The 227,990-nt window shown below is 63.2% G+C and carries 206 protein-coding genes, 2 tRNA genes and 2 pseudogenes (1 of these 210 running past the window's edge); 88 read left to right on the top strand and 122 right to left on the bottom strand.

From position 1 onward, the window contains the following. The 3 genes from J2X54_RS20870 to folD form a co-directional block, all read right to left on the bottom strand. A protein-coding gene (locus tag J2X54_RS20870) for a DNA polymerase III subunit chi (RefSeq protein ID WP_310183240.1) crosses the window boundary here: on the bottom strand, positions 1-208 show its 5' portion. It extends 218 nt beyond the left edge of the window; 208 of the gene's 426 nt are visible here — the first part of the coding sequence; it begins with the start codon at positions 206-208; its stop codon lies beyond the left edge, outside the window. 179 nt (positions 209-387) lie between these two features. Then, on the bottom strand, positions 388-2,466 hold the full coding sequence (locus J2X54_RS20865; RefSeq protein ID WP_310183238.1) for a M3 family metallopeptidase: 2,079 nt from the start codon (positions 2,464-2,466) through the stop codon (positions 388-390). Positions 2,467-2,583: 117 nt separating this feature from the next. After that, on the bottom strand, positions 2,584-3,429 hold the full coding sequence (gene folD, locus J2X54_RS20860; protein ID WP_070249512.1) for a bifunctional methylenetetrahydrofolate dehydrogenase/methenyltetrahydrofolate cyclohydrolase FolD: 846 nt from the start codon (positions 3,427-3,429) through the stop codon (positions 2,584-2,586). Positions 3,430-3,709: 280 nt separating this feature from the next. Between folD and aceE the strand changes: the two genes are divergently transcribed. From aceE to lpdA, 3 genes are all read left to right on the top strand, one after another. Then, positions 3,710-6,400, top strand: coding sequence for a pyruvate dehydrogenase (acetyl-transferring), homodimeric type (gene aceE / locus J2X54_RS20855; RefSeq protein WP_310183236.1), 2,691 nt, complete (start codon positions 3,710-3,712; stop codon positions 6,398-6,400). Between the two features lie 130 nt (positions 6,401-6,530). After that, positions 6,531-8,213 carry a dihydrolipoyllysine-residue acetyltransferase gene (gene aceF, locus J2X54_RS20850; protein WP_310183234.1) on the top strand — a complete coding sequence of 561 codons (1,683 nt, stop codon included), beginning with the start codon at positions 6,531-6,533 and terminating at the stop codon, positions 8,211-8,213. A gap of 9 nt (positions 8,214-8,222) precedes the next feature. Beyond that, complete coding sequence (lpdA, locus tag J2X54_RS20845; protein WP_310183229.1) at positions 8,223-10,013, top strand: dihydrolipoyl dehydrogenase; 1,791 nt, start codon at positions 8,223-8,225, stop codon at positions 10,011-10,013. 107 nt (positions 10,014-10,120) lie between these two features. On the opposite strand, the gene J2X54_RS20840 is transcribed toward lpdA, so the two are convergent. Both J2X54_RS20840 and J2X54_RS20835 read right to left on the bottom strand, forming a co-directional pair. Continuing rightward, positions 10,121-10,912, bottom strand: a complete 792-nt coding sequence (locus tag J2X54_RS20840) for a PhzF family phenazine biosynthesis protein (protein WP_310183226.1) — start codon at positions 10,910-10,912, stop codon at positions 10,121-10,123. Between the two features lie 51 nt (positions 10,913-10,963). Next, a complete protein-coding gene (locus tag J2X54_RS20835) occupies positions 10,964-11,344 on the bottom strand; it encodes a hypothetical protein (RefSeq protein ID WP_229255400.1) in 381 nt (126 codons plus the stop codon). Positions 11,345-11,435: 91 nt separating this feature from the next. Between J2X54_RS20835 and J2X54_RS20830 the strand changes: the two genes are divergently transcribed. Then, the gene (locus J2X54_RS20830; protein WP_310183224.1) at positions 11,436-11,714 is read left to right on the top strand and encodes a type II toxin-antitoxin system HicB family antitoxin; all 279 of its coding nucleotides are present in this window, start codon (positions 11,436-11,438) and stop codon (positions 11,712-11,714) included. 9 nt (positions 11,715-11,723) lie between these two features. On the opposite strand, the gene J2X54_RS20825 is transcribed toward J2X54_RS20830, so the two are convergent. Continuing rightward, on the bottom strand, positions 11,724-12,941 hold the full coding sequence (locus J2X54_RS20825; RefSeq protein ID WP_310183223.1) for a YeeE/YedE family protein: 1,218 nt from the start codon (positions 12,939-12,941) through the stop codon (positions 11,724-11,726). Positions 12,942-13,115: 174 nt separating this feature from the next. Between J2X54_RS20825 and J2X54_RS20820 the strand changes: the two genes are divergently transcribed. Continuing rightward, positions 13,116-14,846 (top strand): PQQ-dependent sugar dehydrogenase, encoded by a 1,731-nt coding sequence (locus J2X54_RS20820; protein WP_310183221.1) that lies wholly within the window; start codon positions 13,116-13,118, stop codon positions 14,844-14,846. Here J2X54_RS20820 and J2X54_RS20815 read toward each other — a convergent pair whose 3' ends face one another. Continuing rightward, positions 14,847-15,287 carry a PACE efflux transporter gene (locus J2X54_RS20815; RefSeq protein WP_070249505.1) on the bottom strand — a complete coding sequence of 147 codons (441 nt, stop codon included), beginning with the start codon at positions 15,285-15,287 and terminating at the stop codon, positions 14,847-14,849. It abuts the gene before it with no gap. 93 nt (positions 15,288-15,380) lie between these two features. Between J2X54_RS20815 and J2X54_RS20810 the strand changes: the two genes are divergently transcribed. Beyond that, the gene (locus tag J2X54_RS20810) at positions 15,381-16,292 is read left to right on the top strand and encodes a LysR family transcriptional regulator (RefSeq protein ID WP_310183219.1); all 912 of its coding nucleotides are present in this window, start codon (positions 15,381-15,383) and stop codon (positions 16,290-16,292) included. Between the two features lie 95 nt (positions 16,293-16,387). On the opposite strand, the gene J2X54_RS20805 is transcribed toward J2X54_RS20810, so the two are convergent. Next, a complete protein-coding gene (locus J2X54_RS20805; RefSeq protein WP_310183216.1) occupies positions 16,388-17,686 on the bottom strand; it encodes a M20/M25/M40 family metallo-hydrolase in 1,299 nt (432 codons plus the stop codon). A 152-nt stretch (positions 17,687-17,838) separates the two neighbouring features. On the opposite strand from J2X54_RS20805, the gene J2X54_RS20800 reads away from it, so the two are divergent. Next, positions 17,839-18,510 (top strand): thiol:disulfide interchange protein DsbA/DsbL, encoded by a 672-nt coding sequence (locus tag J2X54_RS20800; protein WP_310183213.1) that lies wholly within the window; start codon positions 17,839-17,841, stop codon positions 18,508-18,510. A gap of 57 nt (positions 18,511-18,567) precedes the next feature. Here the strand turns inward: J2X54_RS20800 and J2X54_RS20795 are convergent, their stop codons facing one another. From J2X54_RS20795 to J2X54_RS20785, 3 genes are all read right to left on the bottom strand, one after another. Beyond that, entirely contained in the window at positions 18,568-19,098 is a 531-nt protein-coding gene (locus tag J2X54_RS20795) for a GNAT family N-acetyltransferase (protein WP_310183210.1), read from the bottom strand. A 36-nt stretch (positions 19,099-19,134) separates the two neighbouring features. After that, the gene (locus J2X54_RS20790) at positions 19,135-19,317 is read right to left on the bottom strand and encodes a hypothetical protein (RefSeq protein ID WP_141749579.1); all 183 of its coding nucleotides are present in this window, start codon (positions 19,315-19,317) and stop codon (positions 19,135-19,137) included. A 61-nt stretch (positions 19,318-19,378) separates the two neighbouring features. Next, the gene (locus tag J2X54_RS20785) at positions 19,379-20,077 is read right to left on the bottom strand and encodes a TetR/AcrR family transcriptional regulator (protein ID WP_310183204.1); all 699 of its coding nucleotides are present in this window, start codon (positions 20,075-20,077) and stop codon (positions 19,379-19,381) included. 131 nt (positions 20,078-20,208) lie between these two features. Here J2X54_RS20785 and J2X54_RS20780 point away from each other — a divergent pair, with 131 nt between their 5' ends. The 6 genes from J2X54_RS20780 to J2X54_RS20755 all read left to right on the top strand — a co-directional run bounded on the left by J2X54_RS20780 (position 20,209) and on the right by J2X54_RS20755 (position 28,050). Next, positions 20,209-21,384: an HlyD family secretion protein gene (locus tag J2X54_RS20780; RefSeq protein WP_310183202.1), complete on the top strand. Its 1,176-nt coding sequence runs from the start codon at positions 20,209-20,211 to the stop codon at positions 21,382-21,384. Positions 21,385-21,395: 11 nt separating this feature from the next. Next, the gene (locus J2X54_RS20775; protein WP_310183201.1) at positions 21,396-23,021 is read left to right on the top strand and encodes a DHA2 family efflux MFS transporter permease subunit; all 1,626 of its coding nucleotides are present in this window, start codon (positions 21,396-21,398) and stop codon (positions 23,019-23,021) included. A gap of 25 nt (positions 23,022-23,046) precedes the next feature. Further along, positions 23,047-24,519: an efflux transporter outer membrane subunit gene (locus J2X54_RS20770; protein ID WP_310183199.1), complete on the top strand. Its 1,473-nt coding sequence runs from the start codon at positions 23,047-23,049 to the stop codon at positions 24,517-24,519. 153 nt (positions 24,520-24,672) lie between these two features. Further along, the gene (locus J2X54_RS20765) at positions 24,673-26,373 is read left to right on the top strand and encodes a dipeptidyl-peptidase 3 family protein (RefSeq protein ID WP_310183196.1); all 1,701 of its coding nucleotides are present in this window, start codon (positions 24,673-24,675) and stop codon (positions 26,371-26,373) included. Between the two features lie 177 nt (positions 26,374-26,550). After that, a complete protein-coding gene (locus J2X54_RS20760) occupies positions 26,551-27,234 on the top strand; it encodes a hypothetical protein (RefSeq protein ID WP_310183194.1) in 684 nt (227 codons plus the stop codon). Between the two features lie 105 nt (positions 27,235-27,339). After that, complete coding sequence (locus J2X54_RS20755) at positions 27,340-28,050, top strand: BON domain-containing protein (RefSeq protein WP_310183192.1); 711 nt, start codon at positions 27,340-27,342, stop codon at positions 28,048-28,050. 93 nt (positions 28,051-28,143) lie between these two features. Here the strand turns inward: J2X54_RS20755 and J2X54_RS20750 are convergent, their stop codons facing one another. Beyond that, positions 28,144-30,804 (bottom strand): TonB-dependent receptor, encoded by a 2,661-nt coding sequence (locus tag J2X54_RS20750; RefSeq protein WP_310183189.1) that lies wholly within the window; start codon positions 30,802-30,804, stop codon positions 28,144-28,146. 248 nt (positions 30,805-31,052) lie between these two features. On the opposite strand from J2X54_RS20750, the gene J2X54_RS20745 reads away from it, so the two are divergent. Beyond that, on the top strand, positions 31,053-33,218 hold the full coding sequence (locus J2X54_RS20745; protein ID WP_310183186.1) for a metallophosphoesterase: 2,166 nt from the start codon (positions 31,053-31,055) through the stop codon (positions 33,216-33,218). Between the two features lie 48 nt (positions 33,219-33,266). On the opposite strand, the gene J2X54_RS20740 is transcribed toward J2X54_RS20745, so the two are convergent. From J2X54_RS20740 to J2X54_RS20715, 6 genes are all read right to left on the bottom strand, one after another. Beyond that, positions 33,267-35,417, bottom strand: a complete 2,151-nt coding sequence (locus tag J2X54_RS20740; RefSeq protein WP_310183183.1) for a S9 family peptidase — start codon at positions 35,415-35,417, stop codon at positions 33,267-33,269. Between the two features lie 129 nt (positions 35,418-35,546). Then, on the bottom strand, positions 35,547-36,269 hold the full coding sequence (locus J2X54_RS20735; protein ID WP_310183181.1) for an MGMT family protein: 723 nt from the start codon (positions 36,267-36,269) through the stop codon (positions 35,547-35,549). Between the two features lie 76 nt (positions 36,270-36,345). Beyond that, a tRNA-Lys gene (locus J2X54_RS20730) sits at positions 36,346-36,421 on the bottom strand. 85 nt (positions 36,422-36,506) lie between these two features. Further along, positions 36,507-38,369: a GspE/PulE family protein gene (locus J2X54_RS20725; protein ID WP_310183178.1), complete on the bottom strand. Its 1,863-nt coding sequence runs from the start codon at positions 38,367-38,369 to the stop codon at positions 36,507-36,509. Positions 38,370-38,426: 57 nt separating this feature from the next. After that, positions 38,427-39,212: a spermidine synthase gene (locus tag J2X54_RS20720; RefSeq protein WP_310183176.1), complete on the bottom strand. Its 786-nt coding sequence runs from the start codon at positions 39,210-39,212 to the stop codon at positions 38,427-38,429. Between the two features lie 168 nt (positions 39,213-39,380). Further along, positions 39,381-39,905 (bottom strand): glycine zipper 2TM domain-containing protein, encoded by a 525-nt coding sequence (locus tag J2X54_RS20715; protein WP_310183175.1) that lies wholly within the window; start codon positions 39,903-39,905, stop codon positions 39,381-39,383. 454 nt (positions 39,906-40,359) lie between these two features. Between J2X54_RS20715 and J2X54_RS20710 the strand changes: the two genes are divergently transcribed. From J2X54_RS20710 to J2X54_RS20690, 5 genes are all read left to right on the top strand, one after another. Then, on the top strand, positions 40,360-40,746 hold the full coding sequence (locus tag J2X54_RS20710) for a barstar family protein (protein WP_070249586.1): 387 nt from the start codon (positions 40,360-40,362) through the stop codon (positions 40,744-40,746). 111 nt (positions 40,747-40,857) lie between these two features. Next, on the top strand, positions 40,858-41,469 hold the full coding sequence (gene purN / locus J2X54_RS20705) for a phosphoribosylglycinamide formyltransferase (protein WP_070249490.1): 612 nt from the start codon (positions 40,858-40,860) through the stop codon (positions 41,467-41,469). 39 nt (positions 41,470-41,508) lie between these two features. Then, on the top strand, positions 41,509-42,810 hold the full coding sequence (locus J2X54_RS20700) for an RsmB/NOP family class I SAM-dependent RNA methyltransferase (RefSeq protein WP_070249489.1): 1,302 nt from the start codon (positions 41,509-41,511) through the stop codon (positions 42,808-42,810). Positions 42,811-42,906: 96 nt separating this feature from the next. After that, entirely contained in the window at positions 42,907-44,244 is a 1,338-nt protein-coding gene (locus J2X54_RS20695; RefSeq protein ID WP_310183170.1) for a mechanosensitive ion channel domain-containing protein, read from the top strand. Positions 44,245-44,392: 148 nt separating this feature from the next. Beyond that, positions 44,393-45,595: a fatty acid desaturase gene (locus J2X54_RS20690; RefSeq protein WP_071651657.1), complete on the top strand. Its 1,203-nt coding sequence runs from the start codon at positions 44,393-44,395 to the stop codon at positions 45,593-45,595. A 115-nt stretch (positions 45,596-45,710) separates the two neighbouring features. Here J2X54_RS20690 and rpmG read toward each other — a convergent pair whose 3' ends face one another. The 4 genes from rpmG to J2X54_RS20670 all read right to left on the bottom strand — a co-directional run bounded on the left by rpmG (position 45,711) and on the right by J2X54_RS20670 (position 48,332). Next, entirely contained in the window at positions 45,711-45,878 is a 168-nt protein-coding gene (rpmG, locus tag J2X54_RS20685; protein WP_019922928.1) for a 50S ribosomal protein L33, read from the bottom strand. 13 nt (positions 45,879-45,891) lie between these two features. Continuing rightward, positions 45,892-46,128: a 50S ribosomal protein L28 gene (rpmB, locus tag J2X54_RS20680; RefSeq protein ID WP_026637479.1), complete on the bottom strand. Its 237-nt coding sequence runs from the start codon at positions 46,126-46,128 to the stop codon at positions 45,892-45,894. Positions 46,129-46,281: 153 nt separating this feature from the next. Then, entirely contained in the window at positions 46,282-46,956 is a 675-nt protein-coding gene (gene radC, locus J2X54_RS20675) for a DNA repair protein RadC (protein WP_070249486.1), read from the bottom strand. Positions 46,957-47,111: 155 nt separating this feature from the next. After that, entirely contained in the window at positions 47,112-48,332 is a 1,221-nt protein-coding gene (locus J2X54_RS20670) for a chloride channel protein (protein WP_310183163.1), read from the bottom strand. 111 nt (positions 48,333-48,443) lie between these two features. Between J2X54_RS20670 and J2X54_RS20665 the strand changes: the two genes are divergently transcribed. From J2X54_RS20665 to J2X54_RS20640, 6 genes are all read left to right on the top strand, one after another. Further along, on the top strand, positions 48,444-48,896 hold the full coding sequence (locus tag J2X54_RS20665) for a peptidylprolyl isomerase (RefSeq protein WP_070249484.1): 453 nt from the start codon (positions 48,444-48,446) through the stop codon (positions 48,894-48,896). A gap of 24 nt (positions 48,897-48,920) precedes the next feature. Then, positions 48,921-49,883: a 4-hydroxy-3-methylbut-2-enyl diphosphate reductase gene (gene ispH, locus J2X54_RS20660; RefSeq protein WP_310183159.1), complete on the top strand. Its 963-nt coding sequence runs from the start codon at positions 48,921-48,923 to the stop codon at positions 49,881-49,883. Positions 49,884-50,122: 239 nt separating this feature from the next. Next, a complete protein-coding gene (locus tag J2X54_RS20655) occupies positions 50,123-51,052 on the top strand; it encodes a branched-chain amino acid ABC transporter permease (protein WP_310183156.1) in 930 nt (309 codons plus the stop codon). A gap of 10 nt (positions 51,053-51,062) precedes the next feature. Next, positions 51,063-52,280, top strand: a complete 1,218-nt coding sequence (locus J2X54_RS20650) for an ABC transporter permease subunit (protein WP_310183153.1) — start codon at positions 51,063-51,065, stop codon at positions 52,278-52,280. 11 nt (positions 52,281-52,291) lie between these two features. Beyond that, entirely contained in the window at positions 52,292-53,065 is a 774-nt protein-coding gene (locus J2X54_RS20645) for an ABC transporter ATP-binding protein (RefSeq protein ID WP_070249480.1), read from the top strand. Continuing rightward, positions 53,065-53,799, top strand: coding sequence for an ABC transporter ATP-binding protein (locus tag J2X54_RS20640; RefSeq protein WP_310183150.1), 735 nt, complete (start codon positions 53,065-53,067; stop codon positions 53,797-53,799). Before J2X54_RS20645 ends, J2X54_RS20640 begins: the two co-directional genes overlap by 1 nt. A 218-nt stretch (positions 53,800-54,017) precedes the next feature. On the opposite strand, the gene J2X54_RS20635 is transcribed toward J2X54_RS20640, so the two are convergent. Further along, positions 54,018-54,578 carry a phasin family protein gene (locus J2X54_RS20635; protein ID WP_070249478.1) on the bottom strand — a complete coding sequence of 187 codons (561 nt, stop codon included), beginning with the start codon at positions 54,576-54,578 and terminating at the stop codon, positions 54,018-54,020. 380 nt (positions 54,579-54,958) lie between these two features. Here J2X54_RS20635 and J2X54_RS20630 point away from each other — a divergent pair, with 380 nt between their 5' ends. The 3 genes from J2X54_RS20630 to pbpG all read left to right on the top strand — a co-directional run bounded on the left by J2X54_RS20630 (position 54,959) and on the right by pbpG (position 57,805). Continuing rightward, positions 54,959-55,867: a DMT family transporter gene (locus J2X54_RS20630; protein ID WP_310183147.1), complete on the top strand. Its 909-nt coding sequence runs from the start codon at positions 54,959-54,961 to the stop codon at positions 55,865-55,867. Positions 55,868-55,875: 8 nt separating this feature from the next. Further along, a complete protein-coding gene (locus tag J2X54_RS20625; protein WP_310183145.1) occupies positions 55,876-56,568 on the top strand; it encodes a nitroreductase in 693 nt (230 codons plus the stop codon). A 148-nt stretch (positions 56,569-56,716) separates the two neighbouring features. Continuing rightward, positions 56,717-57,805 carry a D-alanyl-D-alanine endopeptidase gene (gene pbpG / locus J2X54_RS20620; protein WP_310183143.1) on the top strand — a complete coding sequence of 363 codons (1,089 nt, stop codon included), beginning with the start codon at positions 56,717-56,719 and terminating at the stop codon, positions 57,803-57,805. Here the strand turns inward: pbpG and J2X54_RS20615 are convergent. Continuing rightward, positions 57,787-58,566, bottom strand: a complete 780-nt coding sequence (locus J2X54_RS20615; protein WP_310183323.1) for an IclR family transcriptional regulator — start codon at positions 58,564-58,566, stop codon at positions 57,787-57,789. The genes pbpG and J2X54_RS20615 overlap by 19 nt on opposite strands. Before the next feature lie 106 nt (positions 58,567-58,672). On the opposite strand from J2X54_RS20615, the gene J2X54_RS20610 reads away from it, so the two are divergent. The 8 genes from J2X54_RS20610 to J2X54_RS20575 all read left to right on the top strand — a co-directional run bounded on the left by J2X54_RS20610 (position 58,673) and on the right by J2X54_RS20575 (position 65,654). Then, positions 58,673-59,056, top strand: a complete 384-nt coding sequence (locus tag J2X54_RS20610; protein ID WP_310183142.1) for a diacylglycerol kinase — start codon at positions 58,673-58,675, stop codon at positions 59,054-59,056. 101 nt (positions 59,057-59,157) lie between these two features. Further along, positions 59,158-60,168, top strand: coding sequence for a sulfate ABC transporter substrate-binding protein (locus J2X54_RS20605; protein ID WP_070249585.1), 1,011 nt, complete (start codon positions 59,158-59,160; stop codon positions 60,166-60,168). A 99-nt stretch (positions 60,169-60,267) separates the two neighbouring features. Continuing rightward, positions 60,268-60,906 (top strand): peroxiredoxin, encoded by a 639-nt coding sequence (locus J2X54_RS20600; RefSeq protein ID WP_070249474.1) that lies wholly within the window; start codon positions 60,268-60,270, stop codon positions 60,904-60,906. Positions 60,907-60,986: 80 nt separating this feature from the next. Further along, the gene (locus J2X54_RS20595; RefSeq protein ID WP_070249473.1) at positions 60,987-61,763 is read left to right on the top strand and encodes a sulfite exporter TauE/SafE family protein; all 777 of its coding nucleotides are present in this window, start codon (positions 60,987-60,989) and stop codon (positions 61,761-61,763) included. Positions 61,764-61,884: 121 nt separating this feature from the next. Next, the gene (gene cysT / locus J2X54_RS20590; protein ID WP_310183136.1) at positions 61,885-62,757 is read left to right on the top strand and encodes a sulfate ABC transporter permease subunit CysT; all 873 of its coding nucleotides are present in this window, start codon (positions 61,885-61,887) and stop codon (positions 62,755-62,757) included. Beyond that, complete coding sequence (cysW, locus tag J2X54_RS20585; RefSeq protein ID WP_310183134.1) at positions 62,757-63,647, top strand: sulfate ABC transporter permease subunit CysW; 891 nt, start codon at positions 62,757-62,759, stop codon at positions 63,645-63,647. Before cysT ends, cysW begins: the two co-directional genes overlap by 1 nt. Before the next feature lies 1 nt (position 63,648). Beyond that, positions 63,649-64,728: a sulfate/molybdate ABC transporter ATP-binding protein gene (locus tag J2X54_RS20580; protein ID WP_070249470.1), complete on the top strand. Its 1,080-nt coding sequence runs from the start codon at positions 63,649-63,651 to the stop codon at positions 64,726-64,728. Continuing rightward, positions 64,725-65,654, top strand: coding sequence for a CysB family HTH-type transcriptional regulator (locus J2X54_RS20575; protein WP_070249469.1), 930 nt, complete (start codon positions 64,725-64,727; stop codon positions 65,652-65,654). The genes J2X54_RS20580 and J2X54_RS20575 overlap by 4 nt, the downstream gene beginning before the upstream one ends. Before the next feature lie 15 nt (positions 65,655-65,669). Here J2X54_RS20575 and J2X54_RS20570 read toward each other — a convergent pair whose 3' ends face one another. From J2X54_RS20570 to J2X54_RS20550, 5 genes are all read right to left on the bottom strand, one after another. After that, positions 65,670-66,716, bottom strand: coding sequence for an aldo/keto reductase (locus tag J2X54_RS20570; RefSeq protein ID WP_310183131.1), 1,047 nt, complete (start codon positions 66,714-66,716; stop codon positions 65,670-65,672). Positions 66,717-66,725: 9 nt separating this feature from the next. Next, positions 66,726-67,766, bottom strand: a complete 1,041-nt coding sequence (locus tag J2X54_RS20565; RefSeq protein ID WP_310183128.1) for a quinone-dependent dihydroorotate dehydrogenase — start codon at positions 67,764-67,766, stop codon at positions 66,726-66,728. A 34-nt stretch (positions 67,767-67,800) separates the two neighbouring features. Further along, complete coding sequence (locus tag J2X54_RS20560; protein ID WP_070249467.1) at positions 67,801-68,529, bottom strand: arginyltransferase; 729 nt, start codon at positions 68,527-68,529, stop codon at positions 67,801-67,803. Positions 68,530-68,633: 104 nt separating this feature from the next. Beyond that, positions 68,634-69,368, bottom strand: coding sequence for a leucyl/phenylalanyl-tRNA--protein transferase (aat, locus tag J2X54_RS20555; protein ID WP_070249466.1), 735 nt, complete (start codon positions 69,366-69,368; stop codon positions 68,634-68,636). Then, positions 69,365-69,952 carry an NUDIX hydrolase gene (locus tag J2X54_RS20550; protein WP_310183123.1) on the bottom strand — a complete coding sequence of 196 codons (588 nt, stop codon included), beginning with the start codon at positions 69,950-69,952 and terminating at the stop codon, positions 69,365-69,367. The genes aat and J2X54_RS20550 overlap by 4 nt, the downstream gene beginning before the upstream one ends. 173 nt (positions 69,953-70,125) lie before the next feature. Here J2X54_RS20550 and J2X54_RS20545 point away from each other — a divergent pair. Then, positions 70,126-70,202, top strand: a tRNA-Met gene (locus J2X54_RS20545). Positions 70,203-70,298: 96 nt separating this feature from the next. Here J2X54_RS20545 and J2X54_RS20540 read toward each other — a convergent pair. From J2X54_RS20540 to J2X54_RS20530, 3 genes are all read right to left on the bottom strand, one after another. Beyond that, complete coding sequence (locus tag J2X54_RS20540) at positions 70,299-71,249, bottom strand: DNA-3-methyladenine glycosylase 2 (RefSeq protein ID WP_310183121.1); 951 nt, start codon at positions 71,247-71,249, stop codon at positions 70,299-70,301. After that, complete coding sequence (locus tag J2X54_RS20535; protein WP_070246760.1) at positions 71,249-72,145, bottom strand: DMT family transporter; 897 nt, start codon at positions 72,143-72,145, stop codon at positions 71,249-71,251. The genes J2X54_RS20540 and J2X54_RS20535 overlap by 1 nt, the downstream gene beginning before the upstream one ends. A gap of 69 nt (positions 72,146-72,214) precedes the next feature. After that, positions 72,215-73,237, bottom strand: coding sequence for an XdhC family protein (locus tag J2X54_RS20530; RefSeq protein ID WP_310183117.1), 1,023 nt, complete (start codon positions 73,235-73,237; stop codon positions 72,215-72,217). 44 nt (positions 73,238-73,281) lie between these two features. Here J2X54_RS20530 and J2X54_RS20525 point away from each other — a divergent pair, with 44 nt between their 5' ends. Beyond that, positions 73,282-73,437 (top strand): hypothetical protein, encoded by a 156-nt coding sequence (locus J2X54_RS20525; protein WP_167359032.1) that lies wholly within the window; start codon positions 73,282-73,284, stop codon positions 73,435-73,437. A 3-nt stretch (positions 73,438-73,440) separates the two neighbouring features. On the opposite strand, the gene J2X54_RS20520 is transcribed toward J2X54_RS20525, so the two are convergent. The 15 genes from J2X54_RS20520 to J2X54_RS20450 form a co-directional block, all read right to left on the bottom strand. Further along, the gene (locus tag J2X54_RS20520) at positions 73,441-73,851 is read right to left on the bottom strand and encodes a surface-adhesin E family protein (protein ID WP_070246762.1); all 411 of its coding nucleotides are present in this window, start codon (positions 73,849-73,851) and stop codon (positions 73,441-73,443) included. 9 nt (positions 73,852-73,860) lie between these two features. Further along, positions 73,861-74,958 carry a M48 family metalloprotease gene (locus J2X54_RS20515; RefSeq protein ID WP_310183114.1) on the bottom strand — a complete coding sequence of 366 codons (1,098 nt, stop codon included), beginning with the start codon at positions 74,956-74,958 and terminating at the stop codon, positions 73,861-73,863. 17 nt (positions 74,959-74,975) lie between these two features. Continuing rightward, positions 74,976-75,425, bottom strand: coding sequence for a dUTP diphosphatase (gene dut, locus J2X54_RS20510; RefSeq protein WP_310183112.1), 450 nt, complete (start codon positions 75,423-75,425; stop codon positions 74,976-74,978). A 2-nt stretch (positions 75,426-75,427) separates the two neighbouring features. After that, positions 75,428-76,651 (bottom strand): bifunctional phosphopantothenoylcysteine decarboxylase/phosphopantothenate--cysteine ligase CoaBC, encoded by a 1,224-nt coding sequence (gene coaBC / locus J2X54_RS20505; RefSeq protein ID WP_070246765.1) that lies wholly within the window; start codon positions 76,649-76,651, stop codon positions 75,428-75,430. Between the two features lie 11 nt (positions 76,652-76,662). Beyond that, the gene (gene lspA, locus J2X54_RS20500; RefSeq protein WP_070246766.1) at positions 76,663-77,166 is read right to left on the bottom strand and encodes a signal peptidase II; all 504 of its coding nucleotides are present in this window, start codon (positions 77,164-77,166) and stop codon (positions 76,663-76,665) included. A 92-nt stretch (positions 77,167-77,258) separates the two neighbouring features. Continuing rightward, positions 77,259-80,141, bottom strand: coding sequence for an isoleucine--tRNA ligase (gene ileS, locus J2X54_RS20495; RefSeq protein WP_310183110.1), 2,883 nt, complete (start codon positions 80,139-80,141; stop codon positions 77,259-77,261). A gap of 63 nt (positions 80,142-80,204) precedes the next feature. Further along, positions 80,205-81,188: a bifunctional riboflavin kinase/FAD synthetase gene (locus J2X54_RS20490; RefSeq protein WP_070246768.1), complete on the bottom strand. Its 984-nt coding sequence runs from the start codon at positions 81,186-81,188 to the stop codon at positions 80,205-80,207. Between the two features lie 189 nt (positions 81,189-81,377). Beyond that, the gene (locus tag J2X54_RS20485) at positions 81,378-82,598 is read right to left on the bottom strand and encodes a tetratricopeptide repeat protein (RefSeq protein WP_229255245.1); all 1,221 of its coding nucleotides are present in this window, start codon (positions 82,596-82,598) and stop codon (positions 81,378-81,380) included. Positions 82,599-82,669: 71 nt separating this feature from the next. After that, entirely contained in the window at positions 82,670-83,098 is a 429-nt protein-coding gene (locus tag J2X54_RS20480) for a biopolymer transporter ExbD (RefSeq protein WP_208599999.1), read from the bottom strand. 60 nt (positions 83,099-83,158) lie between these two features. Further along, positions 83,159-83,587, bottom strand: coding sequence for a biopolymer transporter ExbD (locus J2X54_RS20475; RefSeq protein ID WP_056140820.1), 429 nt, complete (start codon positions 83,585-83,587; stop codon positions 83,159-83,161). A 6-nt stretch (positions 83,588-83,593) separates the two neighbouring features. Beyond that, complete coding sequence (locus J2X54_RS20470; protein ID WP_141749427.1) at positions 83,594-84,532, bottom strand: MotA/TolQ/ExbB proton channel family protein; 939 nt, start codon at positions 84,530-84,532, stop codon at positions 83,594-83,596. Between the two features lie 88 nt (positions 84,533-84,620). Next, complete coding sequence (locus J2X54_RS20465; protein WP_310183106.1) at positions 84,621-85,286, bottom strand: energy transducer TonB; 666 nt, start codon at positions 85,284-85,286, stop codon at positions 84,621-84,623. A 543-nt stretch (positions 85,287-85,829) separates the two neighbouring features. Then, positions 85,830-87,404, bottom strand: a complete 1,575-nt coding sequence (locus tag J2X54_RS20460) for a SpoVR family protein (RefSeq protein WP_404990942.1) — start codon at positions 87,402-87,404, stop codon at positions 85,830-85,832. Next, positions 87,401-88,678, bottom strand: a complete 1,278-nt coding sequence (locus J2X54_RS20455; protein WP_070246773.1) for a YeaH/YhbH family protein — start codon at positions 88,676-88,678, stop codon at positions 87,401-87,403. The genes J2X54_RS20460 and J2X54_RS20455 overlap by 4 nt, the downstream gene beginning before the upstream one ends. Positions 88,679-88,713: 35 nt before the next feature. Continuing rightward, positions 88,714-90,636: a PrkA family serine protein kinase gene (locus J2X54_RS20450; RefSeq protein WP_070246774.1), complete on the bottom strand. Its 1,923-nt coding sequence runs from the start codon at positions 90,634-90,636 to the stop codon at positions 88,714-88,716. 475 nt (positions 90,637-91,111) lie between these two features. On the opposite strand from J2X54_RS20450, the gene J2X54_RS20445 reads away from it, so the two are divergent. The 3 genes from J2X54_RS20445 (at position 91,112) to J2X54_RS20435 (ending at position 95,902) form a co-directional block, all read left to right on the top strand. After that, positions 91,112-92,125: an adenosine deaminase gene (locus tag J2X54_RS20445; protein WP_310183105.1), complete on the top strand. Its 1,014-nt coding sequence runs from the start codon at positions 91,112-91,114 to the stop codon at positions 92,123-92,125. 6 nt (positions 92,126-92,131) lie between these two features. Further along, on the top strand, positions 92,132-94,669 hold the full coding sequence (locus tag J2X54_RS20440) for an FtsX-like permease family protein (RefSeq protein WP_310183104.1): 2,538 nt from the start codon (positions 92,132-92,134) through the stop codon (positions 94,667-94,669). Positions 94,670-94,795: 126 nt separating this feature from the next. After that, positions 94,796-95,902, top strand: a complete 1,107-nt coding sequence (locus tag J2X54_RS20435) for a PAS domain-containing sensor histidine kinase (RefSeq protein ID WP_310183103.1) — start codon at positions 94,796-94,798, stop codon at positions 95,900-95,902. On the opposite strand, the gene J2X54_RS20430 is transcribed toward J2X54_RS20435, so the two are convergent. Together J2X54_RS20430 and J2X54_RS20425 are read right to left on the bottom strand one after the other, a co-directional pair. Continuing rightward, the gene (locus J2X54_RS20430) at positions 95,858-96,943 is read right to left on the bottom strand and encodes a response regulator (RefSeq protein WP_310183102.1); all 1,086 of its coding nucleotides are present in this window, start codon (positions 96,941-96,943) and stop codon (positions 95,858-95,860) included. The two genes, J2X54_RS20435 and J2X54_RS20430, sit on opposite strands and share 45 nt — an antisense overlap. 2 nt (positions 96,944-96,945) lie before the next feature. Then, a complete protein-coding gene (locus J2X54_RS20425; RefSeq protein WP_070246778.1) occupies positions 96,946-98,226 on the bottom strand; it encodes a sensor histidine kinase KdpD in 1,281 nt (426 codons plus the stop codon). Positions 98,227-98,393: 167 nt separating this feature from the next. On the opposite strand from J2X54_RS20425, the gene cqsA reads away from it, so the two are divergent. From cqsA to J2X54_RS20410, 3 genes are read left to right on the top strand one after another with little or no spacing between them, the layout of a single operon-like run. Further along, positions 98,394-99,650 (top strand): alpha-hydroxyketone-type quorum-sensing autoinducer synthase, encoded by a 1,257-nt coding sequence (gene cqsA / locus J2X54_RS20420; RefSeq protein WP_310183101.1) that lies wholly within the window; start codon positions 98,394-98,396, stop codon positions 99,648-99,650. Between the two features lie 54 nt (positions 99,651-99,704). After that, positions 99,705-100,097: a group II truncated hemoglobin gene (locus J2X54_RS20415; protein WP_070246780.1), complete on the top strand. Its 393-nt coding sequence runs from the start codon at positions 99,705-99,707 to the stop codon at positions 100,095-100,097. A gap of 4 nt (positions 100,098-100,101) precedes the next feature. Continuing rightward, positions 100,102-101,427 (top strand): DNA recombination protein RmuC, encoded by a 1,326-nt coding sequence (locus J2X54_RS20410; RefSeq protein WP_310183099.1) that lies wholly within the window; start codon positions 100,102-100,104, stop codon positions 101,425-101,427. A gap of 118 nt (positions 101,428-101,545) precedes the next feature. Here the strand turns inward: J2X54_RS20410 and glp are convergent, their stop codons facing one another. The 3 genes from glp to J2X54_RS20390 all read right to left on the bottom strand — a co-directional run bounded on the left by glp (position 101,546) and on the right by J2X54_RS20390 (position 108,115). Next, on the bottom strand, positions 101,546-103,495 hold the full coding sequence (gene glp, locus J2X54_RS25765) for a gephyrin-like molybdotransferase Glp (protein ID WP_404990941.1): 1,950 nt from the start codon (positions 103,493-103,495) through the stop codon (positions 101,546-101,548). Between the two features lies 1 nt (position 103,496). After that, on the bottom strand, positions 103,497-104,603 hold the full coding sequence (gene moaA / locus J2X54_RS20395; RefSeq protein WP_310183097.1) for a GTP 3',8-cyclase MoaA: 1,107 nt from the start codon (positions 104,601-104,603) through the stop codon (positions 103,497-103,499). Positions 104,604-104,785: 182 nt separating this feature from the next. Continuing rightward, entirely contained in the window at positions 104,786-108,115 is a 3,330-nt protein-coding gene (locus J2X54_RS20390) for an Rne/Rng family ribonuclease (protein WP_310183096.1), read from the bottom strand. A 718-nt stretch (positions 108,116-108,833) separates the two neighbouring features. Here J2X54_RS20390 and J2X54_RS20385 point away from each other — a divergent pair. From J2X54_RS20385 to J2X54_RS20370, 4 genes are read left to right on the top strand one after another with little or no spacing between them, the layout of a single operon-like run. Further along, complete coding sequence (locus J2X54_RS20385; RefSeq protein ID WP_310183094.1) at positions 108,834-109,859, top strand: RluA family pseudouridine synthase; 1,026 nt, start codon at positions 108,834-108,836, stop codon at positions 109,857-109,859. A gap of 43 nt (positions 109,860-109,902) precedes the next feature. Beyond that, a complete protein-coding gene (locus J2X54_RS20380) occupies positions 109,903-110,562 on the top strand; it encodes an HAD-IIIA family hydrolase (RefSeq protein ID WP_310183092.1) in 660 nt (219 codons plus the stop codon). Next, on the top strand, positions 110,541-110,927 hold the full coding sequence (locus J2X54_RS20375; protein ID WP_229255246.1) for a Rieske 2Fe-2S domain-containing protein: 387 nt from the start codon (positions 110,541-110,543) through the stop codon (positions 110,925-110,927). Before J2X54_RS20380 ends, J2X54_RS20375 begins: the two co-directional genes overlap by 22 nt. A 47-nt stretch (positions 110,928-110,974) precedes the next feature. Beyond that, positions 110,975-112,036 carry a S49 family peptidase gene (locus J2X54_RS20370; protein ID WP_310183090.1) on the top strand — a complete coding sequence of 354 codons (1,062 nt, stop codon included), beginning with the start codon at positions 110,975-110,977 and terminating at the stop codon, positions 112,034-112,036. 185 nt (positions 112,037-112,221) lie between these two features. On the opposite strand, the gene J2X54_RS20365 is transcribed toward J2X54_RS20370, so the two are convergent. After that, positions 112,222-112,551, bottom strand: a complete 330-nt coding sequence (locus J2X54_RS20365) for a hypothetical protein (RefSeq protein ID WP_310183088.1) — start codon at positions 112,549-112,551, stop codon at positions 112,222-112,224. A gap of 136 nt (positions 112,552-112,687) precedes the next feature. Between J2X54_RS20365 and J2X54_RS20360 the strand changes: the two genes are divergently transcribed. The 9 genes from J2X54_RS20360 to motD all read left to right on the top strand — a co-directional run bounded on the left by J2X54_RS20360 (position 112,688) and on the right by motD (position 122,843). Further along, a complete protein-coding gene (locus J2X54_RS20360; protein WP_310183086.1) occupies positions 112,688-113,407 on the top strand; it encodes a 16S rRNA pseudouridine(516) synthase in 720 nt (239 codons plus the stop codon). Between the two features lie 210 nt (positions 113,408-113,617). Further along, positions 113,618-114,808, top strand: a complete 1,191-nt coding sequence (gene flhB, locus J2X54_RS20355; RefSeq protein WP_310183083.1) for a flagellar biosynthesis protein FlhB — start codon at positions 113,618-113,620, stop codon at positions 114,806-114,808. Further along, entirely contained in the window at positions 114,805-116,946 is a 2,142-nt protein-coding gene (gene flhA / locus J2X54_RS20350; protein WP_070246790.1) for a flagellar biosynthesis protein FlhA, read from the top strand. The genes flhB and flhA overlap by 4 nt, the downstream gene beginning before the upstream one ends. Before the next feature lie 57 nt (positions 116,947-117,003). Beyond that, entirely contained in the window at positions 117,004-118,020 is a 1,017-nt protein-coding gene (locus J2X54_RS20345; RefSeq protein ID WP_310183080.1) for a transposase, read from the top strand. Positions 118,021-118,220: 200 nt separating this feature from the next. Then, entirely contained in the window at positions 118,221-119,771 is a 1,551-nt protein-coding gene (flhF, locus tag J2X54_RS20340; protein ID WP_310183079.1) for a flagellar biosynthesis protein FlhF, read from the top strand. Continuing rightward, positions 119,764-120,588, top strand: coding sequence for an antiactivator of flagellar biosynthesis FleN protein (locus J2X54_RS20335; protein ID WP_070246793.1), 825 nt, complete (start codon positions 119,764-119,766; stop codon positions 120,586-120,588). The genes flhF and J2X54_RS20335 overlap by 8 nt, the downstream gene beginning before the upstream one ends. 17 nt (positions 120,589-120,605) lie before the next feature. Further along, positions 120,606-121,337, top strand: coding sequence for an RNA polymerase sigma factor FliA (locus J2X54_RS20330; protein ID WP_070246794.1), 732 nt, complete (start codon positions 120,606-120,608; stop codon positions 121,335-121,337). Beyond that, positions 121,319-122,065, top strand: a complete 747-nt coding sequence (locus J2X54_RS20325) for a flagellar motor protein (RefSeq protein ID WP_070246795.1) — start codon at positions 121,319-121,321, stop codon at positions 122,063-122,065. Before J2X54_RS20330 ends, J2X54_RS20325 begins: the two co-directional genes overlap by 19 nt. Position 122,066: 1 nt before the next feature. Beyond that, positions 122,067-122,843 carry a flagellar motor protein MotD gene (gene motD / locus J2X54_RS20320; RefSeq protein WP_070246796.1) on the top strand — a complete coding sequence of 259 codons (777 nt, stop codon included), beginning with the start codon at positions 122,067-122,069 and terminating at the stop codon, positions 122,841-122,843. Positions 122,844-122,935: 92 nt separating this feature from the next. On the opposite strand, the gene J2X54_RS20315 is transcribed toward motD, so the two are convergent. The 3 genes from J2X54_RS20315 to flgA all read right to left on the bottom strand — a co-directional run bounded on the left by J2X54_RS20315 (position 122,936) and on the right by flgA (position 124,540). Beyond that, positions 122,936-123,400, bottom strand: a complete 465-nt coding sequence (locus tag J2X54_RS20315; protein ID WP_310183075.1) for a flagellar protein FlgN — start codon at positions 123,398-123,400, stop codon at positions 122,936-122,938. Between the two features lie 8 nt (positions 123,401-123,408). Continuing rightward, the gene (flgM, locus tag J2X54_RS20310; RefSeq protein ID WP_070246798.1) at positions 123,409-123,726 is read right to left on the bottom strand and encodes a flagellar biosynthesis anti-sigma factor FlgM; all 318 of its coding nucleotides are present in this window, start codon (positions 123,724-123,726) and stop codon (positions 123,409-123,411) included. 106 nt (positions 123,727-123,832) lie between these two features. Then, the gene (gene flgA / locus J2X54_RS20305) at positions 123,833-124,540 is read right to left on the bottom strand and encodes a flagellar basal body P-ring formation chaperone FlgA (RefSeq protein WP_070246799.1); all 708 of its coding nucleotides are present in this window, start codon (positions 124,538-124,540) and stop codon (positions 123,833-123,835) included. 149 nt (positions 124,541-124,689) lie between these two features. Between flgA and flgB the strand changes: the two genes are divergently transcribed. From flgB to flgL, 11 genes are all read left to right on the top strand, one after another. After that, positions 124,690-125,115 carry a flagellar basal body rod protein FlgB gene (gene flgB / locus J2X54_RS20300; protein ID WP_019922848.1) on the top strand — a complete coding sequence of 142 codons (426 nt, stop codon included), beginning with the start codon at positions 124,690-124,692 and terminating at the stop codon, positions 125,113-125,115. 11 nt (positions 125,116-125,126) lie between these two features. After that, positions 125,127-125,537 carry a flagellar basal body rod protein FlgC gene (gene flgC, locus J2X54_RS20295; RefSeq protein ID WP_019922847.1) on the top strand — a complete coding sequence of 137 codons (411 nt, stop codon included), beginning with the start codon at positions 125,127-125,129 and terminating at the stop codon, positions 125,535-125,537. 11 nt (positions 125,538-125,548) lie between these two features. Next, on the top strand, positions 125,549-126,259 hold the full coding sequence (locus tag J2X54_RS20290) for a flagellar hook capping FlgD N-terminal domain-containing protein (protein ID WP_310183068.1): 711 nt from the start codon (positions 125,549-125,551) through the stop codon (positions 126,257-126,259). Between the two features lie 62 nt (positions 126,260-126,321). Then, entirely contained in the window at positions 126,322-127,878 is a 1,557-nt protein-coding gene (locus J2X54_RS20285; RefSeq protein ID WP_070246801.1) for a flagellar hook protein FlgE, read from the top strand. A gap of 11 nt (positions 127,879-127,889) precedes the next feature. Then, positions 127,890-128,630, top strand: coding sequence for a flagellar basal-body rod protein FlgF (gene flgF / locus J2X54_RS20280; RefSeq protein WP_070246802.1), 741 nt, complete (start codon positions 127,890-127,892; stop codon positions 128,628-128,630). An 81-nt stretch (positions 128,631-128,711) separates the two neighbouring features. After that, positions 128,712-129,494 carry a flagellar basal-body rod protein FlgG gene (gene flgG, locus J2X54_RS20275; protein ID WP_070246803.1) on the top strand — a complete coding sequence of 261 codons (783 nt, stop codon included), beginning with the start codon at positions 128,712-128,714 and terminating at the stop codon, positions 129,492-129,494. A 10-nt stretch (positions 129,495-129,504) separates the two neighbouring features. Continuing rightward, positions 129,505-130,167: a flagellar basal body L-ring protein FlgH gene (locus J2X54_RS20270; protein ID WP_310183065.1), complete on the top strand. Its 663-nt coding sequence runs from the start codon at positions 129,505-129,507 to the stop codon at positions 130,165-130,167. An 8-nt stretch (positions 130,168-130,175) separates the two neighbouring features. Beyond that, positions 130,176-131,354 carry a flagellar basal body P-ring protein FlgI gene (locus J2X54_RS20265; protein ID WP_404990940.1) on the top strand — a complete coding sequence of 393 codons (1,179 nt, stop codon included), beginning with the start codon at positions 130,176-130,178 and terminating at the stop codon, positions 131,352-131,354. 23 nt (positions 131,355-131,377) lie between these two features. Then, positions 131,378-132,358 carry a flagellar assembly peptidoglycan hydrolase FlgJ gene (gene flgJ / locus J2X54_RS20260; protein WP_310183063.1) on the top strand — a complete coding sequence of 327 codons (981 nt, stop codon included), beginning with the start codon at positions 131,378-131,380 and terminating at the stop codon, positions 132,356-132,358. Between the two features lie 143 nt (positions 132,359-132,501). Further along, the gene (flgK, locus tag J2X54_RS20255) at positions 132,502-134,457 is read left to right on the top strand and encodes a flagellar hook-associated protein FlgK (protein ID WP_310183061.1); all 1,956 of its coding nucleotides are present in this window, start codon (positions 132,502-132,504) and stop codon (positions 134,455-134,457) included. 30 nt (positions 134,458-134,487) lie between these two features. Next, on the top strand, positions 134,488-135,747 hold the full coding sequence (flgL, locus tag J2X54_RS20250) for a flagellar hook-associated protein FlgL (protein ID WP_084640550.1): 1,260 nt from the start codon (positions 134,488-134,490) through the stop codon (positions 135,745-135,747). Here the strand turns inward: flgL and J2X54_RS20245 are convergent. From J2X54_RS20245 to fliF, 14 genes are all read right to left on the bottom strand, one after another. Continuing rightward, a complete protein-coding gene (locus J2X54_RS20245; RefSeq protein WP_310183059.1) occupies positions 135,744-137,942 on the bottom strand; it encodes a C1 family peptidase in 2,199 nt (732 codons plus the stop codon). The two genes, flgL and J2X54_RS20245, sit on opposite strands and share 4 nt — an antisense overlap. A 69-nt stretch (positions 137,943-138,011) precedes the next feature. Continuing rightward, positions 138,012-138,905: a flagellar biosynthetic protein FliR gene (fliR, locus tag J2X54_RS20240; RefSeq protein WP_070246808.1), complete on the bottom strand. Its 894-nt coding sequence runs from the start codon at positions 138,903-138,905 to the stop codon at positions 138,012-138,014. 26 nt (positions 138,906-138,931) lie between these two features. After that, a complete protein-coding gene (fliQ, locus tag J2X54_RS20235; RefSeq protein WP_070246809.1) occupies positions 138,932-139,201 on the bottom strand; it encodes a flagellar biosynthesis protein FliQ in 270 nt (89 codons plus the stop codon). Between the two features lie 9 nt (positions 139,202-139,210). Beyond that, complete coding sequence (fliP, locus tag J2X54_RS20230; RefSeq protein ID WP_070246815.1) at positions 139,211-139,981, bottom strand: flagellar type III secretion system pore protein FliP; 771 nt, start codon at positions 139,979-139,981, stop codon at positions 139,211-139,213. After that, positions 139,981-140,703 carry a flagellar biosynthetic protein FliO gene (gene fliO, locus J2X54_RS20225; protein WP_310183057.1) on the bottom strand — a complete coding sequence of 241 codons (723 nt, stop codon included), beginning with the start codon at positions 140,701-140,703 and terminating at the stop codon, positions 139,981-139,983. The genes fliP and fliO overlap by 1 nt, the downstream gene beginning before the upstream one ends. Beyond that, positions 140,700-141,125, bottom strand: a complete 426-nt coding sequence (gene fliN / locus J2X54_RS20220) for a flagellar motor switch protein FliN (protein WP_070248658.1) — start codon at positions 141,123-141,125, stop codon at positions 140,700-140,702. The genes fliO and fliN overlap by 4 nt, the downstream gene beginning before the upstream one ends. Positions 141,126-141,170: 45 nt before the next feature. Next, positions 141,171-142,151, bottom strand: coding sequence for a flagellar motor switch protein FliM (gene fliM, locus J2X54_RS20215; protein WP_070248660.1), 981 nt, complete (start codon positions 142,149-142,151; stop codon positions 141,171-141,173). A gap of 34 nt (positions 142,152-142,185) precedes the next feature. After that, positions 142,186-142,698 (bottom strand): flagellar basal body-associated protein FliL, encoded by a 513-nt coding sequence (gene fliL / locus J2X54_RS20210; protein ID WP_070248662.1) that lies wholly within the window; start codon positions 142,696-142,698, stop codon positions 142,186-142,188. A gap of 153 nt (positions 142,699-142,851) precedes the next feature. Beyond that, positions 142,852-144,384: a flagellar hook-length control protein FliK gene (locus tag J2X54_RS20205; protein ID WP_310183052.1), complete on the bottom strand. Its 1,533-nt coding sequence runs from the start codon at positions 144,382-144,384 to the stop codon at positions 142,852-142,854. A gap of 31 nt (positions 144,385-144,415) precedes the next feature. Then, entirely contained in the window at positions 144,416-144,856 is a 441-nt protein-coding gene (gene fliJ / locus J2X54_RS20200; protein ID WP_070248667.1) for a flagellar export protein FliJ, read from the bottom strand. 37 nt (positions 144,857-144,893) lie between these two features. Then, positions 144,894-146,480 carry a flagellar protein export ATPase FliI gene (fliI, locus tag J2X54_RS20195; protein WP_404990939.1) on the bottom strand — a complete coding sequence of 529 codons (1,587 nt, stop codon included), beginning with the start codon at positions 146,478-146,480 and terminating at the stop codon, positions 144,894-144,896. Between the two features lie 7 nt (positions 146,481-146,487). After that, positions 146,488-147,255 (bottom strand): flagellar assembly protein FliH, encoded by a 768-nt coding sequence (locus tag J2X54_RS20190; protein ID WP_310183048.1) that lies wholly within the window; start codon positions 147,253-147,255, stop codon positions 146,488-146,490. Positions 147,256-147,272: 17 nt separating this feature from the next. Beyond that, positions 147,273-148,271: a flagellar motor switch protein FliG gene (fliG, locus tag J2X54_RS20185; RefSeq protein ID WP_070248671.1), complete on the bottom strand. Its 999-nt coding sequence runs from the start codon at positions 148,269-148,271 to the stop codon at positions 147,273-147,275. Next, on the bottom strand, positions 148,264-150,009 hold the full coding sequence (fliF, locus tag J2X54_RS20180) for a flagellar basal-body MS-ring/collar protein FliF (protein ID WP_310183046.1): 1,746 nt from the start codon (positions 150,007-150,009) through the stop codon (positions 148,264-148,266). Before fliF ends, fliG begins: the two co-directional genes overlap by 8 nt. Before the next feature lie 252 nt (positions 150,010-150,261). Between fliF and fliE the strand changes: the two genes are divergently transcribed. Continuing rightward, positions 150,262-150,606, top strand: coding sequence for a flagellar hook-basal body complex protein FliE (fliE, locus tag J2X54_RS20175; RefSeq protein ID WP_070248674.1), 345 nt, complete (start codon positions 150,262-150,264; stop codon positions 150,604-150,606). An 88-nt stretch (positions 150,607-150,694) separates the two neighbouring features. Here the strand turns inward: fliE and J2X54_RS20170 are convergent, their stop codons facing one another. Continuing rightward, a complete protein-coding gene (locus J2X54_RS20170) occupies positions 150,695-151,339 on the bottom strand; it encodes a cysteine hydrolase family protein (protein WP_070248676.1) in 645 nt (214 codons plus the stop codon). 110 nt (positions 151,340-151,449) lie between these two features. Here J2X54_RS20170 and J2X54_RS20165 point away from each other — a divergent pair, with 110 nt between their 5' ends. Continuing rightward, positions 151,450-152,382: a GlxA family transcriptional regulator gene (locus J2X54_RS20165; RefSeq protein WP_404990944.1), complete on the top strand. Its 933-nt coding sequence runs from the start codon at positions 151,450-151,452 to the stop codon at positions 152,380-152,382. On the opposite strand, the gene J2X54_RS20160 is transcribed toward J2X54_RS20165, so the two are convergent. From J2X54_RS20160 to J2X54_RS20100, 13 genes are all read right to left on the bottom strand, one after another. After that, positions 152,379-153,137, bottom strand: coding sequence for a flagellar brake protein (locus tag J2X54_RS20160; RefSeq protein ID WP_310183038.1), 759 nt, complete (start codon positions 153,135-153,137; stop codon positions 152,379-152,381). The two genes, J2X54_RS20165 and J2X54_RS20160, sit on opposite strands and share 4 nt — an antisense overlap. Before the next feature lie 15 nt (positions 153,138-153,152). Further along, positions 153,153-153,482 (bottom strand): EscU/YscU/HrcU family type III secretion system export apparatus switch protein, encoded by a 330-nt coding sequence (locus tag J2X54_RS20155; protein WP_310183036.1) that lies wholly within the window; start codon positions 153,480-153,482, stop codon positions 153,153-153,155. Continuing rightward, the gene (locus J2X54_RS20150) at positions 153,472-154,824 is read right to left on the bottom strand and encodes a flagellar hook-length control protein FliK (RefSeq protein ID WP_310183035.1); all 1,353 of its coding nucleotides are present in this window, start codon (positions 154,822-154,824) and stop codon (positions 153,472-153,474) included. Before J2X54_RS20150 ends, J2X54_RS20155 begins: the two co-directional genes overlap by 11 nt. A 14-nt stretch (positions 154,825-154,838) precedes the next feature. After that, a complete protein-coding gene (locus tag J2X54_RS20145) occupies positions 154,839-155,165 on the bottom strand; it encodes a flagellar protein FliT (RefSeq protein ID WP_310183034.1) in 327 nt (108 codons plus the stop codon). Positions 155,166-155,168: 3 nt separating this feature from the next. Next, positions 155,169-155,606, bottom strand: coding sequence for a flagellar export chaperone FliS (gene fliS, locus J2X54_RS20140; protein WP_070248682.1), 438 nt, complete (start codon positions 155,604-155,606; stop codon positions 155,169-155,171). 23 nt (positions 155,607-155,629) lie between these two features. Then, positions 155,630-158,323, bottom strand: coding sequence for a flagellar filament capping protein FliD (fliD, locus tag J2X54_RS20135; RefSeq protein ID WP_310183030.1), 2,694 nt, complete (start codon positions 158,321-158,323; stop codon positions 155,630-155,632). A gap of 256 nt (positions 158,324-158,579) precedes the next feature. Beyond that, on the bottom strand, positions 158,580-160,148 hold the full coding sequence (locus tag J2X54_RS20130) for a flagellin (RefSeq protein WP_310183027.1): 1,569 nt from the start codon (positions 160,146-160,148) through the stop codon (positions 158,580-158,582). 285 nt (positions 160,149-160,433) lie between these two features. Beyond that, positions 160,434-160,808 (bottom strand): flagellar protein FlaG, encoded by a 375-nt coding sequence (locus J2X54_RS20125; protein ID WP_310183024.1) that lies wholly within the window; start codon positions 160,806-160,808, stop codon positions 160,434-160,436. Between the two features lie 93 nt (positions 160,809-160,901). Further along, positions 160,902-162,464 (bottom strand): flagellin, encoded by a 1,563-nt coding sequence (locus J2X54_RS20120; RefSeq protein WP_310183021.1) that lies wholly within the window; start codon positions 162,462-162,464, stop codon positions 160,902-160,904. Positions 162,465-162,771: 307 nt separating this feature from the next. After that, entirely contained in the window at positions 162,772-164,379 is a 1,608-nt protein-coding gene (locus J2X54_RS20115; protein WP_310183019.1) for a GGDEF domain-containing protein, read from the bottom strand. Between the two features lie 177 nt (positions 164,380-164,556). Continuing rightward, on the bottom strand, positions 164,557-165,204 hold the full coding sequence (locus J2X54_RS20110) for a response regulator transcription factor (protein WP_310183018.1): 648 nt from the start codon (positions 165,202-165,204) through the stop codon (positions 164,557-164,559). 69 nt (positions 165,205-165,273) lie between these two features. After that, positions 165,274-166,407 carry an ATP-binding protein gene (locus J2X54_RS20105; protein ID WP_310183016.1) on the bottom strand — a complete coding sequence of 378 codons (1,134 nt, stop codon included), beginning with the start codon at positions 166,405-166,407 and terminating at the stop codon, positions 165,274-165,276. Between the two features lie 31 nt (positions 166,408-166,438). Continuing rightward, a complete protein-coding gene (locus J2X54_RS20100) occupies positions 166,439-167,005 on the bottom strand; it encodes a hypothetical protein (protein ID WP_070248697.1) in 567 nt (188 codons plus the stop codon). A gap of 61 nt (positions 167,006-167,066) precedes the next feature. Between J2X54_RS20100 and greB the strand changes: the two genes are divergently transcribed. Then, on the top strand, positions 167,067-167,633 hold the full coding sequence (greB, locus tag J2X54_RS20095; RefSeq protein WP_310183013.1) for a transcription elongation factor GreB: 567 nt from the start codon (positions 167,067-167,069) through the stop codon (positions 167,631-167,633). Positions 167,634-167,737: 104 nt separating this feature from the next. Beyond that, positions 167,738-168,376 (top strand): transposase, encoded by a 639-nt coding sequence (locus J2X54_RS20090; protein ID WP_310183312.1) that lies wholly within the window; start codon positions 167,738-167,740, stop codon positions 168,374-168,376. A gap of 99 nt (positions 168,377-168,475) precedes the next feature. Here the strand turns inward: J2X54_RS20090 and J2X54_RS20085 are convergent, their stop codons facing one another. The 4 genes from J2X54_RS20085 to J2X54_RS20070 form a co-directional block, all read right to left on the bottom strand. Next, positions 168,476-170,848 (bottom strand): bifunctional (p)ppGpp synthetase/guanosine-3',5'-bis(diphosphate) 3'-pyrophosphohydrolase, encoded by a 2,373-nt coding sequence (locus tag J2X54_RS20085; protein WP_310183011.1) that lies wholly within the window; start codon positions 170,846-170,848, stop codon positions 168,476-168,478. 57 nt (positions 170,849-170,905) lie between these two features. Next, a complete protein-coding gene (gene rpoZ / locus J2X54_RS20080) occupies positions 170,906-171,109 on the bottom strand; it encodes a DNA-directed RNA polymerase subunit omega (RefSeq protein WP_019922806.1) in 204 nt (67 codons plus the stop codon). Positions 171,110-171,129: 20 nt separating this feature from the next. Next, positions 171,130-171,768: a guanylate kinase gene (gmk, locus tag J2X54_RS20075; protein WP_070248707.1), complete on the bottom strand. Its 639-nt coding sequence runs from the start codon at positions 171,766-171,768 to the stop codon at positions 171,130-171,132. 95 nt (positions 171,769-171,863) lie between these two features. Then, positions 171,864-172,655, bottom strand: coding sequence for a DUF72 domain-containing protein (locus tag J2X54_RS20070; RefSeq protein ID WP_310183006.1), 792 nt, complete (start codon positions 172,653-172,655; stop codon positions 171,864-171,866). Between the two features lie 124 nt (positions 172,656-172,779). Here J2X54_RS20070 and J2X54_RS20065 point away from each other — a divergent pair, with 124 nt between their 5' ends. Further along, complete coding sequence (locus tag J2X54_RS20065) at positions 172,780-173,067, top strand: putative quinol monooxygenase (RefSeq protein ID WP_070248710.1); 288 nt, start codon at positions 172,780-172,782, stop codon at positions 173,065-173,067. Positions 173,068-173,128: 61 nt separating this feature from the next. Here the strand turns inward: J2X54_RS20065 and J2X54_RS20060 are convergent, their stop codons facing one another. Further along, entirely contained in the window at positions 173,129-174,019 is an 891-nt protein-coding gene (locus J2X54_RS20060; protein ID WP_070248712.1) for a YicC/YloC family endoribonuclease, read from the bottom strand. A gap of 266 nt (positions 174,020-174,285) precedes the next feature. Between J2X54_RS20060 and rph the strand changes: the two genes are divergently transcribed. The 3 genes from rph to hemW all read left to right on the top strand — a co-directional run bounded on the left by rph (position 174,286) and on the right by hemW (position 176,949). Continuing rightward, positions 174,286-175,017: a ribonuclease PH gene (rph, locus tag J2X54_RS20055; RefSeq protein WP_070248713.1), complete on the top strand. Its 732-nt coding sequence runs from the start codon at positions 174,286-174,288 to the stop codon at positions 175,015-175,017. 61 nt (positions 175,018-175,078) lie between these two features. Then, the gene (rdgB, locus tag J2X54_RS20050; RefSeq protein WP_070248715.1) at positions 175,079-175,663 is read left to right on the top strand and encodes an RdgB/HAM1 family non-canonical purine NTP pyrophosphatase; all 585 of its coding nucleotides are present in this window, start codon (positions 175,079-175,081) and stop codon (positions 175,661-175,663) included. Next, positions 175,660-176,949, top strand: coding sequence for a radical SAM family heme chaperone HemW (hemW, locus tag J2X54_RS20045; protein WP_310183002.1), 1,290 nt, complete (start codon positions 175,660-175,662; stop codon positions 176,947-176,949). The genes rdgB and hemW overlap by 4 nt, the downstream gene beginning before the upstream one ends. On the opposite strand, the gene J2X54_RS20040 is transcribed toward hemW, so the two are convergent. The 9 genes from J2X54_RS20040 to pgi form a co-directional block, all read right to left on the bottom strand. Further along, complete coding sequence (locus J2X54_RS20040) at positions 176,946-178,721, bottom strand: methyl-accepting chemotaxis protein (protein ID WP_310183000.1); 1,776 nt, start codon at positions 178,719-178,721, stop codon at positions 176,946-176,948. The genes hemW and J2X54_RS20040 overlap by 4 nt on opposite strands. A 115-nt stretch (positions 178,722-178,836) precedes the next feature. Continuing rightward, positions 178,837-179,910, bottom strand: a complete 1,074-nt coding sequence (locus J2X54_RS20035) for a patatin-like phospholipase family protein (protein WP_310182997.1) — start codon at positions 179,908-179,910, stop codon at positions 178,837-178,839. A 3-nt stretch (positions 179,911-179,913) separates the two neighbouring features. Beyond that, positions 179,914-180,849: a transaldolase gene (gene tal / locus J2X54_RS20030; RefSeq protein WP_056140631.1), complete on the bottom strand. Its 936-nt coding sequence runs from the start codon at positions 180,847-180,849 to the stop codon at positions 179,914-179,916. Positions 180,850-180,927: 78 nt separating this feature from the next. Then, positions 180,928-181,326 (bottom strand): response regulator, encoded by a 399-nt coding sequence (locus J2X54_RS20025; RefSeq protein ID WP_310182994.1) that lies wholly within the window; start codon positions 181,324-181,326, stop codon positions 180,928-180,930. Between the two features lie 9 nt (positions 181,327-181,335). Then, entirely contained in the window at positions 181,336-182,799 is a 1,464-nt protein-coding gene (locus tag J2X54_RS20020) for an ATPase domain-containing protein (RefSeq protein ID WP_310182990.1), read from the bottom strand. A 170-nt stretch (positions 182,800-182,969) separates the two neighbouring features. Further along, complete coding sequence (locus tag J2X54_RS20015) at positions 182,970-183,824, bottom strand: SIS domain-containing protein (RefSeq protein WP_019922793.1); 855 nt, start codon at positions 183,822-183,824, stop codon at positions 182,970-182,972. A 17-nt stretch (positions 183,825-183,841) separates the two neighbouring features. Then, positions 183,842-185,314, bottom strand: coding sequence for a glucose-6-phosphate dehydrogenase (gene zwf / locus J2X54_RS20010; protein ID WP_310182988.1), 1,473 nt, complete (start codon positions 185,312-185,314; stop codon positions 183,842-183,844). A gap of 81 nt (positions 185,315-185,395) precedes the next feature. Continuing rightward, complete coding sequence (locus J2X54_RS20005; RefSeq protein ID WP_310182985.1) at positions 185,396-186,325, bottom strand: SMP-30/gluconolactonase/LRE family protein; 930 nt, start codon at positions 186,323-186,325, stop codon at positions 185,396-185,398. A 145-nt stretch (positions 186,326-186,470) separates the two neighbouring features. Then, positions 186,471-188,120, bottom strand: a complete 1,650-nt coding sequence (gene pgi / locus J2X54_RS20000) for a glucose-6-phosphate isomerase (protein ID WP_070248729.1) — start codon at positions 188,118-188,120, stop codon at positions 186,471-186,473. A 253-nt stretch (positions 188,121-188,373) separates the two neighbouring features. On the opposite strand from pgi, the gene edd reads away from it, so the two are divergent. Both edd and eda read left to right on the top strand, forming a co-directional pair. Beyond that, positions 188,374-190,296, top strand: coding sequence for a phosphogluconate dehydratase (gene edd / locus J2X54_RS19995; RefSeq protein ID WP_310182981.1), 1,923 nt, complete (start codon positions 188,374-188,376; stop codon positions 190,294-190,296). 3 nt (positions 190,297-190,299) lie between these two features. Continuing rightward, positions 190,300-190,926, top strand: coding sequence for a bifunctional 4-hydroxy-2-oxoglutarate aldolase/2-dehydro-3-deoxy-phosphogluconate aldolase (eda, locus tag J2X54_RS19990; RefSeq protein WP_070248733.1), 627 nt, complete (start codon positions 190,300-190,302; stop codon positions 190,924-190,926). 43 nt (positions 190,927-190,969) lie between these two features. Here eda and J2X54_RS19985 read toward each other — a convergent pair whose 3' ends face one another. The 6 genes and pseudogenes from J2X54_RS19985 to J2X54_RS19960 form a co-directional block, all read right to left on the bottom strand. Next, complete coding sequence (locus tag J2X54_RS19985; protein WP_310182979.1) at positions 190,970-191,236, bottom strand: BrnA antitoxin family protein; 267 nt, start codon at positions 191,234-191,236, stop codon at positions 190,970-190,972. 35 nt (positions 191,237-191,271) lie between these two features. Further along, positions 191,272-191,520, bottom strand: a pseudogene (locus J2X54_RS19980) (BrnT family toxin); the annotation flags it as partial. A gap of 68 nt (positions 191,521-191,588) precedes the next feature. Then, entirely contained in the window at positions 191,589-193,418 is a 1,830-nt protein-coding gene (locus J2X54_RS19975) for a hypothetical protein (RefSeq protein ID WP_310182978.1), read from the bottom strand. A gap of 11 nt (positions 193,419-193,429) precedes the next feature. After that, a complete protein-coding gene (locus tag J2X54_RS19970; RefSeq protein WP_310182977.1) occupies positions 193,430-194,374 on the bottom strand; it encodes an ABC transporter ATP-binding protein in 945 nt (314 codons plus the stop codon). Between the two features lie 43 nt (positions 194,375-194,417). Continuing rightward, positions 194,418-194,834 (bottom strand): GntR family transcriptional regulator, encoded by a 417-nt coding sequence (locus tag J2X54_RS19965; protein WP_084640703.1) that lies wholly within the window; start codon positions 194,832-194,834, stop codon positions 194,418-194,420. A 60-nt stretch (positions 194,835-194,894) separates the two neighbouring features. After that, positions 194,895-195,803: a LysR family transcriptional regulator gene (locus J2X54_RS19960; RefSeq protein ID WP_310182973.1), complete on the bottom strand. Its 909-nt coding sequence runs from the start codon at positions 195,801-195,803 to the stop codon at positions 194,895-194,897. Positions 195,804-195,888: 85 nt separating this feature from the next. Between J2X54_RS19960 and J2X54_RS19955 the strand changes: the two genes are divergently transcribed. Continuing rightward, a complete protein-coding gene (locus J2X54_RS19955) occupies positions 195,889-196,668 on the top strand; it encodes an NAD(P)H-dependent oxidoreductase (RefSeq protein WP_310182971.1) in 780 nt (259 codons plus the stop codon). Here J2X54_RS19955 and J2X54_RS19950 read toward each other — a convergent pair whose 3' ends face one another. From J2X54_RS19950 to J2X54_RS19930, 5 genes are read right to left on the bottom strand one after another with little or no spacing between them, the layout of a single operon-like run. Then, positions 196,669-196,980 carry a hypothetical protein gene (locus tag J2X54_RS19950; RefSeq protein WP_070248741.1) on the bottom strand — a complete coding sequence of 104 codons (312 nt, stop codon included), beginning with the start codon at positions 196,978-196,980 and terminating at the stop codon, positions 196,669-196,671. A gap of 2 nt (positions 196,981-196,982) precedes the next feature. Next, a complete protein-coding gene (locus J2X54_RS19945) occupies positions 196,983-198,416 on the bottom strand; it encodes a cytochrome P450 (protein WP_310182969.1) in 1,434 nt (477 codons plus the stop codon). 23 nt (positions 198,417-198,439) lie between these two features. After that, positions 198,440-199,405 (bottom strand): diguanylate cyclase domain-containing protein, encoded by a 966-nt coding sequence (locus tag J2X54_RS19940; protein ID WP_310182966.1) that lies wholly within the window; start codon positions 199,403-199,405, stop codon positions 198,440-198,442. A gap of 10 nt (positions 199,406-199,415) precedes the next feature. Continuing rightward, positions 199,416-200,054 carry a chemotaxis protein CheC gene (locus J2X54_RS19935; protein ID WP_310182965.1) on the bottom strand — a complete coding sequence of 213 codons (639 nt, stop codon included), beginning with the start codon at positions 200,052-200,054 and terminating at the stop codon, positions 199,416-199,418. Position 200,055: 1 nt separating this feature from the next. Next, on the bottom strand, positions 200,056-200,439 hold the full coding sequence (locus J2X54_RS19930) for a response regulator (protein ID WP_310182963.1): 384 nt from the start codon (positions 200,437-200,439) through the stop codon (positions 200,056-200,058). 117 nt (positions 200,440-200,556) lie between these two features. Here J2X54_RS19930 and rpiA point away from each other — a divergent pair, with 117 nt between their 5' ends. Further along, positions 200,557-201,234, top strand: coding sequence for a ribose-5-phosphate isomerase RpiA (rpiA, locus tag J2X54_RS19925; protein WP_310182961.1), 678 nt, complete (start codon positions 200,557-200,559; stop codon positions 201,232-201,234). Positions 201,235-201,331: 97 nt separating this feature from the next. On the opposite strand, the gene J2X54_RS19920 is transcribed toward rpiA, so the two are convergent. Together J2X54_RS19920 and argA are read right to left on the bottom strand one after the other, a co-directional pair. Continuing rightward, positions 201,332-201,604, bottom strand: a complete 273-nt coding sequence (locus J2X54_RS19920; protein ID WP_019922774.1) for an oxidative damage protection protein — start codon at positions 201,602-201,604, stop codon at positions 201,332-201,334. A gap of 50 nt (positions 201,605-201,654) precedes the next feature. Next, positions 201,655-202,965, bottom strand: coding sequence for an amino-acid N-acetyltransferase (argA, locus tag J2X54_RS19915; protein ID WP_019922773.1), 1,311 nt, complete (start codon positions 202,963-202,965; stop codon positions 201,655-201,657). A 54-nt stretch (positions 202,966-203,019) separates the two neighbouring features. Between argA and hrpA the strand changes: the two genes are divergently transcribed. Both hrpA and J2X54_RS19905 read left to right on the top strand, forming a co-directional pair. After that, on the top strand, positions 203,020-207,171 hold the full coding sequence (gene hrpA / locus J2X54_RS19910) for an ATP-dependent RNA helicase HrpA (protein WP_310182957.1): 4,152 nt from the start codon (positions 203,020-203,022) through the stop codon (positions 207,169-207,171). A 121-nt stretch (positions 207,172-207,292) separates the two neighbouring features. Further along, positions 207,293-208,441 carry a PHB depolymerase family esterase gene (locus J2X54_RS19905; RefSeq protein ID WP_310182954.1) on the top strand — a complete coding sequence of 383 codons (1,149 nt, stop codon included), beginning with the start codon at positions 207,293-207,295 and terminating at the stop codon, positions 208,439-208,441. A 215-nt stretch (positions 208,442-208,656) separates the two neighbouring features. On the opposite strand, the gene J2X54_RS19900 is transcribed toward J2X54_RS19905, so the two are convergent. From J2X54_RS19900 to J2X54_RS19865, 9 genes and pseudogenes are all read right to left on the bottom strand, one after another. After that, positions 208,657-209,931 carry a putative Na+/H+ antiporter gene (locus tag J2X54_RS19900; RefSeq protein WP_310182951.1) on the bottom strand — a complete coding sequence of 425 codons (1,275 nt, stop codon included), beginning with the start codon at positions 209,929-209,931 and terminating at the stop codon, positions 208,657-208,659. 9 nt (positions 209,932-209,940) lie between these two features. Further along, positions 209,941-210,438: a gamma subclass chorismate mutase AroQ gene (aroQ, locus tag J2X54_RS25760; RefSeq protein WP_404990943.1), complete on the bottom strand. Its 498-nt coding sequence runs from the start codon at positions 210,436-210,438 to the stop codon at positions 209,941-209,943. Beyond that, positions 210,412-211,191: pseudogene (locus J2X54_RS25755) on the bottom strand (transporter substrate-binding domain-containing protein); the annotation flags it as partial. The pseudogene J2X54_RS25755 and the gene aroQ, both read right to left, overlap by 27 nt. Before the next feature lie 87 nt (positions 211,192-211,278). Further along, positions 211,279-212,472 carry an L-dopachrome tautomerase-related protein gene (locus tag J2X54_RS19890; protein WP_310182943.1) on the bottom strand — a complete coding sequence of 398 codons (1,194 nt, stop codon included), beginning with the start codon at positions 212,470-212,472 and terminating at the stop codon, positions 211,279-211,281. A gap of 96 nt (positions 212,473-212,568) precedes the next feature. After that, positions 212,569-215,727, bottom strand: a complete 3,159-nt coding sequence (locus J2X54_RS19885) for an error-prone DNA polymerase (protein ID WP_310182940.1) — start codon at positions 215,725-215,727, stop codon at positions 212,569-212,571. A gap of 2 nt (positions 215,728-215,729) precedes the next feature. Further along, a complete protein-coding gene (locus tag J2X54_RS19880; protein WP_310182938.1) occupies positions 215,730-217,199 on the bottom strand; it encodes a DNA polymerase Y family protein in 1,470 nt (489 codons plus the stop codon). Further along, positions 217,132-217,887, bottom strand: a complete 756-nt coding sequence (gene imuA / locus J2X54_RS19875; RefSeq protein WP_310182936.1) for a translesion DNA synthesis-associated protein ImuA — start codon at positions 217,885-217,887, stop codon at positions 217,132-217,134. The genes J2X54_RS19880 and imuA overlap by 68 nt, the downstream gene beginning before the upstream one ends. 185 nt (positions 217,888-218,072) lie before the next feature. Beyond that, positions 218,073-218,543 carry an RES family NAD+ phosphorylase gene (locus tag J2X54_RS19870; protein ID WP_310182934.1) on the bottom strand — a complete coding sequence of 157 codons (471 nt, stop codon included), beginning with the start codon at positions 218,541-218,543 and terminating at the stop codon, positions 218,073-218,075. Continuing rightward, positions 218,540-219,052 (bottom strand): antitoxin Xre-like helix-turn-helix domain-containing protein, encoded by a 513-nt coding sequence (locus J2X54_RS19865; protein WP_310182933.1) that lies wholly within the window; start codon positions 219,050-219,052, stop codon positions 218,540-218,542. Before J2X54_RS19865 ends, J2X54_RS19870 begins: the two co-directional genes overlap by 4 nt. A gap of 118 nt (positions 219,053-219,170) precedes the next feature. Here J2X54_RS19865 and J2X54_RS19860 point away from each other — a divergent pair, with 118 nt between their 5' ends. After that, on the top strand, positions 219,171-219,929 hold the full coding sequence (locus tag J2X54_RS19860; RefSeq protein WP_310182931.1) for an alpha/beta fold hydrolase: 759 nt from the start codon (positions 219,171-219,173) through the stop codon (positions 219,927-219,929). On the opposite strand, the gene J2X54_RS19855 is transcribed toward J2X54_RS19860, so the two are convergent. Together J2X54_RS19855 and J2X54_RS19850 are read right to left on the bottom strand one after the other, a co-directional pair. Further along, positions 219,930-220,277 (bottom strand): hypothetical protein, encoded by a 348-nt coding sequence (locus J2X54_RS19855; RefSeq protein WP_310182930.1) that lies wholly within the window; start codon positions 220,275-220,277, stop codon positions 219,930-219,932. Between the two features lie 30 nt (positions 220,278-220,307). Further along, entirely contained in the window at positions 220,308-222,188 is a 1,881-nt protein-coding gene (locus J2X54_RS19850; RefSeq protein ID WP_310182929.1) for a peptidase M61, read from the bottom strand. A 212-nt stretch (positions 222,189-222,400) separates the two neighbouring features. Here J2X54_RS19850 and J2X54_RS19845 point away from each other — a divergent pair, with 212 nt between their 5' ends. From J2X54_RS19845 to coaD, 5 genes are all read left to right on the top strand, one after another. Then, positions 222,401-222,868 carry an Hsp20 family protein gene (locus J2X54_RS19845; protein WP_070248770.1) on the top strand — a complete coding sequence of 156 codons (468 nt, stop codon included), beginning with the start codon at positions 222,401-222,403 and terminating at the stop codon, positions 222,866-222,868. Between the two features lie 186 nt (positions 222,869-223,054). Then, positions 223,055-224,587 carry a Do family serine endopeptidase gene (locus J2X54_RS19840; protein ID WP_310182926.1) on the top strand — a complete coding sequence of 511 codons (1,533 nt, stop codon included), beginning with the start codon at positions 223,055-223,057 and terminating at the stop codon, positions 224,585-224,587. Positions 224,588-224,630: 43 nt separating this feature from the next. Beyond that, on the top strand, positions 224,631-225,290 hold the full coding sequence (locus J2X54_RS19835) for a response regulator transcription factor (protein WP_019922755.1): 660 nt from the start codon (positions 224,631-224,633) through the stop codon (positions 225,288-225,290). A 2-nt stretch (positions 225,291-225,292) separates the two neighbouring features. Further along, the gene (locus tag J2X54_RS19830) at positions 225,293-226,693 is read left to right on the top strand and encodes an ATP-binding protein (protein ID WP_070248776.1); all 1,401 of its coding nucleotides are present in this window, start codon (positions 225,293-225,295) and stop codon (positions 226,691-226,693) included. Positions 226,694-226,721: 28 nt separating this feature from the next. Further along, positions 226,722-227,870 (top strand): pantetheine-phosphate adenylyltransferase, encoded by a 1,149-nt coding sequence (gene coaD / locus J2X54_RS19825; RefSeq protein ID WP_070248778.1) that lies wholly within the window; start codon positions 226,722-226,724, stop codon positions 227,868-227,870. Positions 227,871-227,990: the final 120 nt, after the last annotated feature.

The raw sequence follows: 227,990 nt of genomic DNA, 5'->3' as shown, positions 1-227,990 counted from the left end.
TGTGTTCGGCCAGCGCATCGCCGGCCAGCACGTGCGGTAAAAAGTCGATAGTCGAGAAGGTCCACAGGGCCGTGTTGAGCTCGGCCAGTTGCTGCGCATCGTCGGCCAGCACCACGATGCGATGGTTGGCGCCGAACGCCTTGCGCGCCAGGCGGCAGGCGTAGGCGACCTTGTCGGGGATGTTGGTGTGGAAGTCGATGCGGGTCATGGCGGGTTCGATGAGGATAGTTGGCTGTTAAGCCGTCGTTTCCGCGACGGCGGACCGCCGCGCAGGCGGGAATCCATAGAGCGGTTGATAAGCAAACTCAGTATGGATCCCCGCGTTCGCGAGGATGACGGATTGACAGCTGGTGGCTGAGGCTAGCTGTACCAGGTTGAACTGTTCTATTACGCCGCCATGCCGCTGTGGCGCAGCAGGGCGTCGATGCTCGGTTCGCGGCCACGGAAGGCGGTGAACGATTCGAGCGCCGGGCGCGAGCCGCCCACCGACAGGATTTCGCGCAGGTAGCGCTGGCCCGCTTCGGTGGTGGCGTCCTGGCCCAGCGCCTTGGCTTCCTCGAACGCGGCGTACGCATCGGCCGACAATACCTCGGCCCACTTGTAGCTGTAGTAGCCTGCCGCGTAACCGCCGGAAAAGATGTGGCCGAACGAGTTCTGGAAGCGGTTGAACGCCGGCGGCACCACCAGCGAAAACTTGGCGCGCACGCTGTCGATCATTTGCTGCACGGTCTGTCCGGTGGACGCGTCGTAGTCGTAGTGCAAGTGCATATCGAGCAGCGAGAATTCCACCTGGCGCAGGGTCTGCAAACCGGACTGGAAGTTTTTAGCGGCAAGCATCTTGTCGAACAGCGCGCGCGGCAGCGGCTCGCCGGTGCTCACGTGCGCGGTCATGTGCTCGAGCACGTCCCACTCCCAGCAGAAGTTTTCCATGAACTGCGACGGCAACTCCACCGCATCCCATTCCACGCCCGAGATGCCGGACACGCCCAGTTCATCGACCAGAGTGAGCATGTGGTGCAGGCCGTGGCCGAATTCGTGGAACAGCGTGATCACTTCATCGTGGGTGAACAGCGACGGCTGCGCCACGCCATCGACCACGGCTGGTTCGGTGAAATTGCAGGTGAGGTAGGCAACCGGCGTTTGCACGCTGTTGGCGTTGGCGCGGCGGCCACGGGCGTCGTCCATCCAGGCGCCGCCGCTTTTGCCGGCGCGCGCATACAGGTCGAGGTAGAACTGGCCGATCAGCACGCCATCGCGCTCGATGCTGTAGAACCGCACGTCCTGGTGCCACACGGGCGCGACATCAGGCTTGATCTGGACGTCGAACAGGTTCTGGATCTGGCGGAACAGGCCATCGATTACTTTATGTTCTGGGAAATACTGTTTGACTTCCTGGGCCGAGAACGCGTAGCGGCGCTCCTGCAGTTTTTCGGACGCGTAAGGCATGTCCCAGGCTTGCAGGTCGGCGATGCCCAGCTCGTCCTTGGCGAACTGCTTGAGTTCTTCCAGGTCTTTTTGTGCGAACGGACGCGCGCGCTTGGCCAGGTCTTCGAGGAAGCCGATGACGTGCTCTGGCGATTGCGCCATCTTCGGCACCAGCGACACTTCGGCGAAGTTCTTGTAGCCGAGCAGCTTGGCTTCTTCGTCACGCAAGCGCAGCAGGGTGACGATGTTTTGCGTGTTATCCCACTCGTCCTTCTTGCTGAATACCTCGCCCTGGTCCGAGGCCTTGGTGGCGTTGGCGCGGTACACCGTTTCACGCAACGCGCGGTTGTCGGCAAATTGCAGGATCGGGTAGTACGACGGGAAGTGCAGCGAGAACTGCCAGCCCTGCTTGCCATCCTTTTGCGCGGCGGCATGGGCGGCTGCCTTGACGTCGTCGGGTAGGCCGGCCAGCTCGGCTTCATCGGTGACCAGCAGCTTGTAATCGTTGGTGGCGTCGAGCACGTTTTCCGAGAAGCGGGTGGAAACGGCCGCCTGCTCTTCCTGGATCGCCGCGAAGCGTTCCTTTTTATCGGCCGGCAGTTCGGCGCCGCCCATGCGGAAGTCGCGGATGGCGTTGTCGATGATGCGCTGGCGCGCCGGCGACAGGCTGGCAAAACTGGCGGACGCACGCAGCGCCTTGTACTTGGCAAACAGCGCTTCGTTCTGCGACAGCTCGGTCCAGAATTCGGTAACCTTGGGCTGGTTCTCGTTGTAGGTGGCGCGCAGTTCGGGCGTGTCCACTACGCTGTTGAGGTGGTTGACGATGCCCCAGGCGCGGCCCAGAAGCTCGGTAGCGTTTTCCAGCGGCGTGACGAAACTGTCCCAGGTGACGTCATCTTGCGGCGCTTCGAGCTGCTGCACGATGGTGCGCGAGCGCGCCAGCAGGTGGTCGATGGCAGGCGTGACGTGCTCGGCCAGGATGGCGTCGAAACGCGGCAGGCCGGAGAAGTCGAGGAGGGGGTTGCTTGCGTCTGTGGTCATGTCAGTTCCCGGTTCTGTTTATTCAGTATGGATCCCCGCGTGCGCGAGGATGACGGAATTTAGGTCTGCGGCGGCAAAGTCGTCATCCTCGCGCACGCGGGGATCCAATGCATACAGTTAGGTGCGCTCGGCAGCTTCAACAGTATTCATCAACAACATCGTAATCGTCATCGGCCCCACACCGCCCGGCACCGGGGTAATGTGCGACGCCACTTCCTTGACACCGGCAAAATCCACGTCACCGCACAGTTTGCCTTCGTCGTTGCGGTTCATGCCCACGTCGATCACGATGGCGCCCGGCTTGACCATGTCGGCGGTCAGCACATTGCGGCGGCCCACGGCTGCCACCACCACGTCGGCCTGGCGGGTAAAGACGCCCAGGTCCGGGGTGCCACTATGGCAGATGGTGACGGTGGCGTTCGCTTGCAAGAGCAGCAGGCCCATCGGTTTGCCGACGGTGTTGCTGCGGCCGATGACCACGGCATGCTTGCCCTTCAAATCGACGCCGGTGCTTTCGATTAGCTTCATGCAGCCGTACGGCGTGCACGGACGGAAGCCTTCCAGGCCAGTCATCAGTTCGCCGGCGCTGAGCACCGAGTAGCCATCGACATCCTTGGTAGTGGAGATCGCCTCGATCACCTTGTGCGGATTGATATGCTTGGGCAGCGGCATTTGCACCAGGATGCCGTGGATTTTCGGATCGGCGTTGAGCGCGGCGATACGTTCCAGAAGGGCCACTTCGGACAGGTCGGCCGGGTACTGCTCCTTGAGCGAATAGAAACCGGCATCCTCGCAACCCTTGACCTTGTTGCGCACGTACACGTGGCTGGCCGGATCGTCACCCACCAGGATCACGGCCAGGCCGGGTTGTTTGCCTTGGGCAGTGAGCACGGCAGCACGTGCAGCAATTTCTGCGCGCAGTTTTTGGGAGAGGGCGATTCCGTCGATCAGTTGAGCAGACATGTTTTAACCAGGTTAGGGGTGGTGGAAGAGGGAAGCAAGATTATAAGCGCTAACGCGCTCCGCTCCCCGATTTCCGGCCTTTTCAAATGCTGCACCGCACAAGATTTTCATAGGGAAATCTCACAATATGAAATGACTTATCATAGTTTGAAAAAGCAAAAAATCACTGTTAGAATCCCCACACGTCGTAGAAGTATTGGTAAATAATCAGTGTTCCACAGGCCCGGCAGCAGCACCCGTGTTGTACCGAAGGGCACTTTCAACTCAGGAGACTTAACACATGTCAGATCAACTCGACCAGGTACCGGCAAGCACCGACCCTGATTCGCAAGAAACCAAAGAATGGTTGGATTCCCTGGCCTCGGTACTCGAACAAGAGGGCCCTGATCGTGCGCACTACCTGCTCGAACGCCTGATCGACCTGGCCCGCCAGAGCGGCTCGGACATCCCGTTTTCCGCCAATACCGCCTACGTCAACACCATTCCGCTGGACCAGGAGCAACACTGCCCAGGTAACCTCGAATACGAAGAAAAACTGCGCTCGTGGATGCGCTGGAACGCCATGGCGATGGTGGTCAAGGCCAACCGCGTCGACGGCGACCTCGGTGGCCACTTGTCCTCGTTCGCCTCGCTGGCCAACATGCTGGGCATCGGCTTCAACCACTTCTGGAAAGCGCCGAGCGAAAACCATGGCGGCGACCTGCTGTACATCCAGGGCCACTCCTCGCCGGGCGTGTATGCCCGCGCCTTCCTCGAAGGCCGCCTGACCGAAGACCAGCTGCTGCACTTCCGTCGCGAAGTCGACGGTGGCGGCCTGTCGTCGTATCCGCACCCGAAACTGATGCCGAACTTCTGGCAGTTCCCGACCGTGTCGATGGGCCTGGGCCCGCTGATGGCGATCTACCAGGCGCGCTTCCTCAAGTACCTGCACGCGCGCTCGATCGCCGACACCACCGACCGCAAGGTCTGGGCCTTCTGCGGCGACGGCGAGATGGACGAACCGGAATCGCTGGGCGCGATCGGCATGGCCTCGCGCGAAAAACTCGACAACCTGGTCATCGTCGTCAACTGCAACCTGCAACGCCTGGACGGTCCGGTGCGCGGCAATGGCAAGATCATCCAGGAACTCGAAGGCGAATTCCGTGGCGCCGGCTGGAACGTGGTCAAGGTCGTGTGGGGCCCGGGCTGGGACGCACTTCTGGCCAAGGACAAGGAAGGCATCCTGCGCAAGGTCATGATGGACACCGTGGACGGTGAATACCAGAACTACAAAGCCAAGGACGGCGCGTACGTGCGCAAGCACTTCTTCGGCAAGCATCCAAAGCTGCTGGAGATGGTTGCCAACATGACCGACGACGACATCTGGCGCCTGACCCGTGGCGGTCACGATCCGCACAAGATCTACGCCGCCTTCAAGGTCGCGCAAGAGCACAAGGGCCAACCGACTGTTCTGCTGGTGAAAACCATCAAGGGCTTCGGCATGGGCAAGCACGGCGAAGCACGCAACACCGCGCACAACACCAAGAAACTGACCGACGAAGCCGTGCGCGAAATGCGCGACCGCTACTCGATCCCGATTCCGGACGATCAACTGGCCGACATCCCGTTCTACAAGCCAGCCGACGACGCGCCGGAAATGAAGTACTTGCACGAGCGCCGCGCAGCCCTCGGCGGCTACCTGCCGGCGCGCCGCATGCAGGCAGACGAAAAGCTGACCGTGCCACCGTTGACCGCGTTCCAGAACGTGCTCGATCCAACTGCGGAAGGCCGCGAAGTATCGTCCACCCAGGCTTATGTGCGCATCCTGACCACGCTGCTCAAAGACCAGAGCGTCGGCCAACGTATCGTGCCGGTGCTGGTCGATGAGTCGCGCACCTTCGGCATGGAAGGCCTGTTCCGCCAGGTCGGTATCTTCAACCAGCAAGGCCAGTTGTACGAGCCGGTCGATAAAGACCAGGTCATGTACTACCGCGAAGACAAGGCCGGCCAGATCCTGCAAGAAGGTATCAACGAAGCCGGTGGCATGAGCTCGTGGATCGCTGCGGCGACGTCGTACTCGACCAACAACCGCGTGATGATCCCGTTCTACACGTACTACTCGATGTTCGGCATGCAGCGTATCGGCGACCTGGTATGGGCCGCCGCCGACATGCGTGCCCGTGGCTTCCTGATGGGCGGCACCGCCGGTCGCACCACGCTCAACGGCGAAGGCCTGCAGCACGAAGATGGTCACAGCCACCTGTTTGCCGCTGCGGTCCCCAACTGCATGCCGTACGACCCGACCTTCGGTCACGAGCTGGCAGTGATCATCCAGGACGGCATGCGCCGCATGGTGGAAGAACAGGAAGACGTGTTCTACTACATCACCATCATGAACGAGAACTACCCGCACCCGGGCATCAAGCCGGGCCAGGAAGAGGGCATTTTGAAGGGCCTGTACCTGCTGCAAAAAGGCGACGAGTCGCTGCAGCAGCGCGTGCAGCTGCTCGGTTCGGGCACCATCCTGCGCGAGTCGATCGCTGCGCAAGAACTGCTGAAAAACGACTGGAACATCGCTGCCGACGTGTGGTCCGCACCGTCGCTGACCCTGGTCGCGCGTGACGGCCAGGACGCCGAACGCTGGAACCTGGTCAACCCGGCCAAGGAACAGCGCGTACCGTACGTGACGCAACTGATGAACGCCACCACCGGCCCGATCGTTGCCACCACCGACTACATGCGTGCGTTTGCGGAACAGATCCGTGCCTTCATTCCGAAGGACCGTACCTACCGCGTACTGGGCACCGACGGCTTCGGCCGTTCGGACAGCCGCGTCAAGCTGCGCGAATTCTTCGAGGTGAACCGTTACTACATCACGGTCGCCGCACTGAAATCGCTGGCTGAAGAAGGCAAGCTGGACGTGTCCGTGGTTGAACAGGCTGTCGCCAAGTACAACCTCGATCCGAACAAGCCGAATCCGGTGACCCAATAACAGTCATCCCGCGCCGCGTCGTCCCCGCGCAGGCGGGGATCCAATTTCGGCTTCGGTCGCACAATTGGATTCCCGCCTGCGCGGGAATGACGGTGTCGGGGTAGCGCAACTAGAATACGGAGCAAACGCTATGAGCATTGTGGAAGTTAAAGTCCCGGATATCGGCGACTTCAAGGAAGTGGAAGTCATCGAGCTGATGGTCAAGGTCGGCGACACCATCAAGGTGGACCAGTCGCTGGTCACCGTTGAATCGGACAAGGCCAGCATGGAGATTCCATCGTCGGCTGCCGGCGTGATCAAGGAAATCAAGGTCAAGGTCGGCGACAAGATCGCCGAAGGCGGCTTGCTGTTGCTGCTCGAAGGCGAGGGCGCTGCTGCTGCCGCGCCGGCTGCTGCCGCACCTGCACCGGCCCCTGCGGCCGCTGCTGCGCCGGCACCAGCCGCTGCTTCTGCCCCGGCACCGGCACCGGCACCAGCCGCATCGGCCGGTCCGGTCGACATCGCGGTACCGGACATCGGCGACTTCAAGGAAGTGGAAGTCATCGAAGTGATGGTCAAGGTGGGCGACACCATCAAGGTGGACCAGTCGCTGCTGACCGTGGAGTCGGACAAGGCCAGCATGGAAATTCCATCGTCGCACGCCGGCGTGGTCAAGGAAGTCAAGGTCAAGGTGGGCGACAAGGTTGCCATGGGCTCGATCGTGTTCGTGGTGGAAGCTTCGGGTGGCGCTGCTGCGCCTGCACCTGCTGCCGCCGCGCCTGCACCGAGCGCCGCGCCAGCCGCTGCCGCTGCCGCTCCTTCCACCGCAGCTCCAGCGCCTGCACCGGCTGCTGCCGCCGCTGCACCAGCCGCGTCGCAAGGCTCGGTCCAAACGGGCAAGCTGGCGCACGCCTCGCCGTCGATCCGCAAGTTCGCGCGCGAACTGGGCGTGGACCTGGGCAAGGTGCCAGGTTCGGGTCCGAAAGGCCGCATCGCCCAGATCGACGTGCAGAACTACGTCAAGGGCGTGATGGCTGGCACCACGGCTGCTCCTGCCGGTGCGGCGTCGTCGAACGCTGGCGGTGGCAATTTCAACGTGCTGCCATGGCCGTCGCTGGACTTTTCCAAGTTCGGCCCAACCGAGCTGCTGCCGCTGTCGCGCATCAAGAAGATCAGTGGCCCGAACCTGCACCGCAACTGGGTGCAGATCCCGCACGTCACGCAGTTCGACGAAGCCGACGTCACCGACCTGGAAGCGTTCCGCGTCGATACCAACAACGCCAATGCCAAGAACAAGGACGCGGCCAAGCTGACCATGCTGGCGTTCGTGATCAAGGCGTCGGTGGCCGCGCTGAAGAAATTCCCGTCGTTTAACTCGTCGCTCGACGCCAAGGGTGAAAACCTGATCCTCAAGCAGTACTACAACATCGGCTTCGCAGCGGACACGCCGAACGGCCTGGTGGTCCCGGTGATCAAGAACGCCGACCAGAAATCGGTCTCGCAGATCGCCCGCGAAATGACGGAACTGTCGCTGCAAGCGCGCGACGGCAAACTCAAGCCGGCCGACATGCAGGGCGCGACCTTCACCATCTCGTCGCTGGGCGGCATTGGCGGCACGCACTTCACGCCGATCGTCAACGCGCCGGAAGTGGCGATCCTGGGCTTGTCCAAGGCATCGATCAAGCCGGTATGGGACGGCAAGGCCTTCCAGCCACGCCTGATGATGGGTACCTCGCTGTCGTACGACCACCGCGTGGTCGACGGCGCCATGGGCGCCCGCTTCTCCGTGTACCTGAGCGAAGTGCTCGGCGACATGCGCAAAATTCTGCTGTAAGGAGCGACTATGAGCACAGAAGTGAAAGTGCCGAATATCGGCGACTTCGCAGAAGTTGAAGTGATCGAAGTGATGGTCAAGATCGGCGACACCATCAAGGTGGACCAGTCCCTGATCACCGTGGAATCGGACAAGGCATCGATGGAAGTGCCATCGTCGCACGCCGGCGTGGTCAAGCAGGTCCTGGTCAAAGTGGGCGACAAGGTCAAGGAAGGCGTGGCGATGCTGGTCATCGACGCGGCTGCCGGCGACGCTGCCGCTCCGGCACCTGCCGCCGCCGCGCCAGCTGCTGCGGCCCCGGCTCCGACCGCTGCTCCGGCCCCGGTGGCTGCAGCGCAGTCGCCGGCGCCGGTCGGCGGCAGCTACAGTGGCCAGGTCGATGTCGATTGCGACATGATGGTTCTCGGTGGCGGCCCTGGCGGCTACTCGGCAGCGTTCCGCGCGGCCGACCTGGGCTTGAGCACGGTGATCGTCGAGCGTTACGAAACGCTGGGCGGCGTGTGCCTGAACGTCGGTTGCATTCCATCGAAAGCGCTGCTGCACGTGGCGTCGGTGATCGACGAAACCCAGCACATGTCCAAGACCGGCGTCACCTTTGCCAAGCCCACCATCGATATCGACCAGGTGCGCGCATACAAGGAAGGCGTGATCAAGAACATGACGGGCGGCCTGGCCGGCATGGCCAAGGCACGCAAGACGCAAATCGTCACCGGCGTGGGCCAGTTCATCAGCGCCAACCACATCGAAGTGACCGCTGCCGACGGCAGCAAGAAAGTGGTGCAGTTCAAGCAGGCGATCATCGCTGCCGGTTCGGCCGTGGTGAAGCTGCCGTTCGTGCCCGAAGATCCACGCATCGTCGATTCGACCGGTGCACTGGAACTGCGCCAGATCCCGAAACGCATGCTGGTCATCGGCGGCGGCATCATCGGCCTGGAAATGGCTACCGTGTACTCGACGTTTGGTGCGCGCATCGACGTGGTCGAAATGATGGACGGTTTGATGCAGGGCGCCGATCGCGACGCGGTCAAGGTCTGGCAAAAGTTCAACGAGAAGCGCTTCGACAACATCATGACCAAGACCAAGACGGTCGGCGTGGAAGCGCTGCCCGAAGGGATCAAGGTCACGTTCGAAGCCGCCGAAGCCGGCGCAGCGGCGCCTGCGCCCCAGGTCTACGACCTGGTGCTGGTTGCAGTTGGCCGCAGCCCGAACGGCAAGAAGATCGCCGCCGACAAGGCCGGCGTGGTGGTGACCGACCGTGGCTTCATCCCGGTCGACAGCCAGATGCGCACCAACGTGCCGAACATTTTCGCCATCGGCGACCTGGTGGGCCAGCCGATGCTGGCGCACAAGGCCGTGCACGAAGGCCACGTGGCAGCGGAAGCTGCCGCCGGCCAGAAGTCGCACTTCGACGTCAAGGTGATTCCATCGGTGGCGTACACCGATCCGGAAGTGGCATGGGCCGGCATTACCGAGGACGAAGCCAAAGCCAAGGGCATCAAGGTCGAGAAGGGCCACTTCCCGTGGGCCGCTTCCGGCCGCGCCGTGGCCAACGGCCGCGCCGAGGGCTTCACCAAGCTGCTGTTCGACGCTGAAACCCACCGCATCATCGGCGGCACCATCGTCGGCACCCACGCCGGCGACATGATCGGCGAGATCGCGCTGGCGATCGAAATGGGCTGCGACGGCACCGACATCGGGAAGACCATCCACCCGCACCCGACCCTGGGCGAGTCGATCGGCATGGCCGCTGAAGTGTACGAAGGCTCGTGCACCGATCTGCCGCCACCGCGCAAGAAATAAGCTGTAAAACAAGCATCCCTTACCGGTTGCCAGAGATGCCGTTCAGCGTAAGCTGGGCGGCATTTTTTTTGATGTTCACTGCGCCTCAGGGAGCAGCGACCCATCATTCAGGCAAGCTGTACTCTACCGCCTACCAGTATGTCGTCCCGATCGATATGCGTCGCTATCAGGCAGGCATGGCCCGTGGCCCGTCCTTGCCGCAGCGTGATACCGTGGCCGAGCAATGCGGTCAGGGCGCCAGCCGCCACCCCGGTAGCGCTGTCCTCCAATGCCGGGTCGAGATGATTGAAGTTACGGCCTTCGTAGCTGCCATCATCAAGTTTGCACCAGGCGTAGATGCCGTTGACGCGCGTAGTCTTGCCCCAGGCAAGAATGGCCGGCAGATCCGGTGTCAGACCATTCAGGATGGCCGCATCCGCCACCTCGACCAGCAGCTTGGGGCTGCCAATCGACGACACGCGTGCCGGTGCCAGAGGCGCCAAACCTGGTGCGGCCAGCAGCGTCCCGATAAGCTCGGGCGCCACGTCGGGCTGCGGTGCATCTTGCTGTTGAAGGCGCACGAATACCTCGCCGTTGGCGCCGGGTACCAGTCCAAGTCGCTGGCCGTGCACCGCAGTCTTCAACGTGAGTTCGTTACCCTGGCCATGCTGCATGAACAGGCGCTGACCGACGGCCAGGGTGGCGTGCAGGCACAGCGGACTGCGCGTGTGCGGATAAAAGTAATCGACGGTGGCCACTACGCCGGCCTCGTCGGGTGGGTCGATCCAGACGCAGGTCGTGTTGCATTCGCGCGCAAAGGCCTGGCGTGCTTCTGGCTGCGACCGGTCGCCCGCGATGACCAGGGCCGGGTTGCCGTCACCGGGCTGTTCTCCGAAGCATCGGAATTCGTGAACTTGCATCGTGTTTTCCATTCAATTGCTGGTGCCGCTGCTCCCCTTTGCCACGCAGCGTTAGCGTAATGGCGCACCGCATGGATTGACTGCTTCCTCGTCGCGGCGGCCGGGATAGTAGATTTTCTTGCGCTCGCAATCGTAGAAGAGTATGCCGTGGATGCCCATCGCCAGACGCTTGGGCACGCGACGCGTCCAGATTTCCGTGAGCGCCGCATCGAGGATAGTCGAGGGCTGGCTTCGATAGACCTCATCGATAAAGGCTACATCCGTCCCGTCAGGAAAAATCAGGGAAAACTCTTCTTCGGTTGCGGAGAAGATGTCATACGCGGCGTTATCGGCACCATCAATAATCTGGATATTTTTCACACGCCGTTCCGTTAATGGCTGCTCCTGCCGATAGCCGCTGCCGTTGGTTGTATCATCGAGGAAGTGCCACATGCCTGCGCAGCGCTTGGCCCGCATCATCCAATCATAACAAAAAGGCCGGTCTGAATTGCGTTAAAAAGTTAGCGGAAAATACGGAGCTACCATGGATATCCCGATCGTGATTTTCAAAGACGAAGGCAGCGTGTACGGGGTGAGCGTTCCTGACATTCAAGGGGTGCACTCGTGGGGGGATACGGTCGAGGATGCGCTAAAAAACGTCAAGGAAGCGATCACCGGCCATATCGAAACCCTGGTGGAACTCGGAGAGCCGGTGGAGATCGGCCAGAGCAAGATTGGAGATTTACAGGCTGACCCTCAATATGTTGGCGGAATCTGGGCACTGGTGATGATCGATCTCGACCAGCGGGACAGCGACCCCTGAGGCGCTATCTCAACAAGCCGTCGGCTTCACCCGCTCCACCTCGAGCCCGAACAGCGGCCGCAGCCTGGTGCCGAATACATTGCCGATGAACGCCGCCACCAGCCACAGCCAGCCGTGCAGGCTGCCCGAGACGATGCCGCTGAAGTAGGCGCCGATGTTGCAGCCGTAGGCCAGGCGCGCGCCGTAACCGAGCAGCAGGCCGCCCACCACTGCCGCCACCAGCGAGCGCAATGGCACGCGCCAGACCGGCGCGTAGCGCCCGGCCAGGGCGGCGGCGAGCATGGCGCCGAACACGATACCGATGTCCATCACCGAAGTGACGTCTTCGATCACCGGCGCGTTCAGTGTAGCGGCGTTGGCTGGCGCCGACCAGTAGGTCCAGCTGGCGACGTCAACGCCGGCCAGCGTGGCGGCCTTGGCGCCCCACAACGCGAACGCGGACGTTACGCCCCAGGGACGACCGGCCAGGGCCAGCGTGGCGAAGTTGAGCAGGACCAGCGCAATGCCGCCCGCGACCAGTGGCCATGGGCCGTGCAGCCAGCGCGCGGTGTGGTCCGGTTGCACGTGGGCGGCCACCAGCTTGCCGTGGCGGCGCTTTTCCACCACCACGGTGACGGCGAAGATCAATCCGAACACCAGCCAGTTCAGGGCCAGCGCGGGCGCCACGCCCAGCGATTTGACCAGCGAGATCGGCGCCAGTTGCGGCAGTGCCGTCCAGAACGGCATGTGGGCGGTGCCGACCAGCGAGCCGGCGATGAATGCCAGCAGCGTGACGATCATGCGGGTGCTGCCGCCGCCCACCGTGTACAGCGTGCCGGAGGCGCAGCCGCCGCCGAGCTGCATGCCGATGCCGAAGATGAAGGCGCCCACCACGACCGAGGTGCCGGCCGGCGCCACCAGGCCCTTGACCGGCTCACCGAACAGCGAACCTGCCGCCAGCACCGGGAAGAACAGCGCCACGCCCACGGCCAGCATGATCATCTGCGCGCGCAGTCCTTCGCCGCGACCGTCGGCGATGAACACCCGCCACGCCGACGTGAAGCCGAACGCCGCGTGGTAGAGCGTGAGGCCCAGCAGCGCGCCAACGACGTACAGCGCCGACTGGCGCGGGCCGACCGCCTGGCCCAGGTACCAGGCGCCCAGCACGACGATGGCCAGCGCAGTCCATAGGGCGCCGGGGTTGATGTTGGAGGGAGGGCGCCAAGGCGCGGTGATGGTGGTGGACATGATGATGGTGGAAAAATGAGATAAGTCGCCATTTTCCGCCTTTTTGGTGCAAGGCGCGATTCCGGATGGCGTGATTCAAAAAAGGCGCAATCATGTTGCTGATTAAAGCCAGGCGCTCGGTAGGCGAGCGCGGCGAAATATGAAAGCATGGCTATCCGCACACTGAGGCCAGCCATGCACTCCGCCATCCCGCTCCGATTCCTGTCTGCCGTTGCCATGCTTGCCCTGGCGACCACCACCCAAGCCGCCCCGCTCGACGGCAAGCGTATTTTCCAGAACAACTGCGCGATGTGCCATTCCGCCGCGCCCGACATGGCCACGCTGGCCGGCCCGCCGTTGTTCAACGTGGTCGGACGCAAGGTTGCCGGTGTGCCGGGCTTTTCTTACTCGGATGCCTTGGCCGCACTCGGAGCAAGAGACCGGCGCTGGAGCGCCAAAGAGCTGGAGCTGTTCCTGAAAGACCCCGCCGCTTACGCGCCCGGCACGTCGATGCCGATCGCGGTCGCCCAGCCGGCCGAACGCGCGGCGCTGGTGGCGTACCTGGCTACGACCAAGGGCAAGGCTGCCGCGCCGACTGCAGCGACAGCACCTGCCGCTACTAATGCCACCGCCAACAACGCCGCCAACAACGCCAGCAAGGAAGAACACTGGAGCGCCGACCAGCCGGGACGCATCCACGAAGTGCGCATGGCCGACCTGCCGCCGCCGTTCGCCAGTGCCAGCGCCGGCAACAACCCGAAAACCGTGCCGCGCCCGCAGGGCGTGCTGCCATCGGTGCCGGACCAGTTCGCGGTCAACCTGTGGGCGCTTGACCCCGATCGTGGCCGCGTGATGGCCAAGGCTCCGAACGGCGACATTTTCATTTCATCGACCACCAGGCGGTTGATCAAGGTATTCAGGTCGAGCACTGGCGAAACCGCCGACAAGATCAGCGTGTTCGCCGACCAGCTCGATCGGCCGTTCGGTTTCGCGTTCTGGCCGGCGGGACCGAACCCGCAGTACCTGTACGTGGCCAACGTCAATTCCATCATCCGCTTCCCGTACAGAAACGGCGACCTGGTGGCCGGCGCGCCGGCCGAGGTGGTGGTGCCCACGCTGACGGCGGAGACCGGCAGCCACTCCTCGCGCACAATGGTGTTTTCCAAAGATGACAAGACCATGTACCTGTCGATCGGCACGGCGTCCAACGTGGCCGAGGGCATCGGCCCCACGCCACCTGAACCGCTCCAGCAGTGGGAAGCGCAGCACGGCCTGGGCGCGGCCTGGGGTTCGGAGCTGGACCGCGCGGTGGTGCTGGCGTTCGACCCTGATGGCAAGAACAAGCGCACCTTTGCTACCGGCTTGCGCAACTGCGTGGGCATGTATTTGTATCCGCGCACGGGCGACTTGCTGTGCAGCGTGAACGAGCGCGATATGCTCGGCGATAACCTGCCGCCCGATTACCTCACCCGCGTCAAGGGCGGCGCGCACTACGGCTGGCCGTGGCACTACCTCGGCAACCACGAGGAGCCGCGCCTGAAGGGCCAGCGCCCCGACCTCCAAGGAAAAGTCACGGCGCCCGACCTGCTGCTCACGGCCCACTCTGCGCCGCTGGGCATGATCATGTACGACGCACCGGCCAACGCCAAAGCCGCCTTCCCGCAGCAGTATCGGGGCGACGTGTTCCTGGCGCTGCACGGCTCCTGGAACCGCGCCACCCGCACCGGCTCGAAAGTGGTGCGGGTGTTCATGCAGGATGGCGTGCCGACCGGGAAATACCAGGACTTCATGACCGGCTTCGTCGTCAGCGACAAGGAAGTGTGGGGCCGGCCGTCGTCGGTGGTGGTGCAGGACGACGGCTCGCTGCTGGTCGATGACGACGTTACCGGCGAGATCTGGCGCGTGTCGGTCAAATACGCCAAATAATCACGCCGCTTGCGGCTGCCCGCCCTGGGCCGAGGCGGGCAGGCCGAAGATGCGGTCGAACGCCAGGCTGAACAGGAACGTGTACACCAGGAAGAACACCACGATCCACAGGTCGACGATGAACGCCTGCCACAGCGAGATCTCGAGCCACCACGCGAACAGCGGCACCAGGAACGCCACCAGGCCGCCTTCGAAGCCGATGGCGTGGGCGATGCGCCGCGCCACGCTGCGGCCTTTCTTGGTCTGGCGCGCTTCCCATGCTTCGAACATCGAATTGAAAATGAAATTCCAGATCACGGCGACCGTGGACGAGGCCACGGCCGCCACGCTGGCATGGGCGCCGCTGCTGCCGGCCAGCAGCATCAAGGTGGTGGTGGTCAGCGCCACCGCGAACAGTTCGAACAACGATACATACACAATCTTGCGCTTCAATCCCTGCATGATAGATTCCTTCAAACATCAATTGAGCGATGATAGTTGAAGTAGTCTGATAGTAAAAGTCGACAGCTATCAGTTTTTGTGACAGCATGACGCATGGCCTTTTCCAGTGATAACGTCGACCTGTTCCTTGCCGTGATCGACCACGGTTCATTTTCCGCCGCCGCGCGCGCGCTCGGCCGGGTGCCGTCGGCCGTCAGCATGGCGATCGCCAACCTCGAGGCAGAACTCGACCTGCAACTGTTCGAGCGCAATTCGCGCGCCGTGGTGCCCACCGACATGGCGCGTGCGCTGGAAGCGGAGGCGCGCCACATGGCCGGCCAGATGCGCCGGCTGCAGGCGCATGCGCTGTCGCTGCACCAGGGGCTCGAGCGCCGCTTGACGCTGGCGGTGTCGCCCGAGCTGCTGTCGGCTGCGTGGGGTGAGCCGCTGGCGCGCCTGGCCGACGAATTCCCGTCGCTGGAAGTCGATGTGCTGTCGGCGCCGCAGGCCGATGCAAGGCGCATGCTGCACGACGGTACCGCGCAGCTGGCGCTGCTCTACGACCGGCCGCAGGTCGATGAGCGCGAGAGCTTCCAGGAGCTGGGCAGCGAGGTGCTGGTCGCCGTGATCTCGCCGCAGCATCCGGCAGCGCGCGAGCGCAACGGCCACTTCCGGCTCGAGGACCTGGTCGATATCCGGCAGGTGGCCATCGTCAGCCGCGCTGCGCACCAGGAGGACAAGCGGGTGCTGGTGTCGCGCAAGCTGTGGCGCACCGACAGCCACCAGGCCACGCTGGGACTGGTGCAGGCCGGTATCGGCTGGGCCTTCCTGCCCCGGCGCCTGGTGGCGCCGCTGCTGGCCGATGGCGAACTGCTGGTGATCGATTTTTCCAGCATGAGCAACCAGCTGCGCCTGTGGGTAGACGTGGTGTGGGTAAACGACCGTCCGCTGGGCCTGGGCGCCAAGCGCTTGATCGCGCTGATGAAAAATATCGACGGCCTGGAAGCCCGCCCCGGGCATGTATAGGGCGCCTGAAAACCTTCAGAGCAAGGCGCTGCGACGAAGACAGTACGAGAGTACGGCGAGGAGCTGCAACGCAGCTATGGAGGTTTTCAGGCGCACTATCGTGTCAGGCGGTAGATCAGGAGGGCGCTGCGGATAGTGGCCCGTTCGATCGAGGCGATTTCCAGGTCTTCGTCCGGCGAGTGGGCGCCGTTGCCGGTCACGCCCAGGCCATCGAGGCTGTCCACCATCGAGGCCACGAACTGGATGTCGCCGGCGCCGCGCTGGCCCGGGGGCAGGGCGGGGATGGCGCCCAGGCCGGCGTCGCTGCTCGCTTGCGAATACACCTTCAGCACCGCCAGGTTGCCCGGCGTGGGCGACATTGGCGGATAGGCGTCGCGGAAGCTGATGCTGGCGCTGGTGCCCGGCAGGTTCTGGGCGACGATGGCGCGCATTTTGGCATGGGCGCGGTCGCGCTGTTCGTACGTCAGGTAGCGTAAATCTCCGTGCACCAGCGCGGTCCGGGCGATGACGTTGGTCTTGCCGGCGGCCTGGCCTTTCGTGCCCGCTTCGTCCACGCTGGCATCGGTGCCGCCGAGGATCAGTCCCGCGCTGAAGGTGAGATCCGGTTCGATCACCTGCTGGCGAAAGCCGTCGAGGATGCGCGCCGCCTCGTACACGGCGCCGTAGCCCGCCTTGTCGGTGAAAATGGTGCTCGAGTGGCCCTGCTTGCCTTTCACTTCCAGCTCCCACGACGATGACGAACGGCGGCCGATGGTGCCGGTATCCTTGCCATCCTGGTCGCGCATGGTGCCTTCGAAGGCGAGGGCGATGTCGCTGCGCTTGGCCGCTGCCACCATGTCGGCGCGCGAGGTGGCGATCGGTTCGCCGGCGCTTTCTTCGTCGCCGGTAAACATCACGGTGATGGTGGTGTTATCGAGCGCACCGGCGCGTTTGAGGGCGCGCAGCGCTTCGAGGATGACGATGTCGCCGCCCTTCATGTCGTTGACGCCCTGGCCGCGCACGCGATCGCCGTTGCGCTGCCACAGCTGCACCGGGCTGTCCTTTTCGAACACGGTGTCAAGGTGGCCGAGCAGCAGCAGCCGTTTGCCCTGTTTGCCTTCGCGCGTGCCCACCAGGTGGCCGGCGCGGCGCATGGCTGGCGGCATGTCGATCCAGCGCGTGGCAAAGCCCAGTTGGTCGAGCTCCTGCCGATACAGCTTGCCCACCGCGCGCACGCCGTCGTGGTTCATGGTGCCGCTGTTGATGTTGACCGATTGCTCCAGCAGTTGCAGCGCTTGCGGCGAACGGGCCTTGATGGCGGCGACGATGCTCTGCTCGACGGGCGAGAGTTCGGCGGCGTGGGCACAGGACACTGCCAATGCCAGCAGGGCGGATGAACACAGCGCTATTTTCATGGAGGTTCCGGTAGGCGTTGGACGGCGCTGAGGTAGCGTCAAAGGTAAGCAAGTGTGAGCAATTGTAGCTTAGTGTGAATTGCGGCCGCGCTGCCGCCATGTCGCGCCGGAAGCTGGTATATTCCCCCTGCAGATTTTTTTAAAGGATAACCATGCTCCGTCGTACCTTCTTGACCGCCGCTGTCACTGCCGCTGTTGCCGCCATGTTTGCCGGCACCGCTTTCGCTACGCCCACCGCGCCCAAGAGCGGCGCCGAGTACACCACGCTGAAGAACCCGCAGCCAGTCCAGGCCGAGGGCAAGAAGGTCGAAGTGATCGAGTTCTTCATGTATCACTGCCCGGCATGCTACGCGCTGGAGCCGGCCATGCTGGACTGGGTCAAGAAGCAGGGCGACAACATCAGCTTCCGCCGCATCCACTTGCCGCTCACCGGTGAAAAAGATCCGGAAGCGCACCTGTTCCTCACCCTCGAAGCGATGAAGCTCGAGTCGCAGCTGCACGCCAAGGTGCTGCAAACCTGGCACGTGGAACGCAAGCGCCTGCAAAGCGACGAAGCCAACGTCGAGTGGGCGGTCAAGAACGGTATCGACAAGGAAAAATTCCTGGCCGTGTATAACTCGTTCGCGATCAACACCCGCCTGAAAAACGCCGGCCGCGTGGCAGCTGCGTACGAAGTCAACAGCACGCCGACCATCATCGTCAACGGCCGCTACCTGACCAACCCGTCGATGGTGGACGCCGCCAACCCCGGCATCCCACGCCAGCAATTGACCGCCGCCACGCTGCAAGTGCTCGACGCGCTGGTGGCGCAGTCGCGCAAATAATTTTCTGGCAGGTGCAAGATGGAGCCGCCCGGTGCAAGCCGGGCGGCTTTTGTTTTTTTATGAGGTGGCGTCGCCAGCAGGCGCCAGCACGCAACGCCACGCATACGCCCACCGCTGCTCGCCGCCACAGGTTTCAGCCTGCGGCGCCAGGTCGAGCCGCACGAAGCCGTGCTTTGCGACGATGCGTTGCGAGCCGGGGTTGGTGTCGGTGATCCAGGCGTCGATGGTCTGCAGGTGGTAGTCGTGGCGCGCGGCGTGGAGCAGGTGGCGCAGCGCCAGGCTGCCCAGGCCACGGCCACCGGCATCGTGGGCGATGCGATAGCCCACTTCGCCGGTGCCGGCCACGCGGTCGATATGGCGCAGGTTGGCGCGGCCGACGATCGCACCCGCTTCATCGACCAGCACGCACGGCAGCATGGCGCCCCGGTCGTGCAGGGCCAGATAGTCGGCGATGTGGGCGGTAACGCCCGAAAGGGAGTAAAACGAGGGTGCGCGGGCCGCCACATGCTGCTCGAACCACGTGCGGTTGGCCAGTTCGAATGCCAGCAAGGCTGGCGCGTCGTCTGGTCGCAGGGGGCGGATGATCACGTGGTCGGCGCTTTGCGCGGACAGGCCAGGTGGCCGTTAGTTGACGGTAAAACGCGCCGGAATTTCGATACCGCCGTTGCGGGCCGCTTCGGCGTAGGCCTTCAATTCTTCGATCACGGCTTCCAGCTCTTGTTCGCCCGGATTGGCCTGGAAGCTCTTGATGCGCTCGTTCATGAGCGTTACTTGTCGGCTCCAGTCCAGTCTATTTGTTTTGCTCATATGCACTCCTTGTAAAGGATTAGTATAGATCAATTGGCAAAGTTGTACAGACCTTTGGTGTCTAAAGAACCACGCTGCGCAGGAACAGGTCGAGCCCTTGTGCGGCATGGCGGCGGATCTCGGCGCTGGTCGGCGGGGCATCGGGTGGAAACAGCATGCGGCTCATGGTGTCGCCCATCAGGCAGTTCACAAAATGCACTGCCAGGAATTCGTGGGGCAGGTCGGTGCGCAGCAGTGGCTTGATGTCGGGGCGCGCAAAAAACTTACCGAGCTGCTCGCGCGACTTGCGCGGGCCGGCATCGTAAAACGTCTCGCCCAGCTCGGGCGTGGTGCGGGCCTCGGCCACCACCATGCGGTGCAGGTTGACAAAGGCCGGCTGCGACACCAGCTCCAGGAAGCGCACCGCGTAATCGCCCAGGATCGCTTCCATCGGCCTGGTGTCGGTTTCCAGGCTGGCCATGTCGGAGAAGAATCTGGCCCGGCCGCGGGTAATGGCTGCGCTGAGCAAGCCGGCCTTGCCGCCAAATTTCACATAAATCGTCCGCACCGCCACGTGGGCTTCGCGGGCGATCATTTCCAGGCTGACCTTGCTGTAACCGTTGTCCAGGAACAGCCGGGCGGCGGTATGCACCAGCGCCTGTTCGCGCGCTTCCTTGTCGGCCGCGCGCGGGCGGCCGGCCGATTTGCCGAAGCACGGTTCATGTGCTGCGGCATCCGGGCAGTCGAGCTCTTCCTCGAGTGGATTGTTGTCTTTTTTCATGGCGATCGATGATAGCGAATGGCGCCATGCTAGTCCAAACCAAAATGAAATGCAATCGTTTCATTTCTTGACTTCCAATGGAAACCGTCCAATAATGCATTCATCCCCTTTCATTATTTTCGGAGCAGTGCATGTCCAGCCCAGAACAGCAAGAACAAAAAGGTCCAACCGCGGTATCAGCCCCAGCCGCCCAGGCACCCCAGGACGCGCCAGCCGCGCCGGCCAAGTCCAAGCGCAAGGTGCTGATCGTCGCCGCCATCATCGCGCTGGTGGCCATCGGCGCCGGTGGCCGCATGTGGTATCGCAGCCATAACTTCGTCGAGACCGAGAACGCCTACGTGGCCGGCCACGTGCACCCGGTATCGGCGCGCATTTCCGGCGTGGTCACCAAGGTGCTCATCGACGACAACCAGGTTGTGCGCGCCGGCGACGTGATCGCCGAACTCGATCCGTTCGACCAGGGCGTGAAGGTCGAGCAGATCCAGGCGCAGATCGCCAGCGCCGAGCAGCAGGTGCTGCAGGCCGATGCCCAGATCATGCAGGTGAAAGCCCAGGCCAGTTCGGCCACCGCGCAAGTGGCGCAATCGCAGGCGCAACTGCTGCGCGCCAGGCAGGACGCCGACCGTTTCGGCCAGCTGTATAACGACCAGATGAAAGCCGTCTCCAAGGCCGAACTCGACGCCGCCGTCGCCGGCCGCGCCAGCGCCGTGGCCGACCTGGCCGCACGCAAGGACAATGCCGCCGCCGCCCGTGCACAAATTGCTGCCGCCGAATCGGCGCGCGACGTGCTCAAGGCGCAGGTGTCGGTGCTGCGCGTGCAACTGAAGGACGCCCAGCAGCAGCTGGCCTACAACCACATCCTGGCGCCTGTCGGTGGCCGCATCGGCAAGCGTTCGATCGAAGTGGGCCAGCGCGTGCAGCCGGGCCAGCAGCTGACCGCCATCGTGCAGGACAACGTGTGGCTGACCGCCAACTTCAAGGAAACCCAGCTGGCCGAGATGCATCCGGGCCAGGAAGTCAAAGTCACCATCGACGCCATGCCGGGCAAGGAATTGATCGGCACCGTGGAGAGCTTTGCGCCAGCGTCGGGCGCGCAGTTTGCGCTGCTGCCGGCCGATAACGCCACCGGTAACTTCACCAAGATCGTCCAGCGTGTACCGGTCAAGATCGTGTTCAAGCCGGAAGACATCAAGGCCCTCAATGGCCGCCTGGTGCCGGGCATGTCGGCCATCGCCGAAGTGGCGATTCACCAGGACGAGAACAAGTCCGAGCGCAAGGTCGCTGCCGCACCGGCCACGGTCCAGTAAGGAACGACATCATGGCCAGTTCCACATTCGATCCGCCGGCAGCCAAGGCGGCGGGGAAGGCTGCACCTGCTGCTCCACCAGCGCCGAGCGAACACGTCTCGGCCCGCACCTGGATCGCGATCGCCGCCGGCATGCTGGGCGCCTTCATGGCGGTGCTCGACATCCAGATCACCAACTCGTCGCTGAAAGACATCCTCGGTTCGCTGTCGGCCACCCAGGAAGAGGGTTCGTGGATCGCCACCGCCTACCTGGTGGCGGAGATCGTCGTCATTCCGATGACCGGGCTGTTCACACGCGTGTTCGGCACCCGTAACTACATGATCGGCACCACCGCGCTGTTCCTGCTGTTCTCGACCCTGTGCGGCTTCGCCTGGAATCTCGAGAGCATGATCATCTTCCGCATGATGCAGGGTTTCACCGGTGGCGCCCTGATCCCGATGGCGTTCACGCTGGTGATGACGCAGCTGCCGCCGTCGAAGCGCGCCACCGGCATGGCCATCTTCGGTCTGACCGCCACGCTGGCGCCCTCGATGGGCCCCACGCTCGGTGGCTATCTGTCCGAGCTGTATGGCTGGCCGTCGATCTTCTACCTGAACTGGGTGCCGGGCTTGCTGCTGATCGGCGGTATCGCCTATGGCCTGGACAAGGAAAAATTCCAGCCGTCGCTGTTGTCCGGCGCCGACTGGAGCGGCATCTTCTTCATGGCCGTGGGCCTCGGCAGCCTGACCATCTTCCTCGAAGAAGGCAACAGCAAGGACTGGTTCGATTCGTCGTTCATTATTACCTTTGCCGCGCTGGCGATTTTCGGCTTGCTGGGTTGGGTGGTCAACAGCGCCTTGAAGAAGCAGCCCTTTGTGAACCTGGCGCTTTACGGCCAGCGCAACTTCGCTGCCGCCACCGCGCTGTCGATGGCGATGGGCATGGGCTTGTACGGTTCGTCGTTCCTGCTGCCGCTGTACCTGGGCCAGATTCCCGGCTACTCGCCGATGCAGATCGGTGAAGTGATCATGTGGTCCGGCCTGCCGCAGCTGTTCATCATGCCGTTCGTGGCCAAGCTGTCGTCCAAGGTCGACAACCGCATCCTGTGCACGTTCGGCCTGCTGCTGTTTGGCGGCTCGTGCCTGATGAATGCCTACATGGACGCGACCACCGGCTATGACCAGCTGCTGCTGTCGCAGATCGTGCGCGCGCTGGGCCAGCCGTTCGTGATGCTCACGCTGTCGAACTTCGCCATGAACGGCATCCAGCCCAGGGACATGCCATCGGCCTCAAGCCTGATCAACATGACCCGTAACCTGGGCGGCTCGATCGGCATCGCCCTGCTGGCTACCGCCCTGACGTCGCGCGAGCATTTTCATTCGCAGCGCATCGGCGAATCGGTGACCAGCTTCGCGGCCGCCACGCAGGAACGTTTATCGGCGCTGACGCAATCGTTCATCGGCCAGGGTTTTGACTCGACCACGGCGTCGAACATGGCGCTCAAGGCGATCGACGGCATCGTGCGGCGCGAGTCGTTCGTGATGGCGTACAACGATGGCTTCTTCCTGGTGGCGATGGTGCTGTTTGCCTGTATCGGCGTGCTGTGGTTCTCGGACAAGGTCAAAGCCCCTTCGGGTGGCGGTGGCGGCGGGCACTAATCTAAAAATTTTGTGAGGTAATACCATGTTTCATTCAGCTTTGCAGCGCGTCGCGCTCGCTGTAGCCATTACCGCAGCGCTCTCCGGCTGCGCCACCGTCGGCACCGACTTCGGCACGCCCGAAAACGTCAAGGACGCGTCGTTCCGTCACCTGCCGCAAGCCGGCACCACAGGTGTTCAACAAGCGGCGCATCTGCCGGCGCAGTGGTGGACCGTGTTCAACGATCCGGTCCTGAGCCGCCTCGAAGAGACCGCGCTGCGCGACAACCCGAGCGTGAAAGCGGCGGCGCAGCGCCTGGTGCAGGCGCAGGAGCAGGCCGGCCTGTCGCGCGCCAATCAGCGTCCGTCGCTGGGCGTGAGTGCGTCGGTGTCGAATTCGCGCACTTCGGCCGAGACCTCGCAGGGCATCGCCTTGGGCGGCCGTTCGATCAAGGGCAACAACTACGCGGTCGGCGCCAATTTCTCGTATGAGCTCGACCTGCTGGGCCGCGTGCGCCGCCTGGTGGAAGCGTCCGATGCGCACGCGCTGGCTGCCGAAGCGGACCGCGACGGCGTGCTGCTGATGCTGTCGTCGCAACTGGCTACCGCCTACTGGCAGCTGCGCGGGCTCGATGCCGAAATGGCGATCCTCAACGGCGCGCTGGGCACCCGCCAGGAGAGCGAACAACTGGTCACCGCCCGTTTCGACGCCGGCCTGTCGAATGAACTGGACGTCTCGCGCGCCCGCATCGAGCTGGCCAATGCCAAGGCCGACCTGCACGAAGTGCAGCGCCAGCGCAACCTGGTCGAGCACCAGCTGGCCACGCTGGTGGGTGCATCGCCGTCGGCGATGCTCACTGCCGCTACCGCCACCCCGGCGGTGCTGCCGGCGCCACCGGCCATTCCCGTCGGCCTGCCGGCCAGCCTGCTGTCGCAGCGCCCCGACCTGGCCGCCAGCGTGGCGACCCTGCGCGCGGCCAATGCGCAGATTGGCGTGGCCGAAGGCGCGTTCTACCCATCGGTATCGCTGACCGGTAACTTCGGTTATGCGTCGGAAGCGTTGCGCAATATCGGCGAGAGCGGCGCGCGCCAGTTCAGTGTTGGTCCCTTGGCGCTGTCGCTGCCGATCTTCGACGGTGGCCGCAACCAGGCCAACCTGGCGATCGCCAAGTCGCGCTACGAAGAAGCGGTGGCCAACCACGAAACCAGGCTGCTGACGGCGCTGCGCGAAGTGGAAGACGCGCTGTCGGATGTGCAGGAACGCCAGTTGCAGGGCGAAGCGCAATCGGCCTCGCAAACGGCAGCCGCGCGCGGCTACCTGGTGGCGCGCGCGCGTTACGAGCGTGGTGTGTCCACTTACCTGGACGTGACCGATGCCCAGCGCAGCGCGCTGGCGGCCGACCGCGCGGCGGTACAGATCAATACCCAGCGTTTGCTGGCGACGGTGGCCGTGGCGCGGTCCCTCGGTGCTGGTTGGCAGCCCTCGTCGCAGCTGGCGGCGGTAAGCATTGCCAAGTAATCGCGTTGTCCATTGATCCCCGCGTTCGCGGGGATGACGAATCGAATGCCAGCTGCCGTATCTGGCATCATCGGTTCGTGATCCGTCATCCCCGCGCAGGCGGGGATCCCAGCCCTCGCTTACAATATCAGCCTCACTCCACCCGAGGTTCGCATGAAAAAAATCCTGCTCCCGCTGGCCATGGCGTTTGCCTGCGCCAGTGCCTATTCCAGCCCGGCCACCATCGCCGACCTGAACAAGATGAGCCAGCGCTACGCGCCGGTAGCGCTCACGGCCGACACCAGCAAGCTGTCGGCCGGCGACAAGCGCGCCATCGTCAAGCTGATCGAAGCGGCCAAGATCATCGACGTGCTGCAACTGCGCCAGCGCTGGTCTGGCAACGAAGCGCTGTGGGCCGCGCTCAAGAAAGACACCACGCCGCTGGGCAAGGCGCGTCTCGATTACTTCTGGCTCAACAAGGGCCCGTGGTCGATCCTCGACGACCACCAGTCGTTCCTGCCCGCGCAAATCGGCGCCATCAAGATTCCGGCCAAAAAGCCCGAAGGCGGCAGCTTCTATCCCGACGACGCCAGCAAGGCGCAACTCGACACCTGGATGAACGCCTTGCCGGGCATCGACAAGTCGCAGGCGCAGTGGTTCTTCACGGCGATCCGCCGTAACGCCGGCGGCCAGTTCACTACCGTGCCGTACTCGGTCGAATACAAGCCGGAACTGGAAAAAGCGGCCGCGCTGCTCAAGCAGGCCGCTGCCGCCACCGACAACGCCTCGCTGAAAAAATTCCTCGACCTGCGTGCCGATGCGTTCCTCAGCAACGATTACCTGGCATCCGATTTTGCGTGGATGGATCTCGATGCGCCGGTGGACGTGACCATCGGCCCGTACGAGACCTATAACGACGAACTGTATGGCTACAAGGCCGCGTTCGAAGCGTACGTGAATATCCGCGACCAGAAAGAGACGCAAAAACTTGACTTCTTCGCCCAGCACATGCAGGAACTGGAAGACAGCCTGCCGATCGACGCCCAGTACCGCAACCCGAAAGTGGGCGCGATCGCGCCGATGGTGGTGGTGAACCAGGTGTACGGCGCCGGCGACGGCAACATGGGCGTGCAGACTGCCGCGTACAACCTGCCCAACGACGAGCGCATCATCAGCCAGCGCGGCTCCAAGCGCGTGATGCTCAAGAACGTGCAGGAAGCGAAATTCAAGGCCACGCTCACGCCGATCTCGAAACTGGTGCTGCGCGCCGCCGACCAGAAGGACGTCGATTTCGACTCGTTCTTCACCCACATCCTGGCGCACGAAATCACCCACGGCCTCGGTCCCCACGCCACCACCGTCGATGGCAAGGCATCGACGCCGCGCCAGGATTTGAAGGAAACCTATTCCACCATCGAGGAAGCCAAGGCAGACATCACCGGCCTGTACGTGCTCGACGTGATGATGGGCAAAGGCCAGTTGAAAAATACGCTGGGGCAGGGCGAGGCGGCCGAGCGCAAGCTGTACACGACGTTCCTCGCGTCGGCCTTCCGTACGCTGCACTTCGGGCTGACCGATTCGCATGCGCGCGGCATGGCGATCCAGGTCAACTACCTGCTCGACAAGGGCGGTTTCGTGTCGCACGGCGACGGCACCTTCTCGGTCGATTTTGCCAGGATCAAGGACGCGGTCAAGGATCTCGACCGCGAGTTTTTGATGATCGAGGCGACCGGCGATTATGCGCGGGCCAAGGAGATGATGGCCAAGTACGTGGTGATCCGCCCCGACGTGCAAAAGGCGCTCGACAAGATGAAGTCGGTGCCCAACGATATCCGTCCGCAGTTCAAGACGGCCAACAGCCTGCTGGCGAAGTAACCCCGCACTGCCACCCGGGGTCGGACCCTGTACAGGGTCCGACCCCAAGGTTTTTGGGGTTCCAGTTCCGCAATCATTCAACTCTGCCTACGTAATAATTTAGTGTTGTAAGACCTTCTACAGAGCAATAAATATTGCCCTCATCGTGCTACAGTTTTGATCAAGGACATCGCCACCATGATCAAGCGCACACTCATCCCTCTCCTGATGTTGTCTTGCAGCTCAGCCTTTGCCGCCGAGCTGACCTCGATGGAAACCAGCTGGCTGACGGCGGGTTTATCCGTGATCAATTACGCCAAGCAGGAGCTCCGGCTGCCCGTCGACATCACCGTGCAACCGCAGGCGCACGCCAACGACGTGCCGGTAGCGCTCGGTTACCACGACGGCCGCTGCAAGCTGGTGCTGTCCCTGCGCGGCAATGCGCATGCAGAAGACATCCTCGCCAGCGTGCCGCAAGCGCGGCGCGCCCTGATGATCGAAGCGATGTTCGCCCACGAGATCGCCCACTGCTGGCGTTACGCACAGGGCGCCTGGCACCAGACGCCTTCCGGCTTCGCCCAGGGCGGCACCCAGCCTGCGCAAACCCTGCAGCAGACCCGGCGCGAAGAGGGCTTCGCCGACCTGGTGGCGCTGGCGTGGACCCAGCAGCGCCACCCGCAACATTATGCCGACGTCGCCGCGTGGATGCGGCAGGTGCGCGCCCCGGCGGCCGCTGCCACGAACGCCGCAGCGGCTGTCGATACGCACGGCACCATGGCCTGGCTGCAACTGGCGCCAACCGGCGCCGCCTTCAACAGCCGGCTGTCGTTGTTCGACCAGGCGGGTAGTCTGTGGCGCCAGGGACTTGCAAACGGGGAGTAGTTGCCAACTGGTCAGCATGTCATTTTGGTACGGTTGCGCACAGAGAAAACGGCAGCCGCGCGGTTTAATGTGTCCGTCAACCACCACAACACAGAGGGACATATCATGAACAAGCTGCTCTTCCTGGTACTGGCTAGCGCCACCAGCATGACTTTCGCTGCTACCCCAAAAACTGATACCGTCGCCTACAAGGCCGCCACCGATCGCGCCGAAGCCAGCTACAAAACCGCCAAGTCCGCTTGCAATACGCAATCGGGCAACGCCAAGGACATCTGCGAAGAACAAGCCAAGCTCGATCAAAAGCAGGCTGAGCTCGACGCCACCACCAAATTCAAGAGCGACAAGAACTCGCTCGAAAAAGCCCGCATCGCCGTGGCCGACGCCCGCTATGAACTGGACGAAGAAAAGTGCGACGCCATGACCGGCGCCAACAAGGACAGCTGCAAGAGCACCGCCAAGATGCAGCAAACCGCTGCCATCAACGATGCCAAGGCTGGCAAGCAATCGGCTGACATCGCTCAGACCGGCATCAATTGCAACAACATGACCGGCACCGACAAGGCCAGCTGCGAAGCCCGCTCGAAAACCGAGCTGGCCAAGGACGCGGTTGCCGACTCCGTCATCACCACCAAGATCAAGACCGAACTGATGGCCGAGCCATCGCTCAAGTCGCTGGACGTCAAAGTGGAAACCAACAACGGTAAAGTGTCGCTGAGCGGCTTCGTGCCATCGCAAGCTGAAGCCGACAAGGCTGCCACCGTGGCCCGTAGCGTCAAGGGCGTGCACGACGTGCAAAACTCTTTGCGCGTGAAATAATCCGCAGCGTAATGCGCAGAATGCGCTGAAACGAGGGCCGGTCTTACCGGCCCTTTTTTTCGCCTGTCAGCATTATGACGATCGTGGGCCCGGTTAGTAACTGAGGCCCGCACGCACACCGAACATGCGCGGCTCGATGAACCAGGCCGTCATGTAGCCGCCGTTGGCCGAATCGCCGGCTACCTTGGCGTGGCGGTCGGTCAGGTTGCGCACGTACGCTTCGAAGTGCCATTTGCGCTCCGGCGTATCGATGCGCACTTGCGCGTCCACCGTGGTGTACGGCTTCTGGTACAGGCCCACGTGGTCCATGTCCAGGTTGTTGATGGTGAAGTAGGACTTGGCGCGCCAGTTGGCCTTGACGTACGGCGAGATCGTGTAGCCATTGTCGAGGTTGAAGTACTGCGAGTAGTTCAGGCTCAGCGTGACCGGCGGCGTGTTTGGCAGGTGGTTGCCGTTGATGTTGTACAGCCGCTTGCCGGCGTAGCGCGGATCGGTGCTGGTGCTCGGTTCCGGGCACGGTTGCACGCCAATTTCGCTGCGGGCGAAGCAGTTGTAACTGTCCTCGTTGAGCGGCATGTCGTGGATGCTCGTATTGATCAACGCCATATTGCCGCCGATTTTGATGGTGCTGATCGGCTTGTAGGTCCACTCCACTTCCAGGCCCGGGATATCGACCTTGCCCAGGTTGACCGTATGCCAGGCGCTGTAGATATTGCAGGTGGGGTTGTTGACCGGGCAGGGCAGGCCGTCGTCGGTCATCATGGTGCCCACCGCGTAGTTGCCGGTCTGCTGCATGTCTTTGTAGCGCATGTAGAAGGCGGTCACCGCCAGCGTGGCGCGGTTGTCGAGGAAGCGGCCCTTGTAACCCAACTCGAAGTTGATCAGGCTCTCCGGACCATACGGCAGGTACGTGACCTGGCCGCGCGTGCCGTCGGCGCAGCGCTTGTAGCCGCAGGTGTCGTTCTTGTCGCCGAAGCCGCCAGCCTTGTAGCCGGTCGATACCGACGCGTACGTCATCTGCGACGGCGAGATGTCCCACGTCGCGCCCAGGCGCCAGGTAATCTTGCGCCAGCTTTGTTCGTTCTCGTTGGTCGATGGCGCACCATAGCGGGCATAGGCCGCCGTACCGCCGGTCGAACCCATGGCGTCGGTGAGATTGGTGCTCTCGATGTGCGGCAGGTAGCCCGGTGTGCCCGGTGTGCCGCGATTGAACAGGCCGTTGTAATAGAAGCCGCTGGTGGCGCTGTCCCAGCTGCCGTACACGTCGCCGTTGGTCGATTGGGTGTCCTTGCTATAGCGCGCGCCCGCGGTGAGCGTGAGGCTCGGCATGGCGCGCCAGTCGGCTTGCAGGAAGGCGGCGCGCGCCTTGATCTGCTGGTTCTTCTGGTTGTAGAACACCGAGACCGGATCGCCGTACGGGTTCTGGAAGTTGAAGAAGTTTTCAAACTTGAGGCGATTGTGTTCGTTCATCGAGAACAGGCCGCCCACGTACTGCACATTGCCGATGCGCTGCTTGAGCTGGGCCTCGTGCACTGTGGACCAGTAGTGCGCATCCTGGGTGCGGCTGTGCCAGTCGTTGAGCGGGTTGGTGCCCCACGAACCGCCGGCCGGCAGCGGCAGCGTATTGAGGCCCTGGGTTTGCCACGGCTGCGAGTACGACATGCCACGGTCGCCGTCTTCCAGGCGGTCGGTGGTCATCAGGGAGCCGGCGAAGTTGTAGTCGAATTCGGTGTTGTCGTTGAGCTTCCAGTTGATCCCGCTGCGCATGGTTTTCATGGTCATGTCCACGCTGCCCGGCACGTTCACGTTGAGGTCCCACTTGCCGCCGCCGGTACCCACCTTGATGGTATTGCAGTCGTATTTTGTGCCGGCCGAGGCGTCGCAGTCGCGGAACGACGAACCTCCGGCGCCGGAATCCTGGTACTGCTCGTAGGCCGCGTGCAAGGTCACGTCCTTATTCACCTTCAGGCGCGCGCCCAGGCGGGCCGCCCATTCCTTCTGGTTGGTGTAGTAGTCGCTTTTATCGACCTTGCGGTTGTTGCGCTGGTCGACATCGGGAATGCCGTTCGGTACCCAGCCCTGGGCCGGGAAGTTGGCTTCGGTGGTATCCGACGTCTGGTTGGCGTAGCCATCGCGCAGCACCTTCATGAACGTGGCGCGCAGCGCCAGCGAGTCGTTGACGGCGATGTTCTGGATCACGTTGAGCTGGCGCTTCTTGTAGTTGCCCAGGTCGATCTGCGCCTTGCCGTAGTTGCCGGAAAAGTCGGGCTTGGCGGTGATGATGTTGATGCTGCCGGCGGTCGAGTTGCGGCCGAACAGCGTGCCTTGCGGGCCGCGCAGCACCTCCACCTGTTCGAGGTCGAACATCAATGCCTGCGCACCTTGTGGACGCGGCGAGTACATGCCATCGACGTGGTAGCCCACCGACGGGCTGCTGATCTCGGACGTGTCGTTGGAGGTCACGCCACGGATGGTGATCTGCACCGCGCCGTTGAGGTTGGGATTCATCACCACGTTGGGGATGTCGCCGGAGAGGTCGGAGATGCTGGTCACGCCCTGCTTGTCCAGGTAGTCCTGGTTGAAGGCCGATACCGCCACCGGGGTTTTCAGCAGCGAGGTCGAATAGCGGGTGGCGCTGACCACCACCTCTTCGACTTTGCCGCTGTCCTTGGGCGCTTCCTGCGCCAGGGCTGTTGCAGTCCAGGCGCCGGCCACCGCCAGGCATACGAGGGTTTTTCGCGTTGCGAAGGTCATGTTGTCTCCATCATTGTTGTCGTTGTGGTTGTTATCGCTGCGGGCGGGACTCTGGCGGTCCCGCTGGTTCACAGTGCTTTTTCAGTATTGCATCGTGAAAATGCGACGGTCAAACGACGATGGATTTTCTGTAGCAGTTTAATATCGTTGACTAAACAAGCGCTTGTTGCTGGCAGCGCCCGCTTGTCTTCAAGCTGTCATTTTTGGATGTGACAATGCTGCTCCATAACTAACAGTATGGAGCGAGCATGAACCCGAAGTTTCCCGCCAAGCTGTTGTCGGCATCGTTGCTGGCGGCTCTGCTGGCCGCCTGCGGCAGCGACAGCAGCGACAACATCAACAACATCAACGACAGCAAACCGGCCACGCCACCGGTGGCGGCAGACCCGGCGCTGCCCAGCGTCGCCTTCATGAGCGACGTGCACTTCGAGAACGTCTATGGCGATCTGAAAAGCACCAGGTTTGCCGGCATTCCGACCAAGGACGGCCGCAACGCCACCATTCGCACCATGTATGCGGAACTGACGTCCACCCGCCTGTTCAACGAAAACTACTTCGCCTTCCGCGCCGCGCTCGACGACGCGTATGCCAGGAACGTCCGCCTGGTCGGCCTGCCCGGCGACATCTCCGACGACGCCCAGCCGATCAACATCGACGGCATCACCGACATCCTCAAGGAATACCAGGCCAAGGGCATGCGCTTCTTTATCGCCCCCGGCAACCACGATCCGAACGAGCCGTATGATGACGACGAGGCGGGCAAGAACGACTTCCTCACCAAGGACGGCAAGGAGCAGAAGGTGTACGCCACCGGCGCAGCTGCCTGCAAGGCCGGCGACAGCACGGTGGTGTGCACCAATGCGATGGTGGAGCAGGGCTACGAGAAGCTGCTGGCCAAGCTGGGCGACTTCGGCTACATGCCGAACAAGGGCGACGTGCATTGGGAAACCCCGTTTACCGCCTACGCCGACGGCAAGTACACGTACGAGGCAGCGCAGGCTGCCAGCGACGTGGCCAGGCGCCAGTTCGAGATCTGCACCGAGGGCGAGGGCGGCAAGTACAAGGTGGCCGGCAAGACGTACACCAACTGCACCAGCATCGTCGACGCTTCCTACCTGGTGGAACCGGTCAAGGGCTTGTGGCTGCTGTCGCTCGACGTCAACGTCCACGTGCCAAATGCCAAGTTTGACCCGGCCAATCCAAAGTCCTTCAAGGGCTTCGACAACGCCGGCGACGCCGGCTGGAACAAGATGCTGACCCATAAAACCCACCAGATGGAGTGGATCACGTCGGTGATGGCGCGCGCCAAGGCGCAGGGCAAGCAGGTGATCTCGTTCTCGCACTATCCGACCATGGACTTTTACGCCAACCAGACCGACGCCATGAAGACCGTGTTCAAGCCGGGCGCGTTCCAGGTCACGCGCATGCCTGCTGCCGCCACCACCAGCGCTGTGGCCAGCACCGGGCTGCGCCTGCACATGGGCGGCCACATGCACTTCAACGGCACCAACGACTACCAGGACAGCGCCGGCAATTACCTGGTCAACGTGCAGTCGCCGTCGCTGGCCGTGTTCGGAGCGGCCTACAAGATCGTCACCGTGCTCGACCAGGATAAGGTGGACGTGCAGACCGTGGGCCTGGACGTGGTCAAGGGTTACAACGAACTGTTCCCCTACTACCAGGTGGAATACGACTACCTGCAGGGCAGCACCGCCACGGCCGACGTGGCCAAGCGCTGGAACCGCAGCATCCTCGACAGCAAGTCCTACGGTGAATTCACCCGCACCTATTTCGGCGAACTGTCGCGCCTGCGCTTCATGAACGATTACTGGCCGTGCGAGATGAAGGAGGCGGCCATGGCGCTCGACGCGCGCCAGATGCTGATCCTCTCGCAGCTGCAAACCAAGGTCACGCTGGCGCAATTGAAGGACAATGCCGGCGTGCTGCCGCTCACCGCCAGCTGCGCCGCCAAGGGTACGCCGTCGGGCACCGTGGTGGCAGCGAGCCAGCTGAAGACCGACTGGGCCGACGCCACCGCCAGGGCCGACAAGCTGGCCACGGCAGCCGGACTGAAACTGGACGACTTCGCCAAGATCTCGGCCTACGAGTTCTACGGCGACTTCCATCGCACCGTGTACGCCGGCGAGCTGGCGTTGCGCGACATGGGGGCGCAGCGGGTGGCGCAGTACAAGGTGCTGATGGGTGCATTCCCCGCATCGCCGGCGGCGATCATCAAGATCGGCGACCTGCCGTCTGACCAGAACCCGGTCAACGTGCTGTTTCAGAACCAGTTCAAGCAGGTGTTCGCGATCCTGAAGGGACTCGGTTCGGCCAAGCCGAGCGACCGCTTCACGATCGACTTCAAGGCCAAGACGCTGACCAACGCCAATGCGGGTGGCCTGAGCTTCAACTGATGAATGGCACACACCAGGGCGCCCCGCAGCGGGGCGCCGCTGGCCGGCTTACTTGAGATACTTCGCCAGCCAGCCGTGTACTTCGTTGTAGAAGTAGCGGCTGTTTTCGCCTTTCAGGATCCAGTGGTTCTCTTCAGGGAAGACCAGCAGCTTGCTCGGCACGTTCAGGCGCTGCTGGGTGGCGAAGTTCATCAGCGCGTTATTGGCCGGCACCCGGTAATCGAGCTCGCCCACCGAGATCAGGATCGGCGTGGTGAAGCCCGTGCCCTTGGCATGGTTCCCGCCCTGCATTACCGGGCTCTGGTCGCGCCACACGGGCAGGTTTTCCCACACCGGTCCGCCGCTGTTGACTTCGCGCCCGTAGATGCTGTCGCTGGTGCCCCACTGCATGATCAGGTCCATTTCGCCCGCGTGCGAGACGATCGCCTTGTAGCGCGTGGTGGTGGCCTGCAGCCAGTTGGCCAGGTGGCCGCCGTAGCTGGCGCCGCCGGCGGCGAGCTTGCTGCCGTCGATGTAGCTGTACTTTTTGACCGCTTCGTCCACTGCCTCGTTCAGTTCCTCGGCCGGACCTTTTAATGGATCGCCCTGGATCGCGCGCGCGAATTCTTCGCCGTAGCCGGTCGAACCCTTGTAGTCGGTGAGCAGCACCACGTAGCCCGGCTTGGCCAGCAGGTGGTAATTCCAGCGCAGCACGAACTGGTCGCGCCACATATTGGCCGCGCCGCCGTGGATCACCGAGAACAGCGGATATTTTTTGGTCGGGTCGAAGTTGGCCGGCTTGATGATCATGTTGTGGATCATGCGGCCGTCGCTGGCCTTGAACCAGAAGTGCTCGGGCGCCTGCCAGTCGATGGCAGCTGCCCGCTCGACGTTGAATGACGTCAGGCGCTTGGGTTGGCCACCAGGCGTGCCGGTGAACGAATACACCTCCGGCGGATTGATGGCCGACTCCCATACGCCCACCACGGCCTTGCCGCCAGCGTTGAACGATCCGATGGCGCCGGTGGCAGGAGAACTCTCCGCGCGCAGGTCGCTGCCATCGTATTTGATCGAATGCAGCTGCTCGAGGCCCGCGTGCTCGTAGCTGAACACGATGCGGTTGGCGCCATCGGGCAGGGCGAAGCGCGAGATCGAGCGGTCAAGCGAAGCGGTCAGAATTTTCGGTACCGGGTTGGTCACCGGCCAGGCCAGGCTGGCCAGGCGGGTGACGTCGTACACCTTGCCCGGTGCTTCCTCTTCGGTCAGCGCAAACAGGGTCTTGCCGTCGCGGCTGAACTTGAGCGCCTTGTAACTGTGCTTGTCCTGGGTGAGTTGCTGCACTTCGCCGCCGGCTGCCGGCAGCGCGAAGATTTGCGTGTAGCCCGGCGCGCGCGCCGCTTCGTCGCGGTTGGTCGAGGCGGTAAACACGATGGTCCTGCCGTCTTCGGACCAGACGGCGTCGAGCGACTGGCCGTCGTCGCCCTGGCCGCCGCCAAAGCCTGGCAGCTCGGCCAGTTTGGTGCCGGCCAGTACATCGCGTGGAGGTGGCATACCCGCGCCGGCGGTGGCATCCATCACGAACAGGCGCACCTTTTTATCGTCGAGCCACTTGTCGAAGAAGCGCGGCGGGAAGCTCTCGTAGGCGCGCACGTTGTACTTGCGGTCCTTGCGTTCCCTGGCGATGCGCTTGTTGTCTTCTTCGCTGGCCGCACCGGGGAAGACGTCGCTGACGAACAGCAGCTGTTTGCCATCGGGGCTGAACCTGGGCGTGCGCGCACCGAGCGTGAGGGTGGTCAGGCGCTGGGCCTCGCCGCCGCCGGCGATGTCGATGCGGTAGATCTGGCTGGTGTCGTCGCCGTCGCGCTTGGCGGTAAATACCAGCTGGCGGCTGTCGGGCGACCAGTTGACGGCGCCTTCGCCGCCCTTGCTGAAGGTCAGGCGCCGTGGCGCGCTGTCGTCATTGAGCGACTTGATCCACAGGTCCGACCATTGGTCCTTGCTGTCGTAGGCCGGATCGGTGACGGAAAATACCGCCCACTTGCCGTCCGGGCTGACGGTCGGCGCACCCACGCGCTTCATCAGCCACACGTCTTCGTGGGTGATGGCGCGCTTGGCGTGCGTGGCTGCCGGTGCTTCCGGGGCTGCATGGGCGGCGTGGGCTGCGCCGGAAAGTGCGGTGGCAAGGGCAAAGGCAAGAACGGAAAGACGCGGTATGGTCATGAAAACAGTCGCCCAAAAGAAGTTAAAAGGCGATAGTGACCAATACTGTCGGGGCTGTCAATCGGCCCGGTCTGGGCGCAGTTGTCGGTAACGGGCGGGGTGCGCTGGCTGGTATCGTAACGGCCAGTTTCAGCCCCGCCAGAGAAAACGCTCGAGATCGACCGCACCATCGGACGGTACGCCTTCGGCTGCCAGCATGCTGGCCTGCTGCGGCAGCGCCGCCAGCAACTGCCCGCGTGCGTTGACGATGCGGTGCAGCGGCAGTCCGGCGTCCAGGTTGCGTTTGATGTAGCCGGGCAGGGCGCGCACGAAGCTGTCATCGACGCCGATGGCCATGGTGACATCGCGGTAACGTACCACGCGACCTTCAGGAATGGTCGCAATAAAGTCACGGAACTTTTGCTGTACCGATGCCGGCAGCGGTGGGTAGCGCCCCGGTATCAGCGAGACCGCATCGCCCGTGTGCAGCGTGCCGCCATGGACTACCACGCCCAGGATGCCGCGCCGCCCGACCATGGCCCCCAGGTTGCCGACCAGCGGCGCGATGCGCTGGCACGGTTCGCAGTACATGGTCAGGCGGATTTCGACGTCACCACTGACGATGGCGCTGCCGGGGCAGAAATCTTCGGGCGCGGCGCCTTCGATCACCAGGTTTTCGTACAGCGCGCCCGGCGCCAGTCCCAGCGCGTCGAGTTCGGAAGTCAGCGTGACCAGCACCTGGCGCGGGCTGAGCCTGTGGGCGTGGACGTCGCCATCGATGCCCAGGCCTGCGGTCAGCGCGATGGCGTTTTGCGCCACGACAGGCTGGTGGCGGGCGGGCTTGTCAAACAGGTGGGTGAGCGTGGTGGGCATGATGGCTGTGCGCGAATACAAAAAAAGGCTACGCGCATAGTGCGGGTAACCTTGATCTGATGCTGCTTGAATTCGGTGGTAGGCCGTGCGGGATTCGAACCTGCGACCAACGGATTAAAAGTCCGCTGCTCTACCAGCTGAGCTAACGACCCCCGAAAGAGGCCGTATTATATACAGCTCGGCGGTTGCTGCCAAGGTGTTTTTTGATGGCGTTTTCGCGAGGCGCTTGCTCGGCGCTCAGGTTCCATGGATTCCCGCCTTCGCGGGAATGACGGATTTGATGGCGGCGGTATTTTCCGGCTGGACGGATTTGACGGCGGCAGCATTGTTCGACTGGTTGGTCAACGCCGCCGTCGCCTTCAGCACCTCGTCCGCTGTCGTCACGCCTTCGGCGATCTTGAGCGCGCCGGCGATGCGCAGCGGTTTCATGCCGTCGGCGATGGCCTGGCGGCGCAGCGCGTGGACGTCGGTTGCCGCGCGTATCTGTTCGCCGAATGGCTCGCTCACCGTCAGCAGTTCGTACAGGCCGGTGCGGCCGCTGTAGCCGGTCTGCCTGCACTCGGCGCAGCCCACCGCACGATAAATGGCGGCCGGCTTGGGCATATTCCAGGCGCCGCCGAGGCTGTGCCACAGGTCGTCGGCCAGTTCGCCGTCGGGCGCCTTGCAGTTGTCGCACAGCGTGCGCACCAGGCGCTGCGCCATGATGCCGATCAGCGTGGCCTCCAGCAGGTAGTAGGGCACGCCCAGTTCCAGCAGCCGCATCACCGCCGACGGCGCGTCGTTGGTGTGCAGGGTGGAGAGCACCAGGTGGCCGGTGAGCGCGGCCTGGATCGCCATTTCGGCCGTGGCCAGATCGCGGATCTCGCCGACCATGATGATGTCCGGGTCTTGCCGCATCAGCGCGCGCACGCCGTCGGCAAAGGTCAGATCGATGGCCGGGTGCACCTGCATCTGGTTGAAGGCCGGCTCCACCATCTCGATCGGGTCTTCCACCGTGCACACATTGACCTCCGGCGTGGCCAGCGCCTTGAGCGTGGTGTACAGGGTGGTGGTCTTGCCCGAGCCGGTGGGACCGGTCACCAGGATGATGCCGTGCGGACGGCGCGTGAGGCTGTCCCAGCGCGCGGCGTCGTCCACCGGGAAGCCCAGTTCCGGCAGGGTTTTGACCACCACGTCGGGATCGAAAATACGCATCACCAGTTTTTCGCCGAACGCGGTGGGCAACGTGGACAGGCGCAGTTCCACTTCCTGGCCGCCGGCAGTGCGGGTCTTGATGCGGCCGTCCTGCGGCCGGCGCTTTTCGATCACGTCCATGCGGCCCAGCAGCTTGATGCGCGCGGTCATGGCGATCATCACCACCGCCGGCACCTGGTACACCTGGTGCAGCACGCCGTCGATGCGGAAGCGGATCGAGGCCATGTCGCGCTTGGGTTCGAGGTGGATGTCGGACGCGCGCTGCTCGAACGCGTATTGCCACAGCCAGTCGACGATGTTGATCACGTGCTGGTCGTTGGCATCGACCTGCTTGCTGGCCTTGCCCAGCTCGACCAATTGTTCGAAGTTGTTGCGCAGCGCCAGTTCGTTGCTGTTGCTTTTATTTGCCTTCTTGATCGACTTGGCCAGGCTGAAGAACTGCGTGGTGTACTGGGCGATGTCGAGCGGATTGGCGATCACGCGGCGGATCGAGCGACGCGACAGGCGCGCGATTTCCGCTTCCCACTCGGTGGCGTTCGGATCGCAGGTAGCCACCACCAGCGTGTCTGGCGTCAGTTCCACCGGCAGGATGTGAAAGCGCGCCGCGTAGCTGGCCGACATCACGTCGGCCACCTTCGTAAAATCGATCTTGAGCGGGTCGATGCGGATAAACGGCAACTGGTGGCGCTGGGCCATCCACTCGCACAGGGCGTCGAGCGTGAGCAGCTTGTGCGGCGGCTGGGCCGAGAGCAGCTTGCCGTGGGCCACCGCGCACAGCGGGTGCATCGGGCTGTTCTTCATGATGGCCTGGCTGTGGGCGTAGAGCGTATTGATCTCGCTCTTGCGCACCATGTTGTCGGCCAGCAGCCAGTTATAAATATCTTGCAGATCGAGCGGTGCGGCCATGCGTAGCTCCCACTGGCTAGGCGCCGGACCGTTCCGGCGCCGCTGCTGCATTACTGCTTATTTCGCCAGGCTGGCGGTAATGCCCTTGACCCACGACTTGGCCGGCAGCTTGGTCTCTGCAAAAATCTGCGCCGCCCGCGCGGTGAGCGCTTCGATGTCGATCAAGCGCTGGCGCTTGAAGGCGATTGCCACGACGTTGCCGTCATGGACTTCCGGCAGGCAAATCACCTGCGCGAACGCGAACTTGATGGCCTTGATATTGCGCGCGTAACTCGGATGGTCGCCAAACAGGTTCACCGTCATGATGCCATCGTCCCGCAGGCAGCGGTTGCACGCCTGGTAGAACTCGGCGGTGTCGAGCACCGGGCCGCGCGCGGTGGCGTCGTACAGGTCCACTTGCAGGGCGTCGATGGTGTCCGCATTGGCCTCGTCGTTGACGAAGTCGAGCGCATCCATTTCCAGCACACGCAGGCGCGCGTCGTTTGGCGGCAGCTTGAACATCGACTCGCAAATGGCGATCACCGATGGATTGAGCTCCACCGCCGTGATGGTGGCTGCCGGGAACGTGACGTAGCTGAACTTGGTGAGCGTGGCCGTGCCCAGGCCCAGCTGGGCCACGTGGCGCGGTTGTTCCTGCCACAGCATGGCGGCCATCATCTGCTGTGCGTATTCGAGCTCTGGCCAGTTGGGCTTGCGGATCCGCATCGCGCCTTGCACCCACTCCGTGCCGAAATGCAGGTAGCGCACGCCGTCCTGTTCGGACAGCGTGACCGGCGCAAACTTGGGCTTGCGCGCCGGGCGGGAGGATTCTTCTTTTTCGATGGATTTACGTTTGATCAGCATGGGGGCGGGTTGGTCGATAAGGCGGGAATGAAGCCGCATTATCCCGCGTGGGCGACGCCAGCGGCAAGCCGTATGTGCATGGGACCCTTGAAGCAGACCGGGGTCGGACCCTGGACAGGGTCCGACCCCAAGTGGTACGGCATGCGTGTTGCGGGAAGGTGGTGGGGATTAGCGCTGCATCGGCTCGATCGCCACGCGCAGGCGCAGGCGTTCGCCGGGGTCGTACGACATCACGTCGGTGTAGTTGCGGCCGCGATATTCGTAGGTGACCTGGTAGCCGGAGGTACGCGATTCCCAGTGATCGACCGTGCGGCACTGCTTGACTTGCTGTTCCTGGTAGCCGCCGTTGCCGGAATTGTTCGAGTTCTCGGTACGGTCGCCGATCACGGCGCCGGCGATGGCGCCCGCTGCGGTGGCTGCCGAGCGGCCGCTGCCGCCGCCCACCTGGTTACCGGCCAGGCCACCGATCAGGCCGCCAATGATGGCGCCGCCGACGCCGCGCTGTGGAGGCGGCTGCTGGACTTGCACATATTCGGTACGGCATTCCTGGCGTGGACGGTTGATCTGCTCGACCTGCGGGGTGACGCGCACCACGCGGCCGTAATCTTCGAAATCGGCGGCGCTGGCAACTTGTGCGAACGGCAGGGCGCTGACGCAAAGGGCGGCCGCGATAATTTTGGTGTGCAGGCTCATGTTCGATACCTCGTGTTGTTTGACTGTCGGTGGTGCGTGTCAGGGACTCTGAGACGCATGATCGTATGGTAGTCCGGTTGGCGGCGCGGGGCCAGTGGCTAACTAGTATCTGTGGCAACAAATTGTAACAGCGGGCTAGAAACACCGCGCCAGGGGAATTCTCAAGGAATGTGCCGATTTCGTCTTAAAACCCCGTCAGAATGTTCCAGTTTTAACAAATATTGCGCCATGAATCAACTTCGTGTTGATCTGGGAGGAACAACACGTTACCCTAATAAGCGTATGGGATTCAAAAACATGTTGAATCGACCACGGTTGGCACGGACCCGCCCGCCGTGTTAAGTGGACAGGTGCTCAAATTATTTACTCATTAATTCACAAGTTAGGCACTCTCGACAATAAAGTGGACACACCGTACATGCCTGGTCAGATCGAGGGAAACGAGACATTGCTGATGACCGTGCCGGCCAACCTGGTGCAGTCGATCCGCGCCTTCCGCGTGGTCGAATTGCAGGAGGAGGCCGCGCGCCTTGGCCACCACTTCCTGTATGCGCACCCGCAGGCCGGCGCCACCAAGCAGCAGGTGCTGGGCCTGATCGCCGAATCGTTCCAGTTTCCCAAGGGTATAGGCAAGAATTTCGACGGTCTGCGCGAGACGCTGACCACGACCATGGCCAATGCCGGTCACCAGGAAGGTTTCCTGGTCGTGCTCGAGCAATTGCCCAATGCCCAGAAATTTGACAAGGAAGCGCGCGAAACCCTGCTCGATGTCTTCCGCGATGCGGCCGATTACTGGGCTGAAAAGCAGGTTCCGTTCCGCGTGTTCTACTCGTTCGAGTAAGGCGACTCTACCGGTTGCTCGCGCGCTGATTACTGCTGCGCTGCAACATTTGACCGCGTCGAGGCGGCATTTTCTGGTCCGGTCCGTGTGGACAAGGTACAATGTCGGCCTATGAAAAACATCGTCATCCTCATTTCAGGTCGCGGAAGCAACATGGAAGCGATCGTGCGCGCGGCCCAGGCCGAGCGTTGGCCGGCCCGTATTGCCGCCGTGATCGCTAACCGTGCCGATGCAGGCGGGCTCGCGTTTGCCGCCGCGCATGGGATTGCTGTAGCCGTGGTCTCGAACAAGGATTACGCCAGCCGCGAAGCGTTCGACGCCGCCCTGCAAACCGTTGTCGACGGCTTTGCCCCCGACCTGGTGGTGCTGGCCGGCTTCATGCGCATCCTGACGCCAGGTTTCGTCGATCATTACGCCGGCCGCATGCTCAATATTCACCCGTCGCTGCTGCCGCTGTTTCCGGGCCTGCACACCCATGCGCAGGCGCTAGCTGCGGGCGTGACCGAACACGGCGCGACCGTGCATTTCGTTACCGCCGAACTGGACCATGGTCCGGCCGTGGCGCAGGCAAAAGTGCCGGTGTTGCCCGGTGATACGCCCGATACGCTGTCGGCACGGGTGCTGGTCGAAGAACACAAGCTGTACCCGCAGGCCGTGCGCGATGTCCTGGCAGGCAAGCTGACGATGGTGCAAGAACATACCCGGGTCCTCGAAGCATCGTAGACCGCAGAAACACAGCAGACATATTAACCAAGGATTTCCATGAGATTGCCTCCAGCGATACTCGCCAACGCCGAAGAAGTGTTGCGCGAGATTTTGCGCTTTGCCGCGCCAGCCGATACCACCCTGTCGCGCTATTTCAAAGACCACCCGCGCCTGGGCGGCCGTGAACGCGGCGCCGTTGCCGAGTGCGTGTACAACGTGCTGCGCAACAAATCGTTTTATACCGATTTCTCCGAGGCGGGCGGTGGCGCCACCATGCGTCGCCTGACCTTGCTGGGCATGGCCGACGCCGTTGGTGTCGAGTCGCTGGGTGGTCTGACCGACGATGAAGTGCAGTGGGTCGAGCGCATTTTGCAAATCGACCGCAAGGTGATGCACAAGTCGAGCCGATCGAACATGCCCAAGTGGCTGTTCGACAAGCTGGTGGCGCAAATGGGCGAAGAAGAAACCCTGCTGCTGGCCGATGGCATGAACCAGCCGGCGCCGCTGGACCTGCGCGTGAACGCCATCAAGGCGAACCGCGACGACGTCATCGCTACCCTGGCCGAAGCGCCGATCCGCGCCACGCCCACGCCGTTCGCGCCGCTGGGCCTGCGCGTGCTGCAAAAGCCGCAGCTGCAAAACCTGCCGTTGTTCAAGGACGGCCATATCGAAGTGCAGGACGAGGGCAGCCAGATCCTGTCGGCCGTGGTCGGCGCCAAGCGCGGCGAAATGGTGGTGGACTTTTGCGCCGGCGCCGGCGGCAAGACGCTGGCACTGGGCGCGACCATGCGCAACACCGGCCGCCTGTACGCGTTCGACGTTTCCGAAAAACGCCTGGCCAAGCTCAAGCCGCGCCTGGCGCGCAGCGGCCTGTCCAATGTGCACCCGGTGCTGATCGCGCACGAGCGCGACGCCAAGATCAAGCGCCTGGCCGGCAAGATCGACCGCGTGCTGGTCGATGCGCCGTGCTCGGGCCTCGGTACCCTGCGCCGCAACCCGGACGTGAAATGGCGCCAGCAGGAAAGCGCTGTCGCTGAAATGCAGGTCAAGCAAGCCGCGATCCTGGACGGCGCCGCGCGCCTGCTCAAGGGCGGCGGCCGCCTGGTGTACGCCACCTGCAGCTTCCTCGACGAAGAGAACGACTTCATCGCCAACCAGTTCCTGGCAGCCCACCCGGACTTCGAGCTGGTACCGATGAGCAAAGTGCTGGCCGAGCAGAAGATCGACCTGGACATGGGCGACTTCCTCAAACTGCTGCCGCACAAGCACCAGACCGATGGCTTCTTCGCTGCCGTTTTCGAGCGCAAGCCGATGGCCAAGAAGGTCGTGCCGGTGAAAGACGAAGCAGAAGAAGAGTAACTTTTATACCCCGCACAGCCCCCTCTGGGGTCGGACCCCGCACGGGGTCCGACCCCTTTGCTTTGCGGGTTCCAATACCACACCACAGATCCCACGATGACACCACAACAGCCGCTGCTTAAACTGATCGACGACATTACCGGCGACTTCAAGAATATTTTGCTGGTGTGGCAACTGGGCGCCATCGTTGCTTCCATCGTGTTGGGCTGGACCCTGGCCAGGATGTTGCGTACCCGTTTCGGGCGCAATGAAAACCAGGGCAACGTGGCCCGCTTCGGCGTCGAAAGTTTCGGCAGCGTGATGGGGCCGCTGGCCATCATGTGTTTGCTGTGGATATCGCGCCTGGTGTTGCGCCAATACATGCCGCACACCAACCTGATCAACGTGGCCATGCCGATCTTCGGCGCGCTGGCGGCGATCCGCTTCACCTTCTATATCTTGCGCCGCGTGTTCGCGCGTCATCGCGAGGTCAGCCCTGGCATGGTCTCGTTCGAAAAACTGTTCCAGTTGCTGGTGTGGGCCGCTTACGTGCTCTACATCACCGGCATGTGGGACGAAGTATTCTATTTTCTCGATCACACCTTCTTGCCGCTGGGTAAGTACAAGGTCACCATCGCCGACATTTTGCAGGCCGCCATCTCGGTGGTGGTGCTGTTGATGCTGGCGCTGTGGGCCGGTACCGCGCTCGAAGAGTGGCTGATGAAAATGCAGGGCATGCACACCAACCTGCGGGTGGTGGTGTCGCGCACCGCGCGCGCCGTGCTGATCCTCGTCGCTGTGCTGCTGAGCCTGTCGCTGGTGGGAATCGACCTCACCGTGCTGTCGGTGTTCGGCGGTGCGCTCGGTGTGGGTCTCGGTCTCGGCCTGCAAAAGATTGCCAGCAACTACGTGTCGGGCTTCGTGATCTTGCTCGACCGTAGTCTCACCATCGGCGACATGATCACGGTCGACAAATTCAGCGGCCGCGTTACGCAAATCAACACGCGCTACACGGTGTTGCAGGGCCTGGACGGCATGGAGTCGATCGTGCCGAACGAAATGCTGGTGTCGGGCGCGGTGCAGAACTCGTCGCTGACCAACAGCATGGTCAATATTGCGACCAAGGTCTCGGTGGCGTATGAAACCGACGTGGACATGGTACTGGCGCTGCTGGAAGAGGCGGCGCGCACCGTGCCACGCGTGCTCAAGGACAAGGGACCATCGGCCACCTTGCTCAGCTTTGGGGCTGACGGGCTCGACCTGCAACTGAGTTTCTGGATCAGCGATCCGGAAAACGGCCGCGGTGGTGTGACGTCGGATGTCAACCGCGCGATCTGGCGCGCGCTCAAGGAAAACCAGATTTCCGTGCCATTCCCGCAGCGAGAAATGCGCATCCTCGGCACCCTGCCCGATGCGATGTTGCCGGTAGAAAGCACGACCGTGCCGAAAACTTAGTCAGGGCCGGTTGGACCAAGATCGTCAACTCGGCGTTAAATCATCGTACAATGACGTACTGTGCATGAGACAGATTGACTTTTTGCGCCTGTTTTAACCTGCAATGTTGGCGGTTCCGCCTCGTTGCATGGCAGGCCTCTTTTGGAGAATGAGCTTGAGTTTACACGCTGTACTGGATTTTCTGGCTAATGGTGTTACCCGCCTGAGTGCCTGGGAAGTGTTTTTTTACACGCTGATCGTGACTCACATCACCATCGCCAGCGTGACGATTTATCTGCACCGCCACCAGGCGCACCGTGCGCTCGAGTTGCATGCGATCCCCAGCCATTTCTTCCGTTTCTGGCTGTGGCTCACCACGGGCCAGGTCACCAAGGAGTGGGCGTCAATCCACCGCAAGCACCACGCCAAGTGCGATACCGAAGAAGACCCGCACAGCCCGGTCACGCGTGGCATCAAAAAAGTATTCTGGGAAGGCGCCGAACTGTATCGCGCCGAATCGAAAAACCTGGAAACCATGGAAAAGTACGGTCATGGCACGCCTGACGACTGGATCGAGCGCAACCTGTACACGCGCTTTTCGGCTTCGGGCGTGGTTGCGCTGTTTTTCATTAATTTCGCCCTGTTCGGCGTGATCGGTATCAGCGTGTGGGCCGTGCAGATGATGTGGATTCCGGTCACCGCTGCCGGCATCATCAACGGCATCGGCCACTACTGGGGCTACCGCAACTACGATTGCAGCGATGCGGCCACCAACATCATCCCGTTCGGCATCCTGATCGGTGGCGAAGAATTGCACAACAACCACCACACGTTTGCCACGTCGGCCAAGCTGTCGTCCAAGTGGTACGAGTTCGACATCGGCTGGGCGTATATCCGCGCGCTGGAAATCGTCGGCCTGGCCAAGGTCAAGCGCCGCGCACCGGAGCCCAAGTTTGCCAAGGGCAAAATGGAAGCGGACTTCGACACCCTGGCGTCCGTCATTGCCAACCGTTACGACGTGATGGCCAAGTACGCCAAGTCGGTCAAATCGGCCTGGAAGGAAGAGCGCGAGCACCTAAAAGAGAAGGCCCAGCTCGAATCGCGCTTCCTGCGTTCGTCGCGCAAGCTGTTGCAGCGCGAACCGGGCAAGCTGGCGGCGCCGCAGCAGGAGCAGCTGATCGAGCTGTTCCAGCACAGCAAGGCGCTGGAAACCATGCACACCATGCGCGTGGAGCTGGGCGTGATCTGGGAGCGTTCGCACTTCACCCGCGAGCAGCTGCTGCACAAGCTGCAAGACTGGTGCAACCGCGCCGAAGCGTCGGGCATCAAGTCACTGCAGGAGTTCTCGCTGCGGTTGCGCAGCTACGCTTGAGCGATCGCTGCTGGTAACAAAGGCCCCGCATCATGCGGGGTTTTTTTCGTCCCGATACAACGTCGGAGACGAAAAAAAACCACCCGAGGGTGGTTTTTCAGGAAACGGCGATCAATTACTTGATCTTGGTTTCTTTGTAAGCGACGTGCTTGCGTGCTTTAGGATCGAACTTCATGATCTCCATTTTAGCAGGCATGGTGCGCTTGTTCTTGGTGGTGGTGTAGAAGTGACCAGTACCTGCGGTCGATTCCAGCTTGATTTTGTCGCGGCCAGTTTTTGCCATGGTAGCTCCCTAATTAGACTTTTTCGCCACGGGCACGCATGTCGGTCAGAACGGCATCGATGCCGACCTTGTCGATTACGCGCAGACCAGCGTTGGACAGACGCAGGGAGACCCAGCGGTTTTCAGATTCAACAAAAATACGACGGTTCTGCAGGTTAGGCAGGAAACGACGTTTGGTTTTGTTGTTTGCGTGGGAAACATTGTTGCCGACCATCGGCTTCTTCCCAGTAACTTGGCAAACACGTGCCATAACGCACTCCTTAAAAGACATTCCACAATTGGAAAAACGAGAGTATATCCAAAAAACTTAGGATATTCAATGACTTGTGAAAAACAATGGTGTCATATGCATCTGGTAAAATTTAACAATTGCGCGTAAACCCTTGAGCCAACAGGGGTAAACCTATAATTGTCCGTGCTCGGCGAACGAATGGACGTGCTGCCCGGCCACCACAAAATGATCGAGGATGCGGATATCGACCAGCGCCAGCGCCTGCACCAGGGCCCTGGTGAGCCGTAAATCGGCCTCGCTCGGGTCTTGCGTGCCCGACGGATGGTTGTGGGCCAACATGATGCTGGCGGCATTGCGCGCCAGCGCTTCCTTGACTACCTCGCGTGGATACACACTGGTGTGGGTCAAGGTACCGCGAAACAATTCCTTCACATCGACCAGGCGGTTTTTGACGTCGAGGAACAGCACGTAGAACGATTCGAAGGTGCGGCCATTGAACAGCAGCCGCAGGTATTGCTTGACCGCTTGCGGCGAGCCCAGCGTAGTGGGGTTGCGCAGCTCCTCGAGCATGGCGCGCCGGGCCAGTTCCATCACCGCCTGCAGCTGGGCGAACTTGGCCGGTCCCATGCCGTTAATTGCCGAGAACTCGAGCAGGGTTGCGCCGAATAGTCGTTGCAGGGAACCGAAGTGGTGCATGGCCTGCTGACCCAACTGGACCGCGTCGCTGCCACGCACGCCCACGCGCAGGAAGATTGCCAGCAATTCCGCATCGGACAGCGCGCCGGCGCCATCACGGATCAGGCGCTCGCGCGGACGCTGGTGTTTCGGCCACTGGTTGATCGTCATCGGGATTCTCCGCGCGGATGGTCTGGCCATTATGCGCAGCAGGCGCAGCGCCGAACCGGCGCATATCAAGCGTGCGGCGGTTAGCGCCGCTCGCGGCAGGGCGAGGCGCTGCCGGTGCGTGTGATCAGCGCTTCGGTTCCTGCCGGGACAGGTTGTTAGCCCGGTTTTGGATAGAGCAGGCGCTGCGCGGCATAAATGCCGTGGCGCCCAGAAACCAGGTAGCTGACCGCGCAGCCCACAGCTGCGTACGCGGCGATGTCGAAGCCGAACAGTTCGATAGCGATGATGGTGGAGGCCAGCGGCGTGTTCGACGCACCGGCGAACACGGCGGCCAGCCCAACGGCCGCCAGGAACGGTGGCGGGAGCTGCAGCAGGGGCGCCAGTACGTGGCCGAGCGTGGCGCCCACAAAAAACAGCGGCGTCACCTCGCCGCCTTTGAAGCCGCTGGCGATCGACCAGGCGGTCATGACCAGCTTGACCAGGAAATCCTGAGGCGCCACCTGGCCCGAGAACGCTTGCTGTAGCACCGGCAAGCCCAGGCCCAGGTAGCGGTCGGCGCTACTCACTGTCATGGCAAAAATCACGATCGCCACGCCGCCGATGACCGGGCGCAGCAGGCTGTTGGACACCCAGCGCTTGAACAAGCTGGAGAAGCCACGGATCGCGCCGCTGAACGCCCGCGCCGCCAGGCCGAACGCCACGCCGGCCACGGCCACCAACAGCAACGGCAGCCAGCCCAGCGCCGGCATGGCGCCAGCGGCGTAATGCATATGGTGGGCGCCCAGGCCCAGCGTGACGAAGTGCGCGACCACGGCCGACAGCAGGCAGGGCAGCAGGGCGCTGGCGGCCATGCCGCCGATCGCCACCACCTCGATGCCCCAGATGGCGCCAGCAACCGGCGTGCCGAACACGGAGGCGAAGCCGGCTGCCATGCCGGCCGTGATGATCACGGTGCGGGTGTGATCGCTCACCTTGAACAGTTTGCTCAGCTGGTCGGACAAGGCGCTGCCCATCTGCACCGCCGTACCCTCGCGCCCGACCGACGCGCCGAACAGGTGCGAGGCCAGGGTGCCGAACAACACCAGCGGCGCCATGCGCAGCGGGATGGTTTTCGTGGGCACACGGGTTTCGTTGATCAGCAAATTAATGCCGGCGTCGCTGCCGGCGCCAAAGCGCCGGTACAGCCACGCCACCGCGAAACCGGCCACCGGCAACAGCCAGATCAGCCAGCGATATTGGCCGCGCCACTGCGTGACCGCGTCGAGCGCGAGCAGGAATGCGGCCGAGGCAGCGCCGGCCAGCACGCCGATCAGGCATGACAGGGCAAACCACTTGAGTAGCGTGGCAAAAATCGGATATTTGAATTGATGCGCCATGGGGCCGATTATAGTTTGCGCAGGCAATATCGCGTACCTGACCAGGTGACCGGGCCGAATCAGGCAAGGTGGCTTACAATACAGCCTTTGTCAGCTTACCGAATTCACGTCATGTCTAACGAGCAACCTGTCGTCACCCCGTCGGCCTATCTCACCCTGCATTACCGCCTGGCCTCCGTGGATGGCAAAGATATCGTCACCACTTTTGGCGGCACGCCGGCCACGCTGATGCTGGGCCAGGGGCAATTGGCGCCGGTGCTCGAAGAACTGCTGCTCGGCATGCCGGAAGGCACGCACAAGACCTTCGAGCTCGAACCTGGCGTGGGCTTCGGTCCGCGCAACCCGGAACTGATACGGGAAGTCTCGCGCGCCACGCTCGACGCCAACTCGGCGCCCGATGCCGACTACAAGATCGGCGACCTGGTGGATTTTGCCGCGCCCGGTGGCGGCCGCTTTGCCGGCATCTTGCGCGAGCTCGGTACGGAAACCTGTTTATTCGATTTCAACCACCCGCTGGCTGGCCAGCCGTTGAAATTCGAAGTGAACCTGATCTCGGTGCTGTGAAGACTGAACCATGAGGACTGAACCATGAGCGATAAAGAAATCCTGTTGGCCCAGCCGCGCGGCTTTTGCGCCGGCGTCGACCGCGCCATTGAAATCGTCGAGCGCGCGCTGAACCAGTTCGGCGCGCCGATCTACGTGCGCCACGAAATCGTCCACAACGCCTATGTCGTGGCCGACCTGCGCGCCAAGGGCGCGATCTTCATCGAAGACCTCGACGATGTCCCGGCCGGCAATACGCTGGTGTTCTCGGCGCACGGCGTCTCGCGCGCGGTGCGGGCCGAGGCCGAGTCGCGCGGCCTGTCGATTTTCGACGCCACCTGCCCGCTGGTGACCAAGGTCCACGTGGAAGTGGCCAAGATGCGCAAGCAGGGCTGCGAGATCATCATGATCGGCCACCAGGGCCACCCCGAAGTGGAGGGCACCATGGGCCAGACCGATCAGGGTATGTACCTGGTGGAAACCGTGGACGACGTCGAACACCTGGTGGTGACCAAGCCCGACCAACTGGCCTACGTGTCGCAGACCACGCTGTCGGTCGATGACACCATTGAAATTATCGCCGCGCTCAAGCGCAAGTTCCCGGCGATCATCGAGCCGAAGAAGGGCGACATCTGCTACGCCACCACCAACCGCCAGGAAGCCGTCAAGTTCATGGCGCCGCAGGTGGAACTGGTGATCGTGGTGGGCAGCCCCAACAGCTCCAACTCCAACCGCCTGCGCGAAGTGGCCGAAAAGATGGGCACGCCCGCCTACATGGTCGATAACGCCTCGCAGATCGACCCGGCCTGGCTCGACGGCAAGCTGCGCGTGGGCGTCACTGCCGGCGCCTCGGCGCCCGAAGTGCTGGTGGAGGCGGTAATCTCGCGGTTGAAAGAGTGCGGCGTGCGCAGCGTGCGTCCGCTCGATGGCGTGGAAGAATCGGTGACCTTTCCGCTGCCCAAGGGCCTCGATGGTCCCAAGCTTGCACCAGTCCAGGGCGTTCTGTAAAGACGGCCTCAACAGCAGCGGAATTTAATTCAGCAACTGCTCAGTTATTCCGCTGTTAGTTTTTCCAGAATCTCGCTATCATTGCCTCGCTTTTAAAAGCTTGTCGTTTCGTCTTTAATCAATATTTTTGGTACGAAACTTGCATGACGAATACGTAGCCAACTGCGGCACTACGGGAACTTGCTTTCCGGGTGCCGTTTTTGTTACGTGGTGCAGGCATAACATAGTAAAGGTTCTCCATGGATACCCTTATCCAACAAATTATCAATGGGCTGGTGCTCGGCAGCATGTACGCACTGGTCGCGCTCGGTTACACCATGGTGTACGGCGTGCTCAACCTCATCAATTTCGCCCACGGCGACGTCCTGATGATCGGCGCCATGACCGGTCTCACCATTCTCAACCTGCTCAACCAGTACGCGCCCGAGATGCCCGGCTATATCAAGCTGGCGATTGCCATCGGCGGCGCGATTCCCGTGTGCATGATCGTCAACGTGCTGATCGAGCGGGTCGCTTACCGACGACTGCGCAACGCGCCGCGCTTGGCGCCCCTGATTACCGCGATTGGCGTGTCGATCCTGCTGCAGACGATCGCCATGATGATCTGGACCCGCAACCCGCTGCCGTTCCCGCAACTGCTCTCGCCGGAACCGGTGATGATCGCCGGCGCGCTGATCTCGCAGACCCAGATCCTGCTGCTGGTGCTCGCTGCCACCTCGATGGTCGGCCTGGTGCTGCTGGTGGAAAAAACCAAGATGGGCCGCGCCATGCGCGCCACGGCCGAAAACCCGCGCGTGGCCGGCCTGATGGGCGTCGATTCCAACAAGGTCATCGTGCTGACGTTTGCACTGGGCGCAGCGCTCGCTGCTGTCGCTGGCGTGATGTGGGGCGCCAACTATGCCTCGATCCAGTTCGCCATGGGCTTCTTGCCCGGTCTGAAAGCGTTCTGCGCGGCCGTGCTGGGCGGCATCGGCAACATCTACGGCGCCATGATCGGCGGCATCGTGCTGGGGCTGGTGGAAAGCCTGGGCGCCGGCTATATCGGCGACCTGACCGGCGGCTTCCTCGGCAGCCACTACCAGGACATCTTCGCCTTCGTGGTGCTGATCCTGGTGCTCACCGTGCGGCCGTCCGGCATCATGGGCGAGCGCGTGGCCGACCGCGCCTAAGGGGAATACCATGGCTATCCTGAGTTTTGATAAGTCACGCAACCCGCGCAAGGCTTACGCCAGCATGGCGGTGCTGCTGATCGGCTTGCTGATTTTCCCGTTCTTCGCCGCCCAGTTCGGCAATTCATGGGTGCGCATCATCGACATGGCGCTGCTGTACATCATGCTGGCGCTGGGTTTAAATATCGTGGTCGGCTTTGCCGGCCTGCTCGACCTTGGCTACATCGCGTTCTTCGCGGTGGGCGCGTACGTGACAGGGCTGCTGGCCTCGCCGCAGTTCGCCACCTTGCTCGAATCGATGATCTATGAGTATCCGGCCCTGGCCAACAGCCTGGTTGCCGTGCTCGGCCCGGAGATCCAGCAGAATGGCATTCACCTGTCGGTGTGGGCCATCGTGCCGATCGCGGCGGTCACGGCCGGCCTGTTCGGTGCACTGCTGGGCGCGCCCACGCTCAAGCTGCGTGGCGACTACCTGGCCATCGTGACCCTGGGCTTTGGCGAGATCATCCGTATCTTCATGATGAACTTGAACGAACCGATCAATTTCACCAACGGACCGCAGGGCATCAACATGATCGACCCGATCCGCGTGTTCGGTGTCAACCTCGCTGGCGAGGCCGGCTCGCGCGCCACCGTCATGCTCGGCGATTTTGCGATGCCGTCGGTCAATGCCTACTACTATTTGTTCCTGCTGCTGTGCGTGGTGATCGTGTTTGTGACCGCACGCTTGCAGCACTCGCGCCTGGGCCGCGCCTGGGTGGCGATCCGCGAAGACGAGATCGCCGCCAAGGCCATGGGCATCAACACCCGCAACGTCAAGCTGCTGGCGTTCTCGATGGGGGCGTCGTTCGGCGGCGTCGCTGGCGCCATGTTTGCCGCGTTCCAGGGCTTCGTGTCGCCCGAGTCGTTCTCGCTGACCGAATCGATCGCCGTGCTGGCGATGGTGGTGTTGGGCGGCATCGGCCATATCCCGGGCGTGATCCTCGGTGGTGCGCTGCTGGCCTCGCTGCCGGAAGTGCTGCGCCACGTGGTGGAGCCGCTGCAACAGAAGCTGTTCGGCCACGTCGTGATCGAAGCAGAAGTGCTGCGCCAGCTGCTGTATGGCCTGGCGCTGGTGCTGATGATGTTGTACCGTCCGGCCGGCCTGTGGCCGTCGCCCAAGCACGAAGACCGTCCCGACCACGACTCGGACACCAAAGATAAATCGTCCGACACCGTCGCCGCTTGAGGAGTGCAACCATGAATGAGCAGCCAACCATTTTGAATATCGCCGGCGTGAATAAACGCTTCGGCGGCCTGCAGGCGCTGACCGACGTGGGCATCACCATCAAGCAGGGCCAGATCTACGGCCTGATCGGCCCCAACGGCGCCGGCAAGACCACGTTCTTCAACGTGATTACCGGCCTGTACCAGCCAGATACGGGCACCTTCGAGCTGGCCGGCAAGCCGTACTCGCCGTCCGCCCCGCACGAGGTGGCCAAGGCCGGCATTGCCCGCACCTTCCAGAACATCCGTTTATTTGGCGAGATGACGGCGCTGGAAAATGTGATGGTGGGGCGCCACGTGCGCTCGAAGCAGGGCGTGTTCGGCGCCATTTTCCGTCACAAGGCCGCGCGCGAGGAAGAGGCGTCGATCCGCGCCCGCGCCCAGGAACTGCTCGATTTCGTCGGTATCGGCAAGTTTGCCAACCGCACGTCGCGGTTCCTGTCGTACGGCGATCAGCGCCGCCTGGAAATTGCCCGTGCGCTGGCCACCGATCCGCAATTGCTGGCGCTGGACGAACCGGCCGCCGGCATGAACGCCACCGAAAAACTGGCGCTGCGCGAGCTGCTCATCAAGATCAAGCAGCAGGGCAAGACCGTGCTGTTGATCGAGCACGACGTCAAGATGATGATGGCGCTGTGCGACCGGCTGATGGTGCTGGAATACGGCAAGCCGATTGCCGAAGGCCTGCCGGCGGAAATACAGAGCAACAAGGCGGTGATCGACGCCTACCTCGGAGGATCGCACTAATGAGTGGTTTAGCGAATACGAATGTTTTAAAGATCTCCGGGCTCAAGGTTGCCTACGGCGGCATCAAGGCGGTCAAGGGCATCGACCTGGAAGTGAACCAGGGCGAGCTGGTGGCCCTGATCGGCGCCAACGGCGCCGGCAAGACCACCACGCTGAAAGCCATCACCGGCACGCTGCCGGAGTGCAAGGTCGAAGGGACCATCACCTACCAGGGCGAGTCGATGAAGGGCGCCAAGTCCTTCCACCTGGTGGAAAAGAAGCTGGCCATGGTGCCGGAAGGGCGGGGCGTGTTCACCCGCATGACCATCGAGGAAAACCTGATGATGGGCGCCTTCACCCGCAACGACAAGGCTGGTATCGAGTCGGATGTGGCCAAGTGGTTCGACGTTTTCCCGCGCCTGAAGGAACGGGCGCAGCAGCTGGCCGGCACCCTGTCCGGCGGCGAGCAGCAAATGCTGGCGATGGCGCGCGCGCTGATGTCGCATCCGAAATTGCTGTTGCTCGACGAGCCATCGATGGGCCTGTCACCGATCATGGTGGACAAGATCTTCGAAGTGATCCGCAACGTCTCGGCCGAGGGCATCACCGTGCTGCTGGTGGAGCAGAACGCCAAGCTGGCGCTGCAGGCGGCCCACCGCGGTTACGTGATGGACTCCGGCACCATCACCATGACCGGCCAGGCCAGTGCCATGCTCGACGACCCGCGCGTCAAAGCCGCCTACCTGGGCGAGTAAGCTTCGGGGTCAGCGAGTAAGCTTCGAGCTTCGTAAGCTTCGGGGTCAGTGCCGACATTCGGACATTATTGAACTTAACCGCACGGTATTGGTCGTTGTAGTGATGGGTTCGTGTCTAAATGTCGGCACTGACCCCGAAGTGGGGGGGCGAAAAAAAAGCCTCGGAATCCGAGGCTTTCAAGGTCGTCCGTGAAGAACGACAGGAGGTTGCTGCTTGATCAGTTGCGCGCTGGGGCGGCCTTGGCGGCGGCAGCGGTGAACTGGCTGACGGCCTGGTTCAGGTTGGTTTCGATCGACTCGGCGGCCTGCTTGGCGGTACGGGTCATTTGCTCGTAGCCGGCGTTGGCGTTGCCGATGGCCGATTTGAACATGGCGATGGCGTTTTCGCTGCCAGCCGGGGCGTTCTTGCTCACTTCTTCCACCAGCGAAATGACTTTGCGGTTGGTTTCGGCGATTTGGGTTTCGGCAGCTTTGCTGAACTCGGCGCCTGTGCTGGTGGCGATGGTGGCCAGGTGACGGCTGTAAGCCATGGTCTTTTCAGCGGTTGGCTGGGCTTGAGCGGAAGCCAGCGCGAAGAATTCTTGGGGATCTTTGGCCGACAGCAGTTGCTTGGCGGTGTTCGACGACTCTTCCAGCGATGCCTTGGCGGCGGTCAGGTTCAGGTCAACCAGTTTTTCTACGCCTTCGAACGCTTTGTTGGTCAGTGCCGAGAAGATAGCGAACTGGGCTTCGAAGTTCGCTTTGGTCGCATTGGAAAATTGCTCAGGGATCGAAAACATATAACTCTCCAGAAAATAGGGCTTTGAATGAGGTTTCTTACTGTTTTTACTGTCGGTGCGAAACGACCAGAACAGACCAGAATGCAGTCATCCACGTTTCAGACCGAATCACAAATTGTGCAACGCAACAAGACCGATTTTACGGTCTTCAAAAATTAAGTCAAGCGATTTTTTGTGCGTTGCATCAAGGCATGAGTGTTATTTTCTGGTAAGGGAAACGACTGTCGGTTATTGGTGTCCTTGCAAGTGTATATCCGTGCAGAACCGCACCACCAGCGGCCTGCGGCGGCTTCTCCCCATGAGGCCGCTAGTCCCGTGCTAGACTCGACGAGCACCTGTTCGGCATTGCCGAGCCTCTACTAAACTGATAGTAACTTGATATGCCTGACGCTTCCTCTGCAGCACCGGTCTCCGGCCCGGCCTCGTTTCTGTCCCCGGTACCGTTGTTTTTCGTCTTTTTGTGGAGCACAGGCTTCATCGTCGCCAAGTTCGGCCTGCCCTATGCGCCGCCGCTGACCTTCATCGTGCTGCGGTTTTTGTGCGTGCTGGCGATCCTGGCGCCGATGGTCCTGCTGTTGCGTGCTCCCTGGCCACATGGCAAGGTAATGCACATCGCGCTGGCGGGGGTGTTGCTGCACGCCGGCTACCTGGGCGGCGTGGGGTGCGCGATCAAGCTCGGCATGCCGGCCGGACTGTCGGCCCTGATTGTCGGCATGCAACCGATCCTGACCGCCTTCGCCGCGCCGCTGGTTGGCGAAACCGTGCGTCCGCGCCAGTGGCTGGGATTGCTGTTCGGCATAGCCGGGGTGGCGCTGGTGGTGGCTGCCAAGATCGAGCTGGTGGGGTTGTCGTTTGCAGCCATTGCCCTGTGCGTGCTGGCGCTGGTGTCGATCACGGTCGGCACCTTGTACCAGAAACGTTATTGCCCGCAATTCGATTTGCGCACCGGTACCGTGATCCAGTTTGCCGCGTCCACTGTCGTGATCTTGCCGCTGGCTATCGTTTTGGAAGGATTGGGGCCGGACTTTGCTGCGGTGCGGTGGACGGCGCACTTCATCGGCGCCCTGGCCTGGGCCGTGCTGGCGGTGTCGATCGGCGCCATTTTCCTGCTGTTCGCGCTGATCCGGCGCAGCGACGCCACCCAGGTCACCAGCCTGCTGTACCTGACGCCACCGACCACCGCCCTGATGGCGTGGCTGATGTTCGGCGAAGCATTCAACGCCCTCGGCATCGTTGGCATGGCGCTGGCTGTGGCCGGGGTATTTTTTGTAGTCAGTAAATCAAAATAAGGAGCACCATGACGACTCCGGAACAACAGGCGGTGGACGCCGCCATCACGTCGCGCCGCTCGATCCGCGCGTATTTGCCGCAGCCGGTCGCCCACGCAGACATCGAGCAGATTCTGCAGGTGGCGGGCAGGGCGCCTTCGGGCACCAATACCCAGCCGTGGAAGGTGTATGTACTGCAAGACCAAGCGAAGCAGGCGCTGTCCGCCGCCATCCTGGCCCTGCACAACGACCCGGAGCAGGCGCGCCAGCATACCGAGGAATACGCTTATTACCCAACCGAGTGGAAGTCGCCGTTCATCGACCGCCGCCGCAAGGTGGGCTGGGACCTGTACGCGCTGCTGGGCCTCACGCGCGAGAACAAGGCCGGCATGGCTGCCCAGCACGGCAAGAATTACGATTTCTTCGGCGCGCCAGTGGGGCTGATCTTCACCATCGACCGCGTGATGGCGCAGGGTTCCTGGCTCGACTACGGCATGTTCCTGCAAAGCGTGATGGTGGCCGCCCGTGGCCGTGGCCTCGATACTTGTCCACAGGCCGCGTTTACCCAGTATCATCGGGTGATCGCAGCCCAGCTGGCGCTGCCCGACAATGAAATGGTGGTCTGTGGCATGGCGCTCGGCTATGCCGATCCGGGCAAGATCGAGAACACCCTGGTAACCGAGCGCATGGCGCTCGAAGAATTTGTTAAATTTATCTCCTGATGTCTGTTTGAACACAAGTTGTGAAACGCATATGGCGGATCCGCAACCATTGTGGTCAGCAAGGACAATTTTGCTTGCGCTGGCACAGGGTTTTGCTACACTGCAACGATCGATTTGTGAATTTTGTTGGTTCTTCTTGGGGAAATGAATGTATAAACTAGCGCTCAGTGCCGTCATTTCGCTGATGTTTGCCTCTGCCGGCCTGACCACGGCCAGTGTTGCGCAAGCTGCCACGGCGCAATCTGCCGCGTCCAAGAAAGCCCAAGTCAAAAAGGTCAAGGCCCGCCAGACCGTACGCCTGTCCGCCCCCCGGGTGGAAGGCCGCGTGGTCAAGCGCATTACCCGCGTCAACGGCCGCAAGAAAGTCAGCTACCAGCGCCTGATCACGGCCGCCCCGGCGTTTGCCACCATGGGCGACCTGGCCGGCCTGTCCGCTACCCGCGATCCACTCGACCTGAAATCGAACGTGGCGCTGGTGCTCGACCAGGCCAATTCGGAAGTGCTGTTCGAAAAGAATTCCAACATCGCCTTGCCGATCGCCTCGATCACCAAGATGATGACCGGGCTGGTCGTGGTGGAAGCCGAGCAGGACATGGACGAAGTGCTGACTGTTACCGACGAGGATGTCGACCGCGCCAAGTTCAGCAGCTCGCGCCTGCGCGTGGGCGCCCAGCTCACCCGCGCCAATATGCTGCATATCGCCCTGATGAGTTCGGAAAACCGCGCCGCTTCGGCACTCGGCCGCAACTATCCGGGTGGCAAGCCTGCGTTTGTCGAAGCGATGAACGCCAAGGCGCGCGAACTGGGCATGAGCGACACCCATTACGTCGATTCCAGCGGCCTGTCGAAAATGAATGTGGCCAGCGCGCGCGACCTGGCCAAGCTGGCCATGGCTGCTTACGAGCACCCGATGCTGCGCCAGTTCTCCACCGACGCCAACGCCATCGTCGAAGCCAATGGCCGTCCGATGCAGTTCGGCACCACCAATCGCCTGGTCGCCAACCCGGACTGGTCGATCGGCCTGCAAAAAACCGGTTTCATCAACGAAGCCGGCCGCTGCCTGCTGATGCAAGCGGTGATCGAAGGCCGTTCCGTGATAATGGTGTTTTTGGATTCCAAGGGCACCCAGTCGCGGGTGGCCGATGCCGGCCGTATCCGCAAATGGATCGAAGCACTCAAGCCAGCCACGCTCAACATCGGCGCCGGCAGCGCCCCGGTTTATTCCACCGGCATGTAACCGAGGGTGGCGGAGATCTGGTTGGCGGTGACCACCAGGTCTTCCAGCCAGTCTTCCTGCAAGCGGTCGGCCGGCGCCGAGATCGACAGCCCGGCAATCAGTTTTCCACTGTCGTCGCGGATGCCGGCAGCCATGCACCGCACGCCCAGTTCCAGTTCTTCATTGTCGCGCGCGTAGCCGCGTGACTTCACCAGGCTCAGTTCGCGCTCGAGCTTGGACAAATCCGTGATCGAATTCTTGTTATGGCCGGCCAGCCCGGTACGCGTGGCATACGCGCGGATGGCCTTGGGCTCATCGACCGACAGGAACAGCTTGCCGGTGGAGGTGAGGTGCAGCGGCCCGCGCCCACCGATGGCGCGCACCACCTGCATGCCCGAACGCTCGGAGAACGCCCGGTCGATATAGACGATCTCGTCGCCCTGGCGCACCGACAGGTTGATGGTCTGCTGGGTTTTCTTGTGCAGCGCGCGCATGAAGTCGAGCGCCGCTTCGCGCACCGACAGCCGGCTCTTGACCACGTTGCCCAGTTCCAGCAAGCGCATGCCGAGCCGGTAAGTGCCCGGCTCGATGCGGTCGACAAACCGCGTGACCACCATGTCGTTGAGGATGCGGTGGGCGGTGGACGGATGCAATCCCGAGACCTTGGACAATTCCTTGAGGCTGACCGGATCCGGGTAACCCGCCAGCGCGTCGAGCAAGGCCATCATGCGGTCGATGACCTGGATGGTGGTCTTTTGTTCGGTAGGTGTCTCTGCTTTCATCATGCGGTTGGTGCGGTGCAGTAAATTCGATATTTACTTTATACCATAATGTGAAAACAAAGGGCACTTGATGCATAATCTTATCTTTTTACACAGTCCCCAAAACATGGAACCAGTGAGCGAGTTCAAGAGCAAAAGCGGCCTGAAACGGATCTTTTCGGCATTTTTCTATTCGATGGATGGCCTCAAGTCTGCCTGGCGTCATGAACACGCATTCCGCCAGGAACTGGTGCTGTTCATTGTCGCTACCGCCATCGCGCTGGCGCTGCGCATCTCGGCGTTCGAAAAACTGGTGCTGATCGCGGTGATGGTGCTGATCCTGATCGTCGAACTGATCAACTCGGCAATCGAGGCGGTGGTGGACCGGATTTCGCTCGAGCGCCACCCTTTGTCGAAAAATGCCAAGGATTTCGGCAGCGCGGCCGTTTTGCTGGCGTGCCTGCTGGCGGCAGCGACCTGGGGCGTGGTGTTGTTCACTCGTTTCTACTGAGATCCCTATATAAGATTGCGGTATATTGAACTGCTAAAAGCTTAGTTCTCATTTATAAAGGACAGCAGTAATCTGGGAGCCTTCACAACCAGGGGATGTCGATGCTGTCCAAAAAAATTATTGCCGCTGCCATCCTGGCCGCGACCACCGTTGTCACCGCCGCGCCATCGTTCGCTGCAGACATTTCCTTGCTCAACGTGTCGTACGATCCTACGCGCGAGCTGTATGCGGACGTGAACGCCGCCTTTGCCAAGGACTGGAAAGCCAAGACCGGCGACAACGTCAAGATCAAGCAGTCGCACGGCGGATCGGGCAAGCAGGGCCGCGCCGTGATCGACGGGCTGGAAGCGGACGTGGTCTCGCTGGCGCTGGCGTACGACATCGACGCCATCGCCGAGAAAAAGTTGCTGTCGCCGGACTGGCAGAAAAAGCTGCCGCACAACAGCACCCCGTACACCTCCACCATCGTGTTCCTGGTCCGCAAGGGCAATCCCAAAGGCATCAAGGACTGGAACGACCTGGTCAAGCCAGGCATCGCCGTCATCACCCCGAATCCGAAAACCTCGGGCGGCGCCCGCTGGAACCACCTGGCCGCCTACGGCTACGCGCTGCGCCAGCCGGGCGGGACCGAAGCGTCGGCCCGCGATTTCCTCGGCAAGCTGTATAAAAACGTGCCGGTGCTGGACTCGGGCGCCCGGGGCGCCACCACCACCTTCGTCGAACGCGGGATCGGCGACGTGCTGATTGCCTGGGAAAACGAAGCGCTGTTGGCGATCAAGGAACTGGGCCCGACCAAGTTCGACATCATCGCACCATCGGTCTCGATCCTGGCCGAGCCGCCGGTGGCCGTGGTCGACAAGGTGGTGGACAAGCGCGGCACCCGCAAGGTGGCCGAGGCTTACCTGAACTTCCTGTACACCGATGCCGCGCAGGAAATCATCGCCAAGAATTACTACCGTCCGGCAGTGGCGAAGGAAGCGAAGAAATACGCCAGCCAGTTCCCGGCCGTCAAGCTGTTCACGATTGCCGACGTGGCCGGCGACTGGAGCAAAGCGCAGAAGGTCCACTTCGCCGATGGCGGCGTGTTCGACCAGATCTACCAGCCGAAGTAAGCCGGGCGCCAACTGCCCCGGTGTTGTATCTTTGGGCAGAACAAGCGCACAATACGCAGTCCCGGACCCACTGCATGGGTCCTCCTTCAGGAGACGACGATGACTTTACGACTGGGCGACACCGCCCCCGATTTCGAGCAAGATTCTTCGATTGGCAAGCTCAAGTTCCACGAATGGGCAGGTGACTCCTGGGTGGTGCTGTTCTCCCACCCGGCCGACTTTACGCCGGTCTGCACCACCGAGCTGGGGCTGACCGCCAAGCTGAAACCTGAATTCGACAAGCGCAACGTCAAGGCGATTGCGCTGTCGGTCGATCCGGCTGAAAAACACGCGGCCTGGATCAGCGACATCGAGCAGACCCAGGACACCGTGGTCGGCTTCCCGATCATTGCCGACGAAGACCGCTCGGTCTCGTCGCTGTACGACATGATTCACCCGAACGCGTCCACCACCGCCACCGTGCGCACGCTGTTCGTGATCGACCCGGCCAAGAAAGTGCGGCTGTCGCTGACCTACCCGATGAGCACTGGCCGCAACTTCGACGAAGTACTGCGCGTGATCGACGCCCTGCAGCTGACCGACGGCTACACCGTGGCCACTCCTGGCAACTGGAAGGACGGCGACGACGTCATCATTCCGCTGACCGTGCAAGACCCGGAAGTGTTGAAGCAAAAGTATCCGAAAGGCTTTACGGCCGCGCGCCCCTACCTGCGCGTGACGCCGCAGCCGAATAAATAAGCGCATAAGCAAATAACGACGCTGTTGTATGATAATTTCCCTAAAGTAGGTACTCTGCGGCTTACTTTGGGGATTTTTGCATGGATGCATCTTTTGTTGTATCGGGGTTCGCGGTTGGCCTGCTGGTCGGCATGACCGGCGTTGGCGGCGGCTCCTTGATGACGCCGTTGCTGACCCTGCTGTTTGGCGTATCGCCTGCCGTGGCCGTGGGCACCGACCTCGCTTTCGCCTCGATCACCAAGGGCGTGGGCACTGTTACCCACCGCCTGCGCGGCACGGTGCACTGGGATATCGTGCGCCGCCTGTGCATCGGCGCCTTGCCGGCCGCCGTGCTGGCCAGTTTCTGGCTCAAGCATTTTGGCACCCTCAGCCAGGACATCGGCCAGATCATCCGCTACATGATCGCCGGCTCGGTGCTGCTCACCGTGGTCGCCTTGCTGTTCAAGCGCAAGATGCTGGCCTGGATCACCGCCCATCCCGAACGCCAGTTGCAGGGCAAGTCGCTCGCTACCGCCACCATCGTCTCCGGTGCGGTGCTGGGCGTGCTGGTCACCATTTCCTCGATCGGCGCCGGCGCCATTGGCGCCACCTTGCTGGTGATGCTGTATCCGCGCCTGACCCCGGCGGAGGTGGCCGGTACCGACATCGCTTACGCCGTGCCGCTGACTGCGATTGCGGCGGTCGGGCACTGGTGGCTCGGCTCCATCGACTGGAACCTGCTGCTGGCGCTGCTGGTCGGTTCCCTGCCCGGCATTACCCTCGGCGCTTACGTGGCGCGCGCCGTGCCGGAGAAGCTGCTGCGCGGCTTGCTGGCGCTGACCCTGGTCACCGTGGCCTTCAAACTCATAAAAAGCTGATCCTGAAAGCTGATCGTTATAGCTGATTGATCTAACTAAATAAAAATTGCTTCGTTTGTAGAATGAAGGACAAGTGAGATTATGCAGCCCTTATAGAAGTTTTTGTAATAAGGGAGCGTCAATGTCAGCAGTCCTCACAGCCCCCGGCGCGGCGCCAGTTGCCGCACGGGGTGCGCCTTTCCGCGTGATGCCCGGCTTCCGGCTCTCGCTCGGGTTCACCATCTTTTACCTGGCGCTGATCGTCCTGATCCCGCTGTCGGCGATTTTCCTCAAGACTTTCACCATGACCTGGGAAGGCTTTATCGCGGCCGTCACCTCCGACCGGGTGATGGCCTCGTACCGGCTGACGTTTGGCGCGTCGCTGATCGGCGCTTTCATCAACGTCATTTTTGGTGGCATCGTGGCCTGGGTGCTGGTGCGCCACGAATTTCCAGGCAAGCGCTTCGTCGACGCGCTGGTGGACTTGCCGTTCGCTTTGCCCACCGCTGTGGCCGGTATCACCCTGACCGCGCTGTATTCGGCCAATGGCTGGTTCGGCCAGTTCATCGAAGGCGTGCTCGGCATCAAGGTGGCGTTCACGCCGCTGGGCGTGGTGGTGGCGCTGACCTTTATCGGCTTGCCGTTCGTGGTGCGCACCGTGCAACCGGTGCTGGAAGACGCCGAACGCGAGCTGGAAGAGGCAGCGGCCAGCCTGGGCGCGAATGCCTTCCAGACCTTTACCCGCGTGGTGTTCCCGACCATTCTCCCTTCCTTGATGACCGGTTTCGCGCTGGCATTCGCGCGCGCCACCGGCGAGTTCGGCTCGGTGATTTTCATTGCCGGCAATATGCCGATGGTGTCGGAAATTACGCCGCTGTTCATCATCACCAAGCTCGAACAGTACGACTATGCCGGCGCTACCGCGATCGCGGTGGTGATGCTGGTGGTGTCGTTCTTGATGCTGTTGGGTATCAATCTCTTGCAAGCCTGGGCTCGCGGAAAGTCGGGTAAATAATGAGCGGTGTTCCTACTCCTGTGCGTCGTGGCGAACTGCCATCGGCGCCGCAAACCCTCGAGCCGCGCTGGGTGCGCAACGTGCTGATTGCCATCGCGCTGCTGTTCCTCACTGTGTTCCTGTTCGTGCCGCTCGTGGCCGTGTTTGCCGAAGCATTCCGCAAGGGCTGGCAAGCGTACGTGTCGGCCATCGTCGAGGAAGACGCGATCTCGGCCATCAAGCTGACCCTGATCACGGCCGCGATTGCCGTGCCGCTGAACCTGGTGTTCGGTGTCGCCGCCTCGTGGTGTATCGCCAAGTTCGAGTTCCGCGGCAAAAGCTTTTTGCTCACCCTGATCGACTTGCCGTTCTCGGTCTCGCCGGTGATTTCGGGCCTGATCTACGTGCTGCTGTTCGGCGCCCAGGGCTGGTTCGGCGAGTGGCTGTACAAGCATGACATCAAGATTTTGTTCGCGGTGCCGGGCATCGTGCTGGCCACCATTTTCGTGACGTTCCCGTTCGTGGCGCGTGAGCTGATTCCGTTGATGCAGGCGCAGGGCAACGAGGAAGAGGAAGCGGCCATCGTGCTGGGCGCCTCGGGCTGGAATACCTTCCGCCGCGTGACGCTGCCCAACATCAAGTGGGGCCTGTTGTACGGCGTGATTTTGTGTAATGCCCGGGCCATGGGCGAGTTCGGCGCGGTGTCGGTGGTGTCCGGCCACATCCGTGGCGAGACCAACACCATGCCGCTGCAAGTGGAAATTCTCTACAACGAATACAACTTTGCCGCAGCCTTTGCCGTGGCGTCCCTGCTGGCCTTGCTGGCCCTGGTGACGCTGGCCCTGAAATCCTTTATCTCCTGGCGCCTGAACGAATCGCGCGTGGAAGATGCCCGTATCAAGGAGCAGTAACATGACGATCGAAGTTAAAAACATCCATAAACGTTTCGGCGATTTCGTCGCCCTCAACAACGTCTCGCTCGACTTTCCGCAAGGCGAACTGACGGCGCTGCTGGGGCCGTCCGGCTGCGGCAAGACCACCTTGTTGCGCATCATCGCCGGCCTCGAGCACCCCGACTCGGGCCAGGTACTGCTCGACAATAACGACGCGTCGCACCGCCACGTGCGCGAGCGCCAGGTCGGCTTCGTGTTCCAGCACTATGCGCTGTTCAAGCACATGACGGTGTTCGAGAACGTCGCTTTTGGTCTGCGCGTCAAGCCGCGCGCCGAGCGGCCATCGGAAGACCAGATCCGCCGCAAGGTCAAAGACCTGCTGGAGCTGGTGCAGCTCGACTGGCTGGCCGACCGCTATCCGCCGCAACTGTCCGGTGGCCAACGCCAGCGCATCGCCCTGGCGCGCGCGCTGGCGGTGGAGCCGCGCGTGCTGCTGCTCGACGAGCCGTTCGGTGCGCTCGACGCCAAGGTGCGCAAGGAATTGCGCCGCTGGCTGCGCCGCCTGCACGACGACCTGCACGTGACCAGTATTTTCGTGACCCACGACCAGGAGGAAGCGCTGGAAGTGGCCGACCAGGTGGTGCTGATGAACAAGGGTAACGTCGAGCAGATCGGCGCGCCGGACCAGGTGTACAACCATCCGGCGTCGCCGTTCGTGTATGGCTTCCTCGGCAATGTGAACATGTTCCATGGCCGTGTGCAGGACGGCGTGCTGGCCAGCGGCGACGCCAGCTTCCAGGTGCCGGGCCAGCAGAATGGCGAAGGCGCCAACGGCAAGGGCACGGCGTACGTGCGCCCGCACGACCTGGAAATCGACCGCTATACGCCCGGTGCGGAAGGCATCGTGGTCAAGCTGCGCCGCGCGCACGCGATCGGTCCTCTGGCCCAGCTCGACCTCGAACGCGGCGACACGTCCGAGCTGATCGAGGCAGTAATGTCGAACGAACGATTCACCAACTTGCAGCTTAAGGAAGGCGAGACCCTGGTCGTGCGTCCCAAGCGGCTGCACGTGTTCGTGGATGCAGGAGCGCCATTATGAACTTCCAGCAATTGCGCTCGATCCGCGAAGCGGCCCGGCGCGGCTACAACCTGACCGAGGTGGCCAACGCGCTGTTTACGTCGCAGCCGGGCGTGAGCCGCCAGATCCGCGAACTCGAAGATGAACTGGGCGTGGTGATTTTCGAGCGCAACGGCAAGCGCCTGACCGGCATGACGGAGCCGGGCAAGGGCATCCTGAAAATCATCGACCGCCTGCTGATCGAGGCCGAAAACCTGCAGCAGGCCAGCCTCGAATACACGGGCCAGCAAAGCGGCACCCTGAGCGTGGCGGCCACCCACACCCAGGCCCGCTATGCGCTGCCGAAAGTGGTGCAGGGCTTCCGCGCCGCCTACCCGGACGTGCGCATCGCCTTGCAGCAGAGCGCCCCCGAGCACATCGCCGAATGGATTTTATCGGGCAAGACCGATATCGGCATCGCCACCGAGGGCCTGTCGGCGTTCCCCGACCTGGTGTCGTTCCCGTGCTACCGCTGGAGCCACATCATCGTGGTGCCGGATGGCCACCCGCTGCTGTCGCGCAGCCCGATCCGGCTCGAAGACCTGGCGGAATTCCCGCTGATTACCTATGACGTCGGTTTTACCGGCCGCGGCCACATCGACGCCGCCTTCAACCAGGCCGGCGTGAAGCCGGACATCGTGCTGACGGCGATGGATTCGGACGTGATCAAGCAGTACGTGGCGCTGGGCCTGGGCGTGGGCATCGTGGCGTCGATGGCGTTCGACCACGGCCGCGACAAGGGCATGCGCGCGGTGGAAGCGTCGCACCTGTTCGCCTCGAACACGACGCGGCTGGCGGTGCGCAAAGGGGCCTACCTGCGCTCGTATGCGTACGACTTCATCCTGCAATTTGCGCCGGATTTGAAGCGGTCCGATATCGAGGCGGCGTTGAATGGTGGTGGCGACTAGCCACCACCCTCAAGCTTATTGGCCGGGGTTGGTGATGCGCGCGTGAATCGCGTTCACCTGGTCGATCACTTCTGCCGACAGCTGCACTGCGTACGCATCGATGTTGTCCTTCAGTTGCGCCAAAGTCGTCGCGCCTATGATGGTCGAGGCCACGAACCAGCGCGAGTAGCACCACGCCAGCGCCAATTCTGTTGGGGTAAGCCCATTCTCGCGCGCCAGCCTGGTGTACTGCGCTACCGCTTCGAGCACGGACGGGCGCAGGTAGCGCGGGCTCCAGTTGGGCGGGAAGATGGTCAGGCGGCCGTGCGCCTTGGGATTATCGTGGTACTTGCCGGTCAGCTGGCCGAACGCCAGCGGGCTGTAGGCCAGCAGGCCCACGTTTTCACGGAAGCAGGTCTCGTCCAGCAGGCTGGTTTCGTAATGGCGCGCGGTGAGGTTGTACAGGTTCTGGATGCTGGCGATGCGCGGCAGGCCTTTCAGTTCGGCTTGCTTGATGAATTCGCTTACGCCCCAGCTCGACTCGTTCGAGACGCCGATCGCGCCGATCTTGCCTTCCTTGACCAGGTCGCCCAAGGCGGCCAGCGTGTCTTCGATCGCCACGCAGTCGCGCTCGTTCTCGGGATTGAACACGGTGTTGCCGAAGATCGGCGTGTTGCGGCTGGGCCAGTGCAATTGGTATAAATCGATATGGTCGGTTTGCAGGCGCTGCAAGCTGGTATCGACCGCTGCGCGCAAGCTGGCAGCATCCAGGTTCTGCTTGCCGTCGCGCACCCAGGTCAAATTGGGATTGGGACCGGCCGCCTTGGTGGCCAGCACCACTTTATCGCGCAGGCCGCTTTTCTTGAGCCAGGTGCCGATGTAGCGCTCGGTAGAGCCTTGCGTCTCGGCGCGCGGCATCACCGGGTACATCTCGGCCGTGTCGATGAAATTGATGCCGCGCTCGAAGGCGTAGTCGAGCTGGCTGTGGGCTTCGGCTTCGCTGTTCTGCTCGCCGAAGGTCATGGTGCCGAGGCAGATTTTCGAGACGTTCAGGCCGCTCGTGCCCAGTACGGTTTTTTCCATGGTCATTCCTTATTTGCCGCGCACGGCGTCGGCGCAGTCGCGCACCAGGGCCGGGCCCGCGTAAATCAAGCCGCTGTAGAGCTGCACCAGTTGCGCGCCGCAGTCCATTTTTACTTTCGCGTCCGCCCCGCGCATGATGCCGCCCACGCCGATGATCGGCAGCGCGTCGCCCAGTTCCGCCTTGAGCAGCTTGATGACGGTGTTCGACAGCGCGAACACCGGCGCGCCCGACAGGCCACCCGCTTCGGCGCCATGGCGCATGCCGGTCACCGCGTCGCGGCTCAGCGTGGTGTTGGTGGCGATGACGCCGTCGATCTTGTGGCGTACGAGCGCATCGGCAATGTTCCTGACCTGGTCGCCATCCATGTCCGGGGCGATTTTCAGGGCCAGCGGCACGTAGCGCTTGTGCTGGTCGGCCAGGCGCAGTTGTGCCTCTTTCAAGGTGCCCAACAGGCCGTCGAGCTCGGAGCCGCCTTGCAACTGGCGCAGGTTCTTGGTATTGGGCGACGAGATGTTGACGGTGACATAGCTGGCGTAAGGATAGACTTTTTCCAGGCAGTGCAGGTAGTCGCCGGTGGCGCGTTCGATCGGGGTGTCGGCGTTCTTGCCGATGTTCAGGCCCAGTACGCCGGCCTTGTCCTGGTAAAAGCGCGAGGACTGCACATTGTCCACGAAGGCGTCGACGCCGCCGTTATTAAAACCCATGCGGTTGATGATGCCGTGCGCTTCGGGCAGGCGGAACATGCGCGGCTTGGGATTGCCGGCTTGCGCGCGCGGGGTGACGGTGCCCACTTCGATCGAGCCGAAACCGAGGTCGGCCAGTGCGTCGATGTAAGCACCATCCTTGTCGAGGCCGGCCGCCAGGCCCACCGGGTTCTTGAACGTGATGCCCATCACCGTGCGCGGGTCAGCTGCCGGTTGTTTCACCAGCCTGGTCAGACCGAGGGCGGCGGCGCGCTTGAGGGCGGGCAGGGTGGTGTGGTGGGCTTGCTCGGCGTCCATGGAGAACAGCAGCGGACGGGCCAGGGAGTACAGGAAGTTTTGGGACATGAGGGCGCTCTGGATGTTGTTCGCCCGTATTTTATCAGTCGCCCAGTACACTCCACACGCCTTTGATGCGCGCTTCCAGCGGTTTGAAGTTGGTTTTATAGGACATCTTCTGGCTTTCCGCGATCCAGTAGCCGAGATACACGTGTGGCAGCTTCAATTCGCGCGCTTGCGAGATTTGCCACAGGATATTGAAGGTGCCGTACGAAGCGCCTTCCACGTCGGGATCAAAAAACGTGTACACCGACGACAGGCCGTCGGACAGTACGTCGATGATGCTGACCATGCGCAGCATGCCACCCGGCTCACGGAACTCCACCAGGCGCGTGTTGACCCGGCTTTGCAGCAGGAACTGGGCGTACTGGTCGCGGCTGTCCTGGTCCATGCCACCGCCGGCGTGGCGCTTGCTCTGGTAGCGCAGGTACAAATCGTAGTGTTCGTCCGAAAACGACAGCGTGGCCACGCCCGGGATCAGGTCGCCATGGCGCGCCCAGGCGCGGCGCTGGCCGCGGCTGGGCAGGAATTGATCAACCACCACCCGCACCGGGATGCAGGCCTGGCAGCCGTCGCAGTAGGGACGGTAAGTAAAGATGCCGCTGCGCCGGAAGCCGTTCTTGACCAGTTCCGAATACACGTCGGCATTGATCAGGTGCGACGGCGTGGCAACTTGCGAGCGCGCCTGTCGTCCGTCGAGATACGAGCACGGGTAGGGCGCGGTGGTGTAAAACTGCAGCGTCGCAAAAGGCAGTTCATTCAGGTGCGTCATGCCGGTCCTAGTTCGGGGCCTGTACTGTCGTACGGCGGGGCGGTTGTTCTTTTGACCAATAATAGCGTTTATCGAGAAACCGTGTCGCCGGTTGTGCCTCCAGCTTAACGTTCTTGCGACCAGGGAGCAATTGGTTCCCACTTCATGATTTGAGGCAATTCAATAGTGTTGCGGAGATGACTTAAAAATCGCGCGCGCGTAACCGGTATGGCGCCCAACGAGGCCAGATGGCTAGTTTCCTGTTGGCAATCTATCATCTGGACCCCTTGTTCACGCAAAAATCGCACCAGGTAGGCCAGGGCAATCTTCGAGCCGTCGGTGACGCGTGCAAACATCGATTCGCCGTAGAACATCCGGCCGATCGACACGCCATATGCGCCACCCACCAGCGCGCCATCGAGCCACACCTCTGCAGAATGGGCATAGCCCATGCTGTGCAGGCCCGTGTAGCCGGCGATGATGTCATCCGAAATCCAGGTACCGGGGCCGTCGCGGCGCGGCGCCGCACAGGCGCGCATCACATCCTCGAATGCACTGTCGAAGCGCACCTGCCAGCGCCCGCCGTCCGGCTTGGTGCGTTCACGCTCCACTTTGCGCAAGGTCTTGCGCAAGCTGTCACTGATGCGAAACTGGTCCGTCATCAAGACCATGCGCGGATCGGTGCTCCACCACAGGATGGGCTGACCTTCTGAAAACCACGGGAAGATGCCATGCCGGTAAGCCATCAGCAGGCGCTGCGGCGACAGGTCGGCGCCAGCTGCCAGCAGCCCCGGCGCTTCGCGCGTGAGCGCGGTCGAGACATCGGGGAAGGGCGTATCGCGTTCCAGCCAGGGGATCACGTGGCATCGTCCGAGCGCATGGCCCGGTGGATATCGTGTTCGTGGAAGCCATACTCCGCGTTGCCGCCGGCTTCGCGCATGCGCGCGCGGTCGGCAAAGAATAGTTCGAGCGTGGCGCGAATGGTGGGAAAGGCCAGGTCGTCCCACGGAATCTCCCCCTCGCTGAACAACTGCACGTCGAGGCTTTCGATGCCGGGCGCAAAATCGAGGTCGAGCAGGGTGGCCAGGTAAAACATGTGCACCTGCTGCACGCGCACCACGTTCAACAGCGAAAACAGTTTGCCGAGGGTGATGTTGGCGCCGGCTTCTTCCTCGGTTTCGCGGAGTGCCGCCTCGGCCGTGGTTTCGCCGTTTTCCATGAAGCCGGCGGGCAGGGTCCAGTAGCCATGGCGCGGTTCGATTGCGCGCTTGCACAGCAGTACCTTGAGTTCGCCGTCGCGTTCCCACACGGGAATCGAGCCCAGCACCATTTTCGGATTCTGATAGTGGATCGTGCCGCAGTTGGTGCAGACGTAGCGCGGACGGTTGTCGCCGGCCGGGACCGTCAAAGTGACGGCAGCGGCGCATTCGGAACAATATTTCATAGGGGGTAACTGCCTGGTCGGAATTGTTTGCTCATTTACCTACTTTACACCGATTGCGGCGCACAGGCATGGTCGTTCACAGGCAGGCTGCGGATTTATTCGGCCTATCGGCAATCATTTCAGGATTAAGATTGCCTAATCCCGCGAACTGCCCTATAATACATCCATACAGACGCGGGGTGGAGCAGTCTGGCAGCTCGTCGGGCTCATAACCCGAAGGTCACAGGTTCAAATCCTGTCCCCGCAACCAAATACTAAAACCGCTGATTCCGTAAGGAGTCAGCGGTTTTTTCATTTGTACCGCTGGCTTTGCAACAAGTTGGCGACCTTTGATGTGCCCTGCGGCCTATTCCTTGTCTGCTCGCGGATGCAAGCTGGCCCACAAGTGTGCTGCCGCCATGGTCCGGTGCGGCGCGTAGCGCGCCAGCAGTTGCTCGGTGCGGGCCATATCAGGTTTTACTTCCTCATTCAGCAGCGCCTGCAAGGCCGCGCGGATGGCGACGTCGCCGTGCAGCGAGCAGTCGGCGTCGCCGTAGCCGCGCAGCAGGCCGTAGTTGACGGTCCACGGGCCGATGCCTTTCACCGCCAAGAGTGCCGCCGAGATCTGTTCGATGCTGTTGGCCGGCGACAGCGCCAGGTCGAGCGCGCCGCTGTCCACCAACCGCGCCAGCCGCAACAACGTTTCCCCTTTCGCGCGCGAAAATTTACGGGCCAGCAGCGCATCCAGTTCCAGCGCGGCCACGTCCTGTGGCCCCGGATAGCACCACGAGCAGCTGCTGTGGCGGCGCCCGGCCAGCTGTATCAGCGTGCGGCGCAGCGCGATGGCGAACGACAGGTTGATCTGCTGGCCGATGACGGCCCAGGTCAGGGCCTCGAACACGGTGGCCGACTGCACGATCAGCAGCCCCGGTTGCGCGCGCACCAGGTCGCCCAGCAGCGCATCGTCGGCGGCAAACGCGCAAAACGGCGCCGGGTCGATGCGCAGGCCCAGGATATTGAGGATGGCGTCATGTGCTTGTACTTCCACGCGGCGGCGCACGGCGGCGGATAGTTTGCCGTCGGCGTGTACCGTGCACACTGCGCGGCCGGGCGCGCCGAGACTGTCTCTGGAAGAGCCGAACCGGCCTTCGAAAGCCACGTCGAGCAGCACCGGCACGCCATCGAGCATCACACCCTTGCGCAGCCGATGCGCTTCAACCTGCTCGGCCACCGCTTCGGTATCGCGGCGATGGAAAGCCAGCACGTCATGCAGCCGATAGCCGGGCGCCAGGTCCAGCGTGAAGGTGAAGCCGGCCATCAGGCGCGGGCCTTGCGCAGCGCGCCGAAATTCGGGCGAAAGCCCGTCACCAGCGCGGTGCCGACGACCACGATGCCGGCGCCGACGATGGTGTACCAGTACAACGACTCGCCCAGGAACAGCACGCCCCACAGGATGCCGAACAGGGGACTCAGGAACGTCACGGTCAGCGCCGACGACGGTCCCACGTCCTGGATCAGGCGGAAATAGATCAGGTAAGCCACGCCGCTGCACAGCACGCCCAGCGCGATCACCGCACCCATGACGCCGATGGTGGGCGAGGCCGGCGCCGGGAAGAACGGTACCACCGGCAGCACCAGCAGCACCGACGCCCACATCGAACCATGGGCATTGGCGAACGGCTCCACGCCCTGGGCGCTGGCCGCGCTGCGCGTGTAGTTGCTGGCCACGCCGTACATGAACGAGGCGCACAGCACGGCCACGATGGCGATGCCGGCGCCCGGCTTGGACGCAACATGGTCGAAGCCCACCAGCAGCGCCACACCGCACGCGCCAAGCAGCAGGCCGATGGCCACCTTGGGCGTGATCGGGTGGCGCGACCATACCGCTGCGATCAGCGTGCCCCACAGCGGCGTGCTGGCGTTGAGCACCGCCATCAGCGACACCGACAGCGTGCGCGCGGCAAATGCGAACAGCAGGAACGGCAGCGCGGAATTGAGCAGTCCCAGGATCAGGTAATGCTTCCAGTGCCGGCGCAAGGCCAGCGGCTTTTTCAGCACCAGCGCCATCACGCCCAGGAACAGGGCGGCAAACAGCACGCGGTATTCGATCAGCACAGGCGCACCCAGCACGGGCGCGGCGATGCGCATGAAGAGGAAGGAGCCGCCCCAGATGGCGGCGAGGAAGATCAGGCGGAGGAGGTTGGCTGTGCTCATGCTGCCATTGTCCCGCAGCGGGATGGAGAATGCCAGCCGGTTATTGCTTTTATCGTCACAGCTGGCTGGTTAAACCGCGCCCGTCTCCACCACGCACACCTCGGCGCCTGGCGCCGTCGGTGCTGCTGAATGCGGCACCAGCATCCCGGTCGGCACGCCGTTCTTGGTCGCGGTCAGTTCGGCCAGGATCGAGATGGCGATTTCCGATGGCGTCTTGCTGCCGATGTACAGGCCAATCGGACCGTGCAGGCGCGCCAGTTGTGCCGGCGTCAGATCGAACTGCAGCAGCCGCTCGCGGCGCTTGCTGTTGTTCAGGCGCGAGCCGATGGCGCCCACGTAAAACGCGTCGGACTTCAGCGCTTCCATCAGCGCCAGGTCGTCGAGCTTGGGATCGTGGGTGAGCGCCACGACCGCGCTGCGGTGGTCGAGCCGCATGGCGGTGACGATATCGTCGGGCATGTCGTGCACCAGTTGCACGCCGTCGACGTGCCAGCCGGCGCGGTATTCTTCGCGCGGGTCGCACACGGTCACGTGGTAGTCCATGGCCGTGGCAATCTGCGCCAGGAAGCGCGACAGCTGGCCGGCGCCGATGATCAGCAAGCGCCAGCGCGGGCCGTGCAGCGTGACCATGGCGCGCTCGCCTACCTGCGTCTGCGCGCCGGGCGGCGCTGCCGACAAATCCACCGCACCGGTCTGCAGGTCGAGCCGGCGCTGCACCAGTTCGTGGCGGTCGAGCCGCGCGAGCAGCTCGGCGATGCGGCTGTGCTGCGCCAGCGGTTCGATCGCCAGTTCGATGGTGCCGCCGCACGGCAGACCGAAGCGGTGAGCTTCGTCGGCGGTGATGCCGTAGCTGACGATTTCGGGCGCGGTGCGGCTGATGCCGTGGTCGCGCACGCGCGCAATCAGGTCGTCTTCGATGCAGCCGCCGGAAACCGAGCCGATGACGGTGCCGTCCTCGCAAATGGCCAACGTGGCGCCGACCGGCCGCGGGCTGCTGCCCCAGGTCTTGATGACGGTAATGAGTTCGCAGCGGCGCCCGGAGGCGATCCATGCTGCGCTGGTTTTGAGTACTTCGAGGTCGATGCTGTCCATGGGTTGGAATATACTACGCCTCACTGAACCGTGCAGGGAACGCCATGACCGAACCGAACGATTACGAAGACGACAGCCAGGATGAAGAAGGTCCCAAGTTCGGCCGCCTGTTGCTGGTGCTGGTCGGCGTGGTGCTGCTGTGCGGGGTGCTCACCTGGCTGATGGCCACGGTGTTCCCCGACTTCCCGAACTTCAGCTAATCGTTACGGCTTGCAGACGATAGCCAAGGCATTATCGTACGGGCTGTCCGGCACGATATCCTCGGCCGTAAACTTCTCGTACTTGTAGGTTTCCAGCGCCTCGCCCTTGCCCATGGCTTCCGGGTAGAACACCTGCGAGAGCAGGATCGTGGTGCGGTCCTCGCACGAATACAAATGCAGCGCTTTCACCGATTTGTACGGTTTGCCTTCGGGTGAGTTTTGCGTGCTGGCGAACGAGTGCAGCGACCACACCTTGCGCGTCTTGTCCTTCTTGATCACGCTGGCGCGGTCGATGTAATAGGCATTGCCGGCGCCGCCCGAGGCGCCGTTCACCCGGGCCCACTGCGCGGCCTGGGCGCTGCCAGCCGCCGCAAGCAATACGCACACCACGACCGACAGGGCAGACTTGTTCATCGATGACTCCTACGGCACCAGCGGTTTGTTGGAGGACTGCTTGCTGCGGATTTCGGCCACGGTCTTGTCGATCACGGACAGGCGGTAGTTTACAGCCGGGTGATTGGCCGTGTAGCCGTTCAGTACCGAGGCCGGATACTGCGTGGCCAGGCGCTGCCAGAACGCGCGCGCGCCAGCCGTGCTGTAGCCGGCGCGCGCCACCATGTACAGCGACAGGCGGTCGGCAGCGGCGTCAAGATCTTGCGGCATCGGCTTGACGCCGGCGCTGCCGATCAGCATGGACGTATCGGGACGAATCGCCACCAGGTTGTCGATGATGCTGCCGACCGTGTAGGCCGAGCGCGTGGTGGCTGCATGGCCGAGGATGTTGTGGGCCATGTCCTTGGCCAGCACGTAGGCAATCGCTTCGTCGGACTGGGCGAAATTGACCATGCCACGCGTGATCAGCACGCGCTGGCCGTCGGAGTAGGCGTTGATGTTGTCGGCATTGCCGATGTCGATTTTAAAGGCGCAGGCGCGCGTGACGGGCAGCTTGAGCGGCACGTTGGCGTTCTTGCGCTCGACCATCAGGTTCAGGGTCTTGCTGCTGGAGGCGAGCGGACCGAGGATGCCGGCCGCCTGGGTTTCGGCGTTGGGACCGCGCGGCAGTTCCTTGCCTTCGGCTGCCAGCAGGATATCGCCCTGTTTGAGGCCGGCCTTGGCGGCGCCGCTGCCGGCCAGTACGCTGGCCACTTCCAGGCGGTCGCCGTAGTTGAGCACTGCGGTGGCGGCGTCGACGTATTCGCCCGAGTACGAGTAGCGGTTCTTGGCGGTAAAACCGAGCAGGTTGCGCGCTTGCGAGCGGCACAGGTCGGCGTTATTGATCAGCAGCGGGGCGGCGATGCGGTACAGGCGGTCTTGCAGCGCCACCATCTGGCCCAGTTCTTCGCGCGCCGCCGCCATCTTGGCGGTGACCAACGGCTGGTCCTGGTTGATGGTGCGGGCCACGACCGGCTCGGACGAGCTGTCGGTGGGGCGCACCGTGTAGGTGGTGCAGGCGGTGAGCAGGCACGCTGCCGCGACCAGGGACAATGATGCGAGTTTTGTCGAAGTGTGCTGCCGGGCCATCCTGAGTCTCCTGCTTTTTATTGTACGCCGGTGCTGCCGAAACCTCCGACACCACGCTCGCTGCTGTCAAATTCTTTCACCACGTTGAAGCCCACCTGCAGCACCGGCACGATGATCAGTTGCGCCAGGCGTTCCATCGGGTTCAGGGTGAAGGCGCTGTGGCCGCGATTCCAGGTCGATATCATCAGCTGGCCCTGGTAATCGGAGTCGATCAAGCCTACCAGATTCCCGAGCACGATGCCGTTCTTGTGTCCCATGCCGCTGCGCGGCAGGATCATGGCGGCGTAGCCGGGATTGGCCACGTGGATCGCCAGGCCGGTGGGAATGAGCACGGTCTGGCCGGCTTCGATCACCAGCGGCGCATCGATGCAGGCGCGCAGGTCGAGACCGGCGGAGCCCGGGGTGGCGTAGGCCGGCATTTGGTCTTTCATGCGCGGGTCGAGGATTTTGACGTCGATGGTATTCATGTTTATTTGTCGAACAAGGAGTGCTGGGTAATGCGTTTGGAAATTTCGGAAATCAATTGGCGCGCCAGCGTGAGCTTGTCGGCGCGCGGCAGGATGGTGTGGCCGTTTTCGTCGAAAAGGATGATGGTGTTGTCGTCCTGGCCGAAGGTGTGATGGCCGATGTTACCGACCAACAGCGGAATGCCTTTTTTCTCGCGCTTGTCGGCGCCGAACTGGACCAGGTTTTCCGACTCGGCGGCAAAGCCCACGCAATACGGGTGACCGGCCAGCGAGGTGCGCGCCGCCACCGTGGCCAGGATGTCCGGGTTCTGCTCGAACTTGAGGTCGGGCACCGAGCCGTCCGGGTTCTTTTTCAGCTTCTGTTCGCTGGCATTCGAGATGCGCCAGTCGGCCACCGCTGCCACCGCGATGAAGATGTGCTGGTGGTCGACATTGGCCATCACCGCGTCGTGCATCTGCATCGCGCTTTGCACATTGATGCGCTGCACGCCGAACGGCGCCGGCAGGGCGGTGGGGCCCGAGACCAGCACCACTTCGGCGCCGGCTTCGCGCGCTGCGCGCGCCACGGCGTAACCCATTTTGCCCGACGACAGATTGGTGATGCCGCGCACCGGGTCGATCGCTTCAAAAGTAGGACCGGCCGTAATCAGGATGCGTTTACCGGCCAGTACCTTGGGCTGGAACGACGCGATCAGTTCTTCGAGCAGCTGCGCCGGTTCGAGCATGCGGCCCATGCCGACTTCGCCGCAGGCCTGGTCGCCGGCGGCCGGACCGAAGATGACGATGCCGTCTTCCTCCAGTTGGCGGGCGTTGCGGCCGGTGGCGGGGTTCTGCCACATTTCCACGTTCATGGCCGGCGCGATCAACAGCGGCACATGGCGCGGACGCGCCAGGCACATGGTCGAGAGCAGGTCGTCACACACGCCGTGCGCCAGCTTGGCCATGAAGTCGGCCGAGCAGGGCGCGATCATGATCGCGTCCGCGTGGCGGGTGACGTCGATGTGGGCCATGTTGTTGTCCACGCGCGGGTCCCACTGGCTCGAATACACCTTGTTGCCGGACAGCGCCTGCATGGTCACGGCCGTGATGAAATGCTCGGCAGCGTCGGTCATCACTACCTGCACCGAGGCGCCGGCCTTGGTCAGTGCGCGGCACAGTTCCGCCGACTTGTAGCACGCTACGCCGCCGGACAGGCCCAGCACGATTTTCTTGCCGCTCAATTCCATGCGATGCCCCTTTATTTATTAACCCTACGCAGCTCATCGAGGATGAACAGCGCGGCGCCGACGCAGATCGCCGCATCGGCGACATTGAACGCCGGGAAATGGCCCAGGCCTTCCCAGTGAAAATCGAGGAAGTCCACGACATGACCATACACCACGCGGTCGATCACGTTGCCCAGCGCGCCGCCCAGTACCAGCGTGAGCGCCCACGAGAACATGCGCTGGCCGCCGTGCTTTTTCAGCAGGTAGATGATGTAGGCGGCCGCCGCCAGGCCGATGGCGGTGAAGAAGTGGCGCTGCCAGCCGCCGGCGTCGTGCAGGAAGCTGAACGCGGCACCCTTGTTATAGGCCAGCACCAGGTTGAAGAACGACGTGATGACCTTTTCCTCGCCCAACTGGAAGGTGCGGGTGATGGTGATCTTGGTGAGCTGGTCGATCAGGATGATGATGAAGGCGATGCCCAGCCACGGCGTCAGGCTGGCCGAGGATTTGGACGGGAAGATTTTTTTGGTGGCCATATAAATATCAGGGAAAATCCGGTGGCGTCATCCCCGCCTGCGCGGGAATGACGGTTCATGCGTTGGCGGCGATGCGCATTGCCGCGCACAGTTTAAGCGAACTTGCGCTGTTCGCCCGCACCAAACAGGTTGCTGTAGCAGCGACCGCACAGGGTAGGGTGGTCGGCATGGCTGCCCACGTCGGCGCGGTAGTGCCAGCAGCGCTCGCACTTTTCGGCCGTCGATGCGGCCACTGCCACCACTTCTTCCGCTTCGGTCGATACTTCGGTCACCTGCGCGGCCGACGTGATGAACACGAATTTCAGGTCGTCGTCCAGGCTGGCCAGCAGCTTGTACTTGTCACCCGACGCCTTGATCGCCAGCTCCGCCTGCAGCGACGAGCCGATCGCGCCCGAGGTGCGCAGGTCTTCCAGCTGCTTGGTGACGTCGGTGCGCACCGTGCGCAGCGCCGTGTACTTGGCCAGCAGCGCGCCGGCGTCGGCCTGCTGCGGCAGCTGCCACCAGGTTTGCGTGAAGATGGTCTCGTCGCTGGTGGCGTACGCTTCGGCGCCGGCAAAGATCGCCCACGCTTCTTCGGCGGTGAACGACAGCGCCGGGGCCATCACGCGCAGCAGGCTTTGCGTGATGTGCCATAGCGCGGTCTGCGCCGAACGGCGCGCCGGCGAATCGACAGCGGACGTGTACAGGCGGTCCTTCAAGATGTCGAGGTAGAAGCCACCGAGGTCTTCCGAGCAGTAGTTCTGCAGCTTGGAGTACACGGGCTGGAACTCGTAGCGGGCGTAGTGCTGGGCGATTTCTTCCTGCAGCGCGGCCATGTTGGCGATCGCGTAGCGGTCGATTTCCAGCATCTGTTCGACCGGCACGGCGTGCTGCGCCTGGTCGAAGTCGGACGTGTTGGCCAGCAGGAAGCGCAGCGTGTTGCGGATGCGGCGATACGCTTCGGTCACGCGCTTCAAGATCTCGTCGGAGATCGACAGCTCGCCGGTGTAGTCGGTGGTGGCAATCCACAGGCGCAGGATGTCGGCGCCCAGGGTGTCGGAGATCTTTTGCGGCGCCAGCGTGTTACCGAGTGACTTCGACATCTTCTTGCCTTCGCCATCGACCGTGAAGCCGTGGGTGAGCAGCGCCTTGTACGGCGGTTTGCCGTCCAACATCGAGGCGGTCAGCAGCGACGAATGGAACCAGCCGCGGTGCTGGTCCGAGCCTTCCAGGTACAGGTCGGCCGGGAACGCCAGCTGTTCCTTGTGAGAGCCGCGCAGCACGGTGTGATGGGTCACGCCCGAGTCGAACCACACGTCGAGCGTGTCCTTGTTCTTCTCGTAGCTGGCCGCTTCATCGCCGAGCAGGTCTTTCAGGTCGAGCGCCAGCCAGGTGTCGATGCCGCCCTGCTCGATGCGCTGGGCGACTTGCTCGAGCAGCTCCGGCGTGCGCGGATGCAGCGCACCGGTTTCCTTGTGCACGATGAAGGCCATCGGCACGCCCCACTGGCGCTGGCGCGACAGGGTCCAGTCGGGACGGTTGGCGATCATGCCGTGCAGGCGCGCCTTGCCCCAGTCGGGGAAGAATTCGGTTTGCTCGATGCCGGCCAGCGCGGTTTCGCGCAGGGTGGCGCCGCCGTCGGCAGGCGTCACGTCCATGCCCGCGAACCACTGCGACGTGGCGCGGTAGATGATCGGGGTTTTATGGCGCCAGCAGTGCATATAGCTGTGGGCGAACATCTTCAGTTCGAACAGCGCGCCTGCTTCGCGCAGGGCGTCGCAGATCGGCTTCGAGGCTTCCCAGATGGTCATGCCGCCGAACAGCGGCAGCGTGGACGCGAATTTGCCGTCGCCCATGACAGGCGTGAGCATCTGCTCGTCCTTCAGGCCATGCGCGCGGCACGAGATAAAGTCGTCGAGGCCATAGGCCGGCGCCGAGTGCACCACGCCGGTACCGCTCTCGGTGGTCACGTAGTCGGCCAGGTACACCGGCGACAGGCGGTCGAAGAACGGATCGGCTGCGTGCAGCGGGTGGCGGAAGCTGATGTTTTCCAGCGCCGCGCCCGGGGCGGTGGCAATCGTGGTGCCTTCGAGCTTGAAGCGCGCCAGCGACGACTCCACCAGGTCCTGCGCCAGGATCAAGAGCAGCGGCTGGCCGTCACGCTCGGTTTGCACCAGCGCGTAGGTCACTTCCGGGTTGACGTTGAGCGCCTGGTTGGACGGGATGGTCCACGGGGTGGTGGTCCAGATCACGATGAAGCCGTTCTCGGTCGGCAGCTGCGGCAGGTTGAAGGCAGCGGCGAGCGAATCGAACTGGGCGAACTTGAAGCCGACGTCGATGGCCGGATCGCGCTTCTCGTGGTATTCCACTTCCGCCTCGGCCAGCGCCGACTGGCAGTCGAAGCACCAGTTCACCGGTTTCAGTCCACGGTACACATAGCCTTTTTCCAGCAGCTTGCCGAGCGCGCGCAGTTCGTCCGCCTCGTTCGAGTAGTTCATGGTCAGGTAAGGGTTCTGCCATTCGCCCAGCACGCCCAGGCGGATGAAGTCCTTGCGCTGGCGGTCTACCTGCTCGAGCGCGTAGGCGCGGGCCTTGGTCAGCACTTCGGCGGTCGGCAGGTTTTTGCCGTACAGTTTTTCGATCTGGATTTCGATCGGCATGCCGTGGCAATCCCAGCCCGGTACATACGGTGCGTCGAAGCCGGCCAGCGAGCGCGATTTGATCACCATGTCCTTGAGGATCTTGTTGACCGCGTGGCCCAGGTGGATGTCGCCGTTGGCATACGGCGGGCCGTCGTGCAGGATGAATTTCGGACGACCGGCAGCAGCCTTGCGCACGCGCTCGTAGATCTTCTTGTCCTGCCATTGCTGCACCCAGGTCGGCTCGCGCCTGGCCATGTCGCCGCGCATCGGGAACGGGGTTTCGGTCATGTTGACCGGGTATTTGCTCTCTGGCTTCTTGCTGTTTTTAGGGTTGTCGGATTTTGGATTGGACATGGGATTTCTTCAATAAGATTTCGGGGAATTCGGGGTAGCCGGCGCGCGTAGCTGGTCGCGCGCTCAAATTCGGTCGGTGGCCGAGGTGGCGCCATCTTTAGCACCGTCGCGCCTGGCGAAATACGCGCGGGCGATGTCGGCGTCACGGTGGATGGCGGCGGTGAGCGTGGGCAGGTCGACGTATTTTTCTTCGTCGCGGATCTTTTGCAGGAACTCCACCCGCACCTGCTTGCCGTAGCAGTTCTGTGCGAAGTCGAAAATATGCACCTCGAGCAGCACGCGGCCGCTGTCGTCCACGGTCGGACGCACGCCGAGGCTGGCCACGGCCGCCAGCGGCTGGTCCGCCAGGCCATGCACCTGGACGATGAAGATGCCCATCAGGGCGGGGCGGTGCGGTACCCGTAAATTCAGGGTGGGGAAACCCAGCGTGCGGCCGAGCTTCTGGCCATGGATCACGTGGCCGGACATGGCGTACGGGTGGCCCAGCAGCGCCTCGGCGCGGATAAAGTCGCCTTCAGCCAGCGCGGTGCGCACGGCCGACGACGAGATGCGGGTGGCGCCGTTCATCACGGTGGGCAGTGTTTCGACGTGGAAGCCGTAGCGTTGGCCCGCTTCCTGCAGCATCTGCACATTGCCGGCGCGGCGCGCGCCGTAGCAAAAGTCGTCGCCCACCATCAGCCACTTCACGTGCAGCCCTTCGACCAGCACCTGCTCGGTGAATTGCTGTGGCGTGAGAGCGGCAAACGACGATGAAAAATGTTCGACGATCACGCGGTCGATGCCGTTGTCGGACAGCGATTGCAGCTTGTCGCGCAGGTTGGCGATGCGGGCCGGCGCGCGTGTCAGGTCACCCGACTTCTGTGCGAAGAATTCGCGCGGGTGCGGCTCGAACGTCATCACGGCCGCTTCGAGCCCGAGATCGCCGGCAGCTTCGCGCACGCGGGCCAGCAAGGCCTGGTGGCCCAGGTGGACACCGTCGAAATTGCCGATCGTGAGTGCGCACGGCGCCCGCGATGCCGCGTTGGGAAGACCTCGAAATACCTTCATGGGATTATGCTGGAACTGACGCTAAATGGAAGATTATACGTGAGCGGGGGGGAGGGTGGAAAAGATGCAAAAAAGATGAAAAAAAAGCGCTGTTTGCCGGAGCAAACAGCGCATTCTTGCACCGAACTAAATGTTAAAGAGGCCTCCAAAACCGTAGCGTGACGCGCAGCAGGTTTTCGAGGTCTCCCCTTAAGAATGGTTCAGGCTGATGGTCCAGTAACGGGCCAGGTCAGCGGTGCCGTCTGTGCCTTTGACCGTCTTGAAGGTGGACAGTGCGGCAGCTTTCTTGCCGGCGACCGATTGCGCGATACCGTAATGCAGCTTGATCGCTTCCGGATTGCGGCCGGTGCCCAGTTTGACAGCCTGGTCCATCAGGGCCAGTCCCTTGTCGGCTTTACCATCGGACACCAGGGCATAGCCCAGGTTGGCCAATGCGTCGGCATCCTTGGCTTTGACTGCTTCGGCTTCGGCAGCGGCCAGCTTGCCAGCGAACTCGGCCTGGGTCTTGGTGGCCAGGTCTTTCAGGCGCTGGTGGCGCGGTGCGTCGGTACCGGTGCCCAGGGCGCCTTTTTTGTAGCCTTCGTTGATGATTTTGAGCGCTTCAGCTGGATTGCCGGCTTGCAGTGCCAGCTGGCTCATTTCCATGTATTCGGAAGGCTTGCTCAGCAGGCCATTGGCCAGGCGCAAGCGCAATACGTCGAGCGACAGCGTGGACGAGTAGCCAGGCTTGGCTTGTACGCGTTGCAGCAGGTCGGCCCAGGTCTGTGGCTTCGGATAGCTCGCTGCCATGCGTTCCAGGGTCTGCACGTAACCGGCCTTGTCGTTCTGCTTGAGCTGGATGTTGGCCAGCATGCCCAGTTGGGCTTCGTTCAGGTTCTTTTGCGACGACAGTTCCTTGGCTGCTTCAGCGTACTTGCCGCTGATGTAGTAGGTCTGGATCAGCAGTTCCTTCATGGCGCCGTCGTTAGGATTGTCCTTGAGTGCGCGGTTGATCCAGGTGATCGCTTTTGGGTAGTCCTTGATGCGGTAGTAGATACCGGCCAGGGCCTGGGTGAATTTCGGTTGTTCGGCAGCGGACAGCTTGCCGGAATTGATCACGCTTTCGAAGGCTTTGGCGGCCGTGTCGTAATCGCCTGCGGCCGACGCGGCGGAGGCGCGCGTGCGTTCGATCAGGTACGTGTCGTTGGCGGATTTGTTACCGACCGAGTCGGTTTTGCGCAGTTCTGCGAGTGCTTCCTTGTTTTTTCCTGCCGCAGCCAGTTTCTGTGCTTCCTGCAATGGTTTGCCGATTTCAGCACGCACTGTTTCGGCCGCGAAGGCAACCGACGAAAAACCTGCCAGGGGAGCTGCTGCAGTAAAACCAATAGCGGCCATTACCAGGCCGAGATGAGCGAGACGAAACTTGGTCATGGGTAAGTTTTCTTTCTTCAAAATGCGAAATAGGCAGGAATGGTCCTGCCTATCGTTGAACATAGAACTAATTATTGGAACTGTTCGTTGCCGACCAGGCCAATCTTGGTCACGCCGAGGCGCTGAGCCGAAGCCATAACACCAGCCACAACCTTGTACTCAACCAGCTTGTTCGGACGCAGATGCACTTCCGGCTGATCAGGTTGCGCTGCGACATCAGCCAGTTTCGCTTCCAGGGTACCGCGGTCAGGAATGACGTTGTTATCCCACAGAATCGTACCGTCGAAGTCGACGTCAATCGTGATGACCACTGGTTCCTTGGTCGATGGCGGCGGCGTACCGACCGGCATGTTCAAGTTCACCGAGTGGTTGGCTTTCGGAATCGTAATGATCAGCATGATAATCAGCACCAACATCACATCGATGAGGGGCGTCATATTCATTTCCATCATTGGTTCCGGATCCGCGCCTGCGGATGGGGAGCCGACATTCATACTCATGATGTTTCCTTTTTAGAAGGGCAGGCCTGGAGACCAGGCCTGCGCGGTGCACGGGTGGGTTTAACCCCGGTCAGGCGGTTCGGTGATGAAACCGACCTTCTGAATACCAGCGCGCTGGGTCGTGTAAATGACTTTGCCGATCGATTCGTAGCGTGTTTCTTGGTCGCCACGAACGTGAACTTCCGGCTGCGGCAATTTCACGGCCTCCACCTTCAGAAAATCGAACAACTCATTAGTGTCCCGCATTTTCTTCTGATTCCAGTAGATGTCGCCATCCTTGCTTACCACAATGTTGACATCTTCCGGTTTGGTCTGAATAACCTGGTTGTTTTCTTCTGGCAGCTTGATCTTGATCAGCTTCAGAACAACCGGGCTCGTGATCAGGAAGATAATCAGCAGAACCAACATGATGTCCACGAGGGGCGTCGTGTTGATTTCTGACATGACTTGATCTTCGTCTCCGCTATCGGAGCCTACGGACATCGACATGATTAATTACCCAATCTTTTTAGCGGCCATACGGGCAGCGTCGGAGGTGGACATTGCGCCCGAGATCAGCACGGAGTGAACGTCGGCCGAGAACGAACGGACATCTTCCATCGCGGTTTTGTTACGACGTACCAGCCAGTTGTAACCCAGAACGGCAGGAACCGCCACGAACAGACCGAAAGCGGTCATGATCAGTGCTTCACCGACTGGACCTGCAACCTTGTCGATCGATGCGTTACCCGACATGCCGATGGCGATCAGTGCATTGTAGATACCCCAAACGGTACCGAACAGACCGATGAACGGTGCGGTCGAACCAACGGTTGCCAGGAACGACAGGCCGTCTTGCAGACGCGATTGAACTTTGTCAACAGCGCGCTGGATCGACATGGTCACCCAGGTCGACAGGTCGATTTGTTCCAGCAGGGCGCCGTCGTGATGCACGGTAGCCTTGGTGCCGGTTTCAGCGATGAAGCGGAATGGCGAGCCTTCTTTCAGCGAAGCCGAACCTGCGGCGATCGACGAAGCTTTCCAGAACTTGGCGCTGGTTTCTTTCGATTGCTTGAAGATTTTCTGCTGGTCGATCAGTTTGACGATGATGATGTACCACGAACCCATCGACATGATGGTCAGGATGATCAGGGTAGCGCGCGAAACGAAGCCGCCGTCCCAAACTGCTTTGAAGCCGTATGGGTTTTCAACTTCTTCGTGGCCGGCTGCGCCGTGGGCTGCTGGTGCTGGTGCTGCTGCATCGGTTGCTGGGGCTGCTGGAGCTGCTGCATCGGCCGCTGGAGCCGCTGGTGCTGCTGCCGCATCCGCTGCTGGTGCCGAGGCTGCAGGGGCAGTCTCTTGTGCGTAAGCTGGTGCGCTGACCAGGGCGGCGGTTGCCGTCATGGAGAACATTACAGCGGCCAGTACAGCGGACAAACGGGTATTCTTAAACATGCTTCCTCCAAATTGATAAATAATCAGATCGCTGAACGTAATTGACAACGAAACTTACTTAAGTTGAGACGGTGCTGCTGCCTCGCTTTTACTCCAGCTTCCAGAGATATTGCATCGTCATCCACGCTTCTGTCGGCTTGCCGTCCGTCAGACCCGGTTTGAATTTGCACTTGCTGATACCAACAATCGCTGCTTTGTCCAGATCACGGAAACCCGAGGTTTTCACGATTTTGGAGTCGGCGACACGGCCATCGGTAGCAATCAGGAACGACAACGTCACCGTACCCGTTTCTTCGTTACGCAGCGACGATTTCGGCCACTCTGGCAAAGCGCAGGTGGAGAAGTCGGCGACTGCTGCCACGTTCGGTGGACCCGAGCGTGCAGGTGGTGCTGGCGGCGCCGATGGTGCCGGCGGCGCCTTCACGATTTCCTTCGACGGCGGCGCCACATTGGTCGCATTCTGCAGGACGTTTTGTGGCGGCGGCGGTTGCTGCACGTTCACCTCGACTGGCGGGATGAATGGCGGCGGTGGAGCCTTCATTTCCGGCGGAGGTGGCGGTGGTGGGAGTTCCTTTGGAGGAGGAGGTGCTACTTCCTCGATGATCTTGGTCTCCACTGGAGCCACCATCTTGGCTACCAGGCGTGTGCCCAGGCCCGAAATGATCCCCCAAGCTACCAGGATGTGCAACAAAACGACAATGGTAATGCCTGTAAAGTTCTTCCCGGTACTTTTTTCGTTGTGCGTGAAATTCATGCCTGCTTTCTCCAATACCAACTCTTTTTGTTGCTACTAAACCCCAAAATGGCGACATAAAACAACAGCCGCATCCGGGACGTCGGCGAATTATACATACGAATTCTTGATTTTACATAGAATTTTCATCCCTAAAACCGGTTAAATTTCATCGGCTTTTGCTGCGTGTTAGCGCTCCCTTTGCACCAATATAGTACACGGGACCGCCCCTTGCAGCGCACAATTGGGGCAAGCCCCTCAGTGACATTACTTAGTTTTCCCTTAAGCGCATTTGCGGAATTTTATGCGTGTAACTTTACTACGCGCAGTTGATAATTCGGTCGCAGATGTTTCTTAAGTGAAACTACAAGTTACCCGGCACCGCAAAATGGTGCGGAAAGAAGTTGACTTCCTTCTGCGGCCATGCACTCCTAAAAAAAGAAACCGGGTGTCGAAGCTTGCGCTTCAGAACCCGGTCTCTTCCATGCAAGAGCCGTGCCCGTTTCCGGGCCCGTTCATGCCTAGCATAACAAGCACACTATAGGGATGTCCTATAGTTGTCAGTCAAAAGCGTGAGCGTTTCTCGCGTTTGACCTCCATTGCGCTGATCACTTCGCCGCCAGGCCCCGTTGTTTCGAGGTGGACGTCGAAGCCCCATAGCCGCGCCACGTGCTTGAGTACCTCGCCAGCCTGCTGATTCAGTGGCCGGCGCTGGAACTGGGTATGGCGCAAGGTCAAGGCCCGGTCGTCGCGGGTGTTGACCGCCCATACCTGGATATTCGGTTCTCTATTGCCGAGATTATATTGTTCTGCAAGCTGCTGGCGCACGTAACGATAGCCGAGGTCGTCATGGATGGCGGAAATCGCCAGTTTCTCGTTGTGATCGTCGTCGAGCACGGCAAAAAAGTGGAATTCCCGTATCAGCTTGGGCGACAGGTACTGGGCGATGAAGCTCTCGTCCTTGAAGTTGCGCATGGCAAAATCGAGCGTCTTGCGCCAGTCGCTGCCGGCAATGTCGGGGAACCATTCGCGGTCCTCGGCAGTGGGATGCTCGCAGATGCGGCGAATGTCGGTCATCATCGCAAAACCGAGTGCATACGGGTTGATGCCGTTGTAATAGGGACTGTGCACGGGCGGCTGGTACACCACGTTGGTATGGCTCTTTAAAAACTCCATCATGAAACCGTCGCCGATCACGCCCTCGTCGTACAACTGGTTGAGGATGGTGTAGTGCCAGAAGGTGGCCCAGCCCTCGTTCATGACCTGGGTTTGGCGCTGCGGGTAGAAGTACTGGCTGATCTTGCGCACGATACGCACCATTTCGCGCTGCCAGGGTTCCAATAATGGTGCATATTTTTCTATAAAGTAGAGCAGGTTCTCTTCCGGCTCGGGCGGGAAGCGCTTGGCCGACTTGTTTACTTCCTCTTCCTCGCGCCGTGGCAGGGTACGCCACAGCTCGTTGATCTGCGACTGCACGTACGCTTCGCGCTCTTTCTGGCGTGCCCGTTCCTGCGCCAGCGACAGCTTGGCGGGGCGCTTGTAGCGATCGACGCCGTAGTTCTGGATCGCGTGGCAGGAATCGAGCAGCAACTCCACCTCGTCGATACCGTAGCGCTGTTCGCATTCGGCAATGTAATTCTTGGCGAACACCATGTAATCGACGATGGCCTCGGCATCGGTCCAGGTGCGGAACAAATAATTACCCTTGAAGAAGGAATTATGGCCGTAAGCCGCGTGGGCGATTACCAGCGCCTGCATGGTCAGGCTGTTTTCCTCCATTAAATAGGCGATGCACGGGTCGGAGTTGATGACGATTTCGTAGGCCAGGCCCATCTGGCCGCGCTTGTAGCCTTTCTCGGTACTGAGGAAATGCTTGCCGAACGACCAGTGGTTGTACGAGACCGGCATGCCGACCGACGTGTAGGCGTCCATCATCTGCTCGGCGGTGATGATCTCGAGCTGGTTGGGATAGGTGTCGAGGCCGAAGTTTTCCGCCACCCGGCGAATTTCGGCGTGGATTTGTTCGATCAGCTCGAACGTCCATTCCGATTGCTCGGGCAGGGCGTTCGGGTGACGAGACTTGGGTTCGCGGTCGCGCGGACCCGGCGTGGGCGTGGCGGGGTGGGTCATGTCGTTCATGATTTTGCCTGCTTCTTGAACAGTTCGCGAAATACCGGGTAAATGTCGGCCGGCGTGACGATTTTTTGCATGGCAAAGTGCGGATGGTGGTCGGGCACCTGCGAATATTGCTCCCACAGGTTTTGCGGCGGCCCGTCGGTAATCTCCACGTAGGTGTAGTACTGCACCTTGGGCATGATGGTATTGGTCAGCAATTGCCGGCACAGCACCGAGTCGTTGTCCCAGTTGTCGCCGTCAGACGCTTGCGCCACGTAGCTGTTCCAGCTGCCGGCGCCGTAGCGCTCGTCGATGATCTTGTCGAGCAGGTGCAGCGCCGACGAGACCACGGTGCCGCCCGATTCGCGCGAGTGGAAGAACTCTTCCTCGTCCACTTCGGACGCGGCCGTATGGTGGCGGATGAACACCACCTCGATCTTGTCGTACACGCGCTTGAGAAACAAATACAGCAGGATGAAGAAGCGCTTGGCAGTGTCCTTGCGGGTTTCATCCATCGAGCCGGAGACGTCCATGATGCAGAACATCACGGCCTGAGTCATCGGCTTCGGCACCTTGATGCGGTTGCTGTAGCGCAGGTCGAACGGGTCGATATACGGAATCGCCGCCAGCCGCGTGTGCAGGTGGTGGATCAGCTTGCGCAGCTCGGCCACCAGGATCGAATCCTCCAGGTCGGGCACAGGTTTATCGAGCAGCGCCTGCAGTTCTTCTTCCGCCTCGGCCAGGCGCTTGCGCGAATTGCCGCCGACGGCGATGCGCCGACCCAGGGCGCCGCGCAAGGAACGCAGCACGTGGATGTTGGACGGCGTGCCGGAAATGTTATAGCCGGCGCGCTGGTTCTTGAACTCGGTAGTGGCGGTCAGCTGGGTCTTGACCATGTGCGGCAGTTCCAGGTCCTCGAAGAAATAGTTCATGAATTCTTCGCGCGACAGCTCGAAGATGAAATCGTCTTCGGTCATCTGGTCGCTATTGCCGGCCTTGCCACGACCGGCGCCACTGCCGCCCTTGGGCCGGTTCAGCTGGTCTCCCTTCTGGTATTCCTGGTTGCCGGGGCTGATGGTTTCCCACACCCCGCCATGGGCATGGCCGAACGACGGCTCGCCCACGTCCTTGACGGGAATGGATACTTTCTCGCCGCTTTCGATGTCGGTAATGGAGCGCCCCTTGATGGCGCGCCCCACCGCATCCTTGATCTGCGATTTGTAACGACGCAGGAAACGCTCGCGGTTGACTGCGGATTTGTTCTTGCCCTGCAAACGTCGGTCGATGAGGTGACTCAAAAGATACCCCCTTGATGTGTTTGGGCGCGGCGGCCTTACGACGACTTACGAACGCGCAAGTACCATTCGCACAGCAAGCGGACCTGCTTGGCCGTATAGCCCTTTTCCACCATGCGCGCGACGAAGTCCGCGTGCTTGTTGGCGTCTTCGGCGCTGGCCTTGGCATTGAACGAAATCACCGGCAGCAATTCCTCGGTATTCGAGAACATTTTCTTCTCGATCACGGTACGGAATTTTTCGTAGCTGGTCCACGCCGGGTTCTTGCCCCCGTTATTAGCGCGCGCCCGCAGTCCGAAATTGACAATCTCGTTGCGGAAGTCTTTCGGGTTCGAGATGCCGGCCGGTTTTTCGATCTTCTCCAGTTCGTTGTTCAGCGCCTCGCGGTCGAAGCTTTCGCCGGTATCGGGATCGCGGAATTCCTGGTCCTGTATCCAGAAGTCGGCAAACGTCACGTAGCGGTCGAAAATATTCTGGCCGTACTCGGAATAGCTTTCCAGGTACGCGGTCTGAATTTCCTTGCCTATGAATTCGACATAGCGCTGCGCCAGGTGTTCCTTGATATACGACAGATACTTTTGTTCGGTCTCCGGCGGGAATTGCTCGCGCTCTACTTGCTGCTCGAGCACGTACAACAGGTGGACCGGGTTGGCCGCCACCTCGGTGTTGTCGAAGTTGAAGACCTTGGACAAAATCTTGAAGGCGAACCGGGTGGAGAGCCCGTTCATGCCTTCGTCCACGCCCGCGTAATCAACGTACTCGTGCATGGACTTGGCCTTGGGATCGGTGTCCTTGAGGTTTTCGCCGTCGTACACCAGCATCTTGCTGTACACGCTGGAGTTTTCCGGGTCTTTTAGACGCGACAGGATGGCGAACTGCGACATCATGCGCAAGGTGCCCGGTGCGCACGGCGCGGCCGCCAGCGACGAGTTGGCCAGCAGCTTGTCGTAAATCTTGATCTCGTCGGTGATGCGCAGGCAGTACGGCACCTTGACGATGTAAATACGGTCCAGGAATGCCTCGTTGTTGCGGTTGTTGCGGAAGGTTTTCCATTCCGACTCGTTCGAGTGGGCCAGGATGATGCCGTCGAACGGGATCGCGCCAAAGCCCTCGGTACCCTTGTAGTTGCCTTCCTGCGTGGCCGTGAGCAGCGGGTGCAGCACCTTGATCGGCGCCTTGAACATCTCGACGAATTCCATCAGGCCCTGGTTGGCCAGGCACAGGCCGCCCGAGTAGCTGTAGGCATCGGGATCGTCCTGCGAGTAATCCTCGAGCTTGCGGATATCGACCTTGCCGACCAGCGAGGAAATATCCTGGTTGTTTTCATCGCCCGGTTCGGTCTTGGAAATGGCGATCTGTTTCAGCACGGAAGGGTAGCGCTTGACCACGCGGAACTGATTGATGTCGCCGTTGAACTCGTGCAGGCGCTTGACCGCCCACGGGCTCGGGATGTTGCGCAGGTAGCGCCGTGGAATGCCGTAGTCTTCTTCGAGCAGGGTGCCGTCCTCGTCCTCGTTGAACAGGCCCAGCGGCGATTCATTGACCGGCGAGCCTTTCAGGCAATAGAACGGCACGTGTTCCATCAGCGATTTGAGTTTTTCCGCGATCGACGATTTACCGCCGCCAACCGGGCCCAGCAGATACAGGATCTGCTTGCGTTCTTCCAGTCCCTGCGCCGCGTGGCGGAAGTAGGAGACCACTTGTTCGATCACTTCCTCGGTGCCATAAAATTCGCGGAAGGCCGGGTAAATCTTGATGACCTTGTTGGCGAAGATGCGCGAGAGCCGGGTGTCGTTGCGGGTATCGACCAGGGTCGGTTCGCCAATTGCCGCCAGCATGCGTTCCGGCGCGCTGGCGTAGGTGAGTCGATCTTTCTTGCAAAGTTCGAGATATTCCTTCATGGACATCTCTTCTTCTTTGGTCCGTTCATACCGTGCAGCGTAGTTGTCAAAAATGGTCATTTGAATGTCCTTTGATGATGTAAACCTACTAGTCACGGGTCAGACAGCAAGGCTGCCTTGGCCCTGGTTCGGTGCGTACTTTTTCCTGAGTATTTTTTCTTCTTGATCAGCTTCTGCGAGCGTCCTCGGAGTAGCACGGATTGCCCGTGGCTCTGAGCTGACTTTATCGCCGGTGGACGGCTTTTATGTGTTGGTTGTAAGGCTTCTTACGTCTATGAAATTTATTATTGCTCTATTGCTGCAGGAAGTCAAAAGATATGTCGTAATATCGTTAATACTCTTTCGTAAGACTTTGATTTAAAAGAATAAAACCGGATAAAATCGCACATATTGCGAGTGTTTTTCTGTAGTTTCTGCACCCGTTTATGCCACAGTATCACGCCTGCGCGCAGCGTGCGCTAAGATGCCACGTTATGCGGTCTGGTGTAGTCCAGATCCTATGCTCCGCTTCCGTCCCCTGTAACAGGAAATAAACATGTTGAATACCCAATTGCGCGGCGTGCTCGAAGGCATGCCCAAGGCCGAATTGCACATCCATATCGAAGGCTCGCTCGAGCCCGAACTGATCTTCGCGCTCGCCGCACGCAACAACGTCGCGCTGCCGTACGCGTCGGTCGAAGACCTGCGCGCCGCTTACGCTTTTACCGACCTGCAATCGTTCCTCGATATCTATTACGCAGGCGCCAGCGTGCTGCTGCACGAGCAGGATTTTTACGACATGACGGCCGCCTATCTCAAGCGCGCCGAGCAGGATAACGTGCGCCACACCGAAATCTTTTTCGATCCGCAAACCCACACCGCGCGCGGCGTGCCGGTCAAGGAAGTGATCGACGGCATCCACCGCGCCTGCCAGGACAGCCCGGTCAGCGCCACGCTGATTCTGAGCTTCTTGCGCCACCTGTCGGAAGAAGACGCGTTTGCTGTGCTGGAAGAGGCGCTGCCTTACCGCGACAAGTACATCGGCATCGGGCTCGACTCGTCCGAGCGCGGCAATCCGCCGGAAAAATTCGCCCGCGTGTTTGCGCGCTGCAAGGAACTCGGCTTCCGCCTGGTGGCCCACGCCGGCGAAGAAGGCCCGCCCGCGTATATCGAAACCGCGCTCGACGTGCTCAAGGTCGAGCGCATCGACCACGGTGTGCGTTGCCTGGAAGACCCGGCACTGGTGGAGCGACTGGCGCGTGAGCAGATGGCGCTCACCGTGTGCCCGCTGTCGAACGTCAAGCTGTGCGTGTTCCCTGAGATGGCCCAGCACAACCTGCTCGAATTGCTCGACGCTGGCGTCAAGGTCACCATCAACTCGGACGACCCGGCCTATTTCGGCGGCTACATGAACGACAATTTCATTGCCACCTTCGAGGCATTGCCGCTGGGCCTGTCGCACGCGCAGCGCCTGGCGCGCAACGGTTTCGAAGCGGCGTTCCTGCCTGAAGCACAGAAGCAGCAACTGCTGGCCGAAGTCGACGCCTATTTCGCCTCTCTCGCTTTTTAATCGACCATGATCAAACTCGCCCTGAGCATGACCGCGCGCGACTGGCGCGCCGGCCAATTGCGCTTCCTGCTGATCGCTCTGACGGTGGCGGTTGCGGCCCTGTCCGCCACCGGCTTCTTTGTCGATCGCCTGCGCAGCGGACTCGACCGCGACGCCCACCAGTTGCTGGGCGCCGACGTGGTGGTCAGCACCGACTTGCCGGTACACGCCGAGTGGCGCGCCGAAGCGCTCAGGCGCGGGCTGGTGGTGACCGACACCGTGGTGTTCCCCAGCATGGCCACGGCAGGCGAGGGCGAGCAGTCGCAATCGATGCTGGCCTCGCTCAAGGCGGTCGGCCCCGGCTACCCGCTGCGTGGCCGGCTCAAGCTCACCACCGACGCCGCCAGAGCAGAGCAAAGCGAAGGCACCGGCGCCGACGGCATCCCCGCGCCGGGCACGGTCTGGCTCGACGCCGGTTTGCTGGGCAGCCTGGGCACGCGCGTGGGTGGCGCGGTCAAGCTTGGCGACAAGACTTTTACAGTGACTCAACTGATCGCGTCGGAGCCCGATCGCGGCGCCAATTTCCTGGCGTTTGCGCCGCGCGTGATGCTGGCGCTGACCGACCTCGAAGCGACCAACCTGATCCAGCCCGGCTCGCGCGTGACATACCGCATGCTGGTGGCCACGCCGCCCGGCGCCAAGAATTCGGCGACCGAAGCGGCGGCGTTCCAGGCCTGGATGGAAGACACCATCAAGAAGGCCAATCTCAAGGGCGTGCGGGTGGAGTCGCTGGAAAATGGGCGCCCCGAAATGCGCAACACGCTCGACCGCGCCGACCGTTTCCTGTCGCTGGTCGGCCTGCTGTCGGCCATGCTGGCGGCGGTGGCCGTGGCGATGGCGGCGCGCCGCTTCATGCAGCGCCACCTGGACGCCTGCGCCATGCTGCGCTGCCTGGGCCTGACCCAGAACCAGGTCACCGCGATGTATCTATATGAATTCTTGCTGGTTGGGCTGCTTGGCAGCGCCATGGGCGTGGCGGTCGGTTTCGGCGCCCATTACGTGCTGCTCGAAGTGCTGGGCAAGCTGGTGGCGGCCGATTTGCCGGGCCCCACCATCTGGCCGGCGCTGCAAGGGCTGGCTACCGGCATCCTGCTGCTGGCCGCGTTCGCGCTGCCGCCGATTTTGCAACTGCGCAAAGTGCCGCACAACCGCGTGATCCGCCGCGAGCAGGATGCGCCGCAGGTCGCTGCCCTGGCCACGTACGGCCTCGGGTTTGCCGGGTTTGCCGCGCTGCTGCTGTGGCAGGCCGGCGACGCCATGCTGGCGCTGTACACCGCGCTCGGCTTTGTCGCTGCGTTCGGTGTGTTCGCGCTGGTGGCGTGGCTTGGCCTGAAAACCCTCAAGCCGCTGCGCGGCGCCATCGACCACCAAAGCTGGCGCTTTGCCATCACGTCGCTGCAACGCCGTCCGGGCGCGACCATCGTGCAGGTGGTGTCGCTGGCGCTGGGCATGATGGCGCTGCTGGTGCTCACCGTGGTGCGCGAAGACCTCATGACGGCCTGGCGCAACGCCACCCCGCCCGATGCGCCGAACCGCTTCATCATCAACATCCAGCCCGAACAGAAGGACCAGATCGCCGCCCGGCTGCAGTCCGCCGGCGTGGCCTACGCGCCGCAGTACCCGATGATCCGCGGCCGGCTGGCTGCCGTCAACGGCAAGCCGGTCACCGCCGAGACGTACACCGAAGACCGCGCGCGCGGCCTGGCCGACCGCGAATTCAACCTCTCCACCATGACCACCATGCAGGCCGAGAACGAAATCGTGGCGGGCAAATGGTTCACCGACGGTCCCGGCGTGGCCGAAGCGTCGGTGGAGGAGGGCATCGCCAAGACCCTGCGCTGGAAGGTCGGCGACAAGCTCAATTTCAACATCGCCGGCTCGCCGGTGGACGTGACGATTACCAGCCTGCGCAAGCTCGAGTGGGGCTCGATGCGGGTTAATTTCTTCGTCATCATCAACCCGGCCGCGCTCACCGAGGTGTCGCAAAGCTGGATCACGGCCTTCCACCTGCCGGGCCAGCAGGGCCCGGTGATGAACGCCTTGACGCGCGACTTCCCGAACCTGACGATTGTTGACGTGGGCGGCTTGCTGCGCCAGGTGCAGGCCGTGCTCGACCAGGTGGTCACCGCGATCGAGTTCCTGTTCATCTTTACGCTCGCTTCCGGCCTGCTGGTGCTGTATGCGGCGTTGATGGGCTCGCAGGACGAGCGCACCCGTGAATCGGGCCTGCTGCGCGCGCTGGGCGCCACCAGGCGCCAGTTGTCGCAAGCGCAACTGATCGAATTCACGCTGGTGGGGGCACTGGCCGGGGTGCTGGCCGCCACCGGCGCGGCCGTGATGGGCTGGGCGCTGGCAACGTACCAGTTCAAGTTTGCCTGGGCTTTCTCGCCGTCGGTGTGGCTGGTGGGCCTGCTGGCCGGCGCCGTGTGTGCGATCGCCGGCGGCTGGCTCGGCCTGCGCAGCGTGCTGCGCCAGCCGCCGCTGCAAACCCTGCGCGAAGGCTGATGGCTGATGGGGGCAGGCGCGCGTGCCTCGCGCGCCTGCGCCGCAAATTATTGTAGAATCCGCTTCATAACAGGACGCCACGCCCCCGCTTCCTTTCTTTATCTCCAGGAAGCGACCGTCCACACCATGTTTGACTCCATTTGCGCGACTTATACCGGATCTGACGGCGAGCTCAATCGCGAGTTGTTCAACAGTTCCGCCGATTGCATCAAGATCCTCGACCTGCAAGGACGCCTGGGCCAGCTCAATCCGGGCGGCATCGTTGCGCTCGAACTGGACCAGCCCGAGCAACTGCTGGGCAAGGTCTGGTGGGAGATCTGGCCCGACCAAGGCCGCGCCCTGGCGCACAGCGCGTTCGACACCGCCAAGGGTGGCCAGGTCAGCAAATTCAACGCGTTCTGTCCGACCGCCCACGGTACGCCGCGCTGGTGGGACGTGGTGGTCAACCCGGTGTTCGGCGCCGACGGCCAGGTGCGCGAAGTGCTGGTGGTCTCGCGCGACATGACCGAGCTGTATGTTGCGCGCCAGGCGCTGCGCGAGGCAAACCTGCGCAAGGACGCTTTCCTGGCCACCGTGGCGCACGAGCTGCGCAATCCCATCTCGGCCGCCCACAACGCCACCGAGCTATTGAAACTCAAGGCCTTTGACCACGCCCGCACCGCCGAACTGGCGCAAATGGTGCAGCGCCAGCTGGGCCACATGAGCCGGGTCGCCGAAGATTTGCTCGATACGGCGCGCATTGGCCGTGGCGAGATTCGCCTGAGCCTGGACCGCATCGACCTGCGCACCGTGATCGCCGACACGCTGGAGCAATTGCAGCCGGCGGTGCATGCCAAGCACCAGCAACTGGCGCTCGATGTCGATGGCGCCGCTTGCCTGGTGCTGGGCGACCATGTGCGGCTGGTGCAGGTGCTCGGTAATGTGCTGGGCAACGCGGTGCGCTACACGCCCGAGCGCGGCGCCATCGCGCTGGCGCTGGGCCGTGCCGGCGATACCGTCACCGTCACCGTTACCGACAACGGCATCGGCATTCCGGCCGACCGCCTGGCCACCATCTTCGACATGTACAGCCAGGTCCACCAGTCCACCGTGCGCAAGAGCGACGGCCTGGGACTGGGCCTGTCGCTGGTGCGGGCACTGGTGGAACTGCACGGCGGCAGCGTGGCCGCCGCCAGCGCTGGCGCAGGCTCAGGAAGTCGTTTCACGATCACGCTGCCAGCCGCGCCGCGCTGAAGTGACGATGGCGGGGGCGTTGGCCTGTTCCCGCTGCGCACGCAGGAACTCGGTATAGGCCAGCGGCGGCTGCGCGTAGTAGTGCGGCGGCAGGTCGAACAGCGCCCAATAATAGGTTTCGCGGCCCTGGCACAGTTGCGGCATGGCGCAATAGCGGTGCCAGTTGTCGCCCATGTGGCGTGCATACATGCCGTCGCCACCCTCATCCGAAAAGAACGGCAGCACGCGCCGCTCACGCAGGGCGTCGAGCAGCGACTGCGGGGCGTCGCTGTCGCACGCCATTTCGTAGTGCGCCGCCAGGCCTTGCTCGGTCGCGATCATCATCAGCCGGGTGCGGCCAAACTTGTCCAGGAAGACGATGCCGGTGGGATTGGCAAACAGGTAGTGCTCGATAAACCCCATGTCCTGCTTGAGTCGCTGCACCTGCAAGGCCAGCACCGGGTCGCCCAGGAAGTGGTAGTTGTGCAGCAGGACCAGCTCGCGCAGCGTGTCCGACTGGTCTTCGAAGTAGCTCCGCTGCAGCGCGGTGACTTCCAGCTCGAGCAGATCGAGCGCGTGGTCATCGCTTTTCTGGATGTAGCGGTCGATCAGCCCCTGGTTGAAGGCGCTCACGGCGATCTTTTCGTCGGCGGCGCCGGTAAACAGGATCTTCTTGCACGGCAGGTCGCGCACCTGCTCGCAAAATTCCAGTCCATTCATCTGCGGCATCGAGTAATCGACCACCAGCACCGACGGCGTGGCGAAGCGCTGTGGCTGGCCGGCGATGCGGTAGATCGCGTCGACGTCGAGCGCCACGTTGAACTGGTCGCCGGCCTGGTTCTGGGTATCGAAATTCATGTGCAGCGGCATGGGCATGGCCTGGCGCCCCTGGTCGCTGTGGCGCAGCCATTGCAGCGCCGTGGTGGTGTCGTGGAAGGTCTTGCTGGCGTGGATGGGGTCGAGCTGGAACGACAGGCTGCGCAGGAAGGAATCGCTGTCATCGACCAGCACGGTCAGGGTGGGATGGGCATACAGGGGCAGGGGCGTGGGCTTTTTTTGCATGATCATTTCGCCAGTGACGGTTGCAAGGGAAATTCCAGGATGAAGATGGCGTAGGCGCTCTCGCGCGAGACGCAGGCGATGGTGGCGCTCCACGCGTCCATGATTTCCTGGCACAGCGCCAGCCCGATGCCGGCGCCGTTGTGCGGCGGGTACGAGTAAAAGCGGTGGAAGATCAGCGGCTTTTGCTGCGCCGGGATGCCGCAGCCGGTATCGATGAACAGCAGGCGCGGCGGCACATGGCCGCCATCGACCACGATCCGCACCCGGCCCTTGCCGGCGCGCTGGATGGCTTTCAGCGCATTCCTCAGCAGGTTCAGCAGGATCACCACCGACAGCTCGGACTGACCGGCAAAACTGAAATTGCGGCGCACCTCCAGCGCCACCAGCTTTTGCTGGCTGGCGTTGACGAACGGGTAGCGCTTGAGCACCGCTTCCACCACCGCCTCCATCGACACCGTCTCGATCGGCCGCAGGCTGCGCCGCACCGCCGTGGCGCTGAGCAGGAACAGGTCGATCATGTGGTTCATATGGCGCACCTCGAACTGGATGCGCGCCAGGGCGTCGATGGTGCCCACGCGGTCGGCCGGCAATGGCCCCGTGCCTTCCGAGCACATGCGCAGCAGGCCGCGCACATTGGCGTCCACGCTGGTGAGCGGGGTGCGCAGCTCGTGCGCCACGGTGGCCAGCCCGGCGCCCAACCCCGCCAGCTTTTCCTGCGCCAGCACCTGGCGGCTGATCTTGGCGGCCGCCAGCACGGCAATGGTGAACCAGTGGATGGGCAACTGCTGCAATACCAGCCGGCTGGTCAGGGCCGCAGTGTCACCGATCAGCGCCGCCGCCGCTACCGCTAGCGAAGTGCCGATCAGGTAGGCCTTGAGGGCCACGCCGGTGTCGAAATGGAACAGCACGATCAAGCCGATCAGCAGCGATTCGCTCCACACACCCGATGCATGGTTCATCAGGAACATATAGGTAAAGAAGAACGGGAAGATGTAGCTGAGCGTGACCAGCAGGTACAGGTCCAGCATGCGGCGGCTGAACTGGCGCGCGAACAGGCCGACCGCGCACAGCACGATCCCCACCAGTCGCAGCGGCAGGCTTTCATATTCCTGAGGAAAAAAATGCTGCCAGACCACGTAATACAGCGGCATGGCGACCGTGCCTATGCAGGCGAGCAGCAAAACGCGCACGGTCGCATGGTCTTCGCGGCCATGGTATTGGAGCAGCGACTGCACCACGCCGGTTTTCCAACGTTTCCAGAATTCTAGCAGTGTTTGCATCATGGCAAGAAATTACTTGTCTGTGAGACTTATCATCGCCCGGATTTGCGACGCACTCTAGCGTATCAAGAAGGATGTTGATCTTGATCAATTGGTTGGGGATTTTTATGCCTCAAGGTGATGACGAGCTTCATAAAAAGACAATTTCTCTTAAAAAACAGGAAAATCCTATGATCAACATTAATTCCAACAATAATTTGTTCCGACCGTCGATGCTTGCTGCCGAGCACGATATGCCTGACTATGTGCGCCGGCGCATGGATGCGCATCACGTCACCCGCATCGAACAATTACTCGGCGGCCAGCATCCGCATGCCTGGCAACCGGTGGCAGCGGGCGCTGTGTTTTTGGCCGGTAACGATTACCTGTGCCTGGCCGGCGAACCGGCGCTGGTGCGTGCCCAGGTCAACGCGCTGCAAGGTGGCGAGGGCGAACAGCTGATGTCGGCGGTGTACTTGCAGGAAGGCAGCGCCCAGCATCGGCTCGAGCACAAGTTCGCGCGCTTCATGGGCGCCGAGGACGCGATCCTGGCGCAATCGGGCTGGGCCGCCAACGTGGGACTGGTGCAAACCCTGGCCGAGCCGGGCATCCCGGTGTATCTCGACATGCAGGCTCATGCCTCCCTGTGGGAAGGCGTGCAGTCGGCCGGCGCGGTGCCGGTCTCGTTCCGCCACAACGACATCGAGCACCTGCAACGCCAGGTAGCGCGCCACGGGCGCGGCGTGATCGCCGTCGATGCGCTCTACAGCACCAATGGCAGCGTGGCGCCGCTGGCGGAGCTGGCCGACCTGGCCTGGGCCACCGGCTGCGTGCTGATCGTCGACGAGTCGCACTCGCTGGGCACGCACGGGCCGCGAGGAGCGGGACTGGTGGCCGAACTGGGCTTGCAGGACCGTGTGCATTTCCGCACCGCATCGCTGGCCAAGGCGTTTGCGGGACGCGCCGGCATCATCACGTGTTCCAGCCATTTCAAGGGCTACTTCCTGTCCGAGTCGCGCCCGGCCATCTTCAGCTCCTGCCTGCTGCGGCACGAACTGGCATGGTTCGACGCCGCCATCGATTTCGTGGCGGCGGCCGACGAACGCCGGGTTGCACTGCACATCAAGGCCTGCGCGCTGCGCGAGGAACTGGGGTCGCTCGGCTATAACGTCAGCGACGGCACCGAGCAGATCATCGCGCTGGAAGCGGGCCCGGAACCGAAGACGCTGGCGCTGCGCAAGCTGCTCGAGCGGCGCGGCGTGGTGGGCGCCATGTTCTGCGCGCCGGCCACGCCCAAGAACCGTTCGCTGGTGCGCCTGACGCTCAACAGCGGCCTCGATCGCGACCAGTTGCGCCGCATCGCCCAGGCGTGCGACGATATCCGCGACCTGGCCGATGTCGAGAACTGGTCGTCCACGCGGCGGTTGCACAAGCTGGCGCTGGTGTGAGAGGGCGAAGTCACGCGGGTACGCTCGGCGGCGCGGTACGCTATCATGGCGGCTATGAACGAAGAATCGACAACCCTCTATGAAGTGATCGGCGGCGAGGCGCGCGTGCGCGAGATGGTCGACCGTTTTTATGACCTGATGGACCTGGAACCGGAGTTCCAGCTGCTGCGCTCCGTGCACGGCCCGTCGCTCGAGAACGCCAACCAGCGCCTGTTCATGTTCCTCAGCGGCTGGATGGGTGGGCCCGACCTGTACCAGGAGGCGCACGGCCATCCGCGCCTGCGCATGCGCCACATGCCGTTCGCCATCGGCACCCAGGAACGCGACCAGTGGCTGCGCTGCATGGCGTGGGCGATGGAAGACGTGGGCATCGACACCGAGCTGCGCGTGCGGCTGATGAACTCCTTCTTCCAGACCGCCGACTGGATGCGCAACAAGCCTGATTGATCCCATGACCGAATCTCAATTTTATGTTTTGCTGGCGCTGGTGCTGGCGGCGATTGTGCTGTTGGTACTGGTGTTGCTGCGCCCGCGCGGCAGCGCCAGTCTCGATGGCGCCAGCCTGGCGTCGATGGCCAACCTGGCCGAGCGCATCGAACGGGTAGAGCGCGAGGTGCGGGTGCAGCTGCAAACCACGGCGCAAGCAAGCCACGCGGCCACGGTGCAGCAGTTCGACGGCATGCGGCGACAGCTCGAATCGCAAGGGCTGGTCGCGCGCGACGAGCAGACCCGCAACCTCAAGCTGTTCGCCGACAGCATGAACCAGACCCTGGCCCGCCTGACCGAATCGAACGCCGCGCGCATGGGCGAGGTGCGCGCCACGCTGGAAGCGAAAATCAAGGATCTGCAAGCCGACAACGGCGCGCGCCTGGAAGAGATGCGCAAGACCGTGGACGAGAAGTTGCACGCTACGTTGGAGTCGCGCCTGTCGGCGTCGTTCCAGCAGGTGTCCGAACGGCTCGAGCGCGTGCACCAGGGCTTGGGCGAGATGCAGCAGCTGGCGCTGGGCGTGGGCGACCTCAAACGCGTTCTCACCAACGTCAAGACGCGCGGCACCTGGGGCGAGGTGCAGCTGGAAATGCTGCTCGAGCAGGTGCTCACGCCCGAGCAGTACGCCAAGAACGTCGAGACCATCGCCGGCAGCGGCGCGCGGGTGGAGTTTGCGCTCAAGCTGCCGGGCCAGGTGGAGGGCGGTGCACCGGTGTGGATGCCGATCGACGCCAAGTTCCCCAAGGAGCAGTACGAGCGCCTGCTCGAAGCGGCCGACCGTGCCGATGCCGACGGCGTGGCACTGGCCGGGCGCGAACTCGAACGCGCGGTGCGCGGCGAGGCCAAGACGATTTCGGAAAAATACGTGTCACCGCCGCACACGACCGATTTCGCGATCCTGTTCCTGCCTACCGAAGGCCTGTATGCGGAAGTGATGCGCCGCCCCGGCCTGGCCGACGAGCTGCAGCGGCTGCATCGCATCAGCATCGCCGGGCCATCGACCCTGAGCGCGCTGCTCAACAGCCTGCAGATGGGTTTCCGCACGCTGGCGCTGGAAAAACGCTCGTCGGAAGTGTGGCAGGTGCTGGGCGCGGTGAAGACGGAATTCGCCAAGTTCGGCGACGTGCTGGCGGCCACCAAGCTGACCCTGGAACGCGCCGCCAAGAATATCGAATCGGCCGAAACCCGCAGCCGGCAGATGGCGCGCAAGCTCAAGTCGGTGGAGGCGCTGCCGAGCGAGGCGGCGCAGCTGTTGCTGGGGCCGGAGATCGACCAGCCGGAAGGCTAGTAACCTCGACCAACCGTAGCGAGCGGCCTGTTATCGTCTTGAGTAGCGGAAGCGTACGGACGTACGCTGAGCAACGGAGAGGCGATAGCGGGACGCGCAGCAGGTTGGTCGAGGTTACTTAAATCAAGCCTTCGAAGGGCAGGATGTCCACTAGGTCGCCAGCGGCGACATTGCCCTGGTCGTGCGCCAGCACCACGATGCAGTTGGCGGTCGTCATCGAGCTGAGGATGCCGGAACCTTGCGCGCCGGTGAGCCGCACTTGCGGCGCGCCGTCCGGTCCGGGGGCGACGATGCCGCGCTGGTACTCGGTGCGGCCCGGGCGCTTGCGCATCGCCGCTGCTGCCCGTGCGCGCAGCAGCGGCGGGTGTGCTGCCGCTGCGGTGGTGCCCATCATGCGCAGCAGCGCCGGCCGCGCGAACAGATAAAACGACACCATCACCGCGACCGGGTTGCCGGGCAGGCCGAACAGCCAGGCACTGGCGCCGCCATCGCGTACCTTGCCGAAAGCGAGCGGTCGGCCGGGCCGCATGGCCAGCTTCCAGAACGCCACGTCGCCGAGCAGCGCCATGATGTCGCGCGTGTAGTCGGCCGCGCCTTCGGAGACGCCGCCCGACGTGATGATGGCGTCGGCGCCGTTGCACGCCGTGCGCAGCGCCGCTTCCAGCGCGGCAGGATCGTCGCGTACGATGCCCAGGTCGATCACTTCGCAGCCCAGCCGCGCCAGCATGCCGAACAGCGTGTAGCGGTTGCTGTCGTACACGCAGCCGTCGTCGAGCGGCTGGCCCAGTGCGCGCAGTTCGTCGCCGGTGGAAAAGAATGCCACCCGCAGGCGGCGCCGCACCGTTACTTCGGCGATGCCGAGCGAAGCGACCAGGCCCAGATCGGCGGGCCGCAGCAGCTTGCCGGCGGCCAGCGCCACGCCGCCCAGCGCCAGGTCTTCGCCGGCCAAGCGGCGATTGGCGCCAGGGGCGATGCTGCCGGCAGCGATGGTGACAGAGTCCTGGCCGATGGCGACCGCCAGTTCCTGCGGCAGCACGCTGTCGCAACCGGCCGGCATGGCCGCGCCGGTCATGATGCGCACGCACTGGCCTGGTTCAACCGTGCCAGCGTGGGCCCGGCCGGCGTAGGCGATGCCCGCGACCGTCAATGTCACCGGCACGCCATCGGACTGCGGCAGATCGGCGCCGCGCAGAGCGTAGCCGTCCATGGCCGAGTTGTCGTAGGCCGGCACGTTGATCGGCGAGATGATATCGGCGGCCAGCACCCGGTCGAGCGCGTCGCGCAGCGCCACGGTTTCGGTCTGCACGACCGGCGCCACGCGGGCGGCGATCAGGCGCAGCGCCTGGTCCACTGACAGCGGATCGTTGTCGCTGCCGGTCGCGGTTGCGGTTGCTGTTGCTGTTGCAATATCAGTTGCGGCTGCGGCGGGCGCGTGGCGTTGCAGCTCTTCGAGCGTGTTGATGTTGCGGAAGGCGGCGGCGTCGTCGAACAGCACTTCGGCCACGCGCAGGCTTTGGAACCAGCCTTCCATGCGCCGTGCGCCCGTGGCCAGGTATTGTTCCAGTTGCGGCAGCAGGCTGGCGCGCAGCAGGCTGAAGACGGGATGGCGCTGGCGGCGCGATTCGGCGCCGGGAGCTTGCGGATCGGTTTCCAGCGTCACCGCCAGCGCCAGATCGGCGTCATGCTCGACCAGCGCGGCATGCAGGCGCGCGGCCAGGTCCGACGGCAGGAACGGCGAGTCGCACGGTGCGGTCAGCAGCAGCGCATTGTCGGCCTGGGCGCCACCCTGCGCAGCACAATACAGCAAACCGGTTTGCAGGCCGGCCAGCGGGCCTTCGTAGCCGCCGAGGTGGTCGGCCACCACCGCCACCCCAGGGCCGGCGATGGCCTGGTACCGGGCCAGGTTACGGTTGGCGTTGATGGCGATGGCGTCCACCTGCGGCGCCAGGCGCGCCAGCACGTGGCCGGCCATGGTGGTGTCGCCCAGCGGCTGCAGGCCCTTGTCGACGCTGCCCATGCGCGTGCCGCGCCCGCCGGCCAGTATCCATCCGGTGATCGTGGGTGCCATGTCAGCCTCCGATATAGGACATCTCGACCTTGGCGCCGCGCGCCAGGCCGTCGGTGTCGTTGGTGCGCAGCTCGGAATAACGGTCGCTGCGGGCGCGCCACAGGTGCGCCAGCGCGGTGCTGATTTCGGCATCGGTGCGGCCTTCTCGCAGCAATGCACGCAGGTCGTAGCCGCTGCTGGCGAACAGGCAGGTGTACACCTTGCCCTCGGTGGACAGGCGCGCGCGCGAACAGTCGCTGCAAAACGCCTGGGTCACGCTGGAGATCAGGCCGATCTCGCCGCCGCCGTCCGCGTACCGCCAGCGCGACGCTGTCTCGCCGCTGTAGTTGGCCGCTACCGGCACCAGCGGCAGTTCGGCGCCGATGCGGCGCACCACCTCGGACGATGGAATCACTTCGTCCATCTTCCAGCCGTTGGAGGCGCCCACGTCCATGTATTCGATGAAGCGCAGGATGTACGGCGTATCCTTGAAATGGCGCGCCATCGGCAGGATTTGCTGGTCGTTCATGCCGCCCTTGACCACCATATTGATCTTGATCGGCCCCAGGCCCACCTGGTGCGCCACGTCGATGCCCTTCAGTACATCGTCCACCTTGAAGTCGACATCGTTCATGCGCTGGAAGGTAGCGTTGTCGAGCGCATCGAGCGAGACGGTGACCCGTTGCAGGCCGGCGTCCTTGAGCGATTGCGCCTTGCGCGCCAGCAGCGATGCATTGGTGGTGAGCGTCAGGTCGAGCGGCTTGCCGCTGACGGTCTTCAGTTCGGCCAGCATGCCGATCAGGCGTTCGATATTCTTGCGCAGCAGCGGTTCGCCGCCGGTCAGGCGGATTTTTTCGACGCCGTGGGCAATGAAGAGTTGCGCAATGCGGGTAATTTCTTCGAACGACAGCAGCGACGTATGCGGCAGATACTGGTAATCGTTGTCGAACACCGCTTTGGGCATGCAGTACACGCAGCGGAAATTGCAGCGGTCGGTGACCGAAATGCGCAGGTCGTGCAGCGGCCGCGCCAGGCGGTCGGCAAGCAGTCCGGTGGGCGCTTCGAGCGGGAAGGGGATGGCCGGCGCGCTGGTGCGCTGCGCGGTCATCATGATGACTTTCTCTGACATGACTCGTGGTCTGAATTCTATGCTTGCTGGGATTGAAAGGTCTTGCTGCGCTGCCCTGACGGTGCGCAAGGTGCCTACGATACCACGAGCGGGGATTGCCCGTAATTATCCACCTGGTCAGGCGCAGGGCCATAAAAAAAGGGAAGCGCGAGGCTTCCCTTTTTGTCAACGCAGCGCAACGATCAGCGGCGCGTGTCGATCTGCACCATCGGCTCGTCGTCCTGCGGCGGCAGCGGCTTGCGCTCGCGTGGCACGCGGACTGGCGCCACCACCTTGGCGGCGGCTTCCTGCGCAGCGCGCAGTTTTTCCGGGTCGGTGGCCGCCAGGGTCAGGCCGGCAGAGCCGAGTACGGCTTGCAGGTCGGCTGGCGCCGGTGCTGCCACTGGTGCAGGCATTGCTGCCGGAGCAGGTGCCGAGGCAGGGGCTGCCGCCGGGGCTGGCGCTGGAGCCGGAGCAGGCGCTGGAGCCGGAGTTGCTGCAATCGGTGCAGGCTCGGCGACGGCTGGCGCTTCAACCACTGGCGCTGCCACGACCTGCGCTGCCACCACTGGCTCTGGCGCAGCTGGCGCCGGTGCAGCAGTTTCTGCTACCTCGGCAACTGCGGCCGGGGCGGGAGCTTCTTCCGCAACTGGCAATGCCGATACCACAGGCGCTGCCGGTGCTGCTTCCGTGACGACAGGCGCTTCCGGCGCAGCAGGCGCTGCCACCGACATCGCTGGCGAAGCAGATTCAGCGATGGCTGGCTTGGCTTCGCTGGCAACGTCCACTGCTGCCGGGGCTGGTGCCTCGGCGAACACTGGTGCGGCTGGCGTCACTTCTGCTACCGGTGCAGGCGCGACAACTGCTGCCACGGCTGGTTCGGATGCCGGTGCGACTTCGAACACTGCGGCGGCGTCTGCCATGGCAATTGCCGCAGGGGCGACCGCAGCGGTGGCGACCGGTGCAGCAGTGGTTGCTGCGACCGGGGCTGCGTCAGCTGCCGCACCATCATGCTCGGTATAGCCTTGCTCGCCATCGGCGCCTTCATTGCCTTCGCCTGCCTCGTTGTCCTGGCCTTCGCCATCACGATCGCGACGGTTACGGTTGCGGCCGCCACGACGACGGCGGCGACGCGGCTCATCGCCTTCGCCTGCCAGGTCTTGCGCTTCGCCTTCCGGACCGGCGTTCGGCGCGGTTTTCAGGATGCTGGTGGCTTCGGCTTCAGGACCGGTGGCCGGGGCCAGGATCGACGAAGCGAAAGCGCCCGTGGTGGCGGTGGTCGCTACGGCGGTCGATGCAACAGCCGGTGCTGCGACGCCAACTGCGGTCGCGCCCAGTGCCAGCTCTTCGATTTTCACTTCTGCCGGCGCCTTGTCGCCACGCGGTTCGCGTGGTGGACGTGGCGTGCGTTCCGGACGTTCGCCACGCTCTGGACGCTCGCCGCGTTCCGGACGCTCACCACGCTCGGGACGTTCCGCGCGTTCCGGGCGCTCGCCACGTTCAGCACGTTCGCGCGGTGGCTGGCCTTCGGCCTGCACGCCATCGCGGCCTTCGCGCGGTTCGCGGCCTTCACGCGGTTCGCGTGGCGGACGTGGTGGACGGGCAGGGCGGCCGCTGTCGGCTGCCTTGGTCTCGTCGGCGACTGGACGGGCGGCGCCTGGTTCGCGTTCTTCGCGCTCAGGACGGCCATTCTTGCCGGTGCGGGTGCGGCCGCGCGGGCCACGGGTGGCGTTGCGGTCGGCATTACGGTCCGGCGACGGCGCCTTGACCACGATGGTCGGCTGCTGCGGCAGGACCGGTTTTACGGGCTCCGGGCTCAGGAAGCTCATCAGCTTGGCAAAGAAACCTTTTGGCGCCGGTGCCGGCACGGGCGCCGGGGCTGGCGTGATGATGGTTTCGGCCGGCTTGCGTTCGACCAGCGGTGCCGGCTGGTCAGGAGTGATGGTCTTGACCATGGCTTCCTGGCGCGGCTTGGCTTCTTCCTTCTGGCGCTTGCTGTAGGCCATGTCGGTTTCGGCTTCTTCGGCCAGGTTGTAGCTGGCCTGGCTGTCTTCGAGGCGCGGGTCGTCGTGCTTGATGCGCTCGAGCTTGTAGTGTGGCGTGTCGAGGTGCTTGTTCGGGATCAGGATCACGGAAATGCGGTGACGGTTCTCGATTTTCAGCACTTCACCGCGTTTTTCGTTGAGCAGGAACGCTGCCACATCGACCGGCACTTGCACGTGGATGGTGGCCGAGTTTTCCTTCATCGCCTCTTCCTGGATGATGCGCAGGACTTGCAGGGCCGACGATTCGGTATCACGGATGTGGCCGGTGCCGGAGCAGCGCGGGCAGGTCACGTGCGAGCCTTCCGACAGCGACGGACGCAGGCGCTGGCGCGACAGTTCCATCAGGCCGAAGCGCGAGATCTTGCCCATTTGTACACGGGCACGGTCGTGGTGCAGCGCATCTTTCAGGCGTTGTTCCACTTCGCGCTGGTTCTTGGCCACTTCCATGTCGATGAAGTCGATCACGATCAGGCCGCCAAGGTCGCGCAGGCGCAACTGGCGGGCCACTTCTTCGGCCGCTTCGCAGTTGGTATTGAAGGCAGTGGTTTCGATGTCGGAACCGCGGGTAGCGCGGGCCGAGTTGACGTCCACCGACACCAGGGCTTCGGTGTGGTCGATGACGATGGCGCCGCCCGATGGCAGCGGCACGGTGCGGCTGTAGGCGGTTTCGATCTGGTGTTCGATCTGGAAGCGCGAGAACAGCGGCACGTCGTCGCTGTAACGCTTAACACGGTGCACCATGTCGGGCATCACGTGGCTCATGAACTGGTGCGCCTGTTCGTAGATCTCGTCGGTATCGATCAGGATCTCGCCGATATCGGGCTGGAAGTAGTCGCGAATGGCGCGGATCACCAAGGAGGACTCCTGGTAGATCAGGAACGCGCCGGACGCCGATTTGCCGGCGCCTTCGATCGCGCGCCACAGTTGCATCAGGTAGTTCAAGTCCCACTGCAGTTCATCGACGTTGCGGCCGATGCCGGCGGTGCGGGCGATCACCGACATGCCTGGCGGCAGGTCGAGCTTGTCCATGGTTTCGCGCAGTTCCTGGCGCTCTTCACCTTCCACGCGGCGCGACACACCACCACCGCGCGGGTTGTTCGGCATCAGCACCAGGTAGCGGCCGGCCAGCGAGACGAACGAGGTCAGGGCGGCGCCCTTGTTGCCGCGCTCTTCCTTTTCGACCTGGACCATGATTTCCTGGCCTTCACGCAGCGCTTCCTTGACGGACGCGTTACGGACATCGACGCCTTCCTTGAAGTAAGTGCGCGCAACTTCCTTGAATGGCAGGAAACCGTGGCGATCTTCACCGTAGCTGACGAAGCACGCTTCGAGCGATGGTTCGATGCGGGTGATCACGCCCTTGTAGATATTGGACTTGCGCTGTTCGCGTCCGGCGGTTTCGATATCGATATCGATCAGTTTCTGACCATCGACAATCGCTACGCGCAGCTCTTCTTGCTGCGTAGCATTAAACAACATGCGTTTCATTTTTATTAACTCCGCGACCCGTGGGCCAGCTCAATGCCGTCGGCTGGTGACAGCCGGCGGCGAAGGTTTTGGGGTACACGCGAAGAATCGGACGATTGCGGGGGGGTATTGCCCATTCTGTGCGGAGCAGCAGCGCGGGAACTAACCGGCGCTGCGGACGCAACTGGGCGCTGAGAGGCTGAACGTCAGGCCGCGGGCTCGCATCACCTGCAACCCTCCATGCGGCCCTTAAGGACGGCAGAGAAAAACAGGCGGTGAGCAGCAACGTTGAGAGCCAAATCCTCAAGCTTACATACTACAAGTAATCAATATCGCAGCGGCGGCAGGTGCCGAGCTGAAATGTTACAGGGCTCGTGAGAGCCATCCGTTGAGCTTGCAGCAAAGCATGGGGTCCGGCGGAAACGGCAAGCGTTATCAACTTCATCAATCGGCCAGCCGACTCTTGATCGGCTGGCCGCACTTTATCCTTACAATGCAATCATTCTGTTCTTGCTGCCTTCCCCGACGATAACCGATTACAACAACGGTGCAACCTTGATATCGGCAAGGGTGGTGCGTATACGTATTTCCCCCTGAATTTGCAATTAGGCGAGGCCAGGTGGGACGCCCCTGTGTAAAATATGCTTTTCTTCTTACACCAGCCGCAGTGTATGCCGCAGCGAAATGATTATATATTCAAAATGAAGGACTTAGAGAGATTTCTGGGAAGACAGGCCAAATGAAGATGCAAAATGATGTAGTCCGCCCGTCACATTCCAACACCCCGGTCTCGCCGTCCTCGCCACCGGCTGCGTCACAACCACAGCTGCAAGCGCAGTTCGTCACCATTTCCGAAGAAGACGCAGGACAAAGGATCGATAACTACCTGTTGCGAATTTGCAAAGGCGTACCCAAAAGTCACGTCTATCGCATCCTGCGGTCGGGCGAAGTACGGGTCAACAAGGGCCGGATCGACCAACTGTACCGCCTGGTCGAAGGGGACATGGTCCGCATTCCGCCGATCCGCATTGCCGAAAAAGCCGACACCACCCACGTGCCGGCTGCCGAATTCAAGGTCATTTTTGAAGACAGCCATTTATTAGTGATCGACAAGCCGGCCGGCGTGGCTGTGCATGGCGGCTCGGGCGTCTCGTTCGGCGTGATCGAGCGACTGCGCGCTTCGCGCCCCGACGCCAAGTTCCTGGAACTGGTGCACCGGCTCGACCGCGACACCTCCGGCCTGCTGCTGCTGGCCAAAAAACGCTCGGCGCTGACCAATTTGCACGAGCAGATGCGCGACGGCGACACCGACAAGCGTTATCTGACCATGGTGGCTGGCGACTGGAAGAATGCGCGCCAGCACGTCAAACTGGCGCTGCACAAGTATTCCACCGCCGACGGCGAGCGCCGCGTGGCGGTGAACCCGGAAGGCATGCCGTCGCACACGGTGTTTTCCTTGCTGAAAAAGTTCAACGGCTTCGCGCTGCTGGAGGCGGAACTGAAAACCGGCCGCACCCACCAGATCCGCGTGCACCTGTCGGCCTCGGGCTTTCCCATTCTCGGCGACGACAAGTACGGCGATTTTTCCCTCAACCGCGCGCTGTTGAAAGCCGATGTACAGCGTGGCGCGCTCAAGCGTATGTTCCTGCACGCGCATCAAATCACGTTCACCCATCCGGACTCCGGAAAAATCATGACGCTGAACGCACCTTTAGCCGCCGAATGCGAGCGATTCTTGGTAAGCTTGGGCAAACCACTTAACTAATCGCAAATATTCTAGGGGCGCGCTGCGTGCAGCGGCTGAATTCATGGCAAGAAAGCAATTTGATTTACTCGTGTTCGACTGGGACGGTACGCTGATGGATTCCACGGCCACCATCGTCCGTTGCATCCAGGCGGCGGCGCGCGACCTCAGCCTGCCGGTGCCGCGCGACGACAAGGCCGCCCACGTGATCGGCCTCGGCCTGCACGAGGCCATGCAGGCCGTGTTGCCCGAGATCGACCCGTCGTGGTACCCGCGCATGGTCGAGCGCTACCGCTACCACTTCCTGTCGCGCGACCACGAACTGGTGTTGTTCCCCGGCGTACGCGACATGTTGCAGGAACTTTCGCAGGACGGGTATTTCCTGGCAGTGGCTACCGGCAAGAGCCGGGTGGGTCTGAACCGCGCCATGAACGACGTCAAGGTATTGTCGCTGTTCGACGCCACCCGCTGCGCCGACGAAACGTTTTCCAAGCCGCATCCGGCCATGCTGCAAGAGCTGACCAGGGAGTTGGGGCAGGATATGCGCCGTACGGTGATGATCGGCGATACATCGCACGATTTGTTGATGGCCAATAACGCTGGTGCGGCTGGAGTGGCGGTGCAGTACGGCGCCCACCCGGTCGAGCAGCTGACTGCCTGTAATCCGCTGTATTCGGCCGCCACGGTGGCCGAGTTGCACCAATGGCTGAGCGAGAACGCGTGATGGACCCGATACTGGTATGCGCCGCCACGGCAGTGGAAGAGGGCGGCAAGGGTGTGCGGTTTGCGGTGGCCACCGAGGGCAGTGCCGGCACCGGCTTCGTGGTGCGCTACGATGGCGCGCCGTATGCCTACCTTAATCGCTGCGCCCACATGCCGATTGAACTCGACTGGGCCGAGGGCGAATTTTTCGAATCCGGCGGCCTGTACCTGATGTGCGCCACCCATGGCGCCATTTATGCGCCCGACACCGGCGTGTGCGCAGGCGGCCCCTGCCGTGGAGGCCGCCTGCGGCCGATTGCGGTGGTCGAGCGCGACCAGCAGATTTTCTGGCAGCCCGACGACTACGTGCGGCCGCCTTCGGACTAATCCGACAGCAAACACCGAGCGCCAGACAACTTCAACCCGAGCAATCCATGAGCGACAACCAACCTCCCAAGTCCGGCGACCATGACGCCGGCGGCGCCAGTTCGCCACCCGTGCCACCCTCGTCATCCTTGCCACCCGTGCCACCCGTGCCACCGGCAGCGCCCGCAGCTTCCGGTAACTGGGAGCGCGCCGTGCTGGAAAAGCTGGTATTTGCCACGCTCAAGGAGCAAAAGTCGGCGCGGCGCTGGGGCATCTTCTTCAAATCGGTGACCTTGCTGGTGATCGTGGTGGCACTGGCCACCTACATGGACGTCAGTTGGACCGGCTCCGAGGAAACCCTGGGTCGCCACACGGCGCTGATCGAAATCGAAGGCGCCATCGAATCCGAGGGCAGCGGCGCGGCCTCTGTCGTGATTCCGGCACTGAACAAGGCGTTTTCCGACAGCGGCTCGGTGGCGGTGGTCTTGCACATCAACAGCCCGGGCGGCAGCCCGGTGCAGGCCGGCATGATCGTCGACGAGATGCGGCGCCTGCGCACCGGCTATCCGTCCAAGCCGCTGTACGTGGTGGTGGACGAGATTTGTGCGTCCGGCTGCTATTACATCGCCGCCGGCGCCGACCGCATTTATGTCAACAAGGCCAGCATCGTCGGTTCGATCGGCGTGCTGATGGACGGCTTCGGCTTTGCCGGCGCGATGGAAAAAGTGGGCGTGGAACGGCGCCTACTGACGGCCGGCGAAAACAAGGGTTTCATGGATCCGTTCAGCCCGCTCACCGACAAGCACCGCCAGTATGCCCAGTCCATGCTCGATGAAATCCACCAGCAGTTCATCGACGTGGTGCGCAGCGGCCGTGGCAAGCGCCTCAAGGAAACCCCGGAGATGTTCTCGGGCCTGTTCTGGACCGGCGCCAAGTCGATCGACATGGGCCTGGCGGACGCCTACGGCACCGTGGACAGCGTGGCGCGCGACGTGGTGCGGGCCGAAGACATCGTCGACTACACCACCCACGAGGGCTTGCCGGAGCGCGTGCTCAAAAAATTCGGCGCGGCCATGGGGGCCGGCGCCATCAAATCGGCAGTGGAGAGCGTCAAACCAACGCTGCGCTGAGCGGCCAGGCAGACGGTTTGCTGTCGCTCAAGGTAAATCGATTAACATTATCAATACCTACTTGCTTGCATCTGCTACCAGTTCGGCTATAGTGGTGGTGTAGTTCTTTCCCCGGGAGGTCGATATAAACTGTTTATCTCGTTGTCAGCAGAAGTTGAAGCTTAGCTTGATCCACCAAGACTGAACTACCTTACCGCATCTTGCATGTGGACTTGAGAGAATTTTAATTCCTCGTCAGCACCCGAACAGGGTGCTGGAAACAGCGGCGCAATGCCGCTGTTTCCTATTGTGCCTGCCGTTTGCGGCGATTCTTGCGTCATGCCACCACGGTCCAGCCAATCCAGAAAATGTTGTTGTTGTCGTGCGTACCAGGCGGCCTGCGCGCTGATAAGGGGGGCAGGGTTTTGCCCGGCTGCGGGCAAGCAGCTGAGACGGCAACGGCTGACGAGCAGCTGGGTGCGGTGCGTGGCGGCGTGGGAACGGGCCATCAATTTACGGATATAGGTGGTGGGCATGATGTGCTTCCTGCTGAGTATTCCTAGTGCATTAGGGGAATTCCTAATGCGGTTTGAGTCTAACGCCGCGAACATCCAGGAACTTGATGTGTATCAATAATGCGCCACCCCCGGGCCATCCTGTAAAATTCGGCCCATGAGCAAATTATCCCTGGACCGCATCCTGCAATCGCAGGGCTTCGGCACCCGCAAGTACTGCCGCGCCCTCATCGAAGACGGCGAAGTGAGCATCGCCGGTGTCGTACACGACAACTACAAAGAAACCCTGGAAACCGACGGCCTGGTGCTGACCGTGTTCGAGGAAGAATGGGTGGTGCGCGAGCACGTGTACATCGCCCTGTACAAGCCGGCCAATTTCGAGTGTTCGCGCAAGCCCAGCCACCATCCGGGCGTGCTGACCTTGTTGCCCGAGCAATTTACCTGGCGCGAAGTGCAGCCGGTGGGCCGGCTCGACCACGATACTACCGGCATGTTGCTGATGTCCGACGATGGACCGTTTATCCACGCCCAATCGTCGCCGAAGCGCCATGTTCCCAAAATCTACCAGGCCACCACGCAAGACCCGGTGACCGATCAACTGGTCGCCCAGCTGCTGGCGGGCGTGCAGTTGCACGACGAGCCGGCGCCGCTGGCGGCGCAAACCTGCGTCCAGCGCGGCGAACACCAGCTGGAAATCGTGCTCGAACAGGGCAAGTACCACCAGGTCAAGCGCATGCTCGCTGCGGCCGGCAACCATTGCAGCGCCCTGCACCGCTCCGCCATCGGCACCCTGACTTTGGCAGAACTGGGGCTGGAAGAGGGCGAATGGTGCTTTCTCACTGCCGAACAAATGGCCAAGCTCACCCCGACTGGCTGACTAAGCCTCCAGAGCGGCGTTGCAGCGCCTCGCCGTACTATTCGTACTGTCTTCGTCGCTGCGCCTTGCCCTGAAGGCGATGTCAGACGCCGTTAATTTCCACACGGAATCACTGATCTGACACGGAAAACCCGCCGTATTCCCCCGATGGTGTGATGTTGCCGCACTCGATAATGGCAACATCGAAATAAACCATGCGGCAGACACACCATGTCAGACAGCAGCGACGCAGAAAAGACCGAAGCAGCGTCACCGAAGCGCCTCGAGCAGGCGCGTGAGGAAGGCGACATTCCCCGTTCGCGGGAAGTGGCCACGTTTACCGTGCTGATGGCGGCTGGTGTCGGCCTGTGGACGTTTGGCGACGGCCTGGTGCGCCAACTCAATTCCGCGCTGGTCTCGGGCCTGACCCTGGACCAGGAACAGATCTTCAATTCCAATGTATTGCTGCAGCGCGTGGCGCTCGACATCGGCCGGGTGCTGCTCGCCTGCCTGCCGCTGGGCCTGGCGCTGATGTTCGTGGCGGTGATCTCGCCGATCCTGATCGGCGGCTGGCTGTTCAGCGCCAAGGCGTTCGTGCCCAAATTCAGCAAGCTCAACCCCATCAACGGCATCAGCAATATGTTCTCCAAGAACGCGCTGGTGGAATTGTTCAAGGCCATCGGCAAGGCCGTGGTGGTGGGCGTGGTGGCCTGGATGGTGATGATGAAACAGCAGGACGCCGTGATCGGCCTGGCCGTCGAGCCGCTGCGCCTCGGCACCACCCACATGCTCAATATGCTGGGCAGCAGCTTTTTGTACATCGTCGGCGCGCTCGGCCTGATCGCCCTGATCGACGCGCCGTACCAGCTGTGGCACTACGCCGACAAGCTCAAGATGACGCGCCAGGAAGTGATCCAGGAATCGAAAGAGTCGGACGGCAATCCTCAAATCAAGGGCAAGATTCGCCAGCTGCAACGCGAGATGGCCCGCCGCCGCATGATGGCCGACGTGCCGACCGCCGACGTGATCGTGACCAATCCTACCCACTATGCGGTAGCGCTCAAATATAACGACGGCATGCGCGGCGCACCCAAGGTGATCGCCAAGGGCACCGACGAAACCGCCGCCAAGATCCGCGAAATCGCCCGCGAGAACAAGGTCATCATGCTCGAAGCACCGGCGCTGGCCCGCGCGCTGTACAAGCATGCCGAAATCGGCGACGAGATCCCCGCCACCTTGTATGCGGCCGTGGCCGAAGTACTGGCCTACGTGTTCCAGTTGCGCATGTACAGCAAGGGCGGCGCACCGCGTCCGACCGAACCGAAAGTACTCGACGTGCCGCCGGAACTCGATCCGCACAACCCGGCGTACGTGGACAAGTTTGGCAATAAACCTAATCTGGATAACGGAGCACCCGCATGAGCGCCTTAAGCAACGTCAAAATGCCGCCATGGCTGCAAGGCCTGGCGACCAGCCAGAACAAGTCCTCGCTGGCGGCGCCGATCTTCCTGATCATGATGTTGTCGATGATGATCCTGCCGCTGCCGGCGTTCGTGCTCGACATTTTCTTCACCTTCAATATCGCGCTGGCGATCGTGGTGCTCCTGACCAGCCTTTACACGGTCAAGCCGCTCGACTTCATGGCCTTCCCAACCGTGCTGCTGGTCTCGACCATGTTGCGCCTGTCGCTGAACGTGGCGTCCACCCGTATCGTGCTGACCGAAGGCCATACCGGGGCGGATGCAGCCGGTAAAGTGGTGGAAGCGTTCGGCCACTTCCTGATCGGTGGTAACTACACGGTCGGTATCGTGGTGTTCATCATCCTCACCATCATCAACTTCATCGTGGTGACCAAGGGTGCGGGCCGTATCGCCGAGGTGGGCGCGCGCTTCGCCCTGGACGCCATGCCCGGTAAACAGATGGCGATCGACGCCGACCTGAATGCCGGCCTGATCGGCGAAGCGGACGCCCGCAAGCGCCGCAACGAAGTCTCGCAGGAGGCGGAATTCTATGGCGCGATGGACGGCGCCAGCAAATACGTGCGCGGCGACGCCGTGGCCGGCATCCTGGTCACCGTGATCAACGTCATCGGCGGCTTGCTGGTCGGCGTGATCCAGCACGGTTTGCCGTTTGGCGAAGCGGCGCAGATCTACACCTTGCTGGCCATCGGTGACGGCCTGGTGGCGCAGATCCCGTCGCTGATCATTTCGATCGCGGCCGGTATCGTGGTGTCGCGCGTGGCCAGCGAAGAAGACATCGGCACCCAGATGGTGTCGCAGCTGTTTGCGCGGGTGGAGGTGCTGTATGTTACCGGCGGCATCATCTTCGGCCTGGGCCTGATTCCCGGCATGCCGAACCTGATGTTCCTGACCATCGGCGGCGCCATCCTCGGTGCTGGTTACATGATGGCTCGCAAGCAAAAAGTCGAAGGTAGCCCGGTCGCCAAGGCCGCCAAGGCAGAGGCTGAAGCCGCCGCAGCGGCAGCTGCCGCGCCGCCGGCGCCCGAGCAGGAAGAGGCCAGCTGGCAGGACGTGATGCCGGTCGATACGCTGGGCCTGGAAGTGGGCTACCGCCTGATCCCGCTGGTCGACAAGACCCAGGGCGGCGAGCTGCTCAAGCGCATCAAGGGCATCCGCAAGAAGTTCGCGCAGGAGGTCGGCTTCCTGGCGCCGCCGGTACACATCCGCGACAACCTTGAACTCAAGCCTTCGGCTTACCGCATCACGCTAAAGGGCGTGGAAGTGGGCATGGGCGAAGCGTTCAACGGCCAGTTCCTGGCGATCAATCCCGGCATGGCCAGCGGCACGCTGCAAGGCCTGGTGACGACCGATCCCGCCTTCGGCCTGCCGGCCACCTGGATCGACGCCAGCTTGCGCGACCAGGCCCAGGGCATGGGTTACACCGTGGTCGATGCCGGCACCGTGGTGGCCACGCATCTGAACCACCTGATTTCCACCCATGCGTCCGAACTGCTGGGCCGGGCCGAAGTGCAGGCGCTGCTCGACCACCTGGCCAAGGAAGCGCCGCGCCTGGTGGAAGACCTGGTACCGAAAATGGTGTCGCTGTCCGCCTTGCAGAAAGTGCTGCAGAACCTGCTGGTCGAAGGCGTGCACATTCGCGACATGCGCACCATCATCGAAACCCTGGCCGAGCACACCGTGCACACGCAAGACCCGGGCGACCTGACCGCGCTGGTACGGATGGCGCTGGGGCGCGCGATTGTCCAGCAGCTGTTCCCGGGCACCAACGAGCTGTCGGTGATGACCCTCGACAACCGACTGGAACGCCTGTTGATGCAGGCGCTGGCCGCCAGCGGCCCGGACGGCGCCGGCATCGAGCCGGGCCTGGCCGACACCATCGCCCAGCAGGCCGCGCAAGCGGCGCAGCAGCAGGAGGCGATGGGGTTGACGCCGGTGTTGCTGGTGCCGGGCCCGCTGCGCGCCTTGCTGTCGCGCTTCCTGCGGCGCGCGCTGCCGCAGCTGAAAGTGCTGTCGCATGCCGAGATCCCGGAGAGTAAAACCATCCGCGTAACGGCCCTGGTCGGCCAACAGCCGGGGTAAATCAAGCACGTTTGAGCAGCATCAATCGGCGCTCTGTGGCAAGTCTACACTGGCCACATGAGCGACGATTACGACTCGCCATGGAAGGAAGTGGTCATCCACCACTTTCCCGAGTTCATGGCTTTCTACTTCCCCCAGGCGCATGCGCAAATCGACTGGTCGCTGCCGCACGTGTTTCTCGACCAGGAACTGGCTGCGCTGTCGCGCGATGCCGAGCTGGGCAAGCGCTTGCTCGATAAACTGGTCAGCGTGCACAAGCTCGACGGCGACGAGCAATGGGTGCTGGTGCACCTGGAAGTGCAGGGCTGGCGCGATGCCGATTTTGCCGAGCGCATGTTTGTCTACAACTACCGCGTGTACAACCGCTATCGGCACCCGGTGGCCAGCATGGCCTTGCTCACTGACGACAACCGCCACTGGCGTCCGACCGGCTTCGGCTGGCGGCAACTGGGCTGTACCATGCAGCTTGATTTTCCGATCGCAAAAATGCACGATTACGCGTATGTGATCGCGGACCTGGCCAATCAGGACAATCCGTTTGCGCTGGTGAGCGCGGCGCATCTGCTGGCGCAAAATACGCGTAACGATGCCCACCGCCGCCGCATCGCCAAGTGGCGGCTCACCAAGATGTTGTACGAGCGCGACTGGGACCGGCAGCGTATCATCGACCTGTATCGGGTGATGGACTGGATCATGCGGCTGCCGCCAGCGCTGGAACAGCGTCTGCGGACCGGGATTGTTCAACTTGAAAGGAGATCTGACATGACTTATTTGTCTTCTATCGAACGCATAGGAATGGAAATTGGTGAGCGCGAAGGGCTCAAGCGGGGGCTTGATGAAGGGCGCAAGCGGGGGCTTGATGAAGGACGCAAGCAGGGAATTGATGAGGGCTTGCAGCAAGGACAGCGGCGCGGAGCCGCCGATATGCTGGCGCTGGTGCTCAAAGCACGCTTCGGCCCGCTTGATCCATCGGTGCAGTCGCGCATCGATGCAGCAGATACTCGGCAGATCACCCGCTGGGCCGAAAACTCGGTCCACGCCCACTCGCTCGACGCTGTTTTTGGCAGCGAATGAACGCCGTACCCGGCCGCATTGAAATGCGGCCCATTTCCCCACCTGTTCATCAGATCGTTTCCTGAGTGCATCGTCAATAATGGCACTGTCCGAGTGATAGAAGCGTCGCAGCCGCGCGATGCATCGCTCAAGCTACAGGAGTCATTGATGGCCTACATTACCTTGCCACCCCGCGTCAGCCAGTTCATCGGGAGCCGGCCATGAACGTGAAAAAATTCACCGCGCCCACGTCGCGCGAGGCATTGCGCAAGGTCCGGGAAGCGCTGGGGCCAGACGCCGTGATCCTGTCCAACCGCCAGGCCGACGGTATGATTGAAATCCTGGCCCTGGCCAATGACGATGCCGCTTCGCTGGCGATGCCGGCGCCGCACTCGCCGATGGCCGAGCCGGCCCCGTCGCTCGACTTTGACGCGGCCATCGCCCAGCGCAGCCAGCGCCTCGATGCACGCCTGGAGCCGCACTTCAAAGATGAAGCGCCACGCCTGGCGCCGCGCCAGACACAAGCTGTGCAACCGGCCATGCAGCCGATGCAGCCGGCGCCGCGCAGCATGCAGCCAGCCCCACAGCAAGCTCAGCAATTTCAGCACGCCCAGCAAGCCCAGCAAGCAACCCCGCAACCGGCACGCCGCGTGGTCGCCTCGCCATCATCGTTCGCCACCAAGACCGCTGCCGCTGCTGCATCTGCCGCCGCGCCAGCCATGCCGGCCCAGCCGCGCACGCCGCAGCTGGACGCCACCCAGGTCAGCGCCATGGTGGCCTCCGCCGTCGCCAGCGCCAAGCAGAGCGCGGCGCTGGAAATGCAGGACATGATGAGCGAAATCCGCGCCATGCGCGGCATGATGCAAACCCAGTTGGCGGAAATCGCCTGGGGCAGCACCCAGGCGCGCGAGCCGCAAAAAGCCGCCGTGCTGCGCGAGATGCTGGCCGCCGGTTTCTCTGCCAGCCTGTCGCGCTACCTGATCGACAAGCTGCCGGCCGGCCGCGACGCTGCCGACAGCATGCGCTGGATCAAAACCGTGTTGACGCGCAACCTGTCGGCCATGACCAACGAAGATGCGCTGATCGACCAGGGCGGCGTGTTCGCACTGGTGGGTCCGACCGGCGTGGGCAAGACCACCAGCACCGCCAAGCTGGCTGCGCGTTGCGTGATGCGCCACGGCCCCGAAAAGCTGGCCCTGATCACCACCGACGCCTACCGTATCGGCGCCCACGAACAACTGCGCATCTACGGCAAGATCCTCGGCGTGATGGTGCACTCGGTCAAGGATGAAGCGGACCTGCGCATCGCCCTCAAGGAATTGCGCAACAAGCACACGGTGCTGATCGATACCGTGGGCGTGAGCCAGCGCGACCAGATGGTCACCGAGCAGGTTTCGATGCTGCAAGGCGCCGGTGCCGACGTCAAGCGCCTGCTGTGCCTGAACGCCACGGCCACCCAGGAAACCCTGTCGGAAGTGGTGCGCGCCTACCAGGGCAGCGGCCTGGCCGGCTGCATCATGACCAAGCTCGACGAAGCGGCCGCCATCGGCAACGTGCTCGACGTGGTGATCCGCCAGAAGCTCAACCTGTTTTACGTCTCGAATGGCCAGCGCGTGCCGGAAGACCTGCACCTGGCCGACCCGGCCTACCTGATCGACCGCGCGTTCAAGTTGAAACGCGACGTGGTAAACACCCAGTACCTGGACAATGAACTGCCATTGCTGATGTCGGGCAATCAACATACTGCGATGCGCGAGGTCCACCTTGGCTAATTTCGATTTCGACCAGGCCGAAGGCCTGCGCCGCATGCTGGCGGGGCCCAAGCCCCGCATCGTTACCTTCCTGTCCGCCACCGCGCAAGACGACAAGGGCGCCATGCTGGTCAACCTGGGCGCCTCGCTGGCCCGGGCCGGCAACGACGTGCTGCTGATGGACGCCTGCGCCAGCGCGCGCGGCGTGGCCAGCCGGCTCGGCCTCGACGGCGGCGCCAGCCTGCTCAACGTGGCGCGCCAGGAATGCGCACTGAACCAGGTGCTGCACCAGGCGCCGCAAGGCTTTTCTGTGGCGTCGATGACACGCGGCATGCCGCGCACCGGTCCCGACGAAACCCGGCGCCTGGCCAAGGCCTTCGATGTGCTGGTCAAGCAGACCGGCATGGTGATCGTCGATGGGGAATTCGACGGCGAGTCATTCCCCGTACCGGTGATGGCCAGTTCCGAGATCGTGGTGCAGGTGTCGGCCAACGCCGGTTCGATCAAGGCTGCCTACAGTTTGATCAAGCAATTGAACCAGGAGTTCGGTCGCCGGCCATTCGGAATTCTTGTCACCGGCGCATCAGAGGCCGAAGCGAAGTTGGTTTACGATAATATGGCACAAGCTGCCAGCCGTTACCTGGCCGTCAACCTGGTCTCGATGGGCTCGGTGCCGGCCGATGAATACCTGCAGCGCGCCGCGCGGTTGGGGCGCGCGGTGGTGGATGCGTTTCCGCTGGCCGGTGCATCGGTGGCCTTTCGTCAACTGGCGGGGCGCTTTGCGCTGGCTGGCTCGCCTACTTTCCAGACGGGGAGCGGCAATCACTTTAGCGCTTGAAAGTAAAATAATAGGCTATGTACACGGTCAAAGGGAAAGCGGACAAGAACACCTTGCTGACGCAGCACATGCCGTTGGTCAAGCGTCTTGCCCATCACATGAAGGCAAAATTGCCGCCCAGCGTAGAGGTCGATGATCTGGTCCAGGCCGGCATGATCGGGCTGCTCGACGCCATCAACCGTTACGAAGAAACCCATGGCGCGCAGTTCGAGACCTATGCCGTGCTGCGCATCCGTGGCGCCATGCTCGACGAGCTGCGCACCAGCGACTGGCTGCCGCGCTCGATGCGCCAGAACATGCGCAAGATCGAAGCGGCCATGAGCACGCTGCAGCAAAAGCTCGGCCATCCACCGACCGAGTCGGAAGTGGCCAAGTCGCTCAAGCTGTCGCTGTCCGACTACCAGGACATGCTGTCCGACGGCGGCGGCCACCAGCTGGTGTACTACGAGGATTTTCACGACGACGATGGCAACGACAGCTTCCTCGACCGCTACTGTTCCGATGAAGAATCCGATCCGCTGCGCGCGCTGCTCGACACCGACTTCCGCCAGGCCGTGATCAACGCCATCGACGCCTTGCCCGAGCGCGAGAAGATCCTGATGGGGCTGTATTATGAAGAGGAGCTCAACTTGAAAGAAATCGGCGCCGTCATGGGCGTGTCGGAATCGCGCGTATCGCAACTGCATACGCAAGCCGTGGCGCGCCTGCGGGCCAATCTGAGGGAGAAGGCATGGACTGGGCCAGCATAGCCGGTGTCGTCATTGCGTTGATCGGCATCGCCATCGGCCAGACCATGGAAGGTGGCAAGCTGTCGTCACTGGTGCAGCCGGCCGCGTTTGCCATCGTGGTGGTGGGCACCTTCGGCGCCGTGCTGCTGCAATCGAAGTTGCGCACCTTTGTGCGTGGCATGAAAATGCTGCGCATGGTGTTTGCGCCGCCGCCCGATACCCGCGCCGCCCTGGCGCGCGACATCAGCGCCTGGAACCTGGCCGCGCGCCGCGACGGCCTGCTCTCGCTCGAGCGCCACATGCTGGCGTCGAAAGACAAATTCAATACCAAGGGCTTGCGCCTGATCGTCGACGGCATCAATCCCGACAAGCTGCGCCAGCTGCTCGACACCGAAATCACTGCCTACGAAACCGAGGAGCGCCTGGCCGTGCGGGTGTGGGAGTCCGCTGCCGGCTACGCGCCTACCATCGGCATCCTGGGCGCCGTGCTGGGCCTGATCCACGTGATGGAAAACCTGACCGACCCCACCAAGCTGGGCGCCGGCATTGCGGTCGCGTTCGTCTCGACGATTTACGGCGTGGGCCTGGCCAACCTGTTCTTCTATCCGATTGCCAACAAGCTCAAGGCCATCGTCAACCAGAACGTCCACCAGCAGGAAATTGCCGCCGCCGTGTTTTACGACATTGCCACTGGCGACCACTCGCGCGTGATCGAAGAACGCATCGCTACCCTGATGCGTGAGCACTGATATGCACTACCGGCGCGCCCGCAAGAAATTCGACGAGGAAGTGGAAAACCACGAGCGCTGGCTGATCTCGTATGCCGATTTCATCACCTTGCTGTTCGCGTTTTTTGTCGTGATGTACGCCATCTCGTCGGTCAATATCGGCAAGTACAAGGTGTTTTCCGATGCCCTCGGTGACGCTTTCGGCGGCGCCGGCGCCGCGCCGGTGACCAACACCGAGGTGCCCAATCTGCCGATCCCCAATCCCGCCCTGAAACGCCGCGCCGAGATGCTCAAGCAGGAACGGCAGGAGATGACCAGGCTGGCGCAGGATTTACTGTCCACGCTGGCGCCGCTGGTCAAGGAAGGGAAAGTGCGGGTCACGCAAAACAGCCGCGGTGTGAGCGTGGAAATCAACGCCAGCGTGCTGTTCGACCCGGCCGACGCGCGCCTGACGCCGGAGTCGGTGGAAGCGCTGAGCGCGGTAGGCGTGCTGCTCAAGAACGATACCCACAACGTGCAAGTGGAGGGCCACACCGACGACCTGCCGATCAGCAATGCGCAGTTCCCGTCGAACTGGGAATTGTCGTCAGTGCGCGCCAGCAGCGTGGTGCGCCTGTTCGTGGAAAACGGCGTGGCGCCGACCCGCCTGACGGCAGTGGGCTTCGGCTCGAACGTGCCGGTCGCCTCCAACGACGACCCCATCGGCCGCGCCCGCAACCGCCGGGTGGCGGTAACGATTTTGTCGGGCCTGCCCGATCCGGTCACCGAATTGCCGACCGAGGTGGTGCCGCAGCAGTAACCCGGCAACTGTGACCCTGTACGTGTGCGTTGGCGTTTGGGGTCGGACCCCGTACGGGGTCCGACCCGCTTTGCTGTGCGGGGTAAAAACGATTAGCCGGCGAGGAAGCCGCGGCTGCGTGGAATCGGATTCGACATGCCGGTCGCGCTGTAAGTCTGACCGCCGGCCGTAGGCCGCAGGGCCGCCAACGCGCCCTGGGTGTTATTGATTTGCTTGTTGATCAGCATGCCGTTCACACGGTTGAGCTCTTTGGCTTCGCGCGTGGTCTCGAGCAGGGCGGCCCAGGCCTGGGCGATGCTGGCATCGCCGCTGGCGGCAATCCACGCCTCCATGCCCGCTTCTTCGGCCGGGAAACCGGCCTTGCCCAGGGCGCGATGGCGCTGGGCCGACAGCAAGGTCATTTGCGTGATCAACGCGGTTTTCTTGCTGGTGACTACATCCAGGCCTTCGATCTCCGCCGATACCAGCATCTGTTGCTCCTGCTTCAGCAAGTCCAGCAAGGTGGTCATGATGTGCGCTTCTTCGCGCAGGTTGTCGAGCGGGGTGACCGTGGTCATTGTCTATCCTAACGTTGTCTTGAGTGCAGCAGATCCTTGACCGTATCGAGCAAGCCATCCGCCACTTTTTCCGAGTTGACCTGGAACTGCCCATCGGCAATCGCCAGCTTGATGCGTTCGACTTTCTTGCTGTCGAACACCGCGCCTGCGCCATTGGCGGCACTCGCTGCCATGGCCTGGCCCTGCGGCGACAAGCGTACGCTGTCGGTCGCGGCCGGGGTGGACGACTGCACTGCCGTCTCCGCGCTGCGGGTGGTGGAGGTGGGCGTACTGTTCGCCGCCGGCAAGCCTGGCGGGTTCTTTAAAGTTGTATCGTTGATTTTCACAGCACTTCCTTCACTGGGTGGAGTGTGATACTCCGGGATCTGAGTCTATAACGGCGCGCGCTTGAAAAACTTTAGCGCCGTTGCGACCAAAATCCGTGACGTTTTATCAGAACGCCACTTCCACCAGTCCGCCTTGCTTTGCGATGCCGCTGATCTGTTGCCCTGAGGCAGTTTTTACCCGTACCACCTGGCCATCGGCGCCCCCGCTCATGGCGCGGGCCTCGGACGAGACGCTAAAACCGCTGCCCGAAGACACCAGCCGGACCAGCTGGCCCGGCTGCACCACCGGCTTGCTGCGCAAGGTATCAAGTCGCAAGGGAGTGCCAGGTGGCAACGAAGCATTGGTGCTGCGGCCGATGACCTGGCTGACATCGGTGGCCACGCCCGCAGGCAGGCTGGTCAGGTCGCCCTGCAGCACGACCAGCTGGCGCGCTTCGATCTCCTGGCCCTGCACCAGTGGCGCGGCGCTGGCGACATAGTCGCCCATCACGGTCACGCTCGCTTGTACATACAGGGTCCAGGCGGCGGGCGCCGTGCAGCGCACGCCCACCGTGGTCTTGCCCCAGGCGCGTGCGCCGGGCGAGAAAAACGCTTGCGGGGCAGGGCAGGCGGCCAGGTTCAGGCGCGGGTCGATCGCGCCCACGGCCACCGTGACCTGACCGGGCAGGCCGCCGCTCTGGATCTTGAGGAACTCTTCGACGGTGCGCTTGATGCCGGCCGCATCCTGGCGGCCCTGCGCTGGTTGCGCCTGTGCCGGTGAGACGGTGGCGGCCAAGGCGGCGGTAATCAATAAGGTAACGAGACGTGGGTTCATGGCGCAGACCTTCCATTCAATGTTGCCATGATAGAGAACCACGCCGCGCTTGAAGCGAGGAATAGGGTGGAAAAGCCGCTGCTGCTCGGTTGATGGTTCACGAGAGCAACTCCGTATCATCGATCCTGTTAATACACCCGGAGGCCATCATGCTTTCCAAGCTCGACGACTACATGCGCTTTAACGAATCGGCCCTGAACCTGCGCGAAAAGCGCCAGACCGTGCTCGCTTCGAATATCGCCAATGCCGACACGCCCAATTACAAGGCGCGTGATATCGACTTTTCCAGCGCCATGAAGGCGGCCGTGGAAAAAGCCAGCCCGACCGCCGCCGCCAGCATGAAGACGACCGCTGCGCGCCACTTCCCGAACCCGCCATCTGACGGTGGCCTGCTGGCCGACGGCACGCCGCTGCTGTACCGTGGCGTGGTGCAGGGCGCGGTCGATGGCAACACGGTCGACATGGACGTGGAACGCAACCAGTTTGCCGACAACGCGGTGCGCTACGAAGCGAGCCTCACCATGATCAACGCGCAGATCAAGGGCATGATGAACGCCCTGCAGTCCGGTAACTAAGGGAGCCGATCATGTCACTTTTCAGCATCTTCAATGTGTCGGGCTCGGCCATGAGCGCGCAGGCCCAGCGCCTCAACGTCACCGCGTCCAACCTGGCCAATGCCGACAGCGGCACCAGCTCCACCGGCGAAGCGTACCGGGCGCGCCAGGTGGTGTTCGAAGCGACGCCGCCGACCAATGGCGGCGCGTCCACCGGCGTCCGGGTCAAGCAGGTGGTGGAAGACCAGTCGCCGATGAAAATGAAATACGACCCGCAAAATCCGCTGGCCGACGACAAGGGCTACGTCACCATGCCCAACGTCAACCCGGTTGACGAGATGGTCAACATGCTGTCTGCCTCGCGTTCCTACCAGAACAACGTGGAAGTGATGAACGCGGCCAAGTCGATGTTGAACAAAACCCTGACCATCGGTCAGAACTGACAGGAATCATCATGGCAATCGCCGGCATTATCGATACGCAAAAGACCGTGACCACCAATTCGGTGGCCACCAGCTCGAGCACCAGCACCACCTCCACCGACAGCGTGCAGGCCGACCAGGACAAGTTCATGCTGCTGCTGGTCACGCAGCTGAAGAACCAGGATCCGCTCAACCCGATGGACAACGCCGCCATGACCAGCCAGCTGGCGCAGCTGTCCACCGTGACCGGCATCAACAAGGTCAACGCCACGCTCGAATCGTTGCGCGCCGACCAGGCCAGCGCGCAGTCGATGACGGCGACCAACCTGATCGGCAAGGGCGTGCTGGTGGCCGGCAAGGGCATCGAGCTGAGCACCGCCACCGCCGCCGACGGCACCAAGTCCAACACCAGCGTGTTCGGCGTGGAGCTCGGTTCGCCGGCCGACATCGTCGATATCAACATCATCGACAAGACCGGCAAGACGGTGCGCACCATGAGCATGAAGAGTGCCGACGCCGGCACCTACCCGCTCACCTGGGATGGCACCAAGGACGACAAAACCGTTGCCGAAGCGGGCAGCTACACGTTCACGGTCAAGGCCACCACCGGCGGCAAGGCGCTCGACAACGCGACCCAGCTGCAACTGGCGGCGGTGGCGAGCGTGTCCACCGGCAGCGCCGGCGTGAAACTCAATACCTCGCTCGGGCACTTTACGCTGGCGGAAGTCAAAGAAGTCTTGTAGTCGCACACTGCAATTGCATGTTGCAGTTGCGTACAATCATTTGCACCTGATAGGGGAATACCATGTTCCAACAAGGACTGAGCGGCCTGAACGCCGCATCGAAATCGCTGTCTGTCATCGGCAACAACATTGCCAACGCCAGCACTGTGGGCTTCAAGAGTTCGGAAGCCCAGTTTGCCGACCTGTACGCCAATTCGCTCAACGGTGTTTCCGGCCAAAACCCCGGCATCGGCGTGATGACGTCCAAGCTGGCCCAGCAGTTCACCCAGGGCAATATCGAAACCACCAACAACCCGCTCGACGTTTCAATCAACGGCGGCGGCTTTTTTCGCCTGACCGTCAACGGCGCAGTGCAGTACTCGCGCAACGGCCAGTTCCATGAAGACAACAAGAATACTTTGGTCAACGCGCAAGGCGCAGTGCTGACCGGCTACCTGGCCAACACCGCCGGCGTGATCCAGCTGGGCGCGCCGGTGCCGATCGTGCTCGACAAGTCCGACCTGAAACCGGTGCAAACCACCGAGGCCAACTACCACCTGAACCTGAGCTCGGCCGAGAAGGTGCCGGCCAAGAATCCGTTCAACGCCAACGACCCGGAAACCTACAACAAGCAGACCGTGCTCGACGTGTACGACAGCCTCGGCACCCAGCACATCATGACCACGTACTACGTCAAGACCGACGCCAACGTCTGGGACGTGTACGCTGCTGCCGATAACAAGGAAATCATTTCCGGCGGCGTGGCTGCCGCCATCAACAACGATGCCGGCGTGACCGCCGCGCGCACCGCCTACAACGACGCCATCCGCGCCACCCCGCCCGATGCCGACACTATCGCCCAGGCTGCCAAAAACTACGCCACCCAGGCTTACCAGGTCATGCGCACGGCGGCCTCCACCGCGCCGGCCCAGGCCAGCGCCGCGCAACTGGCTGCGCTCGACACCGCCTTTGCCGCGCTCGACCCGACCAATTCCGGCCGCATTACCGGCCAGTCGCCGGACCAGATCGGCGCCAAGCTGGCCGACGCCATCACGGTACCGGCGATCAAGGTGGGTACCTTGCAGTTCGACCGCAGCGGCAACCTCGATCCCGGTGCGATGGCCTTGCGCACGCCGCCGCAAACGCTGCCGTTCGCGATCCAGCTGCCGATCTTCCCGGACACCGGCTCGCTGCAACCGCTGACGATTCAGACCACGTTCAACAACACCACCCAGTACGGCAGCGCCACCAACGACCTCGGCTCGGTGCAGAACGGTTACTCGGCCGGTTCTTGGCAGCGTTTGTCGATCGACGAGAACGGCATCATCCTGGGCCAGTACAGCAACGGCAAGTCGCGCCCCATGGGCCAGATCGCCATGGCCAACTTTGCCAGCGTCGATGGCCTGACCCCGCTGGGCAACAATGCCTGGTCCGAAAGCGCCGCGTCCGGCCAGCCGATGATCGGCGTGCCGAACGCCGGCTCGATGGGGCAGTTGCGTTCGAGCTCGGTGGAAACGTCGAACGTCGACCTGACCGAGGAACTGGTCAACATGATCACCGCGCAGCGCGTCTACCAGGCCAATGCGCAGACCATCAAGACCGAAGACTCGCTGCTGCAAACGCTGGTCAACCTGCGTTGATGAGGTAAACCATGGACCGTCTGATCTACACCGCGATGACCGGTGCGCGCCACGTGATGGAGCAGCAAGCCACCGTGTCGAACAACCTGGCCAATGCCACCACCAACGGTTTTCGCGCCCAGCTCGATTCCTTCCGGGCGGTGCCGGTGATGTCGGACGGTCTGCCCACGCGCGCTTTCGTGGTCGATTCCACGGTCGGCTCCAATTTTGCCGCCGGGCCGATGCAAACCACCGGTCGCTCGCTCGACATTGCCATCCGCGAGCAGGGCTGGCTGGCGGTGCAGTCGGCCGACGGCTCGGAGGCGTACACCCGCAACGGCAGCCTGCGCGTGAACGAAAACGGCTTGCTGCAAACGACCAGCGGCCAGACCCTGATCGGCGACGGCGGCCCCATCGCGGTGCCGCCCGACACCAACATCACGATAGCCAGCGACGGCACGGTCAGCACGGTGTCTACCGAGTTCCAGCCGGGCCCGTCGAACGTGCTGGGACGGTTAAAACTGGTCAATCCGCCGACCGCCGGCCTGCTGCGCGGCGACGATGGCCTGTTCCGCCAGGCCGACGGCACGCCGGCCCAGAACGACCCGCTGGTGCGCATCGTCGACGGCGTGATCGAGGGCAGCAATGTCAATCCGGTCGATTCCATGGTCAACATGATCAGCCTGGCAAGGCAGTTCGACATGCAAATGAGCTTGTTGAAGAACGCCGAGAATAACGCCGCAAAAGCCACCCAGATCCTCGCTTTGGGTTGACCCCGACTCCCGCATAATGCTGTTGTGGGATGAGCGTTTGCCGCTGTGGCGAACGCCCATCCAAGCTACGGGAGAAGGATCATGATACGTTCACTTTGGATCGCCAAGACCGGCATGGAAGCGCAGCAGACGCAGCTCGACGTCACTTCGCACAACCTGGCCAACGTCAGCACCACCGGTTTCAAGAAGTCGCGCGCGGTGTTCGAGGATCTGCTGTACCAGAACCTGCGCCAGCCCGGCGGCCAGTCCTCGCAACAGACCAACCTGCCGTCCGGCATGCAGCAAGGTACCGGTGTGCGCCCCGTCGCCATCGAGCGCATCCATACCCAGGGCAACCCGCAGGCCACCGGCAACGACAAGGACATCATGGTCAACGGCGCCGGCTTCTTCAACGTGCTGCTGCCCGATGGCACCACCGCCTACACCCGCGACGGCTCGTTCCAGCGCGATAACAATGGCCAGATGGTCACCTCCAGCGGCTTCGTGCTGCAACCGCCGATCACCATCCCGATCGAAGCGCAAAACATCACCGTCGGCCGCGACGGCACGGTCTCGGCGCTGGTGCCGGGCACGGTAGCGCCGCAGCAGCTGGGCGCCTTGCAGCTGTCCACCTTCATCAACCCGACCGGGCTCGAATCCAAAGGTGAAAACCTGTACGTGGAAACCGGCGCCTCGGGTGCGCCGCAAACCAACACGCCCGGCACCAACGGCCTGGGCGCGATCCTGCAAGGCTACGTGGAATCGTCCAACGTCAACGTGGTCGAGGAAATGGTCAACATGATCCAGAGCCAGCGCGCGTACGAAATCAACTCCAAGGCCATCACCACATCGGACCAGATGCTCGCGCGCCTGTCGCAGCTGTAAGGAATACGCCATGAAATTCGCCACCTTCGCCGTTTTCGCCATCGCCACCATGCTGAGCGGCTGCGCCAGCGTTACCCCCACCTCGATCGTCGACTCGCCGCGCACCGCGCGTCCGCTCACCACCGAGCAGATGCAGGTCAAGCCGACCAGCGGCGCGATCTACCAGGGCGGTAATTTCCGGCCGATCTTCGAAGACCGCCGCGCGCGCCAGGTGGGCGACGTGCTGACCCTGGTCATTACCGAACGCACCACCGCCAACAAGGCCGGCACCAATTCCGCCAACAAGACCAGCGCGGTCAGCATCGGCTTGCCCAAGCCGCTGCAAGGCACGTTCGGCAACCCGCTGGCGATCAACAACAACAACAGCTTCTCCGGCGCCGACAACCAGACCGCCAGCAACGCCTTCACCGGCACCATGGGCATCACCGTGGTCGAGGTGCTGCCGAACGGCAACCTGATCGTGGCCGGCGAAAAGCAGGTCGGCATGAACAAGGGCGTGGAATTCATCCGCTTCTCCGGCATGGTCAATCCCGACAATATTGTCACCGGCAATACCGTGTCGTCCACCGCCGTGGCCGACGCCCGCGTCGAGTACCGCACCAGCAGCCAGGTGGACAAGGCGGAAGTGGCGTCGATGGTGTCGCGCTTCTTCCAGAGCATCTTGCCGTTCTGAGGCCGATCATGGAACTTTCCCAAGCAAATACCAGTGTCCGGCGCGCCACCGCCGCCTGCAAACGCGGCGCGGTGGTGGTCGGCATCATCGTCGGCACCGTGGTGCTGTCGCTGCTGATGGCGCCGCCGGCCCAGGCTGAGCGCCTGCGCGACCTGGCCAGCATCGCCGGCGTGCGCCACAACCAGCTGATCGGCTACGGCATCGTGGTCGGCCTCGACGGCAGCGGCGACCAGACCACCCAAACCCCGTTCACCGTGCAAAGCGTGGTGTCGATGCTGCAGCAACTGGGCGTGAACCTGCCGCAGGGCACCCAGCTGCAACTGAAAAACGTCGCGGCCGTGATGGTGACGTCGTCGCTGCCGCCGTTCTCGCAGCCCGGCCAAACGCTGGACATCACCGTCTCGTCGATGGGCAATGCCAAGAGCTTGCGCGGCGGCACCCTGTTGATGACGCCCCTGAAAGGCGCTGATGGCCAGGTGTACGCCATGGCCCAGGGCAATGTGCTGGTCGGCGGCGTCGGCGTGCAGGCCGGTGGCGGTGGCGGCGGTAATTCGCTGGTCATCAACCACCTGAGCGTGGGCAAGATTTCTGCTGGCGCAACGGTCGAGCGCGTAGTCGCTTCGAGCCTGGGCGAGGGCAACATGATCCGCCTGGAATTGAACACCAGCGACTTCGCCACGGCCAGCCGGGTGGTGGACGCGATCAACGACAAGTACGGCGCCGGCATTGCCTACGCGCTCGACGGCCGCGTGATCCGCGTGCAGGCCCCCAGCAGCAGCGACCAGCGCGTGACGTTCATCGGCACCTTGCAGGACATGAACGTCAACCCGGCCGAACAGCCGGCCAAGGTGATCATGAATGCCCGCACCGGGTCGGTGGTGATGAACCGCGCCGTGACCCTGGAGACGTGCGCCATTTCGCACGGCAATATGTCCGTATCGGTCTCGTCCGATCCGCAGGTGAGCCAGCCCAATCCGCTCTCGGGCGGCTCCACCGTGGTCACCCAGAACCAGAACGTGGCCATCAAAAAAGACGGCGGCAAGGTCATGATGGTCAAGGGCGGCGCGTCGCTGGCCGAAGTTGTCAAGGCGCTCAACGCCATCGGCGCCACGCCGCAGGACTTGCTGTCGATCCTGCAAGCCATGAAGGCCGCAGGTTCGCTGCGCGCCGAGCTTGAAATCATTTAAGCGGAAAACGCGGGAATCACGCCATGACCAGTCAAAACTCCAACACCCTCGGCAACGACCTCTCGCGCAAGTTTGCGCTTGACGTCAAGGACATGGGCAGCCTGCGCCAGGGTGCGCGGGCCGGCACGCCCGAAGCGCTCAAGGGCGCCGCCACCCAGTTCGAAGCGATGTTCGTCAACACCATGTTGAAGACCATGCGCGAAGCGTCGCCGCAGGACAGCCTGACCAATAGCGACCAGACCAAGATGTTGACCGGCATGCAGGACCAGCAGACCGCCCAGAGCATCGCCAAGAAGGGCATCGGCCTGGCCGACATGCTGATGCGTCAGCTGGGCCATAACGACAAGCAGGCGCTGGCCGTGGGCGGCGCCGGCGATGCCGCCGATGGCGCCAATGCCGGCAGCTTTGCCGGCATGGCCAGCCTGATGGACGCCAGGCTGCAAAAAGCCATCGCCGCGGCCGGCGGCAACGCCGCCGCCACGGCCAAGACCGAAGCGATTGCGGACGCCAAGCCGGCTGCGCCGGCACGCCGGGGTTCGCAGGCGCCGCACGTTATCAGCTTCCAGGAAAAACTGTCGTCGCACGCGGACGAGGCCAGCGCCGCGACCGGCATTCCGGCCAAGTTCATGCTGGGCCAGGCTGCGCTCGAGAGCGGCTGGGGCAAACGCGAGATCAAGGGCCGCGATGGCACCAACAGCAACAACCTGTTCGGCATCAAGGCCACGCCTGACTGGAAAGGCAAGGTTGTTGAGGCGACCACGACCGAATACGTCAACGGCAAGGCCCAGACCAGGGTGGAACGCTTCCGCGCCTACGACAGCTACGCCGACAGCTTCAAGGACTATGCGCGCCTGATCACCAACAACCCGCGTTACGAAAAGGTGCTGGCCAGCGCCGGCGACGCCAGCGCCTTTGCCCAGGGGCTGCAGAAGGCCGGTTACGCGACCGATCCGCAATATGCCAATAAGCTCACTAGCATCATTAAACGCTCGCTGGCCGGTTAAACCTGTCCAGGGCGTCGTTGCAGCGCCTGGCCCTGAACAGGTGTAAGCCGGCCAGTTGTGGCTTCGGTTGTCGCTTCAAATCTGGATAATTCAAGTTTCGGGCTGGGCTGCCGTAAACCTTAGCAACATAAAGTGAAACCATCATGAGTCTACTGAGTATCGGCAGAAGTGGTTTGTTGGCGGCCCAGGTCGGATTGTCTACGACCGGCAACAACATTACCAACGCGAACGTCCCGGGTTATTCCCGCCAGGGCGTGGTGCAGACCGACACGCCTTCGCAAAACACCGGCGCCGGCTTTGTCGGCACCGGCACCGAAGTGTCGTCCGTGCGCCGTTACTACGACAACTTCCTGGCCAACCAGTTGCGCGGCGCCGAAACCAACCAGGCGTCGCTCGAAGGTTTTTACAAGCAGATTTCGCAGATCGACAACCTGCTGGCCGACCCTACCGCCGGCCTGTCGCCGGTGATGCAGGATTTCTTCAACGGCGTACAGAATGCCGCGGCCAGTCCGGCATCGGCAGCGGCGCGGCAGTCGATGCTCTCGACCTCCGAGTCGCTCGCCGCCAGGTTCCAGGGCATGAGCGCGCGCCTCAACGAAATTTCCGAAGGCGTCAACAGCCAGGTCGTCTCCAGCGTGGGCGAGATCAACTCGTATGCGCGCCAGATTGCTGAGCTCAACAACACCATCTCCGGCCTGTCCTCGGGCGGCGACTTGCCCAACGATCTGCTCGACCACCGCGACCAGCTGATCACCGACTTGAACAAGCTGGTCAAGACTAACGTGATCCAGGGCGACAACAATACGCTGACCGTGCAAATGGGCACCGGCCAGCCTTTGGTGGTTGGCAATACCGCGTTCACTCTCGGTACGGCGCAGGCCGCCAACGATCCGTCCAAGATGTCGGTTGGTTACGTGGCCCCCAACGGCAAATTCACGCCGCTGCCCGACAAGGTGATCACCGGCGGCCAGTTGGGCGGCTTGATTGAATTCCGCAATACCGCGCTCGATGGCGCCCAGAACCAGTTGGGCCAGGTGGCAGCGTCGCTGGCCACCAGTTTCAACGCCCAGCACCAGCTGGGCCAGGACCAGAACGGCGCCCTGGGTGGTACCTTCTTCAACCCGATCCAGGCCTACGTCAATCCCAACGCCAACAACGCGCCGCAAAGCACGGCCGAAGTGAAGGGTACCGTGGTCGATGCCGGCAAGCTCACCGCCAGCGATTACAGCGTCGATTTCGACGGCACCAATTTCAACGTCAAGCGCCTGAGCGATGGCCAGGTCACGCAGATTAACCCGTTCCCGCAGACCGAACCGCAGGTGATCGACGGCGTGGCCTACAGTATCACCGGTGCCCCCGCGCAAAACGACAACTTCCTGGTGCGCCCGACGTACGCCGCCGCCAAGGACTTGACGGTCGCGGTCAACGATCCGACCAAGATCGCGCTGGCCGCGCCGGTCACCACCGGCGCGCCGATTGCCAACACCGGCAGCGCCAAGATCTCGGCCGGCACCGTGGACCAGAATTACCTGGCGCCGGGCAATGCCTTGACGGCGCCGGTCACGCTGACCTTCGACAAGGCGGCCGGCACCCTGGCCGGCTTCCCGGCCGGCCAGGATGTGACGGTCACCGCCAACGGCAATACCACCACGTATCCGGCCGGCACCCCGGTACCATTCACCGATGGTGCGGCCATCGGTTTCGGCGGCGTCAGCTTCAGCATCAGCGGCGCGCCGGGCAATGGCGACACCTTCACCGTCGGCCCCAACACCAGCGGCGTGGGCGACAGCCGCAACGGCGCCTTGCTGGCCGGCCTGCAATCGAAGAATGTGATGAACAACGGCACCGCCACCTTCCAGGGCGCATACGCCCAGGTGGTCAACGTGGTGGGCAACAAGGCGCGCGAAGCGCAGATCGGGATGAACGCCGCTGACGCGGCCGTGGTGCAGGCAACCAAGGCGCACCAGAGCGTGTCGGGCGTGAACCTCGACGAAGAGGCGGCCAACCTGCTGCGTTACCAGCAGGCTTACCAGGCCGCAGGCAAGGTCATGCAGATTGCCAGCACCCTGTTCGACACCTTGCTCAGCCTCGGCCGATGAGTACCAACAGATTTTTGACGAGGTAGCCCCATGGTCATGCGCATCAGTACCAGAACCATTTACGACGTCGGCGTTGGCCAGATCGGCACGCTGCAGTCGTCGCTGGCCCGTACCCAGCAACAACTCTCGACCGGCCGCAAGAACCTTACCGCTGCGGACGATCCAATCGCCAGCGCGCGTGCGCTGGAGGTGACGCAGTCGGCCGGCATCAACGAGCAGATGGTGACCAACCGCAGCAATGCCAAGGGCTTGCTGTCGCTGGAAACCGTGGCCCTGCAAAGCTCCACCAACCTGATGACCGACATCAAGGAACTGGCCGTCAAAGCCGGCGCGGGCAGCCTGTCGCAAGCCGATCGCGAATCGATCGCGGTCGAGCTCGAAGGCCGCCTGGCCGATCTGCTGGGACAGGCCAACTCGTCCGATGGCGTGGGCGGCTACGTGTTCTCCGGCTATAAGTCGACGACGCAACCATTTACGCCCACCGCCAACGGTGTGGTCTATAACGGCGACCAGGGCCAGCGCGAGCTGCAGGTAGCGTCCACCCGCAAGGTGGCGATCAGCGATTCCGGCTCCTCGGTGTTCGAGAACAATCTCACTGGCAACGGCCGCTTTGCCACCGGCGCCTCGCCGGCCAATTACGATCGCGGCGGCACCGGCATCATCGCCCCGGGCTCGGTGTCCGATCCCACCAAGCTTACCGGCAGCAAGTACCAGATCGACTTCCAGGTCACGCCCGCCGTGCCCGGCACGCCGGCGTCCACGACCTATACCATCACCGACCTGACCCTGAACCAGCCGGTGCCGGCCACTCCGGTCCCGGCGGTGCCGGTGCCATACGTGAGCGGCCAGGCGATTGCGTTCGATGGCATGACCTTCGATATCAAGGGCGCGCCGGCCAACGGCGATCAGTTCTCGGTAGAGCCATCGACCAAGAAGTCGGTGTTCAATGCCATCGACGACATGATCAAGGCCTTGCGCGCACCGGGTTCGGGCGCTGCCGGCCAGGCTAGCCTGAGCAATGCGCTGAACCAGGCGCAAAACAGCATCGACAACACCGCCGACAATATCCTGTCGGTGCAGGCGGCCGTGGGTTCGCGCTTGAAGGAACTCGACTCGCTCGACAGCGCCGGCGACGACCTCAAGCTGCAATACGCGAGCGTGCTGTCCGATTTGCAGGATGTGGATTACGTGGCTGCAATCTCGATGTTCACCCAGCAGTCCACCAACCTCGACGCAGCGCAGAAGTCATTCAAATCGCTGTCGGGCCTGTCCCTGTTCAACTATATTTAATAGTCCAGATCGGTCACCGGCGCCGCCAGCACGGCGTTGGGTGGCCGGTTCAGCACGCGGTTGATGGTGCGGCTCAAAATCACGATATCGTTATCGAAAGCGTTGTGTCCGGGCTTGAGCGCTGCTTGTACCGACACCGGCATGCGCATGGTCGTGACCTCGCATGCCGGTACGCCATCGGCCTGGGCAGGCAGGGCGGCAACCCAGGCGCGCCACGCCTGCACAGCCGGCCAGTCGGCTGCGCGCCACAGTTCGTCGTCCGGATGCTGCGCGGCCGCATCGACGGTCCGGTACAGCCCCGCCAGCGGCGTCTTGCGTACGTCCTCGAAACCACGCGCCACCAGGTATAACAGCGATTTGCCGTAAGGCCCGACGGTGTCGTCGCGCTCGGCCGCATCGGACAGCAGGTGCAGCCAGAAGCGGTCGCGCGGCACCACGCCGGCCGCCACGGCCGCGATAAAACAGCGCCGCGCGAACGCCAGCGAACAGGCCGGCGCGTACAGCGTGACCGATGCCACCGGCAGCCTGGTCGCCCGGCACAGTTCGAGCAGGTGGCCGTGCACGAAAGCGCCCGCCGAGTGGCCGGCCAAGTGGATTTCCAGTGTCGGATAGTCTTGCCGCAGGCGGACCAGGGCGGCTGCGAGCAGTGCCAGCGCGCCGCCGTCCTGCGCCGCCAGCGCGGCGTTGTCCTTCATTTCGCGCCACATCCAGCGGACCCGGTGGGCAACGGTTTCCAGCAAGCCATCCGTGGCATCGCTGAAGGTACTGCCCAGCAGTGATCGGGCCGGGGCCAGCGTGTCGCCGACGGCGTCGCGCAGCACGCCACCGAGGGTTTCGAGCAGGCCGGTGCGCCAGGTGTAGAACAATGGATAAATGCCGTTGGCGGTGAAATATGGCCCCATCACGCGGATGCGGCGCAGCGAGGCCGCTTCGGAATTCAGGCCGCCGTGGGCGTAGATCACGACCTTCCTGCCACCACGGCGCAACCAGTCGCCCAGCCGCTCGTCCACCGCCACCGCCACCAGGTCGCTGGCGCGGCCGAGGTCGGGCCGACTGCTGCGCAGCACGCCGTTGTTGCCGCTCACCAGAGTGTGGCCGTAGGCGGTATCGCTGGACCAGGGCAGGGCGCCCGCCAGCGCCGGGTTGGTCAGCACCGGCGGATCGGCGGCAGCCAGGGAGACACCGACGCGGCGCGACTTGGCCGCAGCCACCGTTGCACCGCTGGCGCTGCCCGCATCCCCCGCATTGGCGCCAAGCCTGGTCACCATGCCGGACCCGGCGGCCAAGCCGGGCGCTACCGCTGCCTGCGGCACGCCCAGCGCCGCCACCCAGCAGTCGAGGCCGTTATCGCGCCAGTCGTCGTAGCGCAGCACGGCAAAGCCGCGCGCGCCCCAGCCTTCGCCCCAGGAGTTCTGCACCACGAAGCCGTGGGCGTTGTAGCCGACGATGGCGAACGCGTGGTTGCCGGTGTCAGCCGGCATGCCGTCGTACCCGATCACAGGCAGGCCGGCATGGCCCCGCGCCAGCCCGTTGCCGGCAGCGACCTCGAGCCAGCCCGGGTGCACGCTGGCCGACACGTACAGCGCGCCGATGGCGTGCAAGGCCGCCTGCATGTCCGTGATGCACGCGCTGTCCACCCGGTAGTACACGCCCAGCGGGCGGGTGGCGGCGTCGCTGGCCCAGCGCTGGTCGGGGCGGTAGCCGACGGCGCTGTCTCGACCCTGGTCGTGATCGTCCCCGTCGCCCTGGCCGGCGTGCACGCTGGCCTGCCACAGCGGCGCGGCGCAACTGCCATGCTTGCTCCAGCCCTTGATGGCCCCACGGCAACTGGACCCCTGGTATTCCTCGCCCGGCCACTCGTCGTAGAAACGCGCCAGGTCGTACAACATGTGCGGGCTGACCGGCCCGGCATGGTTTGTGTTGCCGGCGCCATCGCGCTGCCACAGCAGGAAGTTGACCACGGCAGCCAGCCCGTAGCCGGTGCACGCGCCCTGGTTGCCCTGTGAGCTTTGATCGAGCACCAGTCCCTGCTGGACGTAGGCGGACAGCAGGCGGCGCAGGCGCGCGTCGTCCGGCCAGCGCGGCGGCAGCGCGGCCAGCGGCGGTGCGTAAGGGCGGTCGCGCGGGTCGAGGCGGTCGGTGCGGGCGTCGAGGCGCACGGTCTGGCCGTCGAACTGGAGGAGGCGGGTGGGCATGCTGGTGATGGTGAGTGGGCCTGCAGCCAGTCTACGAAAGAAGCGGGCTCGGGACAACCCGCACGCGTTCTATCGTATCGGTGCGGCCGGCGGCGCCGGGTTGGCCGGCGCCGGCACTCCCTGTATTGCCGGCCCGGGCATGACCGGCACCGGCGCCACCGGCACCACCGGCGGCACCCGTTCGTGCCAGGTGCGCGGCATCAGGCGCGCGTGTTCGATGCCGTTCAGGAACAGGTTTTGCATCGGCAGCACCAGGTAGGGCAGGACCATGGCGATCACCAGCAGGCCGACGCCCAGCGTGATCGGGAAGCCGATACCGAACAGGTTCAGCGCGGGCGCGGCGCGCGTCAAGATCCCCAGCGCGACGTTGGTGAGTAGCAGCGCCGCCACGATCGGCATCGACAGCTGGATGCCGGTGGCAAACACGGTGCCGCCCCAGTCGGCCATCTGCTTGAAACCGCCGCCGTAAATCGGGCTGGCCGAGATCGGCAAGGTGCTGAAACTTTCCACCAGCACAGACAGCAGCACCAGGTGGGCATTGACCGAGAGGAAAGCCAGGGTGGCGACCAGCGACAGGAACTGGCTGATCGCCGACGACCGGCCGCGCGTGTTGGGATCGAAAAACGTGGCAAAGCCCAGGCCCATGGTCAGGCTGGCAACCTCGCCAGCCATTTCCACTGCTGCGAACACCACGCGGATGGTAAAGCCGATGGCCACGCCGACCAACATTTCCTGCACCAGGATCAACAGGCCGGCCCACGACAGCGGCTCCACGGCCGGCGCGGCCGGTACGGTGGGAGCGATGATCATTGCCAGCAGCACACCCAGCATCACCTTGATGCGCGCCGGCACCGCGTTGTTGCCGAAGATGGGGGCGGCCGCGATCATGCCGAGGATGCGCGTGAGCGGCCACAGCAGCCCGGCGATCCACATATTGATGTCGGTGCTGGAGAGGGTAATCATGCGGTCGTCATCGGTACTGCGGGATGCTAGCCAACCAGGTTGGGTATGCCGCCGAATACTTCGCGCATATAGTCGAGCATGATCGACAACATCCACGGCCCGGCCACCACCAGCGCCACGAACACGCCGACCAGTTTCGGGATGAAGGACAGGGTCGCTTCATTGATCTGGGTGGCAGCCTGGAAGATGCTGACGATCAGGCCGATCACGAGCGCCACCAGCAGCATCGGCGCGGCGATCATCAGGGTCACTTCCATGGCATGGCGGCCCAGGGTCATCACGCTTTCCGGTGTCATCTGCGCTCCCTAGTAAAAGCTCTGGGCCAGCGAGCCGAGCAGCAATTGCCAGCCATCGACCAGCACGAACAGCATCAGCTTGAACGGCAGCGAAATCACCGCCGGCGACATCATCATCATCCCCATCGCCATCAGCACCGAGGCCACCACCATGTCGATGATCAGGAACGGGATGAAGATGGCAAAGCCGATCTGGAACGCGGTCTTGAGTTCGCTGGTGACGAACGCCGGCACCAGGATGCGCAGCGGCACGTCTTCCGGTCCCTGCATGGCCGGTGTACGCGACAGCTTGGCGAACAGCGCCAGGTCGGCCTGGCGCGTCTGCTTGAGCATGAACGCTTTCAACGGCGCCGCGCCCTTGTCGAGCGCCTCGCTCATGTTGATCTTGCTCTCCTGCAGCGGCAGGTAGGCTTCGTTGTAAATCTTGTCGAAGGTCGGACCCATCACGAACAGGGTCAGGAACAGCGCCAGGCCCACCATCACCTGGTTGGGCGGCGCCGATTGCGTGCCCAGCGCCTGGCGCAGCAGCGACAGCACGATGATGATGCGGGTAAAGCAGGTCATCAACAACAGCGCGGCCGGGATGAAGCTCAGCGCCGTCATCAACAGCATGGTCTGCAGCGGCAGCGTGTAGTTGGTGCCGCCACCCGGCGCCGGGGTGGCGTTCAGGGCAGGGATGCCCACGCTCGATTGCGCGGCCGCCAGCAACGGCAGCGCCAGCGCGCCGGCCACGAGCAGCCCGGTGACGAGCTTGCGATTACGGCTGTACTTGGTGTCCATCATTGCTTGTTATTGATATTGCTGTTATTGCGCTTGTCGATGGTTTGCTTGAACCAGTCGGCGAAATTGGCCGGGGCCGCCATCGGCTGGCTGCCGGGCGCCACTTCCGGCGTTTCCTGGCGCGGCATGGTGGCCAGCGCGTTCATGCGGCCCGGCGAGGCGCCAACCACGATCCACTGGTCGCCCACTTCCACGACCATGATGCGCTCGCGCGCACCCACGCTCAACGCACCCACCAGCTTGACGGTATTGCTGCCGCCGCCGAAGCCGCGCGGGCCGAAGCGCTTCAGTACCCAGGCGCCGCCGAGCAGCAGGGCGATGACGAAGGCGAGTGCAAAGGTGGTCTGCATCAGGCCGCCGCCGGTGGCCGCGTTGGAATACGGTGCAGCCGGCACGCCCAGTTGTGCGCGGGCCGGGTTGGGGGCGGTGGTGGTGTCGGTGCCGTTGCCTGCGCCTGGTGCAGCAGGCACGGCGGCGGTGCCGGTTGCGGCGGCCGGGGCGGTAGCAGCGTCGCCAGCCGTGGCGGTGGTGTCGGTCGCCGGGGCAGTGGGTGCAGTGGGTACGGTTGATCCAATAACGGCGGGTGTCGTGGCTGGTGCCGCAACCGGCGCCGGCTGTTGCGCCATGGCGGGCGCGGCGGACATGGCGGTGACGGCCACGATTGCCGCCAGCGCTGCGGTCGAGATCAGGGATGCCAGGGGCAAGACGGAGGTCTGCTTCATTTATTCAGTTTTCGGATGCGTTCGGAAGGCGTGATGATGTCGGTCAGGCGGATACCGAACTTGTCGTTGACCACCACCACCTCGCCCTGGGCGATCAGGCAGCCGTTGACCAGCACGTCCATCGGCTCGCCGGCCATGCCGTCGAGTTCCACCACCGAGCCCTGCGCCAGTTGCAGCAGGTTCTTGATGGCGATCTTGGTGCGGCCGAGTTCCACTGTCAGCTGGACCGGGATGTCGAGGATGAAGTCGATATCGTTATGGGTTTCGGTCTTGCTGGGCGTGCCGGAAAAATCCTTGAAGACGGCGGCGGACGCTGCCTGCTGCGACTGCTGGGCGGCCAGTGCCGCAGCTTCGGCCTCGGCCTGCTCGGCGATGGCCGCGCCCCATGGGTCGTCCATCTGGTCATCTTGATTGTCGGACATGTTGCTCTCCTGTGTAGCGGTGACCGGCGCATTGATGCGCCAGTGTTATTTGAGGTTATCGGAGTTGGCCAGCAGTTTTTCAACCTTGAGCGCGTACTGGCCGTTCATCACGCCGTAGCTGCAGTCCATGACCGGCACGCCGTCCACGGTGGCGGAAATGAGTTCCGGGATGTTGAGGGGGATGATGTCGCCCACGCGCATGTTCAGGATCTCGTCGAAATTGACCTTGGCCGTGCCCAGCGACGCCACCAGTTCCACCTCGGCGATCTGGATTTGCTGCGTCATCAGGCGGATCCAGCGCTTGTCGACCTCCAACGCCTCGCCCTGCAGGCTGGACGTGAGCGAATCGCGGATCGGCTCGATCATCGAGTACGGCATGCAGAAGTGGATCTGGCCCGATACCGAGCCGAGTTCCACCGTGAAGGTCGAGGCCACCACCACCTCGTTCGGCGTGGCGATGTTGGCGAACTGGGTGTTCATCTCGGAGCGGATGTATTCGAACTCGACCGGGTACACCGGCTCCCACGACTTGGTATAGGCCTCGAACACGATGTCGAGGATGCGCAGGATGATGCGCTGCTCGGTCTGGGTAAAGTCGCGGCCTTCCACGCGGGTGTGGAAACGGCCGTCGCCGCCGAACAGGTTGTCCACCAGCAGGAACACCAGGCCCGGATCGAACACCATCAGGGCCGTGCCGCGCAGCGGCTTCATGTGTACCAGGTTGAGGTTGGTGGGCACCACCAGGTTGCGGATGAATTCGCTGTACTTGGACACCCGCACCGAACCCACCGACACCTCGGCGCTGCGGCGCAGGAAGTTGAACAGGCCCACGCGCAACAGCCGCGCGAAGCGCTCGTTGATAATCTCCAGGGTCGGCATGCGGCCACGGACGATGCGCTCCTGGGTGGCCAGGTTGTACGTGCGGACGCCCGCGACATCTTCCTGCGCCTGGGCATCGTCCTGGTCGCCGTTGACACCCTTCAGAAGGGCATCGACTTCTTCCTGGGAGAGAAAATTATCGGCCATGGTGTGACTGCCTGCTTCGCTGTGGTAACGCTACTTACTGAATGATGAACGCGGTAAACAATACATCGACGACGTCCTGCTTCTCGCCGCGCTGTTCCAGCGGTTCGCTGGTTTGCTCGACGATTTCCTTGGCCAGTTGCACCTTGCCTTCGGGGGTGTTGATGTCGGCCGCGCGCTTGCTCGACAACAGCAACAGCACCCGGCTGCGCACTTTGGCCATATTGACCTTGAGGTTTTCCTTCTCTTCGGCGCTGCCCACTTCCAGCGTGAACGCCAGTTGCAGGTATTGCTCGCCGCCGTCCTCGCCCGGTTGCAGGTTGACCGTGAACGGATCGACCGGCAGGTATTCCGGCGGGCCGGCTTTCTTTTCTTTTTTCTTTTTCTTGGTGGGCGCTTCTTCCTCGTGCGCGTCGCCACTGCTGTGCATGAAGTACCACGCCGCGCCACCGCCGCCGATGCCGAGCACCAGCAACACCGCGACGATGATGATGATCAGCTTTTTGCTGCCGCCGCCTGCCGGCGCATCCACTTTCTGATCAGCCTTCATTTTTGGGTTCGCTTTCAAAAAATTGCCCCTGGGTGTTAAATCGGTTTCGCCATTATGTCATTATCGGTTGTGCCTGCGCAGCAAGATCGACCGAAAAGAGGGGCGATCGCCCACCTGCTCGGTGTTTCCATGGTGAAACATGCAACAAAATGATCAGGCAAACGTATCGACCGCGCCGTTCGGCACCCGCGCCGTGCGGGCGGTGGCGGCGCCGGCCGCCGCTGCCACGCTGTTGCCGCTGTCTTCGCTGTCGCTGCTACGGCCACTGCGGCCGCGCTGGGTATTGCCGTCATTGGCCGCGCGCTGGCCCGCGTTCTGGTCGGCGCCGGCCGAGACAGTGGCATTGCCCAGCGCGATACCGGCCTCGCCCATCATCTCGCGCAGCTTGGGCAGCGCGGCTTCCAGCGCCTGGCGCACTTCCGGCGCGGCCGACGTGAAGGCGGCGGTGGCCTGGTCCTTGTTGACGCTCAGCACCACTTGCAGCGGCCCCAGGTCGGGCGGATTGAGTTCCATGGTGGCGCTGTGTTCACCGCCGGCGGCCATGAAGATCACTTTCTGGCCCAGTTGCTGGTCCCAGGCCGGGGTGCCTACGCGACTGTAGAGCGTGGCAGCTGGGACTGCGACCTTGGCCATTTCCGGTGTCGCTGCTGCGACCGTGGCGCCGAGCGGCGTCACCGCGTCCGGTGCGCCATCCCTGGCGGCCAAGGCCGCGTCGGTTTCTGCTTTGGCTTCGCCGCGTGCGACCGCCAGCTGCTGGCTGAAGTGGCCGAGCTCGGCTTTGAGTGGAGCACCGGTGACGGCAACGCCGCCGGTGCTCGTCACATCAGCGGCCTGGATGCTGGCTGCGCTGTGGTCGCCGGTGGCGGCGCCATGGTGGGCAGCAAGGGGGAGCGCTAGTCCGGCGGCGCCCTTACCCGTGCTCGCGACATTCTCCTGCGGGTCCTCGGCTGGCGCTGCCTGACTGGCCAGTTCCACGCGCAGCGGGGTCAGGCTGCTGTCGGCTTCCAGGTGGTCGGGCACGGGAGCCGCAGGCGCGGGCAAGCCATCGGCGGCGCGGCCCAAAGCAGCCTTGAACTCGGCGCTGCCGACTTGCGCGTCGGTTGCCTGGGCAATATCGGCGGGGCCGTCGGCCACGGCGCTGGCTTGCTCGGCAGTCAATGCAGCCAGGGTGGCGGCATCCATAACGCTTGCTGCAGCGCCGCCAGAAGCGAGGGCAGCGTCGGCTTCGGCGCTGGTCGCGTCGCCGTCGGCACGCTGGTTGAATGCCGCCACCAGGGCCAGCATGTCGGCGATTGGATCGGTGGCCTGCGCGGCCTGGGCATCGCTGGCGGCGCGGTCGTCGGTGTTGATATCGTCGGCGTGCCCGGCCTTGGCGATGTTGCCCGCTTCATCCGTCGACACGCCCTGCTTTTCAGCTGGCTTGGACTGAATGTTGCGGTCGGCGGTTTTGTCTTGCTGCGGCGGTTTGGGCGCCGCATTCGGCTTCGGTGCGGTGGCACGTGCGGCGCTTTGGCGTTCCACCGTTTTCGTCTCCGCTTGCTTCACGGCCTGGCGCTGGTCGAGTTGCTGTGACAGAGCTTGCCTGAACGCATCGTTGCTGCTACCGGCGCCCAGGTTGGCCTTGGGCTTGTTGGTGGCCGCAGTGGCCGTGGTGGCATTGAGGGAGGGGAGCGGGGCGTTTTGCATGAGGAACCGGAGAGTGTCGTGACTGTAAAAATCAGCGCTTGTAGAACGCCTGGCGCGCTGCGTGTTCGTCCATCTGTTTCTGGTCGCGCTTGTTTTCCAGCTTGAGCGCGGCGGCGTCGGCCCGCTCGTTCAGGGTGGAGTACGAGACGCGCTTGCGCTCGGCCGTCTGCCAGGCCAGCTTTTCCGCGCTGCTGCGCTGCTCGGCGCGCGTGATCATGTCCAGCTGGCCCTTGACGGCCACGTCGAGCTTGTCCATGAACGCCTGGAAGTTGCGGTAGGCCATGGGCGTGATGCCGGCCGCTTGCGCGTCCTGGAAGCGGTTGACGTATTCCTCGCGGTAGCCGACCAGCATGTCGTGCTTCTGGCGCGCGTCGTCCACCGCCTTGAGCGCGGCGCCGAGGCGCTTGGCCGCATCGTCGGTTTCGCGGCGGGCCAGGTCGATCAGGGTTTCGAGTTGTGCTTTGGAAGCCATAATGACTCCGATTATAGTTCTCGGCGGTAACCGTCAATCAGTTGAACAGCGTGGTAAGTTGCCCCAAGCTCTCGTCCATGGTCACCCGCTCGGTGATCTGCTGTTGCAGGAATTGCTCGATCTTGTCGTGCAGTACGATGGCCTGGTCCAGTACCGGGTCGGTACCTGAAGCATACGCTCCTACGCTGATCAGGTCGCGGCTGCGTTCGTAGCGTGAAAACAACTGTTTCAGCCGGCGCGCGCGTTGCTGGTGCTCGTGCGGGGTAATCGAATGCATGGCGCGGCTGATCGATTGCTCGATGTCGATGGCCGGGTAGTGGCCCGCTTCGGCCAGGCGGCGGTTGAGCACGATGTGGCCGTCCAGGATCGCCCGCGCCGAGTCGGCGATCGGATCTTGCTGGTCGTCGCCCTCGGTCAGCACGGTGTAGAAGGCCGTGATCGAACCGCCGCCCACCTCGCCGTTGCCGGCCCGTTCCACCAGCACCGGCAGCTTGGCGAACACCGACGGCGGATAGCCCTTGGTGGCGGGCGGCTCGCCGATGGCCAGCGCGATTTCGCGTTGCGCCATGGCGTAGCGGGTCAGCGAATCCATGATCAGCAGCACATTCATGCCCTTGTCGCGGAAGTGCTCGGCAATTGCGGTGGAGTACGCCGCGCCTTGCAGGCGCATCAGCGGTGGCGTGTCTGCTGGCGCGGCCACCACGACCGAACGGGCCAGGCCTTCGGCGCCGAGGATCTGCTCGATGAATTCTTTCACCTCCCGACCCCGCTCGCCGATCAGGCCGACCACGATGATATCGGCCTCGGTGTACCGCGCCATCATGCCGAGCAACACCGATTTGCCGACGCCGGAACCGGCGAACAGGCCCATGCGCTGACCCCGTCCGACGGTCAGCATGGCGTTGATCGAGCGCACGCCCACGTCGAGCGTATCGACGATCGGTGCGCGGCCCAGCGGGTTGGCGGGGCGGGTATTGATCGGTGCGCTGTCGGACGCGTTGAGGGGACCGAGGCCATCGAGTGGCCGGCCGGCCGCGTCCAGTACCCGGCCCAGCAGTTCGGGGCCGACCGGCAGGTGGCGCGCGCGGTCGCTGGGGCGGCGGCGCGGGTGGTTGACGGTGCCGGGACGTGGAATGGCCGGCTCCACCGGGAACACCCGGGTGCCGGGTACCACGCCTTCGACATCGCTTTGCGGCATCAGGAACAACTTGTCGCCCTCGAAACCGACCACTTCGGCTTCGATGCGCCCGCCCGACGGCAGCGGCACGGTGCAGGCGGCGCCCACGGCCAGGCGCAGGCCCACCGCTTCCATCACCAGGCCGGCCACGCGGGTGACGCGGCCCGACACCTGCATCGGTTCGACAAAACCGACCAGCGCGGTGCAGTCGCCAAGGTAGGCTTGCCAGCGGCTGGCGTGCGGATTTTTTGCCGGCGCCTGTGCCGGGGAAAGGTCAGGCGGGGCGGGATCAGCATCTTCGTCGCCATCGAGCAATTGCTCAAGGCCTGGCTGCAGCCGGGTTTGCAGTTCGGCCGGCAATTCGGCCGGCGGCAATATCAGGCCCTCGGCCGGCTGTTGGGCGGCGTCGGTGGCGTCTGGTGTGGGGATGTCGGTATCGGCGCTCATGTCGGTATCAGTCGAGCCAGCCGATGTCCTTGCCCAGCGCATGGGTCAGGCGCTCCCAGCGGGCGGCGGCGGTGGCGTCGATCTGGTTGCTGGCGGTATCGACCTTGCAGCCGCCACGGCCGATGCTGGCGTCGGTCACCACGCGCCAGCCGCCCTTGGTCAGTTCTTCGCCGATGCCGGCCTTGACCACTTCGGCGTCGTCCGGGTGCAGCACCAGCAGCGCCGGCTGTTGCAGCACGGGCAGGTATTCGATCGCCTCGCGCACGATCGGGATGATCAGGTCGGGCTTGGCGGGCAGGGCGGCTTTCAACATGCCCTTGGCCAGTTGCAGCGCCAGTTCCAGCACGTCGTTGGCGATCAGCTGGTCGGCCTCGCGCAGCGCGGTGGAAAAGTTGTCGGCCAGTGCGCGCACGTGTTCCAGCGCTTCGTCGGTGACGATCTTGCCGGCGTCCAGCGCTTCCTTGCGGCCATCGGCGTGGCCGGCTTCGTGGCCTTCCTCGTAGCCCGAGGTGCGCGCTTCCTCGCGGATCGCTTCGAGTTCCTCGACGGTGGGATAGACGATCGGCGGCGGCACCGGCGGGCCGATGTCGGCCAGTTCCTGCTGTGCTTCGATTTCATCGTACACGCGCTGCTCGGCGTCGAGCCGGGCCTGCTCGGCCTGGTGGGCGCGCTGTTCGGCGTCGCGTTCGGCCACCACGCTCGGGCGTTCGTCGCCGAACGAGGTCATTTCCCAGCGCTGGAAGGCGGTCTGCTTTTCTCTTGGTATGGTGGACATGGACTACTGGACTGCCTTTACACGAATGAGTCTTCGCCCTTGCCGCCAAGGACGATCTGTCCTTCGTCGGCCAGGCGGCGCACGATCTGCAGGATCTGCTTTTGCTGGCTTTCCACTTCCGACAGCCGGACCGGGCCTTTCGACTCCAGGTCTTCGCGCATCATTTCGCTGGCGCGCGCCGACATGTTCTTGAAAATTTTCTCGCGCAGTTCCTGCGATGCGCCTTTCAGGGCCACGATCAGCATTTCCGACTGCACCTCGCGCAGCAGCAGCTGGATACCGCGGTCGTCAATGTCGATCACGTTGTCGAACACGAACATCTCGTCCATGATCTTCTGCGCCATGTCGTTGTCGTAGTTCTTGATGTTGTCCATCACCGAACTTTCCTGCTCGCCGCTCATGAAGTTGAGAATCTCGGCCGCGGTACGGACGCCGCCCAGCGACGATTTCTTGATGTTTTCGTTACCGGACAGCAGCTTGGTCAGCACGTCGTTCAGTTCGCGCAGCGCGGCCGGCTGCACCCCGTCCAGGGTGGCGATACGCAGCACCGCGTCGTTGCGCAGGCGGTCGGTAAAGTGGCTGAGGATTTCGCAGGCCTGGTCGCGCTCGAGGTGGACCAGGATGGTGGCGATGATCTGCGGGTGTTCGTTGCGGATCAGCTCGGCAACCGATTGCGAATCCATCCATTTCAGCGATTCGATGCCGGACGCGTCCTTGCCGCCCAAAATGCGCGACAGCAGCACCGAGGCCTTGTCGTCGCCCAGCGCCTTGGTCAGCACCTGGCGGATGTACTCGTCGGAATCGAGGCCCACGGTGGACGCTGCCGCCACCATGTCGCGGAAGTTTTCCAGCGTGCCCACCACTTCTTCGTGCGGCACGTTTTTCATGGTGGCCATCGCCGCGCCCAGCTTGAGCACCTCGCGCGGGCCGAGGTATTTCATCACCTCGGCCGCTTCGCTCTCGCCCATGGCCAGCATCAGGATCGCCGCTTTTTGCAGTCCGGTATTCTCAGTCATTTGCGCCTATCCATTCCTTGATGATGTTGGCGACGATGCGCGGATCTTCGACCGCCAGTTTTTTCGCCATGGCGAGGTTTTCGCGATACGAGCGCACGGTGGTTTCTTCCATCTTGCGCAATTCTTCTTCGGCGATGAGCGCCTCGTCCGGGCCTTCGTCGATGACTTCTTCCGGCACTTCCGGCTCCGGCTCCGGGGTGTTGATCTCGTCGATTTTCTTGAACACGGGCCGCATCATCGGGCGCACGATGCGCAGCACGATGTACAGCAATATCAGGGCCGTGATCAGGAACTTGGCCAGGTCCTTGGCCATTGGCAGGTTGGCCGGGTCGCGCCACCAGTCCAGCGGCGCCTCGAACGGCCGGTCGACGCCGTCGAACGGCGAATTGGCCACGCTGACCGCATCGCCGCGGTCCTGGTTGTAGCCCATCGCCTGTTTTACCAAATCATTGATTTTCGCCATCTCTTCAGGAGTATAGGCCTTGACCGTGACTTTGCCGTCTTTATCGACCATGCGCTTGTAGTTGACCGCCACCGCTACCGTCAGGCGGCGCAGGCCGCCCATGCCGCGCGACTCGTAGCGCACGGTCTTGTCCACTTCGTAATTGGTGGTCGATTCCTTGTGGGTGGGCGAGGCGTTTGCGTTGGCATTGGCGCCCGGCGGTGTGCCCGGGGCGGGCGGCACGGCGCCGGCGCCACCGGCGATCTGGTCGAGCGGCGCGGTGGCCGTGCCCGGCGGCTGGTTCGACAGCGCACCGGGAATGCCGCCCGGGTTGGCCGGCGCGCCGCCATTGGTTTCGGTGCTTTGCTGGCTGCGGATGGCCGAGGCGGCCGGCGGCGAGTTCGGCTTGTAGGTTTCGGCGGCCTGCTCGATCTGCGAGAAATCGACGTCGGCAGTCGCCTCGGCGCGCACATTGCCTTCGCCGACGATGGGCACGATGATCGATTCGACCTGCTTGATGATCTGCGTCTGCATGTCCTTGACATACTTGAGCTGGGTTTCGTCCATGTTCTTGGCGTTCAGGCCCGACTTCTTGTTCTGGTCCGAGATCAGGTTGCCGGCCTGGTCCACCACGGTCACGTTGGCCGGCATCAGTTCCGGCACGCTCGAGGCCACCAGGTGGACGATGGCGGCCGTTTGCAGCGGGTCGAGCATGCGGTTCGGGTGCAAGGTCAGCAGCACCGAGGCGGTCGGCTTTTGCTGGTCGCGCACGAATACCGACGGTTTTGGCAGCGCCAGGTGCACGCGGGCGTTTTCCACGGCCGCCAGCGACTGGATCGAGCGCGCCAGTTCGCCCTCGAGCGCGCGCTGGTAGTTCACCTGTTCGAGAAATTGCGAGACGCCCAGTTTCTGGTTTTCCATCAGCTCGAAGCCGACGTTGCCGCCTTTCGGCAGGCCGAGGGCGGCCAGTTTCAGGCGCGCATCGTGCACTTGTTCGGTCGGCACCAGGATCGCCGCGCCGTTTTCGGAAAACTTGTGCTTGATGTTGAGCTTGTCGAGCTCGGCCGTGATGGCGCCGCCGTCGCGATCCGTGTAGTTGGAAAACAGCACGCCGTAGTCGGGCGCCTTGTTCCACAGGTACAGGCCGACGAGCACCGCCACGATTGCCGCAGCCGCTGCACCGCGCAGCACGTTGCGGCCCATCGGCGTTTGCAGGAACGGCAGGCGTTCGGCGCCGTCGTCGGCTGCCGGGGCAGGGGGCGCGTTGGAAGGGTCGAGTGGTTCGGCGACGGCCATGATGGTTAAATTCCGGGTACGTGGGAGTGATGCCTATTATTGCTTGACCCCAGGCAATTCAATCGCGTGAACAGCGCGCCTTTTCCGGCCCTGCTCGGACCAGAGTGCTTGCCTTGCTCTTGGTAATCTGTCAGCTCTGAATAAAAGGGAGGCCGCGAGGAAACCCGAGCCGTCCGTCATTGTAACGCCGCACCGGAGCAAAACGTGAAATTTGTTTCGTGAAAGCAACGCCAAGAACCAACAGGAGTGGAAATGAGAACAGGTGGAATCGATAGCAGCCAGATCCAGTCGATGATCGCGCAGCTGAAGGCGCACGCCACGCGCCCGCAGCTCACGCCGCCCGTGGTGCAGACCGAAACGGTGGCCGCGCCCAAGGCCGAATTCTCGGACGCACTGAAAACCGCGCTCGACTCGGTCAACGCGGCCCAGGTGAAATCGAGCGACATGGGCAAGCGCTTCGCCATGGGCGACGACAGCGTCAGCCTGTCGGACCTGATGATCACGATGCAGAAGTCGAGCATCAACTTCCAGGCCGCGATCCAGGTCCGTAACAAGCTGGTCACCGCATACCACGACATCATGAACATGCAAGTCTAGCGGCTGCTTGAAAACACCCATGGCGTCGTTGCAGCGGCTTGCCGTGCTAACGCACTGTCTGCGCCGCTGCGCCTAGCCCCGGGCGCTTTCAAGCAGCCGCAATCAGATTTATTTTTTTGGCGCGCTGGCTGGACATGACGATATTGTCCATTTCCAGCGCCACGCCGTTTTTGACGGCAGCGACCCAGTTGGCGGTCGTTGCCACGGCTGCAAAACTCGAATGAAACACCACGCTGAACACGCGATGGATCTCTTCCGCGCTGGCCTTGCCGGCTGCGTTCTCGTAAGGCAGCGATCCGCTCGCGTCCGCCAAAAATTCCACCTTTAGACCCGCATGCGCCGCATGGTAGATGGTGGCCGCGTCGCAGTTATGGGTCATGTAGCCGACGATGCTCAAGGTATCGATGCCGCGCGCCTGCAGCCAGCCGGCCAGGTCGGTGCCGGCAAACACGCTGGCCTGGCTTTTTTGCAGGTGGTGGTCGGCCTTGCGTGCGGCCACGTCCGGGTGCAGCGCCCAGCCATCGGAACCGGTGGCGAACACGGGCGTGCCGGCCGGTGTGGCGTGCTGTACCACGATGACGGGCACCCCATGGACGCCGGCCGTGTCCATTGCCAGCGTGATATTGGGCAGCGAGGTGGCCACCGGCGGGTGTTCGATCGGCAGCTTGCCGGTGAAGTATTCGTTCTGGACATCGATGACGAGCAGGGCGCGGCGTGGTGCAGGATTGGTCATGGCAGTTTCCTTGAAGGTTCAGTGAAAACCCATTGTCGGCCGGACAAGCCACACCAGCCAGTGGCCCGAAGGCATGGTTGCGTTACAATCGGGCCATGAGCCCAATCACAATCAAGGTGGCCGTAATCGCCTTCGGCGGCATCACCCCGTTCCACCTGTCGGTGCCATGCCTGGTGTTCGACGCCGCCCCGGCCGGGCATTTCGACGTGTGCGTGTGCGCAGCCGATGGCACGCCGATGGCCACCTCGGCCGGTTTCGCGATTGCCACGAGCCATGGCCTGGAAGCGCTCGACGATGCCGACCTGGTCATCATGCCATCGTGGCACGACGATTGCCGCCCGGCGCCGCCGCTGTTGCTCGCGGCCTTGCGCCGCGCCCACGAACGCGGCGCGCGCGTGGTCGGTTTGTGCCTGGGCGCATTTCCGCTGGCCGAGGCGGGCCTGTTGAACGGCAAGACCGCCACCACCCACTGGGCTTTTGCCGGCCAGCTGGCACAGCGTTTTCCGCAAGTGAAGGTGGACAGCGACGTGTTGTACGTGGACCAGGGTGCAGTGCTGACGTCGGCCGGCGTAGCGGCCGGGCTCGACTGCTGCCTGCACTTGCTGCGCCAGCTGTGCGGAGCGGAACTGGCAAACGCGGTGGCGCGCCAACTGGTGATTGCGCCGCACCGCCAGGGCGGCCAGGCGCAGTTCATCGAACGGCCGCTGCCGGTCTCGCGCAGCGACGGCCGCTTTGCCGACGTGCTGGCCTGGGTGGGCGAACGGCTCGAACACGCCCACAGCATCGACCAGCTGGCTGCGCGCGCAGCCATGAGCCGGCGCCATTTCACCCGGCACTTTCGCCAGGCAACCGGCAGTTCGTTCAAGCAGTGGCTGCTGGCGCAGCGGCTGGCGCTGGCGCGCCGCTTGCTGGAAAGCAGCGACGCCGCCATCGAGGTGGTGGCGCAGCAGGCGGGATTCGGGTCGGCGCTGTCGCTGCGCCAGCATTTCAAGGCAGCGTTGCAGCTGTCGCCGTCGGCCTACAGGAAGGGGTACAGGAATTAGCCGAGGCCGGCGATGCGGGCGTTGCGTTCGCGCTCGAGCTTGGTGATATAGCGTTGCACGTAGGCCAGCATGCTGCGCTGGATGCCGGTGAACTCGCAGCCCAAGCGGCGGTTGGTCTTGTTGTTGAGCAAGGTCATATCGAGCGAGTTGCGCACCTGCAGCGACGTGGTGACCGCGCCGATCTCGGGCAGATCGATGCGGCAGCCGGGAAACACCTTGCCGATGGCGTCGCCCAGCAACATCTTGTTGTCGAGCAGGGCGATACCGCCGCAGCTGATGTCGGCCAGCGGGAAGCTGGTGTCGCCGCCCAGCTCATCGGGCAACGGTATGACCACCCGCACCGGGTTGGTCACGGGCGTGTTCATGCGGTAGAACTCGCGCCGTTGCAGGCGGATCAGGGTGGGCGGCACGCTGATGCGGAAGGCTGCTTCGCCTTCGTGGGTGATCGGTTCGATGCGCTCGGCGGCAAACAGGATGCGCACCTTGTCGAGCGTGGTTTCGAACGACAGCCGCTCGGCATTGGCGATGCGCTGGTTCTGCTCCTCGTCGATCGAGGTATCGAGCACCACGGTATCGCGCTGGTCGTCGACGTCCAGGATCGAAGTCACGCACACGTCCGATTCACCCTGGATCAGCATGCGGATCAACTGGTTTTTCTGGCCGATGTTACGCAGCAGGGCGACGATCTCCTTGCGCGATTCGATCTCGAAATCGTGCCAGTTTTCCAATTCCGCGTCCTGAAAATGAGGGTACATCGAAGGCCAGTCGAGTCAAGTATCGGTGAGGGGAACGCTGGTGTCAGGCGGCGCCGGCAGCGGCTGGCCGGACTTTTGCGCAGATTCAATATAATAAAGCCATGCCAACAGTTCCGCAATCGTGCGGTAGAGCATGGGTGGAATTTGTTGATCAAGGTCCACGTCCATGAGCAAAGAAACAAGTTCCCTGGATTCGTGAATATGCACGCCGGCTTCCATTGCCACGCCGATGATCTGCTCGGCTACCAGGCCACGGCCCTTGGCCACCACCTTGGGCGCGGGGGCGCCGTCCTGGTAGGCCAGGGCCACCGCCTGTTGCAGCGGCTTGCGTACTTCAGTGGCCATGCTCGGCTCCCTGGGCGCTGTCGCCATCCTGCTGGGTGATCGCCAGCGAAGAGAGCAGGGCGCCGGCGGCCGCCATGGCCGATTCGAACTGGCCGGCGTAGGCGCGCAAGGTCGTGGCCGCGTCATCGGTGTCGGTATTGAGCTGCACGTGGACCTGGTCGCCCACCATGGTCACGGTGGCGCCCACCTTGCCCAGCATCGGCAGGCGGAAGCGCACGCCGCTGCGCCAGACCTGCTCCTGGCTCTCGGCCTCTGGCTGTTGGCGGCTGCCGTGCTGCTGGTTCTGCTCGCGCTTGACCTCCCATTGCATTTGCTGGCCGGGCCACGCCTCGCCGTTCCACTGCACCCGGCCTTGCTCCTGGGTGTGCAACTGCTGGTTGACCATTTGCGCCGGCGTCAGGTCCGGGCCGCCCGGCCCCAGCCGCGCCAGCGCTTCGCCCGAGCGCTGCGCCAGCCGTTGCAGTTGCTGCATCTGCTGCATTTGCGGTTCACGCATCAGGTCCGCCAGCGGCCGTTCGCCCTTGACCCACTCGGTCACGTGCGATTCGTAGAACAGCCCGCTCTTCGAGATGGTGTCGTGCAGTTTCTGGGTTAGCTTGTCGGTGTCGGGCGCGGCGTTACCGAACAGGGCGGTCTTGCCCACCAGCGCCAGTTGCGCCATCTGGCCGGCAGCCGGCAGCACCGTCGCCAGCGCGCGTGCGGTGGGACTGAGGGTCGATTGCGGCGTGGTATGGTCGAGCCCGGGCAGATCGGCGCTGGCGGTCAGCGGCGCCTTGCCCAGCAGGGTGGCGGCCAGGCTTTGCGGCCGCGTCGCTTCGGCGCCAGCGGTGCGGCCGCCCTGGGCAGCGCCGGTGGCAGTGGCTGCAGGCTGGGCATCGATGTCGGCAGCGGCGTCGGCACCGGCAGGCAGACCTGGCTGGACATTACCGGGCAAACCCGCGCCGCGTGCCGCACCCGGCAACGTGGCCTGCGCGGTTTGCGACGGCAGACCGGCGGCCTGGCCGTCGCCGCCGTCGGGATAGACCACGGTGGCGCCGGCGGTGCCGGTGCCGAACTGGAAGGTGGGGCGAGGGGAGGCGCTGAGCACGGTCAGCGAGACTTCGGCGCCGACCTTGACGTCGGCCGGCAACATCATGCGCACGTTCTGCTCGGCGACCTTGACCAGCGCGCTGCCGTCGCTGAACTTCGATTGCACCACCGCCGGCACGGTCTGGCCAACCAGGCCTTGCAGTGCTTTTTGCAGCGCGACTTGGCCCTGGCGGCCATCGCCCACCGCGACGCCGGTGCCGGCGCCGTCCGATTGCGCTACCGGCCGGACGCTGGCGTCAATGCGCGGCAACATGGCGCGCCCCTGCTTTAGACGTTGCCGTAGGCGTTAACCACGCGCCGTTCGGTACCGGTGGAGCTGATCAGCTTGGACAATTGCGCCATCCACGGCATGGTGAGGTCGCGGATCTGGCGGTCGGCGTTGAGCATCTGGCGGATCAGCTCGATCTTGCGTTCGCGGTCAGCGCCGGTCATCGACTGGGCCGGCTCGGCGCGCAGCGCCTGCACATGCACGGCCACGCGCTGTTCGAGCGCGACCAACGTGTCCCAGTCGCTGGCGCTGGCGGCCTGCACCATCTGTTCGGTCAGGGCGGCCATGGCGGCGTAGGCGGATAAAGCTTCTTGATTCGTCATCATGGGTCAAACGCTCGCAAAGTTGGCAGGTTGGGGGCGGCCGGTGGCGGCAGGCGTGTCGGCGATCGCATTCCAGGCGTCGCGCAGTTCGATCAGCAGGCGCTGGACTTCTTCGACCACCGCCGCATCGCTCTGGATATTGGCAGTGAGCAGGCGCCCGCTCATGTATTCGTACAGGGAATCGAGCCCCTCGGCGATCTCGCCGCCGGCCTTTTTATCGAGCGCGGCGCGCAGGCCGCTGTCGATGATCAGGATGGCCTTGGACAGCGACTTGCCCTTCTCGGCAATATTGCCGCTGCGGATGGCGCCCAATGCGCTGTTGAGCGCGACCAGCGCGCCGTCGAACAGCATGACGATCAGCTTGTGGGGGCTGGCGGCAACAACGCCGGTTTCCATGCCAACCTTGGCATAGGCATGCACGCCAGTTTGTCGAGATCCAAACATACTCTGTCTCCTGTAAATAATGCTTAACGGTTCGCTGCCAGCGCGGCCAGCTGCTGCGTCAGATACGATTGGGTGCTGTTGAGACCGGCGATCATGGTGTCGAGCGCCGAATATTGCTTGCGATAGCGCGCCTCCACGTCCACCAGGCGCGTGCTGAAGGCGTCGCGCTGGGCGGTGATGTCCTTGACCGTATCGTTGAGGCCCTTGGTGCGGCTGGCAATCACGCCGGTACCGCCCAGGTAGTTGGCCGCCAGCGTGTTGAGCTGGTAAGCGTAGCCCTGCGAAAAGCCGAACGTGCCGCGATTGCCGATGGTGTCGCCTTCGATGGTGAGCTTCAGGCCTTCGATCGGCGCACCGGGCGCGCCGGTCAGCGTCTGGCCGTCGCCGGCGGCCGAGTAGCCGCCGATGGTGCCGGCCACGTCCAGGCCCTTGACCGGCGTGGCGGTGCCGAACACGCTGGCCATGCTGGTGCCGGTGGAATTGGCGATATTGATGTTGGACTTGGCGCCGAAGCGCGTCGATTCCAGCTTGAGCATGCCATCGTCGCCGATGGTGGCCGCCACAGTGGCGCCGGCCGAGGAAAACTTGCTCACGCCGTTGATTGCCGATTGCAGCATGGTGGCCAGCTGGCTCGGACTGTATTTACCTTCCGGGATGCTGACTGCCACCGTGTTGTCGAGGTTGGGCGGCGTCGTGTCGTTGAGCGTGATGGTCCAGCTGGTATCCGGCGCGATCGTGGTTTCCGCTGCCAGGGCAGTATTACCTTTCAATACGGCCTTGGTGGCCAGCTGGGTGATGTTGATCGCATAATCGCCAGCCACGGTCTTGGCCGTGGAACTGCTGAACTTGATGTCGGGATCGGTACCCCGGCCCACCGCCGCGAACAGGCCGGCGATGTCGTTGTAATTGGTGTCGATCGCCTTGCTCAACTTGCTGCTGTCGAGCGCCAGCGTGCCGTCCTTCTGGAACGTCACGCCGATCTGCGACAGGTTGGTCAGGTTGCTGCCTTGCAGACCGGTAATCGACGACGTCATCTGGCGCCGGATCGTCGCTTGCAGGTTGCGCAGCGTGGAGTCACCCAGCAGCGGGCCGCCGGTCTTGGTTTCGGCATTGTAGCCGCCGAGCGAAGCGATCTGGCTGTTGAGGTCGTTATACGCCTTGACAAAGCCGTTGACCGACGTGGTCAGCGAACTGGTGTCTTTGGCCACGGTAAGGGTGGACGCGCCTATCTTGACTGCGCTGATGGTCACGCCGGTGATGGCGCCGCTGATACCGGTGCTCGAGCTGGTCACGTCGATGCCGTTGACGGTGGCCTTGGTATCGGAAGCGGCCGCCTTCTGGTTCAGGCTTTGCACGCCGCCCGGATCATAGCCCAGCAGGCTGACCAGGGCCGGGTCGGGCGGTTCGCCGCCGGTGCCGGCCAGCGTGATCTTCATGCTCGAGCTCTGGCCAGTGTTGGTCGACGTCAGAATCAGGCGGTTGGGCGTGGCGTTGGTGCCGGTCGAGCCGTCCGAAACAATGCTGGCGGTCACCCCGAAATTGCCCTTGTTGATGGCGTCCACGATGCCCGACAGCGAATTGTTGGTGCTGTCGATCACGATGTTACCGCTGGTGCGCTCGGCGTCGGCCGTGAAGGTCGAACCCAGGTAAGCGCCACCGATACCGGCAGCCAGGCCGGCGCCGGCCGGGTTGGAGCCGCCCACGTTGATCGGGCTGCCATCGTTGGAAATGAGCGAGATCGACGACACCGCCGTCGTGTTGGAGCCGAGATTGGCCTGGCCGCTGTTGCCGATACCGCCGGTGACGCTGCCCGTCACCGCCTCGGAGATGCCGATATTGCTGCCGTCGGCATTTTTGAATTGCAACGTGCCGGCGGCAGCGGTGCCGCTGACGGTGATGTTGGCGTCGGCCAGCGCCCGCACCACGGCGGTGTTGCCGGTCAGCGCGGCGTCGATCGAGGCCGCGCTCACGGCCTCGGGCGCGCCGGGTGCCACGTTCGCACCCTGCACGGCAATTTCCACGCCGCCCACGGTAAGCGAATAGGTGCCGCCGCCGCTGGTGTCCACCGCGCCGAAGCTGGCAGCGCCGCCGCTGCCGAACAGGGTGGCCGACGTCTCGGTGGGCGCGGCTTTGGCCGACACCCCGGTAGTGGTGCTCTTGGCGTTGATCGCATCGGCCAGCAGGCGCGCGCTGCGGGTAGTGCCGTCGGTGGCGATTGCGGTGCCATTGATCGACAGTGCGCCTGGTGTGAGGCCCCCGGTGTGCAGGCTGGCGCCCAGCGCCGTGCCGGTGATGCCGAAGGTGCCGCCGGCAACCGCGCCGAGCGAAAAGTTGATGGTGGTCTTGGCGCCAACGCCGATGGCTGCCGTGGTCGATTTGAATCCGCCCGACGCCAGCGTTTGCGGCTGGGCGATCTGGCTGATGTTGACGCGGTAGGAGCCGGCCTTGGCGGTGCCGTTGGCGGTGGCCGTGAAGATCGAAGAGTCGCCGGGTGCGACCGACATGGTCTGGAAGCTGTTGATCGACGTCAGGCTCGATAGCGACGACTGGAACGAACCGAGCGCGCTCGACAGGTTGCCGTACGCCGATACCTGGCCCAGGTAACTGGCCGACTTTTTGTCGAACTGCTTGAGTGGCGCGGACTCCGCCACCATCAGTTTGCTGATGATGTCGTCGAGGTTCAGACCGGATCCGATGTTGGTGGTAGCTATGCCCACGGTGCGCTCCTGTGTAAAACAATAATATAAGGCAATAACGGCAGAATCAAACCGGACTTGAGAGGGAAGAATACCAGCCAGTTCCCACTTAGCAATGAAAAGTCGGGGTTTGCCGGGCGTACCGGCGCCTGCGCGGTGGTTTTGCGCGCCGTAAAAAGATTGCCATGAAGGGAAAAAATACGGCGCGCACCTGGCGCGCCGCGTGGACGAGGGGGATCAGGCGGCTTGCTGGGTCAGCATGCTTTTGGGACCGGGATTAGCCACGCAGCAGCGACAGCACACCGTTTGGCAACGAGTTGGCCTGGGCCAGCATGGCGGTGCCCGCCTGTTGCAGGATCTGGCCGCGCGTCAGGTTGGCCGTTTCCTGGGCGAAGTCGGTGTCCTGGATCCGGCTGCGCGAGGCCGAGAGATTCTCGGAGGTGGTGTTCAGGTTGGCAATCGTCGAGGCAAAACGGTTCTGGATTGCGCCGAGGTCGGCACGGTTCCTGTTGATCAGGTTCAACGCTGAATCGATGGTTTTCAGGGCGTTATTGGCGCCTTCGACCGTACTGACGTCAACCTTGTCCACCGATTGCAAGTCGCTGCCTATCGTCACGCCGCCGGTCACCGCCGAGCCGGTGGTGATGCTGGAGGTGATCGAGAAGCCAGCATCGGACGAGAACTCGATCCGGCCGCCCACGACCGCCGCTGCGCCGGTCGTGGTGTCGAGGGCCACCGTGGCGGTCGAGGGCTGTCCACCGATATCGTGACCACGGACGGTGGCGCCCTGCAATGCCTGGTCGCCCGACTGAGCGGCGATCTGGATATCGTTGCCGGTGTTGTCCGTCAGTTGCAATTCCTTGTTGCCAGCCGCATCGAGCTTGACGGTGGCGGTGACGTTGGTGGTCGCGCTTTGGGCGTTGACCGCTTGCGCCAAGGCCGACAGGTCGCCGCCCGTCACCCTGGCGCTGATGGTCACCGGTTTCGAGGTCGAATCGTTGGCGTTCGAATTGGCGCCGCGCAGCTGGAAGTTGACGGCGCCGTCCTTGATGCTGCCGATGGTCGCCACCGTCTTGGCTTCGGCCGTGACCCCTGTCGTGACGCTGGCGGCATTGATCTTGGCCGCCGCCGACTTGGCGTTGTCGCCGGCAACGGCAGGTGGACCGGCCTGTGGCGCCCTGAGGAACACTTGCTGGCTGGTGCCGGCGCCAGATGTGATGGTCAGCGTATCGTCAGCAGTCAGGAAGTTGCTGAGGTCGGCGTTCAGATTGGCGGCGGTGGCCGCATTCGCTTGCGACAGCGACGTGGGAACATCGACTGGCTTGATGGTGTTGTTGCCGATATCGCGGGCCCTGGCGCTTTGTATGCTGACGTCGATGGTCTGGTTGGAGTTGGCGCCCACCTGGAACTGGGTGGACGTCAGGCTGCCGTCGAGCACATTCTGGCCGTTGAACTGGGTGGTGTTGGCTACCCGGTCGAGTTCCTTGCTCAGGGCGCTCACTTCGTTCTGGATCGACGCCCGGTCCGAGACCGAGTTGCTGCCGTTGGCCGATTGCACCGCCAGTTCGCGGATGCGCTGCAACAGGTCGCCGGCCGTGCCCAGGCCGCCTTCAGCGGTTTGCGCCAGCGAGATGCCGTCGTTGGCATTGCGGGCGGCTTGCTGGTTGCCACGGATTTGCGCCGTGAACCGCTCGGAAATGGCCAGGCCAGCCGCGTCGTCCTTGGCGCTGTTGATGCGCAAGCCGGAAGACAGGCGTTGCAGGGAGGTGGACAAGCTGGCTTGCGAGCTGCTCAGGTTGCGCTGGGAATTCAGCGACTGGATGTTGCTGTTAATAATTTGGGCCATGGGATTCTCCACAGTGACAACGGCTGGGCTCGGTGCCCGTTTCACTTTGGTCCGCCACGCTGTTCCGGGGCGCTCAAACCGCTGTTGGCGTATCCACTACGCCCAGTCCACCGGCGTCTGCGCCTGGGACCATGTTTACGACTATACCTCGCAAATCTTTAGTGCAGAGAATAAATATTTTTTTAAACCCGTACGGACGAAAAAAAACCAGCCCGGAAGCTGGTTTTTGTTGTTGATAAGCACACAAATGAGTACACAGGCGCTTTTTGCAGTATCACGCCAAGATCACGCGGTTTGCTGGATCAGCACGCCCTTGGTGGATTTGGCTTCCATCGCCTTGGCGATTTCCAGCGCCTCGGGTGTCGGAATCTGCCGCAATACTTCCTTGGTGCTCTGGTCGATGACCTTGACCACGGTGCGCTTGCTGTCGGTGTCGATGGAAAACTCGAGTCCCTGCGACTTCGCTTGCGGCGATTGGTTCAATTCGGACACCGCCCGGTTGACCTGGTCGAGCGACGGCGGACCTTTGACCGCGTTGGCCGTCTCCACAGCCGTGGCCGGCGCGCGGGTCGCGCCCGCTGCCTGAATGGCATCGCTGCCGGCGATCTGGCGTTCTTGCGGGCGGCCGGCGGCAACTGAGCCTATTGAGTCGATAGTCATGATGCGTCCTTTACGAAAAATCCCCGGACTGACAGAGTCAGCCGGGGAGCGTGGTTAGCGCATGTTTTTTCTGAGCTAACTCATCCGGAGAGATTAGCCACGCAGCAGCGACAGCACGCCGTTCGGCAGCGAGTTGGCCTGGGCCAGCATCGCGGTACCGGCCTGTTGCAGGATCTGGCCACGGGTAAGGTTGGCGGTTTCTTGCGCAAAGTCGGTATCCTGGATCCGGCTACGCGAGGAAGACAAGTTCTCGGTGGTCGTGTTCAGGTTGGCGATGGTCGAAGCGAAACGGTTCTGGATCGCACCGAGGTCGGCACGGTTCTTGTTGATCGAGTTCAGTGCCGAGTCGATGGTTTTCAACGCAGCGTTGGCGCCGTCAATGGTGCTGACGTCGATTTTGTCCACCGATTGCAGGTCGCTGCCGACCGTAGCGGTGCTGCCGCCGACCACAGCCGACGATGCCTGGTCGGTGGTAATCGAGAAACCCGAGTCGGACGAAAACTCGACACGGCCACCAACCGAGGCGGACGCGGTAGCGCTCAGAACAGCACCAGCACCGGCCACACCGCCGACATCGTGGCCGCGTATTTCCGAGCTTTGCAGGGCAACATCACCGGCCTGGGTGGCGATCTGGATGTCGTTGCCGGTATTGTCCTTCAGCTGCAGTTCCTTGGCGCCGCTGGCATCGACCTTGATGCTGGCGGTGATATTCGTGGTCGCGGACTGCGCATTGACCGCTTGGGCCAGTGCCGACAGATCGCCACCCACCACTTTGGCGCTGATGTTGACCGCCTTCGAGTTCGGATCGTTGGCGATGGAATTGGCGCCGCGCAGCTGGAAGTTTACCGCGCCATCGACGATCTTCGACAGCGTCGCTTCGGTTTTCGCCTCGGCGTTCACACCGGTGGTACCGGCTGCGGAATTGATCTTGGCAGCGGCCGATTTCGCCGTGTCGCCGACGACCACCGCGCCAGCGGTGTTGTCTTGCGCTTTCAGGAAAATATCCTGCGAAGCGCCGGCACCAGCCTTGATGGTCAGCTTTTCGGTGACCATGTTGCTGCCGAGGTCGGCATTGAGGTTGGTCGCGGTATTGGTCTTTGCTTGCGACAGCGAGGTCGCGGTATCGGCCGGCTTGATGGTGTTATTGCCGATGTCACGTGCCTTGGCGCTCTGCACGCCGATGTCGATGGTCTGGTTCGAGTTGGCGCCGACCTGGAACTGGGTGGACGTCAGGCTGCCGTCGAGCACATTCTGGCCGTTGAACTGGGTGCTGGTGGCAACGCGGTCGAGTTCCTTGCTCAGGGCGCTCACCTCGTTCTGGATCGAAGCGCGGTCCGATGCCGAGTTACTACCGTTGGCGGACTGTACTGCCAGTTCGCGCACACGTTGCAGCAGATCGCCGGCGGTGCTCAAGCCACCCTCAGCAGTCTGAGCCAGCGAGATGCCATCGTTGGCGTTACGGGCTGCTTGTTGGTTACCGCGAATTTGCGACGTGAAGCGCTCGGAAATTGCCAGGCCGGCGGCGTCGTCCTTGGCGCTGTTGATGCGCAGGCCGGAGGACAGACGTTGCAACGAGGTCGACAGATTAGCTTGCGAGCTGCTCAGGTTACGTTGCGAATTGAGCGATTGGATGTTGCTGTTGATGACTTGTGCCATGATGATTCTCCAGATTACTACGGTGTGGGCTAGCTGCTCATTTCACTTTGGTCTGTCTCCGCGTTCCGAGACAATCAAACCGCTGTTGTAATGATTTTCGGTTGCCCCACGGGAAAATTTAGCCCTGGAAACGAACTATAAATTTCATTTCAGCCCTAAAGTTCAGCCGATGCCTGCGCTTAATCGACCGCAAAAAACGATTCTTTAGGGTGAAAAATAATTTATTTCTCGGCGATTTAAATGAAAAAAAAGCCCGGCAGGCGCCGGGCTGGATAGATTTTGTGGCATCCGTACCAAGTTTTTTAGCCTATTCGGCCATCACCACCCGGTTCTTGCCGGTCTGCTTGGCGGAATACATGGCCTTGTCGGCACGTTTGACCAGGTCGGTCTGCTCTTCATTCGGGCGGCGCAGCGCGACGCCGGCCGAGAAGGTGATCAGGACTTTCTCGTTATCGTGCAGGAAGAAGTGCTTGGTCAATTCGCGCTGCAGGCGGGTCATGGTCGATGCCGCCGCGTCGATGGTGGTCTCGGGCATCAGGATCAGGAATTCCTCGCCGCCGAAGCGGGCGATCACGTCCATCGAGCGCAGGGTTTCCTTGACGATCTTCACCAGGTGCTTGAGGGCCGCGTCGCCGGCGATGTGACCATAGGTGTCATTGAGTTTTTTGAAGTCGTCGAGGTCGAGCACGGCGATGCACAGCGGCGTGCCACGGCGGTCGGCGCGCGCGGTTTCGCGGTCGAACACGTCGTCGAGGCCGCGCCGGTTGAGCGAGCCGGTCAACTGGTCTTCACGCACCAGCTCGCTCAAGTGCTGGAGCTTGGCCTCGAGCGCGTGGATGCGGCTTTCCGCATCCTGCACTTCCTGGCGCGCCAGCACCATCTTGTCGCGCGCCTTGAGCGCTTCGGCCTGCACCATCCGGGTTTCCTTGAGCACCTCGTCGAGGATGGTATTGAGCTCGGCGATATTGTCGGCCTTGCTGATCTTGTCCGAATAACCACCGATTTTCTCGTGGAAGTCGCCGGTGGATGCGGCCACCGCGCCCAGCCGGTCGATAAAGGTCATCATCATGTTCTTGACGGTGAGCTTGACGTCCGACAGGCTGTGCTTGAGCTGGCCCTGCTTGTAGATGACTTCTTTCAGCGTGCGGGTGGCGTCCTCGAGTGCGCGCACGTCGAGCGGGCCGGAAATCAGGTGTTGCACGGCCTCGATCTGACCCTGCAGCCAGCTGTCGTCGTCCAGCAGTTCGCTGACGTTTTCCAGCAGCAGCTTGAACAGGCGCAGCAGCAGTTCCTGCTGCTCGCCGCTGTCGGCGCCGCGCACTTCGATCTGGAAGCACAGTTGCTTGAGGCGCTGGCCGATCTCGGTCAGCGCTTCCTCGTTGTGGGCCTCGCGCGCGGCGCTGCCCAGGGATTCGGCTTCGGCCGCCAGCGCTGGCGCGCCGGCCAGCAGCGAGGCCACCGCGAAGGTCAGGGCGCGGCTGAGCAGTTCGCGCAGGACGCGGCTTTGCTCGTCCTCGACGCTGCCAACCACAGCGGCGCCACCGACCCCACCGATGCCGGCCACTTCGATGCCCGGCTTCTTGCTGATAAAGTGTTTTTCCACCAGTTGCGACAACATGCGCGCATAGCCGTCCCAGTCGCGCGATTTGACGGCGCGGTTGAAGCGGCGGCCGAAATCGGCCAGGTCGCCGGTACCGTCGGTGAGGCGCGTGGCAAACTGGTTCAGTACCGCTTCCGGGCCGGGGTCGATGGCAACCACCGGGGCCGCGACCGGTTCGCTGATACCGGCGATTTCGTTGTAAATCTCGCGGTAAGCCTCGGGCGTGGGCGAGATCCGGCGCAGCGCCAGGCGCTTGAACGCCTCGCGTGCGATCTCGGCCGGATTCTGCTCGGGGACTGCGGGTTTGCTGGACATGGAACCTCTATGGGTTTACTTGGTTGTAGCATGATAGGCCCAATCCTGATGCATCATTGCGCGGAGCAGGCGCAGAAAAACGTCTTTCATTTCTGCATCAAAAATGTTCTATCCGACAACGACTTATGGTCGCGTCGTTGTCATTTTACCCCTGTCGGCGCGGTTCGTCGTCCCTCGTTAGTCGATCAGCTGATTTTTGATGGCGTAGTGTGTCAATTCGGCGCTGTTCTTGAGCTTCATCTTGACCAGCAGCCGGGCCCGGTACTCGCTGACCGTCTTGACCGACAGCGACAGCTCCTTGGCGATCACGCCCACTGTCTTGCCGGAGGCGATCATGGTCAGGGTCTGGTACTCGCGGTCGGACAGGGCGTCGTGCGGCGGCGCCTCGTGGTCTTCGCCCACGTGGTTGGCCAGTTCCTGCGCCAGCGCCGGGCTGATGTATTTCTGGCCGTCCGCCACCTGGCGGATGGCGTTGACCAGTTCGCGCGGTGCGCTCTGCTTGGTCAGGTAGCCGGACGCGCCCGCCTTGAGCGAGCGGATCGCGTACTGGTCTTCGCGGTGCATCGACAACATCAGTACGGCCAGGTCCGGCTTTTCCTTCTTGATCTGCTTGAGCACGTCGATACCGCTGCGGTCGGGCATGGAAATGTCGAGCAGCATCACCTGGCATTCGGACTTGCGGAACAGCTTGACCGCTTCCAGGCCGTTTTCAGCCTCGCCGGCCACGATGATGTCGCGCGTCTCGGCCAGGATTTGCTTCAAGCCTTCGCGCACGATGGCATGGTCGTCGGCAATGAAGACCTTGATGATGGCTTTTTCGCTCATGGTGGTTTTCTCTACTTTATTTGCAGGCGCTCTGTGGCGCATTATTCACAGCAATTGGTCGCCGGTTGGCTATCCGGCTATTGTAGCCTCCGTGCCCGTGCTTTCGTGGCGTATCTTGATCGCCACCACGGTGCCGCCGCCCGGCGCGTGGCTCAGCGTCAGGGTGCCGCCCAGCGCCCGGGTGCGCTCCACCATGCCGCGCAGGCCGAACGACGCCGGCTTGGCGCGGTCGGCCTGGCGGATGCCGCGGCCGTCGTCGGTGATTTTCAGGCTGACGTAATGGCGCAGCCGCGCCAGCTTCACGCTCACCCGGCTGGCTTCGGCATGCTTGGCGATATTGGTCAGCGCCTCCTGGGCGACGCGGAACAGGGCCGTGGACTGGTCTTCGTCCAGCCCCATGTCGCGCTGGTTGTAGCTGAAGGTGGTCTCGATGCCGGCCTGCTTGTCGAACTCGCGCACCTGCCACTCCAGTGCGGCCACCAGGCCCAGGTCGAGCAGGGCGGGGCGCAGGTCGAGCGAAATCCGGTGCACGGCGTCGATGGTGCGGTCCACCAGCGAGTCGAGGTAATCGGTGCGTTCGCGCAGCGTCGGGTCGATGCCGATGCCGTTCAGGCGTGCGGCCAGCATGGCCAGCGCCATCTTGATGGCGGTGAGGTTGCCGCCTAGCTCGTCGTGGATTTCACGGGCGATGCGGGCGCGTTCCTGTTCTTTCACGCGGTCGCTGTGGGCGCTGAGCTCGGCCAGCCGCGCGCGCGACTGCCGCACTTCCTGCTGTTCCTGCTTGCTTTCGGTGATGTTGGTCATCATGCCGTCCCAGCGCATGGCGCCGCCGGGCAGCGCGTGCGGGGTGGCGCGCAGATTGATCCACTTGACGTCCTTCCAGGCATCGACCCAGATCCGGCCCTCCCAGTTCCAGCTCCGCAGCGCGTTGGCCGAAGCTTGCATGGCATCGAGGTACGAGCCCCGGTCCTCGGGCAGGACCAGTTCGAGGAAGCGGCCGGGTGCGGCGTGCAGGTCGGCCGGTGCCAGGCCCAGCAGCGCCTGGCAGCCGTCGCTCAGGTAGGGAAAGGCGACGCTGCCGTCGGCTTCGCGCACGAACTGGTACACCAGGCCGGGCGTATTGGAGACGATGGCGTCGAAACGTGCGCGCACCTGTGCCAGTTCGGCGGCAAGGTCGGCAGGGGGCAGGGCGGCAGTGCTCATGGTATTACTCATGGTGTTGATTGTCAGGGAGTCAGGTGCGCCAGCGCGCACGCACGCGCTTGAGCAGGCGGCGGAAACGTCCGCCCCAGCTACGCGGCGCCAGGCTGGCGCGTTGGCGCCAGCGGCGCACGCGCTCTGCCAGCGCCTGCACCCGCCGCCAGGCGGCGGTCGCTTGCAGGCGCGCGATCCAGCGCGCCTTGAGCGCCAGGAACCAGCCCAGCAATCTGGCGAACCAGACGATGGTGAGCAGCACCGGCCGCGTGAGCAGGTACAGCCGCGCCACGGCCGCCGCGCCCAGCACCTTGGCCAGCACGATCACGGCCAGGCCCAGCAGCGCATGGCCGTTGGCCAGCGCCCACAGCGCCAGCAGCTTGACCGGAAACAGCAATACGGCCGGCAATAACAGCAACACCAGCGCCGCGTACGGCCCCAGCCGGCAAATTCCTTGTTCCAGGCGCGCCAGCGGCGGCCACGCGGTAAGCCGGCGCATCAGCGCCGCGCCCAGGTCCCACAGCCAGTCTTCCAGCAGCAGCAACAGCGCCGCCAGGTAGACCAGCGGGGCGAACAGCCAGCGGTGCAAGCGTCGGAAATATTTCATCGGGACTCGTGTGGTTCTTCTGGCAGCATGATACCGCGCGGCGGGCAGGTACAATAGGCTCATGAATAAAGCCTTTGTAAAAGAATCCGACGGTGACGACGACGAGGAAGCCGCCGCGCTGGCGCTGGCCATCCCGCCCGGCTCGAAGAACTATATCCGCCCCGAGGGTTACCAGCGCATCAAGGACGAATTGCTGCAGCTGATCGATGTCGACCGGCCGGAAGTGGTGCGCATCGTCCACTGGGCCGCGTCCAATGGCGACCGCTCGGAAAACGGCGACTACATCTACGGTAAAAAGCGCCTGCGCGAGATCGACCGCCGCATCCGTTTCCTCACCAAGCGCATGGATTCGGCGGCCATCGTCGACCCCAGCGTGCACCACGGCACAGACCAGATCTTTTTCGGCGCCACCGTCACCTACTGCGATCAGCATGGCCAGGAGCGCACCATCACCATCGTCGGCATCGACGAGCTCGATCCATTGAATGGCAAGATCAGCTGGGTGGCGCCGGTGGCCCGCGCCCTGACCAAGGCGCGCGAAGGGGATGTCATCACCTTCCAGGCCCCGCACGGGGTTGATGAATTGGAAATCCTGGCGGTGAGTTACCCGGCGCCCGGCCCGACTTAAGCATACTCGTACAGCGTGAGGGTGGAGCGCCTGCGGGAGTTTTTTAACCCCGAGACCCCGGTGGTAGTGCGGTTTGACGTGCATCAAACCGCCAGAGCGCTTGGCTGCTACCGTCAGCTACCAAGCCAACGGAGCCCCGCCATGCCACGTCGTCCACGCCTGGTACTGCCAGGCATCCCCTGCACCTCATCCAGCGCGGCCATAATTGCCAGCGCTGCTTCATCAACGACGCCGATTACGTAACATACTTGGGTCTGCTGCGTGAACACGGACTAATGACCTCATGCAAACTGCACGCCTACGTACTGATGAGTAACCACGGCCGCCTCCTGCTGACCATACACGATGCCGCCGCCCTGTCCGGGATGATGAAGCCGAGCGCCCAACACTACGCCCAATATTTCAACTGTCGTTATCAGCGCACCGGCAGCGTTTGGGAAGGGCGCTATAAGACTTGCATGGTCCAGACTGAAGACTACTTCCTGGAATGCCAGCGCTACATCGAGCTTAACCCTGTACGCGCAGGGATGGTCGCATTTCCAAGTCACTACCGTTGGTCCAGTTATCGCGGCAATGCGGAAGGGCGGCGCGACGGGATGACGATGCCGCATGATTTGTATCAGCGGCTGGGGTTGACAGACGCGGAGCGGCGGCAGACGTATCAGCGGTTGTTTGATGCGCCGTTGAGTCAGTACAGGCTAGTTCAAATCCGGGCAGCAATTAATTCCCAGCGAGCTTTATAAACCCGACCCCATCGCAGCGCTACGCATGCCTTACCACTTGGGGTCGGACCCCGTGCGGGGTCCGACCCCCGGCTTTGGCCGTGCGGGTTGAAGGAAAAATCAACTCCGCTCGCGCAGGATGCGGTTCACGCCGTTCACGCGGCGGACATTGCGCAGCAGGCCGGCCAGGTGCACGCGGTCTTTCACCTGGATGGTAAAGCGCAGCTGGTGCAGCACGTTGTCCTTGTCCTCGTCCATGCCGACATAGGTGATGTTGGCGTCGGACTCGCCGATTTCGGCTGCCACGCGCGCCAGGATGCCTTTTTCGTTGTTGATCAACAGCTTGATGCGGCAGTCGAAACGGCGGTTCATCTCGGTGCCCCACTTGACCGCGATCCAGCGGTCCGGTTCCTTGGTCTTCTGGCGCTTGGCGATGGTGCAATCGGTGGTGTGCACCAGCAGGCCCTGGTCGCGGCGCAGCTGGCCGATGATGGAATCGCCCGGAATCGGCAGGCAGCACGGCGCCAGTTGTACCGAGACGCCTTCGCTGCCGCAGATGGTGACCGGGTCGAGCTCGGTAGCGCTGTTGTGGTCGATCGGCGCGCTGGCCGATTCGCCGCCGCGCAAACCGAAGATGTGACGCGCCACCAGCGCGGCCATGCGCTTGCCGATGCCGATGTCGGCATACAGCTCGTCGAGCGACTTGGCGCTCGATTCGTTGAGCAGGCGCTCGGTCAGGTGTTCTTCGAGCAGCGCCGACATGCCCAGCGAGGTCAGCGCCTGCGCCAGCAATTGCTCGCCCAAGGTGATCGACTCGGGCAGGTTGATGGTGCGCAGGTGGTGGCGGATCGCCGAGCGCGCCTTGCCGGTTCGCACGAACGACAGCCAGCTCGGGCTTGGACGCGAATTGGAGTCGGTAACGATTTCCACGATGTCGCCGTTGCGCAGCTCGGTGCGCAACGACACCGGTTCGTGGTTGATCATGGCCGATACCGTGTGGTCGCCGATGCCGGTGTGGATCGAATACGCAAAGTCGATCGGCGTGGCGCCACGCGGCAGGGCGATGATTTTCGACTTGGGCGTAAACACGTACACCGAATCGGGGAACAGGTCGACCTTGACGTGTTCGAGGAACTCGGCCGAGTCGCCGGTCTGCTGCTGGATGTCGAGCAGCGACTGCAGCCATGCATGGGTGCGCTGCTGCATGTCCGACAGATTGGAATCGGCGTTCTTGTACAGCCAGTGCGCCGCCACGCCGGACTCGGCGGTACGATGCATTTCCTGGGTGCGGATCTGGAACTCGACCGGCGTGCCGTACGGGCCGATCAGGGTCGTGTGCAGCGACTGGTAACCGTTGAGCTTGCGAATCGCAATATAGTCCTTGAACTTTCCCGGCATCGGCTTGTACAGCGAGTGCAGGGTGCCCAGCGCCACGTAGCAATTGGGGAAGGTATCGACCACCACGCGGAAACCGTACACGTCGAGCACTTGCGAGAACGACAGGTGCTTGTTGCGCATCTTTTTGTAGATGCCGAACAGCGTTTTTTCGCGGCCATACACTTCCGCCTCGATACCGGCCACGCCCAGCGTATTCTTCACCGATTCGAGGATCTTGGTGACCACTTCGCGGCGGTTGCCGCGCGCCGCCTTGACGGCCTTGGCCAGGGTGCGATAGCGCAGCGGGTACAGGTGCGAGAACGACAGGTCCTGTAGCTCGCGGTAGATATTGTTCAGGCCCAGGCGGTGCGCGATGGGCACGTACACTTCCATGGTCTCGCGCGAGATGCGGGCCTTCTTGTTCGGCGCCATCACTTCCATGGTGCGCATATTGTGCAGGCGGTCGGCCAGCTTGATCAGGATGACGCGCACGTCGGACGCCATCGCCAGCAGCATCTTGCGGAAGTTTTCCGCCTGCGCTTCGATCTGGCTCTGGAATTCGATTTTATCGAGTTTCGACAAACCATCGACCAGGTTGGCCACCGGCGCGCCGAAGCGTTCGATCAACTCGTCCTTCTTGACGTCCTGGTCTTCCATCACGTCGTGCAGCAGCGCGGCCATGATCGCTTGCGCGTCGAGCTTCCAGTCGGCGCAGATTTCAGCCACGGCGATCGGGTGCGAAATATACGGCTCGCCCGACTTGCGGACTTGGCCCAGGTGCATTTCATCCGAGAAGCGATAGGCTTCCTTGACCTTTTTCAGGTCGGCGGCATTCATGTACTCGGACAGTTTTTCGGTCAGGTGCGTGACCGAGGCAACGCCGGCGGTCAGGGTAGGCGTAGCCAGGGGCGACGAGGAAATCACGGGGGGAGCTGGTGGTGGCACGGATGCTGCGATGGTAGAGGCGGTGCTATCCCCTGCATTGTTTCCGGACGTAATAGCGGTGGACGGCGCGTTGGACGTCAAGGTGGACGTGACTGCGGCCGGCGCGGTGGCCGGCTGCTTGGCCCGGGAGGGCTTGCCGTTCAGTGTCAGGTCGGCAGGGATCAGGTTCATACGTGTGCGTTCCGTCGAGTTGAGGATGCATTCTCCACCTTCGGGAACGCGTCCACCTTACATGGGGACTTTTTTCAACATTTCGATACCGACTTTGCCAGCGGCGATTTCACGCAGGGCGACCACGGTAGGCTTGTCCTTGGCTTCCACTTTCGGCGTGTGGCCTTGCAGCAGTTGGCGCGCGCGGTAGGTGGCTGCCAGGGTCAGCTGGAAACGGTTAGGGATGTTCTTGAGACAGTCTTCAATAGTAATGCGTGCCATGATATAGCTCCTAAAATCTTTTATTCAGCGTGGATACCCAATTGGGCAAATAGCGAGGCGTTGCGTGCCGCTTGTTGCGCAAACCGGCAACGGGCCGCTCTGACAATCGCGGTCAGCTCGGACAACGCGATTGCGAATTCTTCGTTGATGATAGCATACTCGAACTCGGGCGCGTGGGCGATTTCTCCCCCTGCGGCCAGCAGCCGGCGGGTGATCACGTGGGGCTCGTCGGTGGCGCGTTTTTTCAGTCGTTCTTCGAGCGCATCGATCGATGGCGGCAGGATGAAAATGCCGGTCGCCTGCGGGAACTGCTTCTTCACCTGGCGTGCGCCCTGCCAGTCGATTTCCAGCAAAATATCGGTGCCGGTCTTCATCTGCTGTTCGACCATGATGCGCGACGTGCCGTAGTAATTACCGTGCACTTCGGCCCACTCCAGGAACTCGCCGGCTTCGGCGCGCGCGACGAAATCTTCGGCGGTGGTGAACCAGTATTCCTTGCCGTGGGTTTCACCGGGACGCGGCGCGCGCGTGGTGGTGGAAATCGACAGCTTGATCGCCGGCTCCTGCGCCAGCAGGGCATTGACCAGCGTGGACTTGCCGGCGCCCGACGGCGCGGCCACCACGAACAAGCTGCCGGCGAAAGCGTTGGTTAAGCTCATGTTTATCTTCCCGACTCTAAACGTCAAAGGCGCCAACCAGGCGCCCAAAGACGTATTTTACCAAGAGCCATGAGCGCGCTGCCATTTACCCGCGTTTACAATAATCCGATCAGATGCTGCGCCGCCGCCGGCGCCCGTTCCTTGGCGCCGTTAATGAAATAGATGAACACGTCGCGCGTGGTTTTGCTGTCCTTGGCGGTGCCCACCAGCGGCAGGTGATCGGGCGCGGAGCCTTGCTGCCATTGGCCTGCTGCGGTCGCCCATTTTTTCAATGCCGGCTTGGTGTAGCCGGTAATCCTGCTGCTGTCGGCATTGAGCAGGCGCGCGTACACGAAGCTGCCGGTCACATCGGCAAACGACGGGAAGTCCGGTGCATCGGCAAACACGGTCGCCACCTTGTACTTGCGCGCCAGTTTCAGGTAGTCGTCGCACATGAAGCTGTCGTGGCGGACGTCGAGCACGTGGCGCAGTTTGCGCGTGCCAAGTTTGGCCGGCAGCAGTTTGAAGAAGGATTCGAGGTCGTCGGGATCGAACTGCTTGGTGGGCGCCAGTTGCCACAGCAGCGGACCGAGCTTGTCGCCCAGTTCGGCCAGGCCGCTGTTGACGAAGCGCTCGACCGATTCGCCGGCTTCGGCCAGTACGCGGCGGTTACTGGCGTAGCGGCTGGCCTTGACGGAGAAAACGAAGTCGTCCGGCGTTTGCGCGTGCCAAGATGCGAAGTGTTCGGGCTTGGCGGTGCGGTAATAGGTGCCGTTGATTTCGATGCTGGTGACCTGGCGGCTGGCATATTCCAGCGCCTTTTTTTGCGGCACGTCTTGCGGATAAAACGTCTCGCGCCAGGGCGCGTAATCCCATCCGCCGATGCCTACCCGAATTGACGTCGCCATGTTGCGCTCCAAAGTTGAGCTAACCAGTTGAGCTCAAATCATAGCGGGATTTTTAAAGCCGGGCTCTTTTCCTTTGGCAAACGAACCCAATACTAACGGGATCTGTCACTCACCGGAAAACCACATGAAAGACCTGATCGTCGTCGCCACCCTGACCGCCAAGCCCGGCCACGAGGCCGCCCTTAAAGCCGCACTGGAAAAAATCGTCCCGCCCAGCCGCGCCGAAGCGGGCTGCTCGCGTTACGAGCTGCACGGCGATATCGAACAGCCGGGACGGTTTGTGATGATCGAGACATGGCGCGACCAGCAGGCGCTGACCGAGCATGAAGCCACGCCGCACTTCCAGGCGCTGGTGCAGGAAGTGGGCGGCAAGGCAGACATACAGGTATTAAAACTGGACAAGCTGCTGTAATCGCCAACTTGAATTCCGTCATCCTCGCGTGCGCGAGGATGACGGAGCGTAAGCAGGAGGATTACTCCAGGTTCTGCACCTGTTCGCGCATCTGCTCGATCAGCAGTTTCAGTTCCATCGATGCATCGGCCAGTTCCTTCACCGACGCCTTGGCGCCCAGGGTGTTGGCTTCGCGGTTGAGCTCCTGCATCATGAAGTCCAGGCGCTTGCCGACCTGGCCGCCTTTTTTCAGGATGTGGCGGGTTTCGCCCAGGTGCGCCGACAGCCGGCCCAGCTCTTCGGCGACGTCGATGCGGATGCCGTACAGGATCACTTCCTGGCGGATGCGCTCGAGCGCATCCTGGCGCGACAGCGACGAGTTCGAGCCCTGGCAGGCCAGGCCCAGCGCGTCCTGCATGCGCTCGACGGCTTTTTGCTGGAACGCCGCCACCACTTGCGGAATCAGGGGCGTGATGCGTTTGACGATCGCTTCCATCGCCTCGATGCGGGAAATGAGCATCGCTTCGAGCGCCGCGCCTTCGCGCTGGCGGCTCACGACAAACGCCTGCACCGTGCGCACGGTAAGCGCGGCGACGTCGGCCTGCAGCGACTCCTGGCCGATTTGCGCTTCCTCGATCACGCCGGGCCAGCGCAGCAGTTCGGCCACCGACATGGCCTGGGCGGCGGGAAAGTGCGCGCCCACTTCGGCCTGCAAGCGTTGCAACTCGGTCAGCAACGGCATGTTCAGCGCCTGCGCGCCCGTGGTGGCTGCCTTGCGGCCAAAGCTCAGGCGCAGTTCCACCTTGCCGCGCGTGATGGCAGCCATGATCGCCGCGCGCAGATCGGGTTCAAGCGCGCGTAAATCGTCATTAATTCGAAACTGAAGATCGAGAAACCGGGAGTTGACACTCTTGATCTCGATGGTCAGTGTGCCCGCCGCACTCTCACTGGTGGCGACCGCGTAGCCCGTCATGCTGGAAATGCTCAATGGATATCCCCGATTAATCTTTTACAAAACAGTGACTTATCCAACATCCGGTGCTGCAGGCAAAAAGTATTGTGGCTGCGCTCCACAATGTCTCTCTGCCGGATGGTCTGGAAATTGCTGGATATTGCATTGTAAAGAAAATTGCGGCTGGTGGGTTCAGTATTGTTTACCGGAACTGTAGGGTTGGCGCGGTTGTGCCAGCGCCCGTTGTGGTCTATGCTGCCGGACGATCAATTTGCCAGGAATACACTATGACCCTAGACACCCGCCCGAGCGGCCGCGCCGTCGATGCGCTGCGCACCCTGCGCCTGACCCGCGACTACACCAAGCATGCCGAAGGTTCGGTGCTGATCGAGTGCGGCGACACCAAGGTCATATGTACCGCCAGTATCGAAGACAAGGTGCCCGGCTTCCTGAAAGGCAAGGGTCAGGGCTGGATGACGGCCGAATACGGCATGCTGCCGCGCTCCACCCACACCCGCATGGACCGCGAGGCGGCGCGCGGAAAGCAGTCGGGCCGCACCCAGGAAATCCAGCGCCTGATCGGCCGCTCGCTGCGCGCCGCGTTTGACCTCAATGCCTTCGGCGAACGCACCCTGCACCTCGATTGCGACGTGATCCAGGCCGACGGCGGCACCCGCACCGCGTCGATCACCGGCGCCATGGTGGCTGCGTACGACGCCTTTGCCAAGCTGGTCGCGCGCGGCGCGGTGCCGGCCATCCCGCTGAAAAACTTCGTGGCGGCCATCTCGGTGGGCGTGTACCAGGGCACGCCGGTGCTCGACCTCGACTACATCGAGGACTCCAACTGCGATACCGACATGAACGTGGTCATGAACGACGCCGGCCATTTCATCGAAGTGCAGGGCACGGCCGAAGGCGCGGCGTTCGACCGCGACGGCATGAACCGCCTGCTGGACCTGGCGCAGGGCGGCATTGCCGACCTGATCGTGCTGCAAAAGCAGGCGCTGGGCCTCGCCTGAGGTTCGGTCCCCCTAAACGGTTTACAATGGCGGCTTCCCAGAATTTGAAGCCGCCATCGCCATGACCCAACGCCTGATCCTCGCCTCCAACAACGCCGGCAAACTCAAGGAATTCAACCAGCTGCTCGCCACCGTTGGCTACTCGGTCCACGCCCAGGGCGAGTACGACGTGCCGGAAGCGGACGAACCGTTCCATACCTTTGTAGAAAACGCCCTGCAAAAAGCCCGCCATGCCGCGCGCATCACCGGCTTGCCGGCGCTGGCCGACGACTCGGGCGTGTGCATCAACGCCTTTGGCGGCGCGCCCGGCGTGTACTCGGCGCGGTTTGCCGGCGAGCCGAAGTCCGACGCCCGCAACAACGAAAAAATGGTGGCCGACCTGGCTGCGCACACCGACCGCTCGGCCTATTATTACTGCGTGCTGGTGTTCGTGCGTCATGCCGACGACCCGCAGCCGATCATTGCCGACGGCCGGTGGAATGGCGAAATGCTCGACGCGCCGCGCGGGACCGGCGGCTTCGGCTACGACCCGTATTTCTACATCCCGGCGCTGGGCAAGTGCGCCGCCGAGCTCACTTCCGACGAAAAGAACGCCTTGTCGCACCGCGGCCAGGCCTTGCGTGCGCTGGTAGAGAAGCTGAAATGATACCGATCAAGATTGTCGGCGCCACCAGCAAAGCCACCAGTACAGCGACCAGTACAGTTGACAAGGTGGCTGCCGGCGCTGACCTCGGGGACGCTGCCGGCGTCGCCCTCAAGTACCTGAAAAGCGGTGCGCTCAACCTGACCGCGCTGCCGCCGCTGTCGCTCTACATCCACTTCCCGTGGTGCGTGCGCAAGTGCCCGTATTGCGATTTCAATTCGCACGAGGCAAAAGAGGGCGGTGCCTTCCCCGAGCAGGAATACCTGGACGCGCTGCGCCTCGACCTGGAAATGGCGCTGCCATTGATTTGGGGGCGCAAGATCTACACGATCTTCATCGGCGGCGGTACCCCGAGCCTGATGTCGGCGGCAGGCCTGGACCGGCTGCTCTCCGACGTGCGCACCCTGCTGCCGCTCGATGCCGATACCGAGATCACCATGGAAGCCAACCCGGGCACGTTCGAGGCGGAAAAATTCCGCGCGTACCGGGCCAGCGGCATCAATCGCCTGTCGATCGGCATCCAGAGTTTCAACGCCCGCCACCTGAAGGCGCTCGGCCGCATCCACGACGACGGCGAGGCCAAGCGGGCGGTGGAAATCGCGCTCGATAACTTCGACAACTTCAACCTCGACCTGATGTACGCGCTGCCATCGCAGACTTTGGACGAAGCGCGCCAAGATCTCGAGACCGCCATGGCCTTCAAGCCGCCGCACCTGTCGCTGTACCACCTGACCATGGAGCCGAACACGCTGTTCGCCAAGTATCCGCCGGCGCTGCCCGACGACGACGCCAGTGCCGACATGCAGGACATGATCGCCGAGCTCACTGCCGCCAACGGCTACCAGCACTACGAAGTGTCGGCGTATGCGAAAGAGGGCAAGCGCGCGCGCCACAATCTTAACTATTGGGAGTTCGGCGACTACCTCGGCATCGGCGCCGGCGCCCATTCGAAGCTGTCGTTCCCGCACCGGGTGCTGCGCCAGGCCCGTTACAAGCAGCCGCGCGCGTACATGGACCAGGCCAGGCTGGGCGCGCCGGTACAGGAAGAGCACGAAATATCACGTGACGACATGGGCTTCGAGTTCATGCTCAACACCTTGCGCCTGCGCGGCGGCTTCGATCCCAACCTGTTTGCCGAGCGTACCGGCATGAGCATGAACGCCATCGAAAAGACCTTGAATGCAGCAGAGGCCAAGGGACTGATCTACCGCGATTACAAGGTCATTCGGCCTACCGAGCTGGGGCTGCGATTCTTGAATGATCTGCAGGAAATGTTCCTGGGGACTTAAAACTCTTCCCAGTCCTGGTCGCTGCCCACGGTTGCCGGTTTACGCGGCGCCGAAGCCAACGCTGGCTTCGGCGCCGGCTTAGCTGCCGGCTTAGTTGCCGGCTTAGTTGCCAGCTTAACTGCGGTTTTTAAAGCGGGGGCCGGCTGTCTCGCCGCCACCGGCCTGGTCGCCGGCGCCACCTTGCGTGGGGCAGCAGCCACCACCGGCGCTGCCGCCATCCCGGCCTCCAGCCGGAACGACGACGCCACGTCTGCCAGCCGTTCGGCCTGCTCCTGCATGCTGGCCGCCGCTGCTGCCGCTTCTTCCACCAGCGCCGCGTTTTGCTGCGTGACCTGGTCCATCTGCGTGATGGCCGTGTTGACCTGGTCGATGCCGATGCTTTGTTCGCTCGACGCCGAGGTGATCTCGCCCATGATATCGGTCACGCGGCGCACGCTGGCCACCACGTCGTCCATGGTGGCGCCGGCTTCCTGCACCAGCTTCGAGCCGATATCGACCTGGTCCACCGAGTTGCCGATCAATTCCTTGATCTCCTTGGCTGCGCCGGCCGAGCGCTGCGCCAGGTTGCGCACTTCGGACGCCACCACCGCAAAGCCGCGTCCCTGTTCGCCGGCGCGTGCCGCTTCCACGGCGGCGTTGAGCGCCAGGATATTGGTCTGGAAGGCGATGCCGTCGATGACGGAAATGATGTCGTAGATCTTGCGCGACGAATCGTTGATGGTGCCCATGGTGTTGACCACCTGGCTGACGATGGCGCCGCCTTTTTCCGCCACCTCCGACGCGGTCTTGGCCAGCTGGTTGGCCTGGCGCGCGTTGTCGGCGTTCTGGCGCACGGTGGACGTCAGTTCTTCCATCGACGAGGCGGTTTCCTCGAGCGAACTGGCTTGCTCCTCGGTGCGCTGCGACAGGTCCATATTGCCGGCGGCAATTTCATGCGAGGCGCTGGCGATGGTGCGGGTGCCGGTCTGCACCTGGCTCACCACCTTGACCAGCGCATCGTTCATGCCCTTCAGGGCCGTCATCAGCGCGCCGATTTCCGAGCGCTGGACTTGCGTGTCGAAGCGGGTAGTGAGGTCGCCGTCGGCCACCTTGGCAGCGATATCGACCGCCGACTTCAACGGCACCGTGATCGAGCGTGAAATGACCCAGGCCGCTGCCGAGCCGATGGTCACCATCAGTACCGTGAGCAGGAGCAGCAACTGGTTGGCACGGTCATTGGCCGCGTCGATGGCGCGGGCGGTGGCGTCGATGGCCTTGCGCTGGTGCGCCAGCAAGCCTTCCACCGCCACCGAATAAGCCTTGGCGGCAGGGATGAATTCGCCGTTGAAGATTTTTTCGGAAGCAGCGTCGTCACCGGCCGCGCGGGCTTTGCCGACGGCGGTTTTCAGGTTCTGGTAATTGGTGCGCAGGACCACGATCTTGTCGAACATGGCGCGTTCCTCGTCGCTGGCGACGAGTTCCTTGACCTTGCCCATCAACTCGGCGCCACGCTTGCTGCTGGCCGCGATCACGTCGGCGAAGATGGTGGGCAGCGTGGCGTCCTTGCTGCGGGCGATCAGTTCGGTACGGGCGATGGCCGAGTACATCAGCACATACCAGTCGGAAACCAGGCGCTCCTTGGCCAGCGGCTTTTCCATCATCTCGCGGGTGGCGTTAGCCTGGCTGCGGGCGTTCAGCAGTCCCACGGTGGTGGCGACCAGGGCCAGCAGCAAGACGATGCCGAAGGCGACGGCCAGGCGGGTGCCGATGCGCATGTGCGAAAGAAAATTCATGGTGGGTTCTCCGTTTTTATAATGCCAACTAGCACACTTCAAGTATGCGCCCGGGGCCGGAGGAGGTCATCAATATCAGCGTATTTTGTTGCTTTTTGGTAGCATTGTGACGCCTCTAGAAAGATAATGTTGCGTTCAGATCGGGCTTGTCGCACCAGCGCGCGAACGCTTCCGCCATCCGTTCGCTCTCGCCGATGGCGTGCAGCCAGTGGCCGATGCGGGTGTCGTGGTGCTGGCCGTAGGCAGTAAAGTCCTTGCGGTCCGGCAGCTTGCCGTTGGGCAGGCTGGCGATGAAGTCGGCCGACGGCGAAACCAGGATGAGGTTGTCCATGGCCGCATCATTGGCGCGGCGCCAAGGCATCGATTTGTCGAGCCACCCCGGCACGATGTAGTCACTGAAATGCGGGTAGAGCACCAGGTCCGGGTCGCGCTGGTAGGGCAGGTGCAGGTGGTAGTCGATCAGACCGCCATCCCAGTGTGGGCCGGGCGGCGCCCCCGCGATACCGCTGACCGCCTCGAGCACCAGCGGAATCGCGCCCGACGCCTGCATGGCGTCGCGCAGGTTGTCGGCAGCAAGATTCACGAAGTGGGCGGCAAACGCATCGAAGGGCTGGCGCAGCCACTGGACGTTGTCTTGCGCATGATGAAACACCACCCGCTCCATCGATGCCGCCAGGCGGCTGCGCGCAACGGCATTGCCGGCGGCAGCCATCAAAAAACCGGTCATCTCGCGCCAGCGCAGGCCATTGCTGCGCCCGAGCGCGCCGGTGCCGCGCACGGTCAGAATATTCACATGGTGATGCGGGTGAGCGATCACTTCGGCATGGCGCCCGTCGAGCAATTCATCGAGCAGGCTGCGGATGTTCTGGCTGATGTAGGCGGCGGTCACCTTGGCCGGATAGCGCTGGTGCGCATACAGGTGCGCCAGCCGCTTGTGCCCGGCCACCGGGTCGGCAAACGCCGCAGCGGCCATGCGCCAGGCCCCGATCGACGCCCCGACCAGCTTGCGCGGCCGCGGTGCGCCCTTGAGAAAACTGCCGAACAGCCACAAGTCGAGGCCATTCAGAATCAAGCCCTTGGGCCCGCCAGCAGCGGCCGGCACGATCGCCACATCACTGGCCTGCAAGCCATCGAGAGCAATTCGCGCCCGCGCCCGCCGGCCGAGCCGGATGGTGATCGGCGACGCCAAGTGTTAGCGCATGCCCGAGATGATTTGCTTGAGTTTGCCGGTGTCGGCGCAGAAGGCGCGGATGCCCTCGGACAGTTTTTCGGTGGCCATCTGGTCTTCGTTGAGCTGGAAGCGGAATTTCTTTTCATCGAGGCTGATCTTGACGGCGCCGGCCGAGGGGGCGTTTTCCGGGCTCAGCTTGCGCTCGATCTTGCCGTCGGTGTCGGCCAGCTTTTGCAGCAGGTCGGGGCTGATGGTGAGCAGGTCGCAGCCAGCCAGTTCCAGGATCTGGCCGGTGTTGCGGAAGCTCGCGCCCATCACTTCGGTGCTGTAGCCAAACTTGCGGTAGTAGTTATAGATGCGCTTGACCGACTGCACGCCCGGGTCTTCGGACGGGGTGTACTCGATGCCGGTCGATTTCTTGTACCAGTCGTAGATGCGGCCCACGAACGGCGAAATCAGCTGGGCGCCCGCTTCGGCGCACGCGATCGCCTGGCCCAGCGAGAACAGCAGGGTCATATTGCAGTGGATGCCTTCTTTTTCCAGCACCTGGGCGGCGCGGATGCCTTCCCAGGTGGCGGCCATCTTGATCAGCACGCGCTCGCGCTCGATGCCGGCCGCTTCGTACAGCTTGATCAGTTCGCGTCCCTTGGCGATCGAGCCTTCGGTGTCGAACGACAGGCCGGCGTCGATTTCGGTGGACACGCGGCCCGGGATCACGCGCAGGATCTGCTTGCCGAAGGCCACCAGCAGGTGGTCAATGGTGTCGGACGTCGAGCGGTCGAGATTGTCGCGCACGGCTTTTTCCAGCAGCGGCTTGTACTCGTCCTTTTGCACGGCTTTGAGGATCAGCGACGGGTTGGTGGTGGCGTCGCGCGGCGTGTAGGCCTGGATCGACTGGAAATCACCGGTGTCGGCGACCACGGTGGTGAATTGCTTGAGTTGTTCGAGTTGGTTCATGGCGCTGCCCGAGTGAGTGATTGCCTTATTGTACTCAAGCGTGGCCTAAGCGGAAAGACAACACCGTACAACAGCGTATTATTTCCGCGTGGCGATCAGGCGGGCGATCTCGGCCACCAGCGCCTCGAACGGCACCGGCTTGCGGAAAAAGGTATCGTAGGGCAGCGTCTCGTCGCGACGCAGCAGGCCGGCGCTGGCCAGGATGAACGGGATGTGCCGCAGGTCGGGGTCGGCGCGCCAGAGCAGGCACAGCTGGGCGCCGTCCATCACCGGCATCATGTAGTCGGAAATCACGATATCGGGCCGCTCCAGCGCGGCCATCGCCAGCGCCTCCTCGCCATTGCCGGCCGTGCGCACGCGGTAGCCGCGGTACTCGAACAGCATGGTGTAGGCCGACAGGACGTCGAATTCGTCGTCCACTACCAGGATCAGCTTGCCGTCCGGGTGTGCGTCGGGAGTTGCGGGGAAGTCGCTCATGTCATCTCTTCATAGCGTCGGCGTGAGGTGGACCGGACCCGCGACAGCTTCCTCGATGCTCATGCCCTGGTCGGAAATGAGCAGGATGTGGTTGGCGGCGTCGTAACCGTTTTCGCGCAGCTTGAGCACGCCGATCTGGCGGCGGTTGATGCCGTTCACATCGACGTAGCGCATCAGGATGATGTTTTCGAACAGCATCGACGCGGCGATTTCGCCATCGCCCGGTGCCTGGCCGAAATACGCCAGTTCCTGGGTAAAGAAAGTAGTGACGTTGCGGCAGCGCAGCTCGTTGACCAGCGCCGCCAGGAACGAGCGCGAACGGCCCGGGTGCATGACGATCTCGCGCAGGCCGTCGATGCCATCGACCAGCAGACGCGACACATGGCGCGCTTCGACATTGCGCAGCATGGTGTGGGCCAGGCTGTCGACCAGCACTTCCAGGGGCGGGTTCCAGATCACCTGCAAGGCGCCGCTGTCGTAATAGGTGCGGAAATCGAGGCCCACGCTGCGCGCCTTTTCCAGCAAGGCCTCGGGCGACTCGTAAAAGCCGATGATCAAACAAGGCTCGCCGCGTTTGAGGCCATCGTAAATGAAGTGCATGCCCATCAGGGTCTTGCCCACGCCGGGGTTGCCCAGCAGCGCCGTGGTGGAACCCTTGGCGACGCCGCCATGCGTGAGGCGATCCCAGCCCTCGATACCGAAACCGAGCCGCTGGCGCGACACTCCCGGCATGGCGCCGGTAGAGGTGCTTACCGCTTCCAGGCGCGGGTAGATGGCGATGCCGTTGGCGCCCACCTCGAACACGTGCCGGCCCAGCAGGTGCTTGCTACCACGCAATTTAAATACCTTGATTTCGCGGATCAGGTTGAGGCCATGTTCATACTGGCTCAGCTCGATCAGGCCATCGACCAGGGTATTTTCCGAGTCCGCCACATTGCCCTCGGTAGGCGAGAGCAGGAACGTGGTGCAGCGCATGGTCGATACCAGCGAGTTCAGCGAGAGCATGAATTCGGACAACGCCACGTCGGTCGGCTTGGCATCGCGCACGGTGCGGAAACCATCGATGATCATGATGTCGGGACGCTGTTCGCCCAGGGTGGCGGCAATCGACTTGAGCAACTGGCGCAGGCCGCCCTTGAGCAGGTCGGGATAGGCGCCGAGGAAGACGATGCGGTCGCCCACCAGCTGTTCGTCGAAGAACGAAAAGCTGCTCAGGTGATTGAGCATCTTGCCGTGGGTTTCGGCGATCAGGGTAAGGATCAGGACTTTTTTGCCCTGGTGCGCATGGTGGTAGCCGATCTGGCAGGCCAGCGTGGTCTTGCCGCTGCCGGCCAGGCCTTGCAGCAGGTACAGGCTGTGCGAGGGAAAGCCGCCGCCCAAAATCTGGTCGAAGCCGGGCACGCCGGTTTGCAATAGCGGAATGCGGGCCGATAACGTATCGGGGGAGGGGCTGGCGGCAGAAAAGGTAGTCATGTCCACTCTCACGGGCACTGCTGCCACATATGAAGTTCTCCGATTGCAATATTGCAGTTGGAAAATTATTCACACTGTAGCATAAGGGAAGTATAGGGGTACGGTGGCGGTAGCCATGTGCGACAACACACCGACGCACAGGACCGGTGCAAATTTGTCAAATTATGACATCAACCGATGAAGGAGTCGAATTGCAAGTCGAACTCTTGCAAGGCTTTCTGGGCATTCTGCATTTTTTTACGGAAATCGGGACCCCGTTGCAGGGCCAGTCCGACAGCAAGCACATCGATCACCACCAGGTAGGCCAGGCGCGCTGAAATCGGTGTGTACGGATCGATGTTGAAGATCAGGTCGATAGGGATGAGCACGGTGGCCAGGTCGGCCAGCGGCGTGCCGGACGGCGCCAGCGCAATCACATCGGCGCCACCGCGGCGCGCCAGCTTGACCGAGCGCACCAGCGACGGGCTGTTGCCGCGCTGCGAAATGGCCACCACCGCGTCGCCGGTACGCAGCAGGGCGGCGGCGATGCTGTGGATGTGCGGGTCGGCGTACGCCACCGTGGGCACACCCGAGCGGAAGAACTTGTGCTGGGCGTCTGCCGCGACGATGCCGGACGTACCCTGGCCGTAGAATTCGATCTTGTTGGCTTTGGACAGGATGTCGAGCGCCTTCTGAATGGCGTCGGGGTCGAGATTGTTACGCAGGTCGAGCAGGGTGTTGATCGAGCGGCTGCAAATCTTGTTGACCAGGTCGGCGGCCAGGTCGTCCTGGGTGGGCTGCTCGTTCAGGCCCGGCAGGGCCAGCGCCAGCCCCTGCGCCAGTTTCAGCTTGAACTCGTGCCAGCCGTCGTAGCCGAGGGTGCGGCAAAACCGCACCACGGTCGGCTCCGACACTTGCGCGCTCTTGGCCAGCGCCGTGATGTTCTGGCTGACGGTCTGGCCGGGATGGTCGAGCACGGCCAGCGCGACTTTGCGCTCCGACTTGGAGAGCGAGTCGAGCTGGGTGCGGATCGAGTCGAGCAGCATGCGAGTGGTCGTCCCGTTTAATCTTCAGGCAGCGCTTCTTCGCGCCACTGCAAACCTTCGCGGCTGATCAGCGCCGACGAGGCAGCCGGACCCCAGGTACCGGCCGAGTACGGCACCGGGTAGCTGTCGTCCGATTCCCAGTGGTCGAGAATCGGTTCCACCCATTCCCACGCCGCTTCGAGTTCGTCGCCGCGCATGAACAGGGTCAGCTGGCCGCGCAGCACGTCGAGCAGCAGGCGCTCGTACGCTTCCATGCGTGGCGACTTGAACTGCTCGCGGAAGTCGAGTTCCAGCTCGGCCTGCTTCAAGCGCATGCCGTCGCCCGGCGTCTTGGCCATCAGGTTCATGCGCAGGCCTTCGTCCGGTTGCAGACGGATCACCAGCGAGTTGGGCTGGAAGCTGTTGGTCGGCTGGGCAAAGATCGAGTGCGGAATCTGCTTGAAGCGCACGACGATCTCGGCCAGGCTGTCGGCCATGCGCTTGCCGGTACGCAGGTAGAACGGCACGCCGGCCCAGCGCCAGGTATCGATCTCGGCCTTCATGGCGACAAAGGTTTCGGTGCGCGAATGTTCCGGTGCATCGGGTTCGTCGCGGTAGCTCGGCACCGCCTTGCCATCGACGTGGCCGGCGCGGTACTGGCCGCGCACGATGTTCTGCGCCAGCGTGGTCGGGGTGAATTTTTTCAGCGAACGCAGCACCTGCAACTTGGCGTCGCGCACGGCATCCGGCGCGATCGACGTCGGTGGTTCCATCGCCACGATACACAGCAATTGCAGCAAGTGGTTTTGCAGCATGTCGCGCAAAGCGCCCGAGGTGTCGTAGTAACCCATGCGGTTGCCCACGCCCAGTTTCTCGGCGATGGTGATCTGCACGTCGGAAATCCATTCGCGGCGCCACAGCGGCTCGAACAGGATGTTGCCGAAGCGTAGGGCCAGCAGGTTCTGCACGGTTTCCTTGCCCAGGTAGTGGTCGATCCGGTAGATCTGCGATTCCTCGAAGACCTTGCCCACTTCGGCATTGATCTGCTTGGCCGAGGCCAGGTCGCGGCCCAGCGGTTTCTCCAGCACCACGCGCGAGTTCGGCGTGACCAGGCCGTTTTCCTTGAGGCTCTCGCAAATGCGGGCGAAGATGGCCGGCGGCGTGGCCAGGTAGTACACGCGGGTAATCGCGCTATCCTGGCGCAGCGCGTTGACCAGCGGCGCGTAGGTGGCGGCGTCGGTGGCGTTGAGCGAGACATACACGATGCGCGCGGTAAAACGCGCCCACGCAGCTGGCGCCACGGCCGGCGACTTGATCAGCGGCTTCGACGTAGTCTCGACCGTGTGCAGGAACTCTTCCTGGCTGGCCTCCGCGCGGCCCACGCAAATGATGCGGGCGGTAGCGGGCAGGTCGTTGGCCACGTCGCGCGCGTACATCGCGGGCAGCAATTTGCGCATCGACAGGTCGCCGCTGCCGCCGAACAGAACCAGGTCAAAATCGGTAAGTGCCATAGTGAGATCTGAAGTAAAAAAGCTGAAATGGAAGTGTAAATTTACTACGCCAAAAATCGAAAAGCAAGAAACTTTACTACATTATTGTCGGTATGCGGGTTCCGGGCGGCCGGCCACGTCAACTTGCAGCGCCAGCAGTTTGCCGCTGAACGGGTATTGTGCCAGTTCTTCGGCTGGCCGCGCCCCCGCGCTGGTGATATACAGCGTGCGCAAATTCGGTCCGCCAAAAGCCACCATGGTCGGACAGCGCACCGGCAGCGCGATTTCCGCCAGCACCTCGCCCTGCGGCGAGAGCTTGACGATGCGCGCGCCTTCGAACAGCGCACTCCAGTAATTGCCTTCGCTGTCGACCGCGCCGCCGTCCGGGCGGCCGCCGTAATTGTTGGCCTTGTCCGCAGAGAATTGCCGGAACACGTGCTCGGCGCCGACCGTGCCGGTGGCCACATCGTAGTCGAAACGGCGCAGCAGGTGGGCGCTGGTGTCGGCGTGGTACATGGTTTTCTGATCGGGGCTGAAGGCCAGGCCGTTGGAATTGGTCATGCCGCCGGTCCATGCGCAGCGCAGCTTGCCCTGTTCCAGCACGTACATCGCCGCGGCCGGCTGGTCGCGCGGCTCGTAGATGGTGCCGATCCAGTAGCGCCCGGCGCCGTCGACCTTGCCGTCGTTGAAGCGGGTGATTGCGGTGTCGTAAGGGGCGGGGGCGATCACGGTGGTGCGGACCTCGGTGGCGCCGATGTCGGGGGCGCTTGCCCCGGTGCTGGCGGTGTCGAGGTGCAGCACGCCGTTGCGGGTGGCGACGATCAGGCCACCACTGTCGGCAATCGCCAGGCTGGCCGGTTCGCTCTCGAGCAGCCATTGATGATGCGCGCCGCTGGCCGGATCGAGCCGATGCACGGTGCGCGCCGGTATATCGACCCAGTACAGCACCTGCTCATCGGCATGCCACAGCGGCGACTCGCCGGTTTGCATGACGGCGTCGTAGGCGACTTGAATGATGGGAGTGTTTTCCATTTTCGTTATCCTCAAGTCCGTCATCCCCGCGCACGCGGGGATCCATAGGACGGCTGTGCACAGTTTGCTCGTGCCAATTCGGTTCAAGCTCGGTATGGATCCCCGCATTCGCGAGGATGACGGATAAAGTGATTGCAGCTAGAAATTAAAGATGCTGCGCCGCTTTCGCCATGATGATCAAACCATTGGTCGAACTGTCATGACGCGCCGGTTGGATCTCGCCTTGCAGCTCGGCCTGGATATTCTTGGCCAGCACCTTGCCCAGCTCCACGCCCCATTGATCGAAGCTGTTGACATCCCAGATCACGCCCTGAACAAAAGTCTTATGCTCGTACAACGCAATCAGCGCGCCCAGGGTCAAGGGCGTCAACTGATCCATCAGGATGGTGTTCGACGGCCGGTTGCCAGGGAAAGTCTTGTGCGGCACCAGTTCTTCGATCTCGGTCGCGGAGAGTTTTTGCGCGGTCAGGTCGGCGCGCACTTCGTCGCCGGTCTTGCCGGTCATAAAGGCTTCGGACTGGGCGAAGCAGTTGGCCAGCAGGGCATCGTGGTGGCCCGGCAGGTCGTGGGTGGCGCGCAGCGCGGCGATGAAGTCAATCGGCGTGATGTCGGTGCCCTGGTGCAGCAGCTGGAAATACGCGTGCTGGGCGTTGGTGCCGCATTCGCCCCACACCACCGGGCAGGTGGCGGTATCGACCGCGGCGCCGCCACGGGTGACGCGCTTGCCGTTGCTTTCCATGTCCAGCTGTTGCAGGTAGGCGGGGAAGCGATTGAGGTCCTGGTGGTACGGCGCGATCGACAGCGAGCCGGCATCCAAAAATTCGCGGTTCCAGAAGCCCACCATGGCCAGCAGCACCGGCATGTTCTGCTCGAGCGGCGCCTCGCGGAAGTGCTCGTCCATGGCATGGGCGCCAGCGAGGAAGTCGCTGAAGTAGCCGAAGCCGACCGCCAGCGCCACCGACAGGCCGATCGCCGACCACACCGAGTAGCGGCCACCGACCCAGTCCCAGAACGGGAACATATTGGCCGGATCGATGCCGAAGGCTTTGACCGACTCGAGGTTGGTGGAAACTGCCACGAAGTGGCGCGCCAGGTCGGCCTCGGTGGCGGACTGCAGGAACCAGCTGCGCGCGGTGTTCGCGTTGAGCATGGTTTCAGCGGTGGTAAAGGTTTTCGAGGCGATGATGAACAGCGTGGTTTCCGGGTTGACCTGCGCCAGCGCGGCGTCCATGTCGTGACCATCGACGTTGGAGACGAAATGCATCTTCAGGCGCGGGTGGGCGAACGAGCGCAGCGCCAGTACCGCCATTTTCGGACCCAGGTCCGAGCCGCCGATGCCGACGTTGACGATGTCGGTGATCGGCTTGCCGCTGTAGCCGAGCCAGGTGCCGTTGCGTACCTTGTCGGTGAAGTCGCGCACCTGGTCGAGTACGGCGTGCACATCGGGCACCACGTCGCGGCCATCGATCACCAGGCTTTTGCCGCGCGGCAAACGCAGGGCGGTATGCAGCACGGCGCGATGTTCGGTAAGATTGATCTTGTCACCACGCAGCATGGCGTCGCGCTGGGTGTCCACGCCGCGTTCGCGGGCCAGGTCGATCAGCCGGGCCATGGTGTCGGCGTCGAGGCGGTTCTTCGAATAGTCGAGGAACAGGCCGGCGGCATCCACGGTCAGTTGCGGAAAGCGCTGATCGTTGTCGGCAAACAGCTGGCGCATCTGCCACTGGCGGGCGTCAACGGCGTGGGCTGCAAGGGCTTGGTAGCTGGCGGTCGAGGTAAGGGCAGGTTGGCGCATAGTGTTGGGCGTCGGATGGAAGTAAGAATAAGATGGTTGAATAATACAGGAAAAAGCGGTAAATTCACTACGGTTCTGTTGAGATTATGGAATTTTATCAGGTGTGAAGGTCGGTTTTTCTGCGCAATAATCAGCTAGCCAAGTTAGACAAAACAGCTCGCCAAGCTAGGCAGGGTAACGAATCCCTCTTGAAAAATCGCTGGCTGCGCCATTTTGTAGTAAAATTTCATAAGTTAATCGATAAGGAATCAACATGGCCTTGCATCCCGTACTGGAATCCGTCACCGCGCGCATCATTGCGCGTAGCAAACCTTCGCGCGGCGCCTATCTTGCGCATCTCGACGCAGCGCGCGTGAAGGGCGTGCAGCGCGGCACGCTGGCATGTACCAACCTGGCGCACGGTTTTGCCGCCTTTCCCGCCAACGACAAGCTCTCGCTCAAGGAACTGAAAAAGCCATCGGTGGCGATCGTTTCCGCCTATAACGACATGCTCTCAGCGCACCAGCCGTTCGAGGGCTTCCCGGCGCTGATCAAGGATGCCGTGCGCGAAGTGGGCGCCGTCGCCCAGTTTGCCGGCGGCACGCCTGCCATGTGTGACGGCGTCACGCAAGGCCAGCCCGGCATGGAATTGTCGCTGTTCTCGCGTGACGCCATCGCCATGTCCACCGCCATTGCGCTGTCGCACAATATGTTCGACTCGGCCGTGTACCTGGGCGTGTGCGACAAGATCGTGCCGGGCCTGCTGATCGGCGCACTGCATTTCGGCCATTTGCCTGCCGTGTTCGTGCCGGCCGGCCCGATGACCACTGGCCTGTCCAACTCCGAAAAAGCCAAGATTCGCCAGCTGTATGCGCAAGGCAAGGTCGGCCGCGCCGAATTGCTCGAAGGCGAATCGCAGTCGTACCACGGCGCCGGCACCTGCACCTTCTACGGCACCGCCAACAGCAACCAGATGCTGATGGAAGTGATGGGCCTGCACTTGCCGGGCGCCGCCTTCATCACCCCCAACACGCCGCTGCGCGCCGAGCTGACCCGTGCCGCCGCCCGCCGCGCCGCCGTCATCAGCGCGCAGTCGGACGAATACCTGCCGGTCGGCCACGTGGTCGATGAAAAAGCCATCGTCAACGCCATCGTCGCGCTGCTCACCACCGGTGGTTCGACCAATCACACGCTGCACCTGGTGGCCATTGCCAAGGCAGCCGGCATCGTGATCGACTGGGACGACTTCGACGAGCTGTCGAAAGTGGTGCCGCTGCTCACCCGCATCTACCCGAACGGCAACGCCGACGTCAATCACTTCCACGCCGCTGGCGGTACCGGTTTCGTGATTCGCGAACTGCTCGACGGCGGCCTGCTGCACGACGACGTCACCACCATTCTGGGCAAGGGCCTGCGCGCGCACTGCACCGAACCGTTCCTGGGAGAAAACGGCCAGGGCGTGGTGTGGAAAGCGGCGCCCGAGCAGTCGGGCGACGAGGCGGTGCTGCGCAAGATCACCGCGCCGTTCTCGCCCGATGGCGGCACCGTGCTGGTCAAGGGCAACCTGGGCCGCGCCGTTATGAAGGTGTCGGCCGTCAAGCCCGAGCACCAGACCGTGGAAGCGCCTGCGCTGGTCTTCAACTCGCAGGAAGATTTCATGGAAGCGTACAAGGCCGGCCAGCTCGACCGCGATTTTGTCGCCGTGCTGCGCTTCCAGGGCCCGCGCGCCAACGGCATGCCGGAACTGCACGCCTTGACGCCAGCGCTGGCCAACCTGCAAGACGCCGGCCGCCACGTGGCGCTGGTGACCGACGGCCGCATGTCGGGCGCGTCGGGCAAGGTACCGGCAGCGATCCACGTCTCGCCGGAAATTTTGGCGGGCGGACCGCTGGGCCGCGTGCGCGATGGCGACATCATCCGCGTGTGCGCCCGCACCGGTACGCTCGAAGCGAAAGTGGAAGCGTCGGTCTGGGCTGCGCGTGAACAGGCCACCGCCGACCTGACGCCCAACGGCGTGGGCATGGGCCGCGAACTGTTCGCCATGTTCCGTCACAGCGTGTCCGAAGCGGAGCAGGGCGCCACCACCTTCCCGCTGCCGTCGCCGATTCCAACCGTCGTCGGCCTGCATGACAAAGATCCGGTGGGTAACACCGTGCCGGGTTCCGATGAAGATTTCTCGATGAAGAAAGAAGCGTAAATCATGACCATGACTCTGCTCGACATTATGCGTACTTCCGCCGTGATCCCCGTGATCGCGATCGATGAACCCGAACACGCGGTACCGCTGGCCAAGGCGCTGGTCGCCGGCGGCATCCGGGTGCTGGAAGTGACCCTGCGCACCAAACACGGCCTGGCTGCCATTCGCGCCATGTCCGAGGTGGAAGGCGCCATCGTTGGCGTCGGCACCTTGACCCTGCCGGAAGAATTCGCTGCCGCGCGCGACGCCGGCGCCGTCTTCGGCGTCTCGCCGGGCCTGACCGCCGCCCTGATCCAGGCAGCGAAATCGAGCGGCCTGCCGCTGCTGCCAGGCGTGATGACGCCGTCCGAAGTGATGGCTGCACGCGAACACGGCTTCAAGCAACTGAAACTGTTCCCGGCCGTGCCTGCCGGCGGCGTGGGCATGCTCAACGCCATCAACGGCCCGCTGCCGGACGTGACGTTCTGCCCCACCGGCGGCATCTCGCAAGAGACCGCCGGCCAGTTCCTCAAGCTGAAAAACGTCGCCTGCGTGGGCGGCTCGTGGCTGACCCCGAAAGACGCGATTGCGGCCGGCGACTGGGAGCGCATCACCGACCTGGCCAAGGCGGCCAGCGGCCTGCGCATCTAAGTGCTTGATCAAAAACGACGCTGCGGCGTCGTTTTTTTTGACCTCAGGCGCCGAGGGTTCTGAACGCCGCCAGTTCTTCCTTGAGAACCTTGCGCAAGCTGGCCACGGTCAGCGTCGGGCCTTGTGGCGGCTGCATCGCCTTGCGCAGATCGGCGTTGATCAGGGTTTGATAGCCGATGCCCTGCGCCTCGGCCTGCTCGCGGAAAAACGCCAGCACGTCGTCGTCGAGCATGATGGTGATGCGGCTTTTGCCCGTGGCTTGCACCACCGCGCCGCGTTTGCCTTCGGTAAAATTGTAATCATTGCGCATGATAGTTCCTCGCCTCGCCTCGTCTCGCCTTTGCTGGCCTTGCGCGCGGAGATCAGCCGGATGTGCTCGCCGCGCATGGTGTACACCACGATCAACAATCGTCCGTTGGCATCGGCGCCAAGCGTGACGAAGCGTTGCTCGCCGACAGTGTCAGGATCCTCGACCGTCACCGCCATCAAATCGTGCAACGTTTCTTCGGCCTGGGCGAAGCTGACGCCGTGCTTGGCATGGTTCAGCTTGGCCTTGAACGAATCGAATTCGATGGCTGTTTCAGGATTATGCATATCCTATACATATACTGCAAGCGCTGCCGGAGATTTTGATGCGCCGCAAGCGCAGCGTACCCCAATAGCTACAAAGCAACCACCTGTTGCGTGGTGGCGTCGGTACGGGCTTTGCTGTTGGCGCGGTGCGGGTACATCACCATCAACGCCCCCAGGCAGGGCAGGCCGAACACCAGGCAGGCCGGCAACCAGCCCGCGCCGACCGGGCGGCCCGGGTAGCGCAGCGCGCCGCGGCGCCACAGCCAGGCGCCGGCTACCGCCAGCAGGTGCGACAGCAATGCCGCGGTCCAGATCGCGGCTGAGCGTTGCGGCAGGCCCGCTGTCCTCAAGCTGGCGGCATACAGGTCGTTGTTCGGCAGTATGCGCGCGGGCAGCGCAGTGACGACGTCGAGCACCGGCGACAACCACCAGCCCGCTTGTTGCAGCAGCGGCCAGTCATTGGGCGCGATCGCGCGGGTGGCGACGGTGCTGGCGCGGCCATCGGCGCCGACAAACACCACGACCTGTTTGCCTTCCACGCCGGCGGACCTGGCAGCTCCGCCGGAAAACGACACCAGCGCACCGTCCGACAACGACGCCACGTCGATCCTGGTCAGGTCGCCCAGCGGCAGCGGCAACGCCACGCTGTAGCGTTCACGGTAGGGCGCTTCCTTCATCGAGGTGGCGTAGGCGATCAGGCGGCGGTCGGTCAGCAGCATCGCCGTATAACCGAATTCGACCGGGCGCGCCACGTACTGCTCGTCGGCGGGCAAGGTAGCCAGCGTCATGAAACCCGAATTGTCGTTATTGAATTGCATGACCGTATGTGGCAGCAATACCTTGCCCACCAGTGCTGGCACGGCCGGAAAGGCAGTCGCGGTACCTATGCCGTCCGGCCCCAGCGTTGCCACGGTGGCCCCAGTCGCCATATCGGTCACCACGAAGCGCATCGTGTCGTGGCTGAAGGAAAGTAGTTGGGTGTCACCGACCTTGCCGCTTGGCGTGTCCTTGTTTGACAACTGCTGTGGCACCCCGAAGATGACCGGCAACTGCATGAGCCTTTGCGGCGTGACCTGCGGCAGTTCGCGCTGCCAGCGTTCGGCGCGCGCATCGGTTGCGCCGCGCAGGCCATCGCGCAGCAGGTCACCGCTCCTGGCGTTGCGGACCTCGGCGTCGGTGCCGGGTACCGGCGCCTGGTAAGCATGGTCGCGCATGGCCGAGACGCCCCACTGCACCCCGAACAGGGCGCTTGCCGGCACCAGCAGGTACAGGCCCAGCACCAGCGGCACGGCCGCCAGCACAGTGGCGAGGCTGCCGTCCGGCGGCGTGGCGCGGTTGGGCTTGAAGCTGGCATAGACCACGGCGGCCATCAGCAGTGCGCACACCACGCTGGCAGCGAGCAGCGCCAGCGCGCTCGACTCGTGCAGCAGCATGACGCCTGGCAGCGCCAGGATCAGCACCGCCAAGCGGTTGGCCGCGAGCAGCAGGGCAGCGCCGGTCAGCCAGCCGACGATGACGATCAGCGCCACGTAAGGCGCCATCACGTAATGGCGCAGGTCCACGATGCGGACGTGGAACCAGTCGTTACCGGCCACCACGATCAGCAACGGCAAGCCGATGACCAGCACGATCATGGTTGCCGACGCCATGGTCAGCGCACCGAAGATGGCGCGGCGCGGCAGCGGCCGGTGCAGCAGCCACAGCCAGCGGCCGGGCCGGCGGTAGCTCGCGAACTGGTGCAGCGCGAAGCCGAGCCCGGCCAGCGCATAGATCAGCAGTGCCAGGATCTGGATATGCAAGGGCGCTGCCAGCAGCACGTTGTGGCGGCTCAGGTACAGCAGCAGCGCCAGGTGGGCGAGGAAGGCGATCAGGGCGGCGCGCCGGTAGCGGCGGCACTCGCTGAAAAACAGGTCGGACATGGTGAAAATCCTCAGGCGGGTTGTGCAACGGGCAAGGGAAACGCGCTGCCGGCATGGTTGCGCGACAGCATGGCATTGACCGCACGGTCGAGGCCAATCGGCATCTGGTGGAGACTGCCGGCGCCCAGCCGGCGCAATCGGGTGGCGAAGTGCTCGCCCTGGTCGAACACCACCACGTGCGTGCAGCCGTCGATGTGCTCGATTTGCAGCACGCCGGGCAGGGCCGCGAGATCGGGTGCGCGCAGTTCGCCCTCGGCCACCCACAAGCGCATGCGGGCGCAAAAATCGTCGGGCGCCGACGCGTGCAGCAGCCGGCCGCGCTCGAGAATGATCAACTGATCGGCTACGCGTTCGATTTCGTCCATCTGGTGCGAGCAATACAGAATGGTGGCGCCATCGTGGTAGCTGCTGTCCATCAGCGCGGTCAGGAATACCCGCTTGGCCACCACGTCCAGTCCCAGTGTCGGTTCGTCCAGGATCAGCAGCTCCGGCCCCTGCGCCAGCGCCAGGCTGACGCCGGCGCGTTCGCCGCGCGAAAGTTCGGCCACGCGGTGCGCCGGCTGCAGGTTGAAGTGACGCAGCACTGCGTGGTAGCGCTGGTCGCTCCAGGCCGGGTACAGTTTTCGCTGCAGCGCCGTCACCTCGTCCACCCGCATCCAGGGCGGCAGGGTGTGCTCGTCGTTGACGAAGCCGATGCGTCCGCGCAGCGCCGGCGTCAGGTGTTCGCTGTCGCAGCCGAGCACGCGGGCGCTGCCGCTGGTTGCGGCCTGGAAGCCAAGCAGGACGCGAAACAGCGACGACTTGCCGGCCCCGTTGGCGCCCACCACGGCGTGGATGCCGCCGCGCGCCACGGTCATGGTCAGGTGGTCGAGCGCCAGTTTGCCCTTGAACTGCAAGGTCAGCGCGTCGGTGGCGATCAGGTTGTCGCCAGCGGCGACGGGAGGGGGCACGTTCATCTGGGTCTCGGGTGGGGGTGATGGAGCAGTGGAGGAGGGCGGCTCAGCCGCGATGTTTGGGCGCGATCAGGGTCAGCTCGGCCGCTACCCGGTCGAGCAACACCTGGTCCGGGTAACCGAGCGAGATGACGTCGCCCACGAAGCGCACCACGGCCTCGTTGAGGCGACGCTCACGCTCGGTATCGGACAGGCGCTGGCGCGGCGTCGCCACGAACAGGCCCAGCCCGGCGCGGGCGTCGAGCCAGCCTTCCGTGGTGAGCTCGGTGTAGGCCTTGGCGACCGTGTTGGGATTGACGGCCAGTTGCGTGGCCAGGCCGCGCACGCTGGGCAGGCCGGCGCCGACGACCAGCTCACCGCTGGCGATCAGGCGCTTGACCCCGTCAACGATCTGGCGATTGATCGGGCGTGGATCGCCGGTGGCGATTTGTAACATCAGCGGACTACGGCGCGGCAGGTTCATGGTTTTATCTACTGTACTAGCACGGGTAGTACAGTAACACCTTGATCGCGCTGGCGTCAACTACAACGAACCGGGCCTCACTGCGCTCTGGATCTGCGCACGCAACCATTGGTGCGCCGGATCGCGGTGCGCGCGTTCGTGCCACAGCATCGCCATCTCGTAGCCCGGGACCGCGACCGGCGGGGCGACGGTTTTCAAGACCGGGTTGCCGCGCACCAGCCGTTCGGGCACCATCGCCACCAGGTCGGTGGCCGCCAGCGCCGCGATCATGAACAGGAAGTGCGGCACCGACAGCGCCACCCGTCGCGTCAATCCCGCCTGCGCCAGGGCCTCGTCGGTGACGCCGTAAAAGCCGCCGCCGCTGTTCGAGACCAGCACGTGTTCGAGCGCGCAAAATTGCTTCAGTGTGGGCTTGCGCTGCAGGCGCGGGTGGTCTGCGCGGCCTGCCAGCAAGTAGCGTTCGGCAAACAGCGTGCGGCGGCGCAGGCCCGGTGGCGCGCCGGCGCTGGTGTGGAAGGCGAGGTCGATCTCGCCCTGTTCGGCCTGGCGGGTGATGCGGTCGGGCGCCAGTTCCACCACTGCCAGCCGGGTGCGGGGCGCCTGCTGGCGCAAGCTTGCCAGCGCGGGCAGCACGATGGTCGATTCGCCGTAGTCGGTGGCGGCCACGCGCCAGGTGTTGGTGGCGCTGGCCGGATCGAAGGCGCTGGCTGGCGCCACTGCCTGTCCCAGCGCCTCGAGTGCCAGGCGCAACGGCTCGCGCAGTTCTTCGCCGCGCGCGGTGGGCTTCATGCCGCGCGGCCCGGGCAGCAATAAAGGATCGCTGAAGATGTCGCGCAATTTCGCCAGGTGCACGCTGACCGACGGCTGCGACAGGTTCAGCCGCAGCGCCGCGCGGGTGACGTTGTGCTCGGCCAGCAGCACGTCGAGCGTGACCAGCAGGTTCAGGTCCAGTCGCCTAAGATTAATCATGACAATACCTGCTATGTTGGGAATTCATTTCCAATATACCTGAGCGGACCTTACGCTGTGTGCATCCAACCAACAGGAGCATCATATGAATATTCTGATCGTCCACGCCCACCCCGAACCACGGTCGCTCAACGGCGCGCTCAAGGACTTTGCCGTGCGCCACCTCGAAGCTGCCGGCCACGCGGTACAGGTCTCCGACCTGTACGCGATGCAGTGGAAGCCGGCGCTCGATGCGCACGACAGCCTCGACGGTGCAGCCGGTGAGCGATTCGATGCGTCGCTCGACTCCCGCTTGGCCTACGACAGTGGCCGGCAAAGCGCCGACATCGCGCTGGAGCAGGAAAAGCTGCGCTGGGCCGATACGGTGATCCTGCAATTTCCGTTGTGGTGGTTTTCGATGCCGGCAATATTGAAAGGCTGGGTGGACCGGGTGTATGCCAACGGTTTTGCCTATGGCGTGGGTGAACACTCGGACCAGCGCTGGGGCGACCGCTACGGCGAGGGCAACCTGGCCGGCAAGCGCGCCATGCTGATGGTGACCACCGGCGGCTGGGAATCGCACTACAGCGCACGCGGCATCAATGGCCCGATCGACGACCTGCTGTTCCCGATCCAGCACGGTATTTTGTTCTACCCGGGGTTCGCGGTGCTGCCGCCGTTCGTGGTGTACCGCACCGGCAAGGTCGATGAGGCGAAATTCGCGGAACTGAGCGCGCAACTGGCGCAACGCCTCGACACGCTGGCCACCACTGCGCCGATTGCGTTTCGCCCGCAGAACGCTGGCGATTACGAGATTCCGGCGCTGACCCTGCGCGACGAACTGGCGCCGGGGCAGACAGGCTTCGCGGCCCATTGCGCAGCGTGATCAGCCACCCATTTTATTGTACAACTTGCCGTCCCAGCGCATGGTGATGCGGCTGCAGTGGAATTCGAAGTCGTCGCCGTCCTTGACCTTGAAGGTTTCGAAGTGGTTGACGGCGATTCGCACCGCGTCCTGCAGGGCGCCGCCCTCGGGTATCTGCTTGGGCAGCGGCAGGTCCTTGATGTGCAGCAGGTATTCCACGCGCTTGGGATCGGTGTTCTGGTCCCACCAGATGTCGATGGCGACCTGGTCGCCGCTATGCTCTGCTTCCGCCAGGCAGCGGCCGTGGCGCCGGGTCTCGAACTTGAAGCGCATGCTCATACTCCGGAAGTTGATGCGTGACGCAGACGCATGCGCAGGCCGATCGGCGACATGGTAAAACCGGACAGCTCCTGCGGCGCGCTGCCGTCGGCAGTCGCCACCGAGGCGATGTCGAAACTGCCCAGCAGCATGGCGGTGGCGATCTTGATTTCCAGCAGTGCCAGGTAGCGCCCGGGGCAGGTGCGCACGCCGGCGCCGAACGGCATCGACACCTGCTTGTTCATGGCGCCGCTATCGAGCCAACGGCTTGGGTCGAACTGGGCGGCGCGCGCCACGTGGTCGTCGCTGACGCTGTCGTGGCGCATCACCAGCCACACCAGGTTGCCGGCCGGCACGGCGACGTCGCCCACCACGTTGTCGCGCAGCGCCTCGAGTGGAATGTACGGCGCCACTGGTTTGAGGCGCATGGCTTCCTGGGCGCAGGCGTCGATGTAGTCGAGCGCGTCCATCTGCTCGATGGTGAAGGCGCTGGCGTCGGGCGCCACGCGCTGCACTTCGGCGCGCGCTGCCTGCAACGCCGCCGGATTTTGCTGCAGCAGGTACAGCATCCAGGCCAGCGTGTGGCTGGTGGTGTCTTCGCCGGCCAGCAGCATGGTGGTGACGTTGCCGGCCACGGCGTCTTCGGCCAGGCCGGTGCCATCGTCTTCGGCCGCGCAGATCATCGCTTCGAGCAGGTTGGCGGGACGTGCGCGCCGTGCCGGGTCGGCTGCCAGGCGGACGCGCGCTTCGGCCACCAGGGCGTCGATGGCGGTGTTGAGCGCGGCGATGCTGTGGTCGAGCTCGCGGTCCGCCGGCAGCTTGACGTAGCGCCAGTACGGAAACAGCGCCAGCGAACGTTTCGACACGGCCGGCAGGATGCGGTCCATGTGGCGCTGTAACACGTCCTCGCCGCCGTCGAGGGTATTGACCTCGGTGCCGAAGGCCAGGCCGGCCACGATGTCCACGCTGTAGCGCTTGAGATCATCGGCCAGGTCGATGGTCGCGCCGCAGTCGGCAGCGGTGGCCCAGCGCCGTTGCAGCCGCAGCGCCACCGCGACCAGCGACGGGAAATAGGCCTTGACCGCGTGCGGCGCCAGCGCCGCCATCACCATGCGCCGCTGCTCGCGCCACGCCGCGCCTTCTTCCAGGAACACGCCGGGCCGGCCCTTCATTTCCTTGGCGATGTTTTCGGTAACAGCCGGGCGGCGGTAGCCGTCGGGGCGGTCGCGCAGCGCAGCCGAGACCAGCTTGTGGTCGCACACCACCAGCGCCTGGACCGGTCCGAGCGACATCCGGAACAGCGGCCCGTATTCGCGGCACCATGCCTCCACGTCCTGGTGAAAGCGCAGTGGCCGCATTTGCAGCAGGTTGCCCACCAGCGGCCAGGGACGCGGGCCGGGCAGGTCGGCAATGCGCCGCAATGGCGTAGCGAGGGTGGCGGTGTCGGGCAAGTGAGGTCTCCTGGTGATGTGTGCTATCCGGGCAGTTGCGCTTCCACCCGGTTGCGGCCGTTTTTCTTGGCGCGGTACAGGGCACGGTCGGCGTTGCCGATCAGGGTGTCGATGTCCACCGGCGACGCGGCGCTGCGGGTGGCCACGCCGATGCTGACCGTTACCACGCCACTATCGCCGCCGTGCGCATGGGCAATCGCCAGCGCCTGGGCGCGGGCGCGGATCGCTTCGGCCATCTGCGCGGCCTGGGCGGCGTCGGTGTCGGGCAGGATCACGGCGAATTCCTCGCCGCCATAGCGCGCCATCAGGTCGGCCGAGCGCCTGAGCATGTCTGCCAGGGCGGCGGACACCTGGATCAGGCACTGGTCGCCCTTCTGGTGGCCATAGTGGTCGTTATAGGCCTTGAAGTGGTCGATGTCGATCATCAGGAGCGACAGCGGCGTGCCATGGCGGCGCGCGCGCCGGTGTTCGCGCTCGATGGCGACGTCGAAATGGCGGCGGTTGGCGATGCCGGTCAGCCCGTCGGCAAAGGTTTGCGAGCGCAGCACCAGGGTTTGTTCGCGCAGCAGCTTTTCGCGGCCCACGGCAATGCTGACATCGGTGATCTGGATCAGGCAGTGGCGCGCCGCGCCGCTGACCTCGACCGGCGTGACCGCCACCGCCTGTTGCAGGCGCTCGTCCAGCCGCGCCGCTGCGGCATTGGCGTACAAGGGGAATGGCGCCTTGTTCAATGACTGCGACAGCAGCGAAGGAAAATGGTGGCGCAGGGCCTGGTCGATGGCTGCGTCCACCCGGCTGCCACGCAGGGCCGGGAACAGCGCCAGGAAGTCGGCGCCCAGCGCCTGCTCGCGCGGGATCTGCGCGTAGCTGCTCATCCAGTCGTTCCACAGCACCACGCGGCGCTCGGAGTCGAGCACCACCGCGCCCAGGGTGATCGCGTTGAGCACACTGTGCAGCAACTCCAGCGAGGGGTCCCGTGCAATCGGCAAGTGCGCCACCTCAGGCTTGCCCCATCGCGCGCGCGATGTAGCGGGTGATCTGTTCCTTGAGGTCGTGCAGCGCCGAAACGTCGAGCACAAAGGCGACGTAGCCGAGGATCTGGTGCTTGTCGAGCGCGAAATCAATGTGCAGCATCAGCACCACGCTGCCTTGCTCGCTGCCGGAGACGCCGAGGATCTCGTTGCTGGTGCCGACGTGGTATTCCGGCAACGATCCGCGCAGCTCCTGCTGAAACACATTGGCCAGCGTGCCGATGCAGGCATTGAGGATGATGTTGCCGATTTCGCACATGGCTTCCTGCTCCATGTCGGTCAGCTCTTGCAGGGACACGGTTTCGCCGACCATCAGCCGCACCAGTTCCAGGCTTTTGTCTTCGGGGAACATGAGGATGGCGTCGGTATCGAACGCGCCTTCGTAGTGCTGGCTGACGCCGCAAATGCGGTCCGGCGCGTCGGCCTCGACAGCGAGGCGGCTGCCGAGCAGGCGCGCCGCGTCCGCGCGGCTGATGAAGCTGATCGACGGCACCGACATGCGCACTTCCTCGCTGACCAGCGCGCTCATCGAGGCGGCGGCCTGGCCCACGCCGATATTGAAGATTTCGATCAGCGCATCGTTTTCCAGCTCGGACAGGTTGACCATGTCAGCCTCCCGCCAGGGCCAGCAACTGGGCGATGCGCGCCTCGGTGATCGGCTTTTCCATGAAGCCCAGACCCAGCGCTTCGGCCCGCTCGCGGGTGGCCGACTGCACGTTGGCGGTCAGCAGGGAGATCGGTAGCGTGGATGATAGTCGCCGCAGTTGCTCGGCGGCGGCGATGCCGCCCATGCCGGGCATGTTGACGTCCATCAGCACCAGGTCGGGCAGGGCTGTGCGCGCCTTGTCCAGCGACTCTTCGCCAGTGCCGGCTTCGACCACGTTCCAGCCCGGTTGCAGGTGCAGAATATATTGGCGCGCCATCATCCGCGAGACGCGGCTGTCATCGACAATCAACACGGTTTTCGTTTGCTCGGTTGCAACGTCGGTCATGTCACCTCCTGGCTGGGATCTATGACCCATTCTCGCATAATAGGGTTTTGCTTGGCAGCTATCCGTTAAAATAGCGCCACTGATTTCCCCGCCATTCCTTTTATTTGTAGAAAAACCATGACTCAAGACGAATTGAAACAAGCCGTAGCCCGCGCCGCCATCGACTACGTGGTGGACAACGAAATCATCGGTGTCGGCACCGGCTCGACCGCCAACTTCTTCATCGACGAGCTGGCCAAGATCAAGCACCGCATCAAGGGCACCGTGGCGTCGTCCGAAGCGACCGCCACCCGCCTGCGCGGCCACGGCATCGAGGTGTATGACCTCAACGACGTGCCATCGATCGCCGTGTACATCGACGGCGCCGACGAGATCGACGCTTCCGGCGCCATGATCAAGGGCGGCGGCGCGGCGCTCACGCGTGAAAAGATTGTGGCGTCGGTCTCGAAGCAGTTCGTCTGCATCGCCGACGGGTCCAAGCTGGTGGACGTGATGGGCAAATTCCCGCTGCCGGTGGAAGTGGTGCCGATGGCGCGCGAAGCGGTAGCACGCGCATTGACCGCGCTCGGTGGCGTGCCGAAGCTGCGCTTGCAGCCGGGGAGCCAGGACGCGTTCGTGACCGACAACGGCGGCCAGTTACTCGATGTGTCGGGATTGTCGATTACCGACCCGGTGGCGCTGGAAGCGCAGATCAACCAGATCGTGGGCGTGATCGCCGTAGGGCTGTTTGCCGCGCGCGGCGCCAATGTGTGCCTGCTGGGAATGGCAGAGGGCGTGAAAACCCTGAAGTTCTGAATACTACGGGGAGCTACGTTAGCTTGAAATCCGTCATCCCCGCCTCCGCGGGGATGACGGACCAACCGTTAACGTATCACTCGGGATTACTCGGGTATCACTCGGTCGGTGGCACGTAGCCCATCGCCGCATCGGCGCCGTCGCCGAAGAAATGCTTTTCCATCTGCTGCGCCAGGTATTTACGGGCGCGCAGGTCTGCCAGGTTCAGGCGGTTTTCGTTGACCAGCATGGTCTGGTGCTTCATCCACGCGGCCCACGCTTCTTTCGAAACCGACTCGTAGATCTTCTTGCCCATTTCGCCAGGAACTGGTGGGAAATCCATGCCCTCGGCTTCTTTGTTGAGTTTAATGCAATGTACGGTGCGGGCCATCTGTCTTGCTCCTAAAGCTGTAACGTAAAAACGTCATTATAAAGACTTATTTATAAAGATTTGATCAGGACCTGGGATTTGCGCTGCCAGTTATACATGTGCTGGCGATCCTTGGGCAGCGCATCGACCGTGGCCGGCACGAAGCCGCGCTTCTGGAACCAGTGCGACGTGCGCGTGGTGAGCACGAACAGCTTGGTCACGCCCAGCGCCCGCGCGCGGTTTTCCATGTGCTTCAAAATGCGCTCGCCGTCGCCCTGGGCCTGCACTTCCGGGTTCACCGTCAAACATGCCATTTCGGCCATCTTGTGTTCCGGGAACGGGTACAGCGCGGCGCAGCCGAAGATCACGCCATCGTGCTCGATCACCGAAAAATAGTCGATTTCGCGTTCGATCAGCTCGCGGCCGCGCTTGACCAGGGTGCCGTCCGCTTCCAGCGGCTCGATCAGCTTGATGATGCCGCCCACGTCTTCGATGGTGGCCTTGCGCAGCGATTCGAGGTTTTCGTGCGAGATCATGGTGCCCACGCCATCGTGGGTAAACAATTCGAGCAGGGCCGAGCCGTCCATCGCGAACGGCACGATGTGCGAACGTTCCACGCCGTTGTCGCACGCCTTGATGCAGTGGCGCAGGTAGAAGGCGGTGGCGTCGTCGAGGAAGCCGGCGCCCAGCACCGCTTCGGCCATGTGCGACGACAGCTCGCGAATTTCGGTGCCGCCGGCGTCGGTCATCATCGGTGTTTCGGTGATGAAGACCAGCTTGTCGGCATGCAGGGCGATCGCCGCGCTGCACGCCACGTCTTCCATGGTCAGGTTGAACGCCTCGCCGGTGGGCGAGAAGCCCAGCGGCGAGAGCAGCACCAGGCCGTCGGAGCCGAGGATGGAGTGGATGGTTTCGGCATCGACCTTGCGGGTGACGCCGGTCAGTTCCAGGTCCACGCCGTCGATCACGCCCAGCGGACGGGCCGTGATGAAGTTGCCGGAAATGATACGGATTGCCGCATTCGACATCGGCGTATTGGGCAAACCCTGGCTGAACGCGGCTTCGATATCAAGGCGCAGCTCACCGGCGGCTTCCTTGGCGCACTCCATGGCGGCCGTATCGGTGATGCGTACGCCGTTGTGAAAGCGCCCCTCGACATTGCGCAGGGCCAGCTGCTCGGCCACCTGCGGGCGCGAGCCGTAGACCACGGTCACATTGATATCGAGCGCGTGCAGCAGCGACAGATCGTGGGCCAGCACCTGCAAGGCGCCGGCGGAAACCAGTTCACCGGGAAAGGCGACCACGAAGGTCTTGCCGCGGAAGGCGTGGATGTACGGCGCGACTGAACGCAGCCATTGGACGAATTGGGTAGGGTTTTCCATTACCGGCATTATAATTCGGTGCGCGAATTCCGTACCCTATACTTGTAAAAAACAATGTCAGAAGCCAGCAACAAGCCTAAAAGCCCCCAGACCCGTCCACAAAGCCAGTTAGCACAGGCTTTAAGAGGCGCACCCCGCAGCAGGACGGGGTCGGACCCCGTACGGGGTCCGACCCCAGGTTCTGCCGTGCGGGGTAAAGCTGATCGCGCGCGCCTGACGCCGGAAGAGCAGGCTGCCCGCGAAGCCGCGCGCGAAGCCCGGGAAGCGGAGCGCAATTTCCGCACGCCGCTGCCGCCCATCACGTTCCCGGAAGACTTGCCCGTCTCCGGCCGCCGCCACGAGATCGCCGCCGCGTTGCAGGCCAACCAGGTGATCATCGTCTCCGGCGAGACCGGCTCCGGTAAAACCACCCAGTTGCCGAAGATCTGCCTGGAACTGGGCCGTGGCCAGAAAGGCCTGATCGGCCACACCCAGCCGCGCCGGATCGCCGCGTCGTCCACCGCCAAGCGCATCGCTGCCGAACTCAATTCGCCGCTGGGCCAGCACGTGGGCTTCAAGGTGCGTTTTGCCGACACCCTGCAAAAAGGCGCGTCGGTCAAGCTGATGACCGACGGTATCCTGTTGGCCGAAACCCAGACCGATCCGCTGCTCAAAGCCTACGACACCATCATCATCGACGAGGCGCACGAACGCAGCCTCAATATCGACTTCCTGCTCGGCTATCTCAAGCAATTGCTGCCGCGCCGGCCCGATTTAAAGATCATCATCACCTCGGCCACTATCGACGCCGAGCGCTTCTCGCGCCACTTCGGCACGCCCGAGCAGCCGGCGCCGGTGATCGAGGTGTCGGGCCGCCTCTACGCGGTAGAAGTGCGCTACCGGCCGATCGACAGCGATGTCCCAAACAAGGCCAACCCGGGCGGCAATGCCGCCGCGATTGCCAACGCCGAAGGCAAAGGCCAGCGCACCGCCGCCGCGCGCGAGAAGCGCGACCTGATGGATGCGGTAGTCGATGCGGTCGATGAGCTGGCGCGCCTCGGCTCAGGCGACGTGCTGGTGTTCCTGCCGGGCGAGCGCGAAATCCGCGACACCGCCGAAGCGCTGCGCAAGCATCACCCGCCGCACGTGGAAATCCTGCCGCTGTTCGCGCGCCTGTCGGCCGAGGAGCAGGAACGCGTGTTCAAGGTGAGCAATGCGCGTCGCATCGTGCTGGCCACCAACGTGGCCGAGACCTCGCTGACGGTGCCCGGTATCCGCTACGTGGTCGATGCCGGCCTGGCGCGGGTAAAACGCTACAGCTACCGCAACAAGGTGGAGCAGCTGCAGATCGAGCCGATCGCGCAGTCGGCCGCCAACCAGCGCGCCGGCCGCTGCGGGCGCGTGGCCGATGGCGTGTGTATCCGCCTGTACGACGAGCAGGACTTCCTGCTGCGCCCCAAGTTTACCGAGCCGGAAATTCTGCGCTCGTCGCTGGCTTCCGTCATCTTGCGCATGAAGTCGCTGCACCTGACCGACGTGGAAAGCTTCCCGTTCATCGAGCCGCCGCTGGCGCGGGCGATTGCCGACGGCTACCAGCTGCTGCAGGAACTCGGTGCGGTCGACGAATACAACCAGCTGACGCCGCTGGGCCAGAAGCTGGCCAAGCTGCCGCTCGACCCGCGCGTGGGTCGCATGATCCTTGCCGCGCTCGACAACGTGTGCCTGAGCGAAGTGCTGATCATCGCCTCGGCGCTGTCGGTGCAGGACCCGCGCGACCGCCCGATGGAACACCAGCAGGCGGCCGACGAGGCGCATAAAAAATTCGCCGATGAAAAATCCGAGTTCCTCAGCTACCTGAAAATCTGGCGGTGGTTCGAAAACGCCATCGAGCACAAGAAAACCAACCGCCAGTTGATGGACAACTGCCGTACCAATTTCCTCTCGCAACTGCGCCTGCGCGAATGGCGCGACGTCCATTCGCAACTGGTCACGCTGGTGAAAGAGCAGGGCTGGCGCGTCAATGAACTGCCCGCCACGTACGAAAACCTGCACCTGGCGCTGCTGACCGGTTTGCTCGGCAATATCGGCTTCAAGAGCGAAGACGAACCGGGCGCCGGTTACCTGGGCGCGCGCGGTATCAAGTTCCATATCTGGCCGGGCTCGTCGCTGCTGAAAAAGCCGGGCAAGTGGATCATGGCGGCCGAACTGGTGGACACCACGCGCCTGTACGCGCGCTGCGTGGCCCGGATCGAGCCGGAATGGCTGGAAAAAGTGGGCGGTCACCTGTTGAAAAAATCGTGGGGCGAGCCGCGCTGGGAAAAACGCTCGGCGCAGGTGACCGCGTCCGAACGCGCCACGCTGTACGGGCTGGTTGTGTACAGCCAGCGCCGCATCAACTACGGCGCCTTCAACCCGACCGAAGCGCGCGAAATTTTTATTCGTGATGCACTGGTCGGCGGCGATTACGAGACGCGCGCGCCATTCTTCGCCCACAACCACAAGCTGATCAAAGAAATCGAAAACCTCGAACACAAGTCGCGCCGCCTCGACGTGCTGGTCGATGATGAACTGATCGCCGCGTTTTACGACAAGCTGATTCCAGCCGACGTGGTCAACGGCGCCGGCTTCGAAAAATGGCACAAGGACGCCACCGCCGCCGAACCGAAGCTGCTGTACCTCAATCGCGACGAGCTGATGCGCCACGAAGCGGCCGGCGTCACCACCGAACTGTTCCCGAAGATCATGTCGGTAACCGGCCTGGAGCTGGGCCTGACGTACCACTTCGAGCCGGGCAGCGTGCGCGATGGCGTGACCCTGGCCGTGCCGCTGTACGCACTGAACCAGCTGCCGCGTGAGCGCTGCGAGTGGCTGGTGCCGGGCATGTTGAAAGAAAAAGTCCACCTGCTGCTGAAATCCTTGCCGCAAAAGCTGCGCCGCCACTGCGTGCCGCTGCCCGACTACGCGGCCAAATTCTGCGAGCGCGTGAACGAGGCAGGCGTGTTTGGCCGGGGCGACCTGATCGACGCCATCATCGCCGACATCCGCAAGCAACTGACAATTGCCGTGCTGACCACCGACTTCAAGCCGGAAACCTTGCCGGCCCATCACTTCATGAATTTCAAGGTGATCGACGAGCACGGCCGTCAACTCGACATGGGCCGCAACCTGGCCACCCTGCAAGCCGAATTCGGCACCCAGGCGCGCGAGAGTTTCCAGAAGATGGCGGAGACGTCGGGCACGACTGCATCCGGTTCGAAAACGGCGGGCGTAAGCAGCATTGTCAGCGCAAAGTCCGTCATCCCCGCGAACGCGGGGATCCATACTGAGCGTGCATCGTCGTCCGCCCCAGGTAATCAAACTGCCGCCGCACCTTCCAACCTGACCAACCTCACCAACTGGACCTTCGGCGAACTGCCCGAACTGCTCGAAATCCCCCAAGGCAAGCTGACGCTGATCGGTTTCCCCGCCTTGGTGGACAAGCGCACCCACTGCGACCTCGAAGTCTTCGACGACCCGACGGTGGCAGCGCGTACCCACCGCCAGGGCCTGCGCCGCCTGTTCGCCTTGCAGATGAAGGACCAGATCAAGTTCATCGAGAAAAGCATCCCCAACCTGCAGCAGATGGGCATGCAGTACATGGCGATGGGCACGCAGGAAGAACTGCGCGACGAGATCATCAACAAGGCGCTCGACATCGCCTGCCTGCAAGACCCGTTGCCGGTCGATGCCGCCAGTTTTACCAGGCGCAAGGACGAGGGCAAGTCACGCCTGGTGCTGCTGGTAAACGAAGTGGCGCGCCTGCTGTCGCAGGTGCTGACCGAATTCCACGGCCTGCCCAAGCGCCTGCAAGGCTTGCCGCAAGCGGCAGCTGCCGACATGCAAGGGCAGTTGCAGGGCCTGGTGCACAAGCGCTTCCTGTCCGACAACGACTACAGCCAGCTGGCGCACTTCCCGCGTTACTTGAAGGCGATGAACGTGCGCATCGAAAAGCTGCGCGCCGACCCCGCCCGCGACGCCAAGCTGATGGCCGACTGGCAGTTGGCTGCCACGCCGTACCAGCGCCTGCACCGCGACAAGAGCGCCGGCAAGAACACCGACCCGAAACTGGTCGAGTTCCGCTGGATGCTGGAAGAGCTGCGCGTCTCGCTATTCGCCCAGGAACTGCGCACCCCGATGCCGGTATCGGTGAAGCGCCTGCAAAAAGTGTGGGAATCGATGCAACGCTAACCAAGTTCGGGGTCAGTGCCGACATTCGGACATTTTTGAACTTATTTATTGAATTACACTTCAACCAAAGAGTTCTCCGATGTCCGAATGTCGGCACTGACCCCGAAGCCTAGGAGGCCCGATGAAGAAAGCCGCTGGTTTGCTCCGCAGTCTGATGCGCACGTCGATCAAGGCTGCGCGCCATGGCGTTGCTGTCAATAAGCTGATGACGGCGATGTTGACGCCAGCGCCAGCGTCAGCGCCCAAGCGCAAGGCCCGTGCCAAGCCGAAGGCCTCTTCAACCACCCCGTCGGTCAAACCAGCGCCTTCGACCGCCAAGCCGGCGGCCCGCAGGTCCGCGCCAGCGCCGGCAACTACCAACACCGCGCCCGGCAAATGGCTGACCTCCCACGTCGAGAGTGCCAACGGCCACCGCATGAGCTTCTGGCTGTACCTGCCGCAAAATATCCCCGAGGAAGCCGTCGCACAAGGCCTGCCGCTAATCGTCATGCTGCACGGCTGCCATCAGACCGCCACCCAGTTCGCCCAGGGTACGCGGATGAACCAGTGGGCCGAGCGCAAGAGTTACGCCGTGCTCTATCCGCAACAACTGGTCAGCAACCAGGCCCAGCGCTGCTGGAAATGGTATGACCGCGCCACCCAGGATGGCGGCGGCGACGTGTCCACTATCGTGGCCATGATCGACAAGGTGGCGGGCGCTTACGCCATCGACCGTTCGCGGGTGTACGTGGCCGGCATTTCAGCCGGGGCCGGCATGGCCAATATCCTGGCTCTCAATCATCCGCAACTGTTTGCCGCCGTGGGCCTGCATTCCGGCCCCGTGTTCGGCGCCGGCCACAGCACCATGGGCGCATTGGGAGTGATGCAGCACGGCGCCGCCCTGCGCGCCGACCTGGCCGTGCGCGAAGTGCTGGCCCGCCATGCGCGCTTCCCCGGCATGCCGACGATCTTGATCGCAGGCGAGGGCGACAGCGTGGTGCGTCCCATCAACCAGATGCAACTGGCGCGCCAGGGACTGGCCATCAACGGCCTGGCGCATGATGCGCCGGCAAAAATTACCCACAAGGCCCAGGGCAGCAACGCCCGCCACAACGCCCACCGCATCGACGATTTTTACGACGGACGCAAGCTGCTGCTGCGGGTAGCCCGCATCGATGCCCTCGACCACGCCTGGAGCGGCGGCGATCCCGCCCTCAAATTCAACGCCAAGGCCGGACCGGACGCCACCCGCATGATGCTGGAGTTTTTTGCCAGGCACCGCCGGACATGATGCCTTCCAGACTGTCGTGTGCTGGCCTCGGGTGATTCTGGTGTAGACCAGGCCGTCGGCCGCGGTGTAATGGTCGGTGATTTCCGCATCAGGATCGAGGAGCGCACGCCAGCAGGTTCCTGCGCCACTTGGCGTACCGGCGCCAGGAACAGCCATAACGTGGCGCCCTGGATCAGGATCGCGACGCTGGCGCCCCAGGCCCGGCGCGCCATCGCTTATAGCAGCAGGAACGCGGCAGCGGCAACCACTGTCGGTCCCAGCGCCCCGAGCAGCAGTCCCATCATGCCGACCGATTCATCGTTGAAGCCGCGCCGCAGCAGCGCCACGCCGGCCGGGTTGGGGGCGTTGGCGATCACGGTCAGGCCGCCGCCGCTGACGGCGCCCGCCACCAGCATGTATTGCGCCTGCGGCGTGATGCCGTTAATTAGCGAGCCGAGATAGGTGAGGGCGGCGTTGTCGGTAATCGCCGTCAGGGCCGTGGCGCCGAAGAACAGCGCCAGCGGCGACAGGCTCTCGACGATCGGCTGCAACCACCATTGCTGCATGCCGCCCAGCACCACCAGCCCGGCCAGGAAGAAACCGACCAGCAGCGCTTCCTTGATGATCAGTGGCGACTGGTAGCGCTCGTAGGCGCTGGTAAAGCCGAGGAATAACATGAAGAGGCCCAGGAACAGCACGGGGTGGTGGCTGAACACGACCAGTCCGGCCAGGAAGGCCAGGTGGATCACGGTGACGGCCAGCGGCACCTTCGGCGTGTCGGCGGCATCGGCGCCCGGTGTGGCCTGGATTTCGTTGGCGGCAATCGGGCGCAGGTGCGGCGCCAGCATGAAGCTGACAACGGTGGCGTTGACGACGACTGCCAGTGCCGCCTTCCAGCCGAAGTGGCTGGCCATAAAGGCGCTGTCCCAGCCCCAGGTGCCGGCCACCATCAGCACCGGCGGCGCCGCGTAAGACGTCAGCGTGCCACCGATCGAGACGTTGACGAACAACACGCCCAGCGCGCCATACTTGAGCCACTCCGGCATGCCGGCACGGAAGATCAGCGGCGCCAAGGTCATCGCGGCCAAGGTCATGGCGGCCGGTTCGGTAATGAGCGAGCCGGTCAGCGGTACCAGCGCCAAGCCGAACCAGGCCAGCGCCACTTCGGTGCGCAGCGGCAGTTTGCGCGACAGCGCCAGCAACAGGCGCTGCACCGCATCGAGCACCGGGCGCGAGGCGGCCACCACCATCACCGTGAACACGAACAACGGCTCGGTGTAATGGCGCGATTCGACATAGGCGATGGCCGACTGCCCACCGTTGGCCAGCGCCATGACCAGTATCAGCACGAACGCCCAGAAACCGAACACCACCTCCACTTCGCCCAGCAGGTGGAACAGGCCGGCATGGCGCGGGTGGCGGCGGGCCAGGGTGCCGAACGATTTGGCGGCGAAGGTATGGAGCAGGGCCAGCGCAAACAGGCTGGCGCCGATGAGTTCAATATTATGCAAAACAGGGCCTTATTGGAAGTTAATCAGTGGTGCCAGCGCCTGCTGCGCCGCGGCGGCACTGAGCGCGGTGGCGTCGAGCGTGCGCAGCGCTTGCGCGACCTCGTCGCGGCGGTTAGCGTCAAGCAGGATGGCCTGGTTGGCGGCCAGCGCCGCCAGCAGTTCGGTGGTGATCCGATCGAGCTTGGGGCGGATGTCGGTGGCCAGGTCGGGCGCGTCGTCGAACCGGCCCGCGTGCTGTGCAGTCCAGCGTTGGTACAGTTCGCGCTGCACGGTTTTTGACGCTTCGATCTGCGCCCGGAACACTGCCTCCACCCGCTGCGCCGGCAAACCGAGCGCGCTGCCTTGCTTGACGGCGGCAGCGATGACCAGCGCTTCGCGCGGCAAATCTTCGATCGGCGCTTGCCGGTTCCACTTGGCGCGCGCGACCGGTTCGGCCAGCAGCAGGCGCTGGTCGATGGCCTGGCGTAACGGTTCCAGCGCCCAGGGGAATGCCAGCCAGTGTTCCACGTCCTGTTGCAGGGCACCGCTGGTAATACGCTCCTGCAGCCACTGGTCCACCAGCGCTTTCAACGCGGGATCGCGCGGCAGCAGCATGGCCTTGTCGGCGGTATCGAATGGCTGATCCGGGTGCACCGCGCACAGTTCCGGGTGCAGCCGTTGTTGCAGCCGGGTTTCCATGGCGTCGGTCATCATCAGGTCGGCCTTGCCGGCGGCGATCTGGCCGAAGATGGTGACGTTGTCCGGGTAGACCGTCAGTTGCGCGCGCGGCGCATTGCTGCGGGCAAAGCGTTCGTTGGTGCCGCCCGGGTTGACGATCAGGCGCACGTCGGGCTGGTTGATCTGCGCCAGCGTCTGGAAGCGTTGCACGTTGTCGCAGCGCGTGATCGGGGTCTTGCCATCGCGCTGGTAAGCGATCGAAAACAGCGCATGCTGCTGGCGCTCTGGCGTGATGGAAATGCCGCCGACGGCGATGTCGAACTTGTCGGCGTTCCAGTCGGCGAGCAAGGTGGGCCAGCTGGTGGGCACCATGGTCAGCCTGACGCCGAGGCGTTTGGCCAGGCCGGCCGCCAGGTCGATATCGAGCCCGAGGTAGTCGCCGCTGTGGCCGAGCCGGTAGGTGTAGGGCTTGTAGTCGGCAGGCGTGCCCACCCGCAGTTCGCCGCTGGCGGTGATGCCGGCCAGTTGCCGGGCCGGGCCGGCCGATGCGGCGCCGGCCGTGGCCGCGATCAGCAGGGAAAGCAATAATGTGGTGGCGCGCATCAAGCGGTGTCCCGAGGTTGGTGAACTGTAAAAATTTCCAACCGCTATGGTAACGCACCGGCTGCCCGGTGCGTTCCTGCTGCATGCTTATTTCAGCATCACGGGACCGGCGTTGATGCGGGTGCGGAACAGCATGTACGGTTTCTGGCGCAGGTCTTTGCCGTCGTGGAAGCCGGCCTGGCGGTGCAGCTGGTTGGCGATGAAATACAGGTAGCCATCGGGGCCGACCGACAGTGTGTCGGGCCACAGCATGCGCGGATCGGACGCGAGGGTGGTCCACTGGCCGTCGGCCTGGCGCTGGTGAATGCTGTTGTGCTCGTAGTCGCCGGCATAGAGGCGGCCCTTGTCGTCCGCTTCCAGGCCATCGGACGCGCCTTTTTCGCCCAGGTCGCGTACCGCAGCGGCCAGAGCTGCATCGTTGGCGCCGGCATCGAGCAACAGCTTGGTCGGCACCGCGTACAGGTGCCGGCTCGAAAGCGGGCTGTAATACAGCGTGGCGCCATCGGCCGAGAGCGCGATGCCGTCCGCCGCCACGGCAAACGGCTGCGGCGCCTTGCCGGGTGCGCGCTGGGCCAGGCGCTGGCCTTCGACGAACGGCACGAAGGCAGGGTCTGGCGATGTCGATGGATGGCCGCTCAGCTTGCGCCAGCTGCGACCGCTGTCGATATCGACCACGATGATGGCGCCCGGTCCCGAGACCGACGAATCGGTGATGTACGCCACGCCGGCTTTGCCCGCGCGCAGGTCGAAGCGCACATCGTTCAGGTAGGTGGTATCGAGCGCCACGTCGGCGGGAATGATGATGGTCTTGACGACCTTGTTGGTGGCCAGGTCCACGGCCACCAGCTTGGCCGCGCCGGCAATGCGGGTCTGGAAGCCAGGCGCGGCCGGGTCGAGGATCCAGAGCCGGTCCAGCGCGTCGACCACCACGCTTTGCACGCTAGACAAGGTGTCGGCAGGTTTTTTCGCGTCGAAGGTATTGGCCGCTTGCGAGGGGTACGCCACCACGGCGCCGTTGCGCAGTTCGCCGACCGTAAACGGTACGTCGTCGCCCCAGCGCGGGAAGTTGACAAAAATCCGCCCCTTGGCCGAAACCGTCACGCCGGTGGGCATCGGCCCGGTCTGGAACTGGTGAACTGCTTCGATGGTGCCGACCGTGCGCGCGGCCGGCACGGCGGCAACGGGCGCGGCGGCGTGGGCTGCGGTCGGGAACGCCAGCTGAATCAGCAAGGCAGTAGTGGCGGCGGCGATGAATGGTACGGAGGTGTTTTTAGCTTGCATGCGGGTTCCTGAAGAGATGGTATTTTTGATGGAACGCAGTGTGGCAGGCTCGGCAGAATTTGGCCATGGGCGTGTGGTGGAATGTGTTTCAACACTTTAATGAAAATCGCGCGACCTTGTGTCGAGTGCGCCCAGCAGGTGGGACAGGTCCACCAGTCGCTTGGCGACCAGGTGGCGCACATTGTTTTCGGTCTGCCACACGCCGTACACGCCCAGCAGCTGCGAGCCCATCACTTCGCGGCGCTGCTGTTCCACCAGGCTTTTCCAGCAGATCACGTTGATGGTGCCGGCTTCGTCTTCCAGCGTGATGAAGACCACGCCCTTGGCCGTGCCCGGACGCTGGCGCACGGTGACGATGCCGCAGCCGCGCGCCAGCTGGCCATTGCTAAATCCCATCAATACGTCCGAGGGCGTGAAGCGCATCTTGTACAGCCGTTCGCGCAGGAACGAGACCGGGTGCCGCCCCAGCGTGAGGCCCAGGTGGCGGTAGTCGGCCACCACGCTTTCGGCAGCCGATGGGGCGTCGAGTTCGATGGCGTCTTCCACCACCGTGGCCGGGCGCAGCAGGCCCTTGTCGGGTACGCTGGCGGCGGCTTGCCACATCGCTTGCCGGCGGTTGCCGGCCAGCGCGGCGAGGGCGTTGGCGCTGGCCAGGTGGGTCATCTGGCGCGCGTCGAGGCCGGCGCGGGCGGCCAGGTCGGACGTGTCGGCAAATGGCGCCACTGCACGCGCTTCTTCGATGCGCCAGGCGGCGTCCCGTTCCATGCCATCGACGTTGTTGAGGCCCAGGCGCACCGCCGGCATGCCGTTGGCGGCCGGTTCCAGCGCCGCTTCCCAGGTGCTGACCGCCACGTCGACCGCGTACACTTCCACGCCATGGCGGCGCGCATCCTGCACCAGCGCCGAGCGCGAGTAAAAGCCCATCGGCTGCGAGTTGAGCAGCGCGGCCAGGAAGGCTGCCGGTTCGTGACACTTGAGCCAGCTCGAGGCATAGGCCAGCAGGGCGAACGACGACGCGTGCGATTCGGGAAAACCGTATTCGGCAAAGCCCTTGATCTGGTTGAAGATGGTTTCCGCAAACTCCGGCGGGTAGCCGCGCGCCTTCATGCCGGCCTTGAGTTTTTCCTGGAATGGCCCCAGTCCCCCTTTGCGTTTCCAAGCTGCCATGGCCCGCCGCAACTGGTCCGCTTCACCGGCCGTGAAGCCACCAGCGACAATGGCGATCTGCATCACCTGCTCCTGGAAAATCGGAATCCCCAGGGTTCTCTCGAGCACGCCCTTGATGGCATCGCTGTGGTACGACACCGGATCGATACCTTGCCGGCGCCGCAAATACGGGTGGATCATCTCGCCCTGGATCGGTCCGGGTCGCACGATGGCCACCTCGATCACCAGGTCGTAAAAAGTTTGCGGCCGCAGGCGCGGCAACATCGACATCTGCGCCCGCGACTCGATCTGGAACACGCCGATGGTATCGGCCTGGCAGATCATGTCGTAGGTGGCCGGATCTTCGGCCGGGATGTCGCCCATCTCGAAACGCTGGCCGCGCCGCTCGGAGACGAGATCGAGCGTGCGGCGGATGCAGCTGAGCATGCCGAGCGCCAGCAAGTCCACTTTCATCAGGCCGACCGCATCGAGATCGTCCTTGTCCCACTGCACGATGCTGCGGTCCTCCATGGCGGCATTCTCGATCGGCACCAGCCGGCACAGCTTGGTGTGCGAGATGACGAAGCCGCCCGGGTGCTGGCTCAGGTGGCGCGGGAAATGCATCAGCATGTCGGCCAGGTAGTTCCATTTTTCCACGATCGGCGAACTGGTATCGAAACCGCAGTCGAGCAACCGCTGTTCGAGGTCGGCGCGGCCGCCCCAGCTGTGCGACGCCTTGGCCACCTTGTCCACCACCGACAGATCCACGCCCAGCGCCTTGCCCACGTCGCGCAGCACGCTTTTCGGTCGGTAGGAAATCACCACGGCAGTCAACGCCGCACGCATGCGGCCGTACTTGTTGTACACGTATTGCAGCACCTCTTCGCGGCGCTGGTGTTCGAAGTCGATGTCGATGTCGGGCGGCTCGTTGCGCTCTTTCGATAAAAACCGCTCGAACAGCAGCGTGCCGCGCGACGGATCGACTTCGGTCACGCCCAGGCAATAGCACACGGCCGAGTTGGCGGCCGAGCCGCGCCCCTGGCACAGGATGTGCTGCCCACGGGCGAAGCGGACGATGTCGTACACGGTGAGGAAATATGCCTCGTATTGCAGGTCGGCGATGATGTCGAGCTCGCGCTCCAGCAGGGCCTGTACGTTGGCTGGTATGCCGTGCGGGTAGCGCCAGTGGGCGCCGATATAGGCTTCCTTGCGCAGGTAGCTGGCCGGCGTTTCGCCGTCGGGCACCAGCTCGTGCGGGTATTCGTAGCGCAGCTCGTCGAGCGAGAATTCGCACAGCCGCGCCAGGCGCACGGTTTCGTCCAGCGCCGCGCGCGGGTACAGGTTGCCCAGGCGCACGCGCGAGCGCAGGTGCTGCTCGGCATTGGGCGCGAGCTTGTAGCCGCACTGCGCCACCGGGATGCCATGGCGGATCGCGGTCATGGTGTCCTGCAACGGTTTATACGAGCGCAGGTGCATGCAGACGTCGCCGGTGGCCACCACGGGAATCGCGAATTCTTCGGAGATGCCGTCGACCATGCGCCGGTGCAGCGCGTCGCGGGTGCGGTGGTGCAGCGTGAGTGCGATGCGCACCCGGCCCGGGGCGTTGTGCAGCAGCCATTGCGCGTGGCGCTCCACTTCTTCGTAGGGCGCGCAGTAGCGCGGCGCCAGGATGAACTGGCAGTCGGGCAGGCCGCGCAAATGCACGAGGTCGCCGGTCGGCTGGGCAATGTCGCGCGGACGCACCAGGTAGGTGCCCTTGTCGGCGCGCATGCGGCCCACGGTGATCAGCTCGCTCAAGTTGCCGTAGCCGTTCTTGTTGGTGGCGACGATGATCAGGTTGAACGGCGGGCTGCCGTCTTCGGGCGTGATCGCCATCTGGCTGCCGATCACCAGTTGCAGGCCGCATTCCTTGGCGGCCACGTGGGCGCGTACCACGCCGGCCAGGCTGCACTCGTCGGTGATGGCGATGGCGCTGTAGCCGAGCTGGTGGGCGCGCTGCACCAGCTGCTCGGGCGGCGAGGCGCCGCGCAGGAAGCTGAAATTGCTAAAGACCTGCAACTCGGCGTAGTCGGGCAGGATGACTGGCGTGGTGGCTGGCAGGGTATCCATGGTCAGGCATACAGTCCATGCAGGAACCAGCGCGCATCGGTGGTGCGTTCGAGGTAGATCCAGTAACAGCTGGCGTCGCTGCCCTGGGCCACGAAGTAGTCGCGGGCGGCGGTCTGGTCGTTCCACCAGCCCGCTTCCAGGCGTTCGGGGCCGGAGAGAATTTTGAGGGCGCTGCCGTAGAACGGCCGGTTGTCGCGCATCAGCAGCGCAATCGGTTTCGGCAGCAGCCAGAACGGCCGGCCGTCGAATACTTCGTCAGGCTGTGGCTTGGGCCGCCTGGCCGTGGCCGGCAGCCAGGTGTTGCATATTTCGGGACGGTAGTCGTCCACGGTGGCGGGCGTGAGCACGTTGTCGGTGCCCAGCCGCGCGGTGAGCAGTTCCAGCAGCCGGTGGTAGTCCTGCGGCGTGCCGCCCGGCTCGGGAAACAGCGAGGCATTGGGCGGCAGCATGGCTTCGATTTTCACTGCTTCGAGCCGCAGCGCGATCACCGGCGCGTGCAGTTCCACCTTGCCGAGGCGCTCCTTGAGCAGGCGCACCAGGTGCGACTCGTGCCATGCCGGCTCGGCCAGCATGATGTCGAGCGCCGTGGGCGCCACCGCCGCGCGGCCGCGTTCATGTTCGAGGTACAGCGTGAACGCGCGCACCGCCTGCTGCATGGCGGTGAGCCAGCCCACCAGTTGCAGGATCAGGCTCGACGCCCCGTGTAATAAGGCGTCGGCGTGCTCCACGCGTTCGAAGGTTTCGATGCGGGCGGAAAAGTGCAGCGGCGGCTTGATCCACTCGAACATTTCCGGCGCCTCGCCGTAGGCGCGGTCGAGCGCGGCCAGCAGGTGCTTGTCGGTGCGCCGTAACAGCCCGGCGCGCGGCAGCCGGCGCAAGGCACCGAGGTTGCGCGCGCCGATATCGGTGAGCCAGCCTTGGAAGGGCACGGCAGCCGGGATCAGCTCGCACGGCAGCTGGTTGAGCCGTTGTTGCAGGCGCTCCATCGAGGCCACGCGGCGGCCCTTGGGCTGATCCTTGGACGGCGCGTTACGGGCCAGCAACCAGGCGCCTTCAGCGGTGGGCGCGGCGCCCAGTTGCAGCGTGAAGCCGAGCGCGGCCACGCTGCGCAGCACGCGCAGGCACAGCGCGTGTGGGCCCCTGAACAGCGTGAGACTGGCGCTCACGTCCAGCAGCAGCGACCAGTCGGGTTGATACGTGATGTCGGGTGTGTACTGCATCAGCGCGGTGGCGATGGCGTCCAGCGCCTGGTCTTCCTTGTCGGCTGCGCGCTCGAGCACGGTGGTGTCAGGCGCGATGGCCGCCACGCCGCCACCACGCATCCCCAGGCGCACGCCAGCCTGCGCGGCCTGGCGCGACATGGCGAGCACCAGTCCGTGCTCGACGACGACCATGGGCGCCGGCTCAGACCAGCACGGTCGTTGCGCTTCGAGCGGCAACAACGGCAGGTGGACGCTTAACATCAGTTTCATGATCGTGGGTGGCAGGTTGTAACGGGATATGCAGCGGTACCGGCATATCGCCCAGGGGGATAAACAGGGGCTGGTCGCAGTGCGGGCCCTTGCGCTTGATGATGTCCACCGAGATGCCACCGGGGGCCGGACGCAAGGTCATGCGCAGCGGCGAGGGCGACGCATCGGCTGCCGCCGCGATCGGGCGCAGCAGCCACAACCAGGTGTCGGTGCTTTGCGCGGCCAGGTTAAGCCGGCGCAGCGCTTCGGGCCGCACATTGGCCTGCCACAGCAGCACCGCGCCGCACGAGCCGTTCTTGAGGATTTGTTCGGCCGACCACAGCGCGTCGGCACTGCTGGCAGGCTTGAGCCACAGCAGGTTGCGGTCATTCACTTGCCAGGCGCGGCACGCCATGGCGTGCGGCAGATACGGCGGCTGTACCAGCGCCACGCGCTGGCGCGCCGACAGGCTGGCCAGTACCGGTTTTAACAACTGCATTTCGCCGATGCCGTGTTGCTGCACCAGCAGTTCGATCAGTGCCGAGCGCGGCCAGCCATTATTGGGCAGTTCGCTGTCCAGAAGCTGGTGCCCGGTGGTGCAGGTGGTGGAGCGCGAAATGGCCAACTCGCTGGCCCGCCACACATCGCGCATGGCCAGGCGGCCAGCCTGCGCGGCTGCGGTGGTAATGGCGAGTGGTGGCGTGAGCATGGCGGCAAGGGCAACATCGAGTTGGCAAGTTGATACTGTATGGATGTACAGTATAAGCGCCGTTGCCGCCGTGGCGCAAGGCCGATTTACTTCAAGTGTGTTGGCCACAGGTCGCGCACGGGGCTCACCGCCTCCAGCAGCGAGGCCATGTGCAGGATGGGTGGGCCCGCCGGCTGTATCGAGGTTTAGAACAGGCGCGGATCGTACAACCAGCGCTTGAGCGTGGTCGCGGTAATGGCCGCAGCGTCGGGATGCTGGGGATTGATCAGGATATTGTCTTCGTCCGGCACCATGACCGAGGGCACGCGCAGCAGCGCACTGGCGCCGGAGGCGATCCAGGCGTCGCCCGCTGCCCGGGCACTGAGGCCGGCAGGAATCGCGTCCCAGCCCCCGGGCAACGGTGCGAGTACCGTGCAAGCGTTCCACACATCATCGGCAATATCGATGCGTACCAGGTAGCGGTTGTAGGGCAGGCCGCCGACCTTCAGATACTGCACCGTCTCGATCGTGGCCAGTGCGATGTTGACGGCGCAATAGACGACAGGCGTACCCCTGCTGTTCCAGCGTCCGCCCGTGAGCCTGGCGCCGGTGCCGCTCAAGTCGTTGGCGGTATAGCTGGCCGCTTCCACCGCAATGCGCCAGACCGCCACCGTCATGCGTAAGCGCCGCTCTGGCTCATGGCAAGCAACTCTGCCACCAGCTTCTGGCCCTCGAACGTGTCCATGTAACTGGCGGGAGTGGCGCCAGCGAGCGCCGGCAATGGCGAGGTGAGCCACTCCGATACCCAGCGCGCCGCATCGAAGCCTTTGGGGTCGCCCGACTCTTCGACCATGTTTTGCACCAGGCCGATCAGGTTTTCCACACCCAGCACCCGTTCCGATTCATCGCTGGACAGCACGATGGCATCTTTTTCCTTGCGGCTGATGGTCGCGCGCGACAGGCCCAGGCTGCTGAGCAAGGTTTCCTTGCTCATGCCCATGCGTGACGACAGGCTGGTGATGGTCGATGCCGGAATACCCTGGCGAATCACCGCGATGCGGCTTTGCGGATTGAGGTTGAACAGTGCCAGGCCATCGACACTACCGGACGTCTTTTTTGCTACCTTAGGAATCTTGATGCCGGCCGGGCGCGATGCCGGCACAGGTTTTTTGATGGAATCGGACATGGCGCCTCCTTTGAGGCTATATGTTAGCTCAAATGAGATGGAGTGCAAGCGCTAATTATCTTGTCCCGCCACCACTTATGCGTCAGAGTACGCCCTCATCGAAGTTGCAGGAGTTTGCATGCGTTCTCAAAGACAGGAATTTATCTCCAACGGCCTCAAACTGGCTGCCAAGCTCGACGCGCCAGACGGCGACATCCGCGCCTACGCGCTGTTTGCCCATTGTTTTACGTGCGGCAAGGATGCGATCGGCGCCCACCGGCTGGCGCAGTCGCTGGCCGCGCACGGCATCGCCGTGCTGCGTTTCGATTTTACGGGTCTCGGTGGCAGCGAAGGCGATTTTGCCGATACCAATTTTTCCTCGAACGTGGCCGACCTGGTGGCCGCTGCCGACTTCCTGCGCACCCAGCACGCGGCGCCGCAGTTGTTGATCGGCCATAGCCTGGGTGGCACGGCCGTGCTGGCGGCGGCCGAGCAGATTGCCGAAGCGACAGCAGTAGTGACGATAGGCTCACCGAGCGATCCCACCCATATGCCCAGCCTGTTCGGCAGCAAGTACCTGGAACTGATCAGAGAGCAAGGGGAGGCCATGGTGCCGCTGGCCGGACGGCCATTCCGCATCAGGCGCCAGTTTTTCGAGGACGCCGAAGCGTATCGAATCAAACCGAAGATTGCCGGCTTGAAGCGCGCCTTGCTGGTGATGCACGCCCCGGGCGACGATACCGTGCCGGTGGCCAATGCGATGGAAATCGTGACTGCCGCCAGGCACCCGAAAAGCTTTGTATCGCTCGATACCGCCGACCATTTGCTGACCCGGCGCGACGATGCGGTGTACGTGGCGGACTTGATCGCGGCGTGGAGCCGCCGCTATCTTAAATAACTACTCGTCGCCAAATTCCTCGGCCAGGTCCTTCCAGCCCTTGCCGGCGGCAAAGGTGTTGAACTCGTCCGGGGCTTCGAGCACCAGCAATTTGCTCTCTTGCAGTACCGGGTCGCCGGCCGTGAGGGCCGGGCCCTGGTAGCCGACGGTGCGCAGTTGCGCCACCACGGCGTCGATCAGGGACTTGTCCTTGTGCAAGCCCTGGACCGAGCCGGCAAAGTCCACGTACACCTCGATGGCGCCGTAGCCTTCGTCGAAGATACGGATCGCCTTGGCATCGTGGGCGCGGCCGGCGCCGTCGGTGGCCTTGAAGGGACCGCTCAGTTGAATGTCAGTATTGTTGCTCATATTGTCCTCAGGTTAGGGCGTTGAGCCATCTTACTTCATCGGTTGCAGAATTGCTTCCAGGCGGTCAGGCGTGCCCTTGATCCGTTCCAGGCGCGGGTATTTCAAACCGTCGTGGTAATCGATCGCATACGTGGTGTACAGGTTGCCTTTTTTCACCAGCAGCTGGATCGGCTCCTTGCCGCCCTTGGCAGCGGTGATCGCCGCGCGCAGCACGTCTGGCTTGTAGGCGCGGCCATTGACCGCCAGCAGGGTGGAGTTGCCCGACAGGCCGGCCTTGAAGCCGATGCCTTCCCAGATGAACGACTCGAGCTTGCCCTCGGCGCCCACCGAGAAACCGAGCGAGTACTGGAAGTTGGCCGACTTGCTCAGGTCTTCCTGGGCCTTGAGGAACGGCGTCTGCTTGTCGGTGTAGACCAGCTTCCAGCCGGCGCGGGCCAGGCCATCGAGCGGGGCGCCCGGGCCGTGGCTTTCCACGCGGCTGCGCAGGAAGGTGGCCCAGTCGTGCGGCTGCACGGCGTTGAGCGCTGCCACCACGTCCTCGAACGTGTAATGCTTGGCGACATTGACGCCGTCATCGACACCAAAGAAGCCGCGCGCAAAATCGTTGAGCGAGCGCTTGCCGCCGGACAGTTCGCGGATCAGGGTGTCGGCATCGAGCCAGATCAGCTGGCCTTCCTGGTAGTAGTCCTCGCCGCGCTGCCAGTTGTTCCACACTTGCGGACGGCGGGCATTGATGATCGGATCGTACGTGGTGTCCTGCACCGCGCGCCAGGTACGGCCGCGCACGTTGTCGAGGCGGGCGGCCGAGGCGGCCAGCAGGTCGCGCGTGTTTTCCGGCTTGATCAGGCCCGAACGGGCCGCCAGCACGGCGCCCCAGTACTGGGTCTGGCCTTCGTACACCCACAGCAGCGAGTTGTCGAGCGGGGTGTTGAAGTTGGGCACGTCCTGGCCGGCCGGGCGGCGGAATTTACCGTTCCACGAGTGGGCAAATTCGTGCGGCAGCAGCTCGCGCCGCGCTTCCCACTTGGCCCACTCGGTGAAGTAGCCGGACTTGACGCCGTTCTCGCTCGACTGGTGGTGCTCGCGGCCGATGCCGCCGAATTCGTCGCTGATGGCGAACAGGAAATCGTAGTGCTTGTAGTGTTTCGAGTTAAACAGTTTATACGATTGCTGGATCAGCGCGCGGTGCGGGCCGATCTGTTCCGGCGTCGCTTCGAGCTGCTCGGGGCTGTCGGCCACCACGTTCAGGTGCACCGGGATTTTCGCACCCGGATCGAGGTCGATGCGGCGGAAATAGCGGCCGGCAAACAGCGGCGAATCGAGGAAGGTTTCGAAGTCCAGCGGCTTGAAGGCGATCTCGTCGCCGGTGCGCGAGGCGGTCTCGAGCGCGGTGCCGAATTGCCAGCCGGGCGGCACGGTCAGGTTGGGCTGGATCGTGATGTTGCGGCTGCGGTAACCGGCCGGGTAGATCGCTAGCGACTGCCATTGCACGCCGAGGATGTCGTTGGTAAACGTGGTGCGGCCCTGGCTCGCTTCGACCGGCGACAGGTACTGGAATTCGACCTCGACCGCGTTGGCGTCGGCCGGCACGTCGACCGTGAAGGCCCACACGTCAAGCGGATCGCGGCGCCAGTCGAGCGGCTTGCCGTTGGCGCTGGCCTTGAGGCCGGCGAACTGGTTCAGCGCGCCGCTGGGGCCGTGGTTGGCCACCACCCATTGCGGGTACAGCAAGGTCAGCTTGCCGGGCTTGGCCGGAATGGTCTGGCGCACGCGGAAGATTTGTTGTGCCGTATTGGAGGCGTCCACTTTGAGGACGATGGTGCCCGGGTAAGGCTGTTCGGAAATCGTGTCGGCCTGGGCGCTGAAGGTAGTAGCGAGCAGGACGGCGAATGCGGCACGGGTGAAAGACATTGAGGACTCGGATCGTGATTGAACAAGAGAAAGAGTTTAGCACGCAGGGGTTGCTGGCAAGGCCGCAAAAAAAATCGTAAAAAAAGCCCTTGAAAGCCATCGACTATCACCCTATATCGGACTCAGTGGTTGCCCAGCAGGGGACCACCGGCCCCAAGGAATGCTTCCGACGGGGGACTCATTTATCGCTTAACTTGAAAAGGATATCCATCATGCGTACTTTCGACCTCACCCCACTGTACCGTTCCGCCATCGGCTTCGATCGCCTGGCCCAGATGCTCAACGACGCCCAGCGCGCCGATTCGTCGCCCAGCTATCCTCCCTACAATATCGAACTCGTGTCCGATGACCAGTACCGCATCGTGATGGCGCTGGCAGGCTTCAACCGCGACGAGATCGACATCACCTTCGAGCGCGATTCGCTGCACGTCGTTGGCCGCAAGCAGAAGGACGCCACCGAGCGCACCTACCTGCATCGTGGCATCGCCGCCCGCGACTTCGAACAGCGCTTCCAGCTGGCTACCCACGTCAAGGTGACTGGCGCCAGCTTCGACAACGGCATGCTCACCATCGAACTGGTGCGCGAGGTGCCCGAAGCGCTCAAGCCACGCAAGATCGTCATCGACGGTCAAAACGGCAGCGAAAACGTCACCGCCCTGGAGCAACGCCAGGCAGCGTAATCGCTACGTCGTGATGTAAGACACCACTGGCCGGTTTATCCGGCCAGTGGTGCGTCTGCGGCCCTGAATCCACCGCCAGCATGTGTTGTAAGCATATGTTTCGGTGGAAATTTCATTAAGTAGGGTCTAAGTTTTTTGCCTCATATTGGATACATCTAGAATCCTAATTCAATTCAGGAGTGCATCATGTCCCAAACTACCCCAACCGGATCGAAAACCTTCAAACGCACCGTTGCCGCGCTGGCCATTGTGGCTGCCATAGGCGCCGGCGGTGCGGTCGCGGTCAAGCAAAGCAACGCAGTTGCCGCCGGGACTCCGGTGGCGGCAGTGACGGCGCCTCCATCAGCCAATACCGGCGCGCCCGCTGCAGTGGCCGCGCCAAATATTTCCCTGCCTGATTTCTCGGTAGTGGCCGCCAAGAATGGCCCGGCCGTGGTCAATATCGACGTGCGTGGCACCACCAAGGCTTCCTACGATGGCCAGGGGCCAGGGCAGGGCCGCGCCGAAGCGTTCGGCGACGACCCGTTCATGGAATTCTTCCGCCGCTTCCAGGGCCAGCAGCAGCGTGGCGGCCAGCGCGAAGTGCCTACCCACGGCATGGGCTCGGGTTTCATCATCAGCTCCGACGGCATCATCCTGACCAATGCCCACGTGGTGCGCGATGCGCGTGAAGTGACGGTCAAACTGACCGACCGCCGCGAATTCCGCGCCAAGGTACTGGGTTCCGATCCCAAAACCGACGTCGCCGTGCTGAAAATCGACGCCAAGGACCTGCCGGTGGTGCCGCTGGCGAAAGCCGATAACGTCAAGGTGGGCGAGTGGGTGCTGGCGATCGGTTCGCCTTACGGCCTCGACAACACGGTCACCGCCGGCGTGGTCAGCGCCAAGGGCCGTTCGCTGCCCGACGACGCCTACGTGCCGTTCATCCAGACCGACGTCGCGGTCAATCCCGGCAACTCGGGCGGCCCGCTGTTCAATACCCGTGGCGAAGTGGTCGGCATCAACTCGCAGATCTACAGCCAGACCGGCGGCTACCAGGGCCTGTCGTTCGCGATCCCGATCGAAGTGGCGACCACGATTGCCAACCAGATCGTTGCCACCGGCAAGGTCGAACACGCCAAGCTCGGTGTGACGGTGCAGGAAGTGGGGCAAGACATCGCCGATTCGTTCAAGCTGGCCACGCCTGAAGGCGCGCTGATTGCCAACGTCGAGCGTGGCGGCCCGGCCGAGAAAGCCGGTCTCAAGCCCGGCGACGTGGTGCGCAGCATGAATGGCAAAAAAGTCGTCAGTTCGATCGACTTGCCGGCCATGGTCGGCCTGATCAAGCCGGGCAGCACGGTCAAGCTGGAAGTATGGCGCCAGGGCAAACTGATTGCGCTTGACGCCAAGCTGGGCAACCTGACCGACAAGGTGGCTGCCGTGTCCGCCACCAGCGACCGTGCCGAGCAGGCCACCAGCAAGCTGGGACTGTCGCTGCGTCCGCTCGACCCGAACGAGCGCCGCGATAGCGGCATCGCCAACGGCATGTTGATCGAAGACGCTGGCGGCGCCGCGCAAAGCGCCGGCGTGCAACCGGGCGACGTGCTGCTGTCGGTGAACGGCTATGCGGTCACCAATATCGACCAGGTGCGCCAGGTGGTGAACAAGTCCGGCAAATCTGTGGCGTTGCTGATACAGCGCGGCGGCGATACAATATTCATTCCAGTCCGTCTCGGCTAATCGTCACGGCAGAACGCACCAACAACAAGAAAAGGACCACACCATGCGACTTCTGCTGGTAGAAGACGACACCATGATCGGCGAAGTCGTGCTCGACCTGTTACGCGCCGAGCACTATGCCGTGGACTGGGTCAAGGACGGCGACATGGCCGACACCGCGCTGCAAACCCAGACCTACGACTTGGTGCTGCTCGACCTCGGTTTGCCGCGCAAGGATGGCCTCGAAGTGCTGCGCTCGATGCGCGCGCGCAAGGAATTGACGCCGGTACTGGTGGCCACCGCGCGCGACGCCAAGGAGCAGCGCATCGCCGGGCTCGACGCCGGCGCCGACGACTACGTACTGAAACCGTACGACCTGGACGAACTGCTGGCGCGCATCCGCGCCTTGCTGCGCCGTTCTGCCGGCCGCGCCGAGCCGGTCTTCGAACATGGTGGCGTCAGTGTCAATCCGCAAACCCGCGAAGTGCTGGCCGATGGCAAGCAGGTGAGCCTGTCGGCGCGCGAATGGGCGGTGCTCGAGGCCCTGATCGCCCGGCCCGGCATCGTGCTGTCGCGCCACCAGCTCGAAGAAAAACTGTACAGCTGGAAGGATGAAGTCAACAGCAACGCGGTGGAAGTGTATATCCACGGCCTGCGCAAGAAGCTCGGCGCCGAACTGATCCAGAACGTGCGCGGCCTCGGCTACATGGTGCCCAAGCTATGAGAATGAAGGTGAAGCTGCCGCCGATGCCACGCGTGCCGGTGGTTACGCACTCGCTGCGCGGACGCCTGCTGTGGTTCCTGCTGGCGGCCATCACCATGGCGGCGATTGCCCAGGCGGCAATTGCCTATCGCAGCGCGCTCAGCGACGCCGACCAGATTTTCGACTACCACATGCAGCAGATGGCAATGTCGCTGCGCTCGAGCGCCACGCTCACCAACAAGGCCGCCGACGCCTCGCCCGATCCCGGCAACGACGATCTGGTGGTGCAGGTATGGACGCCGGACGGCGCCCAGGTATTCCGCTCACTGTCGCGCGCGGCGCTGCCGCAGCGCGCCGTGCTCGGTTTTTCCAACGTCAAGGCCAATAACACCACGTACCGCATCTTCTCGGTGCAAACCAGCAATCAGACCGTGCAAGTCGCGATGGACATGGCCGTGCGCCAGCGCATGGCCGGTACCCTGGCGCTGCGCACGGTGGGGCCGATTGCGGTGATGGCGCCAATTTTGATGCTGGTGGTCTGGTGGGTGGTCAGCGGCTCGCTCGCACCCGTCTCGCGCGTCAAACGCCAGGTGGCGGCGCGCCAGGCAGACGATCTGTCGCCGGTATCCGAAAACGATTTGCCCGACGAAGTGCTGCCGCTGGTGCACGAACTGAACTTGCTGTTCGGCCGGGTGCGCACCGCGTTCGAGGCGCAGCAGCACTTCGTGGCCGATGCCGCCCACGAGCTGCGCTCGCCACTGGCTGCGCTCAAGCTGCAGGTGCTGAGCCTGGAGCGGGCGCAGGACGATGCAGCGCGCAGCGTGGCGATCGGCCGCGTCACGGCCGGCATCGAACGCGCCACTCGCCTGGTGGAACAGTTGCTGGTATTGGCGCGCCAGGAAGGTTCGGTTGACGATGTTCGGCTCGATCGGGTCAACCTGTCCGACCTGGTCAAGCGCACCCTCGGTGACATGGCCGGCCTGGCGCAGGCGCGCCAGATCGACCTGGGCCTGGAACATGCCGACGAAGCGGTCGTCGATGGCCAGCCCGATGCGCTGATCATCCTGATGCGCAACCTGGTTGACAACGCCATCAAGTACACGCCGGCTGGCGGCACCGTCGATATCGAGCTGCGCCGCATTCCGGCCGAAGCCAAGGTCAAGGGTGTGGCCGGGCCGGGGCGGGTGCTGCTGAGCGTGGAAGATTCCGGCCCCGGTATTCCGCCGGACGAGCGCGAGCGCGTGTTCAGCCGCTTCTACCGGGTGCCGGGCAGCCAGGCTGGCGGCAGCGGCCTGGGGCTGGCGATTATCAAGTCGATTGCCGAGCGCCATGGCGCCGTGCTCACGCTCGATACCTCCGAGCGCCTGGGCGGGCTGAAGATCAAAATCGATTTTCCCGAGACTGCGAGGCCCACTCCGGTCTAAAATGCCGTTTTGATATGCGGACGGCACCATGAAAAAAATCGGATTCTCGGGAACGCTGGACCCGATCACCAACGGCCACATGTGGGTGATCAACGAAGCCCGGTCGATGGCGGACGAGGTAGTGGTGTTCCTGTCCGAGAACAGCGCCAAGAAACCCAAGTTCACGGCCGAGGAGCGCAAGAGCATCATCGCGCTCAGCTGCGCCGAGCAGGGCTGGAACAATGTGCAGGTGGTGATCGTGCGCGGCGACTACACGGCGCGCGCAGCGCGCAAGCACGGCGCCGAATACCTGATTCGCGGCATCCGCACCACCGCCGATTTCGACTACGAAAACCTGATCCAGCAAACCAATGTCGATGTGCTGCAAGGCGCCAAGACCATCTTCGTGATGCCGCCGCGCGACCTGGGTTCGGTCAGTTCGAGCTTCGTGAAGGCGCTGGAAGGGCCGATCGGCTGGAACTGGATCATGAAAAAATTCGTGCCCGGACCCGCGTACCACGCCTGGGTGCTGGGCTGGCTGCGCAACGAGTGGGAACTGCTGTGGGATTACGCCCAGGCCGATGAATCGGCCATCAACCACGCCGACGCCTGGTTCGCGCGCCTGACCGGCGCCACCGCATATGGCGGCACGGCGCGCCACTATCACAACCTCGACCACCTGGTGCACGGCCTGTCCGAAATCCGCGCCTGGGCCGCCAACACCAAGCCGTCCGCGCTCGACATTGAAATCGTCAAGCAGGCGTTCTGGTTCCACGACGCCGAATACGAACACGCGCGTGACGCCGGCGCCCCCAGCAACGAGGAAGCGAGCGCCCAGCTGTGGCTGGGCAGCCACCTGGGCCAGGAAATGGACCCGGCCGCCGCACTGATACGCGCCACCGACCACTTCCAGGAAGCGTCGATCGAGCACCCGCTCAAGGCCGTGCTGCTGAGCGTGGACCTGGCGATCCTGGGCCAGGACGACGAGGTCTACCAGAACTACGCGCGCGCCATCCGCCAAGAGTACGCCCACCTGCCCGACGACGAATACCGCCGCCAGCGCACCGGCGCACTGGGCCACCTGTGCCGCAAGGCCGAAGCGCACAAGCTGTTCTGCGACCCGTACTTCGCCGCCCAGTACAACGACCGCGCCATCGACAACATGGAACGCGAAATGGCGCGCCTGGCCGGCGAATAATCCTTCAAGCAGTTCGGGGTCAGTGCCTAATGCCGCTAAGTTAAGCTTTCTTAGTTAGTCGTTTCTCTGGATATCGCTGCGCCACCGCTTTAACGACCCGGTCGAATTTCCGGCCGGGTC

The sequence above is a fragment of the Duganella sp. 3397 genome, assembly GCF_031456625.1.
Taxonomy (GTDB): Bacteria; Pseudomonadota; Gammaproteobacteria; order Burkholderiales; family Burkholderiaceae_D; genus Rugamonas; species Rugamonas phyllosphaerae.
This window is presented reverse-complemented; position numbering and strand designations above follow the sequence as displayed.

Excerpts from the sequence above, each read along its gene's own strand:
- J2X54_RS20615 (WP_310183323.1), bottom strand. The coding sequence starts at position 58,566 with ATGAAAGCAGAGACACCTACCGAACAAAAGACCACCATCCAGGTCATC.
- J2X54_RS20565 (WP_310183128.1), bottom strand. The coding sequence starts at position 67,766 with ATGTCCCAAAACTTCCTGTACTCCCTGGCCCGTCCGCTGCTGTTCTCC.
- motD (WP_070246796.1), top strand. The coding sequence starts at position 122,067 with ATGCACTACCGGCGCGCCCGCAAGAAATTCGACGAGGAAGTGGAAAAC.
- J2X54_RS19855 (WP_310182930.1), bottom strand. The coding sequence starts at position 220,277 with ATGAGCAACAATACTGACATTCAACTGAGCGGTCCCTTCAAGGCCACC.
- rpmB (WP_026637479.1), bottom strand. The coding sequence starts at position 46,128 with ATGGCACGTGTTTGCCAAGTTACTGGGAAGAAGCCGATGGTCGGCAAC.
- J2X54_RS20740 (WP_310183183.1), bottom strand. The coding sequence starts at position 35,417 with ATGACCATACCGCGTCTTTCCGTTCTTGCCTTTGCCCTTGCCACCGCA.
- J2X54_RS20155 (WP_310183036.1), bottom strand. The coding sequence starts at position 153,482 with ATGGCCACTGAAGTACGCAAGCCGCTGCAACAGGCGGTGGCCCTGGCC.
- fliG (WP_070248671.1), bottom strand. The coding sequence starts at position 148,271 with ATGACTGAGAATACCGGACTGCAAAAAGCGGCGATCCTGATGCTGGCC.
- J2X54_RS20475 (WP_056140820.1), bottom strand. The coding sequence starts at position 83,587 with ATGTCGATGTCCGTAGGCTCCGATAGCGGAGACGAAGATCAAGTCATG.
- J2X54_RS20070 (WP_310183006.1), bottom strand. The coding sequence starts at position 172,655 with ATGGCGACGTCAATTCGGGTAGGCATCGGCGGATGGGATTACGCGCCC.
- fliF (WP_310183046.1), bottom strand. The coding sequence starts at position 150,009 with ATGGCCGTCGCCGAACCACTCGACCCTTCCAACGCGCCCCCTGCCCCG.
- rpmG (WP_019922928.1), bottom strand. The coding sequence starts at position 45,878 with ATGGCAAAAACTGGCCGCGACAAAATCAAGCTGGAATCGACCGCAGGT.
- dut (WP_310183112.1), bottom strand. The coding sequence starts at position 75,425 with ATGAATACCATCGACGTCAAAATCCTCGACCCGCGCATGAAAGACCAA.
- flgG (WP_070246803.1), top strand. The coding sequence starts at position 128,712 with ATGATACGTTCACTTTGGATCGCCAAGACCGGCATGGAAGCGCAGCAG.
- aceF (WP_310183234.1), top strand. The coding sequence starts at position 6,531 with ATGAGCATTGTGGAAGTTAAAGTCCCGGATATCGGCGACTTCAAGGAA.
- J2X54_RS20015 (WP_019922793.1), bottom strand. The coding sequence starts at position 183,824 with ATGCTGCTCGACTCGATCCGCACCCAGCTCGACTCGCTCTCCAAGTCG.
- J2X54_RS20020 (WP_310182990.1), bottom strand. The coding sequence starts at position 182,799 with ATGACTACCTTTTCTGCCGCCAGCCCCTCCCCCGATACGTTATCGGCC.
- J2X54_RS20750 (WP_310183189.1), bottom strand. The coding sequence starts at position 30,804 with ATGACCTTCGCAACGCGAAAAACCCTCGTATGCCTGGCGGTGGCCGGC.
- J2X54_RS19890 (WP_310182943.1), bottom strand. The coding sequence starts at position 212,472 with ATGCAAGCTAAAAACACCTCCGTACCATTCATCGCCGCCGCCACTACT.
- J2X54_RS19905 (WP_310182954.1), top strand. The coding sequence starts at position 207,293 with ATGAAGAAAGCCGCTGGTTTGCTCCGCAGTCTGATGCGCACGTCGATC.
- J2X54_RS20435 (WP_310183103.1), top strand. The coding sequence starts at position 94,796 with ATGTTTGACTCCATTTGCGCGACTTATACCGGATCTGACGGCGAGCTC.
- J2X54_RS20600 (WP_070249474.1), top strand. The coding sequence starts at position 60,268 with ATGACTTTACGACTGGGCGACACCGCCCCCGATTTCGAGCAAGATTCT.
- flgL (WP_084640550.1), top strand. The coding sequence starts at position 134,488 with ATGGTCATGCGCATCAGTACCAGAACCATTTACGACGTCGGCGTTGGC.
- J2X54_RS20290 (WP_310183068.1), top strand. The coding sequence starts at position 125,549 with ATGGCAATCGCCGGCATTATCGATACGCAAAAGACCGTGACCACCAAT.
- ispH (WP_310183159.1), top strand. The coding sequence starts at position 48,921 with ATGAGCGATAAAGAAATCCTGTTGGCCCAGCCGCGCGGCTTTTGCGCC.
- coaBC (WP_070246765.1), bottom strand. The coding sequence starts at position 76,651 with ATGGAATTGAGCGGCAAGAAAATCGTGCTGGGCCTGTCCGGCGGCGTA.
- J2X54_RS20365 (WP_310183088.1), bottom strand. The coding sequence starts at position 112,551 with ATGCCCACCACCTATATCCGTAAATTGATGGCCCGTTCCCACGCCGCC.
- J2X54_RS19975 (WP_310182978.1), bottom strand. The coding sequence starts at position 193,418 with ATGTCCGACCTGTTTTTCAGCGAGTGCCGCCGCTACCGGCGCGCCGCC.
- aceE (WP_310183236.1), top strand. The coding sequence starts at position 3,710 with ATGTCAGATCAACTCGACCAGGTACCGGCAAGCACCGACCCTGATTCG.
- J2X54_RS20535 (WP_070246760.1), bottom strand. The coding sequence starts at position 72,145 with ATGAGCACAGCCAACCTCCTCCGCCTGATCTTCCTCGCCGCCATCTGG.
- fliI (WP_404990939.1), bottom strand. The coding sequence starts at position 146,480 with ATGAGCGCCGATACCGACATCCCCACACCAGACGCCACCGACGCCGCC.
- J2X54_RS19935 (WP_310182965.1), bottom strand. The coding sequence starts at position 200,054 with ATGGTCAACCTGTCCGAGCTGGAAAACGATGCGCTGATCGAAATCTTC.
- J2X54_RS20790 (WP_141749579.1), bottom strand. The coding sequence starts at position 19,317 with ATGAGCAAAACAAATAGACTGGACTGGAGCCGACAAGTAACGCTCATG.
- J2X54_RS20205 (WP_310183052.1), bottom strand. The coding sequence starts at position 144,384 with ATGCAAAACGCCCCGCTCCCCTCCCTCAATGCCACCACGGCCACTGCG.
- imuA (WP_310182936.1), bottom strand. The coding sequence starts at position 217,887 with ATGCTCACGCCACCACTCGCCATTACCACCGCAGCCGCGCAGGCTGGC.
- J2X54_RS20265 (WP_404990940.1), top strand. The coding sequence starts at position 130,176 with ATGGAACTTTCCCAAGCAAATACCAGTGTCCGGCGCGCCACCGCCGCC.
- J2X54_RS20110 (WP_310183018.1), bottom strand. The coding sequence starts at position 165,204 with ATGAGCGAAAAAGCCATCATCAAGGTCTTCATTGCCGACGACCATGCC.
- J2X54_RS19840 (WP_310182926.1), top strand. The coding sequence starts at position 223,055 with ATGTCCCAAACTACCCCAACCGGATCGAAAACCTTCAAACGCACCGTT.
- J2X54_RS20825 (WP_310183223.1), bottom strand. The coding sequence starts at position 12,941 with ATGTCCACCACCATCACCGCGCCTTGGCGCCCTCCCTCCAACATCAAC.
- J2X54_RS20670 (WP_310183163.1), bottom strand. The coding sequence starts at position 48,332 with ATGGCGCATCAATTCAAATATCCGATTTTTGCCACGCTACTCAAGTGG.
- gmk (WP_070248707.1), bottom strand. The coding sequence starts at position 171,768 with ATGAGCTTAACCAACGCTTTCGCCGGCAGCTTGTTCGTGGTGGCCGCG.
- J2X54_RS20120 (WP_310183021.1), bottom strand. The coding sequence starts at position 162,464 with ATGGCACAAGTCATCAACAGCAACATCCAATCGCTCAATTCGCAACGT.
- J2X54_RS20060 (WP_070248712.1), bottom strand. The coding sequence starts at position 174,019 with ATGACGGGCTACGCGGTCGCCACCAGTGAGAGTGCGGCGGGCACACTG.
- J2X54_RS20525 (WP_167359032.1), top strand. The coding sequence starts at position 73,282 with ATGACCGAACCGAACGATTACGAAGACGACAGCCAGGATGAAGAAGGT.
- J2X54_RS20410 (WP_310183099.1), top strand. The coding sequence starts at position 100,102 with ATGACCGAATCTCAATTTTATGTTTTGCTGGCGCTGGTGCTGGCGGCG.
- J2X54_RS20530 (WP_310183117.1), bottom strand. The coding sequence starts at position 73,237 with ATGGACAGCATCGACCTCGAAGTACTCAAAACCAGCGCAGCATGGATC.
- hrpA (WP_310182957.1), top strand. The coding sequence starts at position 203,020 with ATGTCAGAAGCCAGCAACAAGCCTAAAAGCCCCCAGACCCGTCCACAA.
- cysT (WP_310183136.1), top strand. The coding sequence starts at position 61,885 with ATGTCAGCAGTCCTCACAGCCCCCGGCGCGGCGCCAGTTGCCGCACGG.
- fliJ (WP_070248667.1), bottom strand. The coding sequence starts at position 144,856 with ATGGCTTCCAAAGCACAACTCGAAACCCTGATCGACCTGGCCCGCCGC.
- J2X54_RS20100 (WP_070248697.1), bottom strand. The coding sequence starts at position 167,005 with ATGAAATATTTCCGACGCTTGCACCGCTGGCTGTTCGCCCCGCTGGTC.
- J2X54_RS20625 (WP_310183145.1), top strand. The coding sequence starts at position 55,876 with ATGACGACTCCGGAACAACAGGCGGTGGACGCCGCCATCACGTCGCGC.
- J2X54_RS20575 (WP_070249469.1), top strand. The coding sequence starts at position 64,725 with ATGAACTTCCAGCAATTGCGCTCGATCCGCGAAGCGGCCCGGCGCGGC.
- fliS (WP_070248682.1), bottom strand. The coding sequence starts at position 155,606 with ATGTTTGGATCTCGACAAACTGGCGTGCATGCCTATGCCAAGGTTGGC.
- J2X54_RS20425 (WP_070246778.1), bottom strand. The coding sequence starts at position 98,226 with ATGATGCAAACACTGCTAGAATTCTGGAAACGTTGGAAAACCGGCGTG.
- eda (WP_070248733.1), top strand. The coding sequence starts at position 190,300 with ATGACCATGACTCTGCTCGACATTATGCGTACTTCCGCCGTGATCCCC.
- J2X54_RS19985 (WP_310182979.1), bottom strand. The coding sequence starts at position 191,236 with ATGCGCAATGATTACAATTTTACCGAAGGCAAACGCGGCGCGGTGGTG.
- J2X54_RS20325 (WP_070246795.1), top strand. The coding sequence starts at position 121,319 with ATGGACTGGGCCAGCATAGCCGGTGTCGTCATTGCGTTGATCGGCATC.
- J2X54_RS20025 (WP_310182994.1), bottom strand. The coding sequence starts at position 181,326 with ATGAGCGACTTCCCCGCAACTCCCGACGCACACCCGGACGGCAAGCTG.
- glp (WP_404990941.1), bottom strand. The coding sequence starts at position 103,495 with ATGGCACCCACGATCACCGGATGGATACTGGCCGGCGGGCGCGGCACG.
- J2X54_RS20820 (WP_310183221.1), top strand. The coding sequence starts at position 13,116 with ATGCACTCCGCCATCCCGCTCCGATTCCTGTCTGCCGTTGCCATGCTT.
- J2X54_RS19965 (WP_084640703.1), bottom strand. The coding sequence starts at position 194,834 with ATGAACCTGCCGCGCCGTAGTCCGCTGATGTTACAAATCGCCACCGGC.
- J2X54_RS20150 (WP_310183035.1), bottom strand. The coding sequence starts at position 154,824 with ATGTTGCCGCGCATTGACGCCAGCGTCCGGCCGGTAGCGCAATCGGAC.
- flhA (WP_070246790.1), top strand. The coding sequence starts at position 114,805 with ATGAGCGCCTTAAGCAACGTCAAAATGCCGCCATGGCTGCAAGGCCTG.
- J2X54_RS20040 (WP_310183000.1), bottom strand. The coding sequence starts at position 178,721 with ATGAATTTTCTTTCGCACATGCGCATCGGCACCCGCCTGGCCGTCGCC.
- J2X54_RS20760 (WP_310183194.1), top strand. The coding sequence starts at position 26,551 with ATGATCAAGCGCACACTCATCCCTCTCCTGATGTTGTCTTGCAGCTCA.
- greB (WP_310183013.1), top strand. The coding sequence starts at position 167,067 with ATGAATAAAGCCTTTGTAAAAGAATCCGACGGTGACGACGACGAGGAA.
- flgF (WP_070246802.1), top strand. The coding sequence starts at position 127,890 with ATGGACCGTCTGATCTACACCGCGATGACCGGTGCGCGCCACGTGATG.
- J2X54_RS20440 (WP_310183104.1), top strand. The coding sequence starts at position 92,132 with ATGATCAAACTCGCCCTGAGCATGACCGCGCGCGACTGGCGCGCCGGC.
- cqsA (WP_310183101.1), top strand. The coding sequence starts at position 98,394 with ATGATCAACATTAATTCCAACAATAATTTGTTCCGACCGTCGATGCTT.
- fliQ (WP_070246809.1), bottom strand. The coding sequence starts at position 139,201 with ATGACACCGGAAAGCGTGATGACCCTGGGCCGCCATGCCATGGAAGTG.
- J2X54_RS20570 (WP_310183131.1), bottom strand. The coding sequence starts at position 66,716 with ATGGAAAAAACCGTACTGGGCACGAGCGGCCTGAACGTCTCGAAAATC.
- J2X54_RS20775 (WP_310183201.1), top strand. The coding sequence starts at position 21,396 with ATGGCCAGTTCCACATTCGATCCGCCGGCAGCCAAGGCGGCGGGGAAG.
- rph (WP_070248713.1), top strand. The coding sequence starts at position 174,286 with ATGACCCTAGACACCCGCCCGAGCGGCCGCGCCGTCGATGCGCTGCGC.
- J2X54_RS19880 (WP_310182938.1), bottom strand. The coding sequence starts at position 217,199 with ATGAAACTGATGTTAAGCGTCCACCTGCCGTTGTTGCCGCTCGAAGCG.
- J2X54_RS19835 (WP_019922755.1), top strand. The coding sequence starts at position 224,631 with ATGCGACTTCTGCTGGTAGAAGACGACACCATGATCGGCGAAGTCGTG.
- J2X54_RS20755 (WP_310183192.1), top strand. The coding sequence starts at position 27,340 with ATGAACAAGCTGCTCTTCCTGGTACTGGCTAGCGCCACCAGCATGACT.
- J2X54_RS20560 (WP_070249467.1), bottom strand. The coding sequence starts at position 68,529 with ATGACGCACCTGAATGAACTGCCTTTTGCGACGCTGCAGTTTTACACC.
- J2X54_RS20445 (WP_310183105.1), top strand. The coding sequence starts at position 91,112 with ATGTTGAATACCCAATTGCGCGGCGTGCTCGAAGGCATGCCCAAGGCC.
- J2X54_RS20245 (WP_310183059.1), bottom strand. The coding sequence starts at position 137,942 with ATGCCCACCCGCCTCCTCCAGTTCGACGGCCAGACCGTGCGCCTCGAC.
- J2X54_RS20630 (WP_310183147.1), top strand. The coding sequence starts at position 54,959 with ATGCCTGACGCTTCCTCTGCAGCACCGGTCTCCGGCCCGGCCTCGTTT.
- J2X54_RS20360 (WP_310183086.1), top strand. The coding sequence starts at position 112,688 with ATGAGCAAATTATCCCTGGACCGCATCCTGCAATCGCAGGGCTTCGGC.
- J2X54_RS20415 (WP_070246780.1), top strand. The coding sequence starts at position 99,705 with ATGAACGAAGAATCGACAACCCTCTATGAAGTGATCGGCGGCGAGGCG.
- edd (WP_310182981.1), top strand. The coding sequence starts at position 188,374 with ATGGCCTTGCATCCCGTACTGGAATCCGTCACCGCGCGCATCATTGCG.
- J2X54_RS20650 (WP_310183153.1), top strand. The coding sequence starts at position 51,063 with ATGGCTATCCTGAGTTTTGATAAGTCACGCAACCCGCGCAAGGCTTAC.
- J2X54_RS20805 (WP_310183216.1), bottom strand. The coding sequence starts at position 17,686 with ATGAAAATAGCGCTGTGTTCATCCGCCCTGCTGGCATTGGCAGTGTCC.
- J2X54_RS20770 (WP_310183199.1), top strand. The coding sequence starts at position 23,047 with ATGTTTCATTCAGCTTTGCAGCGCGTCGCGCTCGCTGTAGCCATTACC.
- flgC (WP_019922847.1), top strand. The coding sequence starts at position 125,127 with ATGTCACTTTTCAGCATCTTCAATGTGTCGGGCTCGGCCATGAGCGCG.
- fliM (WP_070248660.1), bottom strand. The coding sequence starts at position 142,151 with ATGGCCGATAATTTTCTCTCCCAGGAAGAAGTCGATGCCCTTCTGAAG.
- J2X54_RS20330 (WP_070246794.1), top strand. The coding sequence starts at position 120,606 with ATGTACACGGTCAAAGGGAAAGCGGACAAGAACACCTTGCTGACGCAG.
- purN (WP_070249490.1), top strand. The coding sequence starts at position 40,858 with ATGAAAAACATCGTCATCCTCATTTCAGGTCGCGGAAGCAACATGGAA.
- J2X54_RS20815 (WP_070249505.1), bottom strand. The coding sequence starts at position 15,287 with ATGCAGGGATTGAAGCGCAAGATTGTGTATGTATCGTTGTTCGAACTG.
- pgi (WP_070248729.1), bottom strand. The coding sequence starts at position 188,120 with ATGCGCCAACCTGCCCTTACCTCGACCGCCAGCTACCAAGCCCTTGCA.
- J2X54_RS20125 (WP_310183024.1), bottom strand. The coding sequence starts at position 160,808 with ATGACTATCGACTCAATAGGCTCAGTTGCCGCCGGCCGCCCGCAAGAA.
- fliL (WP_070248662.1), bottom strand. The coding sequence starts at position 142,698 with ATGAAGGCTGATCAGAAAGTGGATGCGCCGGCAGGCGGCGGCAGCAAA.
- J2X54_RS20490 (WP_070246768.1), bottom strand. The coding sequence starts at position 81,188 with ATGAAGGTATTTCGAGGTCTTCCCAACGCGGCATCGCGGGCGCCGTGC.
- argA (WP_019922773.1), bottom strand. The coding sequence starts at position 202,965 with ATGGAAAACCCTACCCAATTCGTCCAATGGCTGCGTTCAGTCGCGCCG.
- fliO (WP_310183057.1), bottom strand. The coding sequence starts at position 140,703 with ATGAAGCAGACCTCCGTCTTGCCCCTGGCATCCCTGATCTCGACCGCA.
- J2X54_RS20450 (WP_070246774.1), bottom strand. The coding sequence starts at position 90,636 with ATGACCATTTTTGACAACTACGCTGCACGGTATGAACGGACCAAAGAA.
- moaA (WP_310183097.1), bottom strand. The coding sequence starts at position 104,603 with ATGTCAGAGAAAGTCATCATGATGACCGCGCAGCGCACCAGCGCGCCG.
- J2X54_RS20745 (WP_310183186.1), top strand. The coding sequence starts at position 31,053 with ATGAACCCGAAGTTTCCCGCCAAGCTGTTGTCGGCATCGTTGCTGGCG.
- J2X54_RS20665 (WP_070249484.1), top strand. The coding sequence starts at position 48,444 with ATGTCTAACGAGCAACCTGTCGTCACCCCGTCGGCCTATCTCACCCTG.
- J2X54_RS20430 (WP_310183102.1), bottom strand. The coding sequence starts at position 96,943 with ATGCAAAAAAAGCCCACGCCCCTGCCCCTGTATGCCCATCCCACCCTG.
- flgJ (WP_310183063.1), top strand. The coding sequence starts at position 131,378 with ATGACCAGTCAAAACTCCAACACCCTCGGCAACGACCTCTCGCGCAAG.
- J2X54_RS20735 (WP_310183181.1), bottom strand. The coding sequence starts at position 36,269 with ATGCCCACCACGCTCACCCACCTGTTTGACAAGCCCGCCCGCCACCAG.
- J2X54_RS20785 (WP_310183204.1), bottom strand. The coding sequence starts at position 20,077 with ATGAAAAAAGACAACAATCCACTCGAGGAAGAGCTCGACTGCCCGGAT.
- J2X54_RS20105 (WP_310183016.1), bottom strand. The coding sequence starts at position 166,407 with ATGAGCACTGCCGCCCTGCCCCCTGCCGACCTTGCCGCCGAACTGGCA.
- J2X54_RS19865 (WP_310182933.1), bottom strand. The coding sequence starts at position 219,052 with ATGTCCGATTCCATCAAAAAACCTGTGCCGGCATCGCGCCCGGCCGGC.
- J2X54_RS20485 (WP_229255245.1), bottom strand. The coding sequence starts at position 82,598 with ATGACCAAGTTTCGTCTCGCTCATCTCGGCCTGGTAATGGCCGCTATT.
- J2X54_RS20315 (WP_310183075.1), bottom strand. The coding sequence starts at position 123,400 with ATGACCACGGTCACCCCGCTCGACAACCTGCGCGAAGAAGCGCACATC.
- pbpG (WP_310183143.1), top strand. The coding sequence starts at position 56,717 with ATGTATAAACTAGCGCTCAGTGCCGTCATTTCGCTGATGTTTGCCTCT.
- flhF (WP_310183079.1), top strand. The coding sequence starts at position 118,221 with ATGAACGTGAAAAAATTCACCGCGCCCACGTCGCGCGAGGCATTGCGC.
- J2X54_RS20715 (WP_310183175.1), bottom strand. The coding sequence starts at position 39,905 with ATGAGCCTGCACACCAAAATTATCGCGGCCGCCCTTTGCGTCAGCGCC.
- J2X54_RS20635 (WP_070249478.1), bottom strand. The coding sequence starts at position 54,578 with ATGTTTTCGATCCCTGAGCAATTTTCCAATGCGACCAAAGCGAACTTC.
- J2X54_RS19920 (WP_019922774.1), bottom strand. The coding sequence starts at position 201,604 with ATGGCCCGCACCGTACATTGCATTAAACTCAACAAAGAAGCCGAGGGC.
- J2X54_RS20115 (WP_310183019.1), bottom strand. The coding sequence starts at position 164,379 with ATGTCCAGCAAACCCGCAGTCCCCGAGCAGAATCCGGCCGAGATCGCA.
- J2X54_RS20065 (WP_070248710.1), top strand. The coding sequence starts at position 172,780 with ATGAAAGACCTGATCGTCGTCGCCACCCTGACCGCCAAGCCCGGCCAC.
- fliN (WP_070248658.1), bottom strand. The coding sequence starts at position 141,125 with ATGTCCGACAATCAAGATGACCAGATGGACGACCCATGGGGCGCGGCC.
- J2X54_RS20270 (WP_310183065.1), top strand. The coding sequence starts at position 129,505 with ATGAAATTCGCCACCTTCGCCGTTTTCGCCATCGCCACCATGCTGAGC.
- J2X54_RS20190 (WP_310183048.1), bottom strand. The coding sequence starts at position 147,255 with ATGTCCACCATACCAAGAGAAAAGCAGACCGCCTTCCAGCGCTGGGAA.
- J2X54_RS19885 (WP_310182940.1), bottom strand. The coding sequence starts at position 215,727 with ATGGATACCCTGCCAGCCACCACGCCAGTCATCCTGCCCGACTACGCC.
- J2X54_RS20370 (WP_310183090.1), top strand. The coding sequence starts at position 110,975 with ATGAGCGACAACCAACCTCCCAAGTCCGGCGACCATGACGCCGGCGGC.
- J2X54_RS19930 (WP_310182963.1), bottom strand. The coding sequence starts at position 200,439 with ATGACCGACGTTGCAACCGAGCAAACGAAAACCGTGTTGATTGTCGAT.
- J2X54_RS20605 (WP_070249585.1), top strand. The coding sequence starts at position 59,158 with ATGCTGTCCAAAAAAATTATTGCCGCTGCCATCCTGGCCGCGACCACC.
- J2X54_RS20640 (WP_310183150.1), top strand. The coding sequence starts at position 53,065 with ATGAGTGGTTTAGCGAATACGAATGTTTTAAAGATCTCCGGGCTCAAG.
- rpoZ (WP_019922806.1), bottom strand. The coding sequence starts at position 171,109 with ATGGCACGCATTACTATTGAAGACTGTCTCAAGAACATCCCTAACCGT.
- J2X54_RS20830 (WP_310183224.1), top strand. The coding sequence starts at position 11,436 with ATGGATATCCCGATCGTGATTTTCAAAGACGAAGGCAGCGTGTACGGG.
- J2X54_RS19845 (WP_070248770.1), top strand. The coding sequence starts at position 222,401 with ATGCGTACTTTCGACCTCACCCCACTGTACCGTTCCGCCATCGGCTTC.
- J2X54_RS20725 (WP_310183178.1), bottom strand. The coding sequence starts at position 38,369 with ATGGCCGCACCGCTCGATCTGCAAGATATTTATAACTGGCTGCTGGCC.
- J2X54_RS20480 (WP_208599999.1), bottom strand. The coding sequence starts at position 83,098 with ATGAGTATGAATGTCGGCTCCCCATCCGCAGGCGCGGATCCGGAACCA.
- J2X54_RS20385 (WP_310183094.1), top strand. The coding sequence starts at position 108,834 with ATGAAGATGCAAAATGATGTAGTCCGCCCGTCACATTCCAACACCCCG.
- J2X54_RS20380 (WP_310183092.1), top strand. The coding sequence starts at position 109,903 with ATGGCAAGAAAGCAATTTGATTTACTCGTGTTCGACTGGGACGGTACG.
- J2X54_RS20595 (WP_070249473.1), top strand. The coding sequence starts at position 60,987 with ATGGATGCATCTTTTGTTGTATCGGGGTTCGCGGTTGGCCTGCTGGTC.
- J2X54_RS19955 (WP_310182971.1), top strand. The coding sequence starts at position 195,889 with ATGAATATTCTGATCGTCCACGCCCACCCCGAACCACGGTCGCTCAAC.
- J2X54_RS20375 (WP_229255246.1), top strand. The coding sequence starts at position 110,541 with ATGGCTGAGCGAGAACGCGTGATGGACCCGATACTGGTATGCGCCGCC.
- cysW (WP_310183134.1), top strand. The coding sequence starts at position 62,757 with ATGAGCGGTGTTCCTACTCCTGTGCGTCGTGGCGAACTGCCATCGGCG.
- J2X54_RS20610 (WP_310183142.1), top strand. The coding sequence starts at position 58,673 with ATGGAACCAGTGAGCGAGTTCAAGAGCAAAAGCGGCCTGAAACGGATC.
- J2X54_RS20540 (WP_310183121.1), bottom strand. The coding sequence starts at position 71,249 with ATGGCCGGCTTCACCTTCACGCTGGACCTGGCGCCCGGCTATCGGCTG.
- J2X54_RS20085 (WP_310183011.1), bottom strand. The coding sequence starts at position 170,848 with ATGAACCTGATCCCTGCCGACCTGACACTGAACGGCAAGCCCTCCCGG.
- ileS (WP_310183110.1), bottom strand. The coding sequence starts at position 80,141 with ATGTCCAATCCAAAATCCGACAACCCTAAAAACAGCAAGAAGCCAGAG.
- J2X54_RS20835 (WP_229255400.1), bottom strand. The coding sequence starts at position 11,344 with ATGTGGCACTTCCTCGATGATACAACCAACGGCAGCGGCTATCGGCAG.
- J2X54_RS20865 (WP_310183238.1), bottom strand. The coding sequence starts at position 2,466 with ATGACCACAGACGCAAGCAACCCCCTCCTCGACTTCTCCGGCCTGCCG.
- flgB (WP_019922848.1), top strand. The coding sequence starts at position 124,690 with ATGCTTTCCAAGCTCGACGACTACATGCGCTTTAACGAATCGGCCCTG.
- zwf (WP_310182988.1), bottom strand. The coding sequence starts at position 185,314 with ATGGCACTTACCGATTTTGACCTGGTTCTGTTCGGCGGCAGCGGCGAC.
- J2X54_RS20550 (WP_310183123.1), bottom strand. The coding sequence starts at position 69,952 with ATGAAATATTGTTCCGAATGCGCCGCTGCCGTCACTTTGACGGTCCCG.
- fliP (WP_070246815.1), bottom strand. The coding sequence starts at position 139,981 with ATGGACACCAAGTACAGCCGTAATCGCAAGCTCGTCACCGGGCTGCTC.
- J2X54_RS20765 (WP_310183196.1), top strand. The coding sequence starts at position 24,673 with ATGAAAAAAATCCTGCTCCCGCTGGCCATGGCGTTTGCCTGCGCCAGT.
- J2X54_RS20285 (WP_070246801.1), top strand. The coding sequence starts at position 126,322 with ATGTTCCAACAAGGACTGAGCGGCCTGAACGCCGCATCGAAATCGCTG.
- J2X54_RS20470 (WP_141749427.1), bottom strand. The coding sequence starts at position 84,532 with ATGTTTAAGAATACCCGTTTGTCCGCTGTACTGGCCGCTGTAATGTTC.
- rdgB (WP_070248715.1), top strand. The coding sequence starts at position 175,079 with ATGACCCAACGCCTGATCCTCGCCTCCAACAACGCCGGCAAACTCAAG.
- J2X54_RS20130 (WP_310183027.1), bottom strand. The coding sequence starts at position 160,148 with ATGGCCCAAATTATTAACAGCAACATCCAGTCGCTGAATTCCCAGCGC.
- J2X54_RS20645 (WP_070249480.1), top strand. The coding sequence starts at position 52,292 with ATGAATGAGCAGCCAACCATTTTGAATATCGCCGGCGTGAATAAACGC.
- J2X54_RS20580 (WP_070249470.1), top strand. The coding sequence starts at position 63,649 with ATGACGATCGAAGTTAAAAACATCCATAAACGTTTCGGCGATTTCGTC.
- flhB (WP_310183083.1), top strand. The coding sequence starts at position 113,618 with ATGTCAGACAGCAGCGACGCAGAAAAGACCGAAGCAGCGTCACCGAAG.
- fliR (WP_070246808.1), bottom strand. The coding sequence starts at position 138,905 with ATGATTACCCTCTCCAGCACCGACATCAATATGTGGATCGCCGGGCTG.
- J2X54_RS19860 (WP_310182931.1), top strand. The coding sequence starts at position 219,171 with ATGCGTTCTCAAAGACAGGAATTTATCTCCAACGGCCTCAAACTGGCT.
- J2X54_RS20160 (WP_310183038.1), bottom strand. The coding sequence starts at position 153,137 with ATGTACCCTCATTTTCAGGACGCGGAATTGGAAAACTGGCACGATTTC.
- hemW (WP_310183002.1), top strand. The coding sequence starts at position 175,660 with ATGATACCGATCAAGATTGTCGGCGCCACCAGCAAAGCCACCAGTACA.
- lspA (WP_070246766.1), bottom strand. The coding sequence starts at position 77,166 with ATGGCCACCAAAAAAATCTTCCCGTCCAAATCCTCGGCCAGCCTGACG.
- flgA (WP_070246799.1), bottom strand. The coding sequence starts at position 124,540 with ATGAACCCACGTCTCGTTACCTTATTGATTACCGCCGCCTTGGCCGCC.
- J2X54_RS20695 (WP_310183170.1), top strand. The coding sequence starts at position 42,907 with ATGACACCACAACAGCCGCTGCTTAAACTGATCGACGACATTACCGGC.
- coaD (WP_070248778.1), top strand. The coding sequence starts at position 226,722 with ATGAAAAAAATCGGATTCTCGGGAACGCTGGACCCGATCACCAACGGC.
- lpdA (WP_310183229.1), top strand. The coding sequence starts at position 8,223 with ATGAGCACAGAAGTGAAAGTGCCGAATATCGGCGACTTCGCAGAAGTT.
- J2X54_RS20145 (WP_310183034.1), bottom strand. The coding sequence starts at position 155,165 with ATGATGACGAATCAAGAAGCTTTATCCGCCTACGCCGCCATGGCCGCC.
- J2X54_RS20800 (WP_310183213.1), top strand. The coding sequence starts at position 17,839 with ATGCTCCGTCGTACCTTCTTGACCGCCGCTGTCACTGCCGCTGTTGCC.
- J2X54_RS20690 (WP_071651657.1), top strand. The coding sequence starts at position 44,393 with ATGAGCTTGAGTTTACACGCTGTACTGGATTTTCTGGCTAATGGTGTT.
- J2X54_RS20655 (WP_310183156.1), top strand. The coding sequence starts at position 50,123 with ATGGATACCCTTATCCAACAAATTATCAATGGGCTGGTGCTCGGCAGC.
- J2X54_RS19950 (WP_070248741.1), bottom strand. The coding sequence starts at position 196,980 with ATGCGCTTCAAGTTCGAGACCCGGCGCCACGGCCGCTGCCTGGCGGAA.
- tal (WP_056140631.1), bottom strand. The coding sequence starts at position 180,849 with ATGAACCAACTCGAACAACTCAAGCAATTCACCACCGTGGTCGCCGAC.
- J2X54_RS20700 (WP_070249489.1), top strand. The coding sequence starts at position 41,509 with ATGAGATTGCCTCCAGCGATACTCGCCAACGCCGAAGAAGTGTTGCGC.
- J2X54_RS20720 (WP_310183176.1), bottom strand. The coding sequence starts at position 39,212 with ATGCTGATCAAACGTAAATCCATCGAAAAAGAAGAATCCTCCCGCCCG.
- J2X54_RS20710 (WP_070249586.1), top strand. The coding sequence starts at position 40,360 with ATGACCGTGCCGGCCAACCTGGTGCAGTCGATCCGCGCCTTCCGCGTG.
- J2X54_RS20005 (WP_310182985.1), bottom strand. The coding sequence starts at position 186,325 with ATGGAAAACACTCCCATCATTCAAGTCGCCTACGACGCCGTCATGCAA.
- flgK (WP_310183061.1), top strand. The coding sequence starts at position 132,502 with ATGAGTCTACTGAGTATCGGCAGAAGTGGTTTGTTGGCGGCCCAGGTC.
- J2X54_RS20465 (WP_310183106.1), bottom strand. The coding sequence starts at position 85,286 with ATGAATTTCACGCACAACGAAAAAAGTACCGGGAAGAACTTTACAGGC.
- J2X54_RS20520 (WP_070246762.1), bottom strand. The coding sequence starts at position 73,851 with ATGAACAAGTCTGCCCTGTCGGTCGTGGTGTGCGTATTGCTTGCGGCG.
- J2X54_RS20390 (WP_310183096.1), bottom strand. The coding sequence starts at position 108,115 with ATGAAACGCATGTTGTTTAATGCTACGCAGCAAGAAGAGCTGCGCGTA.
- J2X54_RS20345 (WP_310183080.1), top strand. The coding sequence starts at position 117,004 with ATGAGCGACGATTACGACTCGCCATGGAAGGAAGTGGTCATCCACCAC.
- J2X54_RS20460 (WP_404990942.1), bottom strand. The coding sequence starts at position 87,404 with ATGAACGACATGACCCACCCCGCCACGCCCACGCCGGGTCCGCGCGAC.
- J2X54_RS20780 (WP_310183202.1), top strand. The coding sequence starts at position 20,209 with ATGTCCAGCCCAGAACAGCAAGAACAAAAAGGTCCAACCGCGGTATCA.
- J2X54_RS19850 (WP_310182929.1), bottom strand. The coding sequence starts at position 222,188 with ATGTCTTTCACCCGTGCCGCATTCGCCGTCCTGCTCGCTACTACCTTC.
- J2X54_RS19960 (WP_310182973.1), bottom strand. The coding sequence starts at position 195,803 with ATGATTAATCTTAGGCGACTGGACCTGAACCTGCTGGTCACGCTCGAC.
- J2X54_RS20170 (WP_070248676.1), bottom strand. The coding sequence starts at position 151,339 with ATGACCAATCCTGCACCACGCCGCGCCCTGCTCGTCATCGATGTCCAG.
- J2X54_RS20515 (WP_310183114.1), bottom strand. The coding sequence starts at position 74,958 with ATGGCCCGGCAGCACACTTCGACAAAACTCGCATCATTGTCCCTGGTC.
- fliE (WP_070248674.1), top strand. The coding sequence starts at position 150,262 with ATGAGAACAGGTGGAATCGATAGCAGCCAGATCCAGTCGATGATCGCG.
- J2X54_RS20840 (WP_310183226.1), bottom strand. The coding sequence starts at position 10,912 with ATGCAAGTTCACGAATTCCGATGCTTCGGAGAACAGCCCGGTGACGGC.
- radC (WP_070249486.1), bottom strand. The coding sequence starts at position 46,956 with ATGACGATCAACCAGTGGCCGAAACACCAGCGTCCGCGCGAGCGCCTG.
- J2X54_RS20810 (WP_310183219.1), top strand. The coding sequence starts at position 15,381 with ATGGCCTTTTCCAGTGATAACGTCGACCTGTTCCTTGCCGTGATCGAC.
- J2X54_RS19870 (WP_310182934.1), bottom strand. The coding sequence starts at position 218,543 with ATGACGGTGGCGGTCTGGCGCATTGCGGTGGAAGCGGCCAGCTATACC.
- J2X54_RS19830 (WP_070248776.1), top strand. The coding sequence starts at position 225,293 with ATGAAGGTGAAGCTGCCGCCGATGCCACGCGTGCCGGTGGTTACGCAC.
- folD (WP_070249512.1), bottom strand. The coding sequence starts at position 3,429 with ATGTCTGCTCAACTGATCGACGGAATCGCCCTCTCCCAAAAACTGCGC.
- J2X54_RS19970 (WP_310182977.1), bottom strand. The coding sequence starts at position 194,374 with ATGAACGTGCCCCCTCCCGTCGCCGCTGGCGACAACCTGATCGCCACC.
- rpiA (WP_310182961.1), top strand. The coding sequence starts at position 200,557 with ATGACTCAAGACGAATTGAAACAAGCCGTAGCCCGCGCCGCCATCGAC.